Here is a 230,686-nt window from a genome sequence, read left to right as displayed (position 1 = left end):
GAGCGATTTCTCACCACCCCGGGTGGCAGGCATTGTGGGGAACCCGGTGAACGCGGGAGTTGGTGGGCGCCGCGAGTTGCTAGGCGAAGCCCAAAAGGCTCCTCAGTCTTTTCTTACTTTCTCCTCAGTACCGTGGCAAGCATGAGGGCTTGCTCCGTGCTCAGATGCCAGAACCCTGGCTCCACCACCTTGGTGGCTGGGCATGGAAGGCCTGATGTTCATGAGGTCGACGTCTGCGCCGAGCACAAGGCGAAGATTGACTCCGGCGCCCCCTGGGATCTCTGCGGAGAGCACGTGGTGATGGACCAAGATATCGCGCCGGTTCTGGAGAGGTGGTCGCTCGTCCCCAGCCTGGGGACCAGTGGTTTCACACTCATCCTCGAAACCGCGGGCCGGGCCGAGCCCATTGAAATGTTCCTGACCACAGACGCCTCCATATCGCTGGCCCTGTTCCTTCACCCATCAAGCGGCCTTCCTTTGCCGCCAGAGTTCGTGGAAGCCTTCTCAAACGAGGAAGGGGACTCGAACTGGTAGTGCCCGAGCGGGCTCCCGGATGGCTCGCAAATGAAAACCGGGTGCTCCTGTCCGCCGTTGGGGCCCTGCGCACCGGTTGGCTTCCACCGGCACGGACCTGTTTCAGAGGCACGGTCCGCCGTAAGCTAGGCGCATCCATCACTCTGAGGAGGCACTCATGCGCACGGCGAATCACACTGCCCGAATCGATCAGGTCCGGCATGTCCCAGAAAATTTCATGGTGCGGCTCGCCAAAGGAAAAGAGTGGGCCACCCCTGGGGTGGAGACAGCTCTGCAAAGAGTGCTGGCCGGGCTGGATACCGGTCTCGAATCTGCCTCTCCGCGGGTCCAGGCTGCTCTGCGCCGGATCGCCGACGAGCTTGCCGGCGGAGTGGAAACACTGACACCGCGGGTCCATGAGGGCCTGAAGCGAGTCGCCCCGAAAGGTGCCCCTGTCATCCCGGACCCCGGCCCGGCTAAGGCGCCGCGGTCGGGCCCCCGGAAGACATGGTTGATCGCCGCGTTGCTGGCCGTCGCATTGGCTGCAGCGGCGCGCTGGCGCTCTTTCCGGACTCACAAAGAAGAGCCCGTGTCACCGGTAAAGGTGGAGACCAATAACGGGGCGACCCCCGATGCAGGCAACGCCCCTGCAGACGCGGGAATCTAGGCGGTGTTTGCCCATCGAATCTTCGTAGCCCAACGTGTGGAAGTCGCATCAGGCTCCGTCTCGCGAAGCCTTCCTCATCAGTGACTCTCGCGACTCACGCCGTCGACCAAGTCGGTATGGTATCGGCATGACCATCGAGTTGCGCACCATGTCTGCCGACGACTGGCGAGCCTGGCGGTCGGTGCGGCTCATGGCGTTGACCGACGCGCCGGGTGCTTTCGGCTCACGCCTGCAGGATTGGGCCGACGCGCCGGAGGACGGCTGGCGTGTGCGGCTTTCTATCCCCGGAGCGATCGATCTGCTGGCCTTCGATGCCGACGGAAACGTTCCGGTCGGCATGGCCACGGGCACCCCCGACAAGAATCACGACCGCCGCTCCGAGCTCATCTCGATGTGGGTTGACCCGGCCGTTCGCGGTCGAGGTATCGCCACCGCGCTCATCACGGCGATCGCGAGTTGGGCGGTGAGCACTGGTGCGACGACGCTCACCGTGTCCGTGATGTCGGACAATGTAGCAGCCCGACGCACGTACGAAAGGAACGGCTTTACCGTGTCCCACGGACCCGGCGATCTGTTATCGGGTGGCCGTCGCGAGCTAGTCATGCTCCGCGACCTCGGCCCCGAGCGCACCGCTAGCGAAGAGCAACGGACCGCAGGACGAAACCGCGCCGATTGGAGATAGCGAAGTTCAGATCAGCGCGGCCATGTCCTCGGCGGCGATCTGGGCGCGTAGCTCGCGCTCGGCCTAGTCGGCCGCCAATCGCCGCTGAAACGATGCCAATTGCCGTTGCGACTCCAGGCGGCCAGGACGTGCGAGGATGGCGACGGCGGCAGGTGATGGCCTATCGGACAGCCCTACGCCCTGAGGCCTAGCAACATCGGCTAATTGGGCCGACCCGGGTTTCAGACCTTCTTCAGTTTTTCGGCTAGCATCACGATGATTCCGCTGGGACCCCGGAGGTACGTGAGTTTGTAGACGTCGCCGTAGGTCGCCACGCCGCGTAGCGGACGGCATCCGTGCTTCGCCGCTATCTCAAGGGCTTTGTCGATGTCGTCGACCGAGAAGGCCACGCGGTGCATGCCGATGTCGTTGGGGCGAGTTGGGTTCGACTCGATCGCTTTCGGGTGGATATATTCGAAGAGCTCAATTCGACCATGACCGTCTGGGGTCTGGAGCATCGCAATCTTGGCGTGGTTGCCATCAAGTCCGACGGCAGTCTCGGTCCACTCGCCGCTGACGGTATCACGGCCGACGACCGTGAGCCCGAGGTCGGTGAAAAAGGCGATTGTTGCTTCGAGGTCGCGAACGGCGATACCGACGTTCTCAAGTTTGATGGCCATGCGTTGAAGCTACCAAGGCGGACCGATTAGCTCCAGTGGTGAGCCAGGAATCGGCTGCCTCACTGGACCGTGATTTTGATTCCGGCGACCGCCCCGGTCCAGGCATCGGTGGGGTCGTTGCGCGTCAGTTGGGCACTGACGTATCCCTTCTGCAGTTGGACGGCCTGCGTCTGGGTTCTCGAGCAATCGACCTCGAACACCATGTGTTCCGTTCCGGCTTTCGTGTCTTGGGATAGGTAGATCTGGACATGAGGGATGCCCACACAAGCCGCGGTGACCGTGTGCGGACCATCAGCCGTTACTGTAGCCACCTTTTTGAAGCCGGCAGCGGGCCCGTCTGCCGGTCCGGAGTCGTCGAGAAGCGCAGATCCGGTGGCCGTTGCCAGTAGCTGATGCAGTTCAACATAGTTGCGCGCTTCCGCACCCAGAACTCCAGGGTCATCCGCCGAAACGGTGGGGGCAGATGGCTGGCTCTGCCCTGCCAGCGTCGGCTCTGGTTCCCGGTCGGCGTCAACCACACAGGCGGCCAGGCCGCCGGTCAGCAGTATGCCAACCATGAGTGCCGCAGCGCATCGGACTGTTTTCGTTCCCCCAGAACCAGCCATGCGCCGAGTCTACGGTCCGTGCGTCGGATGGCAAACTATGCGGGCCACTGAACCGGGATCGGGTTCACCTCTACCGGACTCGACACTGCCGGACAGTCCGGCCCAGGTGTCAGGGTCTGGTTTGCGCCCGAAGGTGTTGGCGTAGACCAGGGATTGCGAAGTCGACTTTTCCGTGGGCGGTGGCTTCTATAAGTCCGGCGGCCAGCAGCCGCAAGCGGTAGTTGGCCACGAGATTTGTCCTGGCTCCGATACGTCGGCCGATGTCTCCGGCAGCAGAGGGTCCGTCATCCTCGGCCATGGCGTGAAGAAAGTCCAGGTCTTTGGGGGAGACGCTGGCGAGGGCCGCTTCGATGACAGTGCGTGCATTGCGACGGTTTGCCGCCTCGATGGCACGTTTGACCGTTTCGGGATTGAGGTTGCCATGGTCGATTTCCGCTTCCTTCCAGAGGAAGTATCCGACCAATTGGATGAGGAATGGGTATCCTCCGGTGGCCTCCGCTGCCTGGCGGACCAAGTCGGGGGAAACTTTGATAGCCGCGTCGGCGAAGGTTGCGGCGAAGGACTCCTCCACTTCGCGTACAGCCGCGGCGTGGAGGTCGATCTTGTCGGCCCGGCGGAGGAATGTCGCCACGCCTTCATTAAGCAGGTCGGACACGGCAGCTGGCAGTCCGGCGAAGACCAGGGCGATAGGCAGCCTGTCCTGGATGAAGTGCTGGACGCTTGCGGCCAGCTGCGCGAGTTCACTGCGGTCGGCGGCATGGATCTCGTCCACCGTGATGACGAGTCCGTTGCCGCGGTTATCCAGGAGTCTGAGGAGGTCCTCACCCAAGGTCCGCCACGCGACCTGGCGTTCGGGCGGAAGCTGGGTGGTGATGCTGAAGCCTGCGGCCGCGATCGCAGTGATCCGGCGGCTCACGGGACCGGTGCCGAGTTCTTCGGCGAGTTGGCGCATGGACTCGCCGATGCGGCCCATGAAGCCAGAGGTTGCGGTCTCGGAAATCACTGCCCAGCCCTTTTCGCGGGCGATGTCGTGGGCGGCGCCGAGCATGACGGTCTTGCCGATTCCGCGGGCGCCGGTGAAGATGGTCAAGAGGCCAGGAGCACCTGCTCCCAAGCGAAGTCCGTACTCGAACTCATCCAGCACACCGGCCCTGCCCAGTATTTCCGGCGGCGTCGCCCCGGCGGACGGGCGGAAGGGGTTTTCCATCGACGGTCTCCCGTGAGTGCTTGTGTATCTTGTGAGTTTCTCGGACGATGTGAGTTTATATGAGTTTTGTGAGTTTGGGGGCCTGGGTGGCGGTGTAACCATGCCACGGCAGGCCGCTTGCGTCGACGTGGGCGCCGGAACCTCGGCATCTGGGGGTCATGCCGGATGTCGCCCATTCTGCGATCGCCCTGGCGGGGGAGCAGTACCGCATCGCGGTCCACAACTCGAGGTGGCCCGACGAGATCCCCATGAAGGGACTCGGCATCGGCCAGCAAGTGGGCTGGCTGACCGAAAGGCTTCCGCAGATGCTCGATAAAGGCGATTATCTTCTTCGGTGATCCGGTCGCGGCCATCGGAGCCGCTGACTGCATAACGACTCGACAGAGAGCCAGACCGACATGACGATCAGCGCCTGAGTTCACGAATCCGAGGCCGTTTGCTCGACCGAGTATCGCTCTACTCCTTGGCCAGCATGCGCGCATGTGCGTCAAATAGCCAGCCGGGCTTACTATTCCGCGAAGACATGCGGGCTTCGAGGTGCCGGCGGATTCCCTTTTGTCAGATCCCGCCGCCGTCCGCGCGTCCGGCCTTCACGCCGAAGATCGTCGGCCTGATCGCCGGCGCGGTGTTGTCGGTCGTCCCGGACGGGATGGTTGCTGGGGGAGCACCGATGAAAGCGGCCGCAGCCGAGCCGGAATCCTCGGCCAAGCCGACCGCGTCGAAGAAACCCAAGGCAACGAAGACGACAGCTGCTCCGGAGCCGACCCTGCGCTACACCAGCTGCAACGATGTGTGGGCCGGTGGCCAGGGCCCATTCAGAGAAGGCGAGCCCGACTACACGAAGCAGCTGGATCCGGACGGCGACGGAATCGCCTGCGAGTCCAAGCCGAAGTAGACGGTGCCTGCCGCCACTGGTGATATTGCTGCCCTATCGGGCGATGATGAGGGCGAGGAGTACGACGAGGGCGTTGTTGGCTGCGTGGAGGAGTATCGGGGCCCAGAGGTTTTGGTGGAAGCGTCGAAGGAGGGCCAGTGCGATGCCGAGTGTGAAGAGGTAGGGGAAGCTCAGTGGGATGACGTGGACGGCAGCGAAGATGGCAGCGGAGAGGATGATTGCCACGGTTGGTCGAAAACGTCTGGAGAGGCCACCCAGAAACGCACCTCTGAAGAGGACTTCCTCCCATAAGGGCGTGAGGACGACAACGATAAGCGCTGCGATGACAGCGAGAAAAGTGGGCAGGCCGGCGATGTCGGTGAGGGGGTCGTCAGCTCCTGCGGTTGTCGTATCCATGCCGGCAAGGGTGAGTAAGCCGAGGGAGAGGGCCTGCATGAAGGCGCACACGATGATAGTGACGGGTATCTGCCAGAGCAGGTGGAACAGTCGGGGTGTGGGACGCCGGAATCCCAGATCGGCTGGTGTGAGGTGGTTCCGGCGGACGAGGTGCATGTAGAGGGCGAGGATTGCGGCGGCGGTAACAGCGGTGAGCAGGACGAAAAGAAGCGATTCGAGGGTGAAGTCGATGATGCCTGGTAAACCGAGTGCGAGGATCACGCCGGCGACTACCGCGATGTAGACGCCAATGAACATCAACGCCCAGGCTGCCTGCCCGAGTGTCACGGGCCCTGCACCGCGTGTAGGAGAGAACATTCCACTGGCTGTTATGGCCGACAAAGGATCCCCACTTGTTCGCATGGGCATGCCGACGCGCGGGTGGACTTCTCGGTATCCGCGTTGAAGGGTCTGTAAGTCTGCCGCGAGACCGTGCATCGCCGGCGTCGGAGGTTCTACTTCACCCGTTGCCTCGCCGGCGCTGTCCCCGAACCACTTATGCCAGACGGTGGCCACGACCTCCGGGGTCATGGGCTCGCCGTCAGCAATCAGCCGTGCGAAGTCTTCCATCTCCGGGTCGTACTCATCCGCGGGCGCTCCGTGCGGCAACACGCCGAGCAGGTCGTGGGCGTTGAGGCGCTCGGTTATGGCGCTGCGGAGCCGGGCGTACTCCGGGGTGATGGGATCCATGCCGCCATTCTAGGAGGGAACCGTGACGGAGGTTGGCGGACAAGTCTCGTGGGCCCCGGCATTCTGGTCCAGCCCAGCTATTGAGGTTTCCATCCATTCGATTGATGATGTCATGTGCCCGGATTGGGGGGGCGATTGTATGGTTCGGGTGCAGACAGAAACTGGGAAAATTCAGCCTCCTGGCTGCGATCCCGCCTGAACAAGGCCGGTAAGTTCTTCCCCGAGCTGCACAATATGTCCCTGCAGACCGGGCCGCCAGCCGCAGCTTCGCCATCGGAGGGAACAGCCAGTACCCCCGCTTCCAGTGTTACGTGACCGTCAGCTGTAAGTACCCGAACGGGGTCGAGGCTTCGTGGCGACTTCCCGTTAGATCAGTAACGTGTGGCGGGCCGTTCTGCGGGAGGCTCGCCACACGTGTTTCCCTACAGCCGTGGGAGCCAGCTGAGATCGCGGACGTGAAACGTCCGCGCAGGCGTCTCGTACTCGGTCATGACCCCGTATTTGGTGTTCACGAATGCAGACCCAGTGAAGCGGGGGTCCTCAGTAGAAACCAGGGCAAGCCTGACTCCTTCACCTTCCACTTCAGCTCCCGCCACCCGGAAGTCGTCCGACATTCCGCCCCAGATGCGCATGGACAACGGGAAGAACAGGGCGACTTCCGGGGGAGGTAATCATCCCGGTCCCGAGGCGCCTGTTCGACCTCCCCGGTGCTGTACTCGATCCTGCCGCCGTCGGCGGGTGTGAACGACCAGGTTTTATGTTCGTCGGTAACCGTCCAGATCCTGTCGCTGTGGCTGACCATGACCTCGGATGACTGTCGCGCACCCCCGTCGCTGTCCACCTGATCGACGGTGGCGCCCAGCCTGCGCTGCATGCCTGAGTTCCGCACTGCGGTCAGAATCGACAGGAGGGCCTCGAAGGATTCAGTCACAACCGGCGTTCTTTACCTGGGGAGCAGCGGGCAAGTTATTAGATGTCAACCTATCCGATAAAGCCGCCTGGCGCTGATCATATTCGCAGCTCACCATAATCAATCGGTTCCTGCCGCCTGTTCCAAGATCGGTGGTCAGTTTCCGGCGATTCATCTCGGCGGAGATGAACATCCCGTGCATTCCGGTCACCGCTCCGCCACCGATGCGGTTGAGCAGGTAGTCCGGCGGGAACGTCCTCACGAGCTTGGACTCCAGATCGTTGTAATTGATGGTGCGTGAGGCAAAGATCCTGGTCGTGTCCAGCGCCCGGAAAGAATCAATCGACATCACCGACTCCTCGACGCCGCCCCAAAGGAGGGATCACGTTCCATCCTCGGCACCGTTGGGTCATCGCCTGGCGCCACATAGTGTTCAGGCCCGGAATGGGACGTTGCCGGTGACCAGGCTGCCCAGCGCGGCGGCGGCGTCCAGGTTCAGTCCTCCGCCGGTGATCCCCAGATAGTCTCCGCTGATCAGCAGTACCTTGCCTTCGCGTGTCGCGGCCTGCAGCCACGCGGCGTCCCCGGCAACCGTTGGATGGAATTGCTGGGAGGACAGCTGCTCAGCGCCTACGAGGAGGCAGAGCAGGCCCTGCTCCGTGACGGTGCAGCGGACACTGTTTTGCACGTCCCGGACGTCCCGGAGCATTTGTGCGTAGTCGGTGCTTAGCGTGAGCTGGAAGCCGTGGGAGAGCAGCACCGAGACCAAGGCGGAGGTGAGTTCGCCGCCGTGTTCACGGAACGTCAGGACCGGGACCAGCGTGTAAACCAGCACCGGGACGGCCCTGGTACCTGAGCTGTCCCGGGGCCTGAGGATCAGCCGTCCCCCGCGGGCCTTGAGTTCATCCGGAGCCCCGGCCACCGTGCGCAGCGTCAAGCCCGGTTCCCGGCAGCGCCGGTGGCAGATGCAGGTTTCCACGGTGAGGTACTCGATGTCACTGTCCCTGCCCTCGGTGATGTCCACGATCAGCGAGAGGCTCTCCTTGGGCCACAAGGCCAGCCCGCACGCCGCGCAGGCACTGGCCATAGCGGCGACCAGGGTCACGAACCCGGAGGTGTCCCTGCCCTTGAAGGTTTCCAATCGTTGATCCCAGGCGACGTTGCTCGTGACAGGCATGTCTGACCGCCTCCTTCCCCGGGCGCCAGGGCGCCGGAACCTAAGGAAACCGGCGACGGCCTCGGGGGAGAGGATCCTCGGGTCCAGGAGGGCTCCCACCATCGCCGGCCCCGTGACACCTGCGGACCTGCTGTCCGGAATCCCGCTCCGCCCCTTCAATCGACGGATCCGCTCAAGACTCCGCCCAGTGTGGCTGGTAAACCTTCATAAAATCCGGAAAAACCCGCTGTGTTGCAGACTGCTTCCACAGGGCTGGCCCAGATCCTCCAGCGGGTCCCGATCAGCCGATGATGGACGGTTGAGGCGCGTGATCCGGCTGCCGGTCAGCTGGAGAATGCTTCCCCAGCCTCGTTTCGTTCACAGTGTCCCTGCGGCTGCGGCTGCCCGCCGGCGCGGGATGCCGAGCGGGTTGAAGATCGGAGGGGAGGTACGGAGCAGTGATGATGCCGGCGTCGGCAAGGTCCGTGAATAATGGCTGGCTTCAGCTTTGGTTAAGCTCATCGAGTCCGTCGTCGGGCGCGGTGTGAAGCGGGGCGCGCGAGGTCATCAGTGCCTCGATGGTCGAGACGTCAGCCGGGATATTGGCGTCGGTAAGCTTGGAGCGCATCCTCGCTAATCCATCTTTTGATCAGAACGGCGTCCAGAACGCAAGACGCGGCGAAGGTCGTCCAGGAAATCCATATAGGTGCAAGACCCGCAAACACGATTGCAATGACGGCAACCACGATGCCGGCAGAGATATAGCCGTACATTCGGCGCGCAGGGGTTGCAAGTCGCGCCTCCTGCGCCTCGCGAAAGTAGTTACGCATCAGTCCTCCAAGGTTCGGATCGGAGCCTACAGCACTGGTTGCGCTAGATAGCGCTAGTACATGCGTGCCAATTACCGTTGCGATTAATCCTCGACTTTGGCACTAGCAACAGCGAGCAACACAAGGTGCGGCTTATAGACGGCATACCCCACCGCGACGAGTCAACTTGTGGAGGAAGTCAGGACAAACGGTTCTCGGGCGCGGCCAGTGAGGCGGAGCGCGCCGAGTGGACGGTCCCTTTGTGGGTGAAAGCCCAAGTTGTCAGTTTGAATGGGAAAAAGACAAGAACGACTGAGACCGGACAGCGCTCGAAGGCCAGGAGCCTGCACCTCCAACCTTTACTGGCACCCCTGCGTATCGCGGGCCGTCGTATTCTCTTGCGATTTGCTGCTGATGAACATTGTTGGAACGAGGCCAAACACCATCCATCTGCATCCTGGGTCTCATCGCAGCCTGGGCACAAATTGCAGTCCAAACCGTTGGATTGCGGCCAAGAATAGTTCAGGCTGTGAGCATCAGACCAGCTGTCTCAGCGACGCGAGTCCACGTCGTCAGTTTGTTGGGTCCTCGGGAAGAAGAAGCGATGAGCAGAATTGATGACCTCTTGGCACCGTCCAACGACCGCTGGGCACATGCTGTGAGAAGAGCCCGGGGCATCGAGGACAAGGGCCTGGGGGAGGCCGTGAGAACTTACTACACGCGCTACTTTCCTGCCGGTTTGCTCGTTTTAGTCGCGGCCGGAACTCTGGCTGGGATGCTGGGTTTCGGAGCCGCTCCGTCGGACTGGGCCTCCTATTTGATTTTCGGGAGCTTCCTTGCAGCTCTCGGCGTTGTGGTTGGCGGGCTGATCTACAACTGCAAGAAGGTGGTGCCTAAGGCGCGAGTGGGCAGGGTTGATGTGCTGCTTTCGCTGGAGAGCGAGGAGCGAAAGCAGGTCCGTCGTCAGATTGCAGGGAAGGCAGCCGTCGATCCGGAACATCTATCGGTCGCCCGCGCTTCTGCGGTTCAGTTGCGGAAGGGCCTAGCCACGCAACTTCTCCTGGCGCCGTTTTTTGTGTTTGTCTTCATCCCCCAAGCCGCGCGCTTGGCCGTGCGCGGAGACCCTTTCTCGTGGCCTATGGCGGTTGGAGTGGGTGGGGTACTGATCGGGATGGCATTTCTAATCCGTGATTTTCGGCGGACCGGCCGGTTCTTGGCACGCACGTCGGAAGGGTAGCTCCTGAATGCAACTCGGCGTAGTGCTTATGTTCGTCGGTCTGGGCTGGCTTGTTTTCCGCAAGCCAATTGCGCGTCGTCAGGCAGTCATCATTGAGGGCATGCTCAAACTTCGCGCTCCGCTCAACGACAACAAGGTCCGCGGGATGGAGATCATGGGACTCCTGTTCTGCTGCCTGCTGTTCTTGGCCGGTCTCGCAATAGTGCTAGCGCATGCCTTCTTGGGATAGTCATCCGATGAGATACTCAGAGTACTACTTTACATAATGTAGATTATCGGCGTTTTGCGAGACTGCACCGAAGGGGCTGGGAACGGGTGGAATCGGCCGATGGTCCCACGTGGATTATCCCGGCCTTTCGTCCGGCCCATCCATTGTCTTAACCGTCGGCCTCACTGAGAATGAACCATGACGGTCTACCTGAGGTCCCTGGAAACTGCTGTTCCGCCAACTGTCCTGATCCAAACCGAAGCGCGCGACGTCTTTGCCGCCCAGCCGGGACTGACGAGGCTCGGCACCCGGCTGGTCAGCACCTGCTTTGACTCGGCAGCCATCGACACCCGCTATACGGCCGTCGAGGAACTCACCACGGAGCGCCGGGCGGAGAATCCCCGGTTCTTCGATTCCGCCACCGGCCTGCTGCTCAGTCCCAGCACCAAGGTCCGGAACGACATCTTCGCCACCGAGGCCACCAAACTCTTTGTCGAGGCCGCCCAGAAAGCCCTGGACGCCGCCCAAGGAATCGACCTACTTGACATAACTCATCTCGTGACGGTTTCCTGCACCGGTTTTTTCAACCCGGGTCCGGACTACAAGATCGTCCGCGCCTTGGGGCTGAACCCCGCCGTTCAGCGGTACCACCTCGGCTTTATGGGTTGTTACGCGGCCTTTCCCGCGCTGCGGGCCGCGAAGTCCTTTTGTGAGGCCGACCCTGAGGCTGTGGTGCTGGTGGTCTGCGCCGAGCTCTGCTCCCTGCACGTCCGGACGTCCAACGATCCGGACACCATCATGGGCTCCGCCCTGTTCGCCGACGGCGCGGCGGCGGCGATCATCAGCGCGCGGGACATCCCGGACGAACCGGCGCTCCTGCAGTTGGATCACTTCGAAACGGTTCTGACACCCGTCGGCGAGGAATCCATGGCGTGGAACATCGGCGACCAAGGCTTCGAAATGGTGCTCGGCAACTATGTTCCGCACATCATCGACGACCACATCATCGGCGCACTGGAACCGCTCCTGTCCCGGGAGGCTTCCCTGCTCGGACTCCCCTACGGCGACATCCGGCACTGGGCCATCCATCCCGGCGGCCGCAGCATCCTGGACAAGGTGCAGTCCCGGCTGCAGCTCAGTGACGAGCAGCTGGTGCCGGCCCGGGAGACGCTCCGGAACTTCGGCAACATGAGCAGCGCGACGGTGCTGTTCGTGCTCAAGCACATCCTTGAGCTGCCGGCCGAAGACGGCGACGAGCGGATCTGTTCGATGGCGTTCGGGCCCGGTCTGACGGTGGAAACGGCGCTCTTCACTAAACTCCGCGACACCCCCACGGCGGTTTCGGCGCGCGCGGACCGCAGCGCCGCCGTCCAGCCGGAATCCGCGCTGGCCTGAGGAGCGCCGTGGAGCTTCTGCGGGGACGTGCGGCCGACGCGGTCGAGGAAATGGACCAGCCCGGCTGCGACCCGGCCCGGCTGGACCGTACCTATGCGCAGTTTGCGTTGGTCAACCGGGTCGTTTCCGGTTGGCGCGGGATTTACCTCCGGCAGCTCAGGCCCCGGCTCCGGGCCGGCTCCGCCACGACCCTCCTGGACATCGGTTGCGGCGGCGGTGACGTGCCCGTGATGCTGGCCCGCTGGGCCGCCCGCGACGGGCTGCGGCTTGAGGTCACGGCCATCGATCCGGATCCGCGGGCCAGCCGTTTCGCCGCGGAGCACCACCCGGCGGCCGGCGTGACGTTCCGGCAGGCATACGCGGCGGCGCTGGTCGGCGAGGGCCGCAGCTACGACTTCGTCGTGTCCAACCACGTGCTCCACCACCTGCCAGCTGACGAGTTTCCGGGGTTCCTGGCCGAATCGGCAAAACTCTGCCACGGCCGGGTGATCCACAACGACCTGCGGCGCAGCGCCCTGGCGTACGCGCTCTTCTTCGCCGGCTCCTGGCCCCTCACCGGTTCCTATATCCGGCAGGACGGGCTGACTTCCATCCGGCGGAGCTACACGACGGAAGAACTCCGAGCCGCCGCTCCCCCGGGCTGGACGGTGGCCCGCAGGGCCCCCTACCGGAACCTGCTGATCCTCGACAAAAGCGGTCCGGGTGCCTGAGGTCCTGATCATCGGCGGCGGGCCGGTGGGCCTGTTCATGGCCGCCCTGCTGCTGCAAGGCGGCGTGCGGGTCCGCGTGCTCGAACAGCGCGCCGCGCCGGACCCGCACTCCCGGGCAATCGGCATACATCCTCCCGCGCTCGACGTCCTGGCGCGGATCGGCATCGCGCAGGAGCTGGTCACCGAGGGCGTCCCGATCCGTCGCGGCATCGCGGTGGGCGGCGGCAGGCAGCTCGCCGAGATGAGTTTCGACGGCGTCTCGGAGGGCTTTCCCTTCGTCCTCGCCCTGCCCCAGAGCCGCACCGAGGCAGCCCTGGAACGGCGCGTCCGGACGCTGGATCCCGGGGCCCTGCACCGCGGGGTCCGGCTCACCGGCCTGCACGACGACGGCTCACGGGTCACGGTGACCGGCAGCTCACCCACCGGCCCGGCCCGGTATTCGGCGGCCCTGGTGATCGCCGCCGACGGAGTCCGCTCCCCCGTGCGGACACTGCAGGGAACGGCGGTGAAGGCCAAGGACTATCCCGACAATTATCTGATGGGCGATTTTACCGACGGCACCCGGCTCGGATCGGACGCGGCGCTCTTCCTGGCCCCTGAGGGGATTGTCGAGTCCTTCCCCCTGCCCGGCGCGCTGCGCCGCTGGGTGCTCCGGATCAACCGCAGCGAGACGGCGGGACCTGCCGCGCCGCATGCCGTGACCGACGCCCGCTGGCTGGCGGAACGCGTCCGGGAGCGCACGGGCATCGACGTCGACGCTGGCAGCAACAGCATGCTCAGCAGCTTTGGCGTGCGGTCGCGGCTGGCACGCCGGATGGTGACCGGACGGACGGTCCTGATCGGCGACGCCGCCCATGAGATCAGCCCCATCGGAGGCCAGGGCATGAACCTGGGCTGGCTCGACGCCGTGGCGCTGGCACCGCTCGTGCTCGCCGCCGTGCAGGGTGCCGACACGGGAGCGCGGCTGCAACGGTTCGAACGCAACCGGATGACGGCTGCCGCCAGGGCGACGCGGCAGGCGGAGATCAACATGGCGCTGGGCCGGCCGCTTGAAGGCACCCTCCTCAGCCTCAGGAACAACGCAATCTCGGCCGCCGCCGCGGTCCCGGCGCTGAATTCATTTGTGGCCCGCCGTTTCACCATGCAGTGAGTGCCACGTCGCTCCAACGGGTCCTGCCACGTCCCGGGAATAGACTGAGGGCATGGGCCGCCTTTCCAGCACACCCGGGCGCAAGGCATGGCCCGCCATGGCAGCGGCGGGTCTGCTGGCGGCCGTGTCGGCGTGCAGTGCGGGCGGCGGAAGTGCCACCGGGACGGGTCCCCAAGAAGCGGCGCCGGCTTTCCCGGTCACCGCAGAGGTCAACCAGAACCGCGACGACTACGGCAGGCAGCGCGTCTCGATCCAGGTGAGCAACACCTCCGGCGCCGTACTCACTGTGCTCGGTGCCCGGCTCCGAAGCGCGCTGTTCGCAGACGGGATAAGCTGGCAGGCGTCCCCGGACGGGATCGAGCTCCCACCCGGCCAGACCAAGAGCCTGCCGGCGGCATTGCCTGCCCCGGTCTGCGCCCCCGCGGCCCGAACGCACCCCGCACGAACGGACGCCGCACGAACGGATGCGGTACCAACGGATGCCGCACCAACGCTCGCCTTGAGGATGGCACCCGCCCTGGGAACGGCGCCGGAGGAGTCCGTCGCTGCGGCCGACCCCTACGGCGTCCTGGCCCGCAACAACGCTGAACTGTGTCTAGCGCAGGCGGCGGACCTCATTGCCGGGTTCCGGCTGGACCCCGGCCTTGAGGTCGCCGCGGACGGGCGAACCGCCGTCGTGCGTCTGCTCGTGACACCACGGGGAGCCGGGGCGGCCGCCGAGGCCGCTGCCTTGACGATAGGCCGGATCGAGGGCACCACACTCCTTGCCGAGGACCCGGCTGTCCCCTGGCCCCGCGGCGTTTCCGTCCGTGCCGGCGGCGACGTCCGCGAGATCCGGCTGGGGTTCCGGCCCGCGCGGTGCGACCCGCACGCCGTGGCTGAAGACAAGGTGGGGACGCTGCTGCCGCTCCGGGTGACCGTCGCAGGGCGGGACGGCGTGCTGAAGGTCGACGCCGGGCCGCAGCTCCGCGGACAGATCTACGACTTTGTCACCGCGGCCTGCGCACGCCAGTAGTCTGTTGGCATGTCACCAGAGGCCAAGGCCACGAAGTTCAGCGCCGCCCGCATCCAGGAAGCCGTCCAGCAGATCCTCGTCGCGGGGGTGCTTCCGACGATTGTCCAGGCCGGCCACCCGGCGCTCCGGCAGGTGGCCGCGCCCTTCGACGGGCAGCTGAACGCGGCCGAACTCGGGCAGCTGATCGACCTCATGCGCAGCGTCATGCACAAGGCGCCCGGCGTGGGCCTCGCAGCCCCGCAGCTCGGCATTCCGCTGCAGCTGGCCGTCCTCGAGGACCAGTTCGAGGTGGACCCCGACGTTGCCGCCACCCGCGGCCGGGAGCCGCTGCCGTTCTTCGCGATGCTGAACCCGGCCTACCGCCCGCTGGGTCCCGCAACCGTGGCGTTTTACGAAGGATGCCTGTCCTTGAACGGTCTGCAGGCTGCCGTGGCCCGACCCGAATCGGTCCGGCTCGATTTCACGGCTCCGGACGGCAGCCCCCAGGAGCGGGACTTCAGCGGCTGGCAGGCCCGGATTGTCCAGCACGAAACCGACCACACCCACGGCATCCTGTACCTGGACCGGGCGGAGCTTCGTTCCATCACCAGCAATGCCGAATACTCGGCCCGCTGGGCCCAGCCCGACATCAGCCTTGCCAGGCGGGAACTCGGGTTCCTGCCGGACCCGCCGGCTCCCTAAGCGGAGGCTGCACTGCCGGGACGCCGGCGCCGGGATGGCCCCGGCGCGGGCGGGCGCATCCCCGCCCTAGGATGGACGGTATGTTCCCCGCGTCCGTTGCCTCCCTGCTCTGCCCGGTGTGCCGAGAAGGCCTCGGGCCGGGCGGTGGATCCGGCCGGACGCTCGTGTGCCCGGCGGGCCACAGTTTCGACGCGGCCAGGCAGGGGTACTTCAACTTCCTGGTCGGCAAGGGAACGGTCTTCGAAGCCGACGCCGCCGACATGGTGGCAGCGCGCTTTGAATTCCTCTCGGCGGGGCACTACCGGCCGCTCGCCGACGCCGTGGCCGGGCTCGCCGCCCCGGCACTCGCCGCACCGCAGACCGCCAGCGCCGGCGCCGGCGCCGGGGCCACGGTGCTGGACGCCGGAACCGGGACCGGGCACTACCTCCGGGCCCTGCTGGACCGGACCGCTCCGGGTGGAGGCGCGCAGGCAGGGACGCCGGTGGCGGCCATCGGCCTGGACATCTCCAAGTTTGCGCTCCGCCGCGCGGCCAAGCTGAACCCCGAGGCCGTGAATCTGGTCAGCGATGTGTGGCAGCCACTGCCGGTCGCGGACGGTGCCGTCGACGTCGTCATGGTCGTGTTCGCGCCGCGCAACGCGGCGGAATTTGCCCGCGTACTTCGGCCGGGCGGCCGCCTGGTGGTTGTTACGCCCCGGCCCGGCCACCTGGCCGAGGTGGCCGGCCAGACCGGCATGCTGGGGATCGAACCGGCCAAAGACGAACGGCTTGCCGCCTCGCTGGAGGGGCACTTCTCGCCGCTCAGCAGCCTGGACCTTGACCTGGACCTGGCTCTTGCCCCCGCCGACGTCGGAAGGCTGGCACTGATGGGTCCGGCCGGACACCACCTGGACCGCGCCGCCCTCGACTCACTGGTGAACGCGCTTCCGCCCGCAACCGGCGTGTCCGCCCGGTTCCGGATCACCGTGTTCGAGCCACGCTCCTGAACCTTTTTCGCGCCCGCCGGGGGCCGCGAAGGTAACGACTTGGCCACGTTGGCGATCAGTTTTCCGCGGCCCTCCGCGGCCCGCGGCCTTCGGCTTAGGATGGAAACAAAGTTACTGAGGGCCTGCGCTGGCAGGCCCCGGGGCGAAGGGGGAACGCATGTTCGATTGGCTGGCCGAAAACTGGTGGGCGTTGTGGCTCACGGGCTTCCTGGCATTCGCCGTGGTGGAGATGATCACCCTTGACCTCTTCTTCATCATGCTTGGTGGCGGCGCACTGGCCGGGCTGCTCGCCGACTTCGCCGGAGCGGACCTCTGGCTTCAGATCGTCGCCTTTTGTGTCGTCTCCCTGTTGATGATCGGCTTCGTCCGGCCGGTCGCCCTCAAACACCTCCACCGCGGGCCGGCCGAGCAGCGCAGCAACATCGAACGCCTGATCGGCGAGTCCGCACTGGTCATGGAACCCGTCACCGAGAGCGGTGGACTGGTCAAGATCGGGGGCGACGTCTGGAGCGCACGTTCCGAAACCGGAGTCCTCGCCCCCGGTCAGTACGCCGTCGTCAGCGCCATCGAGGGCGCCACCGCCGTCGTGGCCCCACAGCCGGAAGTGGCCAACCCGTAAGCGTGAACTCAATAGGCGTCCCCGAGACCGGGAAATCTCCTGCCGCCGCCACCGGCGGCAGGGCATAAGCGGCAGCTAGCCGGCCGCTGACATAGCAGGACCACATAACTGGGGAAAAGGTGATGTATGGATATCGCAGTCGCAATCGTGCTGCTGGTACTCGTTGCGTTCGTAATTATTGTGCTGGTACGTTCGGTGCGGATTGTCCCGCAGGCCCGGGCCGGCGTCGTCGAGCGGCTCGGCAAGTACCAGCGCACCCTTAACCCCGGCCTGACCATCTTGATCCCCTTCGTGGACCGGTTGCTTCCGCTGCTGGACCTGCGCGAACAAGTGGTCTCCTTCCCGCCGCAGCCGGTTATCACCGAAGACAACCTGGTGGTCTCGATCGACACGGTGGTCTACTTCCAGGTCACGGACGCGCGCGCCGCGACGTACGAGATCGCCAACTACATTCAGGCCGTCGAGCAGCTCACCACGACGACGCTCCGCAACGTCGTCGGCGGCCTGAACCTCGAAGAAGCGCTCACGTCCCGCGACCAAATCAATGGCCAACTCCGCGGAGTGCTGGACGAGGCGACAGGCCGCTGGGGCATCCGGGTCTCCCGAGTGGAGCTCAAGGCCATCGATCCGCCCCACTCGATCCAGGACTCCATGGAGAAGCAGATGCGCGCCGAGCGTGACCGCCGCGCCGCCATCCTCACCGCCGAAGGCACCAAGCAGTCAGCCATCCTGACCGCGGAAGGCCAGCGCCAGTCCTCCATCCTGAAGGCCGAGGGCGACGCGAAGGCGGCGATCCTGCGGGCGGACGGCGAGGCCCAGGCGATCCAGAAGGTGTTCGACGCCATCCACAAGGGGAACCCGGACAATAAGCTCCTGGCGTACCAGTACCTGCAGACCCTCCCCAAGATCGCCGAGGGCTCCTCGAACAAGCTCTGGATCATTCCCAGCGAGGTCGGCGAAGCCCTGAAGGGAATCGGTAACGCCTTGGGCGGGGCCGTGTCCGGCCAGGCATCCGATGGCCTGTTCAGTCCCGATGCGGATGGCCGGGCGCCGGCAGCGCCGGCAGCAGGAGCAGTAGGTACGGAAGCTGTCGCTCCGTCCGCCGGTCCCACTCCCCCGGCCCGCCCGCCGAGCTAAAGAATGCGGGGCCGGGCTCGCCGGGCCCGGTGCACGAGGTCCCAAGGAGGCATCCGCCGGAGTGAACTCCCGGCGGGTGCCTCCTTCCGTGTCCGTGCCGTCAGCCGGGCCCGGGTCCGCACCGTGGAGCCGGGCACCAGCGCGGAACCGCGGCAGGGCTTTACCGGACCTGCGCCGTTCCCGTATACTTGAATATTTGTCCGGCTGGTTCAGCCCGTCGGAACAATTAAGCTTCGCAAAGCGTTGAAACCAGTGACGATTTATCCGGTCTTGTCCAGTGGTTGTCCACTCAAAGCAACGTGATGCACACAGTAGTCCGGCGAGGCCTCAGGGCCGCCGGATCACGCAGGGCACGATCCTGCGCACCGAATAGAGGGAGAAAAGATGAGCGATCGCAGCCTGCGGGGTATGCGCCTTGGCGCACAGAGCATGGAGACCGAATCCGGCGTCGAACCGGCTCCGCGCCAGCGGGTTGAGTACCGCTGCGAGGACGGCGAACAGGTATTCGTGACCTTCTCCTCCGAAGCGGAGATCCCCCCGGTCTGGGTATCGAAGACGGGCAAGGAAGCCTTGCTGGTCGACGGCGAACGTCCCGTGAACAGCAACGAGAAGGCAGTCCGCACGCACTGGGACATGCTGCTGGAACGCCGCTCCCTCCCCGAGCTTGAGCAGATCCTCGAAGACCGCCTCACGATCCTGCGCGAACGCAGAGGCGAACGCCGCTCGGCCTAACCGGCCCCGGTAGAACAGACAAGAGCCGGGCCGCACCGTCGTTATCGACGGAGCGGGCCCGGCCCTTTTGTGCCGGCGGCCCGTAGGGGGCGCTAGAGCGACTTCTTGCCGGTCAGCTTGTTCCAGCGGGCCTTCAGGCCCCAGCGGGTGACATTGACCATGGCCTCGACCACGATGTTGCCGCTCATCTTTGAGGCGCCAAGCTCCCGCTCCACAAAGGTGATGGGACGTTCCACGATGGTGAGCCCGAGTTTCGCCACCCGCCAGGCGAGGTCCACCTGGAAGCCGTAGCCAACCGAGTCGACGGTGTCGAGGTTAAGTTTCTCCAGGGTGGTGCGGCGGAACGCGCGGAACCCCCCGGTCACGTCCTTGATCTTGACGCCCAGCATAATCCGCGCGTAGGTGCTCCCGACCCGGGAGATCGCCTGGCGGTAGAGCGGCCAGTTGACGACGCTGCCGCCGGGCACCCAGCGCGAACCCATGGCGAGATCGGCGCCCTGTTCCACCGCCTCAAGGAGCTGGGGAAGCTGCTCGGGCTTGTGCGAACCGTCTGCGTCCATTTCAACGAGGACGTCATAGCCCGCATCAAGGCCCCACTTGAAGCCTGCGATGTAAGCCGCGCCGAGTCCCGCTTTGCCGGCCCGATGCATGACGTGGACCTGGCTGTCCTCGGCGGCAATCCGGTCCGCCAACCCACCCGTACCGTCAGGGCTGTTGTCGTCGACGACCAAAACATCGGAAGCCGGCACAGCGGTGCGCAAACGCCCGAGAGTCTTGGGCAACGATTCAAGCTCGTTGTAGGTCGGGATGATCGTGAGGACACGCACAGCGAGGCCTTTCCTTGAAGGGAGCGGTCAGAACGCCGGGATGCCAATCGATAGCGGACACCAGGCGCAACTTACCATTATAGGGAGTCCCGGGGCCCCCAAAGGCCGTCCCCGTCCCGGGGCAGGTCCACCCGCTTCGGGCCAGTTCCGGAAGTCCGCGAAGTGTTCCGCCGGAACCGTTTTCTGCTGCGAGGTGGACCCGCCCCCTGGGGTTACCCATGGCCAGAGCCACTGCCGCCGCAAAGCAGCGGCGTTGGAACTGGCCGGGGGACGTCCGGAGCCTGCATCCTGCGCAACCCTCCGTTGAGCGTCAATGCTACGGGCACCCCGGGTTCTGTCAACCGGACCGTGACCTGCCATTTCATCCATCGCCGCAGTTCAGCACCGCCCGGCGGGGATGAATGTTTCGGGATGATTGCCTCGTGTGTCAGGCTCCGAGGGCACCGCTGGAGAACAGTTCGCGGCCGTCGCGGACGGTGAGCAGGCAGGCCGGGTCCGAGCCCGTGTCCAGCGCTGGCAGCAGTGGCGTGCGCGCCCGGGGATCCGTGCTCCAGGACTGCACCCGGCCATCCGCCACCTGGACCATGAGTTCTTCGACCTCCCAGACGGCAAAGCTTGCCGGAGCGCCAGGGACGAGTTGGCCCGCCATCGGGTTGCGGTAGCGGGCGGCGCGCCAGCCGGCCCGGGTGTGGCCAAGGAATGCGGCCCGGGCAGAAATCTGCTCCGCGGGATTGCTGTGCTCCAGGCAGGCGCGGACGCTGGACCAGGGCCGCAGCGGGGTCACCGGGCTGTCGCTGCCGAAGCAGATCGGGACGCCGGCGGCGTAGAAGGAAGCGAACGGGTTCATCCCCACCTGCCGGGACCCGAGGCGTTGCTCGTACAGCTTGCCGGCTCCGCCCCAGGCGGAGTCGAAACATGGCTGGGCGCTGACGGTCACGGAGTACTTGGCCAGCCGGCCGATGGCGCCCGCATCGGCGAGTTCCACATGCTCGAAGCGGTGGCCGGCGGCACGGACGCGCTGCTCCCCTACTTCTGCGGCGGCCAGGTCCAGGGCGTCCAGCGCCGCATCCAGTCCGGCGTCGCCGATGATGTGGAAACCGGCCTGGATGCCCAGCAACGAGCAGGCTGCCAGATGCGCAGCGGCCTGGTCCACCGAGATATACAGGCTGCCGCGCTCCCCCGGGAAGTCGGTGTAATCAGCGCGCAGCGCCGCGGTGCGGGACCCGATGGAACCGTCGATGTTCAGGTCCCCGGCGAGGCCCAGGACGGACACGCCCAGACCGTCCAGGATGGACTGCGCGTGCTCCGGGGACGTGGCCAGTTCGCCCCAGTACGGCAGGATCTCGGGAACGGCGGTGCCGTTGCGGCTTTCGTCGTTCCAGCCGACGGCAAGGCGCAGGTCCTCGATGCTGCCGATGTGCGGTGCCGCCATCTCGGCGAGGCCCACGTACCCGTTGGCGGCTGCTTCGGCTAGTGCCTGCTGCTGGTAGCCGCGGAGTGCGGCGGCGGGCAGGCGCCGCGCTGCGAGCCGTGCGGCCGTGTGCGCGGCGCGCTTGACCTGGCCGCCGGCGGAAACGCCCTCCAGTCCGGCCGCCGCCGCCAGGGCTGGGGAAACCAGCGCCGAGTGCACATCGATGCGGGAGAGGTAGACCTTGCGTCCTCCTGCTGCGCGTTCCAGTTCTGCCGCTGACGGCAGGCTGGGGTCGGCCCACAGCGTTTCGTCCCAGCCGTGGCCCAGGATGGTGCCTTCCGCGGTGGACCCGGCGACGGCGTCGAGCAGCTCCCGGGCGGAGCTGACGCCGCCGAGCTGCAGGGAGTTCCGAGCGATGCCCGTCTCGGTCAGGTGGGCGTGGGAATCGACGAAACCGGGGGCCAGGAGTGCGCCGTTCAGGTCCACGATGTCCATCGAGGCGTCGGCGATGGACGTGGCGGCCTGTTCGGAGCCGACCCACGCCACCGTGTCGCCGTCGACCAGCATCGCGGAGGCAAAGGGGTCGGCGGCCGTGTAGACGGAACCGTTGCGGTACAGCGTGACCTTGCGCGGTGCGGGGGTGGGCTTGGAGTCGGTCATGGTGCGGGAGCTCCTTGTAGCTTGGTGCCGGCGCGCGCCGGCCCGGTTCGAGGTAGGTGTCGGACTGAAGGCGGTGACGAGAGGTTGGCGGTGGCGCCGCGGCCGGTGCTAGGTCACCGAGGAGTACGCAACGACGCCGCGTTTGACGAGCTTGATCGCGTCCCCGCAGAGACGGGCGATGCGCGGGTCCAGGTCGGGGATCTTGGCCAACTGGTCCAGCAGGTCGATGACCTGCTTCACCCAGCGGACAAAGTCACCCGCGGCCAGGTCGGTCCCGCTGAGGACGTCCTGAAGGTGCCGGCCCTTGGCCCATTTGAAGATCGGCCAGACGAGGCCCAGTTCGGGCTCGCCGGTCAGCGGCAGCTTGCTGGCTTCCTCCACGTCCTCGAGGGCCGACCATTCCCGCACCACGGTGTCGACGGCGGATTCCAGCGAGACGCTCGGCATCTTCGGCCGCAGCCCGCGGTCCTCACGCTTGGCCTGGTAGACCAGGACGCTCGCCAGCGCTGCCACTTCGGCGGCGTCGAGGTCGCTGAAGGCACCCATCCGCAGGGACTGGGAAATGAGCAGGTCCTTTTCCCCGTAGATCCGGCGCAGCCGCTGCCCGTCCCGGCTGATCGTGAGCACTCCGGAGTCGGAGGTTTCCAGGTAGCCGTAGCTGGCCAGCACGCCGCACACCCGGTCGAACGTCTTCGCGATGGTGTTCGTGCGGCCCTGGATCTGCCGGACCAGTCCGTCCGTCTCCTGGCGGAGCTTCCACCAGCGTTCGGACCAGCGCGCGTGGTCTTCGCGTTCGCTGCAGCCATGGCAGGGGTGGGCGCGCAATTCCCGCCGCAGCTCGGCGATCCGCTTTTCCTGATTCGGCAGGGCCGCCGCGCGGCCGAAGTCGTCGTTGCGGTTTGGCGGAGCCGGCGGGCGGTTCTCCCGAATGGCGTTGCGCACCGAGGAGGCCAGATCGCGCCGCGATTTGGGCACCTTGGCGTTGAAGGACTTCGGAATCCGGATCCGCGTGATGGGCGCGAGCGGGCCCTCGACGTCATGGATGCCGATCCGCCGCAACTGGTTGTCCATCGTCAGGACCGCCGGCCGGGGTTCGCGGGAGTGATGGTCAGAGCTGAGCACGACGGCGAGTCCCGGCGCCCGGCCGCCGGGCACGTCCACCACGTCCCCGGGCAACAGCCGGCTCAGGGAGTCCTCGGTGAGCGTCTTCTTCGCCCGGGAGCCGCTCTTGGAGGCGTTCTTCTCGGCGTCGGACAGAGCCCGCAGCAGCCGGGAGTATTCGGTGAAGTCGCCAAGGTGGCAGGTCATCGCCTTGGCGAATCCGGCCAGTGACTCTTCCCGGCTCCGGACCTGCCTGGCCAGTCCGACGACGGAGCGGTCGGCCTGGAACTGGGCGAAGGAGGACTCCAGGATCTCCCGGGCGCGCACCCGGCCGAACTGGGCCAGCAGGTTGATGGACATGTTGTAGGTGGGCCGGAAGCTTGAGTTCAGCGGGTAGGTCCGGCGGGAGGCGAGGCCGGCGACGGCGGCGGGGTCGGTGCCGGGCTGCCACAGCACCACGGCGTGGCCTTCGACGTCGATACCGCGCCGGCCGGCCCGGCCGGTCAGCTGGGTGTACTCCCCCGCCGTGATGTTGACGTGCGCCTCGCCGTTGAACTTGTCGAGCTTTTCCAGCACGACGCAGCGCGCGGGCATGTTGACGCCGAGCGCCAGGGTCTCGGTGGCGAAGACGGCCTTGACCAGTCCGTCGACGAAGAGCTTTTCCACGACTTCCTTGAAGGTGGGCAGCATGCCCGCGTGGTGCGCGGCGAGGCCGCGCAACAAGCCGTCGCGCCAGTTCCAGAACCCGAGGACGTCCAGGTCATCGGAGGGGATGTCCTGGGCGGCCTCGTCGACGCGCCGGGCGATGATGAGCTGCTCCTGCTCGGTGGTCAGCCAGAGCCCGGCGGAGACGCACTGGGCCACGGCGGCGTCGCAGCCGGCGCGGGAGAAGATGAAGGTGATCGCCGGGAGCAGGTCCTGGCGGTCCAGGCTGGCGATGACCTGCGGCCGGCTCGCTTTGCGGACCGGGCTGCGCGGGCCGCCCTGAGGGGCGTCGTCGCGCTGGCTGCGTTGGTTGCGTTGATGCCGCTCGTTGCGTCCGCCGTGGCCGAAACGGCCGCGGAAGTTCATTTGGCTTTCGGCCCGCGCCATCGAGAGGAGTTCGGGGTTCACTTCGAACCCCGGGCGGGTGCTGGGGTCGGCAGATTCCGTCGTGACTGCGACGTCGGCCTCCCCGGCCGGTGCGATTTCGTCGAAGGTGGTATCCCCGGCAAAGAGATCCACGATCTTCCGGCCCACCATGACGTGCTGCCAGAGCGGTACCGGGCGGTGCTCCGAGACGATCACGTCGGTCTGCCCGCGCACGGTGTCCAGCCAGGCGCCGAACTCCTCGGCGTTGGAGACCGTGGCGCTCAGCGAGGCCACCTGGACCTCGCTGGGCAGGTGGATGATGACCTCTTCCCAGACCGCGCCGCGGAAACGGTCGGCTAGGTAGTGAACCTCGTCCATGACGACGAACCCCAGATCGTCGAGGGTGTCGGAGTCGGCGTACAGCATGTTGCGGAGCACCTCTGTGGTCATCACCACCACGGGCGCGTCACCGTTGATGCTGGTGTCACCGGTCAGCAGCCCTACCTGCGCGGCGCCGTACTTTTCGGACAGCTCGGAGTATTTCTGGTTGCTGAGTGCCTTGATCGGCGTGGTGTAGAAGGCTTTGAGGCCGCGCTGAAGGGCCAGGTAGATGGCGAACTCCCCCACGATGGTCTTGCCGGCCCCGGTAGGCGCCGCCACGAGGACACCGCGGCCGGCCTGGAGCGACAGACACGCCTCGCGCTGGAAGTCGTCAAGTTCGAATTCCAGCGACCGGATGAACCCGCCCAGATAGGTTTTAGCTTCTGCGGCCCGTTCGACGCTGGCGCGGTAGCGTTCAGCCGGCGATTCCGGCCCGGGGAGTGAGGACATGATTCCAGCCTAGTGCGCCAAGGGCTAGAGATTCTCCAGCTCGGAGCTTGGAGTTGCCTGGCCCGCCATGGCCTCGGTCTCGGCGGCGCGCTTGACGGCGCGCCGTTCCCGGCGGCGGTCGTTGAGCAGGCAGAGCCCGATGGCGGCGAAAAAGAGGGCCAGCATAGGACCGGCGAGGTAGAACATGCTCATCGCATCGGCCCCGGGCGCGGCCATCGCAGCGAATAGGCAGACCAGGAAGACTGTGATGCGCCAGCTCTTGACCAGCTGCTGGCCCTTGATCAGGCCGGCCAGGTTCAGGCCGAAGAGGACCACCGGCAGGAGGAAGGCGATGCCGAAAGCCAGCAGCAGCCGCAACACAAACGACAGATAGACCTGGGCGCTGATGAAGTTGGATCCCCCGGACGGGGTGAAATCGGTCAGGACGCGGACAGCGTTCGGGAGCACCAGCCAGGCCAGCAGCACGCCGCCGACGAACAGCGGGACGGCGACGGCGACGAAGGACAGGGCCAGACGGCGTTCCTTCTTGTGCAGCCCCGGCACGATGAAGGCCCAGAGCTGGTAGAGCCAGACGGGGCTGGCGACGATGAGGCCAAGGAAAACAGACACCTGGATCATCAGGTCGAAGGAGCTTGCCACGCCGTCAAAGTTCAGGGTGGCCTGCCGGCCCTCATGCTCGTTGAGGTCGCGGATCGGTTTGATCAGCGCCGCGAGCATCGGCTGGTAGACAAGGAAGCCCACGACGGTTCCGAGTATGACGGCGATCGCCGACTTGAAGAGTCGGTTCCGCAGCTCTTTCAGGTGGTCCAGGAGCGCCATCCGCCCCTCGGGATTAGACCGGCGACCCATCGTTACTGCCATCGTGAATTAGGCGCGGTTCGGAGGCGGAACGTCGGTTCCTTCGCCCGGGCGGCTCTCGGTGCCGGGGGTCCGCGGGTGGTTCACGACCCGGCCCTCGACGGGATCGGCTTCCGTCTTGGCGTCGGTGCTGCCGTCCTTCTTCATTTCGCGGACCTCCGACTTGAAGATGCGCATCGACTGGCCAAGGCTGCGCGCCATGCCGGGCAGCTTCGGTGCCGCGAAAAGCACCAATGCCAGAATGATGATGATGATGAGATGCCAGCCTTCAAGCCTCATGAGAAGAGGTCCTTTCGTTTGAGTACATCTTATGTCTAACTGAATTCGATGTCGTGCAGCCGCTGCAGCTGGCCGCGGTCCGTCTTGCGCTGGACGCGGCGCACCCGGCGGGCCTCCCGCCGGGCGGTCTTGGCGGCATGGTATTCGTGCCGGATCCGGGCGGGTGGAGCGAACACGGCGGAACCGGGGCCCGGGATCGCGGGCGCACCCGGGTCTGCGGGGGCCGGGTTCTCCGCGGCGGGCGGCAACCGGCTGAACCGGTCCGCCGCTTCGCCGAGCTCCTTGACCGTGGTCATGAACTGCCGGAACAAGCGCACGCCGAGTACGACGAAGAACAACAGGGACAGCGCGACGAGCGCTATCCAGATCACGATCCAGGACCACCAAGGCATGCTGATCAGTCTAGCCGGGGTGCCGGCCAGTCTTCGTACTGGGCCCGGGCAGCCTCCACCCAGTCCCGCGCCGTGGCCGCGAGGCTGGCCGGCTCCAGGATCCGGACAGCACCGCCGTGCTGGGCCACGAACATCGGCAGCCAGTCCGGGTTGCCGAAGCGGACTTCTGCCAGCATGCCGCCACCGGGAAGGGCCGCGGTGCGTTCGGCGTAGTAGTCGTCGGCGAGCCCGACGCCCCGCCGGGTCAGTTCGACGACGACGACAGTGTCGTCGTCGTTCGGGGTGAACAGTTTTACCGGGAAGCTTTCGGCCGGCGTCGCGTTCGCGGATACCGGGCGGCCGGTGGCGTTCAGCTCTTCGATCCGGTCCAGCCGGAAGTTGCGCAGGGCGCGCGCGGAGTGGCAGTAGGCCTCGAGATACCAGGTGCTGTCGAGTGAATAGAGCCGCAGCGGGTCCACATCACGTTCGGAAACGGAATCGCTCTGCGGCGAGAAATATCGGAGCCGCAGCTGCGCGCCGGTGCGGATGGCTTCGCGTGCCTTCTCCAGGGTCCCCGAGTCCTCCGGCCCTACCTCCGGGCCGGACAGCGAGGCCGCCTTCAGCCCTTCCTCGCCGGCCGCCGCCAGGAGCTTCAGCGTGACGGACTCCAGGGCGTTGCCCTCGGCGAGTTCGGGCAAGCCGTTGAGGGTCTCCAGGCCCGTCAGCAGCGCACAGGCCTCCTCTACCGTGAAGCGCACGGGTCGGTTAAGGTCCAGGTCCTGGGTGATGAAGACGTGGTCATCGTCCCACTGGATGTCCAGCAGGTCATCGGGGTAGCCCTCGGGCAGGCCCGAGCAGATCAGGATCCGGAGGTCCTCCTCGAGTTCCCTGCGGGTGATCCCGAACCGGGACGCGACCTCGCTGATGTGCAGGCCCTGGTTGTGGACCAGGAACGGGACCAGCTGGAGCATCCGCTTGAGCTGGTCCTCGGAGGTACGTTTGCGTCCGCGTTTGGCCGGACCCGCGTCCGGGAAGAAGATCGGCGGGACGGGAGCGGCGGCGAAGTCCGCGGCCGCGGACAGACGGCGCCGCACGGCCGTGACCAGCTCGGGCGGGGACACAACCCTCACCCGCGGACCGTAGGAGGCGAGCTCCTCGCCGAGGGTCTCTGCGTCGCGGAACGGCACCATCAGGCGGTCCCGGCCGGCAGCGGGCGGCGTCGCGCCGGGCTCTGCGCCCGGGTCTGTGGCGGCGACGGTGGCGGGGACGGCGGCCGGGACGTGCTGGGCGCGTCTGCGAAGGCCCAACAGCCTGCCCTGCTGGACGTCGACAACGGCGGTCTGCTGCGGGAGCTCCGCCAGCCCCGCGAGTTCGGCGCGGACGTTGAAGCCGGACGGCGGCGTGAAGGATTCCTTCTCGAGCACGGTCACGGCCGAGGTCACGCGGGAGAGCCGGAAGAATCGCCGGTCCCCGCGCGTCTGGTCGTGGCCGACGAGGTACCACTGGCCGAAGCGGCTGCCAAGGCCCCAAGGCTCCACGTGCCGTTCCTCCTCCTTGCCGGTGCTGCCGGCGAGGTAGTGGAAGCTGACCGGGTGCTGGGCGTGCATGGCGGCGATGAGGTCCTCGAACGCCTGTCCGGCCGGACGGATCCGCGGCTGGACCCCGGCGGGAAGTTCGGCGTCGGAGAGCCCTCCGGCTGCCTGGAGTTTGCGCACCGCGTCCAGCGCGGCCGAGCCGAGTGCGGCGTGCTCCCAGAGCTGCGCGGCCAGGATCAGTACCGTGCATTCTTCCGGGGTCAGGCTGACGTCCGGCAGACGGTTGGAGTCCTTGCCGATCCGGTACCGCGTGGTCGCCGGGTCATCCGAGCCCCAGCCTTTGTCCGTCAGTGTCTCGACGTCGAAGCCGAACTGACGAAGCTCACTCTTGTCCCGTTCGAACATCCGCCCGAAGGAGACGTCGCTGCTGACGGTGTCGTGGTACACCTTTTCGCGCAGTTCGCTGCGGCGCAGGCCGTACTTGGTGTTCAGCAGGGCGATGAGCAGGTTCAGAAGGCGTTCAGTACGAGAGGCGGACACCTCGCTAGGGTACTTCCCCCCGGGAAAAGAACAAAAGCGCGGTAACAGCCGGAAAGAACTTTCCGGCTGTTACCGCGCTTAAGGGTCCGCCGGGATTGCCGGCGGGCGGGTGGGGACTAGCGGACGGCGACGAGGTCGACGACGAAGATCAGCGCCTCGTTCGGGCCGATCGCCCCGCCGGCGCCACGGGAGCCATACGCCAGCTCAGAGGGAATCTCCAACCGGCGGCGGCCGCCGACCTTCATGCCGAGCAGGCCCTGATCCCAGCCCTGGATGACCTGGCCGACGCCGACCTTGAAGTCCAGCGGTGCGCCGCGGCCCCAGGAGGCGTCGAATTCTTCGCCGGTGGACCAGGCCACACCGACGTAGTGGGTGGAGACGGTGTCGCCGGCCTTCGCCTCGGCGCCGTCGCCCTCGATCAGGTCCGTGATGACCAGTTCGGTGGGAACGGCGCCTTCGGGGAAGTCAATTTCCGGCTTCTGGCGGTCGAGGTCGCGCTGTCCAAATGACATGGGTGCTCCTTCTTGCGTGGCTTGGGGTGGGGTGGGAGTTACTTGGTGCCGAGGATGTCGACGACGAAGACGAGGTCGCCCTTGGCTTCGCCCTGGCCTTCTTCACCGTAGGCGAGGTCCTTGGGGATGACCAGGAGGACGCGTGAGCCGACAGTCTTGCCGGTCAGGCCCTGGGTCCAGCCCTTGATGACGCCGGTGAGCGGGAACGTGGCCTTCTCGCCGCGGTCGAAGCTGGAATCGAAGACCTTGCCTTCGGTCAGGGTGACGCCCACGTAGTTGACGGTGAGGGTATCGGTTTCCTTGACCTCGGGGCCGGTGCCCTTGATGAGCTCCTGGGAGATGAGTGCGGTGGGTGCTGCGACGCCGGCGACGGAGATCTCGGGGATGCCCTTGTCGTTCTCCGTAACAGTGGGCAGACCTGCCGGCGGGCTGACGGTTTCGCCTTCAGGCTTGTCCAGCACCGTCGGGGCCTCCTTGGCGGAGAGCACCTTGACGACGAGGAGCTGGCTGGGCTGGGCTTCGGATCCCTCAGCGGCGGCCTTGCCGGGAACGGCGAGGGCCAGGTGGGAACCGATCTTGGCGCCGACGAAGGCGTTGTAGATGACGGCGCTGCTGGTCTTGAGCTCGTCGTTCAGTTCGAGCGGCTCCGGGTCACCGGCAAAGGTGTCCTCCAGGGTGGTGCCGTCCGTGCCGTTGAGGGCGAGGATGGAGATCTCGGCGATCTGGTTGGCCTTGACCCGCTCCCCGCCGCCCTCCGTGATCACCTTGACAGTGGGTTCGGAGACCTCCAGGGGCTTGGTGAATTCCACCCCCGGCGCCTCCTTTTCGCCCTTTTCAGTCAGCTTGACCGAGTCGAGCTTTGCGGTCTCGCCGGCGGACTGGCTGGTGGGCTCCGGCGCGGGGGGCTCGCCGCCGCCGCAAGCGGTCAGCAGCAGCAGCCCGGGGAGGAGAATTGCTAGTAGTCGGCGCACTTTAGAACTTTCGTCGAGGCAGTGTGGACACATTACCGCGCAGTTTCCCACGGCAAAGGAAGCGTGGCCGCCTAACGGCCTTACCCAGAATAACGCGGAAAGCTGGATATCAGCCCATAGAGTCCAGCAGGGCATCCACCCGCTCGTCGATGCTGCGGAACGGGTCCTTGCACAGGATGGTCTGGTGCGCGCGGTCGTTGAGCTTCAGGTGCACCCAGTCCACGGTGTAATCGCGGCCGAGTTCCTGGGCCCGCCGGACGAAGTCGCCGCGGAGCTTGGCGCGGGTGGTCTGCGGCGGCGCGTCCACCGCGTCCTTGACCGCGGTGTCGTCCACCACGCGGCGGACCGCACCCCGGGCCTGCAGCAGGTAGTACAGACCGCGGGTGCGGGAGATGTCGTGATAGGTCAGGTCCAGTTGCGCGATCCGGGGCGCATCCAGTCCCAGTCCATGCCGCGCGCGGTACCCGTCCATCAGTTTCTTCTTGATCGCCCAGTCCACCTCGGTGTCGATCGTGCTGGTGTTGCCGCTCTCGATCGCGTCGAGAGTCCGTTCCCACAGGTCCAGGATCATTGGCACATGCGCATTGTGCGCGCCCTGTTCGGCTACGAAGGCCGTGACCTTGCCCAGGTATTCCCGCTGGATCTCGAGGGCGGTGAGCTGCCGGCCGTTGGCGAGCCGGACGAGGGCGCGGCCGGTCAGGTCATGGGAGATCTCGCGGATGCTGCGTATGGGGTTTTCCATCCGCATGTCCCGCATGATGACTCCGGCCTCAATCATCCGCAGGATCAGGTCCACCGTCCCGATCTTGAGCAGCGCCGTGGTCTCGGACATGTTGGAGTCTCCGACGATGACGTGCAGCCGGCGGTAGAACTCGGCGTCGGCGTGCGGCTCGTCCCGGGTGTTGATGATGGGCCGGGACCGGGTGGTGGCCGAGGAGACGCCCTCCCAGATGTGGTCGGCCCGCTGCGAGAAGGCGAAAGTGGCGCCATGCGGGGTCTTCAGGATCTTGCCGGCACCGGCAATGAGCTGGCGGGTCACGAGGAACGGGATCAGGATTTCGGCGAGCCGGGAAAACTCCCCGCGGCGCGGTATGAGGTAGTTTTCGTGGCTTCCGTAGGAGTTCCCGGCCGAGTCCGTGTTGTTCTTGAACAGGTATACGGTGCCATTGAACCCCTCGGCCGCGAGCCGCTCCTGCGCTTCGTCCACGAGGTCGTCCAGGATCAGCTCGCCGGCCCGGTCGTGCGCGATCAGCTGGGCAAGGTCGTCGCACTCGGCGGTGGCGTACTCCGGGTGCGACCCGACGTCGAGGTACAGGCGCGAGCCGTTGGTCAGGAACACATTGGAGGACCTCCCCCAGCTGACCACTTTCCGGAACAGGTAGCGGGCCACCTCCTCGGGGGCCAGCGGACGGGACTCCGGGCTCGAATAGGAAATCCCGAACTCGGTTTCGATGCCGAAAATGCGCTTGTCCATCTCAGTCCTCCACAGTAAGCAATGCCACGATGTCGGCGTCCTCCAGGCGGCGGAACGCGCGGCGGGTGCCGCGGCTGGTCTCCGACCCGCGGTCGAGCACGGCGACTTCCACGGCCGACGCCGGCAAGGTGGTGGTCTCCTTGTCGGCCACGAGTCCCGTCTGCGCGAGGCGGATGGCAGCAGCGAAATCAAGCTCGCCCCGCCAGCCTGCGCCGACGGCTTCGGATACCTTGTCCGCCTGGCCGCCCATCACGATGAATCCCTTTTCGTCAGCGATGGACCCGTCAAAGGTCAGCCGGTACAGGTGGTCCTCTTCCTGGCTGGCACCCACCTCGGCGACGGCAAGCTCCACTTCGAACGGCTTCTGCTCCGCGGTGAAGACGGCACCCAGGCTCTGGGCATACACGCTTGCCAGTCCCCTGGCCGTGACGTCCTCCCGGTCGTAGGAGTAGCCGCGTACGTCCGCGTACCGCACCCCCGCCTGCCGGAGGCTTTCGAATTCGTTGTATTTGCCCACCGCGGCGAACGCGATCTTGTCGTAGATCTCGCCGATCTTATGTAGCGACGGCGAGGGGTTTTCCGCGACGAGCGCGATCCCGTCCCGGCAGCTGATCACTACCACCGAGCGGCCCCGGGCGATGCCTTTCCGTGCGAAGTCCGCACGGTCCTTCATCAGCTGTTCCGGCGAGACATAGAACTGCTGGGTCATCTCAGGCCTCCCGCTGGGCGAGGGCGCGGGATTCGATAATCCGGGCGGCGACCGCTGCAAGTTCGCGGTCCGCGACGCGGAAGGCGCCGGAGCGGCTCACGGTGTAGACCACCGGCCAGAGGCGGCGGATCGGGTCGGGGCCGCCGGTGGCGGAGTCGTCGTCGGCGGCGTCATAGAGCGCTTCGACGGCGACGGCGACGGCTTCCTCCTCCGTAAGGTTGGGCCGCCAGAGCTTCTTCAGCGCGCCGCGGGCGAACATCGAGCCGGACCCAACGGTGTGGTGCTCCTGCTCCTCGTAGCGTCCGCCGGTGACGTCGTAGGAAAAGAGGCGTCCGACGCCGGCCGGCCGGTCGAAGCCGGCAAAGAGCGGAACAACGGCAAGTCCCTGCATTGCCATCGGCAGGTTTCCGCGGATCATTGCGCCAAGCCGGTTGGCCTTGCCCTCGAGACTCAGCAGGGTCCCTTCGATTTTTTCGTAATGTTCGAGTTCCACCTGGAACAGCCGCGTGATGTCGAGGGCGATTCCAGCCGTTCCGGCGATGCCGAGGACGGAGTACTGGTCCGCCGGGAAGACCTTCTCGATGTGCCGGCTGGCGATCACGTTGCCCATCGTGGCACGCCGGTCACCGGCCATCAGCACGCCGCCGGCGTAGCTGAGGGCAACGATCGTGGTCCCGTGCGGGACCTGGAGGGGCGCGGCATTCCCGGTCAGGGCGGCGGCGGGCAGGTACTCGGCGGAGCGCAGGCCGAAAGGCAGTAAGCCGGGACGTTCGCGTTGGAGGTGCTCGGTGAAGGAGGACGTCGCGCTGGCTGCTACCTGGTTGGCTGTTGTTTCCTGCACTCGTGCACTCCCTCAACGTGGTGGATCAACGACTTCCTCAAGCCCGGTACCGCCGCTGTCCGGCGGCCCGCCGCGGCCTTATTGGCCGCCCTTTTGGACGAAGGCGCGGACAAACTCCTCGGCGTTGGATTCAAGCACGCCGTCGATCTCATCCAGCAGATCGTCCACGCCTTGCGTGGCGGCTGATGCCTGGCCCTCCGCGGGTGCCGGCGGGGCCGCGGGGATGTCCTCGTCGACCTCGGTGTCCCGCGACTGCGGCTGCTGCTGCTCCTGGCCTGCCATTGTTCTCTCCTTCTGTCCGTCCCCACTTTTCGAAAGGGACATCCTGTAGCAATACTGCCACGCCGAAGGCGTCGGCGGGGGCCTTTGTTCCTAGGAACCGGGGCTTAGTCCGAGGAGTTCGGCAAGGAACGGTCCGGCCTCCCGGTGACGGGCAAACAGGGCGCCGGTAAGGGCCTCGGTTCCGCGCAGCGGCTCACGGGTGGGTACGCGCTGGAGCCTGCCGCGGCCGGGGACGTCGAAGATCACCGAGTCCCAGCTGGCCCCGACGAGGTCGGTCCCGAAGCGGCTCACGCAGCGCCCCCGGAAGTAGGCACGGGTGTCCGACGGCGGTTCGGTCACGGCCCGCTGGATTCTCGCGTCGTCGACGATCCGCTTCATCCGGTCCCGGGCCAGGAGCCGGTAGTAGAGGCCTTTCTCCGGCCGGATATCCGCCCATTGCAGGTCCACCAGGCCCAGCCGGGCGTTATCCCAGTCCAGTCCGTCACGCTCCCGGTAACCCTCCAGCAGGGAGAGCTTCGCTAGCCACTCCACGGAGGCGGCGGCCGCGGTCCGGTCGTTGCCCAGCTCGGTGAGCGTGGCGGACCAGCGCTCCAGCACGGCGTGGGTGTGCCCGTCGCCGTCCACGGCGTCGGCAACCCCGGTGTCCTGGGCGTGCTTTGCGGCTGCCTCGTAGTAGATCCACTGAAGGTCCAGGGCAGTGATCCGGCGCCCGTCGAGCAGGCGCACAGTTGCCGTAAGGGACGTGTCGTGGCTGACGGCCTGGAGCGCCGCGACCGGTTCGTGGATTTCCACGCGCGGGGCCAGGCCGGCCTCGATCAGGCTCAGGACCATTGCGGTGGTGCCGAACTTGAGGTAGTTGGACGTCTGGCTCAGGTTGGCGTCGCCGATGATGACGTGGAGCCGGCGGTACTTGTCGGCTGTGGCATGGGGTTCGTCGCGGGTGTTGATGATCGGCCGGCGGATGGTGGTTTCCAGTCCCACCTCGGTCTCGAAGAAATCAGCGCGCTGGCTGATCTGATAGCCGGGACGGGAGCTGTCCTGCCCCCGGCCGACCCGGCCGGAGCCGCAGATGATCTGGCGGGTGACGAAGAACGGGGTCAGGCCACGCACGATGTCGCCGAAGGGCACGTTGCGGGGCATCAGGTAGTTCTCGTGGGAGCCGTAGGACACCGACTTGTTGTCCGTGTTGTTCTTGTAGAGATTGATCGGCGGCAGGTCCGGGTCGCTGGCCAGCCGGCGCACCGTGGCGAGGGCCACGAGGTCGCCGGCGGCGTCCCAGGCGACGGCGTCGCGTGGGTTGGTCACCTCCGGGCTGGAGTACTCGGGATGGGCGTGGTCGACGTAGAGCCGCGCGCCGTTTCCCAGCACCATGTTCATCAGCAGGGTGCCGGATTCATCCTCGCCGTCGTGCTCCAGCTCGGCCCGTCCGTAGGCCAGGGCGACCGCTTCGGCGTCCAGCACCGGCGGCTGGTCGGTCAGCTGCTCCGGGTCCGCGGCGCTCCGCTCCAGGGTCCAGCCCCGGGCGTCGTGCAGCGGCTCTTCGTCCGTGTAGTCCCAGCGCGTCTCGGCGCCGCCTGCGGCCCGCTGCCGCGTCACCTGGGCATAGGCCTGGATCACCCGGGCGGACATCATGGTGGCGTTGGCGCCGGGGGCGGAGGGCGCATGGATGCCGTATTCCGTCTCCGAGCCCATCACCCTCATGGCACCGCCGACGGGCAGTCCTCCGGAAACGTCGGCCGGCCGGCCGGTCGCAGCAGCCGTCATAGGTACTGGCCCGTGCTGGGCATCGTCTCGATGGACTTCCCGGGCTCCTGTCCCGCCTTGCCCTGGACGATGGTGCGGATGTAGGTGATGCGCTCCCCCTTCTTGCCCGAGATCCGTGCCCAGTCGTCCGGGTTGGTGGTGTTCGGCATGTCCTCATGCTCCCGGAATTCGTCGACGACGGCGCGCAGCAAATGATCGATCCGGATGCCCTTCTGGCCGATGGTGAGCAGGTCCTTGATGGCGTACTTCTTGGCCCGGTCCACCACGTTCTGCACCACGGCGCCGGAATTGAAGTCCTTGAAGTAGAGCATCTCGGTATCGCCGTTGGCGTACGTCACCTCGAGGTATTCGTTGGACTTGTCGGTGGAGTACATGGCCTCGACCGTCCGCTGGACCATGGCGTCCACCGTGGCCTGCACGTCGCCGTCGTGTTCGGCCAGGTCCGACTGGTGGAAGGGCAGGTCGACGGTGATGTACTTGTTGAAGATGTCCGCCGCGGCTTCGGCATCGGGGCGCTGGATCTTCACCTTCACGTCCAGCCGGCCCGGCCGCAGGATAGCCGGATCGATCATGTCCTCCCGGTTGGAGGCGCCGATCACGATCACGTTGTCCAGCCGCTCCACGCCGTCGATCTCACTGAGCAGCTGCGGAACGATCGTGGTTTCAACGTCGGAGGAGATGCCGGTGCCGCGGGTACGGAACAGCGAGTCCATCTCGTCGAAGAACACGACGACGGGGCTGCCCTCGGATGCCTTCTCCCGGGCGCGGGCGAAGATCAGCCGGATGTGCCGTTCGGTTTCGCCGACGTACTTGTCGAGCAGTTCCGGCCCCTTGATGTTCAGGAAGTAGCTCTTCATGTCCGTCTTGCCGGTGCGCTCGGCCGCCCGTGCCGCCAGGGAGTTGGCGACGGCTTTGGCGATCAGCGTCTTTCCGCAGCCTGGCGGGCCGTACAGCAAGATGCCCTTGGGCGCCTTGAGCCCGTGCTCCCGGTACAGGTCCGGATGCAGGAACGGCAGTTCGACGGCGTCGCGGATCTGCTCGATCTGCGGCCCCAGCCCGCCGATGTCCTGGTAGGTGATGTCCGGAACCTCTTCGAGGACCAGGTTCTCCACTTCCGAGCGCGGGATCTTCTCCAGCGCGTAGCCGGTGCGGGAGTCGATGGAGAGCGCGTCGCCGACCCGGAGGTTCTGGGTCATCAGGGCGCCGGAGAGCCGGATGACGCGTTCCTCGTCTGCACGGCCCACCACCAGGGCACGGTCCGAGCCCAGCATCTCCTTGAGCGTGACGAGGTCCCCGGCCCGTTCGTAGCCCAGGCCCGCCACCACGAGCAACGCCTCGTTGAGCAGGACTTCCTGGCCGACCGCGAGCTGGTTCATGTTGACCAGCGGGCTGATGCCCACCCGCATCTTGCGCCCGGCATTGAAGATGTCCACGGATTCCTCGGTGGCCGCCTGGCCGCTGTTGCCGGCCGTGGGCAGCCGCCTCGGGTTTAGCTGCAGCACCGTGCCGAAGCTGTAAGGAGGTTGGCCCTCCTGGTCGAGGGCGTTCTTGAGCCGGAGGATTTCAGCCTTGGCCGCCTCCAGCGTTGCCACGAGCTTGGAGTTGTTCTGCGTCGCGGCCGCAAGCTGCCGGTCAATATGCCGGAGTTTGTCCCGGAGGATATTGACCTGCCGTTCGGCCACGGACAGCTCGTTCGCGGCGTAGCGGTCGCCGTCGGCACCCTGTGCCGCCGACCGTGCCGCCGTCTCTGCTGCATCGTCCGCCGGTGTGCGGTCCGGGTCAGTGTTCGGAGTCTCCATCGTGCATCATCCCCTTCCTGCGCTGCTATTAAGACATTAGCCCCAAGAAGCCGGTGACGCGGGAAGACTTCCGAAATCTGGACTAGTTCGTGACCTCCGGGTCATCCTTGACGTTGGTTCCGGCGATGGCGTCCCGGGCGGCGCGGCGCAGTTTCTTGTCCGAGACGGCGCGCTCCCCTACGGCGCCGGGGGTCCAGGCGTTGACGTCCTCTTCGTTGAAGTCGGTCTTGGAGGGACGGCGCTTGACGGAGATGCCGGTGACGCCGTCGGCCAGCCGCCGGGTGACGAGCAGGAAGCCGGTATGCGCGACCATCCGGTGGTCCGGGCGGACGGCCAGGCCCTCGAGGTGCCAGCCGCGGACCATGGATTCCCAGGCATCGGGTTCGGTGAAACGGCCATCGGCCCGGATTGCTTCGGCGGTCCGGGACAGCTGCGTCACAGTGGCGACATAATTGATCCAGACGCCGCCCGGGGCCAGGACCGTGGCGACGGCGTCGAGGCATTCCCAGGGGGCGAGCATGTCCAGGACCACACGGTCCACGGAGCCCGGCTCCTCGCTGCGGACGACTTCCTCCTGGAAATCGCCAAGGGAGATCTTCCAGGCCGGGTGGGGGCCGCCGAAGATCGTTTCAACGTTGCCGCGGGCGATGTCCGCGAATTCCTCGCGCCGTTCAAAGGAGTGCAGGTAGCCGTTGTCCCCGACGGCGCGCAGCAGCGAGATGGACAGCGCGCCGGAACCTACGCCGGCTTCCACCACGCGGGCGCCGGGGAAAATGTCCGCCATGGTGACGATCTGGCCGGCGTCCTTGGGGTAGACCACGGCGGCGCCGCGGGGCATCGAGAGCACGAAGTCCGACAGCAGCGGCCGCAGGGTCTGGTACTGCTGGCCGACGTTGTTCACGACGACGGAGCCGTCCGGCTGGCCGATGATCTCGTCGTGGTTCAGGAAACCGCGGTGCGTGTGGAAGGCGCCGCCCACTTCGAGGCTGATGGTGTTCATCCGGCCGCGTTCGTCAGTGAGCTGCACGCGCTCCCCTTCGCGGAACGGGCCGCGGCGGCGGGCGGCGCCGACCGGCACCGGGGACGTGGCGGCCGTCGTGCTGGCCGGGCCCACTTCGCTGCTGGCTATTGTGCTCTCGGCTGCCCCGGTGTCAGCCGGGCTGGTGTTGGCGGCGGTGTCGCTGCTCATGAAGATGTCCTTACTCCTGTAAAGCTGTGTGGCCGCGATGTGCAGGCGGCACGGCTGCTAGTGCCTGGGTCTTTGCCTGGGGACGTGCGCCCAGGGCCGGAAAATTCACGGCCGGCAGGTAACTCTACCCGTTCTTGCCGTACATCCGCCCGCTGCCGCGGGGGCTCTTACCGGTGATGGCGTCCAGGACCGCGGCTTGACGCAGCAGCCCGGTGACCGTGCCGTCGCGGCTGACGACGGCGTATGCCTGGCCGTCGAGCTGGGCCAGGTACTGGAGCAGCTCCTGCCCCTGGGATGATTCGGGAACATAGGCACCGTCGCCAAGGGCGTAGGAAACGGCCGTGAGCGGTGTGCTGGCAACGGCGTCGGGTGGCACCGTGGCCGCAACACCGGCGTCGACCACGGCCACCGGACGACCGTCAGGGCCGTAGAGCACGACAGCGGGCGGGGAACCGTCGGCGGAACGCAGCAGGCGCTCCAGTTCGGCGACCGTGGCTGTTTCCGGCAGCCCGACGGCAGGCTCGGCGAGGGAACCGGCATGTACGAGATGCAGCCGGCCCCGCAGGCGCGCCTGCTGGATCGACGCCGTCGCGCCCATCCAGAGGAAGCTGCCCACCAGGACCGTGATGAGCATGAGGGAGACATCCGGGCGTTCCCCGCTGAGCAGGGGCAGGGCGACGAACCACACCACGAGCGTGATCACGATGATCCGGCCGCCCCAGCCGGCGGCCACGGTGCCTTTCTCCTGGCTGCCCGTCACCTTCCAGACCGCGGATTCGACCAGCCGGCCGCCGTCCAGGGGCAGCCCCGGCAGGACGTTGAAGATGCCGATCAACAGGTTGGCCCAGACAAAAATGTTGGCCAGGATGTCCGCGACGCCGCTCAGGTTGCCGGCGGTGAGCAGCACCCAGCCGGCCCCGGCCAGCACGAAGTTGGCAGCCGGCCCGGCCAGCGCCACCAGGACGGAGCGGCCCGGGGAGGCGGTGAAACTCTCGAACTGGGTGTGGCCGCCCCAGAGGTTCAGGACGATTTTCTCGGTGGGCCAGTGGTAGACCTTGGCAGTCAGGGCGTGAGCCAGTTCGTGCACCAGCACCGAGATCAGCAGCAACACGGCGTAGGCGAACGCCACGACATAGGCGCCAAGGCCAAGGGCGGGGTTGTTGCGAAGGAGGACGGGCCCGTAGACGATCACGGTGAACGCCGCGATGATGAACCAGGAGTAGGCAAGGACCACGGGGATCCCGGCGATCCGGCCGAGCGGGATGCCGTCTTTGCGGGTGGACAGAAAGCGTCCGGGCTGTCCGTGGGTGTCCGTGTCAGTCACCGGCGAGGCTCCCGGCGGTGGCGCGGTCCAGGCCGAACGTAGCGTCCGGGAACTCCTGGCCGAGGGCCACGAGTTCTTCGAGGTCGGCCACGGTGCGCCCGGCCAGGGTTTCCCAGGTGGCGTGGCGCGGATCAGCCGGGAGCGGGACGATGTGCGGAATGGCTACCGTCGATACCCCGGAGGCCACCGCCGCCGCCACCCCGGGTGCCGAGTCCTCGAGCGCCACGCAGTGTTGCAGGCCGAGCGCCGGATCTGCCTGTTGGAGGAGCGCGACGGCCTTCAGGTAGGCCTCGGGGTGAGGTTTGCCCTGCGTCACGGTGTCCCCCGTGATGAGGAAGTCGAAGTAGGGCTTCGGCAGGCTGGCTACGATTTCGCGGGCCAGCGGGGCTTCGGACATGGTGACCAGGGCGCAGCGGATGCCCGCGGTGTGGAGCTCGTCGAGGAGTTCGCGGGCCCCGGGACGCCAGGGCACCGACGTCCGGACCCGGCTGATGACGTGTGCCGTGAGGATGTCGATGATTTCGCGGCGCTCCAGCTTCACGCCGGCTTCCTGCAGTATCCCGGCGGAGAACATCAGGGACTGGCCCACGAGCTGTGTGGCCTTCTCATGCGACCACTCCCCGCCGTGGGCGGCGACGAGCGCGTGTTCGGCTTCAATCCAGTACGGCTCGGTGTCGACGATGGTGCCATCCATGTCCCAGAGCGCGGCTTTGAGCGGGGGCTGGGGAGCTGAGGATCGCATGCCCTTAAGTCTACGGTGCGGCCGGGACAGGGCCGGTTTTCCGTTGCCCTAGTACGCCCACGGCGAATATACGGCCAGTCGGCGCCCCCGCCGGAGCCGGATTCACCCGGCACGCAGGATTTCCGGCGCTTCATTCCATGCGGGGGCCGGGTGCTTGGACGTAGGGTGAAGAAATGAATAGCTTCGAGGGAGACACAACGGAGGCGGGCGGCGTGCCCGAGCCGGAGCGGCTTCTGCAGCCGGTGCCCGAGGGTCAGCGCATCACTGTGATGCTTGCCGCCTTCGAAGGCTGGAACGACGCCGGTGAGGCCGCAAGTGACGCGTTGCGCTACCTGAACAAGTTGTGGGGCGGCAAGAAAGCCGGATCGATCGACGCCGACGAGTACTACGACTTCCAGTTCACCCGCCCGACGATCCGCCGGACCTCCTCCGGGGAGCGGAAGATCAAGTGGCCGTCCACCCGGATCTTCAAGGCCAGCGTGCCGGACTCCAACGTGGACGTCATATTTGTCCAGGGCACGGAGCCGTCCTATAAATGGCGCGCCTACACCGCTGAACTGCTGGTCCACGCGGAGGCCCTCGCTGTGGATTACGTGATCCTGGTCGGCGCCCTGCTCGCTGACGTACCGCACAGCCGGCCGATCCCGGTCAGCGCCTCCACTGACGACGCGGCCCTGCGCGAGCGGATGAACCTCGAGGCTTCGCAGTATGAAGGTCCGGTGGGGATCGTCGGAGTCCTGGCGGAGGTGTCGCTGCTGGCCGGGCTGCCCACCGTGTCCCTATGGGCGGCCGTGCCGCACTACGTGGCGCAGGCGCCCTCGCCCAAGGCCCAACTGGCGTTGCTGCACCGCATCGAGGAACTGCTCCAGGTTCCGCTGGACACCCAGGAGCTGGTCGAGGAGTCGGACGCGTGGGAGCGCGGCGTGGACGAGCTGGCTACCGAGGACCCCGAGATCGCCGCCTACGTCCGCCAGCTGGAGGAAGCGAAGGACACCGCCGACCTTCCCGAGGCCAGCGGTGAGTCGATCGCGCGCGAGTTTGAGCGTTACCTCAAGCGCCGCGGCAAGGACAAGCCTTAGAGCTCGACGCCGAGCAGCGCGTTGACGGCGTCGCTCACGAGGGCTGCGTCTCCGGCTGCGGCGTTGCCGCCGCCCTGCCGGGCCGCGCGGGCCCAGTCGTCAACGGCCGTGAGAGCACCCGGGGCATCGAGGTCGTTGGACAGCGCATCCCGCATCCGGGCGACGAGCGGGGCGGCCGAACCTTCCGGTGCCTGCGACAGAGCCTCGCGCCAGTTACGAAGCCGCTCCTTGGCCTCGGTGAATCCCGCGTCGGTCCAGGACCAGTCCGTGCGGTAATGATGGGCCAGGATAGCCAGACGGATCGCGCCCGGCTCCTCGCCGTCGGCGCGCAGCCGGGAAACCAGGACAAGGTTGCCTTTGGACTTGCTCATTTTTTCGCCGTCGAGCCCGACCATCCCGGCATGGGCGAAATGGCGGGCCAGCGGCACGCCGGCCAGGGAGTAGGCATGGCCTGCACCCATCTCATGATGCGGAAAAATCAGGTCCGAACCGCCGCCCTGAACGGTGAACGGCGCCGGAAGGTACTTCTGGGCGATGACGGTGCATTCGATGTGCCAGCCGGGACGCCCCTCCCCCAGCCCGCCGCCGGGCCAACTTGGTTCCCCGGACCGGGCAACCCTCCACAGCAGCGGATCCAGCGCCTGGCGCTTGCCGGCACGGCCGGGGTCCCCGCCCCGTTCGGCGAAAAGTTCCAGCATCTCGGCGTCCGACAGGCCGGAAATGGCACCCAGCGTCCACGCGTCGTCGACCTCCGGGGCGTGCTTGCCGGCGGCTTCGACGTCGTAATAAACGTCGCCGTCGGGTTCGCCGTCGAGGCCGGGCACGCGGTACGCGAGGCCCCGCGCCAGCAGGCCCTCGATCGCGGGAACGATGATGGGAATCGCTTCGACGGCGCCGATATAGTGATCCGGTGCCAGCACGTTGAGGGCTTCCATGTCCGTCTGAAAGAGTTCGATCTGGCTGGCCGCTAGGTCTCGCCAGTCCACACCGGTCGCCGTCGCCCGCTCCAGCAGCGGGTCATCGACGTCGGTGACGTTCTGGACGTAGGAGACCTGCTGCCCGCCGTCCCGCCAGGCCCGGTTCAGCAGGTCAAAGGCAACATAGCTGGCCGCGTGGCCCATGTGGGTGGCGTCATACGGGGTGATCCCGCAGACATACAACGACTGTTCGCCCGAGGCTTCAAGGGTGGCTATTCCGCCCTTGGCGGTGTCGAAAAGGCTGAGGGCAGGCATGCTGCCCGGGAGTTGGGGAACAGGGCGGGAGATCCAGGACTTCACAGCCCAAGCCTAGTGCTAGGCGCTGATGACATTGAAACCGAGCAGCAGATACAGCGCGAGGCCAAGGAAGATGCGGTACCAGACGAACAGGCGGTAACTGCGGGTCGAGATGAATTTCAGGAACCAGCCGATGATGACGTAACCCACCACCAGGGCGATGACGGTGGCGAGGGCCGTTTCGGGCAGGCCGTAGGGTCCGGTGATTCCTTCCTTGGAGACCACCTTGTAGAGCTGGTAGAGGCCGCTGCCGAACACCGCGGGGATGGCCAGCAGGAACGAGTAGCGCGCCGCGGCCTCCCGGGTGTAGCCCATCAGCAGGCCTGCCGTGATGGTGCCGCCGGAGCGTGAGACGCCCGGGATCAAGGCCATCGCCTGGGCGAGTCCGTAAAGAAGGCCGTGTTTGTAGGTGAGCCGGGTGAGGTCGCGGTCCTGGCGCCCGATGGCGTCGGCGACGGCCAGGAACAGTCCGAACACGATCAAGGTGGTGGCAACAATCCAGAGGCTGCGGAGCACCGACTCGATCTGGTCCTGGAACAGCAGCCCCAGGACGATGATCGGCAGGCTGCCCAGGATCACCAGCCAGCCCATCCGCGCGTCCGGGTCCTGCCGGGAGACCCTGCCGCGGAGCGAACCGAACCAGGCCTTCACGATCCGCACAATGTCGCGCCAGAAGTAGATGATCACGGCGGTTTCGGTGCCAAGCTGCGTGATGGCGGTAAACGCCGCGCCGGGGTCGGCCGCATTGGGCAGGAAGGACCCGACAATCCGCAGGTGGGCGCTTGAGGAGATCGGCAGGAATTCTGTCAGGCCTTGGACAAGGCCCAGCAGGGCCGCTTCAAACCAGTTCACGTTTATAGACCCTACGTCATCAACCATTCCGAATCCCCGTAAGCTTGCTGACATGCAGCAGCGTTATGTCGGCAACAGTGGGTTGCGCGTGTCCGCCCTCGCCCTTGGCACCATGTCCTGGGCCCGGGAGACCGATGATCAGGAAGCCTCCGGCCTGCTTCGCGGGTTCGTGGACGCGGGAGGCACCCTGATCGATACGGCAGCATCGTACGCCGGCGGCCAGGCCGAGGCCATGCTGGGCTCCATGCTCGGCGACGTCGTGGCCCGCTCCGAGGTGGTTCTCTCCACGAAGGCAGGACTTTCGACGTCGGACGGGCGCCGGAGCGTCGACACCTCCCGGAATGGGATGCTGTCCGCGCTGGACGCCAGCCTGGCCAGGCTTGGGACCGACCACGTAGACATCTGGTTCGCGCAGGCATGGGATCCCAACGTCCCGCTCGAGGAGACCCTCTCGGCGCTCGAGTTTGCCCTGCGCTCCGGCCGGGCCCGGTACGTGGGCGTCTCCAACTTCAACGGTTGGCAGACCGCCAAGGCCGCAGCGGTGGCCGGGTTCCCGCTCGTCGCCAACCAGTCCGAATACTCCCTGGTGCACCGCACCCCGGAAGCCGAACTGATTCCGGCAATCGAGGACGCCGGCCTCGGCCTGCTGGCGTGGGGGCCGGTGGGCCGCGGCGTGCTGAGCGGAAAATACCGCGGGCACATTCCGGCGGACTCACGGGCGGCCAATTCGCGGCTGGCCGGCTATGTGGAGCCGTACCTCGAGGGTGCCGCCTCCAGCGTTGTGGAGGCCGTAGCCATGGCGGCGAAAGGACTGGGCCGGACGGCCCTGGACGTCTCCCTCAGCTGGCTCCTGTCCCAGCATGGAGTTGCCGCCGCGATCTTGGGGGCTCGCACCACAGTGCAGCTCAAGGAAGCCCTGGACTCAACGCTGGCACCCTTGCCGCCGGAGATCGCCCAGGCGCTGGAAGACGTTTCCAACCCGGCCTGAGCACACCGCGCGGGACACCGGAATATCAGAACTGCAGGTGCACGGACCTCGTCCGGGACTAGTCCTGAAGGATTTCGAGGTCTTCCTCGTCGTCGACGTCTTCCTCATCGTCCTCGTCGCCGTCGTCGTCGATCACCTCAAGCGGAGTAACTTCGCCATACGCTTCGTAGAGTGAATCGTCATAGACTTCAAAGGCGTCAGCAACGGCAAAGAACGCCGCCTCGACCGCGGGGTCCCCATCGCCCCGGCGCGCCGCAGCGGCAGCCAGGTGTTCCTCCAAGGCGGCGGTCAGGGACTGAAGCGCGACACGCGGATCGATGCTCATGACTTCACGTTAGCGGCAAAAAGACGAAAATGGAGAGCAATGAAGGAACATTTTCTGAGCAGTTCGGTCCGGCGGGAACGGGACTACCTGAGGCAGTACGAGTACCTCGTACTGACGGTAAGTCCTGAAGATTCCCTTGTCGAAGCACGACGCCGCCTCGTGGAGCATTCCGAGTACGGCAAGTGGGAACTGGAGCGCAGCGTCCTTTATCTGGGCGGCGGACGGCGCTTCTGGCTGCGGCGCAAGGTCGTCCAGGTCCAGCGGACCGTCTGATATGTCCGTCCAGCGGACCGTCTGATATGTCCGTCCAGCGGACCGTCTGATATTTCCGGGCGTCGCCCGGCCCCTGCTACACCGTTTCCAGCGGTCCCAGCCAGGCGTTCGCCACCGTGTTGTGCGCCGACTCGTCGTCGGAGGGGTGGAACATGCCTGCCAGCACGTCACGGTACAGCCGCTCGAGTTCTGAACCGCGGAAGTAGCTTGAACCGCCGGAGACCCGGATGGCCAGGTCCACCACGGTGCGCGCCGTTTCCGTTGCCCGTACCTTGACTCCCACCAACTGCGGGAACCACTGGCTGCCGTGCTCGGCGAGTTCGTCCACATCCGCGGCTACCCGCGACAGCTGCGGATACAGCGCGTCCATGGCCATCGCCGCCTCGGCCACTTTCCAGCGGATGTCCGGGTCCTGGGCGTAACTGCGCCCGCCGTTCTTGAGCGAGGTCCGGCGCTTGACCGCCTCGACGCCGAGCAGGAGCGCACGTTCGCCGATGCCGGTGTAGACGGCGGCGAGCAGTGTCTCGAAGCAGGCGAAAATCGCAAAGATCAGCGGATCCGCGTTGGGGCCGACCGGCAGCTTCCGGAAGATCCGGTCCGCCGGGACGACGGCGCCGTCCAGCACCGTGGTGTTGGACTGGCTGGCCCGCATGCCCAGGGTGTCCCAGTCGTCCAGGATCTCGTAGCCGGGCGTGTCCCTCGTGATGAAGCCGTGGACCAGTTCCCCTTCGCCGTCCCGGGCTGCCGCGTCCTTGCCAAAGATTCCGAGCCGGGTCCAGGCCGGCGAGAGGCTCGTGAAGATCTTGCGGCCGGTGAAGGAGTAGCCGCCATCCGCTTGCGGGATTGCTGCGGTGCGGGAGTCGAACAGCACCGAGTCGTTGCCCGCTTCGGAGTTTCCGAAGGCGAAGATCTCGCCCTGCGCCGCTTCCCGGAGGACGAACTCAAGGGAGGAATCCCCCCGGGCCGCGAGGACGTGCGCCACGCCGGTCCAGACCAGGTGCATGTTGATCGCCAGTGCCGTGGCAGGGGCCGCCGTTGCAAGCCGGCGCTGGAGTTGTGCCGCCGCCGCGAGTCCCAGTCCCAGCCCGCCGTCGGAGACCGGAACAAAGATCTTCAGGTAGCCCGCCGCGGCGAGCTCCTCCAGGTCCTCCTGGAAGAACGCATTCTCGCGGTCGTAGCCTGCGGCGCGGCTCCGGATCCGGTCCAGCAGGGAGTCGGGCAGGATGTCGGCAGGGTTCATTGTGGCCTTCCGGCGCTCGGTGCTTGAAGCCCAGCGGTCAGTAGTTGGTCAGCAGCGTGTCCAGCACCCGGGCGCCGAACTTCAGGGACTCGGCGGGGACGCGCTCGTCGACGCCGTGGAACATTCCGGTGAAGTCGAGGTCGTCCGGCAGCTGGAGCGGGGCGAAGCCGTAGCCGGTGATGCCGAGCCGGCTCAGGGCCTTATTGTCGGTGCCGCCGGAGAGCGTGTAGGGCAGGACCTTGGCGCCGGGGTCCTCGGAGTGCAGGGCATCGATCATCGAGTCGACGAGGTTGCCGGCAAACGGGACCTCCAGGGAGACGTCGTTGTGGACGTAGCTGACGTCGACGCCGGTCCCGGCCAGTTCGCGGACGATTTCGAGGACCTGCTGTTCCTGGCCCGGCAGGGTCCGGCAGTCCACGAGGGCCTCGGCCGATTCGGGGATCACGTTGTGCTTGTAGCCGCCTTTGAGCAGGGTGGGGTTGGTCGTGTTTTGCAGTGTCGCGCCGACGAAGCGGGCGACAGTGCCGAGTTCCTTCAGGATCTTGTCCGGGTCATCGGGGTCGAACTCCACGCCTGTGAGTTCAGTCACGCCGTCCAGGAACTGCCGGGTAGTGGGGGTCAGTTCCACGGGCCACTGGTATTCGCCGATCCGTGAGACGGCGCCGGCGAGCCGGGTCACGGCGTTGTCCGTGTTGATCTGCGAGCCATGGCCGGCTCGGCCGTGGGCCACGAGGCGGAGCCAGGAGAGGCCCTTCTCGGCGGTCTGCAGCAGGTAGGTGCGCTGGCCGCCGATGGTGGCAGAAAAGCCGCCGACTTCGGAGATGGCCTCAGTGGCGCCCGTGAAGATGTCCGGCCGCTTGTCAACGGCGTAGTGGGCACCGTATTTGCCGCCGGCTTCCTCGTCGGCGAAGAACGCGAAGATCAGGTCCCGCTTGGGCTTGCGGCCGGTGCGGGCGAAGCTGCGCAGCACCGCAAGGATCATGGCGTCCATGTCCTTCATGTCGACGGCGCCGCGGCCCCAGATCAGGCCATCCTTGAGTTCGGCGCCGAAGGGGTCAACGGACCACTGGTCACGAAGCGCCGGAACCACGTCCAGGTGCCCGTGCACCACGAGGGCGCTGGCGGATGAGTCCTCCCCCGCCATCCTCGTCACCACGCTGGCGCGGCCGGGAGCGGACTCGAAGATTTCGGCCTCCAGCCCTACCTCGGTCATCAGCCCTGCGGTGTATTCAGCCGCCGCGCGCTCCCCCGGACCTGTTCCGTCGCCGTAGTTGGAGGTGTCGATCCGGATGAGTTCCTGGCAGATCCGAACAACTTCGTCCTCGGGCCGGATTTCAGTCATGGGGCACTCCTTGTGGCGGGGGCTGATTGCTGGCTTCAGCCTACCCACAAGCCCCGATTATTTGTTTCCGGAAACTTCATGCTAGAGTCTTTCTCGCTGCTTCGGAGAAAAGCGAAACGCTGAAAGGCGGTAATCCTCTCCGAATTACCACCTGCGCGGGTGGCGGAATGGCAGACGCGCTAGCTTGAGGTGCTAGTCCTCGAAAGGGGGTGGGGGTTCAAGTCCCCCTCCGCGCACAACAGGAAACACCCTGGAATCCAAGGATTCCAGGGTGTTTTTTTGTACCCGCCCACGGGTCCCGCTTTGGCGCAAAAGCGTCTGGCTCACTGGGCGTACCGCTGCCAAGCAGTGCGGGGCCGGCCAGGTCCCGGCACTCCGGCATCCGCCTCCCGGCCGGGAGGGCCGTATGCAGCCGACGCCGCAGTTCCCACCTTGGAGATTGCCTAGGCCTGCGTTCCGGACCTTGGACTAAACCTTGGGAGTCCGCCCCCTGCCCGGAGTCGGCGCTTCTGCTGGTGAGGGACCACATCGGAACTTCCCGTGCGGTTTTCGGAGTTCGGGAGAAGCCAGGGCGCGGCCAGGCCGGCTACGGCGCAGGGCGAACAGTATTTCTCCAAGGCTGGCGACTGATCCTGACTTCGGGCGTGACCTTCTCACGCATCCCGGATCGATGAGGCCATCATGCAAACTGCAAAACACGAACCAGGAGAACCCCGCTTCCGCGTCCCCCGCAATGCCCGGACCGGAATCATCGCCACTGTCTCAACCGTCATTTGTGCCACTTCTCTTTTCGCCATTCCCGCGGCCAGCGCAGCGGTTCCCAATTTTCCTGACAACCTCGTCGTCTTTCCCGACCGCGACTTCGTCACGATTGAGGGCTATCAGGACCACATCGGTGAAACGGCTACCGTGGAGGTTCGCCGCTCCGGGGCCGGTGTCATCGGCTCGGCCAAGGGCGTGGTCCAGGCCGGGGACGTGGCCTTCGAAATCAACCACCCCGGCGGCTACTGCTGGGGTGCGGGAACGGGGCTGAATGTCACCCCCGATATCCGGCCGGGCGACACCGTCTCCATCAAGTTCGGCGCCACGGATGGTGGCGAAACCAAAGTGCAGGACCTGTACGTCACCGGGGACTCCGTCCGGAACGGCAACACCTTGACGGTCAAGGGGCACATTGGCAGCGGCGTCAACCGGGCACAGCTGGAACAGCGCATCATCGAGCCAGCCCTGAAGGATACTGCTGTCGGGCGGCGGGACGTCCGGGCTCTTCCGGGACCCCTGACCCCGGCACCCAGGGGCGGCTACCAGTCGAGCCTGGAATTCGACACCGACGGCTCCGAGACCTTCACCGCGACGTATGTCTTTGACAATGCCGCGGCTGCCGAGATCGCAGATAGTGCCGGCGGTGAACGCGCCATGTCCTGGGAAGCGGAGGACTCGGACGCCAACCGCCAGGGCCTGACCATCGCCGAGTTCGGCGAAGCCGGCGGCCCCGGCATGGGTGGCTGCCCCAACGGACCGCTGCAGTCAGGACCTGCAGGTCCCACCGACGTGCTGGCGGCCAAGGTACCCGGCGGACTGAAACTGACGTGGACGCCGGCCAAGGCCGTGCCGGGCACGCCCGCCATCACCGGCTACCGCGCCACCGCGGTAGCCCAGACCGTTCACAGCAACGAGCAGATGGAAATCGGCAAGCGGATCACCGGCCAGTCGGCCGCGGGCACCACCATCACGGGCCTGGACGCCAATGAAAGCTACGACGTTTACGTCGTGGCCGAAAGCAGCACCGGCCCAACCTTCCCCGCCATTCACGCCATCCCGCAGACGGATATGACACCCCCGACCGTGACGGCATCCTCCAACGGGGGCACTTTTTCCAAGGCGCAAAAAGTCACGCTGACGGCCAACGAGGCGGGCAGTGACATCTACTACACCACCGACGGAACAGACCCGTTCATTGCGGGCGGAACCACCGACGCCGCCACGCGCTACACAGCGCCGCTGGACGTCGCCACAACCACAACGCTGACCTTCGCCGCCATCGATCCCTCCGGAAACGTCTCCGAGAGCACAACGGCCACGTTCACGATCACCGATGACCCCGTCCCGTCGGCCCCGGCCTTCTCCGGCGTACCGACCGCAGGCCTGGCCACGGCATCCCTGTCCTGGACCGCCCCGGACCCCGGATCGCCGGAACTGAGCATCACCGGCTACACAGTCCAGGCCTACAGCGCCGACGGCGCAGCTTTCGGCGCGCCGAAGACGGTGGCCGGCGACGTCACCAACCTCTCTTACGACGGCCTCACCGTTGACGGTGCGTACTACTTCACCGTCAATGCAACCAATAAGTACGGCACCGGTCTCGACTCGGCCAAGAGCGAGACGGTAACCATCCAGGGCGCCGTGGTAGCGAACGCTGGAACCGACCAGACCGTCGCACGGCGCACCACCGCAACAACGGTCACCCTGGACGGCAGCAAATCCACCGTGGCCGGCGCTACCTACACGTGGGAGCAGGTCCTGGCCGGCCCCACCGATCCGGACAAGGTCACGCTGACCGGAGGAACCACCCTGACGCCGACGTTTGTCCTGCCGCTCTACAACTACCCCATGACCAACAAGCCGCTCATGTTCAGGCTGACCGTCACTGCAGGCACAACCGTGCGCAGCGATGAGGTCAAGGTGTCGCCGGCTCCGGACAAGGTCACTATCGCCCTTGCCCAATGGAAGACGGGCGACCTTCGGGTGGAAGGCACCGGCACAGTCGTCGGCAGCATCGTCAGCGTCCGTGCAGGCGGCCCTGGCGGCCGCGTGTTGGGTCAGGTAGCCGTCACCGCAGCGGCGCCGCCGGCCATCGGTGGGGTCTGGTCCCTGAGGCTGAGGAACGCCGCGGCCGGCACCAGCAACCCGGGCACGCTCTGGATCGAGTCCACCGTGGGAGGCGCCGCCGGGCCTACGCTCACGGTCAATAAATAGCCCCCATGGGAGCGTGAAAGATTCCGCGGGCGGCCCCGAACCGCCCGCGGAGTAACCACAGGAGTCCGGTGGCATCCGGCGCAAGACCGGAGGCTACCGGACTTCAGTGCTGAATTGCCTGATGTCCCCGTTGGCGGCGATTACTACCGGGGCCCGTCGCAGCGGTTACGCCAGGCGGCTGCGGACAATCTCGCTGACGGTCTTGCCGTCGAAGCGGCCAGCAACTTTGGCGGTGACGGGTTTCATCACGACGCCGATGGAACGCATCGACAGCTCCTGGCCATCGGCCTTCAACACTGAGATGGTCTCGTCAACGATCGCTTCGACTTCCGGGCGGGTGAGTGCCTTGGGCAGGTACGCCTCGATGATCTCCGCTTCGGCCACCTCGGCAGTGGCACGCTCGGCCTCTCCCGCCTCGATGTAGATGCGGGCGGTGTCGCGGCGCTTGGCCGCCTCCTTCTGCAGCAGCGACGTCACCTGGGCGTCGTCCAGTTCGACGGGCGCCTTGCCGGACTTCTCGCGGGTGTTGATTTCGCCCAGGACGTTGCGGACAGTCGTCAGCGCAGTTTTGTTGCCGGCCTTCATGTAGGCAACGACGTCATCCTTCAGACGCTCTTTCAGTGACATGGTATTCCTCGTTTCATTGAGACGAACGGCGCCCAAGCAGACAGGCTCCTGCCGCTACGGAGCTGGCGCGGAGATGGACTCCCCGGGGGATCCGGCAAGCAGTGCCGTGCGGACCGTGCGGGCCAGGGAAAGGAACCCCGGATTGTCCGGCAGGTCGTCGAGCAGCACCGGGCCAGCGGGTCCGGCCAGCGGTATGCACCAGTTCGGGTACTGCAGGCTGGAAGTTCCGGGTTGGTTTTGGGTGCGGGTTTCGCCGACCGCATCCACCAGGGCCACGCCCAGCAGCGACGACGGCGCCAGCGCGGTGAAGGCGTACAGGGCCTCAACCGTCGCCGCCACATCCTGTCCTGCGCCCGGGGACCCGGCAGCCGGCAGGAGTCCGCGCTCCCGGACGAGGGCCAGCACTGCCTCCTGCTCGGCGGCGGCTTCTGCGTGTTCCTCGACGACCGGACGCTGCAGCAGCCCCAGGGACTCGCGCAGGGTGACGTGTTCGCCGGCCAGGTAGCCCGCCGTCGGCGGCAGATCGTGGGTGTTGACGCTGGTCAGGCACTGTTGGCGGTAACGTTCCGGCGGGATCGGGCCGTCCGCATCGTGCTCGAACCAGAGGATTGACGTGCCCAGGATCCCGCGTTCAGCCAGATAGTCCCGGACCCAGGGCTCGAAGACGCCGAGGTCCTCCCCAATCACAATTGCCCCCGCACGCTGTGCCTCCAGGGCGAGGATGCCGATGAGCGCCTCATGGTCGTAGTAGACGTAGGTGCCCTGCTCCGGTCCGGCTCCCGCCGGGATCCACCAAAGCCGGAACAGGCCCAGGATGTGGTCCACCCGGATCCCGCCGGCGTGGCGCAGCACGGTGCGGAGCATGTCCCGGTAGGCGGCGTAACCGGACTCTGCGAGTCGTCCCGGGTGCCAGGGCGGCTGGGTCCAGTCCTGCCCCTGCTGGTTGAACACGTCCGGCGGCGCGCCGACGGTGGCGTCCCGGGCCAGCACTCCGGCCAGCGACCAGGCGTCAGCTCCGCCCCGTTTCACGCCCACGGCGAGATCGTGGATGACGCCGACTTCCATGCCCGATTCCCTGGCCGAGCGCTGCGCCGCTTCCAGCTGCCGGTCGCAGTTCCACTGCATCCAGCGGTGGAAGTCGATCCTGTCGGCCAGTAGCGCCCGCTGCTCCGTGCAGTACGCGGTATCCGGTGCGGACGCCGCCGTCGTCCACTCCGGAGCTCCGGGAGGCAATTCCTCAACCAGCGCGCACCAGAGCGCGAAGTCGTCGAGTCCCGGTCCCTGTTCGGCGCAGAAGTCGGCGAACGATCGTATCCTTGCGGGACCGCGCGGCACGGCGTAGACCAGCTCAAGGGCGGCCAGTTTCGCGGCGTAGCTCGAATTCCGGTCCAGCAGAGCGGTTGAGCTGTTGGCGGAGCGCTGTTGTTCGGCCAGTTGCTGGACTTCCGCCTGTCCGGCCCGGTCCAGGTAGCCGAATTCGGGGATCTCCTCCACCCGGAGGTAGAGCGGGTTGAAGAAGCGTCGCGTCGTGGGCAGGTAGGGAGAGTCTTCGACGGGGGGCCGGGGCTCGGCTGCATGAAGCGGGTTGACCAACACGAAGCCTGCACCCTCCTGCCCGGAAACGGTGGCAAGGTCGGCAAGGTCGGCGAGGTCGCCGATTCCCCAGGACCGGGAGGAGCGAATGGAATACAGCTGCGCGGTCAGCCCCCAGTTCCGTCGGCCTGCGAGCGCCTCGGTGGTGCCCAGCCGCCGCGGGGTGACCACGAGGGCGCATTGGGCGAGGACGCCTTCGGCGTCAGCCTGCAGAGTGTGCCAGCCGAGGGGAAGATAAGCTGGAATCGCGAATGACGCGCGGCCGGTCAGGACGCCGTCGACGTCGACGGGCGGCTCCCAGTTGTCCCGCTGGAAGGCCTCGTGCCGGCTGCCGTCCTCGGCCTCAATCCAGACGCTAACCTGGCCCCCGTGCGGAACGTGGACGTCGACATGGGCTTCCTGACCATGCCGGACGACGACGACGGGCGGCAGCAGGCGCCGCCAGGGTGCCAGCCGCGACTCGTGCAGCGATCGCTGCATCTCCTCCGGTCCCGCGGCCGGGACGCCCAGCGCCGCCAGGACACCTTGCAGCGTGGTGTCCTGGACGGAGCGTTCGACGCCGTCCCAGCCACGGAACGTGGTCCCTACTCCATGGGCCGCCGCAAGCTCCCGCAGCAGCCCGCCTGTGATGTCCGTGTTGTCGTGGTGCGTAGCATCCGCCATGGGGACACTCTAGACGCTGCCCCCGCGTCCGGCGCCAGATTGATGTACATGGGCTTCCCCGACGAGTTCGGACAGGCCTTCCACGGCCTGCGCCAGGGACAAGCCGGGCGACGCGACGATAAGCGGCAGCAGGAGCCGGTTCTCCTTGTCCAGGTGCCCGGCGAAGATGTTCCGGATGGCACCGGCAGTCACCGCGGCATCGACCCCATTGGCGCCGCGCAACTCCTCGATCAGTCCCACGAAGGCCTGATGCTCCGCCAGCAGGGCCGCCACCAGCAGACGTCCCTCCGGCCCGCGCCCCACACCACCGTAGAGGGGCCCTTCTTCGGCGAGCGCATGCGGGAGCAGTTCAGTTTCGCACCATTCCAGCAACACCCCATGGGCGTCGTGCTCGGCCACCGCGTTCCCCGCCTTGACTGCGTGAGTAAGCACCGAGACCAGGGCGTCGAGCCGCTTGAGCATGCTGTCATGGTGCTTCTCTACCGCTTCCAGCGCCGAGGCCTCCCCGCCGGCGTCCCGGGCCGCCGCGTTCCCGGACTCCCTGTTGGGGACGTCCGCACTGGGCGGTCCGGTGCTAAGTGGCCCGGTGATTTGTGGCCCGGTTTTTAGTGACTCGGTTTTTAGTGACTCGCCGTTTAGTGGCGCGGACCCGTCCATGTGGCTGCCTCCCTGATCCGAACGCGGCACAGTATCAGTTTCCGCACACCTGCTGGTTTTCCCACTGTACGGCCGGGCGGTCCGTGGCGGGCGGGCCTTTCGGCCCGACTTGGGTCAGCACAGTTCCTGTCCGGACCTGACCGCTCCCCACCTGCACTGTCGACCTGCACTTTCGACGAAGCCGGGAGTTCCGCGCTAGCCTTGCAGCCTATGGTCGACGTCGAACGGTTCCGGCTACTCCTTGACGAGGAGCGCCTCCGGAAACTAGCCCTCCTCCCCGCGCTCCGCCGGGACATCACTTCTGTCAATGCCGCCAGGCAGGATTCCAACGTGGACGATGAGCACGATCCGGAGGGGGCAACGATAGCGTTCGAACTCTCGCAGGCCGCCGCCCTGCTGGAGCAGAGCACGGCGGGGCTGGCCCACATCGACGCGGCCCTGGCGCGCATTGATGCCGGCCGCTACGGCATCTGCGAAGTCTGCGGCGAAGAGATCGGCGAGGGACGCCTGGAGGCGAGGCCCTGGACGCCGTACTGCATCCGACACACCACGGGCAGGGCATGACGAATCCCCTCTGGGACAACCCTGCCGGAACCTGGTGGGACCGGATCATTTCCGGCTTCAGCCAGTCGACCCTCCCCCACGTCACCGGCACCGAGCTGGCTTTGGTGGTGCTCCTTGCCGTCGCGCTGTCGCTGCCTCGCGCTACCTGGCGCTACTTTGGCCTGCTGGCCACCGCGACCCACGAACTGGGCCACGCCTTCGCGGCCCTCATGACGGGCCAGCGCCTCGGCGGCATCCGGTTGAGCCTGGACCACTCCGGCACGACGACGACGTACAGCCGGGGCCGGCTCGCCGCCGCCTGGTCCACGTTCTGGGGTTATCCGGTGCCGGCCGTCGTCGGGGCGGCCATGGTCTGGTGCGGGTTCAACGGCTGGGGTCCGGCCGCGATGTCGGTTGGAACTCTGCTGCTGCTGGCATCCTTTGTGTTCATCCGCAACGGCGCGGGGCTGCTGATCACCGCGGCGGCCGTGCTGGCCGCGGCGCTCCTCGTACTGTTCGTGCCCCCGGACTTCACCGGCCATGTCATGATCGTCCTCGGCCTCGCGCTGCTGGTGGCCGCCGTCCGGGACCTCGCAAAGCTTGCGAACGTCCATCTGCGGCGCCGGGACCGGTTGCCGACGTCGGACGCCTATCTGCTTTCCCGCACCACCTCAATTCCCGCCGTCGTGTGGTTCGCGCTCTTCGCCGCCGTGGTGGCTGGCGCCTGGTGGTTTGCGTGGCAGCCGATGGCGCAGGTCCTCGCCGCGCTGCTGGGTCCGGGCGTTCCGGCGGCATAGGCTGGGACCATGAGCCAGACATCCACGAGCAAGAACCCCGCCAGCGCAGGCCACGGCGCCGCCAACGCCGATGACCAGGGGTTCAGCACCCTCGGTGCCTACGTCACGGGCGGAGCCGAATTCACCAGGGACACGAACTACATCGAGGACCGGATCACAAAGGACGGAACGCCGGGCAACAACGGAGAGCCCGGCTGGCCGGTGGAACCGGGGCGGTACCGGCTGATCGCAGCCCGCGCCTGCCCCTGGGCAAACCGGACGGTGATTGTGCGCCGGCTGCTGGGCCTGGAGGACGTCATCTCGCTCGGGCAGCCCGGCCCCACGCATGACGCGCGCTCCTGGACCTTTGACCTGGATCCCGACGGCAAGGATCCGGTCCTCGGCATGGAGCGGATCCAGGACGCCTACTTCCGCCGGTTCCCGGACTATCCGCGCGGTATTACCGTCCCGGCCCTGGTCGATGTGCCAACCGGTCAGGTGGTCACCAATAACTTCCCGCAGATCACCCTGGACTTTTCCACCGAGTGGACCGCCTACCACCGTCCCGGCGCCCCGGACCTCTACCCAGAGCATCTGCGGGGCGAAATCGACGCGGTCAACAAGCGGGTCTTCACCGAAGTCAACAACGGCGTGTACCGGTGCGGCTTTGCCGGCTCGCAGGAAGCATATGACGCAGCCTACGACCGGCTCTGGACCGCCCTGGACTGGCTCGAGGACCGGCTCGGCGGACAACGCTACCTCGTGGGCGACACCATCACCGAGGCCGACGTCCGGCTCTTCACCACCCTGGCCCGCTTCGACGCCGTCTATCACGGCCACTTCAAGTGCAACCGGCAAAAGCTCAGCGAAATGCCGGTGCTCTGGGCCTACGCCAGGGATCTGTTCCAAACGCCGGGGTTCGGTGACACCACGGACTTCCTGCAGATCAAGCAGCACTATTACATCGTCCACGAGGACATCAACCCCACCGGGATTGTCCCGAAGGGTCCGGGGCTGGGCAACTGGCTCACCGACCATGGCCGCGAAGCGCTCGGCGGCCGGCCCTTCGGCGACGGAACCCCGCCCGGACCGGTGCGGGCGGGCGAAGAGGTAGCCCCCGGGCACGGGGCGGCCTAAGCGGATGGCGCGCCCAGCGCCTTTCCAGGGCCGTCCGGAAAGCAGCACACAGCCGGCTGAGAGTTCCTCCATTTGTAGCAGCAATGCCGCCAACCTAGGGTGAACCGGAATGACTACTACAGAACAGGCCCCCGAAGCCGGACACCCACCGCTGCTCCGGCGGCTCTGGCGGGTCCTGAGCGGCAGCGTCGCGTCGGCGCTCCTGTGGCCCCGGCTGCAGCTGGCCATGAAGGCGGCGCTCGCGGCCGGCATTGCATTCTTCATCGCCCCCTTCATGCCAGGCTCGGCGGCCGACTACCCCTACTACGCCCCACTCGGCGCCCTCGTGGCGATGTACGAGAATGTTTCCGGCTCGATGCGCCAGGGCGTGCAGACACTGGTGGGCCTGGCGATCGGAATCGGACTGGCGTTCATGCTCTTCAGTCTGGGCGAACCGACCCCCGTCACCGTCGCCATTGTGATGGGCCTGGGCGTCATCCTCGCTGGCTTGCCCCGGATCGGCTCGGGCAGCGACTGGATTCCGACCGCGGCGCTCCTGGTCCTGCTGGTCGGCGGCCATGACCCGGACCGGTTCTCTTTCGGATATCTGGTCCAGATGGGCGCGGGTGTCACCGTTGGCATCGTCGTCAATCTGCTGGTCTTCCCGCCGCTGCATTTCAAGGCCGCTGCCCTGAGCATCGCGGAACTTCGGCTGGCGCTTTCCCGGCAACTGGCGGACATGGCGACGGCCCTGAAGGAGAACTGGCCGCCGGAGCACGAGGACTGGTCACGCCGGGCCGATTCCCTCGCGGCATCGGCACGCTCCGTGCGCCTCGCGGTGGAAAAAGCGGACGCCAGCCGGCGGGCCAACCCCCGGCGCCGCCTGCACCCCCGGGACATAGACGTGGACTACCGCAACCTCCGGGACCTGGAGCAGGTGACGTTCCATGTGCAGGACGTGACCCAGGTGCTCTCCGATGTCATTTGGGCCGAGGACACCCCCTTCGTCGTGCCGGACGAATTCACCGCACCGCTTTCGGCCGCGATGTCGGCGGTAAGCGACGTGCTGCGCTCCCCCGAAGAGGAGAGCCCGGAGCGCCAGACCGAGCTGGCCGGGACTGCCGAGGCCGCCGTCCAGGAACTCAGCAGGCGCATGGGCGCAGAGACCGTAGCCACGGAAAAGCCCAGTGCGGTGGAATCGATCCTCTTGAGCCTGCACCGGATGCTCCGCGTAATCAGGACCTCTGACGCCTGAACGCCCCGCCATGGTCACTCGCCTCAACAACGCGCGAGTCGACACCTGAGACACCATGCTGAGTGACGGTGCTAAAGCGCCGTCACCGAACCGCTGAAGTGCCTGCGACCGGACCGCGGGTTCCAGGCGACATAGTCCGAGCGCTGCCAGCCGCCGTCGCCGTCCTGGACCGTGCTGATGTCCAGGGCCACCCGGGCGGGCAGGAAGACGGGAGCCTCGAACGCCACGTCCCAGCGGAAGGCCTCCCCCTTGGCGGCGCCCACATCGGCCAGCGCCCTCGACGCGAGGTACATTCCGTGCGCGATGGACCGGCGCATGCCTAGCGCTTTGGCCGAAAGCACACTCAAGTGGATCGGGTTGAAGTCGCCGGACACCGCGGCGTAGGCGCGTCCCGTGTCCACGCCGAGCTGCCAGAGTGCCGTCGGGTCCGGTGTCCGGAAGTCTGCGGCCACCGACGGCACGGACGCCTTGTCGATGCCGGGCAGGAACACGCCCTTGGCAAGGTAGGTGGACACGCCACGCCAGCGGAGGGCGCCATCGCCTGCGCCGCGCACCTCGGCCACGAGGTCCAACTGGGTCCCGGAGCGGTGGCCCCGCAGGTTCTCCGCCCAAGCCCGGATGTCCACGGCTTCGGTGAAGCGCACCGGCGCGGACTGCACCACCCGGTTGCCCAGGTGGATCATGCCGAGCAGGGGCAGCGGGAAGTCGTCGCGGTTCATCACGCTCATGGCCAGCGGGAATGCCAGTGCATGGAGAAAGCCGGCGGGCAGGATGTCGCTGGCGGTCTCGCCGATCAGGTGCTGGTAGGCCGTGAGGTTCTCGACCCCGGCCAGCACGCCTCGGACCTCATGGCTTCCGCCCGGAAGTGCGGTGCCCGTGTGCGTACCAAGCACCCGGCGCCGGGCCGCGGTGGCTGCCGCGTTCAGATACAGCTTTGACAGGGACGGCATTTCACCCAGGATGACGGGCTGCGAACCGGTCATGCTCCGACCAGGTTCTGGCCGCAGACCCGCAGCACCTGGCCGGAGATCCCGCCGGCCGCGTCACTGGCCAGGAACGCGATCGCCTCGGCAACGTCACCGGGCTGCCCACCCTGTTGCAGGGAGTTCAGCCGGCGCGCCAGCTCGCGGGTGGCGAACGGGATCCGGGCGGTCATCTCGGTCTCGATGAAACCAGGGGCCACCGCATTGATCGAGCCGCCGCGCGGGGTGAGTAGCGGGGCGGTGGCGCGGACCATGCCCATGACCCCGCCTTTGGAGGCGGCGTAGTTGGTCTGCCCCCGGTTTCCGGCGATCCCGCTGGTGGAGGCCACGGACACGATCCGCGGTGAGCTCCGGAAATGCGGGGATGCCAGCAGCGCAGCGTTGATGCGCAGCTGCGCGGCGATGTTGACGGCGATGACGGAGTTCCAGCGGTCCGGATCCATGTTGACGAGCAATTTGTCCCGCGTGATCCCGGCATTGTGCACCACAATGTCCAGCCGGCCATGACGTTGCACGGCATGGTCGATGATCCGCTGCCCGGCGTCCGGGCGGCTGATATCCAGCTGCAGGGCGGTGCCGTGCACTTCGTTGGCCACCGTGGCGAGGTGGTCCCCGGCGGCGGGGATGTCGACGACGACGACTGTGGCTCCGTCGCGTCGCAGCGTGCGCGCAATTGCGGCGCCGATACCGCGGGCGGCACCCGTCACGACGGCGACCTTGCCCGCCAGCGGCGCCTCGACGTCGTCCGGCAGCTGCCCGGCATCCGAGGTGACGGTCAGGAACTGCCCGTCAACGAACGCGGACCGGCCGGAGAGGAAGAACTGCAGGGCCCCGAGGGTACTCGGACTCGTGGTGCGGGCACCGTGCGCGAGCAGGATCCCGTTCCCGGTGGCGCCGGCGCGCAGTTCCTTGGCCAGCGAACGCAGCAGACCGTCGACGCCCTGCCGGGCCGCGGCCACGGCCGGCTCGGTGGCGTCCCCCGCGGCGCGGGAGATGGTGATGACCCGGGCGTTCGGTGCCAGATCCCGCAGCGAGGGCGCGGCCGTGAGCACCGGCTTCGCCAGATCCTCGGGGCTGCCCAGCTCGTCCAGGACCAGGAGAACGGCACCCAGCTTTTCTTTCGGCACCGCATGACGCCGGACGTCCAGGTTCCACGAGAGGAGCGTGGACGCCAGCTCATCGGCGCCGGCGCCGGTCCCCTGGACCAGCACCGGACCAACAACGAGCGGCTGGCCAGGCTGGTGGCGCCGCAGCTGCACCGGCTGCGGCAGGCCCAGTTTCCGCGCGATGTCCCTGCCGAGACCCCGGCTTACCAGCTGGGTGTATGTGTCGGTCATCGGTTCCCCCTAGAGTGCTTCAAGAATCGCGACGACACCCTGGCCGCCGGCGGCGCAGACTGAGATCAGTCCGCGGGCAGGGCGCCCGTCCACCTGGCCCCTGGCGTGCAGCATTTTTGCCAGCGAGGCCACGATGCGTCCGCCGGTGGCGGCGAAGGGGTGGCCGGCGGCGAGCGAGGAGCCGTTCACGTTGAGCCTGGACTGGTCGATCTTGCCGAAGGCCCCGTCGAGGCCGAGCCGGGTGCGGCCGAACTCCTCGTCTTCCCAGGCCGCCAGGGTGCTCAGCACAGTTCCGGCGAACGCCTCGTGGATCTCAAAGAAGTCGATGTCGTCGAGGGTGAGCCCGTTGCGGGCGAGCAGCCGCGGCACCGCGAAGGCGGGCGCCATCAGGAGTCCGTCCTTGCCATGCACGAAGTCCACGGCCGCGGCTTCACCGTCGACCACAGCGGCCAGCTTCGGCAGATCGTGGGCGTCGGCCCAGTCCTCCGAGGCGAGCAGGACGGTGGCGGCGCCGTCGGTAAGCGGGGTGGAGTTTCCGGCGGTCATGGTCGCCGCGGCGCCCAGGTTCTTGCCGAAGACCGGCTTGAGTGTGGCCAGCTTCTCGATGCTGGTGTCCGCGCGCAGGTTGGAGTCCCTGCTGAGACCGCGGTAGGGGGTGAGCAGGTCGTCGAAGAATCCGGCGTCGTAGGCGGCGGCGAGGTTGCGGTGGCTGTTGTAGGCCAGTTCGTCCTGCGCTTCCCGGGTGATCTTCCACTGGGCGGTGGTCAGTGCCTGGTGTTCGCCCATCGACAGGCCGGTGCGCGGCTCCCCCGTGTTCGGCGCATCGGGGGCAAGGTCCTTGGGCCGGAGCCGGCTGAGGATCTGGAGCCGCTGGGGCAGCGTCTTGGCCCGGTTCAGGTCCAGCAGCACCTCGCGCAGTCCCTCGCTGACGGCGATGGGGGCGTCCGAGGCGGAGTCGACGCCGCCGGCAATGGCCGAGTCGATCTGGCCGAGCTTGATCTTGTTGGCGAGGCCAAGGACCGCCTCCAGCCCGGTGGCGCAGGCCTGCTGCAGGTCATACGCGGGGGTCTCGGCAGACAGCGGCGAGCCCAGCACGGCCTCCCGGGTCAGGTTGAAGTCGCGGGAGTGCTTGAGGACCGCACCGGCGGCCACTTCGCCGATTCGTTCGTCCTGCAGGCCGAACCGGGCGATCAGGCCGTCCAGGGCTGCAGTGAGCATGTCCTGGTTAGAGGACTTGGTGTAGGCGCCGCCGCTCCGGGCGAAGGGAATACGGTTGCCGCCCACCACCACCGCTTTGCGGAGTTGCGGCCTGGCGGCCGGAGCGGCGGAAGGGGTCGAATCCGTGGGTCCGGGTGCGGACTGTCCTTCGACGGACATGGCTGTCTCCTTAGATAAGCGGGTTACCGATACCAAGCGTACCTGATACGCTGGGTATCGTGAACAACCACTCCGATTCTCCAGGCTCCGATGCTGCCCCGGACGAGCCGTCATCCGTGGACGGCCGCGCGTCGCGCTGGCAGCAGCACCGTGAGGACCGGCGGCGGAACCTGATCAAAGCGGCCCGCAAGGCAGTCCATGCCCTGGGCAGCGATGCCTCCATGGAGGAGATTGCCGCGGCGGCCGGAACCTCCAAATCGGTGTTCTACCGTTACTTCGGGGACAAGGCAGGGCTCCAGCAGGCGGTGGGCGAGGTGGTGCTCAGCCAGATGCAGCGGCGCATCCAGGAGGCAGCCCAGAGCGCGCAGACGCCGCGCCAGGGGCTGTACGCCATGGTCTCCGCCTACCTGCAGATGGCTGAGACGAGCCCCAACGTCTACGCCTTCGTCACCCGCTATGCACCCGGCGACGCGGAGGCAGCGAACGGCTCCATCGCCACGGCCGGTGCCCTCAGCCATTTCTTCGCCGCCATCAGCGACATGATCGCCCGGCCCATGCGCAGCCACCTGGCCCCCTCCGCGGGGCGGGAAGCCGTGATCGGCTACTGGCCCAATGCCGCGATCGGCCTGGTCCGGAACGCCGGCGAACAATGGCTTGCCAGTCCGGCATCGCCGGGCAAACCGGACCAGGAAGCGATGGCGCGGCAGATCACGGACTGGCTCTGCCTCGGCCTCGCCCCCGAACTACGCAACCTCGAGCCCCAGACTTTCGACCCGACCTTGTCAGAACCAACGAAGGAATCGACATGACCGAACTAGCGGACCGCACCCCGGCTCCCACCAGGACCACACCGCCGCCAACGTCCATCCGCCAGTCGACGTCGGTTGGCACGACGGCGGCCGGCTCACCCGCCGTCGACGTCGCCGCCCTTGGCGAGCTGCTGCTGGGAAAGTGGGCTGACACCCGGCGGATATCCCGGGCGCTGGCCGGCAGGCCGGAGCTGCACAAGCTTGAGGGCCTGACCCACACCGAGCACCGGAAGCGTGCGTTCGGGCAGCTGGAGATTTTGGTCGAGAACGGCGCCGTCCACCGCGCCTTCCCGCGGTCCGTGGGTGGAATGGACGAACACGGCGGCAACGTGGCCGGCTTCCAGGAGCTGGTCATCGCCGACCCCTCCCTGCAGATTAAAGCTGGCGTGCAGTGGGGGCTCTTCGGCTCCGCCGTGAACCATCTGGGTACCGAGGAGCACCACAAAAGGTGGCTGCCCGGCATCATGAACCTGGAAATTCCGGGCTGCTTCGCCATGACGGAAACCGGGCACGGCTCCGACGTGGCCAGCATCGCCACCACCGCCACCTACGATCCCGGCACCGAAGAATTCGTGGTCCACACGCCGTTCCGTGCGGCGTGGAAGGACTACATCGGCAACGCTGCCATCGACGGCCTTGGCGCCGTCGTTTTCGCCCAGCTCATCACGCGCGGCGTCAACCACGGTGTCCACGCCTTCTACGTGGACCTCCGGGACCCCGCGACGAAGGAGTTCCTGCCGGGCATAGGAGGCGAGGATGACGGCGTCAAGGGCGGCCTCAACGGCATCGACAACGGCCGGCTGCACTTCACCCACGTCCGGATCCCGCGCACGAACCTGCTGAACCGCTACGGAAACGTGGACGCCGACGGCAGCTACAGCTCCCCCATCGCCAGTCCCGGCCGCCGGTTCTTCACGATGCTCGGGACCCTGGTCCAGGGCCGCGTCTCTCTCGACGGCGCCGCCGTGACGGCCTCGAAGCTGGCCCTGAAGACCGCCATCCAGTACGCCACCGAACGCCGACAGTTCAACGCCTCCTCCAGCACTGATGAGGAAGTCCTGCTGGACTACCAGCGGCACCAGCGCAGACTGTTCACCCGGCTCGCCACAACCTACGCCGCGGGCTTCGCCAGTGAACAGCTGCTGCAGAAATTCGACGACGTCTTCTCCGGACGCAACGACACTGACGAGGACCGCCAGGACCTCGAAACCCTCGCCGCGGCACTTAAGCCGCTCAGCACCTGGCATGCCTTGGACACCCTGCAGGAATGCCGCGAGGCCTGCGGCGGTGCCGGCTTCCTGATCGAGAACCGCTTCGCCTCGCTGCGCGCCGATCTCGACGTCTACGCCACCTTCGAGGGCGACAACACGGTCCTGCTGCAGCTGGTCGCCAAGCGGCTGCTGGCCGACTACGCCAAGGAATTCCGCACCGTGAATTTCGGCGTGCTGGCCCGATACGTCGTCGGCCAGGCCACCGGCGTCGCGCTCCACCGCACCGGACTGCGCGGCGTCGCCCAGTTCGTGGCCGACTCCGGCTCGGTGCAGAAGGCCGCCCTGGCGATCAAGGACGAAACCAGCCAGCGGACCCTGCTGACTGACCGCGTCCAGACCATGGTGGCCGAGGTGGCCGCCGCCCTGAAGGGCGCGGGCAAGCTCCCGCAGCAGCAGGGAGCGGCGCTGTTCAACCAGCACCAGCACGAACTCATCGAAGCCGCCCAGGCGCACGCCGAGCTGCTCCAGTGGGAGGCGTTCACCGAGGCCCTCGGCAAGGTTTCGGATCCCGGCACCAGGGTGGTCCTGACCTGGCTCCGCGACCTCTTCGGCCTGTCCCTGATCGAGAAGAACCTGTCGTGGTACCTGATGAACGGCCGGCTCTCGATGCAGCGCGGCCGCACCGTGGGCGAGTACATCAACCGGCTCCTGGTGAAAATCCGCCCGCATGCCCTGGACCTTGTGGATGCCTTCGGCTTCGGCCCGGAACACCTCCGCGCCGAGATCTCCACCGGTGCCGAGAAGGTCCGCCAGGACGAGGCGCGGGCCTACTTCCGCACCCAGCGCGCCAGCGGCCAGGCTCCTGTGGACGAGAAAATCCTGCTGGCCCGCGCGGCCCTCGACAGGAAGACGCCCCGCAGCTGACGCGCCTGCTGTACGAAGCCAGCCAACGACGACGGCGCCGCCCCCTTGATCGGGGGCGGCGCCGTCGTCGTATGTTCTCCAGCAGGGGTGGTCATGAACCTTGCGGAAGCACCGAGCGGTATACCTCAAGGGTGGTCTCGGTGATGGATTCCCAGGAGAAGTGCTCCTCCGCGCGGCGCCGGCCGGCCTCGCCCATGGCGCGTGCCCGCTCGGGGTCGGACACCACCTCGATGAGCGCGGCGGCAAATTCGGTGACAAACTTTTCCGGGTCCAGCGGGATGCCGGTGCCGTCCGTGACCTGCTCGATCGGGACCAGCAGCCCGGTCTCGCCGTGCTGGACCACCTCGGGGATGCCGCCGGTGGCGCTGGCCACGACGGCGGCGCCGCAGGCCATTGCCTCAAGGTTCACGATGCCCAGCGGCTCGTAGATGGACGGGCACGCGAACGCTGTCGCGTGGCTCAGCACCTGGATCACCTCGTTGCGGGGCAGCATCCGCTCGATCAGAATGACGCCGCTGCGCTGGCTCTGCAGCTCCTCGATCAGGCGTGCCGTTTCGGCTGCCAGCTCCGGGGTGTCCGCGGCACCCAGACACAGCACCAGCTGGACGTCGGCCGGGAGCTTGGCGGCGGCCCGCAGCAGGTACGGGACGCCCTTCTGCCGGGTGTTGCGGCCCACGAAGACCACGCTCGGCCGCTCCGGGTCGATACCGAGCGCGCGGATGATGTCGTCGCCCTCGTCCCGGTTCCACTGGCTCACATCGATGCCGTTGTGGACCACCTTGACCTTGGCGGGGTCGACGTCCGGGTAGCTGCGCAGGATGTCCTGCCGCATGCCCTCCGACACGGCGATGATGGCCGCGGCGGACTCGTAGGCGGTTTTTTCCACCCAGGAGGACAGGGCGTAGCCGCCGCCGAGCTGCTCGGCCTTCCACGGGCGGAGCGGCTCCAGGCTGTGCGCGCTCAGGACATGGGGAATCCCGTGCAGCAGCGCGGCGATGTGCCCGGCCATGTTGGCGTACCAGGTGTGCGAATGCACGAGATCCGCTCCGGCGATGTCCGGAACGATGCGCAGGTCCACCCCCAGCGTCTGCACGGCAGCGTTCGCTCCGCCCAGGTCCTCGGGCACCGCGTAGGACGTGACCGTCGCTCCGTGGTACTCGGGGTCCCGGGGCGCACCGAAAGCACGTACCTGTAGATCCACATGCTGAGCCAGCACCCTGCTGAGCTCGGCAACGTGGACACCGGCCCCGCCGTAGATTTCGGGCGGAAATTCTTTGGTCACAATGTCTATTCGCACAAAACCCAAGGTAGTCGTTACGGTCGAACTGATCTAGTGTAAAGACGTCCGGGCGTGCCGGATATTTTTTGGGGAGCAACAAAGGCGTTCAGGAGCGATCACTATGCCGCATCAAAAGAAAGTCTTGGCCATTGTCCTCGCAGGTGGCGAGGGAAACCGGCTGATGCCGTTGACGGCAGACCGGGCCAAACCCGGCGTTCCGTTTGCCGGCAGCTACCGGCTCATTGACTTTGCGTTATCCAACCTGGTCAATTCCCGTTACCTGCAGATCGTCGTCCTGACGCAATATAAATCCCACAGCCTGGACCGCCACATCTCCGAGACCTGGCGGATGTCCACCCAGCTCGGCAATTATGTGGCCTCGGTCCCGGCGCAGCAGCGCGTCGGCAAGAGCTGGTTCCTAGGCAGCGCCAACGCCATTTACCAGTCCCTGAACCTGATCCATGACGCCAACCCGGATATCGTCGTCGTCGTTGGCGCCGACCACGTTTACCGGATGGATTTCTCGCAGATGGTTGCCCAGCACGTCGCCAGCGGCGCCCGGGCCAGCGTCGCCGCCGTCCGGCAGCCGCTGAACATGGCCGACCAGTTCGGCGTCATTGAGGTGGACCAGGACGATCCCCAGAAGATCGCAGCGTTCGTCGAGAAGCCGTCCTCCACGCCCGGACTGGCCGCCGACCCCACCCAGTTCCTTGCCTCCATGGGAAACTACGTTTTTGACGCCGACGCGCTCGTAGAGGCCCTGCATGTCGATGCCGAGCGACTCGACACCAAGCACGACATGGGCGGGGACATCATTCCGTACTTCGTCAACAAGGGTGAGGCCGGGGTCTACGACTTCACCCTCAATGACATCCCCGGCTCGACCGAACGCGACCGCACCTACTGGCGCGACGTCGGCACCATCGACTCGTTCTACGACGCGCACATGGACCTCATCTCCCCCATGCCGGTGTTCAACCTCTACAACTCGGAATGGCCGATCTACACGCGGCAGACGATTTCCCCGCCGGCCAAGTTCGTTCGCGGCGTTGGCAACACCGTGGGCACGGCGCTGGACTCGATCGTCGCGAACGGCGTGGTGATCTCCGGGGGAATCGTGGAGGGCTCCGTGCTGTCCAACGACGCCTACGTCGGAACGTCCAGCCGGGTGATTGATTCCGTCCTGATGGACAAGGTCAGCATCGGCGAGGGCGCCGTCGTCCGGCGGGCGATCATCGACAAGAACGTCCGGGTTCCGGCCGGGGCGGCCATCGGCCTGGATCCCGAACTGGACCGCGCCCGCGGCTTCAAGGTCACGGACTCCGGCATCACGGTCCTGTCCAAGGGGCAGGAAGTTCCCGAGCCAAGTGACGCCGAGCGCGCCCTCTCGGCCGCCAACCTGCACCTGGTTCCCGATGCCGTGAAGGCGGCCTCCGTGAATATCCCGGAGTGGCAGGAGACAGTCGAGAAGGCCAGCCAAGCCCGCCCGGCTGCCGTCGGAGTGGAAGTCCCAGCCCAGCACTCGACCAAGGCCTGAGAAGAAGCACGGGAGCCCGGACGACCGGCCGGGCTCCCCGCAGGCTGTAAAATTGGGGCAATGAGCTCCCCCGATCTGCCTTCCCACCTGATCCCTGCCGATGCGGCGCCAGACGCCGTGGTTCCCGCCGGGCTGACGGACGCGGAAATCGAGGCCTGCCTGAAGGTCCTCAACAGCATCCACGTCTACGACGAGGAACACCCGGACTACGTCTCGGTCCGCCGCGCCACCGGCAAGATGTTCAAGGCCGTCAAGCGGCACCGCCGCGTCACCAAGCGGGACCTGATTGCCGAGGCGGACCGCGCCGTGCTGTCCCAGACCGCGACGGCGGCCCCCGACCGGATCGACGACGAGACCCGGGGCAACAAGCTGGCGCCGTCCGCTACGGGGGAAATCGCCGGGCACCTGATCAGGTCGCGACCGTGCTACATCTGCAAGCAGCACTTCACCCAAGTGGACGCCTTCTACCATCAGCTCTGCCCCGAGTGCGCCGCTTTCAGCCACAGCAAAAGGGATGCCCGCACGGACCTGAGCGGTCGCCGCGCGCTGCTGACCGGCGGCCGGGCGAAGATCGGCATGTACATCGCGCTCCGGCTGCTCCGCGACGGCGCCCACACCACCATCACCACCCGCTTTCCCAAGGACGCTGCGCGCCGCTTCGCCGCCATGGAGGACAGCGCTGACTGGCTGCACCGGCTCCGGATCGTCGGAATTGACCTCCGCGATCCCGCCCAGGTGATGGCCCTGACCGATTCCCTGGACGCCGCCGGGCCGCTGGACATCATCATCAATAACGCGGCCCAGACCGTTCGCCGCTCCGGCAACGCCTACAAGCCGCTGGTGGACGCGGAGGACGAGCCGTTGCCCGCAGCGCTGCAGGCCGCCAACGGCGGACCCGAGCTGGTTACGTTCGGCCACGCCCACGACAAGCACCCGCTCGCCCTCGCGAGCACCGTCCTGGAGCACCCCGTCCTCGCCGGCGACGCCGTTACCTCGCTGGCGCTGTCCACCGGCTCCGCCTCGCTGGAGCGCATCGAGTCGGGTACCGCGATCGACGCCGGCGGCCTGGTTCCGGATCTGGCCACCATCAACAGCTGGACCCAGGTGGTGGACGAGGTGGATCCGCTCGAGATGCTCGAGGTGCAGCTGTGCAATGTCACCGCTCCGTTCCTGCTGGTCAGCCGGCTGCGGGGGGCCATGAAGCGCTCCACCGCGAGGCGGAAGTACATCGTCAACGTCAGCGCCATGGAAGGCCAATTCTCCCGCGCCTACAAGGGCCCCGGCCACCCGCACACCAACATGGCCAAGGCTGCGCTGAACATGATGACCCGGACCAGCGCGCAGGAGATGCTCGATGCCGACGGCATCCTGATGACAGCGGTCGACACCGGCTGGATCACGGATGAGCGCCCGCACTACACCAAGGTCCGGCTCATGGAGGAGGGCTTCCACGCCCCCCTGGATCTTGTCGACGGCGCCGCCCGGGTCTACGACCCAATCGTGATGGGCGAGGCGGGCGAGGACCAGTACGGGGTCTTCCTGAAGGACTACAAACCGAGCCCCTGGTAGCCTGCCCGCCGGGCTACCGCTTCTCCGGAGTGTGGATCACCAGCACCGGGCAATGGGCATGCGCTACCAGGGCCGAGCTGACCGAACCCAGCAACAGTCCGCCGAAACCGCCATGGCCGCGCCGGCCCAGGACCAGCATGTCAGCGGACCTGCTGGCCTCAATCAGGGCGTGCCGGGGATGCCCCTGCACCAGTCTGGTTTCCACCGTAGGGGGCAGTTCCGGGCCGAGGGCTTGTTCGACGGCGTCCTGCAGGATCTCGCCTGCCCGGACATCGAAGTCGTCGATGCCCATCGCCACGTAACCGCCGTAAACGGGCGGGACGTCCCAGCACGCGAGGGCGACCACTTTCGCCTCGAGCGGGCCGGCAAGGGAGACCGCATAGCGAAGCGCTTCGATGGAGGCCCGCGATCCGTCGACGCCAACCACGATCGTTTTCACGGCCCTTGCCGCGCTCATGGCCCTTCCCTTCCAGCGAGCAGATGGCCCGTTTTGCCCCAAGCATCCCGTCAACTGCCGGAGGTGCCTAGGGCCGAATGTCACGTCGCCGGGCTTGCGCTACGGCCTGGCATGGGCGAACCTTGTCCCGGTGGGTCAAACGGCCCTTGTCCCCGACCGGTTCGTAGACAAGAATTGCAGAGCATGCTGACGAATCAGCGTTGACGGAACCCACTGCCGGCACCGGCAGTAGCCGGACGGGAGAATCATGATTGCCTGGGCAGACGCGGGTCTCACTGCGCACGAAGGCCCACCCAACGTCATCCGTGTCTTCATCCTCGACGACCACGAACTCGTCAGACGGGGCCTGCAGGAGCTCCTCGAGGGCGAGGGCTTCCTCGTCGTCGGCAGTTCCGGGTCCGCGGTGGAGGCGGCACGCCGTATCCCGGCGCTCCATCCGGACGTCTGTGTGCTGGATGCCCGGCTGCCGGACGGGACCGGGATCGAGGTCTGCCGGGACGTCCGTTCCGTGGATCCCTCGCTGAACTGCATCATCCTTACGAGCTACGATGACGAGCAGGCGCTCCGCGGCGCCGTGCTGGCCGGTGCGAGCGGTTACGTGCTGAAGGAGATCGGCGGCATGGACCTGATCGGAGCGCTGCGGCGGGCAGCGCGCGGGGAATCGCTTTTCGAGGATGGCGTTGCGGCGGGCATCGTCGACAGCATGGTCGAAGCCGAAGAAGTGGACCCGCGGACGTCCTCGCTCACTCCGCAGGAACGCCGAGTGCTGGAACTCGTCGGCGGCGGATTGACCAACCGGCAGATTGCTACCGAGATGTTCCTTGCTGAGAAGACCGTCAAGAATTATGTCTCCTCGCTGCTGGCCAAGCTTGGCTTCGAGCGGCGCACCCAGGCCGCCGTCTTCATCGCAAGCCCTGCCCCGCCGGTGCCGTCCGGCAGCCATGCCGTGGGCGACGGAAGCCGCCCGCACAGCATCCGCTAGAGCGGGACGGACCACTCCAGGCTGGTACCGGCGTCGGGGGCGCTGGTGATGGTGCACTCCCCGTCGAGCATGCGCGCCCTGTCCTCCAGGTTGGCCAGCCCGTTGCGCTTTTCCGGTTGCGTGAAGCCAGAACCGTTGTCCGTGATGACCACGGTGACCCGGCCCTTGATTACCGCAACCGACACGGATATGGCGTCGGCGCCCGAGTGCCGGATCGCGTTGCTGAGCCCCTCCGAGACGACGGCCACCACGTTGTCCGCCTTCTCCGGTGTCACGGCGTCCACCGGGCCGGTGATGGTCAGCCGCGGGGTGAAGGGCATGGACTTGGCTGAACTCCGGGCCACCCGCCGGATCCGACCGCTCAGCAATTCGTTCTCACCGCTGCTGCTCCGGAGCGAGTAGATGGTGTCGCGGAGGCTTCGAATTGCTTCGTCGAGTTCGCCGGTGATGGCACGGATCCGTTCCAGGGCAAGCTCATCCTTGGTGTAGCGGGTCAGGCTCTGCACACTCAGTCCGGCCGCGAACAGCCGCTGGATGACGAGGTCGTGCAGGTCCCGGGCAATCCGGTCACGGTCCGTGAACACCAGCAGTTCCTCGCGGAGCCGATGGACGCGGGCCAGCTCCAGGGCGAGGGCAACGTGGGAACCGAAGACCGCGCCCATGTCAATGTCCGTCCGGGCGAACTGGACCGCCTCGGGATCGCGGACCAGCAGCAGGAGGCCGTGGTGCGCTCCCTGGGTGCTCAGCGCGACCGCCAGGAGCGGGCCGGAGATCCCGCCGTCGAGGTCTCCGAGAAGCGCCGCGGCGTCGTCAAGCAGCACCGGCTCCCCGCCGTCGAGGACTACCCGGAGCTGGGGCGAGTCCAGGGTCAGGGACCGGCCGGAGAAAGCGGAGGCGCGCTCGCCGGCCGCTCCCGCCACCAGGTAGCCGGGGCCGGTGGCGGCCGGCGCCACGATCAGGGCCAGCTGCGAGCCGGACTCCTGCAGCGCCCGGCTTGCGATCGGGTCCAGCCCGCCGGCGGTGTAGTCGCGGTCGCTGCTGAGCATCAGCCCGGAGACGTCCATGCATGCCTCCAACCAGCGGGCACGGCGGCGGGCATCGTCGTAGAGGCGGGCGTTTTCGATGGCGACGCCGGCGGCCGCTGCCAGGGCGACGGCCAGCGCCTCGTCTTCGGCGGTGAAGTCGCTGCCGTCTTCCTTCTCGGTCAGGTACAGGTTGCCGAAGACCACGTCCCGGACCCGGATGGGGACACCGAGGAATGACTCCATTGACGGGTGGTGGTCCGGCAGGCCGTAGGCTTCGGGATGCATGCGCAGATCATGCAGGCGCATGGGCCGGGGATCGGAGATCAGCAGCCCCAGCACGCCGTGGCCGGTGGGCAGCGGACCGATCCGGTGCGCGAGCTCACCGTCGATCCCGATGGAGATGAAGTGGCTCAAGGCCTGGTCGTCGCCGATCACGCCCAGCGCACCGTAGCGCGCACGCAGCAGCCGGCATGCTGATTCGACGACCCGTTCCAGGACGGCGTCGAGGCTGAGGTCTTCCGCGACCGCCACGACGGCTTCGAGCAGGCCGGCCATCCGTTCCTGGGACTGCAGCAACTCTTCGGCCCGCGAAACGAAGCCCTTGAGGACACCGTCAATTCTGGGTTCGGACTCGGCTGTTGCTTGCCCCGGACTTTCACCCATTGAATGCATGTTCTTGCCCCAATTCACTACCCCGCGCCGCAGCGCTGACGACGTGTTGCCAGAATACGCCTGGCAGCTGGCGAAATCCTTGGAAGCCGGCGCTGTGGCCCTTCTGTGACCTTGGGTCCGGGCTCCGTTGCGCTGGCGTGACGTGGGCCGGTCGCCCGCCGCAGCGGACGGAACGGCAGGAGACCCGTATGCTAGGCCACGCGGGTGATCTCCACGGTCACGTTGAGGGCTGAGCCGCCCCCGCCGGAGAGGATGCCTTTCAGCGGAGGCACGTCGCGGTAGTCCCGGCCGCGTGCCACCGTGACGTGGAAATCACCGGCCGGCTTGTGGTTCGTGGGGTCCCAGCTCCGCCATTCGCCGTCCCACCACTCCAGCCAGGCGTGCGACTGGCCGGCGACCGTTTCGCCGAGCTCCGCCGTCGACCGCGGGTGAAGGTAACCGGATACGTAACGGGCCGGGATCCCGCAGCTGCGCAGCGCGCCGATAGCCAGGTGGGCGAGGTCCTGGCAGACGCCCTGCCGCTGGCTCCAGGCCTCCGCGGCGTTCGTGGTGACGCCCGTGGAGCCCTTCATGTAGGTCATTTCCCCCCGCATCCACTCGAACACAGCAAGGGCGGCCTCGTGCGGATTGCGGCCCTCGACGACGCCGGGAATGATGCCGAGGACCTCCGTGCCCGGGCCCGTGAGCTGGGACTGCGGAATCCAGTCGCTGAGCTGGTTCAGTGTTTCCGGGGCCGCCAGGACGTCCCAGCCAACGATGTCCGCCTCGGACGGGATCTTCTCCACCCGGTGTACCTCGACCGTGGTCGTGGCCAGCACTTCGAGGTGCTCGTGCGGCATCTGCATGTCGAAAGCCGTCACCCGGGTGCCCCAGTAGTCGCGGTAGCTGCTCAGCGCGGCCTGCGACGGCGACACCTTCATCGAGGACTCCAGCACCACCTGCTGGGGATCCGTCAGGGGCGTCATTCGCGCCTCGTTATAGGAGAGCGTGACGCGCTTGTTGTACTTGTAGGCGGTCTTGTGGATGATCCTCAGCCGGGTCATGAAACTTCTCCCACCCAGGCCAGTTCGTCTGCCTGATTGAAGTACTTACGGGAAATGGCGTCGGAGGCCTGCGAAACGGCCTTTTGCACCCGTTCCATGTGCTCCGGCAGTTCCGACATCAGGTCATCCGTGCGGTGGAACTCCAGGAAGGTGCGGGCCTGTCCGACAATCCGCCGGGCGTCGTTTATGAAACCGACGCGCTGGGCCGAAGGGTCGAGCTTGGCCAGGCACTCGTCGGCGTCGCTCAGGGCGTAGACGATGGAGCGCGGGAAGAGCCGGTCCAGGAGCAGGAACTCGGCGGCGTGCTGGTCGCCGAAGGCGGCGCGCCGGGTCCGCAGGAAGGACTCGTAAGCCCCGGCGCAGCGGAGCATGTTCACCCACGACATCCCGGCCGAGAGGACATCACGGGTGGAGAGCATCCGCGCGGTCATGTCGGCACGTTCCAGCGAACGGCCGAGGACCAGGAACAGCCAGCTCTCGTCATGACTGACCGTGGTGTCCGCGAGGCCGCTGACCATCGCGGTGCGCTCCAGCACCCAGTTGCAGAAGCGGTACGTTCCCACAACATCCTTGCGGTGCTGGTTGAGCCCGTAATACGTCGTGTTCAGGCTTTCCCAGAGTCCCGAGGAGACGGTCTCCCGGGCCCGGCGGGCGTTTTCACGCGCCGCGCCCAGGGAACCTGCTATCGAGGTGGCGCTGTGCTTGTCATAGGCCAACGCATTCAGGAGTTCATTGAGGCCGAACTCGTCACTTTGCGGGCGGGCGCCCATCACCGCGAGAAGTTCCTGCGCGACGCTGCGCTGCTCCTCCATCGGCAGATGGTTCAGCCGCTCAAGGTGGACGTCCAGGATGCGGGCGGTGCCGTCGGCCCGTTCCACATAGCGGCCGATCCAAAAGAGTGATTCGGCAATACGGCTAAGCATTCGCGGTTACCTCCTGCGCATCCGAAATCTGCTGCTGTTGCTGTTGTTCCGTCTGGCGGTCGCGCCAGTTGCTTTCCACCGGCCACACCGAGACCCGTTCCCGGACCGCGGCGGGCGGCCGCGGAACGGTCTCCACTGGGACTTGGGGGGAATCCGCCAGTACCCAGGTGTCCTTGGAGCCGCCGCCCTGGCTCGAGTTGACGATCAGGGAACCTTCCTTGAGCGCCACACGCGTCAGCCCGCCGGGCAGCACCCAGACGTCGTCGCCGTCGTTCACGGCGAAGGGCCGCAGGTCCACGTGGCGGGGACCGAACCGGTCGCCGCTGAGGGTGGGGACGGTGGAGAGCTGCAGCACGGGCTGGGCGATCCAGCCGCGGGGATCCGCGATGACGCGCTTCCGCAGGGCCTCCAGCTCGTCCTTGGACGCGTCAGGCCCGATCACGAGGCCCTTGCCGCCGGAGCCGTCGACGGGCTTGACCACGAGCTCGGCCAGGCGGTCCAGGACTTCCTCGCGGGCTTCCTTTTCCTCCAGCCGGAAGGTGTCCACGTTGGCAATCACGGGCTCTTCGTTCAGGTAGTAGCGGATCAGGTCCGGCACGTAGCTGTAGACGAGCTTGTCGTCGGCGACGCCGTTGCCCACAGCATTGGCGATCGTGACGCCGCCGGCGCGGGCCGCGTTCACCAGCCCTGGGCAGCCCAACATGGAATCGGCCCGGAACTGCAGCGGGTCCAGGAACTCATCGTCGATCCGTTTGTAGATGACATCGACGCGTTGTTCGCCCGCCGTGGTCCGCATGTAGACCCGGTTGCCGCGGCAGATGAGGTCCCGGCCCTCGACGAGTTCGACGCCCATCAGCCCCGCGAGCAGGGTGTGCTCGAAGTAGGCGCTGTTGAACACGCCGGGGGTCAGGACCACCACGGTTGGATCGTCGACGCCGGCCGGAGCAGTCTTCCGCAGCGCCGACAGCAGCCGGCGGGGGTACTCTTCGACCGGCCGGATCAGCTGCTGTCCGAAGGCTTCGGGGAGGCCCTTGGCCATCGCGCGCCGGTTTTCCAGGACGTAGCTGACCCCGGAGGGCACACGCACGTTGTCCTCCAGGACCCGGAATGTCCCCGCGGCGTCGCGGACGACGTCGATGCCGGAGATGTGGACCCGGACGCCGCCGGCCGGTTCGAAGCCGTGCACCTGGCGGTGGAAGTGGGCGCTGGTGGTGACGAGCTGGCGCGGGATGACGCCGTCGGCCACCACGGTCATCTTGTCGTAGACATCGTTGAGGAAGGCCTCGAGGGCCCGGACGCGTTGCGCCACGCCCTTCTCCAGGACCGTCCATTCATCAGCGGGGATCACCCGGGGGACGATATCCAGCGGGAAGGGCCGCTCCTCCCCCGCGAAGTCGAAGGTGACGCCGCGGTCCAGGAAAGTCCGGGCCATGGAATCCGCGCGGGCCGTGACGTCGGCCAGCGAGAGTTCACGCAGGGCGCCGGCAACCTGCCCGTAAGACTTCCGGGCCAGTTGCCCGGGCGTAAACATCTCGTCGTAGGCGCCCGTACGCAGGGCGGCCGCGGAGTAATCCTCGAAAAGGTCAGACATGGTTCCTAGCCAACCACCTTTTCGTTACGAAATCATTTCCGGCGGCGTGTTCGCCCGCGGGTCGGAGCTGGCGCGGTACGCAAGGAGTAGCCGCCGCCGGGCCGGACGTGGCGGTTGCGGGTTTTCGCGGGGTGTACGGCAAGGTAGGGACGTGCCCCTGTTCAGCCCGAAGCCCCCGCCAGCGACGACCCGACGAGCCGGCGTCGTCGCCGCCATGTCCCTCGCAGCGCCGGGTCTGCTGGGCGCCGCCGCCGCCGTCGTGCTGGCGCTGGCGATCCACGCCCTCGTCCCGGCGCTGCCGGCCATGACCGTGGCAGTGGTGCTGGGACTCCTGGCGGCAAACCTGCCGGGCGTGGCGGCCTGGACCGCCGGGCGGGCCCGGCCCGGACTGGATTTCGCCGGCAAGCACCTGATGCGTGGCGGAATCGTGGTGCTCGGCCTGAAGGTCAGCCTCGTGGATGTGCTGGGCCTCGGCGGGCCCGCCCTGCTCCTGATCACGGGGGTCGTGCTGGCCGCCTTCGCGGGGACGTACGGCATCAGCAGGCTCTTCCGCCTGACCCCGCCGGTGGCGCTGCTGATCGCTACCGGCTTCTCAATCTGCGGGGCATCGGCCATCGGGGCCATGGCTGATGTGCGGCGGGTCCGGCAGCAGGACACCGTGCTGCCGATCGCCCTGGTGACGCTGTGCGGCACGCTGGCCATTGGCGTGCTCCCGCTTCTGATGCAGCCGCTGGGACTCGGGCCGGAACGGTTCGGGGCGTGGGTCGGTGCGTCGGTGCACGACGTCGGCCAGGTGGTCGCGACGGCGCAAACGGCCGGGGCCTCGGCGCTCGCGGTCGCCGTCGTCGTCAAGCTCACCCGGGTGGTGCTCCTGGCGCCCATGGTGGCCGCCGCGGGCCTGCACCACCGCAACGGCCTGCACCGCAACGGCTCCGCCGGTTCCGGCGGTGGCCGTCCCCCGGTGGTGCCGTTGTTCGTGGTCGGATTCCTGGCCCTGGCCGGCCTGCGCTCCACCGGCTGGTTGTCCCCCGCTGCGCTGGACGCCGCAGCCACGCTGCAGGACCTGCTGTTGGGCATGGCCCTCTTCGGCCTGGGGTCGGCGGTGCGGATCGCGCAGCTGCTCCACACCGGCGTCCGGCCCTTGCTGGCCGCGCTGGCCTCCTGGCTGCTGATAGCCGCGCTGGGGCTGGGCGCCGCCGTCATCATGATTAGATAGCTGGGTGTCGAACCAGAACCTGCGCCGCGACGAAGCGGCCACCCGCTCAGCCCTGATCACCACGCACAGCTACGATGTCTCCCTCGACGTCCGGCGGGCGGCGGATCCGAACGTGGCCGGCTACACCAGCCGCAGCGAGATCACCTTCTCCGCGAGCGAGCCGGGCGCCTCGACCTTCCTTGATTTCATCAGCGGCGAGGTGCAGAGCGTAGTACTGAACGGCAAGGGGCTGCCGGTGGCCGACATCGCGGACGGCTCCCGGATCCGGCTGGACAACCTGCGGGCCGAAAACCAGGTCACCGTCACCGGCACGGCGCTGTACAGCACCTCGGGCGAGGGCATGCACCGCTTCTTCGACCCGGCGGACGGGCAGTGCTACCTGTACACCCAGTACGAGCCAGCAGACGCCCGGCGGGTCTTCGCGAACTTCGAACAGCCCGACCTCAAGGCCGAATTCACCTTCCACGTTCTGGCGCCATCCGAGTGGCAGGTGGCCTCCAACGGAAGCGAAACCGGGCGCAGCCCGCTGACCAGCGACCCGACCACGAGCCGCTGGGACTTCGCCCCGACCAAGCCGATGTCCACTTACATCACGACAGTGCTGGCCGGCCCGTACTTCAAGGCCGAAGACAGCTGGAGCGGGACGCTGGCGGACGGGACCGCCCTGGATGTGCCGCTGGCGCTGTACTGCCGTGCGTCGATGGCCGCGTCCTTCGACGCCGCCGCGCTCTTCGCGCTGACCCGGAACGGCCTCGACTTCTTCAACACGCTCTTCGACTTCCCGTACCCGTGGGGCAAATACGACCAGGCCTTTGTGCCTGAGTACAACCTGGGGGCGATGGAAAACCCCGGGCTCGTCACCTTCACCGAAAGCTACGTGTTCACCTCGCGGGCCGCCGATTCGCAGTACCAGGCCCGCGCCAACACCCTGCTGCATGAGATGGCGCACATGTGGTTCGGCGACCTCGTCACCATGCGGTGGTGGGACGATCTGTGGCTCAAGGAATCGTTCGCGGACTACATGGGCACCCTCGGCGTGGACCGGACCACGGACTGGGATACGGCCTGGGTGAATTTCGCCAACAACCGCAAGGCCTGGGCCTATGTCCAGGACCAGCTGCCCACGACGCACCCGATCGTCGCTGACATCCCGGACCTCGAGGCCGCCAAGCAGAACTTCGACGGAATCACTTACGCCAAGGGCGCTTCCGTGCTCAAGCAGCTGGTCGCCTACGTGGGTTTCGAGGCGTTTATCGCCGGTTCCCGCCGCTACTTCAAGGACCACGCCTACGGCAACACCACGCTCGCCGAGCTGCTGGCCGCACTGGGCGCCGCCTCCGGCCGCGACCTCGGGGAATGGGCCCGACAGTGGCTGCAGACCTCGGGCATCTCGACGCTCAGCAGCGAGATCGAAGACCACAACGGCGTCCTCGACGCCGTAACGATCGTCCAGGACGCCAACGACCCGATTACCGGCCGGCAGGAACCGCGGCCGCACCGCTTGCGGATCGGCTTTTACGACGTCGACGACGCCGGCGCCCTGGTCCGCCACGACAGCGTGGAAACCGACGTCAGCGGTGCACGGACGGTCCTGGCCGGGCTGGCCGGCAAGCAGCGGCCGGCCCTGCTGCTGGTGAACGACGATGATCTCAGCTACGCCAAGGTGCGCCTGGACGCGCGCTCCGAAGCCACTGTGCGGAGCTCCCTGGACCGGCTCATTGACCCGATGGCCCGGGCGCTGTGCTGGACCGCGCTCTGGGATTCCGCCAGGGATGCGGTGACGCCGGCGTCCCTGTATGTCGACGCCGTGATGCGTTTCGGACGCGCCGAAACCGGCATTGGGGTGCTGCTCAACGTGCTCGGCAACGCCTCCACCGCGATCGAACGCTACGTGCCGCGGACGCAACGGGATGCCGTGCGATCCGAGTTCCTGACCGTGGCGGCCACCGGGCTGCTCGACGCCGAGCCCGGTTCTGACCAGCAGCTTGCGTGGGCACGCACGGTGGCGGCGACGAGCCGCTACGACGCCAGCCGGCTGGACCTGATCCGCGGCGTCCTGGACGGCAGCACCGTGGTCCAAGGCCTCGCCGTCGACGCCGAACTGCGCTGGAGCTTCTGGCACGCGCTGGCCGCCAACGGTCAGGCATCCGCGGAACAGCTCAATGAGGAGCTCGCCCGGGACAACACCGCCGCGGGCAAATCCGGCCACGCCACGGCCATGGCTGCCCGTCCGGACGCGGCCGTCAAGGAAGCAGCCTGGCATGCTGCGGTCCACGGGACCGAGCTGTCCAACCAGCTGCTGAGCGCAACCATTGCCGGTTTCAGCACCGGCCCGGCGGACCTGCTCGGCGCATTCATTGACCGCTACTTCGAGTGCCTGACGCCGGTGTGGTCCGGACGGAGCATAGAGATTGCCAGCCGGATCGTCCGGGGACTCTACCCGGCAGGCCAGGATCTCGACGGGTTCGGCGGAACCCCCGCGACGCACGCCGTGATCGTCCGGACGGACAACTGGCTGGCCGAACACCCGGACGCGCCGCGTGCATTGCGGCGCATCATCATTGAACAGCGCAGCCACCTGCTGCGTGCCTTGGCAGCCCAGGCCGTGAACGCGACCTCCGCATCGACTCCGGCATCGACGAACACTGCATCGGCTGCTCCGTAACTGCCCTTTTGGCGGCTCATAACGGCCGGTGGGCCCACGTCGGCAGGGTTCCCTGGCCGAGCTTGCGAGGCGAGGGGGCCGGTGGGGAGCAATCGATGGGAGATTTACGGCACCCGGTACAGCCACTCCGCGGTTCCGAACTTCTCGTCGACCTTGCGGCGGGCGGCGTCGAGTTCGGCCGTGGTGAGCTCCGACGGCGTCGCGGCGTAGCGTTCGGTGAAAACCTCCATCATCGCTGCGACGATCTCGCCCCGGGCCAGGCCGGTCTGCCGGCGGAGCGGGTCCACCCGTTTCTTGGCGCTCGTGGTGCCCTTGTCCGAGAGTTTTTCCTTGCCGATCCGCAGCACCTGGACCATCTTGTCCGCATCGATGTCGTAGCTCATCGTGACATGGTGCAGCATCCCGCCGTTGGCGAGCCGCTTCTGCGCGGCACCACCGATCTTGCCGTGCTCCGTGGCGATGTCGTTCAGGGGGACGTAGAAGGCGCTGATGCCCATCTTCTCGAGGGCGGCCATCACCCAGGCGTCCAGGAAAGCGTAGGAGTCGGCGAAGCTGATGCCGTCCACGAGGGTCTGCGGGAGGTACAGCGAGTAGGTGATGCAGTTGCCAGCCTCCATGAACATCGCTCCCCCGCCGCTGATCCGGCGGACCACGCTGATGCCGTGCCGGGCGACGCCGTCGGGGTCCAGTTCGTTCCGGACGGACTGAAAGCTGCCGATCACGACCGAGGGTTCTTCCCAGTCCCAGAAGCGCAGGGTGGGATTCCGGCGGCCCGCGCCGACCTCCTCGGTGAGCACCTCGTCCAGGGCCACATTAACGTGGGTGGGCAGCACCGAGGGGGCGATGATGTTCCAGTGGTGGTCCCCCCAGCCGGTGGCCTTGGCGAGGGCGCGGCGGACAGTCACGGCCACTGCCTCCGCGGAGAAGCCGAACAGGACCGCGTCCGGCGGCAGGGCCGCCCCCACCGCGGCGGAGATGTCCGCGGCGCTGGCGTCTTCGGGAAGGCCGGTCAGGCCCCGGTTGATCTCAAGCAGCGCCTCGTCGGGTTCCAGGAAGAAGTCACCGCTGAGCGACACGTTCGCCAGGACCCCGTCGACCACGTCGAAGTCTGCCACAACGAGTTTGCCGCCGGGGACCTTGTACTCCCCGTGGTGACCGGCGCCGCCGTCGTACGCGTTGCCCGGACCGGGAACCGGGGGAAGAGTTGTCATGGGCTTAATCCTGCCACGCCCCGCACCGACCCCGGCGCTGACGCCCGGACGCAAAAAGCCCGCACCGTAAACGGTGCGGGCTTTTTCAAAAGACCTTGGGGCGAAGTTGTTACTTCTTGCCGCCGAAGCCCTTGAAGCGAGCGTTGAAGCGCTCGACGCGGCCAGCAGAGTCCATGATGCGCTGCTTGCCCGTGTAGAACGGGTGGGACTCAGAGGAGATTTCGACGTCGATGACCGGGTAGGTGTTTCCGTCTTCCCACTCGATGGTCTTCTTGGAAGACACGGTGGACTTGGTCAGGAACTTAACGCCGGAAGCCAGGTCGTTGAAAACAACAGCTTCGTACTTCGGGTGTGTATCAGACTTCATAATTGGACCTTTGTTCGCACAACTGGATTTTGCCAGTTGCCAGGTATGAGTGGGATGGCTGGCTGGCACCTGTCGGCGCAGCACAGCCAGCTACCAATGATAGCGGAAACCCGCGCAGCGGACGAACACGGGTGGACTAACCCTCCAGTGTGAGGTCCGGCGCGAGGTCCCATCCGCCATCAGTCGCGGGGCCGGAGCTCCCAGAACGCGACGGCCGAGGCCGCGGCCACGTTGAGGGAGTCGACGCCGGCGCGCATCGGGATCTTCACGGCGAGGTCGGCGGCGGCCAGGGTGCCTGCGCTCATGCCGGCGCCCTCCGTGCCGAGCACCAGCGCCAGCCGTTCCGGGTTCCGGATGGCGAGTTCCTCCAGAGAGACAGCATCGTCCGTGAGCTCCATCGCGGCGACGGTGAAACCCAGCTCCCGGAGCATCGCGAGGTCCCCCGGCCAGTCCTCCAGCCGCGCCCACGGGACCTGGAACACCGTCCCCATGCTGACCCGTACGCTGCGCCGGTACAGCGGGTCCCCGCAGCGCGGCGAGACGAGGACGGCGTCCACGCCCAGGGCGGCCGCGGAACGGAAGATCGCCCCGACGTTGGTGTGGTCCACGATATCCTCCAGCACCGCGACCCTGCGGGCACCGGCCAGCAGCTCCGGCAGCGGCACCGGCGCCGGCCGGTGCATGGCCGCCATGGCGCCGCGGTGCAGGTGGAACCCGGTGATATCCTCCAGCAGTGCGGCGGAACCGATATAGGCGGGCACGTCCGGGTACTGCTCGAAGACGTCCGCGAGGTCCTGCACCCACTTCTCCGCGAGGAAGAAGGAACGCGGCCGATGCCCCGCCGCCAGCGCGCGGCGCAGCACGCGGGAAGACTCCGCAATGTACATTCCTTCGGCCGGTTCGCGCAGCTTGCGCAGGTGGACGTCCGTCAGCTGGGTGTAGTCGGAGACGCGGGGGTCGTCGGCTGACTCGAGGTGGTGGAAGGTCATGGGCTGGTCATTTCAGGAGGTTGGCAACCATGAAGCCCAGGGCCACCAGGCCCAGGGTGAAGATGACTCCGCGCAGCACCGCCGGGGAGAGCCTGCGGCCTACTTTGGAACCGATCACGCCGCCGGCGAGCGAGCTGACAGCAATCAGCCCCACCACCGCCCAGTCGATCCGGCCGGAGGCAAAGAGCAGGTAGGAGGCCGCCGCGACGACGTTCACGCCCAGGACCAGGATGTTCTTCATGGCGTTGGCGTTCTGGATGGTCCCGGACATGAAGACGCCGAGGATGCCGACCAGGAGGATGCCCTGGGCCGCGACGAAGTAGCCACCGTAGACGCCGGCCAGGTAGACCAGGAACACCAGCAGGAACCCGTGGCTGCGGTCCCTGAGGGCGTGTTCCGGGTTCTCTTCGCGGTTCCGGACCCACTGCTGCAGCCGGGGCTGGAAGACCACCATCAGCAGGGCCAGCACGATCAGCACGGGGGCGGCGTAATGGAAGACCTTCTCGGGCAGGTGGAGCAGCAGGTACGCGCCGCTGATGCCGCCCAGCAGCGAGGCCGGCAGGAGCCGGAGCAGCTGCTTGCCGCGGCCGGCCATTTCCTTGCGGTAGCCCCACGCCCCGGCGGCGCTCCCTGCCACGAGACCCATCGCGTTGCTGATCGACGCCGTAACGGGCGCGTAGCCGAGGGCGATCAGAACCGGGAAGGTGACGAGGGTGCCCGAACCGACAACGCTGTTGATGGTGCCCGCCCAGAGCCCGGCAAAGAAAATGAAGACGCTGTTGAGGAACTCCACGCGCTGTCAGGGACCCGTCAGCGGCGGGCAGTGGCGGTGTAGCGTCCCGCTGTAACGCTGACGTCCAGGGGCAGGCCGAACGTCTCGCTCAGGTTCTCTGAGGTGAGGACCTCTGCCACCGGACCCTGGGCGACCACGGCGCCGTCGCGCATCAGCATGGCATGGGTGAAACCCGGCGGGACCTCTTCGAGGTGGTGGGTGACCAGGACGATGGCCGGGGCGGCCTCGTCGCGGGCCAGTTCGCTGAGCCGGTATACGAGGTCCTCGCGGCCGCCGAGGTCGAGCCCGGCGGCAGGTTCGTCCAGGAGCAGAAGCTCCGGGTCCGTCATGAGGGCCCGCGCGATCTGGACCCGCTTCCGCTCCCCCTCGGACAGCGAGGCAAAGGGCCGGTTGAGCAGCGGGCCCATGCCCCATTCGTTCAGCAGGCCGAAGGCACGGCGCTCGTCGTCCTTCTCGTAGCCCTCACGCCAGCGGCCGGTGACACCGTAGGCGGCCGTCACGACGACGTTGAGGACCTTCTCGTGCTCAGGGATCTGGTTGGCAAGGGCGGCCGAGGACAGGCCGATCCGGGGCCGGAGTTCAAAGACGTCGACAGCACCGAGGATTTCCTCCAGGATGCCCGCCATGCCGCTGGTGGGGTGGATCCGGGCGGCGGCAATCTGCAGGAGTGTGGTCTTGCCGGCGCCGTTGGGGCCCAGGATCACCCAACGCTCGCCTTCCTTGACCTGCCAGTCCACCTTGTCCAGGAGCGTCTTCGCCCCGCGTACAACGCTGACGGCGGCCATTTCAAGAACATCACTCATAGGAGTAGACACTAGGACAAAAGGGCGGACTACTGATAACCGGGGCGCGGCCCCTGCATGTCACTGCCGCGAAACGAATTCGGGCGGCGCAGGAGCGCTGGCTAGGATTGCAGCCATGAGTCCGAACGTTACCGCGGTCAGCTACGGCCCGAAACTGTCCCCTTCCGAGATCCAGCAGCTCCGGGGCGTGCTCAGCGCGGCCGGTGCGACCGTGGAGGCGGAAACCCGGACCGGTGACAGCCGTTTCGAGGTGTACACCGCCGATTGCGGCCTGGCGTCCGGGACGGCGGCGGCGCTGACGGAACTCCGCCAGGCCGCAGCGGGTGCGGTCGAGGGCGTGGACACCGCGATCGTGCCCGCCGCACTCCGGAGCGCCCCGCGGAAGTTCCTGATCATGGACGTGGACTCCACCCTGATCCAGCAGGAGGTCATCGAACTCCTGGCCGCCTATGCCGGCAAGCGCGAGGAAGTCACGGCCGTGACGGAGGCTGCCATGCGCGGCGAATTGGACTTCGCGCAGAGCCTGCACGCACGCGTGGCCGTGCTCGCCGGCCTAAAGGCGGACGTCGTCGATGCCGTCCGCGCCGAAGTGAAGCTCAGCGACGGCGCCGCCGAGCTCGTGGCCGCGTTCAAGGCCGCCGGCCATGTGGTCGCGGTGGTGTCCGGCGGGTTCAACCAGATTCTCCAACCGATCGCGGAAGGCCTGGGGCTGGACTACTGGATTGCCAATGAGCTGGAAATTGTCGACGGCGCGCTGACCGGCAAGGTGCTGGGCGACGTGATCGACCGCGCCGCCAAGGAAAAGTACCTGCGCGAATGGGCCGCCGCGGAAGGCATCCCGCTGGAGCACACCATCGCGGTGGGCGACGGCGCCAACGACCTGGACATGCTCGGTGCCGCCGGGATCGGCGTGGCCTTCAACGCCAAGCCCGCCGTGCGCGTCGCGGCGGACGCCGTCGTGAGCATGCCCTATCTCGACGCCGTGCGGCACATCGCCGGGGTCTGAACAGCATCGCTTCACGTACAAGGGCCGGGGCGGATGCCCCGGCCCTTGCCGTTAACTCGTCCGTGCCTTGGCGCCTAGCTGGCGCTCTTGCCGAAGTAGTCGGAGCCGCCGACGTACTCGGTGTGGCCGGTCTCGACGTCGGCCGTTGCCATCTTGGCGACCTCGGCAGCGAACTCGGAGACCGAGTACAGCTTGCCGGCCTCGGCCCGGCGGGCTTCGATGGCGCCCGGGCTGGAGCGGTCCAGCAGGGTGGCCGTGACAGTGCCCTCGATCATGTCGCCGGACACGACGACGAGCGAGATGCCCTTTTCGGCGAGGTTCGGGATGAGCTGACGGAGGGCATCCTCGCCGGCACGCTTGCTGCGGGCCACCGGCTCATACTCCGGCATGGTGGGCACGGTGTCGATGAAGTGCGCCTGGTGGCTGGTCACGAAGACCACCCGCGAGCCCTCCGGCATCAGCGGCACGGCGGCGTTGAGCATATTCACCTGGGCGTCGCGGTTGAGCTTGAGCGCATACCCCTCCTCCATACCGGTCTCCATACCCCCGGAGGCATTCAGCACCAGGACATCGAGCGAACCGAAGTTCTCCATGGCCGCGCTGGCGAGCGTCTGCACGCCTTCCTGCGTGGTGAGGTCCGCGCCCACGGCTGCCGCGCGTCCGCCGGCTGCTTCGATCTCCGTGACCACCTTGTTGGCGCGCGGCGCCTTCTGGCGGTAGTTCACGAGCACGTTGGCGCCCTCGGCTGCGAGGTACTTGGCGACGTCGGCGCCGATTCCCCGCGATGAACCGGTCACAATTGCGGTCTTGTTGTCCAGCAGTCCCATTCGAGCTCCTTTGTTCCAAACGTCCAAAAACGGTGGGTCTGCACTCCATCATGCCAGCGTCGCAGTTCAATTCCGTTGTCCAGGGTCCACAAAGAAGCCGCGACCGGCTAGTGCCGGAGAGTCCCGTCTTTAGTGGCCCATGCCCAGGCCGCCGTCGACCGGGATGACCGCGCCGGAGATGTAGGACGCTTCTTCGCTGGCGACCCAGCGGACGACGTCGGCGACTTCGGAGGCCTCGGCGAAGCGGCCGGCGGGGACCTTGGACAGGTAGTCCTTCTGCGTCGCCTCGGACAGTTCCGCCGTCATGTCCGTGTTGATGAACCCGGGCGCCACCACGTTGGCGGTGATGCCGCGGCCACCCAGCTCGCGGGTCAGTGACCGGGCGATCCCCACCAGGCCGGCCTTGGAGGCCGAATAGTTGATCTGGCCCGGGGCGCCGTACAGCCCGGAGACGGAGGAGATGAGGACTACGCGTCCCTTGCGCGCCCGGATCATTCCCTTGGACGCCCGCTTGATGACCCGGAAGGCGCCGGTGAGGTTCGTGTCGATCACGGAGGTGAAGTCGTCTTCGCTCATGCGCATCAGCAGTGTGTCCTTCGTGATGCCGGCATTGGCCACGAGCACCTCGACGGGCCCGTGTGCAGCCTCGACCTCAGCGAAGGCGGCATCCACCGAGGCCTCATCGGTGACGTCGGCCTTCACGCCGAGGATGCCCGCGGGCAGCGCCGATTCGCTGCGGTACGTGACCGCCACCTTGTCCCCGTTGGCGAGGAAGGATTCCGCGATGGCAAGGCCGATTCCGCGGTTTCCGCCGGTGATCAGGACGCTGCGTCCCGTGGTTGCTGCTTCAGACATGGTGGTGCTCCGGATTCTGCGGCGGACGGCGCCGCGCTGGGGGCTGGATTTTCCTGCCTCCGATCTTAGCGCCCGGCCGGCCCGCGTTTGGGCGGCTCCCCCGATGGTGCGAGAATTGAAGTAAGCCTTGGGAGCGTGATCTAACAGCCTTGACACTCAAAAACCGACCCGGTGACGCGATGCCCGGGGACCCCGACGCGCTTTCCGGTGACAGCGAGGTCCACAGCATCACAGACGCCGCGACGGCACACTCTGAAGAGATGCGCCAGCGGATGATCAAGTACGCCGTGGCCATGGGTATCCGTATGGTGTGCCTGATCCTGATCTTTGTGGTGGACGGCTGGTTCAAGCTTGTACCCGCGCTCGGCGCCGTGTTCCTGCCGTGGGTTGCCGTCATCATCGCCAACGGCGGCGACAAGGCGGAGATCCACAGTGACGCCCTGCTGGACTACGCTCCGATGGCCGAACTGGATGCGCCAGGAGCAGCCGACGGGACGGCAGCCGCCGAGCCTGTGGCTGGCGGGGCGGACGACGCTTCCATCACTCTGTTGCAGGGCGAATTGATCGACGAAGAGGACGGATTTGCTGACGATGAAGGCGACCAAGGGCGGGCTGCGTCATGAGCCTGTTTGACCTTGCCGGAAGCGGGAGCCTGGCGTCGGGCCCCGCCGAAGCGGTGTGCTCGCGGAAGGCCTGCCGGGCGGGGGCCGAGTGGCAGTTGCTCTGGAACAATCCGAAGATCCACACGCCCGAGCGGCGGAAGATCTGGCTTGCCTGTTCCGAGCACCGGTCCTGGCTGGAGGACTACCTCCAGACCCGCGGCCTCTGGAAGGAAACCGTGGCCCTCGTCCCGGCTGGCGGGGACGGCTGAATGTATCGGTTCCTCTTTTCCAGCAAGTGGCTGGGCTATCTCCTGCTTGCCGCCATTTTCGCGACTGCCTGCGTCTTCCTGGGCCGCTGGCAGATGGACCGCCGCGCTGAAACGCTGGCCGAAATCAACCGCGTCACTTCCAACTACTCCGCCGCACCGGTACCGTTTGCCGACGTCCGGGACCAGTTCAGCAGCCTGGATGCGGACCGCGAGTGGACCCAGGTGGAACTGAGGGGCAGGTACGACGCCGGCGGCCAGCGCATCGTCCGCAACCGCCCGCTTAACGGGCAGCCCGGCTACGAAGTTGTGGTCCCGTTCCGGTTGGACACCGGCGAGACGGTGGTGATTGACCGCGGCTGGCTGCCGATCGGCAACAACAATCCCGGCCGGCCCGACTCGATCCCGGCCCCGCCTCCGGGCGACGTGACGGTCGTGGCACGGCTCAAGCACGCCGAGCCCGAACTCCAGCGCGGCGCCCCGGACGGCCAGTTGGCGTCCATTGACCTGGCCGCTTACTCCGCCCAGCTCGGCTACCCGCTGCTCACCGGCGCCTATGGACAGCTGGCGTCGGAGAGCCCGTCGGCGGCGGACATGCCCATCGCCTTCCCCAAGCCCTCCATCGAGGAAGGCACCCACTTGTCCTACTCACTGCAGTGGTTTGCTTTCGGGGTGCTGATGTTCATCGGCTTCGGTTACGCGGCCCGGCAGCAGGCCCGGAACGCTGCCATCGACGCGGAGGACGCGCAAGAGCCTGCCGACGGCACCTTCCATCACTCCAGCGGACCGGTGGCCCGCCGTCGGCCTGCACCGCGCAAGCGGAAGAACGCCACGGCGGAGGAAGAGGAAGACGCCATCCTGGACGCCCAGGGCTACTGAAGGACAGCGGAATGTATCCGGAACCGGTAGCGAACGTAAAGCAGGCACTGGCCGCTGCGGGCGCCGAGGACACGGTCACCGTGTTCGATTCGCAGGTCCCGACGGCGGCCGCCGCGGCAGCCAGGCTCGGTTGCGAGCTCGCTGCGATCACCAACAGCCTCGTGTTCGACTTGGCGGGCGCTCCCCTGTTGATTCTGGCCAGCGGGGCCGCCAAGGTGGATGTTCGGAAGGTCGCCGCCCAGCTGGGCACCGGCAGGATCCGCCGCGCCTCGCCTGACTTCGTCCTGGCGCATACCGGACAGGAGGTTGGCGGCGTCGCCCCGCTGGGTCATCCGGAAAAGATCCGCACCGTGCTGGACGAGTCACTGGCGGACCACCCGGTGCTCTGGGCAGGAGCGGGCGACCACTACTCGATGTTCTCGATCAGCTACGAAGAGTTGCACAGGATCACCGGCGCAGAAGAACTGCCCGTCCGCTAGCCCAACTGACTCGCAGCTGGGGCCGTTTAGCGCGCTGAAAACGGCCTCAACTGCGAGTTAGTTGGTTGGGCCTATGCCAGCGTAATGAGGTCCAGGTAGTCCTCGTTCCAGAGGTCCTCGACGCCGTCGGGCAGGAGCACGACGCGCTCCGGGTTCAGCGCCTCGACGGCACCTTCATCGTGGCTGACCAGGACGACGGCGCCGGTGTAGTTGCTGAGGGCCCCGAGGATTTCGGCGCGGCTGGCCGGGTCGAGGTTGTTGGTGGGCTCGTCGAGAAGCAGCACGTTGGCACTCGACGCGACGATCGTGGCCAGCGCCAGACGGGTCTTCTCGCCACCGGAAAGCACCCCGGCCGGCTTGTCGACGTCGTCGCCAGAGAACAGGAACGACCCCAGGATGCCGCGCACCTCGGCGTCGTTCATGTCAGGAGCGGAGGACCGCATGTTCTGCAGGACGGTGCGGTCGACGTCGAGCGTCTCATGCTCCTGGGCGTAGTAGCCCACCTTCAGGCCGTGCCCGGGAATGACTTCACCGGTGTCCGGCTTGTCAACGCCGGCGAGCATGCGCAGCAGGGTGGTCTTGCCGGCGCCGTTGAGGCCCAGGATGACAACTTTGGAGCCGCGGTCGATGGCCAGGTCCACGTCGGTGAAGATCTCCAGCGAACCGTAGGACTTGCTGAGGCCGTCCGCGGTGAGCGGGGTCTTGCCGCAGGGCGAGGGATCCGGGAAGCGCAGGGCTGCCACGCGGTCCGTCTCGCGCACTGCCTCGAGCCCGCCGAGGAGGCGTTCGGCACGCTTGGCCATGTTCTGCGCGGCGACGGCCTTGGTGGCCTTGGCGCGCATTTTGTTGGCTTGGTCGAAGAGGACCTGGGCCTTCTTCTCCGCATTGGCGCGTTCGCGCTTGCGGGCCCGCTCGTCGGTTTCGCGCTGCTGGAGGTAGCGCTTCCAGTCCATGTTGTAGAAGTCGATCTGCGCGCGGTTGGCGTCCAGCAGGAATACCTTGTTCACCGTGGCCTCGAGCAGCTCGGTGTCGTGGCTGATCACGATCAGGCCGCCCTGGTGGTTCTTGAGGAAGTCACGGAGCCAGGAGATGGAATCGGCGTCGAGGTGGTTGGTGGGCTCGTCGAGAAGCATGGTCTCGGCGCCCGAATACAGGATGCGGGCCAGCTCCACACGGCGGCGCTGGCCGCCGGAAAGGGTCTTGAGCGGCTGGTTCAGGAGCCGGTCCGGCAGGGCGAGGTTGGAGCAGATCGCAGCGGCCTCGGCCTCGGCCGCGTAGCCGCCGGCGGCCAGGAATTCGGATTCGAGCCGGTCGTAGCGGTTCATGGCCTTGCGCTGGACCTCCGCGTCCTCGCTGGCCATGTCTTCGTGCGTCTGCCGAAGCTTTCCGACGGCGATGTCCAGGCCACGGGCCGACAGGATGCGGTCGCGGGCCAGTTGTTCCATGTCCGGGGTCCGGGGGTCCTGCGGCAGGTAGCCGATCTCGCCGCTGCTGGTCACCTTGCCGCCGGCGGGCAGGCCTTCGCCCGCGAGTACCCGGGTGAGCGTGGTCTTGCCTGCACCGTTACGGCCGACGAGGCCGATCTTGTCTCCCTTGTCGATCCGGAAGCTCACCTGGTCCATGAGGAGGCGGGCGCCGGCGCGCAGTTCGAGATCCTGGACGGTAATCAATGCAGCTAAGGCCTTTCACAACAGGGAACGCCGCGGCACAACGGAGGTATCTGGAGGGCGCCGGGGCAGTGCGGCCGAGAGAACGGCCTCTACCAGTCTACCGGCCCTGCCTCCGCCGGATGACAAGGCCCCTGCCTCCGCCGGGCGGCCGGCTTTGGCGGCGACCTCCAGCATCCGCGCCGCCGGTTAGTGGAGCCCCTACAAAAACGGCACCACGACGCCGTCGTATCGTCGGATGCAAGAACTGATCCCCTTGACTCGACAGGACAACCCATGACCCCGACCGGTGGCACTTCCCCCACTCCCGTCCAAAATTCTTCCGGCACCGCTGCTTCAGGTGCCCCTTCTTCCGGCACCGCTTCTTCCGGTGCCCAGGTGCCTGCACGCCGCGGTCGTTGGAACGCCACCGATCTCGGGCTGATCGCGGTATTCGCCGCGCTCGTGGCCGGCTCCGCGCTGATCGCCGCGATTCCCGTGGGCGGACTCGGCGTGCCCATCACACTGCAGACCCTGGCGGTGATGCTCACGGGACTGGCCCTCGGCCCGGGCCGGGCCTTCGCCGCCGTCGGGCTGTATGTCCTCCTGGGACTCGCCGGGCTGCCCATTTTCAGCGGCGGCCGCAGCGGACTCGGCGTCCTTGCCGGACCGTCCGCCGGCTACATCCTGGCCTTCCCGCTGGCCGCCGCGGCGGTGGGCTGGCTCACTGCCATCGTGCTCCGCCGCACGGCCGGCACAGCCTCCCGGCTCCGGCCGGTACTGCTGTTCGCGGCCGCCATGGTGAGCAGCATCATCTTTGTCCACGGCCTCGGGGTCCTCGGCATGATGCTGAACGCGAAGCTGGACTTCTCCAAGGCCTTCCTTGCCGACCTCGCTTTCTACCCCGGTGATGTGATCAAGAACGCCCTGGCGGTGACCGTCGCGCTGTCCCTGCACAAGGCCTTCCCGGACCTGCTGCTCCGCCGCGTCCGGAAGACTGACGCGCTGCCGGGTGGCGCCCGCCCGTGAGCATCGTCCTGGACCGGGTGGCGGTGCGGGTCGACGTCGACGGCCGCGCCGCACCCAAGACCCTGCTTGACGGGTTGTCCCTGGATTTGGCGGAGCAGAGGATCGGCATCATTGGGGCCAACGGTTCCGGCAAGTCCACCCTGCTGCGGCTCCTGAACGGCCTCGTGGCGCCCAGCAGCGGCAATGTGCTTGTGGGCGGTTTGGATACCGTCCGCGCGGTGCGGGACGTCCGGCGCCGCGTGGGCTTTGTCTTTACGGATCCGCTGTCCCAGCTGGTGATGCCTACCGGCCGTGAGGATGTTGAGCTCTCCCTGCGGCGCTCGGTCCGGAACGCTCCGGAGCGGCGCAGGCAGGCCGAGGCTACCCTGGACCGCTTCGGGCTGCTGGCGCTGGCGGACCAGAGCATTTACGAACTCTCCGGCGGGGAACGCCAGCTGCTGGCCCTCGCCGCCGTCCTCGCCGTTGACCCGGAGGTGCTCGTGCTGGATGAGCCCTCCACGCTGCTGGACCTGCGCAACCGGGAACTGCTGCGCAGAACGCTTTCCGGACTTACCCAGCAGGTCATCCTGTCCACGCACGACCTCGAGCTCGCGCAGGACATGGACCGCGTCCTTGTCGTGCACGCCGGCCGGGTCGTGTTCGACGGCGGCCCCTCCGCCGCCGTCGAGCATTACCGTGCGCTCAGTGCAGCCGGGCTGGCGCTGGCAGACGCTGACGTGCCGCACCGGGAGCAACCGTGAGCGGTTCCGGGTTCCTGTTCGCAAACTATGTGCCCGGCAGGTCCCTGGTCCACCGGGCGCCACTGTGGTTGAAGTTTCTCCTGGTCCTTGGCTGCGGAATGGCGTCCTTCCTGATCGCCGACTGGCCGGTGGCGGCTGGTGTGCTGGCACTGATGTGCGGATTGTTCCTGCTCAGCGGGGCGGGCCTGGCACGCCTGATGCGCGCGGTCCGGCCGGTGCTGCCGGTGCTCGCCGTGATCGGGCTCTTCCAGTGGTGGCAGCTAGGTGGCCCGGCCGCGGCCCGGATTGTGCTGAATGTGCTGATCTGCATCGTGGCGGCGTCGATCCTGACGGCGACGACGCCGGTCCAGGCGCTGCTGGACGGGGTGGCATCCCTGGCCCGACCGTTCCGACGCCTCGGTGCGGACCCCGAGCGCTTTGCCCTGACGATCGCCATCATGCTGCGGAGCGTCCCCTTCATCGCCGGGGCCTATTCCGATGTCCGGGATTCCGCCCGCGCCCGTGGCCTGGAACGGAACCCTCGCGCCCTGGTGCTCCCGGTCTTCATCACCACCGTGGCCTTCGCCCGGCAGACCGGTGAAGCCCTCGCCGCGCGGGGGCTGGGTGAAGCCGAGGACCACGAAGCCTGACGCGCGTTCCTGCGTCGCTGCGCCATGGGACATGCCCTCCCCTACCTGTAGGCACTGGACATAATGCCGCTATGTCCAGTGCCCTAGCCCAGGAATGAGCATGTCCCCCCGCCGCGGACCCAGCATTTGAGCATGTTCCCCCGTGCGTCTGCAGACAGGTCCATCCGGCGTCATAGCCCCACGGGACATGCCCTCCCCTGCCGGCGGGCACTGGACATAATTCCGCTATGTCCATCGCCCGGGCTCAGGAATGAGCATGTCCCCCTGCCGCGGACCCAGGAAGGAGCATGTCCCCTGCCGCGAACCCAGCATTGAGCATGTCCCCTGCCGCGAAGCCAGGAATGAGCATGTCCCCCCGACGTCAGTCCAGCGTGCGGTATTCCAGCAGCGCGGCAGTGCCCATGCCTCCGGCGCTGCTGATCAGCGCCAGGGCCAACTGCCCCTGCACCGGCGCGCGGCGGGCTTGGGCCAGCAGCCGGGTGACGAGCACCGCTCCGGAGGCCCCGTAGGCGTGGCCCAGGGCGAGGGCGCCGCCGTCGAGGTTGGCCCGTCCGGGGTCGATGCCCAGCTGCTCGAGGCACGCGATGGTCTGGGACGCGAACGCCTCGTTGAACTCGACCAGGCCCAGGTCCGCTGTTTTCAGCCTGTGCGCAGCGAGCAGCCGTTCCCCGGCGGCGGCCGCACCGATCCCGAGCAGCCGCGGGTCCACGCCGGCCGTGTCGGTACCCAGCACCAGCAGGCCGTCGCGGGCCCCGAGCTCGCGCGCCCGCGCCATCGACGTGATCACGACGGCGGCCGCGCCGTCCGCGTCGAAGCAGGAGTTCCCGGCTGTGACGGTACCGCCGGCCACGAACGCCGGCGGGAAGCGCGCCAGCACCGCCGCGGTCAGCCCGCGGCGGGGCCCATCGTCGGCAGCGACGGGGGTGCCGCCCGGGCCCGGGCCGCCCGCCAGCGGGACGATTTCGGCGTCGAACACCCCGGAAGCTGCGGCAGCGACGGCGCGCTGGTGGCTTCGCAGCGCAAATTCGTCCTGCCGCGCCCGGCTCACGCGGCAGTGATCGGCCACGTTTTCCGCAGCTGTGCCCATGTCCGGGTCGTCGTAGCCGGCCGGAGCGAACTGCGCCCGGGAAAAGAACTCCGGGTCGCCGGCGCCGTTCCGGTGCGCGCGCAGGGGCGCCGTGCTGATGCTTTCCACCCCGCCGGCCAGGTACACGGCGCCGCCCCCGGCAGCCACGAGCCGGGACGCGAGGGCGATCGCGTCGAGCCCGGAGCCGCACTGCCGGTCCACGGTGAGCCCGGGAACGCTGACCGGCAGGCCGGCCTCGAGTCCGGCGAGCCGGGCCACGTTCCCGCCGCCGCCGACGGCGTTGCCGATCACGACGTCGGCCACCGACTCCGGAGGCACGGCCGCGTCGTCGAGGAGGCTGCGCAAGACCGGCGCCAGCAGCTCGTGCGCGCGCAGGGACTTCAGGACGCCGTTGGCACGGCAGACCGGGGTCCGGCGCGCAGCGATGATGACCGGCTGCCGGTCATCGGGAAGGGCCTGCGCGCCGGACTCAGCCAAGACGGCGGATCCTGGGGTCGGTCCCGGTGATCCAGTCCAGCAGGAGCTGGCGGCTGAGCTTGCCGCGGTCGGTCAGCGGGAGTTCGGTCACGGCGTAATACTCCAGCGGCCGCTTATTCCGCGCCAGCACGTCTTCCACGCCCGACTTCAGCTGGGTGGCGGTGATTCCCCCCTGGGACGGGACCACGGCGGCCACCACGCGCTGTCCGCGGAGATCGTCGGCGAGCCCGGCCGCTACTGCCGAGGCGACGCCGGGCACTGAGGCGAGGGCCAGCTCCACTTCGTGCGGGTACACATTGGTGCCGGCGGTGATGATCATGTCCGAGCGGCGCCCCAGCAGGTGCAGCGTTCCGCCGGAGAGGTAGCCCTGGTCCCCCACGGTGTACCAGCCGTCGAAGCACTGCAGGGCCTGGCCGTCGTCGCCCCAGAGGTACCCGTCGCTGACCATGCCGCTGCGGACGCAGATGTTCCCGTCGCCTCCCTCCGGGACCTCGGCCCCGGCGCCGTCCAGGATGCGGATCTCCACCCCGGGAAGCGGTCTGCCGATTCCGGTTCCACCCAGCTGGGGCTGCTGCCCGGGCCGGAGGCCGGCGCCTGCCACGAAACTGAGTTCGGAGGCGCCGTAGTACTCGAAGATGGTGGCGTTGGGGGCCCAGCGGCGCGCCGCCTCCAGGGTCCGGGCATCGAGCTTGGAACCGGCGCAGACGATGGTGCGGATGCCTGAGGCGTCAACGCCGCCGGCTAGGCCCCGCTCGCTGAGTAGCCTGAGCATGGTGGGGACCAGAACCAGCCGCGTGATCCCGTCGTGGCTGACGGAGGCGTGCGCGTCGCCGACGTCGAACTGCTTAAGGGCGTGGAACTCCGAGCCCGCATAGAGGCATTCGGCCAGGGCGTAGAGGTTGAGGCTCGCGGCGAGCGGACCGGGCGCCAGGGTCCTGTCCTCCGCGGTCAGCCCGAAGAACTCGATGGACGCGTCGAACGATATCCGCCAGGATTCCCGGCTGCGGGTGAAGGCCTTCGGGACGGAGGTGGTGCCGGAGGTCAGCCCGATCAGGAACGGCGACCCCGGCGGCCCGTCCACGAGCCCGTCATCAAGCCCGTCCACAAGCGCGTCGCCTAGCCGACCGCGGTTTCCCGCCCCGGCTTTGGGTCGCGCCGGGAACGTCGTCGCGATCCGTCCCGAAATTGCGTCCTGCAGGTGCTGCGGCCACGACGGGTCCAGCACGGCGCACTGCCGCTCGCCCGCCACCGCCGCCGCGAATTCCACGGCGAAGGCCAGCGAGTTGTCCGCCCGGAGCACCGAAACGGCGGGAGCCGCCGGCACGAGCTGCGCCGCGGCGTCGCGCAAGGCCGCCCAGTCCAGTCGCTGCCCTGCGAGGACGACGGCGGTGCTGTCGGGGCGCTCGTCGGCCCAGCGCTGGAGTCTGTCGAGAAAAGGCATCGGATCAACTTTACCGAGCGTCGGCGCCCGAGCTGCCGGTAAGCGATATTGTGACAGCATGAGTTTCAACGACAATGCCCAGCTGGATCCCTCGCAGGTCCAGGACCGTCGCGGCATGAGCCGAGGCACCAAGGTCGGCGGCGGAATTGGTGGCGGCATCATCCTGCTGATCGCGGCGCTGTTCGGCATCAACCCCAATCTGCTGGAAGGCCTGGCCGGAACCACCCAGGACCCCGGCGCACAGAGCCAGGGCACAGCGCCGGCCTGCAAGAGCGGCGCAGACGCCGACGCGCGGGTCGACTGCCGGATCACGGGGACGGTCAACAGCCTCAACGCGTTCTGGCCCGCCTATCTGGCCCAGTACAACCGGCAGTACCCCCAGCCCGAGACGGTGATCTTTGAAGGCGGCACCAACACCGGCTGCGGCGCCGCGACCTCGGCGGTGGGCCCGTTCTACTGCCCGGCGGACACCACCGCCTACTTTGACCCGGGGTTCTTCCAGGAACTCGTGGACCGCTTCGGCTCCTCCGGCGGCCCGCTCGCGCAGGAGTACGTCGTCGCCCACGAGTTCGGCCACCATGTCCAGAACCTGCTGGGCAACCTCGACCGCGCCCAGCAGGATCCGCAGGGACCCGAATCCGGTGCCGTCCGGGTGGAGCTCCAGGCCGACTGCTACGCCGGACTCTGGACCCGCTACGCCACCACCACCCCGGATGCCACCGGGCAGCCGTTCCTTGACCCGCTGTCGGAGCAGGACCTCAGGGATGCCCTCTCGGCCGCGTCCGCGGTCGGCGATGACCGGATCCAGAAGGCCGCCACCGGCCGGGTATCCCCCGAGGCGTGGACGCACGGGTCAAGCGAGCAGCGCCAGAAGTGGTTCTACCAGGGCTACAGCACCGGCGACATCAACCAGTGCGACACCTTCAGCGTCGCCACCCCCTGACAACACCATCGATTGCTCCGTAACTGCCGTATTGACAGCTCAAAAGGGCGATTACGGAGCAACCGATGAAACGACGACGGCGGCCGGTCACCTTCGCTGGAAGGTGGCCGGCCGCCTCATGTCAGGGGCCTCCGCCGCCTGGGTTCCCTGGCCGAAGCGAAGCAAGGCCAGGGTGGCAGTGGGGATTAGATGTTGAAGCCGAGGGCGCGCATCTGGTCGCGGCCGTCTTCGGTGATCCGTTCCGGACCCCATGGCGGCATCCAGACCCAGTTCAGGCGCCAGTCGTCAACGATCCCGTCCAGGGCCTTGCCGACCTGCTCCTCGATCACGTCGGTGAGCGGGCAGGCCGCCGTGGTGAGCGTCATGTCGATCAGCAGGGCGCCGTCGTCGTCTGAGTACTTCAGGCCGTACAGCAGGCCCAGATCAACGATGTTGACCCCGAGTTCCGGGTCGATCACATCCTTGAGTGCCTCTTCGACATCCTCGAGGCTGGTGCGGGCCACATTGAGTTCGGTCATCGCGGAGTCCTAACTACGCCTGGGTGGCCGCCGAAGCGGCAGCGATGGTGGCTGCCCCTGCGCCGGTGGCGTAGCGGTCGTAGCCTTCTTCTTCGAGGCGGTCGGCGAGCTCCGGGCCGCCTTCCTCGACAACCTGGCCGTCAACGAACACGTGCACGAAGTCCGGCTTGATGTAGCGCAGGATCCGGGTGTAGTGGGTGATGAGCAGGGTACCCATCTTGCCCTCCGCGTGGGCGCGGTTGACACCCTCGGAGACGACCTTCAGGGCGTCCACATCCAGCCCCGAGTCGGTCTCGTCCAGGATGGCGAACTTCGGCTTGAAGAGCTCGAGCTGGAGGATCTCGACGCGCTTCTTCTCGCCGCCGGAGAAGCCTTCGTTGACGTTGCGCTGGGTGAAGTCGGCGTCGATGCGCAGCTGCGCCATGGCAGCCTTCACGTCCTTGGTCCAGGTGCGCAGCTTGGGCGCTTCGCCGTCGATGGCGGTCTTCGCGGTGCGCAGGAAGTTCGTCATGCTCACGCCCGGGACCTCGACGGGGTACTGCATGGCCAGGAACAGGCCGGCGCGGGCGCGCTCGTCAACGCTCATCGCCAGGACGTCTTCGCCGTCGAGGGTGATGGTGCCCGAGGTGACGTTGTAGCGCGGGTGCCCGGCAATCGTGGACGCCAGGGTGGACTTGCCCGAACCGTTCGGGCCCATGATGGCGTGCGTCTCGCCGGTCCTGATGGTCAGGCTGACGCCCTTCAGGATTTCCTTGGTGCCCTGCTCGGTGTCAATGCTGACGTGCAGGTCCTTGATCTCAAGAGTAGCCATGTGTCTTGTTCTCCTCTGCACCGTGCCCTCCGGCATGGTGCGTTTTCTCGTCGAAAAGTTGTTTGTGCGGGTGCCGGCTGCGGGCAGCTAGCTGAAGGTCGGAGCTTCGGCGCCGTTCAGGACGTTAGTAACGTCCACGTACACCTCGTCGCCCTGGATGGTCACGGCAAAGACAGGGACAGGATCATAGGCCGGCAGCTGAAGCGGCTCGCCGCTGCGCAGGTCGAACTGGGAGCCGTGCCCCCAGCATTCGATCAGGCACCCTTCCACCTCGCCTTCGGAGAGCGAGATGTCGGCGTGCGAGCAGGTGTCGCCGATGGCGTGGATTTCTCCCATCGAGTCCTTCACGATCGCTACGGGGTAGTCGTCGATCAGGATCCGCAGCGCCTGCTTGACTTGAATCTCGCTGGCGTTGCAGACGAGCTCGCCCTTTGGCTGTTCAGTCATCTGGTCTTTTCCCTGTGTCCTCTAGTGCCGCGCACTAGTTGTCCGTTGCCGCGAGTTCGCGCTCAACAGCAACCGTCAGGCGCTCTTCAATGGCCGGAACATTGATCTTCTGGATGATCTCGTTCAGGAAGCCGCGGACCACCAGGCGGCGGGCCACATCTTCCGGGATGCCGCGGGCCATCAGGTAGAACAGGTGCTGGTCGTCGAATCGTCCGGTGGCACTGGCGTGGCCGGCGCCGGCGATCAGGCCGGTCTCGATCTCCAGGTTCGGCACGGAGTCAGCGCGGGCACCGTCCGTCAGGACCAGGTTGCGGTTGGCCTCATAGGTGTCGGTGCCTTCTGCTTCCTTGCGGATCAGAACGTCACCCACCCAGACGGTGTGCGCGTTGCGGCCCTGCAGGGCGCCCTTGTAGAGCACGTTGGACTTGCAGTTGGCGACCGCGTGGTCCACGAACAGGCGCTGCTCAAGGTGCTGGCCGGCGTCGGCGAAGTACAGCCCGAAGAGTTCAACTTCCGCGCCGGGCGCGGTGAAGCGGGCCGATGGCGTGACGCGCACCAGGTCGCCGCCGAGGCTGACGACGATGTGCTTGAACTTGGCGTCGCGGCCGAGCTTGACCTGCTGGGAGGATGCGTGCACGGCGTCGTCGTTCCATTCCTGGAGCGAGATGACAGTGAGCTGCGCGCCCTCCTCAACGATGATCTCAACGTTTTCCGAGACGACGGCGGTGCCCTGGTGGTCCAGGACGACGACGGACTTGGAGAACCTCTCCGCCACGATCACGACATGCTGGGCGGCAGCCGCGGTGCCCTGGCCGGTCAGCACGACGCTGACCTCGCCCTCGGCCTGGACCTCGACGGGAACGGTGATGACGGTGGCCTCGGAAAAGTTCTCCCAGGCATTCGCGGAGACGCGGTCCTCGGGAATGGCCGCGGAGCCGATCCGGCGGTCATCGCGGCCGACGGTCTCCACGATTACGCTGTCCGGGGCCGTGACGCTCACGGACGGTGCCGCGCCGTTGAGGACCTCGGTGTGCAGTCCACGGAGGCGTTTGAGCGGGGTGAACCGCCAGTCCTCTTCCATGCCGGTCAGCGGCTTGAAGTCCGCCAGCTTGTAGGAGGTAAGGCGGCCTGCGCGTGAGCTGTCCGGAACACCGACGCCCCCGCCGTGCGAGTGGCGCTTGACGGCTTCGCCGGCCAGCGGCGATTTGGACTCCGCCGCGTTCAGCGGTGAAAGGCTTTCGCCTTCCTCGGTGAAACCGTTGATGAACGGCTGGGCTGACGGCGCGCCGATGCGCGCCTTTTCAGTAGTGATGTCAGTCATTAACCGACCGATCCTTCCATCTGCAGTTCAATCAGGCGGTTCAGCTCGAGGGCGTATTCCATCGGCAGCTCACGGGCAATGGGCTCGATGAAGCCGCGGACGATCATCGCCATGGCCTCGTCCTCGCGCATGCCGCGGGACATCAGGTAGAACAGCTGCTCTTCGCTGACGCGCGAGACCGTGGCCTCGTGCCCCATGGTCACGTCATCCTCGCGGATGTCGATGTAGGGGTAGGTGTCCGACCGGCTGATGGTGTCCACCAGGAGCGCGTCACAGCGGACGGTGTTGGCCGAGTGCTTGGCGCCTTCGCGGACCTGGACCAGGCCGCGGTAGGCAGCACGGCCGCCGCCGCGAGCCACCGACTTCGAGACGATGGAGCTCTTGGTGTTCGGGGCAATGTGAACCATCTTGGAGCCGGTGTCCTGGTGCTGGCCTTCGCCGGCGAAGGCAATGGACAGGGTCTCGCCCTTGGCGCCCTCGCCCACAAGGTAGACGGCCGGGTACTTCATGGTGACCTTGGAGCCGATGTTGCCATCGATCCACTCCATGGTGGCGTTCTCTTCGCAGATGGCGCGCTTGGTGACCAGGTTGTACACGTTCGTGGACCAGTTCTGGATGGTCGTGTAGCGGACGCGGGCGCCCTTTTTCACGATGATTTCCACGACGGCGGAGTGCAGCGAGTCCGAGGTGTAGATCGGCGCGGTGCAGCCTTCGATGTAGTGGACGTAGGAGTCCTCGTCCGCGATGATCAGCGTGCGCTCGAACTGGCCCATGTTTTCCGTGTTGATGCGGAAGTAGGCCTGCAGCGGGATGTCCACGTGGACGCCCTTGGGCACGTACACGAAGGATCCGCCGGACCAGACGGCCGTGTTCAGCGAGGCGAACTTGTTGTCGCCCACAGGGATGATGGTGCCGAAGTACTCCTGGAAGATCTCCGGGTGTTCGCGCAGCGCGGTGTCCGTGTCCAGGAAGATGACGCCCTGCTGTTCCAGGTCCTCGCGGATCTGGTGGTAGACGACCTCGGACTCGTACTGCGCGGCGACGCCGGAGACGAGGCGGCTGCGCTCGGCTTCCGGGATGCCCAGCTTCTCGTACGTGTTCCGGATGTCCTCGGGAAGGTCTTCCCAGGTGGCGGCCTGCTTCTCCGTGGACCGCACGAAGTACTTGATGTTGTCGAAGTCGATGCCGGACAGGTCCGCGCCCCAGGTGGGCATGGGCTTGCGGTCGAAGTACTTCAGGCCCTTGAGGCGGAGGTCGAGCATCCATTCCGGCTCGTTCTTCTTGGCCGAGATGTCACGGACAACGTCCTCGTCGATACCACGGCGGGCGTTGGCGCCGACGTCGTTCTTGTCGGCCCAGCCGTATTCGTAGGTGCCGATTCCATGGAGCTCGGGATTCTTCTCCAGAATCTCCGAGATCACAGTAGTTTCGGCAACCTTCTTCTCTGATAGTTGGTCCGTCATCACGGCCTTTCTTGCAGATGGTTGGATACTTCGTCCAGGCTGACCGGCGTGCTTTCGGGGCTGTGCAGCCTCGTGGCGGCCGGGCGGCCGGTAGGAATGTGGGTGGTGCAGACGTGACCGCCGCGTGCCAGGGTGGAGAGCCGGCGAACGTCGACGCCGACCAGCCGGGAGAACACTTCGGTCTCCACCTCGCAGAACACGGGGAACTGCGCGGCGAGCTGCTGGATGGGGCAGTGCCCCTGGCAGAGCTGGACGCTGGAGAGCGCCGCCGGCAGAGGTGCCTTGGCCGCGATCGAGGCCGCGGAGGCGACGAAGCCGTCGCGGCTCAGCAGCTCGGAGAGCACCTGGGCGCGGGCCGTGATGTCCGGGCCGGCCTGCTCGACAACAGGAGCATAGCGGCGTTCCATTTCGCCGAAGCGTTCGACGGCGAACTGCCGCACCGCTTCGTGCCCTGCCAGCTCGCCGAGCCGCTGCAGCGCAATGGTTGCGATGTCGAGATAGTCGTTGCCCAAGGTGGACTGGCCCTGCGAGCTGAGCACGTAGCGGCGTGCCGGGCGTCCGGCCCGGGCGCCCGCGCGGGCAACCCGCTTGACCTCGATGACGCCGTCGCGCGAAAGGTGGTCCAAGTGACGCCGCACCGCGGCGGGCGTGAAGCCGAGCAGGTCGCCGAGTTCGGCGGCGCTGATCGGTCCATGCTCCAGGACGGCGTTCAGCACGCGGTCCCGGGTGCGCTCATCGGCGTCGGCCGCATGCACCGCTGCGACCGGCGCGGAGGGCGCCTGCGATGCGCGGGTGGCACCGTGCCCGGAAAGGGCAGCAGAAGAGGAGGGGCTCATGGAATACACAACACAATCATGTCGTAATTTAGTCCCGCCTTCCAGTAAGGCATGGCTTCCCTGCGGTCCGGGGCCGGGCCCCGGCCATGCCGTACTACATCGCGTAGAATGCTTTGGTGCGATCTCCCGAATCCCCCGTTCTGTCCATCAGCGGGCTCGTCAAGGATGTTGGTCCACTGCCCACCCTCGACGGCAAGATGCTGCGGGTGGTCAGCGGCCTTTCCCTCGTCGCCGAACGCGGACAGGTCACGGCCCTCCTGGGCGCCAACGGAGCGGGCAAAACGACCACCATCGAATGCGCCCAGGGCCTGCAAAAGCGTACCGCGGGAAGCATCAGCCTGCTCGGCCAGGATCCGGACACGGCCGGCGCCGGGCTGCGTGCGCGCGTCGGGGTGATGCTGCAGGACGGCGGGCTGCCACCGTCGGCCCGGCCCATTCCCCTGTTGAAGCACATCGCCGGCATGTACCAGGATCCCTGGCCGGTCGAGGAGCTTATTGCGCGCCTCGGGATCGACAGCTTCAGCCGCACCTCAGTCCGGCGCCTCTCCGGCGGGCAGAAGCAGCGGCTGGCCCTCGCCGCAGCCCTTGCCGGCAATCCGGAGGTGCTTTTCCTGGACGAGCCAAGCGCCGGCCTGGACCCGCAATCCCGCCAACTTGTCTTCGAGCTCATCTCCGAACTCCGCGACCGCGGAATGGGGATCATCCTGACCACGCACCTGATGGACGACGCCCAGCGCCTGGCCGACTACGTCTACATCATCGACGCCGGCCGTAACGTCGCCGAAGGCACCGTCACCCAATTGCTGCAGCACCGGCTCCCGTCCGCCGGCGAACAGCACATCCGCACCCTCCTCTTCGAAGCCGAACCGGGACTGGACTTCACCGGAGTGCTGTCCGACGGCGTCGACGTCACCGAGGCGCGGGCCGGCAGCTACGCCGCCACGGGCGCCCTTACGCCCGCCGACCTGGCCGCGGTCACCGCCTGGTGGGCCGCGCGCGGGATCATGCCCAGCTCCCTGAGCCTTGAGGCGCGCAGCCTCGAGGACGTCTTCCTGGACATCTCCGGAAGGGAGATCCGATGACCCCCGTTTCCGGCACCAGGCCCGTCGGCGGTGCGCCGCATGGCCGGGGTCCGCTTGGTAGCCCAGCTCCCGGCAGCCCGCTGGGCAGCGCCCCGGCTCCCCTGTTGCGCCGGATTGTGCTGCAGGGCAAGTACGAGACCGTCACCATGCTCCGGAACGGCGAGCAGCTGATCCTGGCGGTGGTGCTTCCCCTCCTGGCGATGGTAGGTCTCACCGTCACGCCACTGCTGGACGGGCTCGGCGCAAGCCGGATCAATATCGCCGTCCCCGGCATCCTGGCCCTGTGCGCCATGTCCACGGCCTTCACCGGCCAGGGCATCTCCACCGGCTTCGACCGGCGCTACGGCGTCCTGCGGTTCCTCTCCACCACTCCCCTGGGCCGCACCGGCCTGATCGCCGGCAAGGTCCTCGCCGTGCTTGCCGTGTTGTTCCTCCAGGTGGTTGTGGTTACGGCGGTGGCCCTGTTGCTGGGTTGGCAGCCCGAGCCCGCGGGCTGGCTGCCGGGCCTGGCCCTGCTGGTGCTCGGGGCCGCGTCCTTCACGGCGCTCGGCCTGCTGGTCGCCGGGACGGTCCGGCCGGAAGCGACCCTGGCCATCACCAATTTGCTGTGGATCCTGCTCGGGGCGCTGGGCGGGATCGTGATTCCGGCCGAACGGCTGCCGGCGCTGGCGCAGGCCGTGGTGCATTTCCTTCCCTCCGGTGCGCTGGGTCAGGCCCTGAGGGACGCATTCCTGCACGGCAGTATCAACGCTGCGGCCGTGCTTGTCCTGCTGTTCTGGACGGCCATCGCCGGCGGCGCAGCAACCCGTTGGTTCAAATGGAATTGAGAATACTGTGAGTACGGTGTCACGCCCACCCCGGATCGTCTCCGGGATCACCTCCCGGCTTCCTGTCACCGTCGACAAGACGGTCAAGCGGCTGGCTGTCTTGTCCCTGATCGGCCAGACGGTGCTCGTGGTGACCGGCGGGGCGGTGCGGCTCACCGCCTCCGGCCTCGGCTGCCCCACGTGGCCGCGCTGCACGGATGCCTCGCTCGTGAACACCCCGGAAATGGGAATTCACGGCATCATCGAGTTCGGTAACCGCCTCCTGACCTTCGCGCTGGCCGCCGTCGCCGTTCTGATGCTGGTGTACTTGTGGAACCTCCGCAAGGAACGCCGGGACCTGTTCCTGCTGGCCCTGGGGCTGCTCGCCAGCATCCCGGCGCAGGCGGTGATCGGCGGGATTACCGTCCTGACCCAGCTGAACCCGTGGGTGGTGGGCCTGCACTTCCTGGTCTCCATGGCCCTCGTTGTCCTCGCCACCCTGATGGTCAACCGCGCCTACGGCCGCACTGGAAGGTTCCGGACCGCCGGGCTGGACGCGTTGCCGGGTGCCGCCCGTCCGGTGATGACCGCCGTCGCGCTGTTCTCCGCCGTCGCCGTCTGCCTGGGCGTCGTGGTCACCGGGGCGGGTCCGCACGCTGGCGACGCCGACGCCCCCCGGAACAACCTGGACTGGGATCTGTTCTCGCACATCCATGCCGTGCCTGCCTATCTGATAACGGCCGGGGCGCTGTTCGGCGTGTTCCTGGTGATCCGCGGGCGGATCTCCGGGCCGTTCCGGAGCGCCGTCTTCCTGCTGGTGGGCGTCACCTTGCTTCAGGCGGCCATCGGATTCACCCAGTACTACAACGGCATCCCTGCGCTGCTCGTGGGAGCGCACATGCTGGGCGCGGCCCTCCTGATGAGCGCAGCGACCAACACCGCGGACCTGGCCCGGCATAGCCCGGTGAAATAGCCCCGCGGTAACGTTAAGCCCCAACGCCAGGTCTTATCTACAGTCAGGAATGTATTCATGGTGGTCTTTCCCACGCGCCGGGTCGTCGCCGCGGCAGCCATCGCCGGGGCGCTCTCGCTCTCAGCCTGCACTGCTCCTGCTGCGCCGCCGGCCGGCAGCTCCAGCGCGGCATCCTCAACGGAAGCAGCGTCGTCCAGTCCCGGGTCGGCATCCGAACCGGCCTCTGCGCCGGGTTCCGAGGCGGCTTCCGAGGCGGTTTCCGAGCCCGCGTCGGAGCCTGCGCCCGCAGCGGCCGGGCCCGAGCCGGTGCCGTATAACCCGCCACAGGGCGGCTTCGACGTCAGCGACCCCGCCGCCACGCAGGCTGTCCTGGCGCAGAACTTCATCGCGGAGCTGGTGACGAACCAATACAGCCTCTCCGGTCAGTGGGTCGCGGACGGCGGCTCCCACGCCGCCACGGCCAGGCTCTGGGAGAACCGCCTCAGCGACAACCTCAAAGCTAAGCTGACCGCCGCCGGCAAGGACGCTGACGTCTCCGCATTCGGCGCCTGGGCTGTTATCGCACTGCCCGGACCGGACAGCACCGAAGCGGTGAAGGCCTCGCCGACCTGCGCCGCCGCGGTGGAGCCGCACTGCCTGCTCATCCAGGAGACTGGTGGCGAGGAGGGGTCCATGACGCAGGCGGGAGGCCCTCGGCTGGAGACCATGGACCAGTCGGTACCGAACCGGGTCGCCTTCACCTACGACGTCTCCATCCCGGTCTCCTTGACCGGGAAGGGGAACGCTGAAGGAGTGATGAAGGGCGTGCTGAAGGTCGACCTGAGCTACGTGCCGAACCCGAATCCTGCCGCGGGCGGCCCGGCATTCCTGATCGACTCCATCAAGAATGAACTGACCGGAACCACGACGGACGTGCTGGCGAACACCCCCGGCCTGATGTTCGAGTCGTACTAGGCACGGCACCTACCGGGCACGGCACATAGACAAAGAAGGCCCGGCAGTCCCGGTGGGACGGCCGGGCCTTTCGCTGTCCGCAGCTTCCCGGGCGCCGGCTTTCCGGGCTAAACGAAAGACGCTCCCTCCCGGCCGGGAAGGGAGCGTCTGTCGAGGCGGCGCGGGAGGCCCTAGCCCCCGACGATGGCGGAACCGACAAACGGGTCCACGGCCACGGCGATGAACAACAGGGTCAGGTAGCTGATGGAGCCGTGGAAGACCTTCATGGCGCCCTTGTTGGACACGTCCCCGCCCTGGGCACGCTTGTACAGGGCGTGCGACTCGTACAGGAACCAGGCGCCCGCGGCGGCGGCGGTAACCGTGTAGACCCAGCCGGCGCCGCCGGCCGGAATCATCAGCAGGGAACACGCCACCATGGCCCAGGCGTACAGGACAACCTGCACCGAGACGACCTTGGCTCCGGCGATGGCGCCCAGCATCGGTACGTTGGCGTTCCGGTAATCCTCGCCGTAGCGCATGGAGAGCGGCCAGTAGTGCGGCGGGGTCCAAAGGAAAATCACCATGAAGAGTACGACGGCGGGCCACTCCACGGTGTTGGTAACGGCTGCCCAGGCAATCAAAACCGGGAAACAGCCGGCGGCTCCGCCCCAGACAATGTTCTGCGCGGTGCGGCGCTTGAGGATCATGGTGTAGATGACCACGTAGAAAACGATGGCACCGAGGCCGAGCCAGGCCGAGAGGGGGTTGGCTCCGAACCAAAGAATCGCGATCGCCGCGGCGCCCAGCAGCCAGGAGAAGACCAGCGCCTCACGGGGTGTGACTTCACCCGTCACCAGCGGCCGGTTCTCGGTGCGGTGCATGAGCTTGTCAATGTCCCGGTCGATGTAGCAGTTGAAGGCCCCGGCGCTGCCGGCGGCGAACGCGCCGCCGACGAGGGTTGCCAGGATCAGCCCGATGGACGGGAACCCGCGCTCCGCATAAATCATGGTGGGCAGCGTGCTCACGAGCAGCAGCTCGATGACGCGGGGTTTCGTGAGCGCCAAGTAGGCCTTTGCCTTGCGGGAGAAGCCGATCTTTCCGGAGATCGGAGAGGCATTCAGCGGCGTATCGGTTGTGCTCACGATGGCAGTCACTCTGTTCTGTCTGGCTGTTCAGTCCGGCTGGTTTCGCAACGCACGTTGCATTTCGGAGGGGTCCACGCGCAACGTACAGGCGTGTCCTCGTCCCCCTGGTAGCCACGAACCATCATACCGTGGCCCCACGGCGGCCGGGGTCCGCCGGAAAGGCCGCAGGTTTCCGGCAGGTAAACGCTCTCTCACCGGCGCCGGGGCGGATGGTGATTCATATAAGCGGTATTCCGGTCCAATTGGTGAGATATACGGCGCCGGACGGTTGGAATAGGGCTAAGCTACTTGCAGATCAGCGCGCACGGGCGGCATTCGGTGTGCCGGCCCGGACCGGCTCAGGTGTGAGTTTGCACACCGGCTGTTGCCCAGGCGGCTGAATGATAGATCAACGTTTCGATGGTGAACGGCTGGTACGTACCTCAGCGGGCATCGAACTGTGCCCGGACGGAACTGCCCAGCCCACCCGCCATCAGCACAGAGAGGGGCCCGGTTTTCGTGCCACATTTGGAAGAGCAAGAACTGTCATGGACCAGTTTGGATCAGCGTGCGGTGGACACAGTCCGCGTGCTTGCTGCGGACGCTGTGGAGAAGGTCGGTAACGGCCACCCCGGCACCGCGATGAGCCTGGCTCCGGCCGCCTACCTGCTCTTCCAGAAGCTGATGCGGCATGACCCGAAGAACCCGGACTGGCTGGGGCGCGACCGCTTCATCCTCTCCCCCGGCCATACCTCCCTCACGCTGTACATCCAGCTGTTCCTCTCCGGCTACGGCCTGGAGCTGAAGGACCTGCAGGCCCTGCGCACCTGGGGCTCGCTGACCCCGGGCCACCCGGAGTACAAGCACACCGCCGGCGTCGAGATCACCACCGGCCCGCTGGGCCAGGGCCTGGCCTCCGCGGTCGGCTTCGCTTACTCGCAGCGCCGCCAACGCGGCCTGTTCGACGCCGACGCCGCAGAGGGTGCCAGCCCGTTCGACCACACCATCTGGGTGATCGCGTCCGACGGCGACCTGCAGGAAGGCGTCACTTCCGAGGCGTCCTCGCTTGCCGGGCACCAGGAACTCGGCAACCTCGTCGTGATTTACGACGAGAACCACATCTCGATCGAGGACGACACCGATGTCGCGTTCACCGAGGACGTCCTGAAGCGCTACGAGGCCTACGGCTGGCACGTCCAGCGCGTCGACTGGACCCGCACCGGCGAATACAAGGAGGACGTGCAGGAACTGCACGCCGCCCTCCTGGCCGCGAAGGCCGAAACGAACAAGCCTTCCATCGTGTCGCTGCGGACCATCATCGGTTACCCGGCACCGAAGAAGCAGAACACCGGCAAGATCCACGGCTCGGCGCTGGGCGCCGAGGAAGTCGCGGCACTGAAGAAGGTCCTGGACTTCGACCCGGAGCGTTCCTTCCAGGTTGACGACGACGTCCTCGCCCACACCCGGGCAGCGCAGGAGCGCGGCGCGGCCGCACGCGGCGAATGGCAGGAAGCGTTCGAGGCATGGCAGGCCGGCAACCCCGAGGGCGCCGCCCTTCTTGAGCGCGTCGAGGCCCGGAAGCTTCCGGCCGAACTCGAGGCCGCCCTGCCGGTCTTCGAAGCCGGCAAGGACGTCTCCACCCGTGCCGCGTCAGGGAAGGTCCTGAACGCAATCGGCCCGGTCATGCCCGAACTGTGGGGCGGCTCCGCAGATCTCGCCGAATCGAACAACACCACGATCGAAGGCTCGCCGTCGTTCATCCCGACGTCCCGGTCCACCGCGGCCTGGAAGGGCAACCCCTACGGCCGCGTGCTGCACTTCGGCATCCGTGAACACGCCGCGGCGTCGATCGTGAACGGCATTTCCCTGCACGGCCGCACCCGCGCCTTCTCCGGCACGTTCCTGATCTTCAGCGACTACCAGCGCCCGGCCATCCGCCTCGGCGCGCTCATGGGCGTGCCGTCCCTGTATGTCTGGACGCACGACTCGATCGGCCTCGGCGAAGACGGACCCACCCACCAGCCGGTGGAGCAGCTCGCCTCGCTCCGGGCCATCCCGGGCCTGGACGTCGTCCGCCCCGGCGATGCCAACGAGGTAGCCGCGGCCTGGAAGGTCATGCTGGAAAACCACGAAAACCCTGCCGGCATCGTGTTGACCCGGCAGAACATCCCGACGTACGCCCGCGGCACCGGTGACGCCGAGGGCAACACGTTCGGCTCCATCGCCGGCGTCGCCAAGGGCGGGTACGTCCTGGCCGAAGCCTCCGCCGACGGTGCCACCGCCGAGCCGAAGGTCATCCTGATCGGCACGGGCTCCGAGGTCCAGCTCGCCGTCAATGCCCGGGAAGCCCTGCAGGCCGAGGGCATTCCCACCCGCGTCGTGTCCATGCCCTGCGTGGAATGGTTCAACAAGCAGGACGCCGCCTACCGTGAGGCCGTCCTGCCCGCCGCGGTCAAGGCACGCGTTTCGGTTGAAGCCGGCCTCGCGCTGGGCTGGAAGGAATTCGTCGGCGACGCCGGCCGTTCCATCTCCCTGGAGCACTTCGGTGCCTCCGCCGACTACAAGCGCCTCTTCCAGGAGTTCGGCATCACCGCCGACGCTGTCGCCGCGGCCGCCAAGGAATCCCTCGCCGGCCTCTCCGCCTGATACAAACCTCGTTTTCCGGGCCGCCGCCCCAACTGACGGCGGCGGCCCCAGACTTTCAGGAGCTTCACATGACTACCACCCCCACCCAGCAGCTTTCCGACGCCGGCGTTTCCATCTGGCTCGATGACCTCTCCCGCGGCCGCCTCGCCACTGGCACGCTGCGCAAGCTGATTGAAGAGAAGAACGTCGTCGGGGTCACCACGAACCCGAGCATCTTCCACGCGGCCATCACCACCGGCCACGACTACGACGCCATCATCGCCGCCAAGGCCGCCGCCGGCGCCAGCGTCGAGGAGACCGTCTTCGCGATCACCACCACCGACGTCGCCGACGCCTGCGACCTGTTCGCTCCGGTCGCCGCCGCCACGAACGGCGTCGACGGCCGCGTCTCGATCGAGGTCGACCCCCGCCTCGCCTGGGACACCGCCGGCACCATCGCCGAGGCCAAGGAACTCCACGGCCAGGTCAACAAGGAAAACGTCCTGATCAAGATCCCGGCCACGCTCGAAGGCCTCGAGGCCATCACCGCCACCATTGCGGCCGGCATCAGCGTCAATGTGACCCTGATCTTCTCCCTGGAGCGCTACCGCGCCGTCATCAACGCATTCCAGTCCGGCCTCGAGCAGGCCAAGGACAACGGACACGACCTCTCCAAGATCCACTCCGTGGCCTCCTTCTTCGTCTCCCGCGTGGACTCGGAAATCGACAAGCGCCTCGACGCGATCGGCACTGACGAGGCCCGCGCCCTCAAGGGCAAGGCCGGCGTCGCCAACGCCCGCCTCGCCTACCAGGTCTACGAGGAACTCTTCGCCACCGAGCGCTGGGCAGTCCTGGCCGAAGCCGGCGCGCTCCCCCAGCGCCCGCTGTGGGCCTCCACCGGCGTGAAGGACCCGGCGTACCCGGACACCCTCTACGTCACGGAACTCGTCGCCCCCGGCGTCGTCAACACCATGCCGGAGAAGACCCTCGACGCCACCTTCGACCACGGAACGGTCACGGGCAACACCATCACCCGCGGCTACGCGGACGCCAACGCCACCCTCAACGCGCTCGACGCGCTGGGCATCTCCTACAACGACGTCGTCGCGGTCCTGGAATCGGAGGGCCTCGACAAGTTCGTCGCCAGCTGGAAGGAACTGCTCGCCGACGTCGAGGGCGCCCTTGCCGCCGCACGGAAGGACGCCTAGTCCACTATGACGACTCTCAGCTACGACGCCACGGGCGCTGCCCGCCAGGCCCACGAACAGCACCTCCCGGCACTGCTGGCGGACAAGGTTGCCACCCGGATCTTTGCCAAGGACGCCACCCTCTGGGGTCCCGACGCCGAGGCGGAGTCTTCCGTCCGGCTCGGCTGGGTCGAGGCTGCCACCGTCTCGCAGCCGCTCGTTGCCGACATCCTGGCGCTCCGCGACGCCCTCCGTTCCGAGGGCGTCAGCCGGATTGTCCTGTGCGGCATGGGCGGATCCTCGCTGGCCCCCGAGGTGATTGCCGGGACCGCCGGCGTCGAGCTGACGGTGCTGGACAGCACCGACCCCGAACAGGTCGCGACCGCGCTGGCGGACAGGCTGACGGAGACTGCGATCGTGGTGTCCTCCAAGTCGGGCTCCACCCTTGAAACGGACTCGCAGCGCCGGATCTTCGAACACGCCTTCACCGAAGCCGGGATCGACGCCAAGAGCCGGATCATCATCGTCACCGATCCCGGTTCGCCGTTGGACAAGTCCGCCCGTGAGGCCGGCTACCGTGCCGTCTTCAACGCCGACCCGAACGTCGGGGGCCGCTACTCCGCCCTCACCGCGTTCGGGCTGGTGCCCTCCGGTCTGGCCGGCGTCGACATCCAGGCCTTCCTGGACGAGGCCGAGGAAGCCGCCGAGGTCCTCAATGACGATTCCGCGGAGAACATCGGGCTGGCCCTCGGGGCCGCACTGGGCGGCACCAACCCGCTGCGCAACAAGATCGTCATCGCAGAGGACGGCTCCGGCATTGCCGGCTTCGCCGACTGGGCCGAACAGCTCATCGCGGAGTCAACCGGGAAGCTCGGTACCGGCGTGCTACCGGTCGTCGCCGGACCGGCGTCGCCGGAGGCCACGCTCGGCGCTCCCGACGTCCTGGTGATCCGCCTCGTCGCCGCGGATGCCGACGTCGAGCTCGGCGAGAACGAGGTCGCCATCGCGGGCGGGCTCCCCACCCAGATGATGGCCTGGGAGTTCGCCACCGCCGTGGCCGGACGGCTGCTCGGCATCAACCCCTACGACCAGCCCGACGTCGAGGCCGCGAAGGTCGCCGCCCGCGGGCTGCTGGACGCCCAGCCGGAGCCGACACCGGCCGCCTTCACGGACGGTGCCATCGAGGTCCGCGGCGGGGAATGGCTGGGCGGCGCCGCCACGGCGGCCGAAGCCGTCAGCGCACTGCTGGGCGAACTCCGCCCGGACAGCTACCTGAGCGTCCAGGCCTACTTTGACCGCCTCGCCTACGCACCGCTGGAAGGTATCCGGGACCAGCTGGCCGCGCACAGCCAGCGCCCGGTCACCTTCGGCTGGGGTCCGCGGTTCCTGCACTCCACCGGGCAGTTCCACAAGGGCGGACCCGCGATCGGCGTGTTCCTGCAGGTGACGGCAGCAGCCGAAACCGACCTTCCGATCCCGGGTCTTCCCTTCAGCTTCGGTGAACTGATCTCCGCCCAGGCCGCCGGCGACGCGCAGGTCCTGAGCGAACACGGCCGTCCGGTCCTCCGCCTGCACCTGACGGACCGCGCCGCCGGCGTGCGGCAGCTACAGGAACTGGTCGCGGCCCTGGCCGGCCAGGCAGTATCCTCCACCGAAAGCTAAGGCACCCACGAACCATGCCAGAAACCTACAACGGCGGCAGGAATTCCTCGGGCCGGGCGCAAAACCCGCTCCGGGATCCCCGAGACCGCCGCCTCAACCGCATCGCTGGGCCGTCGTCGCTGGTCCTCTTTGGTGTCACCGGGGACCTCGCCCGCAAGAAACTCATGCCGGCGGTCTATGACCTCGCCAACCGCGGGCTGCTGCCGCCGAGTTTTGCCCTGGTGGGCTTCGCCCGGCGTGAGTGGGACGATGACGACTTTGCCGCACAGGTGAAGCACTCCGTCATGGCGTACTGCCGCACGCCTTTTGACGAATCGGTCTGGGAACAGCTGTCCGAGGGCATTCGGTTCGTCCAGGGCGAGTTCGACGACGACGACGCCTTTGAGCGGCTCGGCAAGACGCTCTACGAGCTGGACGAACATCGTGGAACGCGGGGCAACCACGCGTTCTACCTGTCCATCCCGCCGAAGGCGTTCGAGCTGGTCTGCCGCCAGCTCTCGAAGCACGGGCTCGCCCAGGCGGAGGGCGACACCTGGCGCCGCGTGGTCATCGAAAAGCCGTTCGGTCACGACCTCGAGTCGGCCCGCCAGCTCAACGACATCGTGGAGTCGGTGTTCCCGCAGGACGCGGTCTTCCGGATCGACCACTACCTCGGCAAGGAGACGGTGCAGAACATCCTGGCGCTGCGCTTCGCCAACCAGCTCTTCGAGCCGCTCTGGAACGCCAATTACGTGGACCACGTCCAGATCACCATGGCCGAGGACATCGGCACCGGCGGCCGGGCAGGCTACTATGACGGCGTGGGCGCAGCCCGCGACGTCATCCAGAACCACCTGCTGCAGCTGCTGGCACTGACGGCCATGGAAGAACCCATCTCCTTCAACGCGGATGACCTCCGCGCCGAGAAGGAAAAGGTCCTGGCCGCCGTCCGGCTTCCCCGGGATCTGTCCAGCCATTCGGCCCGGGGCCAGTTCACCGGCGGCTGGCAGGGTGGTGAGCAGGTGGTGGGCTACCTGGAGGAAGAGGGCATTCCTGCCACCTCCAAGACCGAAACGTTCGCGGCGATCCGGGTGGACATCAACACCCGCCGCTGGAGCGGTGTGCCGTTCTACCTCCGGGCCGGAAAGCGGCTGGGCCGCCGGGTCACGGAAATCGCCGTGGTGCTCAAGCGCGCCCCGAACCTGCTCTTCACCGACCACGGCGAGGACGACTTCGGCCAGAACGCCGTGGTGATCCGGGTGCAGCCCGACGAGGGCGCCACGATCCGTTTCGGCTCCAAGGTCCCGGGCACGCAGATGGAAGTCCGCGACGTCACCATGGACTTCGGCTACGGCCATTCCTTCACCGAATCCAGCCCGGAGGCCTACGAACGGCTCATCCTCGATGTGCTGCTGGGCGAGCCGCCGCTCTTCCCCCGGCACCAGGAGGTCGAGCTGTCCTGGAAGATCCTGGACCCGTTCGAGGAGTACTGGGCCGGGCTGGCGGAACAGCCGGAACCCTACGCCCCCGGAAGCTGGGGACCCCCTTCCGCCGACGAGCTGCTTGCCCGCGACGGACGAACCTGGAGACGGCCATGATCGTAGATCTTCCCGATACAACGACGTCCAAGATCTCCAAGGAGATCATGGCCCTGCGCGAGCAGGGCGGTGTGATTGCCCTGGGCCGGGTCCTGACCCTCGTGGTCGTCACCAAGTCCGGGCTGGAGGAGGAGGCGATTGAGGCCGCCAACGAGGCCAGCCGGGAGCACCCCTGCCGGATCATCGTGCTGGCCGACGCCGGGGCCGCGGCCCCGACCCGCCTGGATGCCCAGATCCGCGTCGGCGGCGACGCCGGAGCTTCCGAGGTGATCCTGCTCCGCGGCTACGGCGAACTTGCGGAGGAAAGCGAGTCCCTCGTGGCTGCGCTCCTGCTGCCGGACGCGCCGATCGTGGCGTGGTGGCCGCACGGAGCTCCGAAGAACGCCTGCGAGACATCGATCGGCCGGATCGCGCACCGCCGGATCACCGATTCCGCCAACGAACCGGAACCGCAGGCCGCCCTGGACAACATCCGGCGCACCTACAAGGCCGGCGACACGGACCTTGCCTGGACCCGGCTGACGAACTGGCGCATCCAGCTCGCCGCGGCCCTGGACCAGGTGGACGACTCACCGGTGACGGCAGTCGCCGTCGAAGGCGCCTCCGATTCCCCCAGCACGATCCTGCTCGCGGCATGGCTCACGCTGGCGCTGGACGTTCCGGTCACGATCGTGGCGGATCCTGCGGGTACGGGCATCCGGCGGGTGCGCCTGAGCCGCTCCGGCGGTGACATCCAGTTGTTCCGCCCGGCACTGACGGTGGCCGAACTGACGCAGCCTGGTCAGCCCGCGCAGCGCATTTCACTGCCGCGCCGGAACCTCAAGGATTGCCTGGCCGAGGAGCTCCGCCGGCTGGATCCGGACGAAGTGTTCGGTGAAGTGATTACTATGGGACTTCCACGCACGAATCTAAGGAGTGTCCGTCCCAGTGAGCGCTGATCCCAGAGTAAGCATCCATCCCGACTCGACCGTTCTGATGGCTGCGATCGCGGCCCGCCTGATAACCAAGCTAGTGGATATCCAGGACAGGCACGGCGAGGCGACTGTGGTACTTACCGGCGGCACGATGGGAATCGGTTCGCTCAAAGCGGTGGCAGACTCACCGGCGGCCCCGGCCGTCGACTGGTCGAAGGTCAATTTCTGGTGGGGCGACGAACGGTTTGTCGCCGCCGACGACGCCGAGCGCAACGCGCGCCAGGCGCAGGATGCGTTGCTCGCTCACATCCCGGTGGATCCCGCGCGCGTGCACGTGCCGGGAGCGGCGGAGGAATTCGGCAGCCCGGAAGAGGCCGCCGAAGACTATGCCCGCCGGCTCGCCGATGCCGCGGCGGCAGAGCACGCCGCCGACATGTCGGACGACCGGCCGGAGAACCCGGGCAGGCTCCCCCGCTTCGACATCGTCCTGCTGGGCGTGGGACCTGATGCCCATGTGGCGTCCCTGTTTCCCGAGCAGACGGGCATCCGCGAGAAGGAGCTCACCGTCGTGGGTGTCCGCAGTTCGCCCAAGCCGCCGCCGGGCCGGGTTTCATTGACCCTGCCGGCGATCAATACGGCCCTGGAAGTGTGGATGGTCGTGGCGGGCGAGGACAAGGCCGGCGCCGTCGGGCTGGCACTCGCCGGCGCCAATCCGGTGCAGGTTCCGGCGGCCGGACCCCGGGGCCGGAACGAGACGCTGTGGCTGATCGATGAAAACGCGGCCGCACGGGTTCCGGCGCAGCTAGTCCGGAAGGGTCCGTCCGGCTCGTAGCCGCTCCAGCGCTCCGGCCAGCACGTCTTCGGCGTCCTGGCTGGAGCGCCGTTCTTTAACGTATTCCAGGTGGCTCTTGTACCCTTCCATCGGGGTATCCTCCAGGCCGAACTGCGCCCCATCCCGCGTGGCTGTGCAGCCGCAGCGGCGGCAGTCCCAGACGCCGGGGATCTGGTCCTCGGGCATCTGGGCGAATACGAGTGCAGTCTCGTGGCCCTTGGCGCACCGGTAGGAGATGCGCATACGCGGCTGGCGCACGCCAGCCCCGTCCAGTGGCTCGTGGCGGGGTGCGGCCCCTTCGGTCGCACCCACGCGGATGCCCCTGAAACCGGAAGCAGAATGCAGCATCGGGAACTCCTGGCTACTGGACTGTATAAATCGTGCTTGTGGATTGTGCTTGCAATCCAGCGACAGTGTAGTTCGGAGTTCCCGATGCCGGGAGGGCCATAAGGGCCCGATATGAAGTTTTTGCGCGTGGTCCTAGGAATCTGCTCCCGTGCTGAACCGCATCAGCAGGCCGAGGGCGATGATCACCGCGCCCCAGGTGATACCCAGGATGATCGTGAAGCGGTTGAGGTTCCGCTCCGCAACACCGGACGAGCTGAGTCCGGAACTCATGCCGCCGCCGAACATGTCGGACAGGCCGCCGCCGCGCCCCTTGTGGAGCAGGATGAGCAAGGTCAGCAGGAGGCTGGTAATGCCCAGGAGGACCTGCAGAATGACATGAAGAACGTCCACGACGGCCTTTCAGAAGAATTGGATTGCGGGGGCCAGGCTGTGTCCGGACTAATCCGTCAGCAAATGACTCTCGAACCTGACAATATTAGCAAACTCGGCAGCGTCCAGGCTGGCACCGCCGACCAGCAACCCATCCACGTCGCGTTCCTTAAGAATTGCCGCCGCGTTGTTGGCCTTGACCGAACCGCCGTAGAGCAGCCGGGTCTTGGCGGCGACGTCCGCGCCGAAGAGCGTGGTCAGCTCCGCCCGGATCGCGGCGCACATCTCCTGCGCATCCTCCGGTCCGGCAACCTCGCCGGTGCCGATGGCCCAGACCGGTTCGTAGGCGACTACCAGTTCGGCGGCCTGCTCGGGGTTGAGGCCGTCCACGTCGGCGCGGAGCTGGGCGAGGGTGTGCTCGACGTGGGTGCCGGCCTGGCGGACCTCCAGGCCCTCACCGACGCAGAGCACCGGTGTCACGCCATGGCGGAAAGCGGCTTTCGTCTTGGCGTTCAGCACTTCGTCGGTCTCGTTGTGGACGGTGCGTCGTTCGCTGTGGCCTACGAGGGCGTAACGGCAGCCGAGTTTCGCGAGGAACTGCCCGGAGACGTCGCCGGTGTAGGCACCGGAGTCGAACTGGGAGAGGTCCTGTCCACCGTAGGCAAGCTCCAGCTCGTCGCCCTGGACGAGGGTCTGCACGCCGCGGAGGTCCGTGAACGGCGGAAAAACGGCCACCTCCACCCGGCTGTAGTCGTGCTTGGCGTCGGACAGGGTCCAGGCCAGCTTCTGCAGGAGGGTGATGCCCTGGACGTGGTCCATATTCATCTTCCAGTTGCCTGCGATGAAGGGCTTGCGGTCGAACTTGCCGTTCGTTGACGTGGTCACATGGTCTCCAAAAAGAGGTGCGGATCAAAATAGTCTGACAAAAAAACAGCCGGCGGCGCGCCCGTGGGTTGCTATCCGCGAAGTGCGGGACGGGCGCGCTGCCGGCCGGAGTGCTTAGCGGTCCAGGACGCTCAGGCCCGGGAGTTCCTTGCCTTCAAGGTACTCCAGGCTGGCGCCGCCGCCGGTGGAGATGTGGCCGAACTGGTCATCGGCGAACCCGAGGGTCCGCACTGCCGCGGCGGAGTCGCCGCCACCGACCACCGTGAACCCGTCCGTTTCCGTCAGCGCCTGGGCGATGGCCCGGGTGCCGGCGGCAAACGCCGGGAACTCGAAGACGCCCATCGGGCCGTTCCAGAACACCGTCTTGGCGCCCTTGATCCGCTCCGCGAACGCGGCTGCCGATTCCGGGCCGATGTCCAGGCCAATGCCCTTGCTGCCGAAGCTGCTGCCTTCAATCGCCTCGGCACGGACCGTCTCAGACTCAGCGTCGGCGGCGAATTTGCTGGCGACGACAACGTCAGTGGGAACGACGAATTCGGTACCGGCGTCCGCGGCGCGCTTCAGGTACTCCTGAACGACCGGGATCTGGTCTTCTTCCAGCAGGCTGCCTGCCACCTTGTGGCCCGCAGCGGCGAGGAAGGTGAACAGCATGCCGCCGCCCACCAGGATGGTGTCAGCCTTGCCGAGTAGGTTGTCGATCACGGCGAGCTTGTCCGAGACCTTGGACCCGCCCAGGACGACGACGTAGGGGCGCTGGGTTTCGGTGGTGAGCTTGCGCAGCACCTCGACCTCCGTACGGACCAGGTCGCCCTGGTAGGACGGCAGCCGGGTGGCGACGTCGAACACACTGGCGTGCTTCCGGTGGACCGCGCCGAAGGCGTCGTCCACGAACGCGCCGTTGGATCCGGTCAGGGCCACCAGTTCATCCGCGAACGCACCGCGCTCGGTGTCGTCCTTGGAGGTTTCGCGGGCGTCGAAGCGCACGTTCTCAAGCACGAGGGCTTCGCCGTCCTGCAGCGCGGCAGCTAGTGCCTTTGCCGACTCGCCGACGGTGTCGTCCGCGAGGGAGACCTTGAACGAGGCAAGCTCGGCCAGCCGCGACGAGGCGGGCTTGAGCGAGTACTTCTCTTCCGGGGCGCCCTTGGGGCGGCCGAGGTGTGCTGTGACCAGCACGCGGGCACCGGCGTCCGTGAGCTTCGCCAGCACTGGCAGGGAGGCCTTGATACGGCCGTCGTCAGTCACTGTAGAGCCGTCGAGCGGCACGTTCAGGTCACTTCTGACCAGAACGTACCGCCCGCGGACACCATCAGCGATCAGTTCGTTGAGGGTGTGGAATGTCATGTGTCTTACCCTAGCCCAGCTTGGCTGCGACAAGCTCCGTGAGGTCCACGAGGCGGTTCGAGTAGCCCCACTCGTTGTCATACCAGGAAACAACCTTGACCTGGTTGCCGATGACCTTGGTCAGGCCGGAGTCGAAGATCGACGACGCCGGGTCGCCGACGATGTCGGAGGAGACGATCGGCTCGTCCGTGTAGGTCAGGAGGCCGCGGAGTTCGTCGGATTCGGAAGCTGCCTTGAGCGCGGCGTTGACTTCCTCGACCGTGGTTTCGCGGGACACCGTGACCGTGAGGTCGGTTGCCGAGCCGGTCGGGACCGGGACGCGGATGGCGTAACCGTCGAGCTTGCCCTTGAGCTCGGGCAGGACCAGGCCGATTGCCTTGGCCGCACCCGTGGAGGTGGGGACCATGTTGATGGCGGCGGCGCGGGCCCGGCGGAGGTCCTGGTGCGGGCCGTCCTGCAGGTTCTGGTCGGCGGTGTAGGCGTGGATGGTGGTCATCAGGCCACGCTCGATGCCGAAGGAGTCGTTGATGACCTTGGCCAGCGGGCCGAGGCAGTTGGTGGTGCAGGACGCGTTCGAGATGATGTGGTGCGCGGCCGGGTCGTACAGGCCGTCGTTGACGCCCATCACGATCGTGATGTCCTCGTCCGATGCGGGAGCGGAGATCAGGACTTTCTTGGCGCCGGCGTCGATGTGCTTCTGCGCAGCCGCGGCCTTCGTGAAGAAGCCGGTGGACTCGATGACGATGTCGACTCCGAGTTCGCCCCAGGGGAGCTTGGCGGGGTCGCGCTCGGCGAGGACCTTGATGATGTTGCCGTCGACGACGATGTTGCCGTCCTTGACCTCGATGGACTCCTGCAGGCGGCCGCCGACAGAGTCGTACTTGAGCAGGTGGGCGAGGGCCTCCGGGCTGGTGAGGTCGTTGACGGCAACGATCTCAAGGTCCGCGCCCTGGGCCAGGGCGGCGCGGAAGTAGTTGCGGCCGATGCGGCCAAAGCCGTTGATACCAATACGGGTCGTCACGTTTTCAGTCTCCTTGGTGCTTTTTTGCAAGCACGACTAGTTGAGCGGGCGTTCAAGCCAACTAACAGATCCCGCACGCCATTGGGCAGAGATGATTACCAGATCGGAGGGCGACCAGCCACATTGCTGAAGGCTAACCGCCTTCCGTGACCTATCTTACGTTTAACTGAGCCTGCCCCCGCAAGTGCGGGGGCAGGCTGTCCACGATTCGGGCTCGACAGCGCGAAATGTGAGCTTTGTTACAAGCAGGTTCGGGCTATCTCACCGTTACAGGGTAATGAGGCCCGTGGCGTTCCTGCGCGCCGCCTCGAAGCGCTTGGCGACGTCGGCCCAGTTGACGATGTTCCAGAAGGCCTTGACGTAGTCCGCCTTGACGTTGACGTAATCCAGGTAGAAGGCGTGCTCCCACATGTCCAGCATCAGCAGCGGAGTGGTTCCGAGTGCGACGTTGCCCTGCTGGTCGTAGAGCTGCTCGATGACCAGGTTGCCGCCGATCGGCTCGTAGGCGAGGAAGCCCCAGCCGGAGCCCTGCAGCCCGAGGGCGGCGGCGCTGAACTGGGCACGGAACGCGTCAAAGGAGCCGAACGCGTCATCGATGGCCGCGGCGAGCTCACCCTCCGGCTTGTCGCCGCCGTCCGGCGAAAGGTTGTTCCAGAACACGGAGTGGTTGATGTGGCCACCGGTGTGGAAGGCGAGGTCCTTGGACAGCCGGTTGATGTTGGCGAAGTCGCCCTTCTCGCGGGCCTCCGCCAGCTGGGCCAGGGCGTTGTTGGCGCCCGTCACATACGCGGCGTGGTGCTTGCTGTGGTGCAGCTCCATGATCCGCGCGGAAATGTGGGGCTCCAGTGCTGCATAGTCGTAGCTGAGTTCGGGCAGTACGTACTCGGTCACAAAATCCTCCAATGTCGTGGACGGTTCGTCCGGTTCGGTAACTCTCGGATTGTGCATCCGGATGGTGTGGCACCCGGAAGTCTGTGGTGGATCCGGGATCCGGTGGGCATAACCTCCGCTGCTGCTGAGGTATTTCCACCGTCTGGATCCGATTCTAGGGGCCGCGGCTACTCGTCCAGCATGTCCGGAGTCACATTGGCCTCGGTGCCGGGGATGCCAAGGTCCTGGGCGCGCTTGTCCGCCATCGCCAACAGCCGGCGGATCCGGCCCGCGATGGCATCCTTGGTCATCACGGGATCGGCGAGCCGGCCAAGCTCGTCGAGGCTTGCCTGTTTGTGCGCCACGCGCAGCTCACCGGCGTATTTGAGGTGTTCCGGGACGTCGTCACCGAGGATCTCGAGGGCCCGGTCCACCCGGGCGCCCGCGGCTACGGCGGCCTGGGCTGAGCGGCGCAGGTTCGCGTCGTCGAAGTTGGCCAGCCGGTTGGCGGTGGCCCGGACTTCCTTGCGCATCCGGCGTTCCTCCCAGACCATCAGCGCGTCGTGTGCGCCCATCCGGGTCAGCAGCGCGGCGATGGTGTCGCCGTCGCGGATCACCACCCGGTCCACTCCCCTGACCTCGCGGGCCTTGGCCTGGATACCCAGGCGGCGCGCTGCGCCGACCAGGGCCAGCGCCGACTCGGGTCCCGGGCAGGTGACCTCCATGGCGGAGGAGCGCCCCGGTTCGGTGAGCGAGCCGTGGGCGAGGAAGGCCCCGCGCCAGACCGCCTCGGCGTCGGAGGCTGAACCGTTTACCACTGCCGACGGGAGACCCCGGACAGGGCGTCCGCGGGCGTCCAGGAGGCCCGTCTGGCGGGCAAGGGCTTCACCGTCCCGCACCACCCGGACCACATAGCGGCTCCCCCGGCGTAGTCCGCCGCCGGAGACCACAATGATCTCGCTCTGGTGTCCGTAAACCTCTGCGATGGCGGCGCGTAGCCGGCGGGCCGTCGAGGCGAGGTCCACTTCCGCCTCGATCACGATCCGGCCGGAGATGATGTGCAGTCCGCCGGCGAAGCGGAGCATGGCCGACACTTCAGCCTTCCGGACGGAGGACTTCTTGATGTCCAGCCGGGAGAGTTCTTCCTTGACTGATGCTGTCAGTGCCATGGCACCTTTCCTAACTGTTCCCGAAAATGTCGTGGTACGCCGTGGCCAGACGCAACGGGTCGTGGATCGGCCGGCGGCTCGACGCCCCCACTTTACCCAAGACGACCTCGGCACCGAGCATCCCGGCCGCCTGCTCGAACTCGCGAAGGTCCGGGACCGACGCCGGATCGGCCAGGACGACGTCGATCGAGAAGTCCGGCGCGTACTGGCGCAGCACGCGGAGGTGGTCCGCGGCGGTCATGCCCATGGTTTCCTTGGTGTCCGTCGCCAGGTTCATCGTGAGGCAGCGCCGCGCCTGGGTGTTGCAGAGCGCTTCCCGCATTTCCGGCAGGAGCAGGTGCGGCAGCACGGACGTGTACCAGGAGCCCGGACCCAGGATGACCCAGTCCGCGAGTTCAATGGCCGTGAGGGCCTCCAGGCAGGCCGGGGCGTCCGCGGGCAGCAGCCGGACGTGCTCCAGCGAACCGGCGACCGCGCATTTAGCCTGACCGCGAAGGGTTTGCAGCACCGAGGTGCCGTCGGGGGCAGTGACCCGGATCTGGCCCTCGATGGTGAGCGGAACGCTGGACATCGGCAGGACCTCGCCGCGGGCGCCCAGCAGGGCGCCGGCCCATTTGAGGCCTGCCACGGTGTCGCCGAGGAGCTCCCAAAGGGTCACGATCAGCAGGTTGCCCATGGCGTGGTCGTCGAGGGAGCCGCCGCGGCCCTTGCCGGGCTGGAACCGGTGCTGCATGACATCGCGCCAGGTGCGGCCCCAGTCGGTATCGTCGCACAGGGCGGACAGCGCCATCCGCAGGTCTCCGGGCGGGAGGACGCCGTACTCCTCGCGCAGGCGCCCCGAGGATCCGCCGTCGTCCGCCACTGTGACGATGGCGGTCAGTTCCGAGGTAAGCAGGCGCAGGGCCGACAGTGAGGCGGAGAGGCCGTGGCCGCCGCCGAGCGCGACCACGGAGGGGCCTTTGTCCTGCTGGCTGGCGAAGGCAGGACTGGCCGGCGGGACGAGCGGCAGGGGGCCGGTGAGCAGCGCCATTATTCCCGGCCCAGGTCCCGGTGCGTCGTGGTCACGGTGACGCGCGGGTATTGCGCGAGGCGGCGGGAAAGCTCGACGGCGACGGCGACCGAGCGGTGCTTTCCTCCGGTGCAGCCGATCGCAATCGTGGCGTAGTGCTTGTTCTCACGGCGGTAGCCGTCCAACACCGGTTCGAGGGCCAGGACGTAGCGCTCCACGAAGTTGCTGACCCCCTGGGCCTCGAGCACGTAGTCGCTGACGTCCTTGTCCAGGCCGGTGTGCGGGCGCAGCGCCGGAACCCAGTGCGGGTTGGGGATGAAGCGGGCGTCCGCCACGAAGTTCGCGTCCACCGGCAGGCCGTACTTGAAACCGAAGCTCATGACGTTCAGGCGCAGCGCCACCGGTCCGGTGTCGCTGAACAGCTCAGTGATGGCGGTGGCCAGTCCGTGCACGTTCAGGGCCGAGGTGTCCAGGACGATATCGGCAGAAGTCCGGAGTTCGTGGAGCAGTTCGCGCTCGGCGGCGATGCCGTCGAGGATCCTGCCGCCGCCCTGCAGCGGGTGCGGGCGGCGGCCCTGTTCGAAGCGGCGGACCAGGACGCCGTCGTCCGCGTCGAGGAAGAGCACCCGGAAGGTGACGCCACTGGCCTCGAGCGCGCGGAGGGCGGCGCGGATGTCAGCGAACAGCTCCTTGCTCCGGACGTCCATCACCACGGCGAGTTTGGAGATGGAGCGGGGCGCGTGGGAAACCAGCTCGGCGAGCGTGCCGAGCATCTGCGGCGGCAGGTTCTCCACGACGTACCAGCCGTGGTCCTCCAGCGCGTCCGAGGCCGTGCTGCGGCCCGCTCCCGACATGCCGGTCACCACGAGCAGTTCCGCCTCATCGGGTTTGACCGGAGTCATGCCGTCCGTTTCCGTGCCGGATCCCGCCGTCGACTCTGCCATCTGTGAAGCCCCGTTCTGCTGTGCAATTCTTTGTCGCGGCCATCCGGTCGGCGCCATTTGTGCCGACGGACGTGCCGTTTCCCAAGTCCTTACCCTAGCTAAGTTTGCCGGTGCTAGCTAAGTTTCCAGGATTTCGCCGGTCGTCATGTTGATGGCCTGCAGGGCGGGGGGCCCGGCCGCGTCCTCCTGGCCGAAGTGTCGCACGATCGCCTCGGCGAGGGAGGGTCCGATCCCCTTTGCCACGGTGAGCTCGGCCGCAGTCGCGGCCTTGATGCTTTTGACCGAGCCGAATTGGGCCAGAAGGGCCTTGCGCTTGGATGCGCCCAGTCCCGGGACGCTGTCCAGGGCGGACACGGTCATGGCCTTGCCGCGTTTCTGGCGGTGGAAGGAGATCGCGAAACGGTGCGCCTCGTCGCGGATGCGCTGCAGAAGATAGAGCCCGGCCGAGGCCCGCGGCAGGATCACGGGGAAGTCGCTGTCCGGGAGCCAGACCTCCTCGAGCCGCTTGGCCAGCCCGACGACGTAGACATCGTCGACGCCCAGTTCGGCCAGCGCACGGGCGGCCGCGTTGACCTGGGGCTTCCCGCCGTCGACCACCACCAGGTTGGGCGGGTAGGCGAACCGCGCCCGCAGCGCGGGCGTCGTGGTGTCCGTTCGGGCGCCGGCGGGCCCGGCGACGGCGGCGTCGGCCGCGGCCGTGAGCGCCGCCAGGTGGCCGGGCTGCGCGGCGGCGTCGGCATGCTCTGCCTTCTCCTGCAGATAGTTCCGGAAGCGGCGGGTCAGCACGTCATGCATCGCGGCGGTGTCGTCGTTGGCGGCGGCGCCGCTGATGGAGAACTTCCGGTAGTCCGACTTCTTCGGCAGCCCATCCTCGACCACCACCATGGACCCGACGACGTTGGTGCCCTGCACGTGCGAGATGTCGAAGCACTCGATCCGCATCAGCGCCATGGGAAGGTCCAGTGCCTCCTGCAGCTCCTGCAGCGCCTGGGACCTCATGGTCAGGTCGCCGGCCCGCCGTGACTTGTGCAGTTTCAGGGCGTGCTCGGCGTTGTCCCGCACGGTGGACAGCAGGGCAGCCTTGTCGCCGCGCTGCGGGACACGGATATCCACGCGGGCGCCGCGGAGGCCGCTGAGCCATTCGGCGAGCTCGGCGGCGTTGCTGGGTTCCGTGGGCACCAGGACTTCCCGCGGCAGCCGTCCCTGGCTTTCGGCTTCCTCGCCGTAGACCTGCTGGAGCAGGTGCTCGACCAGGTCGGGGGTGGTGAAGTCTTCGACCTTTTCCACCACCCAGCCGCGCTGGCCGCGGATCCGGCCGCCACGGACGTGGAAGACCTGGACCGCGGCCTCCAGTTCGTCCTCGTGCAGGGCGAAGACGTCCGCGTCGGTGCCCTCGGCCAGGACGACGGCGTTGCGCTCAAAGACCTTTTTCAACGCGACGATGTCGTCCCGGATGCGGGCCGCGCGCTCGTAGTCCAGTTCGGCGACGGCGGCGGCCATCTCCTTTTCCAGCCTCGTCACGAACGGTTTGGCCTCGCCGCCCATGAAGGTGCAGAAATCCTCGGCGAGGGCACGGTGGTCCTCCGCGGAGATGCGTCCCACGCACGGGGCCGAGCACTTGTCGATATAGCCCAGCAGGCACGGCCGGCCACTGGCTTCGGCCCGCTTCAGGACCCCGGCGCTGCAGCTGCGGACCGGGAACACCCGCAGCAGGGTGTCCATGGTGTCCCGGATGGCGCCGGCGGTGTACGGGCCGAAATAGCGCGTACCCTTCCGGCGTTCGCCGCGCAGTACCTGGACGCGAGGGTACTTCTCCCCCATCGTGACCGCTAGGTACGGATAGCTTTTGTCGTCACGGAACATGACGTTGAAGCGCGGTTTGAATTCCTTGATCCAGGTGTATTCCAGCTGGAGGGATTCGAGTTCGCTGCCGACGACGGTCCATTCAACGCTGCTGGCCGCATGGACCATCGCATGGGTCTTGGGCAGCAGCCCGGCAGGGTTGGCGAAGTAGGAGTTCAGCCGCGAACGGAGGTTCTTGGCCTTGCCGACGTAGATGACCCGGCCGTGCGGATCGCGGAAGCGGTACACGCCCGGATTGGTCGGAATCTCACCCGCCTGGGGTCGGTAACTCGCTGGATCTGCCACAGTTCAAGTCTACTGAAACGGCGGGGGTGTCCGGGACAGCGCCCTAGTCGATGGCTTTGCTCTGGTTGTAGCCGGTGGCCCGTTCCTGGCCGCTGAGTTCGGCGATGGCGTCCATGATCCGGTCGGTGACCTGGCGGCGCGCCGGCAGGGAGTGGTCCGGACCGGTCTTGTCGAAGTACAGCGGCTGGCCGACTTTCATGGTGAAGTGCTGCGGCTTGATGGACTTGCTGTCCGCCGGCTGCAGGTGTTCGGTGCCGATCAGTCCCACCGGTACGACCGGGGCGCCCGTGGTCAGGGCGAGCCAGCCGACACCGGTACGGCCGCGGTACAGCAGGCCGTCACGGGAACGGGTGCCCTCGGGGTAGATCCCGATGCCGCGGCCGGAGTCGAGGATCTCCAGCAGCGTCTTGAGCGCCTGCACGCTGGCGGCCTGCTCGCCGCGCTCGACCGGGATCGAGCCGACGGCCTCGAAGAAGGATTTCATGACCTTCCCCTTGACGCCGCCGGTGGTGAAGTACTCGGCCTTCGCGAAGAACGCGACCGGGCGCGGCATGAGGGCCTGGACGATCACGCTGTCCAGGAAGGAAAGATGGTTCGGGGCCACGATGAACGGGCCCTCCTCGGGCACGTTTTCCAGGCCGATGACGGTGGGCCGGCAGCTCGAGGTGAGGAGTCCCCGCGTGGTCCAGCGGATCGCATCAAACATTGCCATCGGTGTGCACCTCGCTCCGGGATTCGGTGCGGGGAACGTGCGCCGTCGCTGCCGCCGCCCGGTGCGGGGCCGTCCGGCCAGCGGTTCCGTCTGCGTCCCGTCGCAGGATGGTCTGGTGCAGGGCCGTGGTGGTCTGCACGATCTCGACGGCCCCGGCCTCGTGCAGTTCGCCGTCGGGGGCGAAGCCCCAGGCTACGCCGATGCACTCCATGCCGTTGGCTGCCGCCCCGGCCACGTCCTGGGCGCGGTCCCCCACCATGACGGCGTGGCGCAGGTCCCCGGCGGACTGGGCCTGCAGATCGGCCAGCGCGGCGGCGACGATCTCGGCCTTTCCCGCCGGAGCGGCAGCGCCGGGCCCGGCCGTCTCATCGGCGGCAGAGCCGCGGATGGTGCCGAAGTGGTCCGCGATGCCATGGTGTTCAAGTACGGTTCGTGCCAGCCCCTCGGGCTTCTGGGTGGCGACCGCCACCGGACGTCCGGCGGCGGTGAAGGATTCCAGCAGGTCGCGGACGCCGGGGTAAAGCCGGCTCTGGGCGATGCCGGTAGAGGCGTAGTGCGCGCGGTAGATCGTGATGGCGGCGTGCAGCTGTTCGGCCGGGACGCCGGCGATTTCCGTGAGGGAATGGCTGAGCTTGGGTCCGATCATCGCGTCCATCCGGGCCTTGCCGGGAACGGGGAGCCCGAGCTCTGTGAGGGCCGCTGCGATTCCGTCCGTTATTCCGCCGGCGGGATCGACAAGAGTGCCGTCCAGGTCAAAGATCACGGGCACTGTTGTAAGGGTCACCGGCCTAGTTTCTCACGAGTGCCGGGATGCCAGAAACTCGCATTCCCCGCAGGGAATACATCGGGGAGAACTTCCCCTTGTTATGCCCGGCCCCGTGTGGGCCGGCGGCGTTCCGGAACGCCGCCGGCCCACACCGGGTTGATGGGCCCGGGCGGACTCAGGCCAGGATGTCGGCCAGGAAGGCTGCCGTGTGGCTTTCCGTGGATTTGGCGACTTGCTCCGGGGTGCCGGAGGCAACGATGCGTCCGCCGCCGGATCCGCCGTCGGGTCCCAGATCCACGATCCAGTCGGCACTCTTGATGACGTCGAGGTTGTGCTCGATGGTGATGACGGTGTTGCCCTTGTCCACGAGGCCCTGCAGCACCATGAGCAGCTTCCGGATGTCCTCGAAGTGCAGTCCCGTGGTGGGTTCGTCCAGCACGTAGATGCTGCGGCCGTTGGAGCGCTTCTGCAGTTCCGCCGCGAGCTTTACCCGCTGGGCCTCGCCGCCGGAAAGCGTCGTGGCGGGCTGGCCCAGCCGCACGTAGCCGAGCCCGACGTCGACGAGCGTGGACAGGTGCCGGGCGATCGGCGAGAACGCCGCAAAGAACTCGGCGCCCTCTTCGATTGGCATGTTCAACACGTCCGCTATGGTCTTGCCCTTGTAGTGCACCTCCAGCGTTTCCCGGTTGTACCGGGCACCGTGGCATACCTCGCACGGGACGTAGACGTCCGGCAGGAAGTTCATTTCGATCTTCAGCGTGCCGTCACCGGAGCAGGCTTCGCAGCGGCCGCCCTTGACGTTGAAGGAGAACCGGCCCGGCTGGTAGCCGCGGACCTTCGCTTCGGTGGTCTCGGCGAAGAGCTTGCGAATGTTGTCGAACACGCCCGTGTAGGTCGCCGGGTTGGAGCGCGGCGTGCGCCCGATCGGGCTCTGGTCCACGTGCACGACCTTGTCGAGGTGTTCCAGGCCCTGGATCAGCTTGTGCCGTCCGGCCACCTGCTTGGCGCCGTTGAGCTTGTTGGCGAGCACCTTGTAGAGAATCTCGTTGACGAGGGTTGACTTGCCGGAGCCGCTGACGCCCGTCACCGCCGTGAACAGGCCAAGCGGGAAGGTGGCGTCCACGTTCAGGAGGTTGTTCTCCTTGGCGCCGACCACCTTGAGTTCCCGCTTCTTGTCGTACTTGCGGCGTTTCCGCGGGATCTCGATCTGCTTCCGGCCGGAGAGGTAGTCACCGGTCAGGGACGCGGTGTTCTCCAGCAGTTCCTTGTAGGACCCGGAGTGGACCACCATGCCGCCGTGCTCGCCGGCGCCGGGTCCGATGTCGACGACCCAGTCGGCCTCCTGGATGGTGTCTTCGTCGTGCTCGACCACGATCAGGGTGTTGCCGAGGTCCCGCAACCGAGTGAGCGTTTCGATCAAGCGGCGGTTGTCGCGCTGGTGCAGCCCGATGGACGGCTCGTCGAGGACGTAGAGAACGCCGACGAGGCCGGAGCCAATCTGGGTGGCGAGCCGGATCCGCTGGGCTTCGCCGCCGGAGAGCGTGCCGGAGGGCCGTTCCAGGTTCAGGTACTCGAGGCCGACGTCGAGGAGGAAAGTCAGCCGGGCCTGAATTTCCTTCAGGACTTGGTGCGCGATCTGGGCCTCGCGGTCCGTGAGGACCAGGTTGTTCAGGAAGTCGGCGCACTCGCGCATCGGCAGGGCAGCTACCTGGGCGATGTTATGGCCGTTGATCAGCACCGAGAGGGATGCCGGGTTCAGGCGCGCGCCGCTGCAGACCGGGCACGGGATCTGCCGCATGTATTCCTCGTATCGGTCCCGGGCCTTGTCCGAGTCGGTTTCGAGGTGCTTGCGGTGGACGTACTGGATGACGCCCTCAAAGCCGGTGCTGTACTTGCGTTCCCGGCCGAAGCGGTTGCGGTACTGCACCACCACCTTGTGGTCTTTGCCGTGCAGCACGGTTTGGCGGGTGTCCTCGGAGAGCTTGTCCCACGGGGTCTTCATCGAGAAGCCGAGTTCCTTGGCCAGCCCGCCGAGCAGCCGGTTCCAGTATTCCGTCGTTGCCGTCCCGAGGGACCAGGGCGCGATGGCACCTTCCGAGAGGGACAGCTCCCCGTTCGGGATGATGAGTTCCTCATCGACTTCGAGCTTCGTGCCGATGCCGCTGCAGGCGGAGCATGCGCCGAAGGGGTTGTTGAACGAGAAGGAACGCGGTTCGATCTCGTCGATCGCGAGCGGGTGCTCGTTGGGGCACGCGAGGTGCTCGGAGAACGCCCTGACGCGTTCCGCGTCATCGGCTTCGAGGTCCACGAATTCGGCGAGGACGCGGCCCTCGGCCAGCCCGAGGGCGGTCTCCACCGAGTCGGTGAGGCGCTGGCTGATGCCCTCCTTGACCACCAACCGGTCCACCACCACTTCGATGGTGTGCTTGAACTGCTTGCCCAGCTTGGGCGGATCACTGAGCTGGATGAGCTTCTCGTCCACCCGGGCACGCGAGTAGCCCTTGGCCGTCAGTTCCTTGAACAGCTCAACGAATTCGCCCTTGCGCCCGCGGACCACCGGTGCCAGGACCTGGAAGCGGGTGCCCTCCGGCAGCTCCAGCAGCTGGTCCACGATCTGCTGCGGGGTCTGCTTTGTCACCGGTTCCCCGCAAACAGGGCAGTGCGGGCGGCCGACACGGGCCCACAACAGGCGCATGTAGTCGTAGATCTCCGTGATGGTGCCCACGGTGGAGCGTGGGTTCTTGCTCGTGGACTTCTGGTCAATCGAAACCGCGGGCGAGAGGCCTTCGATGAAGTCGACGTCGGGCTTGTCCACCTGGCCCAGGAACTGTCGGGCGTAGGCGGAGAGCGACTCGACGTAGCGGCGCTGTCCCTCGGCGAAGATCGTGTCGAAGGCGAGGGAGGACTTGCCCGAACCGGACAAGCCGGTGAAGACGATCATGGAGTCCCGCGGCAGGTCGAGGTCCACGTTCCGCAGGTTGTGTTCGCGCGCGCCCTTGACCACCAGGCGGGACATGTCCGGACGCTTTACCTCGGGACGGGAATCGACGGCGCGGCCCGGTTTTGCGGCGCTCACCGGAACGGAGCCCATCGGGACGGTACTCATAGGTTCGGGCTTGTCATCAACGGCTGGATCTTCAGCTACGGCTTTAGGCACGCTACCAATGCTAATCGAAAACTTCTTCGAACATATATTCGCTGCTGTGTCCCAGCCCGGTAAATGCCGCCCGGTGTGTTAGCACGCCGTCATTCCCGGTCGTACGCGGCGGCCAGCAACTGGACGGCCTCCGCGAAGCTGGCGCCCTGGGCCTTCGCCGCCGCCGCAAAGTCCGCGGCGGCGGCGGACAGCGAACTCCAGGCCTCGTCCCGGGCGCAGACGACGGTGCCGTTGCGGCCCCGGGTCGCGACGATGCCGGCCGCTTCCAGTTCCTTGTAGGCGCGGGCCACAGTGTGCGGTGCGACGCCCAGTTCGGCGGCAAGGTTGCGGACCGCCGGCAGCCGGGTGCCCGGGGCCAGAGTGCCATTGTCCGCCCGTTCGATGATGTTGAGCCGGAGCTGTTCGAACAGCGGGACCGAGCTGGCCTGGTTTGGTTTCCAGACTCCGGGAAACCGGTCGGCAACGCTCTCGGCCGGGGTCACTGTTCCGGCCCCCGGCGGCCCGGGCGCTGTTCGCGAGGGGCGAACTGTGCTGCATACAGATCCGTGTACAGCCCGCCCACCGCCAGCAGCTGGTGGTGGGTGCCGTGTTCAACAATCCGTCCGTGGTCCATGACCAGAATTAGATCAGCGTCCCGGACGGTGGACAAGCGGTGGGCAATCACGAAGCTCGTGCGGCCGTGCCGGAGCCGCTGCATCGCCTGCCGGATCTGTACCTCGGTGCGGCTGTCCACGGAGCTGGTGGCCTCGTCCAGGACCAGGATGCTGCGCCCGGCCAGCTGCGCCCTTGCGATCGAGACGAGCTGTCGCTGCCCCCGGCTGAGGGAGTCGCCGTCGTTGCCGAGCATGGTGGCGTATCCGTCCGGCAGCGAGCGGACAAACTGGTCCACGTGGCTGGCCTGCGCGGCGGCGAGTATCTCGGACTCGCTGGCGCCTGGCCGGCCGTACTCGATGTTCTCCCGGATGGTGCCGGTGAACAGCCACGCGTCCTGCAGCACGACGCTGAGGGCGGATCGCAACTCGTCGCGGGGCAGTACAGCAATGTCGGTGCCATCGAGCGTGATCCGTCCGGAGTCCAGTTCGTAGAACCGCATGAGCAGGTTCACGACGGTGGTCTTGCCGGCGCCGGTGTGGCCCACGATCGCAACGGACTGCCCCGGCTCCACCGTGAAGGAGAGATCCCGGACCGCGGGAGAACCCGGGTGGTAGCTGAAGCTGGCCCGCTCGAAGGCGATGCGGCCCGTGGACCCCGGCATCCCGGGTTTCCGGGCGGGCACAGCAGGCGGCGCTGCGCTCTGCCGTGCCGGCGGCTCGGCCGTGATTTCGGGGGCGTCCAACAGGGCGAAGACCCGGTCTGCCGAGGTCAGGCAGGATTGCAGAAGTGTCAGCATTCCGGCGACCTGGCCCATCGGCTGGCTGAAAAGCCGGCTGAACTGGATGAAGGCCTGCAGACCCCCGATCGTCATGGCGCCGGCCGTGACCTGGAGGGCGCCGACGACGGCGACCGCGACGTAGTTGAGGTTGGACACGAATACCATCAACGGCTGAACCACGCCCGAGACGTACTGGGCGCGGGTGCTGGCCCGGCTGAGCCTCCTGTTGCTCTCGCGGAATGCCGCCGCCACGGTGTCCTGCCGCCCGAACGCCTTGATGACCTCATGCCCGGTGAAGAATTCCTCCAACTGCGCCTGCAGCTCACCTGTGCTCCCCCACTGTTCCGTGAAATGGACCTGGGACTTCCGGGCCATCAGGACCGTGATCACGGCGGACACGGGCACGGAGACCAGGGCGATCACCGCCAGGACGGGTGAGATCCACAGCATCATCACGAGTGCCGCGGAGAGCATCAGCAGGGACATGATCAGCTGGTTCAGGAGCTGGTTCAGGGCCTGGGAAATGTTGTCGACGTCGTTGGTGGCGCGGCTGAGGACATCGCCCCGGTGCTGGTCGTCGAAATGGCTGGAGGTCAGCACGTGCATTTTCTCCTCGACGGAGGAACGGAGACCGTAGCTCAAGCGCTGCACGGCCGTGGCCGCCAGCGCTCCCTGGATCCAGCTGAACACCGAGGCCCCGAGGTACAGAAGGGAGACGGCGGTCAGCAGTCCCGCCAGCTTCCCCTGATCAAAGGTTCCGCCCAGGACGCTGTCAACCACGACGTCGGTGGCGTCTCCCAGATACTTGGGGGCTGTGACATTGAGGATCACGAAGGCGCAAGTGGCCGCAATGACGCCTGCCATCCGCCACTTCGACGGCCGGAGCAATCCGAGGAGCCGGCGGCCGGTGCGCCGGTGGGACCCGGCGCCGGCCCGGGACGCCACCGGTTCGGCCTGCCCCGGTGCAGCGTGGTGGTCGAACCGGGGGCCGTCATTCAACGGTGCAGCGGCACCTCCGGCCAGGGCCTCGTCCTGGCCGGGTTCACGGATCACGGGGTGTCCTCCAGCACGAGCTGGGAAGCTGCAATCTCCTGGTAGCTCGGTGAGGACTCCATCAGCTCGTGGTGCGTGCCCTGCGCCACGAGGCGGCCGTTTTCCAGCACCAGGATCAGTCCCGCGTCCACGATGGTGGCTACGCGCTCGGCAACGACCAGTACCGTGGCGGCGCGCAACAGGGGCTCGAGGGCCTTCCGCAGCCGGTAGTCGGTGCCGTAGTCAAGGGCCGAGAAGCTGTCGTCGAAGAGGCAGACGGAGGCGGCGCGCCGAAGCAGCGCGCGGGCAATGCAGAGCCGCTGCCGCTGGCCGCCGGAGAAGTTGGTGCCGCCCTGGCTGACCGGTGACAGCAGTCCCTGCGGTAAGCGCCGGACGAAGCCGGCCGCCTGGGCCGCGGTGAGCACGTCCCAAAGTTCCTCGTCGGTGGCCTCCGGCGACCCCATCCGCAGGTTGTCGGCGAGCGTCCCGGAAAACAGGTAGGAGTGTTGCGGCACCAAAGCGACCAGACCGCGGAGCGTCGCCAGCGGCAGGTCCCGGATGTCGCGGCCGCCGATCGTGATCTGCCCAGCTGTGGTGCCCAGGAACCGGGGCAGCAGGTTCAGGAGCGTGCTTTTGCCGCTGCCGGTGGCGCCGATGATCGCCGTCGTTGTGCCTGGAACTGCCGTGAAGCTGACGTTCTCGAGCACCGGCGCCTCGGCGCCCGGGTAGGCGAACGAGACGTTACGGAACTCCACGGTGCCGTCGCCAGGTCGGGCGCCGTCAAAGCCGGCGTCCGCCGGGGCAGGGCCGTCCGCGATGGCAGGTGCCGTGTCCAGGACCGCCCGGATGCGTTCCGCGCACGCGGCTGCACGCGGGGCGGTCATGAAGACGAACATGGCCATCATGATCGCGATCAGGATCTGCAGGATGTAGGCGATGAATGCCGTCAGGGCTCCCAGCCTCATCTCGCCGGACTGGATCCGGTGCCCGCCGAACCAGACAACGGCGACGGAGGACAGATTGACCACGAGCATGATCATCGGCATCATCCCGGCGACCAGCAGGGCCGAGTGCAGGTTGTTCCGGGTGAGTTCCCTGTTGGCGCCGTCGAACCGGCGGATTTCATGGTCCTGCCGGACGAAGCCGCGGATGACGTTGGCACCGATGATCTGCTCACGCAGTACCCGGCTGATCCGGTCGATGAGCCCCTGGCCGGCCCGGTAGAGCGGAACGAGGCGCCGCACGATCACGGCCATGATCACGGCGAGCACCGGCACGACGGCAACGACGATGCCCGACAGCGCCAGGTCCTGCTGCATGGCCAGCACAATGCCGCCGAGGAAGATGGCGGGCGCGGCGACCAGCATGGTGAACACCAGGACCGCGAGGTTCTGGATCTGGGCGACGTCGTTGGTGGCCCGGGTCACCAGGCTGGCGGCGCCGAACTCGGCGACTTCCTGGGAGGAGAAGGACTGGACCTTGGCAAAAAGCTCGTCGCGCAACTGCCGGCCCACCTCCATGGCCAGGCCAGCGCCCAGGTAGCAGGCAGCAACGGCCGCGACGACCTGCACCGCTGCCGTCACGGCCATCCGGACGCCGAAATCCGCGATGGCCGCCGGATTGCGGCCGACAATGCCGTCGTCGATGATGGCGGCATTGAGGGTGGGCAGCAGCAGATTGGCGGTGGTCTGCACGAGCTGCAGGAGAACGATGGCAAGCACTAGTCCCTTGTGGGCAGCTAACAGGCGCCCCAACAGGCCAATCAGCACAGAGCCTCCATCGCTAGATCAGGGCACGGACCAGCATCTCCGGCGGCCGCCCCCAGGCCGCTTCGCCATTGTAAACCCAGCTCCATGCGCTCCTGTCAGACCCGCACGGTCCGAATCAAGCGCGGGGCGCCGGATCAGGAAGGCCGGGGCACTGTCACTCGCGCTTGCGGGCCACGGCGAAGCTCCGGCGGAAGGGGAAGACCGTTCCGTGCACCGAGGACGGGTAGGCATCGGCCAGCAGGGCCGAATACTCTGCTTCGAACTCGCTGGCTTCCTCGGCGGAGAGAGCGGCCAGCACGGGCCGGAGGCCGGTGCCGCGGACCCACTCCAGGACCGGGTTTTCGCCCGGCAGGAGCTGCTGGTAGGTCGTTTCCCAAGCGTCGGCGTCGCAGCCGGCGTCGAGCATGATGTTGAGATATTCGGCGGCGTCGCCGACGACGTCGTCGTGCCGAAGCACACCGCCGAGCCGGCCCGCCCAGGTCGGTGACTCGGCCAGGTGCCGCATGTGCGTGTGGGACGGCGAGTTGAAGTTGCCGGGGACCTGCAGGGCGAACCAGGCTCCGGGTTTGAGGGCCGCGAGCCAGCCAGGGAGCATCTCACGGTGGCTGGGCACCCATTGCAGGGCGGCATTGGTGACCACAACGTCAATCTCCCCGGAGGGCTGCCAGGCGGCGATGTCGGCCAGTTCGAAGGACAAGTTGGGCGCGCTCCGGGCGTGGGCACCGGCTTTCGCCAGCATCTCCGGGGAGGAATCCAGACCCACCACCTGCGCCCCGGGCCAGCGCTCCGCGAGCGTCGCCGTGAGGTTGCCGGGGCCGCAGCCGAGGTCCACCACCAGGCGGGGATCGTCCGCGTGGACCCGGGCCGTCAAGTCAAAGTAGGGCCTGTCCCGGTAGTCTCCGAATTGCACGTATTTGGTGGGATCCCACTTCATGATTTCCTCCGGTCACCGGCGAGAATGCGACCTCCGAAGCCTAACCCCGGCAGCGGGTGCGTCAAGGAAGGCGCACCCGCCAGGGTCCGGCCCACTAAGCTGGACAGTGATGAAACTTGTTGATCAGCTCCCCGTCCCGGCCGCGCGAGTCCCAGGCAGGACCGGAATGGATCCGGACGAGCTGTACACGCGCTTCGTCGAGTGGACGGAGAGCCGCGGGTTGGCCCTCTACACCGCCCAGGACGAGGCCATCATGGAGCTGGCCTCCGGCTCCAACGTCATCCTGGCTACCCCTACGGGGTCCGGAAAATCACTGGTCGCAATCGCCGCGCACTTCCAGGCCATGGCGAGGGGGCAGCGCAGTTACTACACCGCGCCGATCAAGGCCCTCGTGTCGGAAAAGTTCTTTGCCCTGTGCGAAATTTTCGGGGCCGAAAACGTCGGGATGATCACCGGTGATTCCGGCGTCAACCAGGACGCCCCGATCATCTGTTGCACCGCGGAAATCCTCGCCAACACGGCCCTGCGGGAAGGCGCCGCCGCGGAACTGGGTTCCGTCATCATGGACGAGTTCCACTTCTACTCCGACCCGCAACGCGGCTGGGCCTGGCAGGTTCCGCTGCTGGAACTCCCCCAGGCCCAGTTCCTGCTGATGTCCGCGACCCTCGGCGATGTCAGCCGCTTTGAGAAGGGCATCAGCGAACTGACCGGGCGCCCGACGACCACCGTCAGTTCCGTGGAACGCCCCATCCCGCTGCACTACTACTACGAGCAGACGCCGGTCCACGAGACACTCGAAGAGCTGCTGGCCACGAAGCAGGTGCCCGTCTACGTGGTCCACTTCAGCCAGGTGGAGGCTATCGACCGCGCGCAGAACCTGATGAGCATCAACGTCTGCACCCGCGAGGAAAAGGACAAGATCGCGGAGCTGATCGCCGGCTTCCGGTTCGCCGCCGGCTTCGGCAAGACCCTCAACCGGCTGGTCCGGCACGGCATCGGCGTCCACCACGCCGGCATGCTGCCGAAGTACCGCCGGCTCGTGGAACAGCTGGCCCAGGCGGGTCTGCTCAAGGTCATCTGCGGCACGGACACCCTCGGCGTCGGCATCAATGTGCCGATCCGCACGGTCCTGCTGACCGCCCTGAGCAAGTACGACGGTGTCCGCACCCGGCTGTTGAACTCCCGGGAATTCCACCAGATCGCGGGAAGGGCGGGCCGGGCCGGCTACGACACCGCCGGGACCGTCGTGGTGCAGGCACCCGAGCACGTCACCGAAAACGTCAAGGCAATGGCCAAAGCAACCGCCAAGTTCGGCGATGACCAGAAGAAGCTGCGCCAGGTGGTCAAGAAGAAGCCGCCCGAGGGATTCGTGTCCTGGGGCGAGCCCACTTACAAGCGCCTCGTCGAATCCGTCCCCGACCCGCTGACATCGAGCTTTTCCGTGACCCACGCGATGCTGATGAACCTGATGGAACGGCCGGGCGATCCGTTCAAGGCTGCCCGCCGGCTGCTCACCGAGAACCACGAACCGCGGGCCTCCCAGCTGCAGCTGATGAAGAGGGCCCTTGGCATCTACCGGGAGCTGCTGGCGGCCGGCATCGTGGAGCGCATACCCGCCGCGGAGCAGGGCCGGGACGGCCGCACCGTCCGGCTGACGGTCCATTTGCAGGCCAACTTCGCGCTCAACCAGCCGCTGTCCCCGTTCGCCCTCGCGGCGCTGGAACTGCTGGATCCGGAGTCGCCGTCGTACGCCCTCGATGTGGTGTCCGTGATCGAATCCACTCTCGAGAAGCCGCGCCAGATCCTCTCCGCGCAGCAGAAGAAGGCCCGCGGCGAGGCCATCGCGGCGATGAAGGCCGACGGTATCGACTACGACCAGCGCATGGCCATGCTCGAGGAAGTCAGCTATCCGCAGCCGCTGGCGGAAATCCTGGGCGAGGCGTTCGACGTCTACCGCAAGGCGGCCCCCTGGATCGGCGACTTCGAACTCGCTCCCAAATCCGTGGTCCGGGACATGTATGAACGAGCGATGAACTTCGGGGAGTTCGTCCAGTTCTACGGCCTGGCGCGTTCCGAAGGCATTGTGCTGCGTTATCTCGCGGACGGCTTCAAGGCGCTCCGCCAGACCGTCCCGCAGGACTTCCTGCGCGAGGACCTCGAGGACCTGATCGCCTGGCTGGGCGAACTGGTCCGCCAGGTGGATTCAAGCCTGCTGGACGAATGGGAAGAGCTCACGTCCGGCGCCGCACCGACCCCACACGACGCTCCCCCGCCCCCGCCGCCGTCGCTGACCTCCAACATCCGGGCTTTCCGGGTGATGGTCCGCAACGAGTTGTTCCGCCGCGTGGAACTGTTCGCGGATGAGGACGCCACTGCGCTGGGCGAGCTCGACGGCGGATCCGGCTGGGACGGCGAACGCTGGGAAGACGCCCTGGATGATTACTTTGACGAACACGACGACATCGGCACCGGACCCGACGCCCGCGGCCCGGGCCTGCTGATCATTAACGAGGAACCCGGCACGTGGAAGGTCCGGCAGATCTTCGATGACCCGGCCGGAAACCACGACTGGGGCATCTCGGCCGAGGTGGACCTCGCGGCCTCGGACGAGACCGGGACCGCCGTCGTGCGGGTTACCGACGTCAACCGGCTGTAGGCGCTAGTAAACTCAGACAATGAGTGTAATCCGGCCCGCGACGGCGAACGATGTCCCCGCAATCCTGCAGATGATCCACGACCTGGCCATCTACGAGAAGGAGCCGGACGCCGTCCGGAACACCCCCGAGATGCTTGAGGCCGCGCTGTTCGGGGTGAACCCGCGGATCTTTGCGACGATGGCAGAGAACGACGCCGGCGACGTCCAGGGCTTCGCGCTCTGGTTCCTGAACTACTCCACGTGGGAAGGCGTCCACGGCATCTACCTCGAGGACCTGTACGTGAAACCCGAGGCCCGCGGCGCGGGCCACGGCAAGGCCCTCCTGCAGCACCTCGCCGCGACCGCCGTCGACCGTGGCTACGCGCGGGTGGAGTGGAGCGTGCTGGACTGGAACGAACCCTCCATCAGCTTCTACAAGAACCTGGGTGCCGCGCCGATGGCGGAATGGTCCACGTTCCGGCTCACCGGAGCCGCGCTGGAGTCCTTCGGTACTTCCCGCCGGGTCCGAGCCCTTGGCTGACCGGCCGGTGACTGATCTGCCGCTGCTCGGGCTCACCGCCGCGGATCTGCTCGAGGCCGGAAGCAGGCGATCTCCCGGAAGCGCCGCCGGAACCGTCCCGCATACGGTCAAGGCGCAGCACGAGTACCGCGGTATGCGCACCGTGGAGCACTATTTCGAGGTGCCCCTGGACCACTTCGAAGGCGAGGGCACGGGCCGCGGCCTCGGCGAGACGATCACCGTGTTCGCGCGCGAGTATGTCTCCGCGGACCACAGCGAAGCGGCGGCGGCTAAACTGCCCTGGCTGCTCTACCTGCAGGGCGGTCCCGGCGGGCGCGGCAACCGTCTCCCCGCCCTCGGCGGCTGGAGCAAGGCGGCCGCCAAGGACTTCCGCATCCTCATGCTGGACCAGCGGGGCACGGGCCTGTCGTCCCCCATTGACCGCAATACGCTCCCGCTGCGGGGCAACGAAGCGGACCAGGCCGGGTATCTGTCCCATTTCCGCGCGGACTCCATCGTCGCGGACGCCGAGGCCATCCGGCAGGCCCTGGGCGCGGCGCCCTGGACCGTCTACGGCCAGAGCTATGGCGGTTTCTGTGCGCTCAGCTATCTGTCCGCCGCCCCCGAAGGTCTTCGCGAAGTGCTCATCACGGGCGGGCTGGCGCCGCTGACGGGACCCGCGGACCGTGTGTACCAGGCCACGTACAGGCGGGTCGCCGCCCGGAACGCCGAGTACTTTGGCTGGTATCCCGAGGACCGGGAGGCCGTCAGCGCCATAGCCCGGCACCTGAGGGAGACCGAGGAAACCCTGCCGGACGGCTCACCGCTCACGGTGGAGCGCTTCCAGATGGTGGGCTCATTCCTAGGTGGCAACACCCGGGTGGATGCCCTGCACTACCTGCTGGAGGACGCCTTCGTCAGCACTCCCGACGGCGAAAGGCTTTCGGACGCCTTCCTCGAACAGGTCCGCGCCGTCGTCTCCCGGTCCGGCAACCCGCTGTACGCGCTGATGCATGAATCCATCTACGGTCAGGGCGAGGCCACGGACTGGGCAGCCCTGCGGGTCCTGCAGGACTTTCCCGAGTTCCGGCCGGACATGCCGGAACCGCTGCTGACCGGCGAGATGGTCTATCCCTGGTACTTCGAACAGGACCCGGCACTGCGCCCGCTGCGGAACGTCGCGCAGCTGCTGGCCGAAAAGGCCGACTGGACGCCGTTGTACGATCCGGACCGGCTGGCCCTCAACAGCGTTCCGGTGGCGGCCGCCGTCTACAGTGACGACATCTACGTGGACCGCGAGCTGTCCCTCGAGACCGCGGCCGCCGTCCGCGGCCTGCAGGTGTGGGAGTCTGCGGACTTCCACCACGACGGCATCGCCGACGACGGCGAGGGGATCTTTGCCCGGTTGCTGGGGATGACACGCTCAGTCCGGGACTGAATCGCGACCGCTTCCGGCCGCCAAGGCCCCAACTTCGGCGGAACCTCAGACCCTGAAAACCAGCCGGAAACCACGACGGCGCCGTACCCCTTGAGGGGTCCGGCGCCGTCGTGCGTTGCTGCGGGGGTTACTCGGCGTCGCTGAGGCTCTTGCGGGAGTCCTCTTCGAGGCGGGCGTCGAGCTTGGCCTTGGAAGCCTTGGAGCTGGCCAGGCTGGCAATGACCGCCACGACAATGGTGCCGATGATCACGCCGAGGGACACGTACGTCGGGATCTCGGGGGCCCACTCGATGTGCTGGCCGCCGTTGATGAATGGCAGTTCGTTGACGTGCATGGCGTGCAGGACGAGCTTGATGCCGATGAACGCGAGGATCACGGACAGGGCGTGCTTCAGGTAGATGAGGCGGTTCATCAGGCCGCCGAGCAGGAAGTACAGCTGGCGCAGACCCATCAGGGCGAAGATATTCGCGGTGAAGACGATGAAGGCGCTCTGCGTGAGGCCGAAGATGGCCGGGATGGAGTCGACCGCGAAGAGCAGGTCCGTCATGCCGATGGTCACGAAGACGATCAGCATCGGGGTGAAGACCTTCTTGCCATCCACCACCGTGCGGAGCTTGCCGCCGTCGAACTTCTCCGACATCGGCAGGACCTTGCGGATCCGGGCGATCAGCGGGTTTTCCGTGTCTTCCTCGTCCTCGCCCTCATCCTGGGCCTGCTTCCACGCCGTCCAGAGCAGGAAGGCGCCGAAGATGTAGAAGACCCAGCTGAACTGTTCGATTACGATCGCGCCGAGCAGAATGAAGATGCCGCGGAGGATGAGCGCGATGATGATGCCCACCATGAGCACTTCCTGCTGGTATTTACGCGGTACCGAGAAGCGGGCCATGATGATGATGAACACGAAGAGGTTGTCGATGCTCAGGCTGTATTCGGTCACCCAGCCGGCGAGGAATTGTCCGCCGTACTCGGGCCCGGTGAACGCGAACATGGCGCCCGCGAAAACCAGGGCGAGGGCGATGTAGAAGGCGACCCACAGGCCGGCTTCCTTCATGGAGGGCTCATGCGGGCGCTTGAGGACCAAGAGCAGGTCGATGGCGAGGATGATGCCGAGGGCGACAAAGGAGCCGACCTCGAACCAGACGGGAAGTTCGGGCACGAAGATACCTTTCGCAGGGTGCGACTTAGCGGTGTAAGTCTCTCCGACTGCCCGGCGTCGTACTGCCTGGCTGCCCGCTACGCCCGGCAAGGCATCTGTGCCGTGCGTGTTGACGATCGTAGCGCTTGGGATACTCCCCTACGTTCGAACCACTTTACCCTAGGCGTGCCCGGCGGACTGCATCTGCCGGAGTTCCTTCTTCAGTTCACCGACCTCGTCGCGAAGGCGGGCCGCGAGCTCGAACTGGAGTTCCCCGGCAGCGGCATGCATCTGTTCGGTCAGTTGTTCGATCAGCCCCACGAGGTCCTCGGCCGGAGCGGCCGCGAGCCCGTCGGCCCGGACCTTGGACGCGCCCTTGCCCTTGCCGCGAGCCTTGCCCGTGGCGGCCAGCAGCTCGCGGGTGTCCGCGTCCTCCTTGTTGATCTGGTCCGTGATGTCCGCGATCTTCTTCCGCAGCGGCTGCGGATCGATCCCTTTTTCGGTGTTGTAGGCAACCTGGATGTCACGGCGGCGGTTGGTTTCGTCGATCGCCTTGGCCATGGAATCGGTGATCCGGTCCGCGTACATGTGGACCTCGCCCGAGACGTTGCGGGCGGCACGGCCGATGGTCTGGATCAGCGAGGTCGCCGAGCGCAGGAAGCCTTCCTTGTCCGCGTCCAGGATGCTCACCAGGGATACCTCCGGCAGGTCAAGGCCTTCACGGAGCAGGTTGATGCCCACCAGGACGTCGAAGACGCCCATCCGGAGTTCGCGGAGCAGCTCCACCCGGCGGAGGGTGTCGACGTCGGAGTGCAGGTATTCCACCTTGACGCCGTGGCCGAGCAGATAGTCGGTGAGGTCCTCTGCCATCCGCTTGGTGAGGGTGGTGACCAGGACGCGCTCGTTCTTCGCGGTGCGGGTCCGGATCTCACCCAGAAGGTCATCGATCTGGCCCTTGGTGGGCTTGACGATGACCTGGGGATCGATCAGTCCGGTGGGACGGATGATCTGCTGCACGAAGCCGTCGGACTTGCCGAGCTCGTACTTGCCCGGCGTGGCGGACAGGTAGACAGTCTGGCCGACGCGGTCCTGGAACTCATCCCACTTGAGCGGCCGGTTGTCCATCGCCGAGGGCAGCCGGAAGCCAAAGTCCACCAGGTTTCGCTTGCGGGACATGTCGCCCTCGTACATGGCGCCGATCTGCGGCACCGTGACGTGGGATTCATCGATCACCAGGAGGAAGTCGTCTGGGAAGTAGTCAATGAGGCAGTGCGGTGCGGTTCCGCGGGCGCGGCCGTCGATGTGCGAGGAGTAGTTTTCGATGCCGTTGCAGAAGCCCATCTGCTGCATCATCTCAAGGTCGTAGGTGGTGCGCATCCGGAGCCGCTGGGCTTCCACGAGCTTGTTCTGGCTCTCAAGCACCGCGAGCCGCTCGGCCAGTTCGTCCTCGATCCGCTTGATCGCCCGGCTCATGCGTTCCGGACCGGCGACGTAGTGTGAGGCCGGGAAGACGTACATCTCGGTCTCATCCCGGATTATGTCGCCGGTGAGCGGGTGCAGGGTGTAAATGTTTTCGATTTCGTCGCCGAAGAATTCGATGCGGATCGCCAGCTCCTCGTACATCGGGATGATCTCCACGGTGTCGCCGCGGACCCGGAACGTGCCGCGGTGGAAGTCCATGTCGTTGCGGGTGTACTGCATGGCGACGAATTTGCGCAGCAGCGCGTCCCGGTTCATCTCGGCCCCCTTGCGGAGGGTCACCATGCCCGCGATGTATTCCTCCGGGGTGCCGAGGCCGTAGATGCAGGAAACGGTGGCCACCACGATCACGTCCCGGCGGGTCAGCAGGGCGTTCGTGGCGGAGTGCCGGAGCCGTTCCACCTCCTCGTTGACGGAGGAATCCTTCTCGATGAAGGTGTCCGTCTGCGCGACGTAGGCCTCGGGCTGGTAGTAGTCGTAGTAGGAGACGAAGTACTCCACCGCGTTGTTCGGGAGCAGTTCGCGGAATTCGTTAGCCAGCTGCGCGGCAAGGGTCTTGTTCTGCACCATCACCAGGGTGGGCCGCTGGACCTGTTCGACCAGCCAGGCCGTCGTCGCGCTCTTGCCGGTACCCGTGGCGCCGAGCAGCACAACGTCTTTTTCGCCATTCTTGATCCGCTCGGTCAGTTCGGCGATGGCCGTCGGCTGGTCACCCGCCGGCTGGAACTCGCTGATGACCTCGAACGGTGCCACGACACGGTTGATCTCCTGCGCAAGACTCATGCATCTAATCTACCGCCGGGCACGGACAAGATTTTAGGATTCAGCTTTGGGCGGTACCGGGTCCGGCTCCCGAAGGTCCGGGGTTCGCCGTGCCGGTTCCTTCTGCTGGACCCGCCGCTGCGCTTGCGGCGGTTCCAGCGGCGGTTCCGGCGTCGGAGGCGTACGACGGCGGCTGCCAGCCCGTGCGTTGCGCCCACGCTTCCATTCGTGGGGCGGCATAGTCGGTGAACCAACTCTCCTTGTCGGCAGCGTATCGGGCGGTGGACTTGTCCGAGATGTGGCGTCTTGCCACCCGGCGCTTTTCGGCCAGGTAATCCGCCTGGGCTGCGGCGTCGTCGCGCAGCCAATCGCGGAAGCAGAGCGCAAAACGCCAGCCCGGCGACCCTGCGGTCCGGATATGGACGTTGACGGCCCGGCCGGGGTCGGCGTTGCCGTGCAGCCGCTTGACCCAGTCCGCCGGGTCCGGGTGGGTCGGCTTGGGATTGTCCGCGACGATCCCGGGCCAGCGAGGGAACCCGGATTCAGCGAGCAGCGGTGCGATCCGGTCCGCGGCGGCCATGTCCCGTACGCCGAGCTGGAGGTCCAGGACGTCCTTGGCGTCAAGGCCGGGAACGGCGGTGGAGCCGACGTGGTCCAGCGCCAGTATCTCCTCCGGCGCCGCCGCGTGCAGGCGCCGGATCAGCCGTCCAGCCTGTGCCGGCCAGTCCGGCCTGGCTGCGGTGACCACTGGCCCGCCGGTCCGGGGTGCGATACGGCCGTCCAACAGGTTCGCCGCGAAGGGTGCCAGGCGGAACTTCCAGAGCCGGTCCACGGCGTCGCGAAGTTCCTCTTTTGAACCCGAGTTGTCCAGCACCACGTCGGCAGCGGCCAGGCGGTCCTCCTGCGTGGCCTGGGCAGACATTCTGGCACGGGCGTCCTCTTCCGTCATATGCCGGTGTTGCACCATCCGCCGCACGCGCACCGCGTCAGGAGCGTCCACCACCAGGACCAGATGGAAGTGGCTTCCCTGCCCGGTTTCCACCAGGAGCGGGATGTCCTGGACCACGACGGCGCCGGCCGGCGCGGCGGCCACCAGCGCTGCGGCGCGCTCCCGGACGATTGGGTGGACAATGCCGTTCAGCACTGCGAGGCGTTCCGGGTTGCCGAACACCAGGGCTCCCAGCCGGGGACGGTCGAGGCGGCCGTCCGGGGTCAGGATTCCGGAGCTGAACGCTTCGACGACCCTCGCCAGCCCGGGACTCCCCGGCTCCACGGCTTCCCGGGCAAGCGCGTCGGCGTCGACCAGAACCGCGCCGAGTTCCCGCAGGCGCGAGGCAACCACTGACTTCCCGGAGGCTATGCCACCCGTCAACCCGATCTTCAGCACTCCCCCAGACTAAACTGATCCGGTGGCAGATGATGCAGTGACCGCGGAGAGCCGGGCCACGGCGTACACGACACTGGCAGAACCGCAGTTCCGCCGCGAGCTTGAGGTCAAGCGCTCCCGCTTCATCACGGTGCTGCACCGCACCGGAGACGAGGATCAGGCCAGGGCGGTGTTGGCCGGGCTGCGCAAGGAATTTTACGATGCGCGGCACCACTGTTCCGCGTTTGTCCTGGGGCCGGACCGGAGCGTGCAGCGCTCCAATGACGACGGCGAGCCCACCGGGACGGCCGGCGCGCCGATGCTGGAGGCGCTCCTTAAACGTGAGACCGCCCCCGGGGTGACGGACCTCAGCGACGTGACGGCCGTCGTCGTCCGCTATTTCGGTGGAATCCTACTCGGCGCGGGCGGGCTGGTGCGGGCCTACTCCGACTCCGTCTCTGGTGCCCTGGACCGCGCGCGGCTGGTGCAACGGCGACGACTGCGCATCTGCGCGGTTGCCGTGCCGCACACGGCGGCGGGGCGGCTGGAAAACGACCTGCGCGCCGCGGGCTATGTCATGGCGGACACGAGTTACGAGGCGCAGAATACTGTTCTCAGGATGGCGCTGCCGGACGATCCGGACGGGCTGGACGACGCCGCCGAGCGGCTCGCCGCCCTGACGGCCGGACGCGCCGCGCTTGTGCCCGGAGAAACGGAGTGGGTGGATGTTCCCATCAGCTGAGTTGTCCGTCGCTGTGTCGCTCGTGGATGTCGGGGAGGAGGTGCTGGAGCGACTCCTGTCCGTCGCGATCCAGGACGCCGATGCCGACGAGGTGACACCACCGCTGGGCAGCGCCGCCGGCTGGAACTCGGAGCGGATCAGCTGGTTTCGCGAATACCACCACGCGGCCTCGGGACTCGATTCCCCCGCACAGCAGAAGAGCTGGGCCATCAGCTACGACGGAAAGCTGGCCGGCTCCATCCGGCTCAGGCGCACGGGGCCTGGGACTCTCGAAACCGGGATCTGGCTGGCGCGGGCTTGCCGCGGCCGGGGTATCGGCCACGAGGCCCTGCGGCAGGTGAAGGTCCACGCCGCAGCCTCCGGCGCCACCGCATTGGAAGCCGAGACGACTGCGGGCAACAGCGCAGCGCTCGCCCTCCTGCGCGGGGCCGGGGCCGAGCTGGCGTTCGCCGCAGAATCCGGCGCCGCGACGGTGCCCGTGAAGGCCCGCATTCCGCTGCGCTGACACGGCCGTCGCGCGGGTCCCGCGTGTGCCCCACGGGACATGCCCCACGCTCGCCGCGAGCACTGGACATAATGCCCGCATGCCCATTCCTGGAGCCAAGGACTGGGCATGTCCCCCTCGTGACTTCACCGAAGACTGGGCATGTCCTCCTCGTGCACTCCGGCGGACCGGACATGCCCCACGCTCGCCGCGACCACTGGACATAATGCCCACATGCCCATTCCTTGAGCCAAGGACTGGGCATGTCCCCCTCGTGACTTCACCCAGGACTGGGCATGTCCTCCTCTGCTTCCAGCCAGGACCGGGCATGTCCCACGCTCGCCGTGAGCACTGGACAAGCGCCCATATGCCCATTCCTTGAGCCAAGGACTGGGCATGTCCCCCTCTGCTTCCAGCCAGGACCGGACATGCCCCACGCTCGCCGCGAGCACTGGACATAATGCCCACATGCCCATTCCCTGAGCCCCGGACTGAGCATGTCCCCGTGATGACCCCCCTTAGCCCCCCCGAGCCCCGGTGCAGCCCCGCACCTCAACGCAAAAGCGGGCCCCCGCACACGGCAGGGACCCGCTTAAGTCAGCCCTCGATTACTCGGGAGCTAGTGGCAAATTAGTTGCCGGTCAGCTTCTCGCGCAGTGCTGCAAGAGCCTCGTCCGAAGCAAGCGTGCCTGCACCGGTCTCGGTTGCAGCCGGCTCGGAGGAGTAGCTGGTGGTGCCGGAGTCGCTCTCGCCGGACGTTGCAGCTGCAGCGTCGTCGGCAGCGTGCTGAGCAACCTGCTTCTTGTGCGCTTCCCAGCGGGTCTGGGCGTCAGCGTACTGCTGCTCCCAGGCGGCGCGCTGCGTCTCGTAGCCTTCAAGCCACTCGTTGGACTCCGGGTCGAAGCCCTCCGGGTACTTGTAGTTGCCTTCTTCGTCGTACTCAGCGGCCATGCCGTAGAGAGCCGGATCGAATTCGGTGGACTCGGCGTCGACACCCTCGTTGGCCTGCTTGAGGGAGAGGGAGATGCGGCGGCGCTCGAGGTCGATGTCGATGACCTTCACGAACAGCTCGTCACCAACGGAGACAACCTGCTCGGCCAGCTCAACGTGGCGGACTGCAAGCTCGGAGATGTGGACCAGGCCTTCGATGCCGTCTTCAACGCGAACGAACGCGCCGAACGGAACCAGCTTGGTGACCTTACCCGGCACAACCTGCCCGAGGGCGTGGGTGCGGGCGAAGGTCTGCCACGGATCTTCCTGCGTAGCCTTGAGCGACAGGGAAACACGCTCGCGGTCCAGGTCGACCTCGAGAACCTCGACGGTGACTTCCTGGCCAACTTCGACAACCTCGGACGGGTGGTCGATGTGCTTCCAGGACAGCTCGGAAACGTGAACCAGGCCGTCTACGCCGCCCAGGTCCACGAAGGCACCGAAGTTGACGATGGAGGAAACGACGCCGGGACGAACCTGGCCCTTTTCCAGCTTGTTGAGGAACGTGGAGCGGACCTCGGACTGGGTCTGCTCGAGCCAGGCACGGCGGGACAGCACAACGTTGTTGCGGTTCTTGTCCAGCTCGATGATCTTGGCTTCGATCTGCTGACCGATGTACGGAGCAAGGTCGCGCACACGGCGCATCTCGACGAGGGATGCGGGCAGGAAGCCGCGCAGACCGATGTCGAGGATAAGACCACCCTTGACAACCTCGATGACGGTACCGGTGACGACACCGTCTTCTTCCTTGACCTTCTCGATGTCGCCCCAGGCGCGCTCGTACTGAGCACGCTTCTTGGAGAGGATCAGGCGGCCTTCTTTGTCTTCCTTGGTGAGCACCAGGGCTTCGACCTGATCGCCAACGGAGACAACGTCTCCGGGATCAACATCGTGCTTGATGGAAAGCTCGCGGGAGGGAATGACACCTTCGGTCTTGTAACCGATGTCGAGCAGAACTTCGTCGCGGTCGACCTTGACGACGGTACCTTCGACGAGATCTCCGTCGTTGAAGTACTTGATGGTGGCGTCGACTGCTGCGAGGAAGTCCTCAGCGGTACCGATGTCGTTAATGGCGACTACGGGGGTACCGGGCTTCTCGGTGGAGGTGATGGTCATGTAGTAGGGGCTCCGTTGTGGATAGTTAGTCGGTCAGGGAAACCGCTTATCCCGCATTATGGAATGCAGGCCAAGCACACGGCGTCTCAACTGCGATCAGCCGGGTCTTCCTGATTTTGTGGATTGTAGATGCGCGCACGTAGTCCACGCCCGCTTAGTCTAGTCGTTTTCGTCAACGCCGGTCAAAGCGCAACGGGCTGCCGCGCGGTCGGCCGGCGGTCGTTTTGCGCCTAGAAGTGCGTGAGGCAATGCGGTGCGCGTTCGACGGCGAACATCCGCCGGGCGGTCAGCGCCGCGCCCGCGGCGGGTTGGCTGATCCGGCCGGCTGCAACCAGCGTAACCGGGCAGACACCGCCGAGGTAGAGCGAGCCCAGCGTCGCGACGTCCATGTCCAGGTCCGCTCCGCGGTCCTCCGCCAGCCGGCTGACGGTGGCGTCGCCGCTGCGCACCACCAGCTCGAACGTCCCGCCGGCGAGGCCCAGGCTGTCCCGGATCCGCAGGACGAGAGTGCCGTCCGCGGCATAGGAACGCGCCGCCAGTGCCGCCTCGGTGTCCAGGATCCTGAGCCAGAGCATGTCGCGCTGGTCCGAGGCCTCGATGCAGCGCGGGTCTTCCAGCGCCCAGCCCAGCGGATCGTCGACCGGCGCCTCCTCCCAGCTGACCCGCTCCACGATGTCGATGCTGCCGAGGAACTGCCACAGCTCCAGATAGGCGGCGTCGGTGGCGGCCAGCAGGTCCACGATCTTCACCGTCGGAGGCTTCGCCTCCCAGCCAGCAAACTTGTAGGAAACGTAGCCGTCCACGGTCCCGTCGGCGTCGTAGTGCAGGGCACATTTGACCGCACCGTCCTCCGTGCCGTCCCTGGACCAGGCGCCGGAGACTCTTTGCCGGTACGCTTCCTGGCGGCCCAGCGAACCCGGAGTATGCCGGTGGACGCGGGCAAACACCTCCGGGGCAAGGTCCAGCAGGACCTTGGGGTCGGCAATTTCCACCCGGCCGGTGGCGCCGTGCCGGAGCTGGAACCGCGGCCCGGTGTCCACCTGGATGCTGCGTTCAAAGGTGGCGACGCCGTAGCCGAACCGGCCGTAGATCGACGCTTCGGAGGCGGTCAGGGCGGCTACGGCCATCCCGTCCGCCCGGGCGGCAGTCAGATCCTCCGTCATCATGCGGCGCAACAGCCCCTGGCGGCGGTGCGTGCCGCGCACCGTGACGGCGGTGACCATGTGGGTTGGCAGCTGCCGGCCGTAGCCGATGTTCAGCTCCTTGCGGAAGGTCGCGAAGGTGGCGACCGGAACGTCCGCGGCCAGGGAGTGGGCTGCCACCTCGCCGTTCTGGTACACCCCGGTCAGTTCCCGGTTATCCGCCCGGTTCATGGCCAGGACCTTGTCCACAAACTCTTCCTTGTGCCGGTCGTCGTAGAAGCCGACGGCGACGCCGAGGAACCACCCCGCGCCCGCCGCGTAGCCGGGTCCGCCCTTTTCTGCCGCGCGGAACCGCCTGATTTCGTACTTTTCTGCCACGTACTTCCCCCTGTGAAAAGAACTGCCGGTGAATCCTGCGGCCCCGGGAACGCCGGGGCCGAAAAGCCTAGTGCCCGGCGTCGTACCAGGTGGGACCGACGCCGATCTGTACGTCCAGCGGCACGCTGAGGTCGGCCGCTGCGCCCATCTGTTCGGTGACCAGCTTCTCGACGGCCTCCCGCTCCCCGGTGGCGACTTCGAGGACCAGTTCGTCATGTACCTGGAGGAGCATGCGCGACTTGAGCCCCTGTTCCGCCAGGGCGCCGGAGACGCCCAGCATGGCCCGCTTGATGATGTCAGCAGCAGATCCCTGGATGGGTGAGTTCAGCGCGATGCGCTCCGCGTTCTCGCGAAGCTGCCGGTCGGAGCTGGTGAGGTCCGGAAGGTAGCGCCGGCGGCCTTCGATGGTGGCGGTGTAGCCGTCGATGCGGGCCTGGTCCACGACGCCGCGCAGGTAGTCGCGGACAGCGCCGAACCGGTCGAAGTATTCCTTCATGAGGGTCCGTGCCTCATCCACGGAAATCTCCAGTTGCTTGGAGAGCCCGAAGGAGGTCAGCCCGTAGGCCAGGCCGTAGGACATCGCCTTGACCTTGGAGCGCATCGCGCTGGTGACTTCCTCGGTGGGCACATGGAAGATGTTGGAGCCCACGAAGCGGTGCAGGTCCTCGCCGTCCCGGTAGGCCGCGATCAGCCCGGCGTCGCCGGAGAGGTGCGCCATGATCCGCATTTCGATCTGCGAGTAGTCCGCCGAGAGCAGGCACTCATAGCCGTCGCTGACGACGAAGATGCCGCGCACGCGGCGGCCCTCCTCACTGCGGATGGGGATGTTCTGCAGGTTCGGGTTGTTGGACGAGATCCGCCCCGTTGCCGCCACGTTTTGCGCGTACGTGGTGTGGATCCGGCCGTCCTCGGCGACAGACTTCTTCAGCGTCTCCAGCATCTGCCGCAACTTGGCGGATTCGCGGTGCGCCATCAGCTGGACCAGGAATTCATGCCCGGTCTTTTCCAGGAGGTTCTTCAGCGAGGCCGCGTCCGTGGTGTAACCGGACTTGATCTTCTTGGTCTTGGGCAGCTGGAGCTCGTCGAACAGCACCGTCTGCAGCTGCTTGGGCGATCCCAGGTTCACCTCGTGGCCGATCGCGGCGAACGCCAGCTCCTGCGCGTTGTCGATCACCTTGGCGAGATCGGACAGCTGCTCCTCCATCCGCTGCATATCGATGGAGATCCCGGCGAGTTCCATGTCGGCCAGGACCCGGCTGACCGGAAGCTCGAGGGTGGACAAGAGTTGCTGCGCCTGGCGCTCCTTCAGCTCCGCCTCGAAGTACCGGCTCAGGGCGTGGACGACGGCGGCAACCTGGACGAGCGCACCGGCGGCCGCTTCATCGCCATCAAAGTCCAGCTCCAACTGTCCGGCTTTCGCCGCGGCGGTGGAGAGCCCGATGTTGAGGTGGTGCTGCGCCAACTCCGCGAGCTCGTAGCTGCGGCGGTCGGGTTCAATCAGGTAGCCCGAGATCGACGTGTCATCCACCACGCCCTGGAGGTCCAACCCGCGCGCGGCCAGTGCCTTGAGGGCGGCCTTGAACCCGTGCATCACCTTGGGCGCCCCGGGATCCCGCAACCAGGCGGCCAGGACGTTCTCGGCGTCGGCGTCCTGGCTGGCCAGCTCGATGTAGGCCGCGGCGCCGTCACGGACGATCGACAGCGCGGCGGCATCCTCGCCGATCCGGCCCGGAACGAGGTCGACGGCGACCGCGGATCGCTGCCCGGCGCCTCCGGCCAGGAAGGCGGCCAGCTCGGCTGCATCGGCGGGGGTTCCGAATTGCGGGGTGTCGATGCTTTCCCGCTCCGCGCTTTCCGTGGTCTCCTCGCCGTACAGGGCAAAGAGCCGGCTGCGGATGGTCTTGAATTCGAGGGTGTCGAACAACTCCTCGAGGGCAGCCTGATCCGGCCGCGGATCGGCGAGCTCGTCCAGCGTGACCGGCAGCTCCAGATCGGTGTGCAGCCTGTTCAGCCGCCGGTTCCGTTTAACCGATTCCACATGTTCGCGAAGGGCGTCTCCGACCTTCCCGCCGATGGAATCCAGGTTCTCGAGGACTCCCTCCAGTCCGCCATAGAGGTTGATCCACTTGGCCGCCGTCTTGGGGCCGACGCCGGGAACGCCGGGAAGGTTGTCCGCCGACTCCCCCACCAGGGCGGCCAGGTCCGAGTACTGGGCGGGGCTGACGAAGTACTTCTCTTGGATGGCTTCCGCGTCCATGCGGGGAATGTCGCTTACGCCCTTCTTCGGGTAGAGCACGAAGACGTTGTCCGTGATGAGCTGGAAGGCGTCGCGGTCGCCCGAGACCAGCAGCACCTCGTAGCCGGCCTTTTCGCCCATCGTGGCCAGGGTGGCCAGGATGTCGTCGGCCTCGTAGCCGGGGAGCTTGATCGTCTTGATCCCCCACGCGCCCATGACCTGGTCGATGAGGTCGATCTGGCCGCTCATCTCCCGGGGAGTTTCGTTGCGGCCGCCTTTGTAATCGCTGTACTCCGTCTTGCGGTGCGTGGTCTCATCCGAGACGTCGAAGGCCACGGCAATGTGCGTGGGCTTCTGTTCCTTGATGAGGTTGATCAGCATGGAGGTAAACCCATGGATCGCATTGGTGTGCTGACCGTTCATAGTGGAGAATTTGTCCGCCGGCAGGGCGAAGAAGGCCCGGAAGGCCATGGAGTGGCCGTCGAGGACCAGCAAGCGGGGCTGGTCAGTGATGGGAACCACCGGCGCCTCCGTCGCTGAAACCCCCGCGCCGGAGCGGCGGGGCTTCTGGACTGGTTCAGCGAGCAGGACGGATGCGTTCGCTGCTGCTGCGTCTGCTGAGAGGGGGGAAAGGGCCGGTTTGGTAGTTTCACTCACAGGTGCCAGCCTAGTTGGCATGATGGACAATTTCACGCCCGGCCCGTTTGCGGCCGAACTGGCGGCCGCCGGAGTTCCCGAGGCAATGCACGGCTGGCTGGGCCAGTACGGCGTCGGCACCCTCGTGGTCAAAATGGGGATCCATTTCCTGGAGATGAGTCCCGAGCGCACGGTGGCCACCATGCCGGTGGAAGGCAACACCCAGGTGGCCGGCATCCTGCACGGCGGGGCTCATGTGGTCCTCGCCGAAACCCTGGGTTCCTTTGCAGCCGGAATGCACGCAGGTCCCAATCGCCAGGCCCTCGGAATAGAGGTCGGCGCTACGCACCACCGGGCCGTCTCGGCTGGCACGGTCACGGGGACGTGCACGGCCATCCACCTGGGCCGTACCCTCACCACGCATGAAATCGTCATGACCGACGAACACGGCCGCCGGCTGTCCACCGCGCGCATCACAAACCTGATCCGGGACATCGCCCCGTAGACCCCAGCGGATCCCAGCGACTCAGACCCGCAGGCTGCCGAAGCCGTAACGCAGCTCCACGATTCCCCGGCCCATGGTGTGGGAGGAGATCAGTTCCAGCGGCGGCGTCGGGCCGGTCATCGGAAGCACCGCCTTGCCGTTGCCAAGCACCACCGGGATGATCGAGATGATCAGTTCGTCCAGCGCTCCGGCGTCGGCGAACTGCGCGGCGAGTAGGCCGCCGCCCACGATCCAGACGTTCCGCGCGCCGGCCCGCTCCTTGAGGTCCTCGACAAACTCCCCGACCGGCCCCCGGACGAACGTGATGTCGGCCCCTTTGGGGGCCGAGAGCTCGTGGCGGGTGAACACCCAGCACGGCGTGGTCGGATAGGGCCAGTTGCCGGGTTCATGCTTCATCAGCCAGGCGTACGTTTGGCCGCCCATGACGATGCACCCCACCTCGGCCATGAACGCGTCGTAGCTTTCCTTGCCGCCGGCGAAACCGTCGAACTGCAACAGCCAGTCCAGGTTGTCATCGGTGGTCGCGATGAATCCGTCGAGGGACGAGGCCACGAAATACTGGAAGCTCGGCATGGCCCCAGCCTAGCGATTCCGGCCGGGAGTGCCCAGAGCAGGCTACTTGCTGAAGTAGGGAATGATCAGGTAGAGCCCGAAGAGGACGGCGATGCCGCACAGGCCGAAGCAGACGTAAGCCAGCGGCCGCACCCAGCCCGGCCTGCTCTCCTGGACGTCGCCGGCAATGGCGGTGAGCCGGACTCCCAGGGAGTAGAGGACGACGACGGTTACCGCGGCGACGAGCGTTGCGCCCGCGACCTGCAGGAGTTCCAGCCACTTCATTACTGGCCACCCTTTGGCTTGTTGTTTGTGCGACTGACGGCAATCGCCTTCTTCTTGCGGAACCTCACGGCCTGGCCGGCTTCTTCGACCTCGACGGCGTTATGGTGGCCCACATGGGATTTCCTCGAGTGGAGGAACATGTAAAGCACGGCGCCGGTGCCGGCGATGGCGGCGATGACCACGCCGACGACGCCGGTCTTCACCAGAAGGGCGGTGAGCGCGCCGACGATTCCGGCGGCGGGGAGGGTGAAGAGCCAGCCGAGCGCAATCTTTCCTGCGGTTCCCCAGCGGACGGAGGTGCCGCGGCGGCCGAGGCCCGAACCGATTACGGAGCCGGAGGCCACCTGGGTGGTGGACAGGGCAAAGCCCAGGTGCGAGGAGGCAAGGATGGCGGAGGCCGTGCTGCTTTCCGCGGCGAAGCCCTGGGCCGGCTTCACGTCGGTGAGTCCGGATCCCATGGTGCGGATGATCCGCCAGCCGCCGGCGTAGGTGCCGATGGCGATGGCGAGGGCGCAGGAGGCGATGACCCAGAACTGGGGACCGGAGCCGGGCTGCTGGGTGCCCGCGGCAATCAGCACGAGCGTGATGATGCCCATGGTCTTCTGAGCGTCGTTGGTTCCGTGGGCGAGCGCCACCAGGCTGGAGGTGAAGATCTGACCGGTGCGGAAGCCGCCGCGCTTCTGGGTGAGCTTGCTGCCGGTTTCGGGGTCATGCCGTGCGGTCAGCGCGTAGGCCAGGCGCGTGCATAGGTAGGCGACACCGGCGGCGATGACCGGAGCGAAGATCGCCGGGAGGATCACCTTCTGCATGAGGCTCGCGAAGTTGATCGAGTGGATGCCGATGCCGGCGATGGCGGCGCCGATCAGGCCGCCGAAAAGCGCGTGCGAGGAGCTGGACGGCAGGCCCTTCAGCCAGGTGATCATGTTCCAGAGAATGGCCCCCATCAGTCCCGCGAAGATGATGTCCGGGGTGATCTGGATCCCGTCGGAGCCTTCCTTGATGATCCCGCCGGACACGGTCTTGGCCACTTCCGTGGAAAGAAACGCGCCCACCAGATTCAGCACCGCCGCGAGGGCGACTGCCGTTTTGGGTTTGATGGCACCGGTCGCGATGGGCGTGGCCATCGCGTTGGCGGTGTCATGAAATCCGTTGGTGAAGTCGAAGAAAAGCGCCAGCGTTATAACTAGCGCCACCATTACGGTGATTTCCACCTGTTGCCCAATCTGCAGAGTCGACGGTCAGCAGTTTCATTTATCCGTTACCGCACAGAGTTCATCCAGTCGTCGACCGGGAGGACTTGCGGCGCTGGGCAAAGTAGCTTGAAACCCTATAGATCGTACGTGGGAATGACAGCAGGGCAAAACAGCAGCCTCTACAGAAATGCCCGCACAGACTCCAGCTCGGCTCTGGACAGCCCCCGCCGGGGGTGGGGTGAGATCAACAGGAGTCGCGCCCCCAAGTACTCGGCCCAGGCATGTGCCTCCCGCTCAAAATCGAGCTGGTCATCGATCCACACCGCACGGTCGGGCGCGATCGTTTCAAGGTCCTGCTGGATCGCCTGGAGCTTCCACCAACTGTTACTGCCGCCAAATCCGTCGCTGGCCAGGACCGGCCAGCGCCGTCCGTCCAGCCCGATGGCCGGACACAGGAACTCCGGTGCCATGCCTTCCCAGCTGGTCAGCCAGACGAAGCGCAAGTCCGGTCTGCCGGACAGGTCATTCAGGGCGGTCACCAGTTCGGCGGCGTAGCTGACCTCTAGGAGGCCGGCGTCGGAGCTGCGCCAGGCCGAACCCCAGTCGGTGCTGCCGGTGGCGCCAAACGGACAGATGACCCCGTCCACATCGAGGTACAGAGAGACATTTGTCACCGGCGTGACCTTTCACCCTCCGCCTGACTACCTGCCGCCGTCGCCGTGGCCGTTAGCCCTTGGGGCCGGCGTCCAGCATTCCGGCCATCTTTTCCTCGAGCGCCGCCAGCGTGACGTCCGGCAGCACGATGAGGCCGTCCAGCTCCCGCCGGGCCCGTTTGTACGCCGTCTGCCGCTCGGCCGGCGTGGCGGCGGCGTCGGAGGCAATCCTGAGCAGTTTCCGCGCCGTCTCGAGCCGCGCGCGCTCGGGGCCCGTGAAGTTGCTGTCCTTGATGCGCCGCGCCTCCCGCTCCGCCACGTCGAAGGCCACCTCGAAGCTGCGCACGGCCGCGCGATATTCCATCAGCCGGGCCGCCGAAGTGAGGTCGCCGGGCGTGTCCGGCCGCAGCCCGTCCGCCTCCCGCTTGGCGCGCAGGAAAGCCACCGTGAGAGGTTCACGCACGTCCGTCATTATGGGGAAATCAATGAGTTTCCCCACGTCGAGTTCGTAGGCCAGCCAGCGCCGGTTCGCGTCGTCGTGGGCCGCGAGGAGCGACTGGACCTCGGCCTGGCTCGCCTGCTCCGCGGCTGCTGCATGGTTGCGCAGCCGGTAGAGCTCCACGCGGCGGCGATGCCGGCGTTCGCTCGCCTTGGACCACGAACGGGCCCAGCTTCCCATGAGTCCGCTCAGCGGAAACACCAGCCACCAGAAATCGCCGACGAAATCGAAAAAGGACTCCACCGCTTCATCCTCCCACCCCGCCGGTGACCGGAAAACCCCTGCCCCGGCGGTGGTGAGGCCGGCATTTCGCCGTCTACCCGGTAGAACCTCGATCCCCGTGAAAGTCAGTCCTCGTGCTGCACCTTGTGTAGCCGGGTGACGACGGTGGGGCAGGGCACGTGCAGCAGGACCGCGTGGGCGGTTGAGCCGAGCACCAAGCGGGAGAAGCCGCCACGGCCGCGGCTGCCCAAAACCAGGAGGCGCGCCCCGGTAGCGACGTCGACGAGCGCCTTGGCTGGATCGGCGTCCGTTTCCAGGCGCTGGTAGACCGTCAGGTCGGGATACTTGTCACCCAGTCCGGCGACGGATTCGGACAGGACGACCCGTTGTTCCTCGATAATGGTCTCGGCGAGTCCGCGCGAGGGCAGCTGGTTCTCAAACCATCGGGCGGGACTCCGGAACGCGAGCACCACGGTCAGCTCATTCCCGCCGCGATCGGCTTCGGCAGCAGCGAACCGGACTGCCTGCAACGCCTCCTCCGAGCCATCCACACCGACGACGACGCCCCTGTCCCCGGTCCCCTGCTTGGCGGGGATGACGGCGACCGGGCTGTCCGAAGCCGCCGCGATCTGAAGGGCACGGTCCTTCAGCGGCCCGCCATCCATCCAGTGCCTGTCATGCGCGCCGACCACCACCATCGACGCCTCCTTGGATGCCTCCCGCAACGCCGCGGCGGCGCTGCCATGACGAAGCTGCACCTCCACGTTGACGTCCGGGGTCTGCGCCGTCGCGGCAGCCTGTGCTTTCTTGAGCAGGTCCATCGCCGATTCCCGGATGAGCTCCTGGTACTGGAATTCCGGCGACATCCAGCGGTCGTCCACTGCGTGAATAACGATGAGCGGAAGCTTGTGCCGCGAAGCCCGCTGGACGGCCCAGGCCAGGGCGGCCTGGCTTCCGGCAGAGCCGCTGATCCCGACGACTATTGGTTTGCTCATTCTGGACTCTGCTCTTCTCCGTGGCACGGTTGCTATTGCTGCGCATGACCGTCCAGCGGCGCCAACAGTCCGCCGGCATTTCAGTGTGCGCCGCCGGCCAGGTGCGGGGTTAGGGGCTTAAGCCCCGCACGGTTCGCGCGCTAGAACCCCGTGGGTTCGGTCTCGAATTCGGCGTGCCGCGGGGGTCCTTCGTGGCGCAGTGGGCGCAGGGCTGCGGTGTGCTCGAGCCAGACCAGCGCGTCGTAGCGGTCACCCATCACTGTGGGGACGTAATTGCGGGGTTCCCGCTGCGGATCGTAGACCACGCCAATCGCGCGGTGGCCGAACCGGCTGGAGAGCCACGGCCCGGTCCTGTCTTCGCCGAAGTCCAGCACCGACGGCACGCCCAGCGCCTCGTGCAGGAAGTCCTCGTGGCTGCCGGGCCGCGCCGGGGGCAGGGGCAGGATCCGCTCGGGGCTGCCCCAACTGCCGGCAGCGATGACCTCGCCTCGATGGGAGGCGAAGCCCACCAGCATTACGCCCTCCGCGGCGTGCCGCTCGCGCAGCAGCTGCCCCAGGTTGACCAGTCCCTCCTGGGCCATGTCCGTGGCCCGCGCGTCCCCGATGTGCGTGTTGTGTTCCCAGATGATGCCCTTGGATTCCGCGCCGAGGTGCGTGCTGAGCCGGTCGACGGTGTCAGCCATATGGTGGTCCCGAATGTTCCAGGACTGCCGGTCACCGCGGACCATGGTCCGGTAGTAGTGCTCCGCGTTCGCGGCAACCTCGGCGTTCTGGATGGCATCGAAGGCTTGTTCGTTCTGGTCTCCTGGCGGAAACGCCCGGTTCCTGACCTCGGCAAGGAGGGCGACGACGTCAGCCTCGCAGGACTGCGGCACCAGCCGCGCGCTCCGGGCGTACTCGTGCGGGTCCTCGTGGTGCGGCACGAAGCATTGCCATGCCCGCAGGGCGGTGGGAACGGCCTCCGGCTCATTCCCCTCCAGCCAGCCGATGATCTCCCGGAGCGAATCCCAGAGCGAATAGACGTCAAGTCCGTAGAAGCCGACCCGTTGACTTCTCGGACGGCTAAGATTCCAGCCGCGCAGCCAGTCCAGGAACGACGCCACTTCCTCATTCGCCCACATCCACCTGGGCCACCGTTCAAACCCCGCGAGCAGGGCGTGGACGCCCTGCTCCTGCCCGGTCCAGCCCCGGACCCAACGATTGATCCGCCAGCAGTCCGGCCAGTCCCCCTCGACCCCGATCCAGTTGTAGCCCTCTTCCGCGATGAGACGCCGGCTCAAGGTATCGCGCCAGGTGTAGAACTCGTGCGTGCCGTGGGAGGCCTCGCCTATGGCGACGTAGCGGCTCTCAACAGCGCGGCGGACGAGCCCGTTGAAGTCCTGGTCAGTCCGGAGCGGACGGGCGAGGGCGTGGATCTGTGCCAGCACCGAGGCCTTCGGGACCGAGGGACTCATCGAGGCTCCTCATCGAAGATGATTTCCGGGTGCAAGGGCACCCTCGCCGCCGGCGCCTCCATCACGCGCCAACAGGCGGGTCAGCTGCCCACGCGGCCCGGGGTACACCCAGCATGCGCCGAGCAGGGGCCCGAACCTAGGGCCGAAGGTCACGAGCGCCCCGGGTGCGGCGTGCGGCGGCAGGGACGAGCCGTCCCGGGACGGTGAGACGGCGCGGGTAGGATTTTTACGGCGGGCTTTCGCCTCGCGCACCCAGCAGGCGCACGTTTATGGCAAGGACAGACGATGAAGAAGAAATCCGCGCGGTCAGCGCTGCACCCGGAGCGCCCATGGACGGCGCACTACGGACCGGGGGTCCCGGCGGACCTCAAGCTTCCCAAGGGCTCGCTCGTGGACCTGCTGGAGTCCTCCGTCCATCGCTTTGGGTCCAAGCCGGCCCTGGAATTCTTTGGGGCGCGGACCAGCTACCGAGAGCTCGGCACGCTGATCAGCCGGGCCGCGGCCGGGCTCAGGAAACTCGGCGTCAGGTCCGGCGACCGGGTGGCCCTGGTCTTGCCGAACTGCCCGCAGCACATCATCGCCTTCCATGCGGTGTTGCGGCTCGGCGCCATTGTCGTGGAACACAATCCGCTGTACACCGACCGTGAGCTGCGCCATCAGTTCGAAGACCATGGAGCCACCGTCGCGATCGTCTGGGACAAGGCGGTGCAGCGGGTCAGCCAGCTGCCGCCCGACGTCGGGCTCCGGACCATCATCTCGGTGGAGCTGATCCCGGCGATGCCCCTGCTCCAGCGGCTCGCACTCCGGCTCCCCGTGCCCGCCGCACGGAAAGCCCGCGCAGCCCTGGCAGCCGGAAAACACGAGCGCGCTTCGCAGCAGCCGGCAAACATTTCGATCCTGCGCTGGCCGGAGATCCTGCGGGCCGGAGCGTTGAAGAAGAAGCATCCCCGACCCGCACCCCAGGACCTCGCCGTCCTTCAGTACACGAGCGGCACCACGGGCCTCCCCAAGGGGGCCATGCTGACGCACGCCAACCTGCAGGCCAACGCGGCGCAAGGCCGGGCGTGGGTTCCCGGCCTCCGGGACGGCCGGGAGACCGTCTACGCGGTCCTGCCGATGTTCCACGCCTACGGGCTGACCCTTTGCCTGACCATTGCGTTGAGTATCGGGGCGAAGCTGGTGCTGTTCCCGAAATTCGACGTCGACCTCGTCCTGAAGGCGCATCGGAAGTCGCCGGCCACTTTCCTTCCTGCGGTCCCGCCGATCTACGACCGGCTCGCCGCCGCGGCGGCAGAGCGTGGCGTCGGGCTCGGGAGCATCCGGTTTTCGATCTCCGGGGCCATGAACCTCCCGACGGCCACCGTGGAGACCTGGGAAAAGGCGACCGGCGGGTATCTGATCGAAGGCTACGGGCTGACGGAAACCTCCCCCATAGCCCTGGGCAATCCGTTCGGTGCCAGCCGGAAACCGGGCACCGTGGGCGTGCCTTTCCCCCTCACCGACATCCGGGTGGTGGACCCGAGGAACGTCGCACTCGACCGCGCCCCGGGCCAGGAGGGCGAACTGCTCATCCGTGGCCCCCAGGTCTTCTCGGGGTACTGGCAGCGGCCCGAGGAAACCGAAGATGCGCTCCTGGAAGGCGGCTGGTTCCGCACCGGCGACATCGTCTCCGTAGATAAGGACTACTTCGTCACGATCCGGGACCGGATCAAGGAACTGATTATCACCGGCGGATTCAACGTCTCGCCCAGCGAAGTGGAGGACGTCCTTGCCGACTTCCCGGGGCTCGCGGATGTCTCCGTGGTCGGGCAGCCCCGGCCCGGCGGCGGCGAGGATGTGGTTGCCGCCGTCGTTCCCGCCCCGGGGACCACCGTCGATCCGGAGGCGCTGCTGAACTTCGCTCGGCGGCACCTGGCTGCCTACAAGGTGCCGCGCCGCGTGGTGGTGCTCGACGAACTCCCCCGCTCCCTCATCGGGAAGGTCCTGCGCCGCGAGATCCGGGACACCCTCGTGGCCGGCCGCTAGGGACACCGGCCGGCCACGCCCGGCGCAAGACGGTTTTATGCAGGAGTCGACGCCACCCGGCTCAGGTGCCGGGCGGCAGGCCGGGCCGGTACACCGGCGGATAGGCGTCGGCCGGGGACGTGTCCGGAACGGGCGGGTCGGAGGTGACGGGGTCGTTTATCCGGTAGTCGCCCACGGAGAACTGGACCATCATGTCGTGGTCCTCGTGCACCAGGTTGTGGCAGTGGACCATGTACCGCCCGCCGAGTTCCTTGCCCGTGTCGAATTGCATCAGCGCTGTGATCGACTCGTTTTCACCGGCGTAGAAGACGTCTTTGGGTCCGGTTTCCCAGGCGAACGGCTTGCCGCCGTTCGTGTTCCGGCCAATGATCCTGGCGTCTATCAAGTGGATATGGACGGGGTGGAACCAGCCTCCGGAGGCATTGGTGATGGTCCATTGCTCGATGTCGTAGGGCTTTGGATTGCCAAACAGCTTGGAGAACCCGGACTTCTCGACGTCCGCCCAGGTAACTCCGTTGATGGTCCACTGCCCGTTGGCCCGCATCACTTTGAGGTTGCGCTTCGCCACGGCCATGTCCGGTGTCAGCTTCATGGTGGCTATGGCTCCGAGCGCCGCGTTCACCGCGCCGCCGTCGTCCAGGGTCGCAGGAATGCCGGAGATGGAACCGGCGGCTGAGCCGGAATCAGCGACCACCTCGAAGCGCATGATCTTCCCTGTGTTGGCGAAGTTGATGTTGTTCTTGTTGCTCAGGTTGCGTAGTTCGATCATTTGCCCGGTCCGGTACCGGCGGAAATCAATCAGTACTTCGTAGCGCTCCGCGGTGCCCTGCCGCCATGACTTGACCGCCTGGACCACCGGCACCATGCCGGCGTCCGTGCCGACCACGTAGACCGGTTCTCCGGTGGACAGCGTCGGGCGGTAAGAGCGCGTTATCGAAGCCACCAGGACGCGGAAACGGTAGATCCGCGGCTTGACCTTCATCGTCGGCCACGGCACTCCGTTGACCATGATGATGTCGCCCCACAGTCCCTTGTGGCCGTTGTCGTTGTAGCCCAGGGATCCGTCGGCGTTGAACATCGCATCCGAGATCATCAGCGGTACGTCGAACTCACCTTGCGGTAGCTGGGCTTGCTCGTACCTGTCGGTCAAGGGGTAGAACCCGGCGAGCCCCGAGTACACGTTCTGGGCGGTGATGTGGTGCTTGTGGTCGTGGTACCACAACGTCCTTGCCGGCTGCCAGTTGGGATACCGGTAGTTCTTCACGTTGCCGGGCGCGGTGAAGTCGTTGGCGTACCCGTCGTATTGCGGCAATGAGGCTGAGCCGTGCAGGTGGGTGACCGTGTCGAAGGCGCCGGGCTGAAGCAGGCCACGCGCGGGGAGGGCGTTGCGGATCCGCACCTCAGTCCTGGTCCCCTGGGCGGCGCGGATGGTGGGGCCCGGGAAGATACCGTTGTACCCGGCCACGGTGGTGTTCAGTCCGGGGACGAACTGCGCCAGGCCAAGTTTCTGGGTGAGGGCGTAGCGCGCGTAGGGCCGCGCCGGGTCGCCGTCGTCGAATCCCGATTCAAAGGGCGTCAGCTCCGGCGGACGCCGGAAGACTCCCTCAAACGGGATGGGAAAGTTCCGGGGTGCCAGCAGACTGGCAGTCGGCGGGGCCGTGGGTGGGGCGACGTCGTCGTCGCCACCCTTCATTCCGGCCAGGCCGAATGCGCCCACCGCACCCAGTTTCAACAGTTCTCGTCGTGTCGTCATGACCCCTCCAATGTGGGGATTAGGACTGAATAGAGTGCCGAAGATGGAGCCTTCGGACAAATGAGAATGCCGGCCGGCGGGCCATTCGGGCCCCGCCGGCCGGCATTCTCGTATTTCTGGTGCTAGAGCGCCGTGCCGGTTGTGAAGGTCCACGTCCGGTTGACCAGCGGGTTACCGGCCGTATCCCGGACAGCAGCCGTGCCGCCCGTGATCAGGACCCGGTACTGGGTACCAGCGGCCAGGGTCGCCGACGGGTTGATCGTCAGCACCCTGGTCAGGGGGTTGAAGGTAGCGACCGAAGTTACGACCGCTCCGGTGGCGACATTCGTGACCTGCACTGTGCTCGTCGAGAACCCTGTGATGATCTCACTGAAGGTCGCCGTGGCGTTGCTGTTCCGAGGGACAGCTGTCACAGCCGACGTCGCCGTGACCGTTGGTGCCGGGCCGGTGAGGAACGACCAACTGCTCGCCGTCATCGTGTTGCCCGCCGCGTCACGGACTCCGGAGAGGGTGGCCGTGTACGTCTGGTCGGCAACCAGCGTCGCCGTCGGGTTCAACGTCGCGACACGGGTTGTGGTGTTGTAGCTCACGACGGCGGGAATCACCGCAGTGCCTTGCCGGAGTACAAAGGTGGTGGTTCCGTTGACTCCGGTGACCGGCTCGCTGAAGGTTGCCGTGATGTCTGCGACCTGGCTCACCGAGCGGGCACCCGTTGCCGGGGTCCGTGCCGTTATTGTCGGAAGCACAAACTCGGCACGGGGGGTTACGAACAGCAACGTTTGAGCCGAAGCCGCGCCGGTGCCGGCACCGTTGATGGCTGCCACGTCGAACCTGTAGGAGTTCCCGTTGACGAGCCCGGTAACCACGGCGGAGCTAACGTTGCCGGTGACCGTCTGGGTCCTGGACAACGTCGTTCCGGCGTAAGCCCGGACCCGGTAACCCGTGATCGCCGAACCGCCATTGGAGGCCGGCGCGGTCCAGGTCAGAGTAGCCGAAGCTACCCCGGCCGTGGCCGTCCCGATGGTCGGGGCACCGGCGACGGTCGCCGGGACCACAGGAGTTACCTGGTTGGAAGCAGCCGAGGCGGCTCCCGTTCCCACACCGTTGATGGCCGCCACGTCGAACGTGTACGCCGTTCCGTTGGTGAGCCCGGTGACGACGACCGTGCCGACGTTTCCGATGACGGTCTGGGTCCTGGCCACCGTGGTGCCGGCGAGGGTGAGCGCCCGGACCCGGTAGCCGGTGATCGCGGAACCGCCGTTGGCGGCCGGCGCGGTCCAGGTCAGGGTTGCCGAGGCGTTCCCGGCCGTGGCCGTCCCGATGGTCGGTGCACCGGCGACGGTCGCCGGGACCGCGGGAGTTACTGCGTTGGAAGCAGCCGAGGCGGCTCCCGTTCCCACACCGTTGATGGCCGCCACGTCGAACGTGTACGCCGTTCCGTTGGTGAGGCCGGTGACGACGACGGTGCCGACGTTACCGGTGACGGTCTGGGTCCTGGCCACCGTGGTGCCGGCGAGGGCCCGCACCTGATAGCCGGTGATCGCCGCACCGCCGTCGGAGGCCGGTGCGGTCCAGGTCAGGGTTGCCGAGGCATTCCCGGCCGTGGCCGTCCCGATGGTCGGTGCACCGGCGACGGTCGCCGGGGCCACAGGGGTCACCTGGTTGGAAGCAGCCGAGGCGGCTCCCGTTCCCACACCGTTGATGGCCGCCACATCGAACGTGTACGCCGTTCCGTTGGTGAGGCCGGTGACGACGACGGTGCCGACGTTACCGGTGACGGTCTGCGTCCCGGCTACCGTGGATCCGCCGAGGGTGAGCGCCCGGACCCGGTAGCCGGTGATCGCGGAACCGCCATTGGAGGCCGGTGCGGTCCAGGTCAGGGTGGCCGTTGCGTTCCCGGCTGTGGCCGTCCCGATGGTCGGAGCCCCGGCGACGGTCGCCGGGACCGCGGGAGTTACCGCGTTGGAAGCAGCCGAAGCGGCTCCCGTTCCCACACCGTTGATGGCCGCCACGTCGAACGTGTACGCCGTTCCGTTGGTGAGCCCGGTGACGACGACGGTGCCGACGTTACCGGCGACGGTCTGGGTCCCGGCCACCGTGGTGCCGGCGAGGGCCCGCACCTGATAGCCGGTGATCGCCGCACCGCCGTCTGAGGCCGGTGCGGTCCAGGTCAGGGTAGCCGAAGCATTCCCGGCCGTGGCCGTCCCGATAGCCGGAGCCCCGGCGACGGTCGCCTCGGCAAGCAGCGACGGAGTCACTGTGTTGGAGGTGGCTGAGAAGGGACTGGTTCCGACGTCGTTGGTGGCGGAAACCTGGAACCTGTAGGTGGATCCGTTGGTCAGGCCGGTTACCACCAGGCTGGTGGTGCCTGCCGGTGCGGTCCGCGGCGTGCCAACTTCGACGCCGGCCGGGTTCGTCGTTACGTCCAACACCTTCACATTGAAGCTGTCGGCCGTTCCGACGCTCGGTGCAGTCCAGTTGACGGTTGCCCGGGCGTTGCCTGCCGTTGCGGCGCCGATGGCCGGTGCGCTCGGGACAATGCTGTCGGAGAACTGGAGTACCTCGACGTTGCGGAGGGTATCCGTACCGTCAACGCCGCCACCGTTGTGGACCACCGTGGTGACCGACCCGGGTGCGCCGAGTGCGGCCCCGACGGGAGTCGTGGTGACCGTGTAGTTCGCCCGGACATCCGAGAAGACCGCCGTGTCGGTGCCGCCGGATCCGGTCAGGATCTCCCGGACCGCAACAATGTTGCCGGGGTTGACCGTGCCCGCGAAGACGGATTCCTGGAGCGTCGGCCCGGTCAGTTTGCCATCGGCGTCCCTCTTGTACTGGCTGGCCATGGCGCTCTGCCCGGGACCGGTCACGGATGCACTGCCGATTTCCGTGGCCGGGTTGTTAGCGTCCGTGCGAACACTCAGCCGGACGTTGAAGTAGGCGTCACCGTCGATGATGTCGTCGGCGCCGCGGCCCTCGATCAGGTCACTGCCACCGCCGCCAAGGAGAATGTTGCCATCGCCCCAGACGTTTGCGCCACTCAGAAGTGGGCAGTCACCCGTGGCTGACAAATCTGATACCGGTTGCCGCGGCGTGTTCAGGTCCGGAACCAGGGCGTCAAGGCCGGAAACCCGGTCCAGGCCGTTTTGGTCCAGTACGTTGCAACCAATGAATCCGGCGCCACCCACGGCCTTGGGATCCACGTCGTCGCCGCGGAGCTTGTCATCGAGGCCCGCGCCGGACAGCGCCTCAACCTCGTTGAACTTGTCCCTGACACCGACCTGAAGGACATCCAGACCCGGAATCGGGAGTGCCAGATCCGCGTCCTGCGGCTGGGGATCTCCCAGACCGATTTCCCAGTCGTAGCCTGAAGCGCCCGCAACCTTCTCGATGCCGGGACCAGCGACACCGACGTCATCGCCACCTTCCATGTCGTAGTCGTCGTCACCGCCCTGTCCGATGAGAATGTCGTGGCCGGGAGTCTGGGAGTCGTCCAGGAAGAACAGATTCCCGCTGTCGCCCTGCATGAGGTCCGGCTGGTCACCGCCCTCCTGCCAGTCGTCGCCGCTGTCACCAAACACGGCATCTTCACCTTGTCCGGCGATGACGAAGTCGTCACCGGCACCGGCAAAGGTCTCATTGATGTTGGCTCCGCCGTTGGAGAAGTCCTTGCCGTCGCCGCCCATCACGATGTCCAGGCCGGGTCCGGCATCGATAGCATCGTTGCCGGGACCGCCCTTCGGGACATCGTCACCGGCGAGATCGGTGATGATATCGTCGCCTTCCCCGCCCAGGGCGATGTCAGCGCCGTCGCCACCTTCGATGACGTCGTTGCCGACGCCACCCCAGAACGTGTCGCTGTCGTTGCCGCCGTAGATACGGTCGATGGCGGCGGTGCCGTTGTAGACGCTTTGGCCGTTAATTCCGGAGGGGTCCACGGCGTTCCGGGCGCGGTACTTGATAGTGCCGTCCGGCTGGCGCAGCAGGAGATCCGGCTCGCTGCATTCCGAGTCCGGGTCGTCCAGGACCTTGTTACCGTGAAGGGCAAAGCCGTCCGTTGTTCCGGCGAGATTCTTCAGCTCGAACTTGCAGTCCGCTGTGGCGAAGGCATCCGCCTTGAGCGACTTGACGTTGGTGTTCCGCATCATCATCTCGGCGAAGGAGTTGCCCTCCAGCTGTGCGCGGAGGTTCATGCCCGGTGTCCGCGCCAGGTAGTAGAGGCGGTCGCCGTTCTGAAGGTCCGTGAGCTGGTTCTCGAAGACGTAGTTGAACGTGCTGCCCAACAGTCCACCGAAGACGTTCGTTATCTCGGCCAGGCCACCGACCCAGAGGTCGATGTCGTCGACGCCGGTGGTCGACTTGGTGCCGGCGTTGGCCCAGCCGTCCGTGCTGTTCATGAACGCGGCAGCGTCTGCCGGAGCAACGTCGCCGGCAATGATATCCGGGTTCACCAGCAGACGCGCAGCTTCCCGCCGGGAGGCCAGGGTTGCCGGAACGTCGTCACCATTTCCCAAGACGGCGTCCGGACCAGCACCGGTGATTGATGGGTGCCGGCCGTAGGCCGCGACGAAGTTAACCAGTGACGTCGGGTTTTTGAGGTTTTCCCCGAAGTCAACCCAGTTGATGTAGGGCTTCAGCGCGCCGTCGTTTGTCGCGTTGAAGATCTCCCTGCGGAGCGGGTTGAGCCGGGGGATGCCCTCGGACCGTGCCCTGGCCATGTTGACCGTCGCCAGGTCCAGGGGCAGGCCCAGTAGATTGTTGCGCAGGGTGTCCGTCACGAACTCGTCCAGTTCGTTGCCGACCTGGTCCGACATACCGGCGATGATGCTGCCGGCGGCTTCTTCAGACGTCAGCGAGCCGGCGGGGCCGCCGTTGGTGTACTCCGGCGGGTTGAGGAAGCCCTCCAGCAGTGAGATGTCGTTCGTGGTCCCGCGGATATCGTCGGACGTGCCGAACTCATTGTCGTTGCCGGGCTTGTCCTCGTTCCGGCGGGAGATGGTCTCCGTGAGCATGGAGTGACCGAAGCGGTAGACGGCGTGCGCGAACTCGGCCTTGACCGCCGGGTTCAGCTCGGTCTGCGTAAAAGCGAATGGCTGGAAGGGGTTGATTGCCGGCTGGACTTTCCGGGCGAACTCCTCGAACACCAGGTGCTGGTATTCCATCTCGGTAATGAACCGTGCCGCTTGGAAGAGCCGTTCTCCGTTCCAGCCGGCTGCGCCCGACGTGGACTGCCATTCGGCCAAGGCGGCGACACCGCGGGTGGAAGTGTCGTTCGTGAGGGTTGTCTTGATGTCGTCGACGAGCCGGTCGTGCTCCGAGTGGAACACCTGGTGGATTGCCGTCAGGCCGATGTTCTCATTGACGCGCCCGTCACCTGCGGCGAAGTGGGCGTCGAGCATCTCGTTGTCGTAGGTCCCCGCCGGCTGGCTGGCGAAGTCGGCCGAGGCGTCCTCGTCGGTATCCGGAATCAGGCAGCCCGCCGGCTGAGGCCCGACACCGATAGCTGTGCGGCAGGCCTTGCTCGGGTCCGCATTGTGGGCAATGTCGGTCAGGAAGGGCGTGTCGAAGTACTTCACGTCGGCGGGCACCGGCTTCGGGGCGGCAAGGTTGCCTTCCTCCAGTCCGTGCGCCGTGACGTACTGCGGCAGTCCGTTGCCGCCGGGGATGAACTTGCCGTAGGCGTCGGCCGCGATCATGGGAATGTTTACGGCGTCCGCGTCCTCGAGCTGGAGGCCGAGAAGGGTTTTAGCCTGCTCCTTTACCGTTGCCCACGTGGCCATGCCGCCCGAGGTGGGACCGGGGGTTCCGTCGCTGTTTAGCGGGCCGCCGAGCAGCTTGCCGGTAGAGACTGGCTTGCCGGCGTTGCTGGCGTACTCCCGCAGGAACACCTGGTGGGAGGAGTGGGACGTGTACGTCTGGCTCTGGTCCACGAAGGGTGAGTCCGTGTTGAGCGCGTCCTGGACGTCGTCGGCGCTTTCGTCGGCAGGCGTCGCCGGATCGTTTCCGGCGATACCGTCCGGGCCGGGCTGGTTCTTGGCCCGGGTCAGCACCATGAACCGCAAGTTCGGGTCCAGGTCGTCGGTGTTGCCGAAGATGTGGTCCGGGCCCGCGACCAGCGGATCATCGGCCTTGAGGGGAACAAATACCGTTCCGCCGCCCTTGACTGTTTGGTCCACACCGTGGTCGAAGAACTGACCAAACAGGGTGAAGAGGGAGTTGTAGGGCGGGGAAAGCCCGACGTCGGTGGTGACGTTCGGGATGAACAGGGTTTCTCCCGCGGGGACACAGTCCGCGACCGGGGGGGTTGGCTGGGGCACCGGACACGGGACAACACCGTCGTTGCCCTGGGTCCGCACCGGGTTGCCTGCGGCCTCAATAGCCGAAGGATTGTTCGCGGTCTGGTCGACGATCAGGTTGCTGACCGTGCGCGGCTCAGAGTCGAAGACCAAGCCCTTCTTTTGCGCATATGAGCTTGTACCTGGCGGGCCGAAGCCCGGGGGCACAGCCTCGGCAGCTTTAAATGCCGGGGTCGTCAGCCGAGGGAAGATCTGATCAGCAGCGCCGAACGTTTCCTGGCCGGTCTGGAGGTTGTTGCACGAGCCGTCCACCGTCCGCAGGCCCTGCGATATCAGGGGGCTGGCGATCTGATTGGGCCCGGTACCGACGAGAGCGCCACACGGGCCGGTACTGGACGTGGTGTTGGCCACGTGCGCTTCGGCGATTTTGATCTGCTTGAGGATGAAGGCCAAATCGGCCGCGTTGACGGTGAACCCCTGGCCGGTCGGCGCCACTAAGGCGTTGGCCGTCACCGCCGTCGTTGTTAATCCGATGAAACTGAGCAGCGCCATTGCTGTCCCTGCTGCTACCACGCGGGTCGGCGTGCCAAAGACACGCCTTTGGCCCTGGACCTTTTTACTCGCGAACACGTTCATGTCGAACCTGCCTCTTTAAGTGAATGATGCTGCAACAATGCAGGGCATTTCTTGGAGAAATCTTGTAAGGGTCAATTTCCAACATTTCGATCCTAAAACGGATGATTATGACGGGCACTTGAAGCCTATTCAGCACTTTCATAGGTGGCTGGATACCAATTTTTGCGCGTAACACGAAGGGAAGTAATTAGGAATTCCTACTAGGGAAAGTGGCCTTCCGACCGGCCCCAATCGTCCAGTAGTGGCCTTTTTCCGGGGCACACGAGTAGTTACCACTTGTATTCAGCGCCAGGCCCCGCCGAATACTTGGAGGATGAAACCCGGCTACTCGGAAATTGATTTCTTACCAAGTAGGCCAGATTTTTAAGGTACCCGGCCCTGGATTTCCGGGGTGTGGTCGAACGAATGGCACCTGCCTGGAAGGATTCCGGGACGTCGTTGATAAAGAGATACCGCTCGCTAGACATCAGCGAGTCTGCGCTGCGCACGGGACGCCGGACGGGACCGCTATGCCGCTTGCGGCGGTGCGGGCTGACTGGTAGGCCTGAAGGTAGGGTGCGTAGTGGCAGACGAGCGCACCATCCAGACCATGTGGTGTTGTAGAAGGGAAGTCCGACGTGACGCGCAAGAATCCTTCAGTGGAAGAAACTGACGAAAAGGACCTGGAAGTCGGTCACGGCCCGAAGGATTGGGCCGCCGGAATCCCTGGCGTCCTGCACTCAATGAAGCCCGCAATCGAACACATGGGCTTGAACCGTACGCGTAAGACCGTCCTCGCGATGAACCAGAAGGACGGCTTCGACTGCCCCAGCTGCGCCTGGCCGGATCCGCACCACCGCAAGGCCTTCGAGTTCTGCGAGAACGGCGCCAAGGCCGTCACGTGGGAGGCAACGCCGGTGGTGATCGCACCCGAGTTCTGGAATGAGCATTCGGTGACTGAACTGCGCAGCCGCTCGGAATACTGGCTGGGCATGCAGGGCCGGCTCACCGAACCGGTCTTCAAACCTGCCGGCGAGGATCACTACAAGCCGGTGACCTGGGACGAAGCGATCCGCATCGTTGCGGACAAGCTCGGCAGCCTGGAGTCCCCGGACCACGCCGCGTTCTATACGAGCGGCAGGACATCGAATGAGGCAGCCTTCCTCTACCAGTTGCTCGTCCGTGGCTACGGCACCAACAACCTGCCGGATTGCTCCAACATGTGCCACGAATCCTCCGGTTGGGCGATGGGCCAGACCATCGGCATCGGGAAGGCGACCGTCTCCTTTGACGACTACGCCAACGCGGACCTGATCATCATCATGGGGCAGAACCCCGGCACGAACCACCCGCGCATGCTCACCGAGCTGGAGGCCTGCAAGGAAAACGGCGGCGAAATCGTCGCCGTCAATCCCCTGCCGGAGGCCGGCCTCCGCCGCTACAAGAACCCGCAGAAGGTAAAGGGCATCGTTGGCCGCGGCACCGAGATCGCCGACCAGTTCCTGCACATCCGGATCGGTGGCGACATGGCACTGCTGCAGGCGATCTCCAAGCGGGTGTTCGACGCCGAGGACCGGAACCCCGGCACCGTTCTGGACCACGCCTTCCTGGCCGAGCACTGCGAGGGCCTGGCGGAACTCAAGGAACACCTCGGTCAACTGGACGAGCAGGCGGTGCTGGAAGCGACGGGGCTTCGGGTCGAGGAAATTGACGAGCTGGCCGCCCGCTATCTGAAGGCCGAGAAGGTAATCATCACCTGGGCCATGGGCATCACGCAGCAGAAGAAGGGCGTGGCCACGATCAAGGAAATAATCAACCTGCTGCTGCTCCGCGGCAATATGGGCAAGCCCGGAGCGGGCGCCTCCCCCATCCGTGGCCACAGCAATGTCCAGGGCGACCGCACCATGGGCATCTGGGAGCAGATGCCGCAGTCGTTCATGAACGCCCTTGGCAAGGAGTTCGGTTTCGAACCGCCGCGCGAACACGGTGTGGATGCCGTGGAAACCATCAACCGGATGCGCGACGGCGGCATCAAGGTCTTCGTAGCGCTCGGCGGAAACTTCGTGGGCGCCATTTCGGACACCAACGCGGCCGAGTCCGCCATGCAGAACACGGAGCTGTCCGTCCAGATTTCCACGAAGCTCAACAGGTCGCACACGGTGGCCGGTGCCGCTGCCCTCATCCTTCCGACAATGGGCCGGACCGAGATCGACATCCAGGAGTCGGGACAGCAGTTCGTGTCTGTGGAGGACACGGTCTGCGCCGTCCACCCCTCGTGGGGAAGCGTTGAGCCCGTTTCCCACCATCTCCTGTCCGAACCGGCGATTGTCAGCCGCCTCGGGAAGGCCGTGGTCGGCAGTCGGATCCAGGCCGACTGGGATGGCTTCGAGAAGAACTACGACCTTATCCGGGACCACATCTCCCGGGTCGTGGGCGGCTGTGAGAATTACAACGAGCGGATCCGCCATGAAGGCGGCTTCATCCTCGCGAACGGCCCGCGGGATTCCCGCACCTTCCCGACGCCGACCGGCAAGGCCGTGCTGACGGTCAACACCTTGGAACACGTGGAAAAGCCCGAGGGCACGCTGATCCTGCAGAGCATGCGCTCCCACGACCAGTTCAACACCACCATCTACGGCCACAACGACCGCTACCGCGGCATCAAGAAGGGCCGCCACGTCGTGTTCGTGAACCCGGAGGACATCGCCGAGCTGGGGTTGGCCGACGGGATGTTCGTGGACATCCGTGGAGAGTACAAGGACGGCGCGGAACGCATGGTCCGCAAGTTCCGGGTGGTCTCCTATCCCACTGCCCGCGGCTGCGCGGCCGCCTACTACCCCGAAGCCAACGTGCTGGTGCCGCTGAACCATACGGCCGAGGGCAGCAACACCCCGGTGTCCAAGGCGGTGATTGTCCGGCTCGAACCTAGTCTGGACCAGTCGCCGGACAGTTCGTCCACGCTAACTTCCGGCGCCGCCAGTCCCGCATCACCCTGAGTCCCTCGGGTCCTCGCGTGACCCCTGCGCGACCCCTGCGGGACCGGCCCAGTGCGGGACATGCCCAATCCTGGCTGCGGGCAGTGGACATATAGCCAACATGTCCATCCGCAGCCGTGACGGGAGAGCATGTCCCCCGGGGGCCACCCGGCGCTCCGCGGGACATGCCCAGTCCTGGCTGCGGCCAATGGACATATAGCCAACATGTCCATCCGCGGCCGTGACGGGAGAGCATGTCCCCCCGGGGGCCATCCGGCGCTCCGCGGGACAGGCCCAGTCGTGGCGCACGCGTGAGGCTACTGTGCCCGCTTGGCCCAGCCCTTTTCGTCCGGGCCCCCGGATTCGCCATGCTCGCACAATTCGAGGACCTTGTTCGAAGCGGCGTCAACCGCGTCCTTGGTGCTCTTCCGGCCGGCGGTCGAAGCAGTGCCGGCCGCGTAGCCGACGATGAATGCGCTGATGGCGTCCGCATGGGGCCCGACGGCCTTCGCGGATTCCTCGGCTACCTGAACGATCTTCTCGTGGTCGACTTCCAGGTCAAGGATCTGCAACGCCTGGATCAGGCGGCCGCTCCAGTGGCGCAGTGAGCTGTCTTCATCCTGGGACAAAGTCATTGGTACTCCTCTTAGTAGGGTGCATGAGTCGATCGTCTACCCCACAAGGGTTAGCACCGACACCGGCCTAGTGCAACGCGACACTGCGGCTTCGTCCGCCAACTCCCCGTCGCGCATCCGGTCGAAGTCAAGGCAGGGCAGACTCCGGTGACCGTCACTTACGACGCCGGGCCGGCGAGCCCGACGCCGGGCCGGCCAGAGCGGAAGCGGTGGCGCGCTGGCCGGCTAAGCGAGCCGGGCCGCCGTCGGGCGTAAGCTCGTGGGATGGCGAGATACTTGGACGTTCACCCCGAAAACCCGCAGCCGCGCTTAATCAGCCAGGCGGTGGAAATCGTCCGCTCAGGCGGCCTGATCGCTTACCCTACCGACTCCTGCTACGCCCTTGGCGCGCAGTTGGGAAACAAAGACGCTCTGGACCGGATCCGGACCATCCGGCAGCTGGACGACAAGCACCATTTCACGCTGGTGTGCAAGGACTTCGCTCAACTGGGCCAGCTGGTGCAGATCGACAACGACGTCTTCCGCAGCATCAAGGCCGTCACGCCGGGCAGCTACACCTTCATCCTGCCCGCCACGAAAGAAGTCCCACGCCGGCTGCTGCACCCGAAGAAGAAAACCGTGGGCGTACGCATCCCGGACCACCGCGTGGTCCAGGCCCTTCTCGCCGAATTGGGTGAGCCGCTGCTGTCCAGCACCCTGCTCTTGCCCGATGAGGAGGAACCGCTCACGCAGGGCTGGGAAATCAAGGAACGCCTCGAGCACGTCGTGGATGCCGTGATCGATTCCGGCGACTCCGGATCCGACCCGACCACCGTCATCGACTACTCCGGCGGTGTCGCCGAGATCGTCCGGCGCGGCATGGGCGACCCGTCCCGGTTCGAATAGGACAAGTGCGTGCTAGGACCGGCCGGGCCGGTCCGCGTCCTGCCGTCGGTTGCGCTGCCAGCGGCGCGTGAGATCGACGGCGGCCAGGAGTCCTGCGAGAGGTGACAGTACCGCGGCGGCGTAGACGAACAGCAGCCAGGTGAGCGTGGTCAGCAGCGTCTGGTTCGTGCTCAGCAGCGACAAGCCGCCGAACAAGCCGAGGGTCCAGAACAGTACGACTCCGAACAAGACCGCCGCCGCGGGGAAATACTGGTTCGTGACGACCTTTTTTGCCGCCAGGAAATAGTCGCGCGGAACGATGTTTTTCAGAGCTTTCATGGACCCTCCTCATACCTGGCGGGTGGGGGGAAGGCCGCCGGGGATATTCCCAGTATGGGGCCCCGCGCGGCCGGATCTGCGAAGAACCCACGGCACGTGACCAAGTTAACTTCAACGCCTGCGCGGTGCCGGTAGCCTGCGGAGTCTCTTCTGAATAAATACCACCCCGAAAGTGGCAGTGTCAGCCGTTTTGCCACTCCATGCCATGTGCAATCCGAACGCCCTTAGGCCAGTACGGAATGGCCGGCGCCGGCGGTGAACCGGCCCGGCCATCTGGTGCCAGGAAAGTCGACGTGCAGAGGAGTTACGCCGTCACCAACCGCCGCGCGTCGGCGTGTGACCCTTTCGGGCGTCGTCGGGCATTGCCATTTCGGCCCGCAGGCCCAGGAGTCGGATCGGACGGCCCGCTTCGATTCCGGCGGCGAGGTCCAAGGCCCGCGCGAGAATTTCGTTCCGGTCGAATGTCTCGGGAATCTTCCTCGCGTGGGTCTTGGTGAAGAACGGCGCGTACCGAACCTTGAGGGTCAGCCCAACCACGGGCCGTCCTTCGGCCACAACATCCTCAAGGACACGCGCTGTCAGCTCCCTGACGGCGTCGTCCACCTGGGCGGGCTCGGTCAGGTCCCGCTGGAAGGTGGTCTCCCGGCTATGCCCGCGGGCAACCCACGGAGTGTCGTCCACAACGCTGGCGCCGTCCCCGCGTCCGAGCTCCGCGTACCAGGGACCCATCCTGGGGCCGAACTCCGGGATCAGGTCTTGGGGGTCGGTCGCGGCGAGTTCGGCGACGGTGTTGATGCCGAGTTTGGTCAGCCGGCCCGAGACTTTGGTTCCGACGCCCCACAGGTCCCTGGTAGGCCGACTGCCCATGACGTCGAGCCAGTTCCCGGCAGTGAGACGGAAGACGCCGGCCGGCTTGCCGAAACCGGTGGCCACCTTGGCTCTGACCAAGGTGTCCCCGATGCCCACGCTGCAATGCAACTGCGTTCGCTCCAGGACAGCGGCCTGCACCCGCCGTGCGTAGGCTTCCGGATCCTCTGTCTCAGTGCCTACAAAGGCTTCATCCCAACCCAACACCTGCACGGTGGCGCCGGGCTGCGCGCGCAGGGTAGCCATCACCGTTTCAGACGCCGCGAGGTAAGCCTCGTGGTCGACGGGCAGGATCACAGCGTCGGGCACTTTCCGGGCCGCAACGCGTAAGGGCATTCCGGAACCCACGCCGAACGCCCTGGCTTCGTAGGATGCGGTCGAGACCACGGCTCGTTCCGTGGGGTCGCCCCGACCGCCGACAATGATCGGCTTGCCCGCAAGCTCCGGTCGCCGGAGCACTTCGACGGCCGCGATGAACTGGTCGAGATCGACGTGCAGCACCCACCGGATTCCGTTCACGCCACCAGTCTGCCCTATACATCCCTGGCAAGCATCGGCTTGCCACCGAGCTTGGCCGCTTAGCCTGCGGCCCCCTGACCTTCTTGGTGCGATGCCGCAAAGTCCGCCGAATGTCGGCACCCGGGACTACACTGGAATCATCGAACATATATTCGAATAAGGGTGTGTTGTGGGCGTTGTTATCGGACCCCGCGTGATAGACGCGGGCACTTCTCTGTTGTCGGTGCTGATTTCTCCGGTGCCGGTTGCGGCGGGCTACCCCTCCCCCGCCCAGGACTACTTCGACGGCCGGATCGACCTTAACGAGCACCTCATCAAGGACATCACGAGCACCTACGTCGTAAGGGTCTCCGGGGACTCCATGGAGACCGCGGGGATAAGCGACGGCGACGAGTTGATAGTGAACCGCGCCCTGGAACCCAAGGACGGCTGCGTCGTCGTCGCGGTCCTCGATGGGGAGCTCACCATCAAGCGCCTCCGCGTCACCGCCGCCGGGGTGGTGCTGCAGGCGGACAACCCCCGGTATCCGGACATCCGCGTCGCGGCCCTGTCGGACCTGGTCATTTGGGGCGTCGCAACACGCTGCCTGCACCATGTCTAGGAAACCCAGCATCGCGCTCGTGGACGTGAACTGCTTCTACGCCAGCGCCGAACGCGCCTTCGACCCGTCGCTGGAGGGTCGCCCCCTCGTCGTCCTGTCCAACAACGACGGCTGCGCCGTCACCCGGTCGCCCGAAGCCAAGGCCTTGGGCATCGCGGTGGGCGAGCCGTGGTTCAAGCTCGCGCCGCGGGCAAAGGAGTGGGGGCTCGTGGTCCGGTCCAGCAATTACGAGCTGTACGGCGACATCAGCGCCAGGGTAATGGAACTGCTCGGCCGGTACTCCGCTTGGCTGGAGGTCTACAGCATTGACGAAGCCTTCCTGGGCGTCTCCGGCACCGCGCACGAGCTCACCCGGCTCGGCCACACCATGAAGACCGCCGTCCGCCGGAACGTCGGGGTGCCCGTCTGCGTCGGGATCGCCCGGACGAAAACCCTCGCCAAGCTGGCCAACAAATGGGCCAAGAATAACGCGGCATTCGACGGCGTCTGCCACTGGGACTCCGTGCCGGCTCTCCAGCGTGAGGCGCTTATGGCCGGGCTGTCAGTGATCGAACTGTGGGGTGTCGCCTCCCGGCTGACCAAACGCCTGAACGGGCTGGGCATCCACTCCGTTCTGGACCTCGCCCGAGCAGATCCGGTCAGGATCAGGGACCGCTTCTCGGTGGTGCTGATGCGCACCGTCCTGGAGCTGCAAGGCACACCGTGCATCCCGCTGGAAGAGGAACGAACGGGCCGGGACCAGTTGATCTTCAGCCGGTCGTTCTCAACCCCTGTCACGAATGCGGCCGGGCTTCGCCAAGTGTTCGGCGTGTACGCCCAGCAGGCCAGCGCCCGGCTCGCCAAACACGGGCTGCAGGCCAAAGTGCTGACGGCATTCGCGGCGACGTCCCACTACAACCCGCAGGACAGCTCCAACCCCTCGGTATGCGTGGCGCTGCCCATGCCAACCGCGGATCCCGTTTTGCTTGCGAGGGCGGCCTATGGCCTGCTCCCCCGGATCCGCGACGGCGTGAAGTACGCCCGGGCCGGCATCATGGTCACCGATCTCCGTCCCTCCGGGAACCAGCCGCCGTTGAAACTCTTCGAGAATCCCCTCGAGGAGCGCGGCATCGGCTCCCTCTTGGAGGAAGTCAGCCGAAGATACGGCCGGGGGTCCATTGGCTTAGGCCACGCCGGCATCCGCGCCGGGCCGGACTGGAGCATGAAGCGGGAAATGCTGTCCCCCCGCTACACGACGCACTGGGACGAACTGCCGATCGTCAGGGCCGCCTGACCCAGGGCCGGGCCACCGGTCTTAGGGAAAGTTCCCGGTTCAGATTGCAGCCCGCACCCGCTGAAGGAATGAATCAAGTACCCTGCCGGCGTTCTCATGCATGCGCCGGGACTCCGAGGCAGGCAACAGGCGGCGTTTGGGTTCATTCAGCCCTTCACCGAGGTAAAGCAACGCCGCCAGCACCTCGGACAGCTCCGCGTTTCCCTCGGCACGCTGACGCAGGAGCCTGAGATGCGCGTCCTGCAGCGCCGGGCCCGGGGCGCAACCCAAATCGTGGTCAAAGAGCCTGCGGCAGCGGTCGTAGGCGGACAGACCCTCTGCCGGCAGGCCGGCCTGTTCGTAGCTGGTCACCAGGACGGTCCAGGCCCGTTCGTTGAGCGGCTCCGAGCGGATGGCTGCCTGCGCCCAGCGGATGGCCTCGTCGGTGCGCTCCAGAACGGCGGCCGTTTCTGCTGCGAGGATCTGGGCCGCAACTTTCTCGGCAGAATGACGCGTCCTTGCGTCGTCGGCCCAGTCAGCGACAAGCTCGAATCCCAGCAATGGCTCGGCCGAGAGTTCCAGCGCCTTGAGGAGCAGCGGGTACGCCTCGGCCGGCGAGGACTGGGCGGCCGAACGAACTAGTTGCCGGAAGTTCCACAGATCCAGGTCCACGAGCTGCGGATCCAGAACGTAGCCACTGTTGGCGGTGCGCAGTGGTCCGGTCTTTGTCTGCCCGGGCTGGATGGCTCGGCGGATGCCACTGACGTAGCTCTCCAGGGTGGCTACTGCGCCTTCGCTGGCGCTCGCACCCCAGAGGATGTCGATCAATTGGGTTTTCGAGACCGGCGTACCCAGATTCAGGAGCAGTATTTCCAGGATGTGCCTCGGCTTGCACCCGCCCAGGTCGGTCGCCGTGAGCGTTGCTCCGTCGCGCCGTATTTCAAAGGTGCCGAAAAGACGGACAGAAATTGACGGTGAGTGTCCGGCTGAATTTTCCACGATGTTCTCCGATTTCCCCAGCTCTAAATCTCAACCACTCTTCGGAAGATCGGAATCTGTTCGGAACTGTGACGTGTTGAGACTGTGTTCCTTCCGGGCTTCTAAGGAAACCGTGGCACGCCTGACCTGCGACAACAAGCAACGCAGCTACCCGACTTGGCGCCCAAGGAAAGTCGAGTACCGCGGCAAGTATGGCCAAGTATTCATCCCAAGGTTTTCCCAAGTAATTCGTGCCTAGTACAGGTGTTCAGCACCCAGTGTCCGGCCTTCGCCGCAGGCGCCGAGGGGCAGAAGGCGGGCCGGAGGATCGAGGTCGGGACTGATCCGGCCCGCCTAGTTCTTGTCCGTCATCTCTTCGGGAACAGCCACGGCTCGCATTTCAGTGCCGTCACGCATCAGCGACAACTCCAACGGGACCCCGATGGCCTCGGCGAAGAGCAGCTTCTGCAGGCTCTCGGCGTTCGCAACGGGTTTCTGCCCGACGCTCAAGAGGATGTCCCCGGCGTGGAGCCCAGCACGATCGGCGGGCGAAGCCGGGAGGACTTCGACAACGAGAAGGCCCTCCCGCCGTCCGGTCCGGACCACGGTGCTGGCCGGCAGCTGGACAGGCGTGTTGACCAGCCCCAGGTATGCGCGCCTGACGCGGCCGTCCTTTAGCAGCGAGGCGATGATCCTGCGTGAGGTGGCGTTGACCGGCACCGCCAGGCCCAGCCCGGCTCCCGCCACGGCCGTGTTGATGCCGACAATTCGGCCCCGGGCGTCCGCGAGCGCGCCGCCCGAGCTCCCCGCGTTCAGGGCGGCATCGGTCTGGATGACGTCCTCGATCATGCGGCGGTTGCGCCCGGACCACACCGGGATGGAGCGGCCCAGCCCGCTGACCACCCCGGCCGTCACCGAGCCGGACAGGCCTAGCGGGTTGCCGACGGCAATGACCAATTGGCCCACCCTTAGCGTCTCAGCGTCACCGAATTCCGCCGGCGCCGCCGTGGGGGCCTTGCCATGGACGACGGCGAGATCGGAGAGCGGGTCGGCGCCAACGACATCGACCGCAGTCCGGGTCCCGTCGGCAAACACTGCGTGCCCGCTCTGAGTGCCGGCCACTACGTGGGCGTTGGTGACCAGGTAGCCGTCGGTGGTGAACAGCACGGCTGAGCCTGCCCCCACCCGGAACCTGCCGCCGCGTCCGTAACCGGTCATTTCGATAGCGGCGACGTGCGGCGTGACGGTCTCCGCCACCCGGACGACGGTCGCTGAGTATGAATCCAACGGGTCCTCGGACGCCTCGGGGCCGGGGGCCCTGCTAATCGCAGTTGCCACGGTGCACCTTCCTTGACTGGTACGTATCTAAGTCAACCACCGGGGTCCCGCCCGTAGTTCCGGGAGCCCTACGCCGACAGAGAAAATAGGCGGGCCCGCTACGCCGGGTGTCATCATCGCAGGGCGGCAGTTCATTCCTCCGGCGATCCGCCGCTAGGCTCAGAAGCAGACCAGCCTTTCAGCCACAGGAGAACTTCGTGAGTCCAGCGACCGTTTCGCCCGATCCACTTCCGCCACTCGGCCTCAGCTGGGGCATCAAGCGCAGCTTTATCGACTACATCAACGGCCTGCCGGACGCGTCGGTGTCGGTGGTCAACGGCGCAACCGTAGATGAAACAGGCCTTTTCCGCTTCGCCGCCGAAAATTCCGACTACGACGCCGTCCGGGGCACCGGCATCCTGCGCTTCCGGGGCGACGTCCGCCTCTCCGGCCACCACGGAATGATGTTTGTCCGGTTGCTGGACCCATGGATCGTCTTCACCGGCGGACGCGGGATCCTCTCGATCAGCACCGGCGACGACGTCGGGCAGGACCGGACTGCTGTGGCCAGTCTGCGCTCCGGAGCACCCCGCCAGGCAGCAGACGGGTCGCTCATCTGGGCGGACGTTGAGGTGGCCATCACGGACGAAGGATCCGAACTCTTCGACGGTCAGTACGCTGCCGGGCAGCCGATGGACCCCCTGTTTATCCGGGTGGCTGGCCAAGGCCCCAGCTGAATCTGCACCAGCCGTCCGCGGACCCAGGAGTCACGGGACCGGCTTTGCCCGGGTCTCCCGGGTTGCCCGGGTTGCCCGGGTTGCCCGGGTCTCCCGGGCACAGCATGACCGGCCACACACTGGTTGAGGAGAGCGCGCGGCCGGTCGTCTGTCGGGGCCCGCAGCGCAGGGCCGGGGCGTTGGTACGGGACCTAGTCTTTAGTTTGTGAAATCTGTCTTCCTTTACTAACTGTTGCGCATGGCACCTGAGAGGACGCTGAGAGGTCGAAATCCCGCAGGGCCGCTCCGGGCGGGAGAAAAATGTTGGCTTTGGTTGTCGCGGACGCGCGGTTGCCCCATTCTTGGAACATGCAACAGGTCCCGTCCGATGCCAGGGCCAGCCGCTCCCGCCGTCGCCGGACCCGCTGGGGAGTGCGCAAGCGCTCCACGGCGGCCGCCGTCGCCGTGGTTGCCGTGGCACTGCTGGCGGGCGGACTAGTCCTACTGGCACTGTTGGAGACGTCCCTGACGGCGTCGACGGAGTCCGCCGCACGGCAGAGGACGCAAGACGTCATAGCCCAGCTGGTAGTGGACCAGGACATTGAGGACGCGATCGAATACATTACGTCCACAGGACATGCCGGCCAGTACGTGCAGCTTCTCGATGCCTCCGGCACTGTCATTGTCGGATCCGAACCCAAGGCCGTCGACCGGCCCCTGTCCGGACTGCGCCCGGAACCGGGGTACATGTTGTTCCAGCGCGTCTCCAGCCTGCCGAACATCGGCAACAATGACGACTTCCACGTCGTTGCGACCGGCGCACGGGTGGGCCGCCAGCACGTGGTCGTTATCGTCGCGACCTCGGTCCAGCTCCAGGCAGATACCGTTTTCACCGTGGCTTGGCTCATGCTGGGCGCGGCACCCCTCCTGTTGGCTGTCGTGGCGTTCTCGGTCTGGCTCCTGGTGGGCCGGTCCCTCCGGCAAGTGGAAAAAATCCGGGGTCAGGTGGCACGGATCAACGCCGAACGCCTGGATGGGCGGGTCGAGGTCCCGCCCACGAAGGACGAGCTGGAGGCCCTCGCCCTGACCATGAACACCATGCTTGAGCGCCTGCAGGCCTCGGACCGGGAGCAGCGTCAGTTTGTCTCAGACGCCAGCCACGAGCTGCGCAGCCCGCTCGCAACGCTGAGTGCCGGGGTGGAGATCGCGGCCGCGGATCCGTCGGGGACGATGTGGCTGCAGTTGAAGGACGATCTGGCCGGTGAAACGGCGCGGATGCGCTACCTGGTGGACGATCTGCTGACCCTGGCCCGAACGAACGACGCCGGCCCAACCATGGAGGACGCCGATGTGGACCTCGACGACGTTGTGGATCAGGAAGTCCGCCGGCTGCGCGCGATCAGCAGGCACTCGGTCAACGCCGATCTCATCCCGGTCAAGATCAAGGGAGATGCCCGTCGCCTGGCGCAGGTGTTGCGGAATGTCCTGGACAACGCGGAGCGGCATGCCCTTTCCCGGATCCGGGTCAGCCTGTACGCAGCCGGCGGCGGGGCTGTCGTGGCCGTCGACGACGACGGCGACCCGATTCCGGAAGCGGACCGGGAACGCGTGTTCGAGCGATTTGTCCGGCTCGACGAAAGCCGGTCACGCGAGGGCGGGGGCAGCGGTCTGGGCCTGGCTATCGCCGCCGGCATCATGGCCGCGCACGACGGTGCCATTCGAGCCACGGAAACGCCCACCGGGGAATGTCGCTTTGAAATGACCTTCCCACTCGCGGAACCCTCGGCCCCGGCGCCCGTCAGGCGCGCGGCTGTGGCGCGGCCACGGGCTTAGCGACCCGGTCTGCACTGAGCAGGTACCCCACCCCTCGAACCGTAGCCAGCGTCTGGACACCAAACGGAACGTCGATCTTGCGCCGCAGGTATCCGATGTAAACCTCCACGACGTTGTCGCCGCCCTCGAACGCTGAATCCCAGACGTTGTCCAGAATGTCCGCCTTGGACACGATCTGGTCGTGCCGGCGCATCAGGTACTGCAGGAGCCCATACTCCCGAGCCGTGAGGCTGATGGGCGTCTCGCCCCGCCGGACACGGTGGTTGACCGGGTCCAGCGTCAGGGTCCCGAGCGTCAGGACGACGGGCCGCTCCGGGGCTCCCCTGCGCATCAGGGCCCTGATGCGGGCCACCAGGACGAGGAAACTGAAGGGTTTGGTCAGGTAGTCATCGGCTCCCAGATCGAACGCATCTGTCTGGTCGTACTCACCGTCCTTCGCCGTCAGCATCAGCACCGGGGTCCAGATCCGGCGCTGTCGCAGTTCGCGGAGGACGTCATAGCCATTTTTGAGCGGCAGCATCAGATCCAGCAGGATCACGTCGTAGGCGTGCTCGGTCGCCGCCGAGAGCCCGCTGACGCCGTCGTGGGTGACGTCCACGACGAACCCCTCGTTCACCAGACCCCGGCGCACAGTATCCGCCAGGATCTTCTCATCCTCGACTAACAGGATCCTCATTGCCGGACTCCTCTCCTCGGAGACAAGTGTGGCGCCCGTGCACCCAGCATAGGACCAATGACGGCGACGCTCACGGCGACAGGCTGCACTGCGGGCCGGCAGCCGCGGGACCCGGCCGGGCCATCCGGAACCGCGCCCCGCGTAGGCTCCAAGGCCTCCGTGGGAATTACACCTAGGGCTTGAGGACGACCTTGATGCAGCCGTCTTCCTTCTTCTGGAACAGCTCGTAGGCCGCGGCGGCGCCGTCGAGGGACACTTCGTGGGTCTTCAGGTCCATCACGCCCAGCGGGTCGGCGGCATCCTCGACGATCGGGAGCAGCTCGTCGGTCCAGCGCCGCACGTTGCACTGGCCCATCCTGAACTGAAGCTGCTTGTCGAACATCGTCAGCAGCGGCATCGGGCTGGCGGTGCCGCCGTAGACACCACTGAGGGACACGGTGCCGCCGCGCCTGACGGAGTCGATGGCGGCGTGGAGCACCGACATCCGGTCCACGCCCGCGGTCTCCATGGCCTTTTTGGCGAGGGCGTCGGGCAGCAGCCCCACGGCGTGCTGGGCGAAAGCACCGGCCGGGGAGTTGTGCGCCTCCATCCCGACGGCGTCGACGACGGCGTCCGGCCCCCGGCCGTCGGTCATGTCGCGGAGCCGGTCACCGATGTCCTTGGTGAAGTCGAGCGTCTCGATCCCGTGCCGCTCCGCCATCTGACGGCGCTCCGGGACCGGTTCAATGGCGATCACCCGCTGCCCGAGGTGTCGGCCGATCCGGCTGGCGAACTGGCCCACCGGGCCGAGTCCGAAAACGGCGAGGGTTCCCCCGGCGGGGACGTCGGCATACTTCACGCCCTGCCAGGCGGTGGGCAGGATATCGGACAGGTAGAGATACCGCTCGTCCGGGAGTTCCTGCCCTACCTTGACGGGTCCGTAATCGGCGTAGGGAACCCGGAGAAACTCGGCCTGGCCGCCCGGGACCGAGCCGTAGAGCTCGGAGAAGCCAAACAGGCTGGCTCCGCTGTTGTGCGAGCGCACCTGGGTGGTCTCACACTGGGACTGCAGTCCCTGCTTGCACATCCAGCAGTGCCCGCACGAGATGTTGAACGGAATGACCACCCGGTCGCCGGGCTTGAGGTTCCGTACGTCGGCGCCAACTTCCTGCACTATCCCCATCGGCTCGTGGCCCAGGATATCGCCGGCCTGCAGATACGGTCCCAGCACCTCGTACAGGTGAAGGTCCGAGCCACAGATCGCCGAGGACGTGATCTTGACGATGGCATCGGTGGGGTCCTGGATCACCGGGTCCGGCACGTTTTCGACCCGTACCGACCGCTTGCCCTGCCACGTTAGTGCTCTCATCAGAACTCCTTCGGGAAAACCTAAATACTAAGCTTGCTGAGCATTTACCGTAACCCGACGAGATGCAGGACACAAGGAGCGGCCCGGTACTGCCGTTGCAGATATGCCGGCGGCTACGCCTCGGCCTGGGGCAGCGGAACCTGGGCGGCGGCTCCGAAAAGCCAGGCGGTCACGTCGCTGCGCAGGACAAGATGGGGACCGCCGGTGGGACTGACGCTACCGCTCGGAACGTAATACCCCCGCCCAGCGCCGGGCCCGCCCGCTGCGCGGTCCAGAGCCTCCGTGAGCGGCCTGGTCAGGTGCCCCTGCGGGCCGACGGCACGGAGCCCATCCAGTTCCTCTGGAGTGAGCCGGCCCAGCACTGCGGCAATATCGGCCATGATGGTTCCCTTCTGGCGGATGGTACTCGAACCATCAGCCTAGGGCGCCAGAATTAACGCCGCGTGAAATCGCGACCAAATCAAGGGATTCTCGTGCGGGCACGGCAGTTGCCGCAGCTACGGACCCCCGATGCCTCCCACTGATGAGGTGAGGGTCACGGGGCCGTTTCGCATTTTTCCCGGCGTGTACCCGGCTTGGTGCGGTACGGTTCATTCCCGGGGGGATCCAAGACCAACAGAATCGAGAATCAACCAGGTGGCAACCGACTATGACGAAGTCCGATCCGACGTCGCGGAATCACGAAATGCTTCGCTCGAGGCCCTTCGTTCTGCCAATGCGCCGGACGCACGCAGCGTAGCCCGTGACCTCGATGAGGCCGATACCTCCGAGGGCGTGGAACTGCCCGGCGCCGACCTCTCCGGTGAGGAACTGACGGTCACGGTCATCCCGCAGAAGGAAGACGAGTTCACCTGCTACTCCTGCTTCCTCGTCCGGCACCGTTCACAGCTCGCGCGCGAAAAAGCAGGTCACTCATACTGCGCTGACTGCCTCAGCTAACCTTCCAACGCTGCACGGAAAGCTCCGGTACCTGAACGCTCGGTGCCGGAGCTTTCCGACGTCTGCACCCAAACTAGCCAGTGCCTTTTCACTGCGCCGGGCGGAGAATTGAGGGGTAGTCTCCTGCGGTTCCTTTCCCGGGCGAGGTTGGTGCGCCATGAATACTGGCAAAATCCGGACAGCGTTGCTGGCCCCTGCACTGGCCTTGATCCTGGCCGGGACGGCGGGTTGCGCCGGCGGCGGAAGCCCGGCCCCGGCGTCGTCGGCGCCCCCGGCCGCGACAGCGTCCCCGGATAACACCGGGATGAACGGTCCTGCGGCAAGTGCCGCGGCGACCATCACGATCAAGGACTTCGGCTACGGGGCGCCGATCACGGTGCCCCCGGGGGCGACAGTGACCGCGACCAACCAGGACAGTGCGCGCCATACCGTAACGGCCGATGAGGGGTCTGCCTTTAGCGTGGACGTCCAGGGCAGCGGCGGCACCGGCACCTTCACGGCGCCCGCCCGGCCGGGCACCTACGCCTACCACTGCGACTTCCATCCGGACATGCATGGGACGCTGATTGTAAAGTGACCGCGTCAGGCCTCGCGGGAGCCGGGCAGCCTATGCGGCGGCGTTCATCGTTGCCCTAAGCCCCGTTGCCGCCGAGCCGAGCCGAAGCGGCACCTGGCCCCGCGTGCCCTGACCGGCCGCCGAGGGTGCCCCGGCTTGGTCTGCTGACGTAGACTCGTGCAAAAATCCGCGATGAAAGCACACTGATGAACAAGAACCGGCTCGAGGCCTTCAGCGACGGCGTGCTGGCCATCATCATCACCATTATGGTCTTGGAGCTCCACGTCCCCGCAGAGCCAACGTGGCCCGCACTGCTGGAAGAGGTGCCAACCTTCTTAAGCTATGTGCTGAGCTTTGCGTACGTCGGGATCTACTGGAATAACCACCACCACATGCTTCACCTGGCCGGCAGGATCAGCGGCGGCATCCTCTGGGCCAACCTGCATCTGCTGTTTTGGTTGTCGCTGTTTCCGTTCACGACCCGCTGGATGAGCACCAGTGATCTGGCGGAGGTGCCGGTGCTCGTGTACGGGCTGAACCTGCTGCTTGCCGCAATCGCCTTTTACATCCTGAAGACGGCGCTGGTCCGGCGGCAAGGACCACACGGCGCCTTGGACGTGGCTATGGGCCGGGATTGGAAGGGCAGGTTATCCCCCTTTCTTTACGTTGCGGGGATGGCCCTCAGTCTCGTGAATCCGGCGCTGGGCGTCGCGGTCTACTCCGGGGTCGCGGCCCTCTGGCTGATTCCGGATCGTCGTGTGGAGAGGTTTCTGTCCCGCGCGGCGGATACCCCCGGCCAGTCCGGCGGCACCAATCCCGCCGCCACTGAACCCGGCGGCTAGGTTCCGGTCACCGACGGGCCTGCCCCGCCAAGTATGCGTCGAGAAATTCCAGCGTTGCGGGGTTTGGCCTACTGACGTTCGCGGAGTAGCCGGGATGCTTCTGCAGGTACTTCTTGATGTACGGGCAGACGGGCACGATCGTGAGCCCCGCGGCTACGGTCTCGTCGAGGGCCTGCGCCGCCAGGCGCCCGGCTAAGCCCTGGCCCTCGAATCCGTCGTTGATGACCGTGTGATAAAAGATCCGCTGGCTCTCGGCGTCGCGATCCACGTAGGCAGCGCGCCCGATGACCGTGTCTCCATCGAGCACTTCGAAGCGGTTTCGATCAGGATTGTGGCGGACGGTGATCGGGCTCATTGCTCTCGTTTCCCTGTGGGTGGCGACGCCGGCATCGGCGCCGCCGCAGTTTTCACGGACGGTGATGGGTAGTGCTTCTGAGAACAGCTTAACCACCGGCGCCCGGCCCGCGGAGACGGCAGAATGGAATCATGCCGACAGCCGAATCCCCCGTCTCCATCGCCACCGGCGATATCGCGGTCTCCGCCGTCTACGCGCGGCCCACCAGCACCTTCGCCACCCTCGTGGTCGCGCACGGTGCCGGTACCGGCATGGACCATCCCTTCCTTAGCGGCTTCACGCGAGCCCTGAACGAGGAGTCCGTCGCCACCCTCCGCTTCAACTTCCCTTACCGCGAGGCCGGGAAGAAGTTTCCGGACAAGCCACCGGCCGCGATCGCGGCCTGGCGCGCTGCCATGGAGGAAGCTGCCGCCAGGTCGGCCGGCGAACCGGTATGGGCCGCCGGTAAATCGTTCGGTGGCCGCATGGCCTCGATGGCCGTTGCGGATGGAATGGCGGCCGCGGGCCTCGTCTATCTCGGTTACCCGCTCCATCCGCCGGGCAAGCCGGAGAAAATCCGCGACGAGCACCTTTATGGACTAACCCTGCCGATGCTCTTCCTGCAGGGGACCCGGGATGCTTTCGCGACCCCGGCACTGCTGGAGGCAGTGGTGGCCCGCATCGGGCCAGCGGCAACGCTGGAGTGGTGCGAGGGCGGCGGCCACACCTTCGACGTCGCCGGCCACAAGCGCCCTCCGGAGGAAGTCGGCGCATCGCTGGCGGGTGCCGTCGCGGCGTTTCTGAAGGTCCGCGGCTAGATCCACCCGGTCCGGCGCAGGGGCGGTTCGGCGCCGCCGGCGCGCTGCACCAGAACTTGGTTGACCCCCGTCAGTCCGGACTCGAATCCCAGGGCGGACGCCGCCATGTACAGCCGCCACACCCGTGCCCGTCCCGCCCCCACGGTTGCCACAACCTCCGTCCAGCGCTCCTCCAGGTTCTGAACCCAGGCCCGGAGCGTCAGTGCGTAGTGGCGGCGCAGTGCCTCCACGTCGAGGACCTCGAAGCCCCCCGCTTCCAGTGCGCTGAGCGTGTCGCCAAGGCTAAGCATCTCGCCGTCGGGGAAGACGTAGCGGGGTATGAATGAGTCCGGATCCGGGTCAGTGGGTCCGGCATTCCAGGAGATGGCGTGGTTCAGCAGCCGGCCACCGGGGCGGAGAAGGGAATGGAGCCGTGAGACGTAGTGAGGCATTTGTTCGCGGCCGACATGCTCCGACATGCCGATGGAGCTGATGGCATCGAACGGGCCGACCTCGATGTCGCGGTAGTCCTGCACCCTGATGTCGACCCGATCGGTCAGGCCGGCATCGGCCACGCGCTTGCCCGCCAGCGCCGCCTGTTCCGTGGAGAGGGTGACACCCACGACGTCGGCTCCGTAGTGCCGGGCGGCATGAATCGCAAAGCTGCCCCAGCCGCAGCCGACATCCAGCACCCGCATACCCTGCTCCAGACCCAGCTTGCGGCACACCAAATCAAGCTTGGCTTCCTGTGCAGCCTCCAGCGCCGTGTCCTCGTCGTTCCAGACCGCGCACGAGTACACCATCGAGGGGCCCAGGACGAGGGCGTAGAAGTCGTTGCCGACGTCGTAGTGATGCGAGATGGCGGCAGCGTCGCGCTTCTTGGAGTGACGCCGGCCGCTGCGGACAACCTTCGCTTCCTCCGGCGGCGGCGACGGGTTCGGCCCGAGCGCACCGAGCCGGATGGCAGTCCCGAGAAGCGTGCCCACCTCGCGGACGGTGGGCCGGCGGAACGGACCGGGCTCCGCGAACTTACCGGCCGAGCTCAACGCAGCGAAGCTCGCAAAGACGTCGCCGGGAGCATCGATCTCACCGGAGACGTATGCCCGGCTGAGGCCCAACTGGCCAGGTGACCACAGGATCCGGCGCAGCGCCCGCCGTGACCTGAACACGATCAGCGGCGCCCCTGCCGGACCCGACTCCGAGCCGTCCCAGGCCTGCAGCCGCAGCGGGATTTCCGGCGTGCCAAGGACAATGGCCAGCGCTTCGGCGAGCCGTGATGCTGCATTCGTTGGTGTACCCATGCCCCAACCTCTCTTCCGGTGCCTTCCGTGGCCCTAATCTATGTCCAGGTCACCCATTCGGAAAGGGGCCGGACGGCCCTGGATCCTCCTCCGGCCGGGCTGACACCGCTGGTGTGTGCGCTGGGGTTTGCCGTACGCGGGGTGCTCAGATCGTTGCGCCAGTGACCATACCGGGTCCGCCGTCGGCCCTTCCGCCCGCCCGACACCGATCAGGACCGGCCGTTGAAGACGTCGTTCCCGAAGCTGTTCAGCCCCGCTGCCCCGGCATATCCGAGCCGCGGCAGCGAAAAGATGTCCTCAACGCTGGCCTGGAGACTGAAATGGTTGTACAGCCGGTCCGACGTCGTGCCGCCTTTGATGAAGGGTGAGAGCACGAGTGCGCCGACGCGGCCGCCGGCCGTGCCGCCCGGTATCCCTGATGGACCGCCGGAGCTGTCTTCGGCTTCATCGAAGGTGATGACGAGCATCCCGTCCTTCTTGAACGCCGGTGATTCCAGAATCCGCGGAATCTGCTCGCCCAGCCACGCGTCCGCGCTGACCAGCCCGCCGGTGCTTCCATCGACGCAGGGATTATCGTGGCCGTCGTGACACAGATTTGGTGTGATGTAGGACAGCGCCGGGGTGGTCTCGACGGATCGCAGGTCCGCCGCGAGCTCGCTGAAGTCGACGACGTTCGCCCGGCAATCCGGGGAGGAGGTGACCTCCTCAAAGTACACAAACGGGTTGTGACGGGTGGCGTACTGGTCGCCGACCTTCGCCTTCTGATCGTTGTCCCTGGCGCCGAGTTCGGGGTGCCGGCACGGAGTCTTCATGTCCTCCATGTAGCCTTTCCAGCTCTTTCCCGCGGAGCGGAGCTGTCCCGCTACCGTCGGCACCGATGCCGGATAGACGCAGCCGGTGCCCTTAACCTGGCCCGGAGATGCTTCCCCGGTCTGCGTGAGGGGCCCGTAGGTCGGGCAATCGTCCCGGGTCATGGCATTTGAGCCCTGTCCGGAAATCTGGGCGAGGTAGTTCGGGTTGGAATGGTGGGCGATGCCGTAGTACTGGGAGAGCAGCACACCCTGGGCGCGAAGGGTTGTGGACAAGTACGGGGCCGCGGAGCCGGCATCCCAGATCTTGTCGTAGCCCTTGTTCTCAAGATTGATGATGAACACGTGCCCGGGAGTCCCGGCGCGTTGGCCCGCCGTCGGCGCTGGCGTCGGCGTCGGCATCGGCGTGCAGGCCGCCGCTGTCACGGCAAGAATCACTGCCAAAATCAGCAAGGATGCGCTCGCCGGGGCCTTGGCGCCCGGAGGTGTTGTGGCGTTCCGGCTCATTGCTTCCGGCTTTCTGCTGGACCGGGCCGGCGGACAACCGGCCCACTGCTGGAACTCTCGCACTTGCGGCTCAGCGATGACCCCAAATTCGCTGAAGGAACGCTGTGAGGTCAACCCTCGGTGCCGGATGGCGCAGCCGTCCCGCCGTTAGTCCTTGGCTCGGGCCCGGCTGGGCTGGACCCTGGACGGTTCGCCGGGCATCTTCGGGAAGTCCGGCGGGAACGGAAGTTCGCCCAGTCCGGCGGCTACGTCCTTCTCCCACCATTTGAGGAGGACATCGATGGTTCCCGGTTTTGCATGCATGTCTGCCCAGGGATCCCCCGTGGTCTTCAGCCGCTCGGGGACGCTGAGGATGGTGAAGTCCTTCGGATCGGCGTTCCCGAGTTCCTCCCATCCGATCGGGCAGGAGACGGTGGCGCCGGGGAGGGCACGCGGGCTGTAGGCGCCCGCGATGGTGCGGTCCCGGTTCGCCTGGTTGAAGTCGACGAAGATCCGGCGGCCGCGCTCCTCCTTCCACCATGCAGTGGTGACCTTTTCGGGCATGCGCCGCTCCAGTTCGCGGGCCGCCCCGATCACGGCATGCCGGACTTCCAGAAACTCCCGGGTGGGCTCGACCGGGGCGTAGACGTGCAGCCCGCGGTTCCCGGAGGTCTTGATGAACGCCTCCAGCCCGGCTTCGGCCAGCACCGAGCGCAGTTCCTGGGCCGCCGGGATGGCGTCCTCGAAACCGGTTCCGGGCTGCGGGTCAAGATCGATCCGGAGTTGATCCGGGTTGTCCGGATTGCCCGCCCTGGATGCCCAGGGATGGAACACGACGGTGTTCATCTGCACGGCCCAGACCGCGGCCGCAACGTCGTCGAACACGATCTGCGGGTGGGAGCGTGCGCTGGGGTACTTCACCATGACCGAGCGGACGAAGTCCGGTGCGCCCTTGGGCGGATTCTTCGAGAAGAACTGTTCGCCGTCGATGTTGCCGCCGAACCGCTGGAGGGTCACCGGGCGGTCGCCGTTGGCCGCCAGGAACGCGTCCCCGACATCAACCATGTATTGGGCGAGGTCCAGTTTGGTCAGGCCGAGCTCCGGCCAAACGACCCTGGACGGGCTCGACAGCCGCACCTCGCGCGGGCCGTGCGGGCTGTTGACGGTGAGTGTGGTTTCTTCCCTGGCCATGGGGACAAGCTACCCCGCAGATGTCGCAAATGGATAGCCCGCCCCCACGGCACAGTGTGGCGCTAATCTTCCTTCGGGCCGGTCAGGACTCGAGAACCAGCAGCTGGGCTTTGTCCTCGTCCCAGCCCACCCACAGCTCCGCATCCGGTTGCAGTCCGGCGCCCCGTTCGGAGCTCAATTCCCGCAGCTGGAGTTCATGGCCGCCGGCCGTGAGCCGGTGGCGCACCGTGGCGCCCAGGTTCGTGGAGGACACCAGTGTCGCGGCGCAGCCGTTGCCTGCCGCGGCCTGCGTGCTGAATTTGAGGTGCTCCGGACGGATGGAAACGGCATAGTTCCCGCCGTCGGCTCCGCGGTCCCGGACCCTGGCCAGGCCGAGGCCACCGAGATCCACGACAGCGTGGTCCCCGTTTCGCTCGACGATGCTGCAGGGAATGAGGTTCGTATCACCGAGGAAACTGGCCACCCAGTCGGTCAGCGGGTGGTTGTAGACCTCCTCCGGCGGCCCGGACTGGATTATCTTCCCGTCCCGCATCACCACTATCCGGTCCGACATGGCCATGGCCTCGTCCTGGTCGTGCGTCACGAACAGCACGGAGATGCCCAGGCTCTTCTGCAAGGCCTTGATCTCCTCCTGCATCTGCTCGCGGAGACGCTTGTCCAAGGCAGCCATGGGCTCATCCAGCAGCAGGGCTGCCGGGTTGAAAACCAGCGCCCGGGCCAGCGCCACCCGTTGTTGCTGGCCGCCGGAGAGCTGGCGGGGCTTGCGGCCGCCCATCTTGCCGAGGCCCACACGTTCCAGTGCGGCGGCAGCCCGCTGCTGGCGTTCGGCGCGCGGAACCTTCCGCATGCGGAGGGCGAATTCCACGTTTTCAAGGGCGCTCATATGCGGGAACAGTGCGTAGTTCTGGAACACCACACCGAGATTCCGTTCCCGGGGCGGCAGTGAATCCACCGGCTTGCCGTCGATCAGGACGGAACCGGCGGTGTGTTCCTCGAACCCTGCCACCATCATCATGGTGGTGGTCTTGCCGGAGCCGCTGGGGCCCAGCAGGGTGACGAACTCGCCGGGACGGACCGTCAGGTCCAGCTGGTCCACGGCAATGACCTCGCCGTAGGTCTTGCTGACCTGGCGGAGCTCAATGGCGCCTTGCGCGGCGCTGCCGGACCGCGGAACTGGTCCGGCGGAAATTACTGATGCGGTCATCGACTTTCCTTTACGTTTGTGCGGACACGGCCAGGGGCAGCATCCGGGCTGTGGATCGGCGCTTGAGGACAAACACGACCTGGAGAAGGAGCCCTATGGTTGCCACGCTGACCAGCAGGGCGGACGACACAGCGATCTTGGGCGTCAGGTTGAACTGGATGTCCGTGAACATCTTGACCGGCAATGTGGTTGCACTCGGGGACTGCATGAACAGGGACATCACCGTCTCGTCGATGGAGACCGAGAAGGCGAAGAGCGCCCCGGAGATGAGGCCGGGCAGGATGACGGGCAGATACACATGCCGGAACACGGACAGCGCGCCGGCGCCCAGGCTCTGCGCGGACCTGACCAGCGCGGGGTTCAGCCCGGCGAGGCTTGCCCGCGTCGTCAGATACACGTACGGAGTTGCGATCACAGCGTGCGCCAGACCGATGGGGACAATGCTGCCGACCATGCCGAGCGAGATGAAGAACTGGTAGAACGCCAGCGCCAGCACCACGGTCGGCACGATCATCGGTGCCAGGATCAGGCCCACGACGGCGGGCTGCCCGGGGAACTTGCGCCCGTGCAGTCCGATCGCCGCGGTGGCGCCGAGCAGCACGCCGATGAAAACGGCAATCCCGGCCGACTGGAGGCTGGCCGTCAGGGCGGACGTCCAGGCCCGGTCCGCGAAGAACCCCGCCACGGCGGCGAAGGAAATGCCCTCCGGCGGGAACGTGATGTAGCGGCTGTCGTTCAGGGCCACCGGCACCACGATCGCCGTCGGAACCACCAGGAAAAGGAAGACCGGTATGGAGAGGAGCGCCAGAAGGCGGCGCTGCGGATCAATTGTCTTCATGTTGCCCTCCTGCCTTGAGTACCCGCTGGTAGATGGCCACCAGGACGCTGACCAGAACGGTCAGGATCACGGCCAGTGCGGCGGCTCCGGAGAAGTCCGTCAACTGGCGGGCGTAATAGTCGATTTGATTGGCGATCATCATGTCCCCCGGGCCGCCCATGACCACCGGGGTGATGAAGAAGCCCGTGCTGATGATGAACACGAGCAAACCCGCCGCGGAGACACCGGGCATGCTCAGCGGCAGGGTGATCCGCCGGAAGACGGACCCTTCCCGCGCGCCGAGCGAGCGGGCCGCCAGCCCGAGCCGGTCGTCAATGGACGTCAGCGACGAGAAGATCGGGAACACCGCATAGGGCAGGAGGCAGTGGACCATGCCCACAATCACCGCGAACCGGTTGTGCAGCAGCGGGATCGGCGCGCCAGTCAGCCCGATGCCCTGCAGGAAGGCGTTGACGATGCCGTTGTCCTGCAGCAGCACCGCCCAGGCAAAGTTCTTCACCAGGATGCCTGTCCAGAAAGGCAGCAGGACGACGGCGAACAGGATCACCCGGGCGACATTCCCCGCACGCCACAGCACCAGGGCAATGATGTATCCCAGCACGACGGTCACAATGGTGCTGGCCAGGCTGATGGTGAGGGTGTTTCCGAGTGCCCGCAGCACCAGGGGGTCCGCCAACACCCGCTGGTACGCGTTGTCGGCGAAGCTGGCGCCCACCAGTTTGCCCAGCGGGGTCAGGAACAGGAGAAGATCGAAGGCCAGGATCGGGGCAAGCAGCAGCCACCATCCGCTCCGCCTCCGCCGCGGTGTCCCTCCCGCCGGCCCGGTGGTACCTCGGTCTTCCGGCCGGGACCGTTGCAGGGTTGCGGTACTCATATCAGCTGGCCTGCCACAGCTTGAACTGCTGTTCGGTCTTCTTCAGGTTCTCAGACCACCACTTGTCGTCGCGGACCAGGATCTTGTCGGCCAGCATGGGGCTCGTGGGGAGGGTGTCGGCAATCTCCTTGGGCAGCTTGGACAGGGCCGGCGTGTTGGCCAGCGTCAGGTTGGTGACCTTGTCGAAGGCGGCGCCGGCCTCCGCGTCGTTGGACATGAAGTTCATCAGCTTGAAGGCGGCTTCCTTGTTCTTGGCGCCCTTCGGCACCACGAAGTAGTCCCCCGCGAGTACCGCGTTCTCGGCGGAAAAGTTCAGCTTTGCGCCGTCATTGCGGGCCGCGTTGATCCGGTTGTTGAAGCTGGTGGAGAGTGAGACCTCGCCGGAAGTGAGCTGCTGGATCGGCTCCTGGTTAGCTGCGTGGTAGAGCAGGCGGTCCTTGCCCGGGTGGTGTCCCAGCACCCGAAGGGCGCGGTCGACGTCGAGGGGGTAGATCTTGTCGAACGGAACGCCGTCGGCCAGGAGAGCAGCTTCGAGCACGGAACTGTCCGAAAGCTGGTTGTACACGGAACGCTTGGTGTTGTACTTGTCCTGGTCGAAGAACTGGGCCCAGTCCTTGGGCGCCTGTCCGTCAGGGATGACTTTCTGGTCCCACGCCATCACGAACAGGAAGCTCAGGTATTTGATGCCGTACTCGGCCTTCGCGTACCCGGGCAAACCCTTGTCGCTGATGATGTCGTAGTCGAACGGTTCCAGCAGGCCCTCGGCCACGGCCGTCTCGTACTCCGGGGCCGTGATTTCCACGAGGTCCCACTGCACGTCGCCGGACTGAACCTGGGCTTTGAGGGCCGCAAGGCTGGTGTTGGCCAGCAACGTGGTCTGGATACCCGACTGCTTGGAGAACGGGTCCAGGATTGTCTGGGTCAGCTGGTCGTTGTAAGAACCGCCGTACGAGGTAACGGTCACGGTCTTGTTGGCTGGAGCACTGTCAGCCGGCTTGGCGCTGCAGCCGGAGAGAGCCAGGCCCGCAAAGGGGGTCAGGGCTGCGGCTTTGAGGAGTTGCCGGCGGTCAAACGGAGTGGAACGGAAATCTGTCACTGAAGAAGATGCCTCTCATTGGCGCCGGCGCGCCACGGCGCGCCAAAAAGAGGCTTGCCGGGGGTTGCGGGCTGGTGCGGGTCCTGCGGGAGCGTCGGAAATCTGGACTGCTGCGGTTCGCGCACCGTCCACCCACCTCGTTGTGGGATTTCCGAATCCGCTGTCCGGCGGCTTTTCGGTTCGGCAACTCTAACTGTGAAGTTGATCACGAGTCAACGGTTGTTTTGCTTTAAGAAACAAAACATACGTTTTTGGGCGGATCCCCCCGCGAAACGGCTACGGTGGCACGACATCCGGGCGGACACGCGCGACGAATAACTATCATGAGCAAGACAGAGAAACAGAACCTGCGCTATGTCGACTACTACTGCTTCATGACGCTGGCAGAATTCACGGCCTGGGTTCAGGAGGATGGCGACGACGAACCGCACACGACGTGGTCACACCGTCAGTAGGCGTTTCCTCCCGGGCGTGCCGCAGGGCGGAACCCGCAGCGTCGCGGCGACGAACGCCGTCGGGGTGTCCAGGGCAGTGGCGGCCCTGGGAACGCGCGTCGTCAGCCTTTCAGCAGGTCCGCGTGGTGCTCCGCGACGACGTTAGGGTGGGCCCGCAGCCGATAGCGCAGGGCGTTGTCCCCGTAGGTTTCCAGGATCGGGCTATTGGTCGGGTCCACCGAGAGGCCGCGGGCCTTGGCCTGGAATTCCGGGGCCACCGCCAGTCGCGGCATGGTCGCATCCAACGCCGGGTTGTAGAAAAAGGGTAGGGAGATCCGGTCCGAGCCGCGCAGCGGCGAGATCACGCGGTGCAGGGTGGCCTTGAGGTAGCCGTTCGTTGCCAGCTCCAGCATTTCACCGATGTTCACCACGAAGGTTCCCGGCACCTGCGGGGCGTCGATCCAGCGGCCTTCGTGTTCGACCTGCAGTCCGCCCTTGCCGGGCTCCACCAGCAGCAGCGTCAGCACGCCGCCGTCGCGGTGGGAGCCCACTCCCTGCTTGGGCTCCGGGTCGGACTCCCCCGGGTACCGCACGATCTTGAGCAAGGGAAACGCCCGCGCGGCAAAGGCCGCGTCGAACGTGTCCTCGGGAGCCCCGAGAGACACGGCCACGGCCCGCAGGAGAGTGAGCGAAATCGTACTCAGCCGCTCCGTCCACTCCGAAACGATCTCCCGCATCTCGGGCAGCGCGTCCGGCCACAGGTTGGGTCCCTCAAGTCGCCAGTAATCCGCCACGCCAGGACCGGGCTGCACGGCCCCGCGTTCGACGCCGATGTCGATCTGCTCGCGCCAGTCGACAGCGCCGTCCGTCAATTCGCCGCCGACCCGGGTGTAGCCCCGGAACTGGGAACTAAAGACGTTTTCGACTGCGAGCTTCTGCTCCTCGGGAAGTTCAAAGAACCTTCGCGACACTTCAAGGATCGCGTCCGTCAGTTCCTGTGGGACGCCGTGCCCCGCCAGATAAAAGAACCCGACGTCGTGCATCACCTCGCGCAGCTCATTCCGGAACCGGGCTGCTTCTTCAGCACCGGCATTCAATCGGGAAAAGTCGAGGACAGGCAAGGATTCGAGCGGCAAGGTCAATAGTCCTTTTCGTTGAACTTAGCAAGCTGGTGCCCGCTATTGCCTCAATGTTACGGACCGGGCGGTCCGCGTGGACACCTCCGTGTCGAAATGCGTCATCCGGCGCCGCAACTCACTCGTTGTGGCCTTGATCTCCGCTCATTTGGTCCTCGGCGGGGGGCGTCTCGCCCGGCGGGACACCACCCCCGGGCTCAAGGCCCGTGATGTTGCCGTTGAGCGGATCGGGATTGGCGGAATCGGCCTGGTCCTGGGCGCCGTCGGCCCCGTCCGCTGTTGCGGGAGCGGCGGGGCCGTCCGCCTCGTCCGCAGCGTCGCGGGCCTCGGGCCGGTCCGGGTTCGCTGGGTCGTTTTCAGGGTGGTAGCTGCTCATTCGTGGGACCTCCGTAATTCGGGAACGCAGAACTATTAGCTTCTCTGGACTATTTGTAAGCATGCTGATAATTCTGTAACAGTCAAGGCCTGAAAGTCCGGGTGTCCGTGCCGGAGTGGCCGAGCGAGCGATTCCGGGAGACCCAACATGACTGAAGTTCCAGACGAAGACCAGAACAGGCGAGACGAAGACGAGGCCGCCAGAGACTCACTGGCCGGGGATCTCGCGGCTGAGATCGAGCCCGACCTTGAACAACCCGAGGACGCCGAACGCGCCCGCGAAGCAGGCACCGGAGACTAGCTGCACTGGCCCTGGCTGTATCGGGCCGCGCAGGCCGGCGGACTTTGAAGGAGGAAGGCATGGTTGACCGGATCGCCAACATCTGGGGAACACGAACTCCGTATGCGAGGGACGGGCTCTGGCCGGTCCGCGTTGACCAGGCCCTTGCTGACGGCGTCACCGAGGACAGTGTTGAGCGCTGGGTGCAGTCGGCTTGTGTCCTCTGCAGCAATGGTTGCGCCTGTGATATCGGCGTCCGGGACGGTGCCATGGTGGGCATCCGCGGGCGCGCCGGTGATCTGGTCAACCACGGCCGCCTCGGTCCGAAAGGGCTCTTCGCCAGCTGGCAGGGGGTGTCCCACAAGGACCGGCTGACGCGGCCCTTGATCCGCGAAGCCGGGGAACTCGTCGAGTGCGACTGGGACACGGCGATGAACCGGATCGCGGTCCGCAGCAAAGAGCTGCTCCGGGCCAAGGGACCGCTCAGCCACGGCTTTTATACGAGCGGCCAGCTTTTCCTGGAGGAGTACTACGCCCTCGCCGTGATCGGAAAGGCCGGCGTCGGGACACCCCATATGGATGGAAACACCAGATTGTGCACGGCGACGGCGGCAGCGGCGATGAAGGAATCGTTTGGTGCCGACGGTCAACCGGGCTCCTACACTGACATCGACAGTTGCGATGCCATCTTCCTCTACGGCCACAACATGGCGGAGACGCAGACGGTGCTCTGGTCCAGGGTGCTGGACCGCATCGATGGCCCGGATCGCCCCAAAATCGTCTGCATCGATCCCCGCGCCACGGACGTTGCCCTCCGCGCGGACGTCCACCTCGCGGTGCGCCCCGGCACGAACCTGGCCCTTCTGAACGCCCTGATCCGCGAGGTCCTCGCCAACGGCTGGCACCTGCCGGAGTACGTGAACCAGCACACCCTGGGCCTGGACGAGCTGAGGGCCACCGTTGAGCCGTGGACGCCCGAAGCGGCCGCTGCGGTCTGCGACGTCGGCGCCGCCGATATTCGGGAAGCCGCGCGCATCTTCGGCACGTCAGGACGGGTGCTTTCTACGGTCCTGCAGGGCTTCTATCAGTCCTCGCAGGCGACCGCCGCGTCGTGCCAGGTTAACAACCTGCACCTCCTGCGCGGCATGCTGGGCCGGCCGGGGTGCGGGATCCTGCAGATGAACGGCCAACCGACGGCCCAGAACAACCGGGAATGCGGGGCCGACGGCGATCTGCCGGGGTTCCGCAACTGGGAAAACCCGGACCATGTCGCCGAACTGGCCCGGCTTTGGAACGTGGATCCAATCACCATCCCGGACTGGGCCCCGCCCACCCACGCCATGCAGATCTTCCGCTACGCGGAACAGGGCTCCATCAAGTTCCTGTGGATCTCCGCGACCAACCCGGCCGTGTCCATGCCCGAACTGCCGCGGATCCGCGAGATCCTCGCCAAACCGGAGCTCTTTCTGGTGGTTCAGGACCTTTATCTCACGGAAACCGCCCGCCTCGCCGACGTCGTACTCCCGGCTGCCGGCTGGGGCGAAAAGACCGGAACTTTCACAAACGCCAGCCGCACGGTCCACCTCTCGGACCAGGCTGTCAAGCCGCCCGGCGAGGCGCGCAGTGACCTCGACATATTCCTTGACTACGCCCGGAGGATGGAGTTCACCACGCTGGAAGGTGATCCGTTGCTCCGATGGGCCGGACCGGAGGATGCGTTCGCGGCGTGGCAGGAGTGCTCCCGGGGCCGGCCGTGCGACTACACGGGGATCAGCTACGACAGGCTTCGCGGTGGCAGCGGCATCCAGTGGCCCTGCAATGCGGAGAACCCGGATGGCAGGATCCGGCTCTACGAGGACGGGCAGTTCCCCACCGACCCCGATTACTGCGAAAGCTACGGCCACGACCTGCTCACCGGAGCCACGGTCGGCGCACAGGCCTTCCGGGCACGTGCCCCCCGGGGCCGCGCCATCCTCAAGGCCGCCGACTACCACCCTCCGCACGAGGAACCCGACGGGCAATTCCCATTCCGCTTCACCACGGGACGGACTGCCTACCATTTCCACACCCGCACCAAGACCGGCAGGTCCCGCCCCCTTTCGGCGGCCGCCCCCACGGCCTGGGTCGAACTGGCCGCGGATGACGCGGACAGGCTCGGAATCCGCGAGGGAGACCTGGTCCGAGTGGCCTCGCGCCGCGGCCGGCTCGAGGTGCCGGCGAGGGTCGGCGATGTACGCACGGGAACGGTATTCGCTCCCTTTCACTACGGCTATTGGGACGCCGGCGGGGGCCCGGGCGAGCACCCGACGGCGGCCAACGAACTGACCCAGACGGAGTGGGACCCAGTCTCGAAACAGCCCGTCTTCAAGAACGCGGCCGTGGCGGTCGAGAAAATCGCCAATGCGGCGGGGCCGGCGCCGGCGCCGACAACGACGGCGTCGCGCCCGGCGAAGGTGCCGGGCTCGGGCCAGGTACCTACCACCGTGGGCGGGCCCGGTTCGAGCACCTCGGAGACCCTCGAGCCGGCTCCGCCGCCACAATTCCCTCAAGCTATCCGGCCAGGAACGGAGTCCCTGCGATGAACCTGGACATTTACCTGGGCATGCTCCATCAAGCCGAACAAACCCTCGCGGAGTCCTACCGGCAGGTCGCGGCCGGTCACGGATCGGAACCGGACGTCCACTTCCTCTGCCTGACCCTGGCGGGGCAGTGCGACCGGCACCGGGAGCTCCTCTGGCCGGTGGTGCAGCGGTACGGTGAAGCCGCCTCGGACAACGAACCGGCGCGGCTCCACGCGGAGGGTCTGGCCAGCACGCGGAGCGGCCCGGTCGGGCTGCTGCGTGACCTGCAGGATCTGTACCTGCTGGCCTGTCTGGTCGATGTCACGTGGGCCATGATCAAGCAGGCCGGATCCGCCCTCCACGATCAAGAGCTGCTGGCCGTGGTAGCGGAATGCGACGCCGAGACCGCCGTCCAGCTTCGCTGGTTGCAGACCCGGATGAAGCAGGCAGCGCCGCAGGCCCTCGTCGCCGCACGTTGACCTCGGTTGAACCCGCTTCGGAGGAGCTCCGAGGGCCAAACCAGCGGGCCCGCGCAGCTGGACGCAGGCCTGCCGGCATCATCCCTCGCGGGGTGCGGCGCCCTCGCCGCTGCGGATGCGTTCCACCACGGCGGTGGTGGACAGCTCGGCCACGTAATCCAGAATCGCCACGCGTCCGCCGTAGCTTTCCACGGCACTGGTCTCGGCCAGCATCTCCGGGCTGTAGTCACCGCCCTTGGCGTAGATCTCGGGCCTGAGTTGGTCAATCAGCGGAATGGGAGTGGCGGTGTCGAACACCGTGACGTAGTCCACGCAACTGAGCGCGGCGATCACGGCCGCACGGTCTGCCACGGTGTTGATGGGCCGGTCCGGTCCCTTGATCAGCCGGACGGAATCATCGCTGTTCAGTGCCACGACCAGGATGTCCCCCAACTGCTTCGCCTGGTTCAGATAGCGGGTGTGGCCGCGGTGGAGCACATCGAAACAACCGTTGGTGAGGACGATGACCTGCCCCTCCGCACGATGGCGGGTGAGATGCTGGGCGAGCTCCCCCGCCTCGACGGCGGTGTCGGCGAAGCTTTCCAGGTACCGGCTGAGGTCAGCGGTGCTGCAGACCGAGGTGCCGGGCCGGTGGACGGCAATGTCGGCCGCTGCCTGTGCCAGATCCACGCTGGTCGTCAGCGGCAAAGAGGCGGCCCGGGCCAACGTCAGCGCCGCCACGAAAGTGTCCCCCGCCCCCGACGCCTGCTTCTCCGCCACGGGTTTCGCCCAGGTCCGGTGGACCTCACCGACGGCGGGCAGCAGCACTGTGCCGTCCCGGTCCAGGGTGACCACCACGGCGGCGGCGCCGGTGGCTTCGAGCAGTGCCGCCCGGTGCTCTCCGAGGATGGCCGGTCGCGACGGGCCCGGGGGTAACTGGAGGCCCAGCATTCCCGCTGCCTCCTGGGCATTTGGGGTGGCGAGGTCGGGCCGCAGTGGCGCCCAGGTCCGGGGTTCATGGGCATCGATGACGGTGAGCTGCGACGCCGGGCGCGCCTGCAGCAATTCGAGCAGGGCGCTGCGGACGGGGCCGGTCAGGGCTCCGGCCCCGTAGTCGCACAGCACTACCGCGTCCTGCTCCCGAAGCACTCCGGGAAGGCACTGCGCGACGGCCACCAGCGCCTCCTCTGGAAGTGCCGGGGCGGCCTCATCAAAACGCAGCAGCAGTTGCCCGGCACTGCTGATACGGGTCTTGGTGGTGGTGGGAACGCCCGGCACCCGGTGGATATTTTTGGTATCCACCCCAGCAGCCTGTAACTGGTGTATCAGTTCGGAACCGCCGTCATCGCACCCCACGATGCCGATAAGGCTTACCCGGGCCCCCATTGCGGCCAGGTTCATGGCCGTGTTGGCTGCACCGCCCGGGGCGAAGCTGCGCCGGCGGATGTCCACGACGGGGGCGGGCCCTTCCCGGCACAGCCGATCGATGGTGCCGGTCCACCAGCCATCCAGCATCACGTCGCCGACGACAACAATCGACGGTGCCACCGCGGCGAGCTCCCCGGGAAGCCAGTCCTCAAGTCCGCGCTGCTCGGTCAACGACCCGCGGTTGCCGGCGGGTTCCCGGCGGGCCGGGCTCACGGCTGCCGGTCCCCGGGGGGCGGCGCAATATGCACCACCTTGACCCTGGTGAATTCATCGAGAAGTTCGGGGCCGTAGCCGAACCCGCTGCCGCTGTCTCCACGGGGCTGCGCCGACCCTCCGGGGGCACCTCCGAAGACCTCATTGACCTTGACCGTGCCGACTGGAAGCGCCGCGATTGCCCGCTGGGCGTGGGCGATCCTGCCCGTGAGGACGGTGGCAGCCAGTCCGTAGCGGCCTGCGGCGGCGAGCCGGAGCCCGTCGTCGAAGCTGTCCACCACTTGGACCGGCGCCACGGGACCGAACGTTTCCTCGGCCATGACGCGCATCCCAGCCGTGCAATCGAGCAGCACAGTCGCCGGATAGAAGGAACCAGGACCGTCCGGCAGCGTTCCTCCCTCTACGGCCCGCGCCCCATCCTGCAGGGCTTGGGCGACCTGGCGGTGAACGGCGTCGCGAAGCTCGCGGTCCACCAGGGGCGCCAGCCCTCCGTCCTGGTTTCGGCGCCGGGCTTCCTCTTCGAGTGCGGCGCAGAAGGGCGCCGCGATGGCGCGGTGCACGTAGATCCGCTCCACGGACGTGCAGATCTGGCCGCTGTTGCTGAAGGCCCCCACGGCTGCCTGCCCGGCCGCCCAGGCGGGGTCGACGTCGTCGTCCACTAACAGCGGATCGTTGCCGCCGTTTTCCCGGATCACGTGAGCACCGCTAAGCAGGGAGCTCCGCGCGACGCTGGCTCCGGCGGCGCTGGACCCGACGTGCGCCACCGTTGAGACTCCGGCCTGTTCGGTCAGCTGAATACCCACTGGGGCGCCGCCGGTGAGCGTGAGGAGGACATCCGGCGGAAATGCCGGCGACAGGACTTTGCCAAGCAGAATGCCAAGATGCGGGCAGCGTTCACTGGGTTTATGCACCACGGTGTTGCCGGTTACCAATGCCGCGCCGATCAGGCCACACGCCACGGCCACGGGGTCGTTCCAGGGGGTCAGCAGGACGGCGACACCCCGGGACTCGGCAATGGTGAAGTCCGCGGCCAAGGGGTCGCCCCTCAGGCTATGCCCGCGGTGGACCGGCCCAAGCTCCGCATACTGTTCTAAGGTAGCGACGCCGGCGGCTATCCCGGCCGCTGCCTCGGCCACCGGACGGCCGGTTTCCCGGCTGTTTAGGTCAGCGAGCTCCGCTGAGGCCGCAGCCAGCGCCCGGGCCGCGTCCCGCAGGCAGCTTCCCCGGGCCGCCGGAGCGGTCGCGGACCACCCCGGGTGCGCGGCGCGGGCGGCGTTGACCGCACGCCGGATGGCGAGCGGCCGGGCGACCGCAAGGCTGCCTACGGGCTCACCGTTGCGCGGATCGCTGATGGTGAGCAGCTCCGGAGAGCTGCTGCGTGCGTGCTGGACGATCGCGGACATGGGACTCCTTTCCTCGGGTGGCCCGGAAATCCGGCGCGGCCGGTTGCCTGCGCGGCAGCCGGCGGTTTCGGGCAGTTCATATGACCGTTCCGTACCCCGGAGCCAGCGTTTTTACACGCTGCGCTGCTAGCCGTTGTCCGTCCGGGGATCCTTACGGCCATGAGCCCTCCTCCGCGTGGCAGATGAGCAGTTCGCGGACTTCACAGCCCGGCGGCTGGGACAGCGCGAACAGCACCGCCCGCGCCACATTGGCGGGATCGTTCAGCCTGGAATCATCCTGTGGCTTGTATTGCTCCGCCCGGTCGTCGAAGAACCGGGTCTTCATTCCGCCGGGAATCAGGGTGGTCACGCCGATCTCGCCACCGCTTTCCGCGGCCAGCGCCTGGCTGAAGCCCACGACGCCGAATTTGGACGCGCAGTAGGCGGAAGCCTCCGGGAGCGCCCGCTTGCCCAGCGTTGAGGCCACCGTGACCACCCGGCCATGGGATGCCTTCAGGTAGGGCAGCGCCGCGCGCACCACCGATACGGTGCCGAACAGGTTGACCAAGATGACCTGTTCCCAGTCCTCCGGCCGGACATCCTCCAGCCGGCCGCAGCGGTCGATCCCCGCGGCCGTCACCACCGCGTCGAGGCCGCCCAGCATCCCGGCCGCCTGCTGCACCGCCGCGGTCACGGCAACCCGGTCCGCCACGTCCACTTCGATGGCTTTCACCGCGGACACCTCCCGGAGGTCGCGGTCCAGCACCACCGGAGTACCCCCGGCCTGCAGCACGGCGTCGACGACGGCGGCGCCTAATCCGGAGGCGCCGCCGGTGACAAGGACCCGGCCGGGGAAAAGCGTGTCGTGGGTCATGGTGTTCCTCTCAGTGCGTCATCTGTGGTCGGCGTTGTGGTCGGTGTCGTCTGTGGTCTCTGTGGTGGACTCTGCGTCCGGCGTGCCCGGGAGCCCGGCGTGGCGGCGGTGGGGTTCATCCGACCCTGGCGAGCGCCTCGGCGAGATGTGTCGTGGAGCGGGCAGGGACGTGCGGCACGGTGAGGCAGCGGCCGCCCCAGCTCTGCACCAACTGAGTCTCCGGCAGGTTCCGCACGTCATGGTCGCCGCCCTTCACCCAGATGTCCGGGCGGAGTTCCTCGAGGCACGTTTCCGGGGTGTCCTCCTCGAATACCAGCACGGCGTCCACGCATTGGAGTGCCAGCAGCAGTTCCGCCCGGTCCTCCTCGTTGATGATGGGACGGGACGCGCCCTTGATCCTCCGCACCGAAGCGTCCGAATTAAGGCACACGATGAGGCAGTCGCCGAGGCGCCGGGCGGCCGCAAGGGACCGGGCATGCCCGGCGTGCAGGAGATCGAAGCAACCGCCGGTCGCAACCACTGTTCCGCCCGCCCGGCGTACCCGCCGGGCCAGCGCCAGTGCGTCGGCATCCGTCGGGTCCGCGGCGCGGACGGCCTGCCGGAACGAATCCGGGCGGCCGCCCAGTGCCGCCACGCCGCCGCCGGCCAGGAACGCCGCAGCCTCACGGACCGCCAGGACGGCCGAACCCTCAAGGTCCCGCCCCGCCGCGAGATGGACGGCGAGGCTCGCGGCCAGCCTGTCCCCTGCGCCGCAGGGATCGGTGACGGCGGTCCTTGGAACCGCGATCGGGACCGGCTTCGGCCCGGCCACGCGGGCCAGGATGGCGCCCAATTCACCTCGCGTTACCAGCACCGCCTTGCTCTCCCAGCGGCGCAGCAACAATGCCGCAAGTGCACCGTCTGTGTCATCGACGGCACCAGCCAGGGCGTCAGACCCGGCGGCGGCGCGCGCTTCGGCCAGATTCGGGGTGACGACGTCGACGCCGGGAACCGGCGTCGACCCGGCCGGATGCGGGTCCCAGACGATCGGCACCCGTCCGGTGTGCCGCGTCAGCGCAGCGCGGAGTGCGGCATTCATGGTCAGCCCGCGTCCGTAGTCGGCAACGACGATCGCGGATGCGCCGTCCAATGCCTGCAGCATGGCGGCGGTGACTTCCGGAATGGGAGGGGCTCCACAGCCCTCGTCGAACCGGACCACCGGCTGGCCGCCGGCACGGACCCGGGTCTTGACCGGGGTCGGAGCACCGGATGGTCCAGCGATCACCGTGACGCCGGCCAGTTCCTCCTCTACCCGGGTGGACGCCTCGTCCGCGCCCAGGACGGTTACCAGGATCACGGAATGGCCGTCGTCGGCGAGCATGCGGGCCACCAGACCGGCACCGCCGGCGCGCCGGCGGGCGGAGGACACATCGACGACAGGCACGGGCGCATCCGGGCTCAGCCGGGTTGCCTGCCCGTCGAGGTCCACGTCCAGCAGGACGTCGCCAACGACCACGATGTTCATCGCGTTGTCCCGCCGGGTGCGCCCTGGCGTCCGCGGCGCAGCACCTCGGCGTCGAACGCACGGCAGACTGCGTGGAGCGCGATCAGGTGACATTCCTGTGCGTTGGCTGCCGGGCCCTCAATCGTCACTGCCTCGTCGCAGCTGGAGGCCAGCGGGTTCGGGCCGGGGCCGGTCAGCGCCCAGGTGGCGACTCCCAGTCGGGCGGCGCTCTCCACGGCCCGGAGCAGGTTGGGGCTCTTTCCACTGGTGGACAGCAGCATCAGCACATCGCCGGTGCGGGCGTGGGCACGCACCTGGCGGGCGAAGAGTTCCTCGAAGCCGTAGTCGTTGGCGATGGCGGTGACGGCGGAGGTGTCCGTATGGAGCGAAATCGCCGAAAACGGGACCCGGTCGCCGTCGAACCGGCCAACCAGTTCCGCCGTCAGGTGCTGGGCCTCGGCCGCCGAGCCGCCGTTGCCGGCAGCGAGCAGCCGGGAGCCCCGCAGCAGCCGGCGCGCCAGTTCCTCGCCCCACGCGGCCAGGTGGAAGGACTGGCGGCGGAGGGACTCGAAAGCCGGCAAAACGTTGTCCAGGTGGCCGTGCACCGCGGTGAGGGACTCCAGTCTGGTGCCGGCAGCGGGCTTGGCCACGGTGCCGGGTTCAGGCACCAGCAGGAGCTGGGCTGCGGCGTCATTCAGGGGTGATTCGGGAGTCACAGCACTGCTCCTTCCACGGCATCAAACCGTTGGGTATCAGCGCCCGCGGCCAGGGTCTGCAGATACGCCCTCTCCGTTTCGGCGGCAACCCGCGCCCAGGAGTAGCGGGTCCTGGCGCGTGCCTCGCCGGCGCCGCCCAGGGCCCGGCGCAGGGCTGGGTCCGCCAGCAGTGCGGCGAGCGCGGCCGCGATAGCTGCCGGATCCTTCGGCGGCACGTGCAGCCCGGTCCTCTGATGGACCACGGTGTCGCGCAACCCGCCGACAGCCGCCACCACCACCGGCACGCCGCAAGCCATGGCTTCCAGCGGCACGATGCCGAAAGGTTCGTACCACGGCGCGCACACCACGGCGTCCGCGCTGCGGAAGAGGGCCGGCATCGCGTCCCGGGGCACCTGGCCGCGAAAGCTGACGCGGTCCTGCACGCCCAATTCAGTGGCGACGTCCAGCAGGCGGTGTGCTTCGGCGTCGTCCGCCAGTGCCGCGGCGTCCCCGCCGCCGCCGACGATCAGGAGCTCGACGTCGAAGCCGGCGTCCCGTAGGGCCGGCAGCGCCTGGATCACCAGATCGACGCCCTTCCGCGGAACCAGGCGTCCCACGGAAAGGACGCGGTGGGCGCGGCTCCGGGGCTCCGCCGGGCCTGCGCCGGAGAACAGTTCGAGGTCCACTCCGCAGGGGGCGACGGAGATCCGGGCCGTATCGATCCCCATGGCCTTGAGTTCAAAGACCTCGTCCGAACACGTGGCGATGATCCGGTCCACCGATCTGCCCACGGACGGCTCCAGCCATTGCCGCTCCGGGGGGCTGGTGTCCTCGGCGCCCTGGTGGCGGCGCTTGACCGTTCCCAGTGCGTGGAACGTCTGCACCACGGGCACGTGGGCGCCCGAGGGCCCGCGGCGGGCGGCGTCGAGGGCGGCTACGCCTGACATCCAGAAATGGCCATGGACCACGTCGGGCGGGCGGCGCTGCCAGTCCCGCGAGATGCCGTCCGCCAGTTCGCCCATAAACGGCAGAAGCTGGTCCTTGGGCACATGGCGTGCCGGGCCGGCGTCGACGTGGACCACGTCCAGTTGCGGCAGGATCCGCACGCGCCGCGGCAGCCCGGCCGAGTCCCGCCGGGTGTACACGGTGACGTGGTGCCCGCGCCGGGCCAGGGACGTCGAAAGCGCCGCCACGTGGACGTTTTGGCCGCCTGCGTCCACTCCACCCAGGGCGGCCAGGGGACTGGCGTGCTCCGAAACCATGGCTATCCTCACTGGCTCTTCCCTTCCTGCGATGGAATCAGAATCCGGCCCGTCCGGAAGCGCCGGGCGGCGAGCTCGTCAAGCAGGGCATCCCAAGCCTGCAGGAAGGCCTCGAGTCCGTAGCGTTCAAGGGCAACCCGCCGGGCGACGTTTCCCCGGCGCCGGGCCTCGTCCGGGTCGTGGACGAGGGTCGCGGCGCTGCGCACGAGTTCATCGACGCTGGTGGATATGGCACCGGCTTCCGGCAGCACGGCCCGGGCAGCTTCGGTGGTTCCCAGGACGACGACGGGCATCCCGAGGTGCATCGCCTCCAACAAGGCCAGGCCCAGGGATGTCCAGCGAAGCGGATGGATGTACACCCGGCAGCGGGCCAGTTCGCGGTGCAGCTCAGCTGTGGGCAGATCCCCGCGGATGGTGAGCCGCGAGGCCGGCAGCCCCGTCGCCTCCCGCAGGCCGGCGCCGCCCATGCCGAACATCTGCAGCGGCGCTGCTGCCGCGAAACGGCCCAGCAGGTCGGTGCCCGTGACCCGGCCGCGCCGCACGGGTTCGTTGACCACGGCCGCCAGTTCCGGGATGTCGCCGGTGTACAGGTGCCCGGGATCGGGGACGCCGTGTTCAATGACCAACGTCGGGGCCGCGCCGTTGTCCCAGAACAGCTCGTTGAAGTGCGTGACATGAACAATCGGGATGGCCTGCTGGTCCGCGAGCGGGTGCACCGCGTTCGGAACGCCGCCCTTGGGGGTGTTGTGCTCCAGGTACACGGCCGGCAGGTCTTTGCCGGGCCGGCGGCCCAGTGCCCGGGCAACCTCCGCGAGCTCCTCCGGCCGCTGCAGCACGACGGCGTCCACGCTGTCCGGTTCGACCGTGTCCAGGCCCACCTCCCGGACCGAATCCGGCCAGTTCCGGCCCGCACGGCCCATCCCCCAGGGACCGCCGGCGGGAAGTGCCGGGAGCAGATATTCGTGCGGTCCCCGGACAAAGGAGTCCGTCCAGCCCCCATGCAGATGCCACAGCAGAATTCTCATGGGTGCCGCACCTTTCGGCGGGTGGACAGCGAGGCGACGCCGCTGATCAGCCGTTCCACGGCCTCCACCAGCTGCTCCGGGCCAACTGACGCCAGGCACGGGTGCCCGGGCACGGGGCACTCGGTGGCCCGGGTATGCCTGCAGGGAGCGGCCTGATCACCAAGAAGTTCCAGCGGCACTCCGTAGGGAGCCCACCTGATTGCCGGCACCACCGGTGAGAAGAGGCAGGCCACCGGTGTCCCGAGCGCGGCGGCCAGATGCGCCGGGCCGGTATTTCCGGTGACCAGCACCTCGGCGTGGGCAAGGACGCCGGCAAGGGTCTTCAGGTCGGTGCGGCCGCCAAGGTCCACCGCAGAGGGCCCGGCGACCGTTGCCGTGAGCTTGGTTTCCCCGGGTCCTCCGGTCACGACCACCCGGTGCCCGGCGCCCTCGAGGAGCTCCACAGCGGCGGCATGGTGCAAAGCCGGCCAGGCCCGGGCAGGGGCGGAGGCGCCGGGATGGACCACAATGTACGGTTCTTCGCCCACCAGCTCTCGAACATCCGGGTAACCGGTGACCCTGAGCCGGCCGTCATCACCGGGCGGCAGCGGAAAGCCTGCTGCGGAGGCAATCGCAAGTGCGCGTTCCGCCTCAGGCTGGTCTTCGGCAAGGTCCTCGCCGGGCCGCAGGCGGACGTCCAGGAGGCTGCCGGCATAGTCCGTGGACACACCGGTGATCCGGCCGACGCCGGCCAGCCGCAACAGCAGGGCCAGGGGTAGCGGCGACTGGTGGAAGGACGTCAGGAGAACCGCTTCGGTGATCCGGGAATGGGTTATAAAGCTCCGCAGTGCGTCCAGCTGCTCTTGCTCCACCGGAGGCGCCGGCTTGACGATCCACGGGCACCGCCAGCTGTAGACCTCGGTGACGCCGGGCAGGAGCGATGCTGCCGGTTCCCCTTGCGGCCCACACAGCACGACGACGTCGTTCGGCTCGGCGCCGTCGGACCGCCGGCCGTGGGCGACTGCCCGGATGGCGGGACCCGCCAGCAGCACATCGCCGACGCTGTCCAGCCGGGCCACCAGGACGGCCGTCACGAGCCGGACCCGGCGGGTTCTTGGAGGAGCAGCTCCACGGCGGCGGCGAGATGCGCAGCAACCTCGGGGGCAGCATCCACTTCTGCTGCGCGGGTCACCGGCGTCGGCACCAGCACGCCCCGCGCTCCCGCCGCCTCAGCGGCCGCAAGGTCGCTGCCGATGTCCCCGATGTAGGCGGCGTCCCCCGGCGCGATGCCCAGCCGGCGGCAAGCTGTGACGATCATGCCGGGCGCCGGCTTCCGGCAGCTGCAGAGGTCCTCTGGCAGATGCGGGCAGAAGTCCCAGACGTCGAAGGGGCCCAGCAGTTCCTCCACCCGGCGGTTGACGGCCAGCACCTCGTCGACCCTGAGGATGCCCCGGCCGATGCCGGACTGATTGCTCAGCACCCCGGTGGCAATGCCCCGGGCCCGCAATTTCTGCAGGGATTCGCGGGCGTACGGCATTATCCGCACCCGCCCGGGATCGCCGTTGTAGGGAACGTCATGGACCAGCGTGCCGTCCCTGTCGAACAGGACAGCACGCAAGGACGGAAAACCAGAACTTCCCATACCCACCTTGTTCCCCGTTCGGGTCCCGGCTAAACACCCGGGAGCCGAACATCTTGCAAACCCGCATGCCGACCAGGACTCAGGAACGCGGGGACGGGCCCTTCCGGCTCAGGAGGTGATGGAAGCCGTTTGCTCGCCCGGATCCCTTTGCGCGTCCGCCGCCGTCAGCAGTTGCTGGAGCCGCACCAGCACTTTCGAAAGCCGGCGTGAGACCTGCATCTGCGACACGCCGAACCTCCTGCCCAACTCCGCCTGGCTTTCTTCGCAGAAATAGCGCCGGTAGAGCAGCTCCCGGTCGTCGTTCGAGAGTTCCCGGATTGCCTGGTCGAGGCACATGAGTTCCTCCAGCCGCTCGAGTGGGAGGTCCTGCGAGGCCAGCGCGTCGGCAAGGGCCGGGCGGCCGTCGCCGTTGTCGATGACGTCGAGCGAATCAGGGCGGAGGCTGGAGCCGGCTGCCGCTGCTTCGCGTATCACGGTTTCGGGGACATCCAGTCGCCGCGCCAATTCAGCCGCCGTCGGCCGGTGCCCCAGTAGCTGGGTCAGTTCCGGCTCCGAGCGCAGGATCTCGGTTCGTAGATCCTGAATACGTCGGGGCGGTCTCACCACCCAGCAGCGGTCCCGCAAGTAGCGCTTGAGTTCGCCGGTGATGGTGGGAGCGGCATACGCCGTGAAACCGACCCCCCGGTTGTCATCAAACCCCCGGGCCGCTTTGATCAACCCCAGGTAGGCGACCTGGTTGAGATCTTCGCGTTCCCGGCCACGGCCCGCGAAGCGCGACGCCAGCGCCTCTGCCAGCTCTAAATGGTCCAGAACCAGCCTGCTTTCGAAGGCTTGCCGGATCTGGCCTGCCGGGGCCCGTCCCATGGGGAGCCTGTCTGGAGGGACGTCGGGCGCATTACGCGGATCCAAGGATGGCGACTGCTGGAGTTCTGCCATGATGGGTCGTTCCTTTAAACCTGGTGCATCCAAAGCCTGCGGCAAGACTTAGGAGAAGCGAACCACAGGCCAGCCTCTTGCACAATGGCCCTGGGCCCCTTCTTCAGGACGGCGCTGGTTTTCCAAAATCGTGTGGCGGCCGCTGGACACAGGTAATCAGCAGCCTTAGTGTTTTTAGACGGGACCAGCCGCGTTCGCGGAACGGATCTGCAGGCCGTGACAGGCCCCTGCTACCCGTGTCGGAGTGTTGGCACCCATGAGAACTGCACCACCGCTGAGGAGAGACAGATGCACCGGATCCTGATGATTGCCCTGGCGGCAATAGCTCTGTGCGTCGGCGCCCTGCTGAACGCCGGCGCTGCCAGTGCCGCGTCCGCAGAGAACAGCCAGCCTTTGAGCTTCCACAGCCTATCCGCCGCTACCGCAGGCAGCGCCACGCCCACCGATTCCGCCTCCCCAACGGGACCTGTGGACCCCGGGACCGGCGAAACGGGCGAGGCGAAGGAGACCCGGGTCGACTATGCGCCGTACGTGATCGGGGCCGTCGTTCTTGCGGCTCTCCTCGCAGCCGTGATCGTGTGGCGGCGGCGCGGGGGTGCCGGGCCGTCGTCGAAGGGGCCCCGCCGGGCGGACAGCTGATCGTGGCTTCGGTACCGGCAAACAGACCTCTGGACAACCACCCGCAAAGGGCCTAAATTCGCTTCAGAACCCGTTCCGCTCTTCCGGGACCAAGGCTCCATCACCGCTGATGCAGACGGCGGACCGGTCATCAAACCTTGTGAGTCCAGCATGGAATCTTTGCTTTTTAGCCGTTTCCTCGAAGCCTGCACCTGCACCCGCAGCGAGGCCGACGAGGGCCTGACGGAGGACGAGCTTTATGGCATTTACACGAGCTGGTGCGTCCTTCAGGACACCGACCCGGCGCCGGCCGGCCTGTTCTGGAAAGCGATGCGGGAACTCGGGATACGGCGGCATTTCGTCGACTCGAGGTTCATCTGCCCGCACCTGCACATGACGGGTCCGGCGGCCGTGGACTACATCCTGAGCAGCCAGCCCGATCTGATTTAGCTGCAGATCTGGTGCGGCTGCAGAGCCGCGGCGGCAGGTTCCACTATTTTCCCGCATCCGGGAGGTTCCGGGTGGCGGGCCCTTGCAGGACCTCCCCCGAGGGGGAGAAACGCGAGCCGTGCAGCGGGCAATCCCAGCTCCGCTCGGCGTCGTTCCAGCTCACGAGCCCGCCGAGGTGGGTGCAGACAGCGGACACCCTGCAGGTGACGCCGTCGACGGTGGACACTGCCACGGGTTTGCGGTCCTGCCGCACCACCGTTCCCTCGCCGTCGGCCGGGACGGTGGGGGTTCCAGCTTCGGGGCCGGCCAGTTCGGCTTTCGCCCAGCTCACTGCCAGGGTCTTGGCCACATCGGCGTTCAGCGTGATGGCCGCCGCGGCACCGGCCGGCGACGTGACCCGACGGTGGATGGTGCGCGCCCAGTGCAGATTTCCGCCCAGGATCTGGGCGCTGATATCCAGGCCGGCCGCGATGCCGTTGCTCATCCCCCACTTGTTGTAGCCGGTCGCGAAGTAGATCTTTCCGCCGCCGCGAGGGAGTTTGCCAATAAAGGGCATCAGGTTGGTGGCCTGGTAGTCCTCGCCGGACCAGGAGTGCGTGACCTCCGCCCCGGGGAAGTGATACTGGGCCCAGTCCAGCAGCTCATCGAGGCGGCGCCGCGGCGACGGCTCCCGGCCGACCTGGTGTCCGTTGCCGCCCACCACCAGCAGTTCCCCCGCGCCGGCCGGGTAGCTGCGTAGCGAGCGGCCTGGCTTCTCCGCCGAGAGGTACATGCCGGAAGGTATGGCGGCCGGGTCCGGCAGCCGGACGGCCGCGGCGTAGGACTGCGATGCCTTCAGCTTTGCAAAATAGAGTCCCCGGTCCAGAATCGGAACGCCGGTGGCCAGCACCACAAGGTCGGCGTGGATGGTGCCGGCGTCCGTTTCGACGGCGGCGTCCGCCCCGGTCCTCACGTTCAGGACGCGGACGCCCTGGACCAGCACGCCGCCGCGGTCCCTGAAGTCGCCGGCGAGGGCACCCAGCACGTCCATCGGATTGAACTGTGCCTGCCTCCGGAGGACGATTGTCCGGCGCGTGGCGAAGGGCAACCCGGTGTCCGCGGCTTCCTCGACATCCAGGCCCGCCGCCTTGGCCACGGTCAGTTCCGCCGCCACCTTTTCGGCGCCGGCCTCCGTCACCGAAAACGTGTAAGCGTCCCGTTCCTGGAAGGGGACTTCCCGCTCCGCCAGGAACCGGAGCAACCAGGCCTGGCCTTCCCGGTTGGCCTCCACGTAGGCGTTGACCACCTTTTGCGGGTACTGGCGGCGCAGGGCGGAGAGCACAGTGCCTTGCAGCAGGCTGAGCTTGGCCGTGGTGTTGCCGGTGGTCCCGGCACCTACCGTCCTTGCCTCCAGAACGGCCACCCTCATACCCGAGCGGGCGAGGAGCAGGGCGGTGGACAGCCCGGTGATCCCCGCCCCCACCACCACCGCGTCGTAGCGGGAATCCGGAGTCAACGGATCCGTCGGAATGACCTCCGCAGTGTCGAGCCAGAGTGACGTCATGATCGGTCCCCTTCTTCCTCTTCGTTACCGAAGGACGTGTGCCAGTTCATTCTGGAGCCGGACCCGGGCTACCCGTCAAGGGATATCTCCCACCGGGGCCAATCCGCCTGCTGCGCCACGACGAAGTACTGGTGTTCCCTCCGGGAAGATAGCTATCACTTATTAGCAGCAGGAGTACTTTCTCATGAAGAACACGCTTCGATTCCTCGCAGTCCCCACATTGGCCCTCGGCGCCCTTGCCCTGGCAGGCGCACCCGCCATGGCCCACGACGGCAGCGAGCACTACCAGTCCACCCTCGCCCAGCTGAACGGCAGCAAGGCCGCCGGCACCATCACCGTTGATGTCACCGGAGACAAGGCCCACGCAGTCCTGAAGGTCTCCGGTCTGCCGGAAACGTTTATGAACGCACCGTACCCGCACGTCCAGCACATCCACGGCGGAGCCAAGGGCGTCTGCCCGGCACCGGCCGCCGACACAAGCGGCGACGGCGTCATTTCGACCACCGAGGGGGCACCCTCCTACGGCGCCATCGGCACCACGTTGTCCACCAGCGGGGACACCAGCCCAGCGGCAGGCCTGGATCTGACCCTGGCCGGCATGGGCGGCAGCTACACCATTGACCGGACCTTTGACCTCAGCCCCGAGACCAAGGCGGCCCTCGAGGCCGGCACCGCCGTAGTGGTGGTACACGGACTGGACCCGGCAACCCTGACGGCCGCCGCCCAGGCCGCTAAGAGTGACCTCGAGCCGAGCCTGCCGCTGGCCGCCACCTCCCCCGCCCTCTGCGGCACGCTCGCCGTGAGCCAGATGTCCATGCCGGTCGGCGGCGCCGACACCGGCGTCGCGCAGGACACCACGGGTGGTGCCGACGCCGGGGCCCTGGCGCTGGGCGGCGGTCTCGTACTGGCCGCACTCGCCGGTGGAACCTACGTTGTCCGTCGCCGGACCGCCGCCCGCGCAGCCTAAGCCATTCCGGCCGACTGGACTGGGATCATGACTGTAATCGCTCCCCGCCGCCGCGCAGGCCTCCTGGCCTCCGCGGCGGCGGGGCTGCTCCTCCTGAGCGGCTGTGCCGGCAACCCGGGCCCCGAACCCAGCGCGGGCGGTGCGCCACCGGCGTCGTCCGCCGGGCAGTCGAGCGCCTCGAGCCTAGCGGCTTCGGCCGCCCCGACAACGGCAGCGCCGATACCGGCTGCCCCTGCCATCGGATCCCCGGCCGCCCTGCCGGCCTCCGATCCGGTGAGCCTGAGCATTCCGGAGATTCGCGCCGGTTCGGAATTGGTGAAGCTTGGTTTGCGGGAGAACGAGTCCCTCGAGGTACCGCCCGATGGGCCGGGGGCTCCGGCCGGCTGGTATTCCGGGTCTCCCTCCCCCGGTGAACGCGGCCCGGCAGTCCTGCTTGGCCATGTGAACGCCGTCGGCGGCGGTCCGGGCGTGTTCGCCGGGCTCCGTGCCTTGCGCGTCGGCGCCGAGATCAGCGTGCTGCGGACCGACGGGAGCACCGCCATCTTCACGATGGACCGGGCGGCTGCGTACAGCAAGGACGCCTTCCCCACCCTGGAGGTTTATGGCAACACCCCCGGCCCGGAACTCCGGCTGATCACCTGCGACGGCTACGACCCGTCAACTGGACTGTTCAATGACAACTACGTCATCTTCGCAAAGCTCAAGTCGTAATCCATCCAGCCAGAACCTCACGTCCTGGCTTGATAGACCCCGAAACCAGGACCGGAACTACGGAAAGAGAGCACCATGCTTGGCAGAACCGGCAGGATCCTCTTCGGCGGCGCGGCCGCGTTGTTGCTCCTGAGCGGCTGCGGAGTCGGCTCCGCCGTCGACCCGGCACCGAGCCCCGGCATGGCCGGCACGAGCGTGAGTGACGCCCTTGTCGCCGAGGTTACGGGTCCGGATCCGCTGGCCATCACTGGGGAGCAGGCGAAGATCTGCGCCCAGCAAACCCCGGGAGGATTCTCCCGGTTCGCGATCCTGATCCACAACACCACCGGCTCCTCTTTCACAATCAACAGCGTCACCCTGGTCCAGCCCGAGTCCCTGTCCATCACGTCTGCCCAAGCCGCCCCCGCGAACCGCGCCGGGCACGGCAACCACGGCACCGCCCCCGGACCCGGTACCGCAGCGGCCGCGCCCGCACCGGCCCCGGCCACCTCCGGACACGCCGGTCACACAAGTGCGGCGCCTACGTCTGACGCCCCTGGAGCCGACAGAACCCCGCCCAGCGAACCCGGCCCCGCTGCCGGCTACGAGGTCCGCCCGGGAGCGCACCTTGACCTCATCGTCGATGTTGCCGTCGCCGCGGCTGCCCAGACCGGCACAGCCCGGAACGTTGAGGTGAAGTACTCAGCCATTGAACGCGACTATTCGGCCCTCCAGAACCTTGAACTGGAGGTGCGCAAGGGCGCCTGCAGCTAGGCGAATCACATCCGGTTCTTGGTCCTGGCCGTCGCGGGGGCAGTCCATGGGTCCTCCGGCCAGGGATGCCGGGGGTAGCGGCCCCGCATTTCCGCACGGACCTGCGCATACGGCCCGGACCAGAAGGACGCCAAATCGTCGGTCACGGCCAGCGGCCGCCGCGCCGGCGAGAGCAGGTGGAACAGCACCGGCACCGCCCCGCCCACCAGCCGCGGCGTCCGGTCCCAGCCGAAGCACTCCTGCAGTTTGACCGCAACGACGGGCCTGCCGGCCTCATCTTCCACGTCCGGGTAGTCGATTCTGATCCGGGAACCGCTGGGCACTTCGAGCCGCTCCGGCGCCAGCTCGTCCAGCCGCGACGCCTCCGGCCAGGGCAGCAACCGCCGCAGCGGCTCGGCCAGGTCGATTCCGCCGGTGGCTGCACCGCCGGCCAGGGCCTCAAGTTCCGGGGCCAGCCACTCCTGCAGCCTTGCCAGCAACGCCGGCTCGGAGACATCCGGCCAGGGCTCCCCGCGTTCCCGGTGCAGCAGGGCCAGGCGCCGCCGCAAGGCCTCCGCCGCCGTCGACCAGCCGATCACTCCCAGCCCGTCCCGCACCAGCGCGGCGGCCACCGCCGGGCGTCCTTCTTGCACGGACGGCCGGACCGGTGTGGAGGACAGCACGATGGCGCCCAGCCTGCGTTCCCTCCGGGCCGTCACCCGGCCCTGGCTGAACCGCGCCTCCACGGCGTCAGTGAGCAGCTGCCCGGCGGCGGCCTCCGCGGCGTCGGCCGTCAGCGGCGCGGCGGAACGGATCACGGCGCCGGTCCCGGCGGCATCCCGCCCCTGCGCGCGGGACACTTCGGCCACCGCGAGCCACTCATGCCCGGCGAGCGAACTCCCGGCCGGCAGCCCGGCCCGGGTCCCGGACGAGAGGAGGTACCTCTCCGGCCCTTCGCCCGGGACACGGCGCGCTACGCGGTCCGGGAACGCGAGAGCCACCACGAAACCAAAAGCCTTAGCCGACGCCAGCTGGGAGGGCAGGACCGAGGGAACGAGGCCGGATTTCTCCTCTCGGGCGATCGCCTTCATCCGCCGCACGTCCTCCGCCCACCGCCGGGATGCCGGTTCCCTCCCCGCCCGCAGCGCCGCCAGCAGCCGCGGAAGATCCGCGCCGGGGGCGCGCTGGTCTCCGGCTACGAGGGCCACTGCCTCGGCCGCCGCGCGCGGCCCGACGGCGGCGGCACCGTCCAGCAGGGCCCGGGCCAGCCGCGGGTCCGCCGGAATCCGGGCCAGCGTGCGGCCCAGATCCGTGGCGTGGCCGTCCTGGTCCACCGCGCCGAGTTCCCGCAGCACGTCCACGGCATCCGCCATCGCCGCCGGAGGCGGCGCGTCCGGTAGGGCCAGTCCCCGGCCACCCGGCGATCCCCAGCAGGCGAGCGTCAGCGCGGCGGCCGTCAGGTCCGCGACGGCGATCTCCGGGGTCTGGTGCGCGGGCGCGGCGCCAAACGTCCGCTGGTCGTAGCAGCGCACGACTTTGCCGGGCCCTTGGCGGGCGGCGCGCCCGGCCCGCTGGTCTGCCGAGGCCCGGGAGCAGGACACGGTCACCAGTCCGGACATGCCGCGGCCGGCGTCGCGGCGAGGCTCCCGGGAGAGCCCGGCGTCGATGACCAGCCGGACTCCGGGCACCGTGAGCGAGGATTCGGCGAGGCCCGTGGAGACGATGATCCGCGCCGGCGCGCCCGGCGCGCGCCCCGAAACGGCGCGGTCCTGCTCGGCCGGTCCGGACTGACCGTGCAGTTCCAGGACCTCCGGAGCCGTCCCTCCGCGAAGGCGTGCGGCCACGTAGGAAACTTCCCGGGCCCCCGGAACGAAGACCAGGGCGTCGAGGTCCTGTCCGGATGCCCGGGCGGCGGCGTGCGAGGCCGCGGCCGTGTCCGCCACGTGGTCGAGGAAGGCCCGTGTCACCCCGCGTTCGTCCAGCCTGGGCGCAGCCGCGGGAGCCCATTCGACCTCCAGCGGGTGGAGCGCGGACGGACAGTCGACGACCGGTGCCGGGCCGCCGTCGTACTCTCCGATGAGGCGGGCGAAGCGCACGGCGTCCAGGGTGGCGGACATTGCGATAAGGGTGAGGTCGCCGCGCAACTGCCGGACTTCGCCGAGCATTCCGACGAGCAGGTCCGTTTCCAGCCCCCGCTCGTGGACTTCGTCAAGGATGACAACACCGGTGGACTCCAGTCCCGGATCCGTGAGGAGCCTGTTCAGCAGGATGCCGGGGGTAACGAACTCGATCAGGGTTCCCGGGCCCGTCTGGCGCTCCCCCCGGACCGTGTAGCCGACGCGGTCCCCGAGCCGGCTGCCGTCGAGGCCGGCCAGGCGTCGGGCGGCCGAGCGGACCGCGACCCGCCGGGGCTGCGTGACCACCACCCGCGGCCGGGAACCAGCGTCCGGCAGCCGCGTCCCCTGCGGAGCGGCGGCAATATTGGCCAGCAGCGGCGGGACCAGCGTCGTCTTGCCCGTACCCGGAGGTGCCTGCACCACGGCCGAGCCGCCCATGCCTGCCAACCGCAGCGCGGCCGCCAGCTCGCCCAGGGAGGCAGCAAAAGTCAGACCGGTTCCGATGGCACGCAGATCGAACGGTCCGCTGGCAAGGAGAGGGTCCACTGGGACGGGGGCGGAAGTCACGACTCCATTGTGGCGCGAGGAGGGCCAGGTCGCCGGAAACGAGCGGGTTCGCCGTAACGTTGCGGCGAATTCGCAGGCTTCCGGCGAGCTCAGACGGGCCACTGCTGACGGGAGCCGTCTATTCGGCAGACCCCGTGATCAGATCAAGCACGCGATGCAGGGCAGGGTTGCGGGCGTTTCGACGCCAGATCGCATGCAACTCCACTGGGTCCGTCTCCAGACCGCCCAGCTCGATGTATTCCACCCCTTCGATTCCCAGCACCGTTGCGGACTGCGGAACCAGGGCGACCCCCCGGCCGGCGGCCACGAGGAAGATCATCGTGAGGATCTGGCTCACCGTATGGACAAAGGTGCGGTGCGACGACACCAGGCTGATCACGAGATCGTAGAAGTACCGGGCCTGGGTGGGAGAGTGCATGATCAGATCTTCGCCCTGCAGATCCTCGGCGGTCACCGGACGGTCCAGGAGCGTCAGACGGTGGCCCAGGGGAACCGCCACCATGATCGGTTCCCTGTACAGCAGGCGTGAGTCGAACAGGTCCTCGTCAAATGGCGGTCGAGCCAGTCCGAGGTCGATTTCGCCCGTGATCAGCGACGCCGTCTGATCCTTGGTGACCATCTCGCGCAGGTCGATCTCAACGTCAGGAAGCGCGCCGGAGATTTCGTTCAGGAGCGCGCCCAGCAGGCCGAACGTCGACGCGGCGGTGAACCCGATCCGCACGGAGCCCGCAGAACCCGACGACACCCGGCGGGCCAGGCTGGGAGCGGCTTCGGCCAGTTCGAGAAGTTTGACGGCGTCGGCGAGAAAGACTGATCCGGCGGCCGTCAAAGCGACGCCGCGGTTGTCCCGCTCAAACAGCTGCACACCGATCGACTTCTCAAGCTTCTGGATCTGACGGCTGAGCGGCGGCTGGGTCATATTCAACCGTGCTGCCGCCCGCCCGAAGTGAAGTTCTTCGGCGACGGCGACAAAGCCTCGCAGTTGGTCCAGGGAATACATAATACCCAAACCGTATCACGCTATGCAGTAATCGTCTTGGACAGGCATAGCGGGGGCGCTCTAGTGTTCAGGAAGGGCCGACCTAGTGACGGAACTCACGGATTTCAAGGTTCCGCCAGATATGGCGAACATTCAAAGGAGAATCTTCATGACCAAGACCACCTTCAGCCGCCGGGCCGCTTTGGGAACCGCGACCAGCTTCGCGCTCGCGCTGGCCTTGACGGCCTGCGGCGGCAACGTTGCCAGCACCAATGCGCCCACCGACGCCAGCAAGTACCCCGCTGGCCCCGTCACCCTCACCATCGGGGCAGCGCCTGGCGGCAGCACCGACCTGATCGGGCGCGCATTGGCCGAAAACGCCAGCGCTGGCCTGGGCGCACCGATCCCGGTCGTCAACAAGCCGGGCGCCAACGGCGCGCTGGCCACCAAGGAAGTAGGCAGCGCCAAGGCGGATGGCCAGACGCTCGTCATCCTGAACGCTTCGCTGTTCGCCATCACTCCGCTTGCTGTGTCCGCCAACGAGGCAGTCAAGATCGAGGACTACGAGGTCATCACCGGAATTTCGCAGGACGACTACGTGCTGGTCACGAATGCCAACTCCGGGATGAAGACCATGGAGGACCTGACCAAGGCGGGCAAGAAATTCAACTTCGCCACCACCGGCGTCGGCACCGGCAGCCAGCTCGCCCAGGCCTTGCTGTTCAAACAGGCCGAAATCGAAGGCACCGATGTGCCGTTCGACGGCGGCGCTCCCGCCATGACTGCCCTCCTGGGCAACCAGGTTGACGTGGCGACCATCCAGCTGGCCGAAGCCATGCCGCAGATCAAGGCGGGCAAGCTCAACCCGGTGGTTGTCTTCTCCAAGGAACGCAACCAGTACCTGGCCGACACCCCGACGGCCATCGAAGCGGGCTATGACGTTCCGGTTTCGCAGTTCAGGGCCGTTGCGGCGCCGAAGGGGACTCCCGAGCCTGTCCTCGAGAAACTGCGGGCAGCGTTCAAGACCGCCTTTGCGTCCGAGGCGTACAAGGCGTTCAACAAGCAGAACCTGTTTACGGCTGCCGAACACGACGGGGCAAAGGTTGCCCAGGACTGGGCGGCGGATGCGGCCAAGTTCAAGGAGCTCGCACAGAAGTACGATGTTGACCTGGGCGGCGGCAAGTGACGTCAAGCTCCCGGCAGGACGCTCCCCCGGGCACTGCGGTTCCATCAGGTGCTGCCGTCAGCGAATTCCCTGAAGCCGATCCCGCCGAGCCGCTGACGGCGGAGCAGCTGGCCGCCGAATGGGACGAGGAACGGCCCCCGCATGCCGGCCCCCTGGCCAACGTGGCGGCCGGCGTCGTCACGGCCGCGCTCGGCTTTGCGGGGGTTGCGCTGTCGCTGTCCATGGGCATCGGCACCCCGGAACGGCCGGAAGCCGGAATGTGGCCACTCATCATCAGTCTGGTGATGGCGGCTCTGTCCGTGTCCCTGCTGCTGTTCGGACGCAAGACCCTGGATGCAGAGGCCTTCTCGTCCTCCAGCTGGCAGGTCGCCGCCGGTGTGGGGACCCTGATCGGATTCGTTCTGGTGATAGGTCTGACCGGCTTTGAGATCCCGACGCTGCTCCTCACGTTCTTCTGGCTCAGGTTCCTTGGGAAGGAAACCTGGCGGATGTCGACGCTCCTCAGCGTGATCGTCACCGGCGCCTTCTACCTGATCTTCGTCGTGGCACTCAGCGTGCCTATCCCCCACCTTTTCTAGGGAAAATCATGGACATTTTCGGACCAGTTCTCAACGGATTCGGCGTCGTGCTGGAACCAACGAACCTGCTGTATTGCCTCATCGGCGTCGTCATCGGGATGCTCATTGGTGTTCTCCCCGGCCTGGGCCCGGCGGCAACCATCGCCATCCTCCTGCCGTTGACGTACGGCGTGGAACCGGTGACTGCCATCATCATGCTTTCCGGCATCTTCTACGGCGCCCAGTATGGCGGCACCATCACTTCCGTCCTGCTTAGGCTGCCCGGCGAAGCGTCCTCTGTGGTTACCGTCTTTGACGGCTATGCCCTGGCCCGGCAAGGCCGGGCCGGAACAGCCCTTGGGATAGCGGCCATCGGTTCCTTCTTCGGCGGAACCGTATCCATCATCGGATTGACACTGCTGGCGCCGATCGTTGCCGGCTTCGCCCTCAGCTTCGGACCGCCCGAGTACACCGCCCTCGCCATGCTGGGCATCCTCCTCGTCGCCACGGTGAGCAACGGCAGCAAAATCAAATCGATCATCGCCGCTTCCCTCGGGTTGCTTCTGGCCACCGTGGGCCGGGATGGCTTCACGGGTGAATCCCGATTCACCTTTGGAAGCCTCTCCCTCTCGGACGGCCTGGACTTCGTCCCCATCGCCATGGGCATCTTCGGGCTCGGCGAAATTCTCTACAACTTGGAGGAGCGCCACAACAAGGTGCAGGCGCCTGCCAAGGTGGCCAACGTCTGGCCATCGCGCAAAGACCTGAAGGAATCCTCCGGAGCCATCGGCCGGGGCTCGCTGCTGGGATTCTTCCTGGGAATCCTGCCCGGCGGCGGTGCCACAATCGCTTCCCTGGCCGCCTATGCCATGGAGAAGAAGCGCGCCAAGAACCCTGAGCGGTTCGGCCGGGGCGCCGTTGAAGGTGTCGCCGCACCGGAAAGTGCGAACAACGCGGCGGCTACGTCGTCGTTCATCCCGCTCCTGACCCTGGGCATCCCCGCCAACGCCACCATGGCGATCATTTTTGGCGCGCTGCTCATCCAAGGAGTCACCCCCGGACCCCAGCTGGTCCAGGACAATCCGGAGCTCTTCTGGGGCGTCGTCAACTCGATGTACATCGGAAATATCCTGCTGCTGATCATGAGCATTCCGCTGGTCGGTGTCTTCGTCAAAATTCTCCGGATCCGCGCCGCCATCCTGGCACCCATCACGGTCCTCATCACCCTGATCGGTGTCTACACGATCAACAACAGCATCTTCGATATCTGGCTGGTCATCGCCTTCGGCGTCGTTGGCTACCTCATGAAGAAGTTCGGCTTCGAGCCCGGCCCGCTGGTTCTGGCTTTTGTGCTCGGATCGTTGCTTGAGGAGAACCTGCGGCGCTCCCTGCTCCTCTTCGCAGGAGACGCCGCCGGCTTTGTCACCCGGCCCATCTCGGGAGTGCTCCTGCTCCTCTTCGTGCTGGTCGTACTGCTGCCTGTCATCCAGAAGGCCTTCAAGAAGTCCCGGGCCGCCAAGACCCTGGACAAGGCACCGCAAAAAGAAAAGGAAACAGTATGACCATTCTGATCGGCTACGTGCCCACCCCCGAAGGTGAGGCCGCCCTGGACGCCGGAATCGCCGAGGGCAGGCTCCGCAACGAAAGCATCGTCATTCTCAATTCGCCGCGCAAGGGCGCACCCGTCGACGCCGCCCTCGCCTCGGCCGAACAGGTCGCCGCCCTGGTCAAGCGCGCCAAGGACGCCGGAGTGGCGGCCATGATCCGCCAGCCGGGGCACACGGACGACCTGACCGATGAATTCATCGACATTGCCGACGAAATCGATGCTTCCCTAATCGTGATCGGACTCCGCCGCAGGTCCCAGGTCGGGAAGTTCATTCTCGGCAGTCATTCGCAGCGAATCCTGCTGCAGGCCGACCGCCCCGTTCTCGCCGTCAAGTCGCAGTAGCAGTGTGTGCCTTTCTGGCCGTGTCGCCGCGGCCCGGGAAGGCGAATCCGCCTTCGCCCCAATCGAGGAGTTACAAGCCAGTGAACGTACCACTTCAGCCCCCGGCAGCCGGCCAGCACCGGATCAAGGACATTGTCATAACCCCGGTGGCCTTCAAGGATCCCCCGCTCCTGAACGCCGTGGGAGTGCACGAACCATTCGCGCTGCGGGCGATCGTGGAGGTGATGACCGACAGCGGGATCCTGGGACTCGGCGAGACCTACGGAGACGCCCCCCACCTCGAACGCCTCAGGCTTGCCGCAGGGGCCTTGGCCGGCGCAGACGTCTTCAATATCAACGACATGCGCCGACGGGTCGTCGTTGCGCTCACCGCTGACACCAGCGTCGGCGGGCACGGGATGTCCGGGATGGTGACGGGTTCCAGCACGCCGGATCGGGTTCTGTCCCCCTTCGACGTCGCGGCCCTGGACATCCAGGGAAAGATCCTCGGCCGGCCGGTGAGCGACCTGCTTGGCGGCGCCGTCCGGGACGAAATAGCGTTCAGCGGCTACCTCTTCTACAAGTGGGCGGGACATCCCGGACACGAGGAGGACTCGTGGGGGGCTGCCCTGGATCCCTCGTCCATCGTCGCGCAGGCCAAACGGATGATCACCGACTACGGCTTCACCGCCCTCAAGCTTAAGGGAGGCGTGTTTCCCCCCGACCAGGAGATCGACGCAATCCGCGCCCTTCGGGACGCGTTCCCGGATGTTCCGCTGCGCCTGGACCCCAACGGCGCCTGGAACGTGGAAACTTCGATCAAGGTCGGCACGGCGCTGGACGGCGTGCTGGAATACCTGGAGGACCCCACCCCCGGCATACCGGGGATGGCTGAAGTGCGCCGGAACGTTTCCATGCCGCTTGCCACCAACATGTGCGTCGTCAGCTTCGGAGAAGTGGCGCCAGCAGTTGCCGCGGGAGCCGTGGACGTCATCCTCTCCGACCACCACTTCTGGGGAGGGCTGCGCAGGTCGCAGTCGTTGGCCGGCATCACCGAAACATTCGGCCTCGGACTTTCGATGCACTCCAACTCGCACCTGGGCATCAGTCTGGCCGCCATGGTCCATCTCGCGGCGGCTACCCCCAACCTGGACTATGCCTGCGATACGCACTGGCCCTGGAAGGATCCGTCCGAGGACGTCATCGCCCCCGGCCCCCTGGTTTTCAGCAACGGAGCCGTGGCAGTCCCCACCGCCCCCGGCCTGGGCATTGAACTGGACCGGGACGCACTGGCCCGGCTGCACGAGCAATACCTTTCGTCCGGCATGCTCAACCGGGACGACACCGGCTACATGCAGAGCCTGCACCCCGACTACGAGCTGGTCACCCCGCGATGGTGAATGACCGCATCACGTCAGTAAAAGTGTCGCTGGTGATCCTTCCCCTGCAGAAGCCGGCCAGTGACGCGAAGGTACTTACCGGTAAGCAGAAGCCGCTCTCAGAGGTGGCGTTCCTGTTCGCGGAGATCCAGTCCGAGGAGGGCCACGAAGGCGTCGGCTACAGCTATGCCTTGCGGGCAGGGGCGCCGGCCCTCTACGCCCACGCCCGGGAACTCGCTCCCGAGCTGATTGGCGAGAACCCCAACGACATCCAGCGGATCTGGAGCAAGCTGGCCTGGCTGGGGCAGTCGGTGGGCCGCAGCGGGGTCACCGCCCAGGCGGTAGCCGCCTTCGACGTCGCGCTGTGGGACCTGAAGGCCAAGCGCGCCCGCCTGCCATTGGCGCAGCTTCTCGGCGCACACCGGGACTCCGTTCCCTGCTACAACACCTCGGGCGGATACCTCTCCACGCCCATCGATGAGCTGATCGCCGACGCACAGGCGTCGCTCGCCGCCGGCATCGGCGGGATCAAAATTAAAGTCGGCCAGCCCGACAGGCGGCTGGACCTCAGCCGCGTGGCCGCCGTCCGGTCGGCCCTTGGCGAAGACGTCCCGCTGATGGTCGACGTCAACCAGCAGTGGAACCGCACCACGGCAATCCGCATGGGGCTCGCCCTTGAGGAACACGGACTGACCTGGATCGAGGAGCCGCTGGATGCCTACGATGCCGACGGCCACGCCGAGCTCGCCCGCCAGCTCGCAACTCCCATCGCCACTGGCGAAATGCTGACGAGTACCGCCGACCACTACGAGCTCATCCGGCGGGGCGCCGTGGACATTATCCAGCCCGATGCTCCAAGGGTCGGTGGCATCACACCGTTCCTGAGAATCATGGCGCTGGGAGAACAGGCAAAGATGAACATGGCGCCGCACTTCGCCATGGAAATCCACATCCACCTGTCCGCCGCCTATGAACTGGACGCGTGGGTGGAGCACTTCGACTGGCTGGAGCCGCTCTTCGACGAGCGGCTGGAGATCCGCGGCGGGCGCATGCATGTGCCCGTGCGGCCTGGTCTGGGATTCAGCATCAGCGAACAGGCGCGGTCCTGGACGGTCCAGACAGACATGTTCACGAAAACCGGCCTGCTCACACCCCGACTCAGCAATGCCTAAAGGGTATCAACCCATACACAAATAGGCTTAGACAGACATAGAACTACTGCCTAGGCTGAAATCGAACCAACACCATCCGCCCATCACGGCGCTCACCCGGAGGACCACATCGTGGCAAAGTACACACCCCAGGAACTGGCGAACGTCCTCAAAGACGGCCTGCTCTCCTTCCCCGTCACCTCGTTCGATGCAGAGCTGCAGTTCGACGAGGAAAACTACCGCAAGCACCTCGCCTGGCAGGCCAGCTTCCCGGTCGCAGGCCTCTTCGCGGCCGGCGGCACCGGCGAAGGCTTCTCGCTGACCCCGGCCGAGTCCGAGCGCGTCGTCCGTGCCGCGGTGGAGGAAGTCGGCGGCCTCGTTCCGGTCCTCGCCTCCGCCGGCGGATCAACCGCCCAGGCCGTCGAGAACGCCCGCGCCGCGGAAGCCGCCGGCGCCGAAGGCATCCTGCTGCTCCCGCCCTACCTGACCGAAGCGGACCAGGGCGGCCTGATCGAACACGTCAGCGCCATCTGCCGGTCCACGTCCCTCGGCGTCATCATCTACAACCGCGCGAACGCGATCTACAAGGACACCACGGTCGCCACACTGGCCGACCGCCACGAGAACCTGATCGGCTTCAAGGACGGCGTGGGCGACCTCGAGCATGACGCCCGCGTCTACGCCAAGCTCGGCGACCGCCTGTTCTACCTCGGCGGCCTCCCCACGGCCGAGACGTTCGCCCTTCCGCTGCTGCAGCTGGGCATGAGCACCTATTCCAGCGCAATGTACAACTTCGTTCCGCAGTTCGCCCTGGACTTCTACCAGGACGTCCGCAACCAGGACCGCGTCGCCGTGAACCAGAAGCTCAACCAGTTCGTGATTCCTTACCTGGACATCCGTGACCGGGTCAAGGGCTACTCCGTCTCGATCGTCAAGGGCGGGCTGGACGCGATCGGCCGCTCCGCCGGCGGTGTCCGTCCGCCGCTGCAGAACCTGGCGCCGCAGGACCTCGCGGACCTCAAGTCCCTCATCGCCACCGTTTCCTAGGAGGACGCACCGTGACACTTACCGGACACTCGCTCATCGCGGGCCAGCCCGTCGCCGGGGACGGCAAGACGGCGTACGGCTTCAACCCCGCCACGAACGAACAACTCGAACCCGGCTACACGCTGCTCACCGAAGAGCAGCTGAAGGCCGCCACCGCGGCAGCCGCCTCAGCCTACCCCTCCTTCAGCACCTTGGACCCCGAAACGCACGCCCGGTTCCTGGAGGCCATCGCCGACAACATCGAGGCGATCGGCGAGGAGCTCATCACCCGCGCCGGACTCGAAACCGGACTGCCGGCCGCGAGGCTCCAGGGCGAGCGGGCACGCACTACCGGCCAGCTCCGCCTCTTCGCAGCGGTCGTCCGGCAGGGTGACTTCCGCGGAGTCCGGATCGACCCGGCGCTGCAGGACCGCGCTCCCCTGCCCCGCGCCGACATCCGCCAGCGACAGATCCCGCTGGGCCCCGTCGCCGTCTTCGGCGCCAGCAACTTCCCGCTGGCCTTCTCGACGGCGGGCGGCGACACAGCCTCCGCCCTCGCCGCCGGTTGCCCGGTGGTCTTCAAGGCCCACAATGCCCACCCCGGCACCGGCGAACTCGTCGGCCACGCCATCGCCAAAGCGGTCCGTGACGCCGGGCTGCACCCCGGCGTCTTCTCGCTGATCTACGGTCCGGGCAGCAGCATCGGCCAGGCCCTCGTCGCAGATCCGGCCATCAAGGCCGTCGGGTTCACCGGCTCGCAGTCCGCAGGCATCGCCCTGATGCGCACCGCCGCTGCCCGGCCCGAGCCGATTCCGGTCTACGCGGAGATGTCCTCACTGAACCCGGTCTTCGTCTTCCCCGGAGCGCTCAACGGCTCCGCCGAACAAATAGACGCCCTCGCGCAGCAGTACGTCACTGCCGTCACCGGCAGCTCCGGGCAGCTCTGCACCTCCCCCGGACTCCTGTTCGCCCCCGCCGGCGAGCTGGGTGACAAACTCGCCGCCGCCGTCGGCCGCGCCATTTCCACCTGCGCCGGGCAGACGATGCTCACCGAGGGCATCGCCGGCTCCTGGAACGCCGGTGCCGAGGCGTTGGGCTCCGCTGACGGCGTCACCGTCGTCGGGCAAGGCGCCAAAGGAACGACGGAGAACGCGCCCGCCCCCGCCATCTTCGGCACCAGCGTCGCCGAGTTCGTGTCCAACCACGTGCTGCACGCCGAAATCTTCGGCGCCGCCAGCCTCGTGATCCGCTATTCGGCCCCCGAGGAACTCCTGGACGCCGCCAACCGGCTCGAAGGCCAGCTCACGGCTTCCCTGCAGCTCACCGAAGCGGACTACCCGGCGGCTGCAGGCCTCATCCCGGTCCTGGAGCAGAAGGTTGGCCGGATCATCGTCAACGGCTGGCCCACCGGCGTCGAGGTCGGGCACGCCATGGTCCACGGGGGCCCGTTCCCCGCAACCTCGGACACCCGGACCACCTCCGTGGGCACGCTGGCCATCAACCGGTTCCTGCGGCCCGTCGCCTACCAGAACCTGCCGCAGGAACTGCTCCCGGTGCCGCTGCAGGACCCCAACCCTTGGCGGCTCAACCGCCGGGTCGACGGCGTCGTTGAAGCAACCCAGAAAGCAGAGGTCAACGCGTGACCACGCAGCCCACCATCGCCCACGTTGAGGTGGTCCCGGTCGCGGGGCATGACAGCATGCTGATGAACCTCAGCGGCGCGCACGGCCCGTTCTTCACCCGCAACATCGTGATCATCACCGATTCGGACGGCCGCACCGGCCTCGGTGAAGTGCCCGGCGGGGAGAAGATCCGCACCACCATCGAGGAAGCCGGCACGCTGCTCGCCGGAAAGCCGGTGGCGCGCTACCGCTCCCTGCTGCGCGATGTCGCGGCGGAGTTCGCCGACCGCGACGCCGGCGGCCGCGGCCAGCAGACTTTTGACCTGCGCACAGCCGTCCATGCCGTCACCGCCGTCGAATCCGCCCTCCTTGACCTGCACGGTAAGTTCCTCGGCGTTCCGGTGGCGGAATTGCTCGGCGACGGCCAGCAGCGCAGCTCGGTACCCATGCTCGGGTATCTCTTCTTCATCGGAGACACCAGCCGGACGGATTTGCCGTACCTGGTCGAGGACGCACCTGCGGACCGGTGGGAAAAGCTCCGCCGGCAGGAAGCGATGACCCCCGAAGCCGTGGTGGCCCTCGCCGAGGCAGCCCAGGAGCGGTATGGCTTCAGTGACTTCAAACTCAAGGGAGGCGTGCTCGCCGGCGACGCCGAGGTGGACGTCGTCACCGCCCTGGCCAAGCGATTCCCGGACGCACGGGTCACCCTGGATCCCAACGGCGGCTGGCTGCTGGACGAAGCCATCCGCCTGGGCAGGCGCATGCAGGGCGTTGTGGCGTACGCCGAGGACCCCTGCGGCGCCGAAGGCCGCTTCTCCGGACGTGAGGTCATGGCCGAATTCCGCCGCGCCACCGGGCTCAAGACGGCGACGAACATGATTGCCACAGACTGGCGGGAAATGTCCCACGCGATCCGCAGCAACTCCGTGGACATCCCGCTCGCGGACCCGCACTTCTGGACCATGCACGGCTCAGTCCGGGTGGCGCAGTTGTGCAACGAGTTCGGCCTCACGTGGGGCTCGCACTCGAACAACCACTTCGACATCTCACTGGCCATGTTCACGCACACCGGAGCCGCCGCACCGGGCGAGATCACCGCGCTGGACACGCACTGGATCTGGCAGGACGGCCAAGGCCTCACCAAGGACCCGCTGCAGATCAAGGACGGCGCCATTGAGGTTCCGGACGCGCCCGGCCTGGGGATCGAGCTGGACCGCGACGCCCTGGCCAAGGCCCACCAGCTCTACCTGGAACACGGCCTCGATGCCCGCGACGACAGCATCGGCATGCAGTACTACATCGAC

207 protein-coding genes and 1 tRNA gene (1 of these 208 running past the window's edge) are annotated in these 230,686 nt (G+C 67.0%); 86 read left to right on the top strand and 122 right to left on the bottom strand.

Going from position 1 to position 230,686, the window contains the following annotated elements; all coding sequences use genetic code 11:
- The first annotated feature begins 132 nt into the window (after positions 1-132).
- From OM977_RS10130 to OM977_RS10120, 3 genes are all read left to right on the top strand, one after another.
- The gene (locus OM977_RS10130) at positions 133-534 is read left to right on the top strand and encodes a hypothetical protein (protein ID WP_264353855.1); all 402 of its coding nucleotides are present in this window, start codon (positions 133-135) and stop codon (positions 532-534) included.
- A 157-nt stretch (positions 535-691) separates the two neighbouring features.
- Complete coding sequence (locus OM977_RS10125; protein ID WP_264353854.1) at positions 692-1,180, top strand: hypothetical protein; 489 nt, start codon at positions 692-694, stop codon at positions 1,178-1,180.
- Positions 1,181-1,307: 127 nt separating this feature from the next.
- Positions 1,308-1,862, top strand: a complete 555-nt coding sequence (locus tag OM977_RS10120) for a GNAT family N-acetyltransferase (RefSeq protein WP_264353853.1) — start codon at positions 1,308-1,310, stop codon at positions 1,860-1,862.
- A 221-nt stretch (positions 1,863-2,083) separates the two neighbouring features.
- On the opposite strand, the gene OM977_RS10115 is transcribed toward OM977_RS10120, so the two are convergent.
- The 3 genes from OM977_RS10115 to OM977_RS10105 all read right to left on the bottom strand — a co-directional run bounded on the left by OM977_RS10115 (position 2,084) and on the right by OM977_RS10105 (position 4,333).
- Complete coding sequence (locus tag OM977_RS10115) at positions 2,084-2,521, bottom strand: VOC family protein (protein WP_264353852.1); 438 nt, start codon at positions 2,519-2,521, stop codon at positions 2,084-2,086.
- 59 nt (positions 2,522-2,580) lie between these two features.
- Positions 2,581-3,126, bottom strand: a complete 546-nt coding sequence (locus tag OM977_RS10110) for a hypothetical protein (protein ID WP_264353851.1) — start codon at positions 3,124-3,126, stop codon at positions 2,581-2,583.
- A 109-nt stretch (positions 3,127-3,235) separates the two neighbouring features.
- Positions 3,236-4,333 carry an ATP-binding protein gene (locus OM977_RS10105; protein ID WP_264353850.1) on the bottom strand — a complete coding sequence of 366 codons (1,098 nt, stop codon included), beginning with the start codon at positions 4,331-4,333 and terminating at the stop codon, positions 3,236-3,238.
- Positions 4,334-4,491: 158 nt separating this feature from the next.
- On the opposite strand from OM977_RS10105, the gene OM977_RS10100 reads away from it, so the two are divergent.
- Both OM977_RS10100 and OM977_RS10095 read left to right on the top strand, forming a co-directional pair.
- Positions 4,492-4,671 carry a hypothetical protein gene (locus tag OM977_RS10100; protein WP_264353849.1) on the top strand — a complete coding sequence of 60 codons (180 nt, stop codon included), beginning with the start codon at positions 4,492-4,494 and terminating at the stop codon, positions 4,669-4,671.
- 332 nt (positions 4,672-5,003) lie between these two features.
- Entirely contained in the window at positions 5,004-5,228 is a 225-nt protein-coding gene (locus OM977_RS10095) for an excalibur calcium-binding domain-containing protein (RefSeq protein ID WP_264353848.1), read from the top strand.
- A 33-nt stretch (positions 5,229-5,261) separates the two neighbouring features.
- Here the strand turns inward: OM977_RS10095 and OM977_RS10090 are convergent, their stop codons facing one another.
- The 4 genes from OM977_RS10090 to OM977_RS10075 all read right to left on the bottom strand — a co-directional run bounded on the left by OM977_RS10090 (position 5,262) and on the right by OM977_RS10075 (position 9,047).
- Complete coding sequence (locus OM977_RS10090) at positions 5,262-6,353, bottom strand: CPBP family intramembrane glutamic endopeptidase (RefSeq protein WP_264353847.1); 1,092 nt, start codon at positions 6,351-6,353, stop codon at positions 5,262-5,264.
- Between the two features lie 923 nt (positions 6,354-7,276).
- The gene (locus OM977_RS10085; RefSeq protein WP_264353846.1) at positions 7,277-7,612 is read right to left on the bottom strand and encodes a hypothetical protein; all 336 of its coding nucleotides are present in this window, start codon (positions 7,610-7,612) and stop codon (positions 7,277-7,279) included.
- 84 nt (positions 7,613-7,696) lie between these two features.
- On the bottom strand, positions 7,697-8,440 hold the full coding sequence (locus OM977_RS10080) for a hypothetical protein (RefSeq protein ID WP_264353845.1): 744 nt from the start codon (positions 8,438-8,440) through the stop codon (positions 7,697-7,699).
- A 481-nt stretch (positions 8,441-8,921) separates the two neighbouring features.
- Positions 8,922-9,047, bottom strand: coding sequence for a hypothetical protein (locus OM977_RS10075; RefSeq protein ID WP_264353844.1), 126 nt, complete (start codon positions 9,045-9,047; stop codon positions 8,922-8,924).
- A 785-nt stretch (positions 9,048-9,832) separates the two neighbouring features.
- On the opposite strand from OM977_RS10075, the gene OM977_RS10070 reads away from it, so the two are divergent.
- The 11 genes from OM977_RS10070 to OM977_RS10020 all read left to right on the top strand — a co-directional run bounded on the left by OM977_RS10070 (position 9,833) and on the right by OM977_RS10020 (position 19,098).
- Complete coding sequence (locus OM977_RS10070; RefSeq protein ID WP_264353843.1) at positions 9,833-10,465, top strand: hypothetical protein; 633 nt, start codon at positions 9,833-9,835, stop codon at positions 10,463-10,465.
- Positions 10,466-10,472: 7 nt separating this feature from the next.
- Positions 10,473-10,694 (top strand): hypothetical protein, encoded by a 222-nt coding sequence (locus OM977_RS10065; protein WP_264353842.1) that lies wholly within the window; start codon positions 10,473-10,475, stop codon positions 10,692-10,694.
- A 177-nt stretch (positions 10,695-10,871) separates the two neighbouring features.
- Entirely contained in the window at positions 10,872-12,068 is a 1,197-nt protein-coding gene (locus OM977_RS10060; protein WP_264353841.1) for a type III polyketide synthase, read from the top strand.
- Positions 12,069-12,118: 50 nt separating this feature from the next.
- Positions 12,119-12,778: a class I SAM-dependent methyltransferase gene (locus OM977_RS10055; RefSeq protein WP_264357375.1), complete on the top strand. Its 660-nt coding sequence runs from the start codon at positions 12,119-12,121 to the stop codon at positions 12,776-12,778.
- Positions 12,771-13,928 carry an FAD-dependent oxidoreductase gene (locus OM977_RS10050; protein ID WP_264353840.1) on the top strand — a complete coding sequence of 386 codons (1,158 nt, stop codon included), beginning with the start codon at positions 12,771-12,773 and terminating at the stop codon, positions 13,926-13,928. Before OM977_RS10055 ends, OM977_RS10050 begins: the two co-directional genes overlap by 8 nt.
- Positions 13,929-13,980: 52 nt before the next feature.
- Positions 13,981-14,943 carry a hypothetical protein gene (locus OM977_RS10045; protein WP_264353839.1) on the top strand — a complete coding sequence of 321 codons (963 nt, stop codon included), beginning with the start codon at positions 13,981-13,983 and terminating at the stop codon, positions 14,941-14,943.
- 9 nt (positions 14,944-14,952) lie between these two features.
- Entirely contained in the window at positions 14,953-15,624 is a 672-nt protein-coding gene (locus tag OM977_RS10040) for a peptide deformylase (RefSeq protein WP_264353838.1), read from the top strand.
- Positions 15,625-15,704: 80 nt separating this feature from the next.
- The gene (locus OM977_RS10035) at positions 15,705-16,610 is read left to right on the top strand and encodes a methyltransferase domain-containing protein (RefSeq protein ID WP_264353837.1); all 906 of its coding nucleotides are present in this window, start codon (positions 15,705-15,707) and stop codon (positions 16,608-16,610) included.
- A 157-nt stretch (positions 16,611-16,767) separates the two neighbouring features.
- Positions 16,768-17,229, top strand: a complete 462-nt coding sequence (locus OM977_RS10030; protein WP_264353836.1) for an NfeD family protein — start codon at positions 16,768-16,770, stop codon at positions 17,227-17,229.
- A 126-nt stretch (positions 17,230-17,355) separates the two neighbouring features.
- Entirely contained in the window at positions 17,356-18,366 is a 1,011-nt protein-coding gene (locus tag OM977_RS10025; RefSeq protein WP_264353835.1) for an SPFH domain-containing protein, read from the top strand.
- A 384-nt stretch (positions 18,367-18,750) separates the two neighbouring features.
- Positions 18,751-19,098, top strand: a complete 348-nt coding sequence (locus OM977_RS10020) for an RNA polymerase-binding protein RbpA (RefSeq protein ID WP_026266329.1) — start codon at positions 18,751-18,753, stop codon at positions 19,096-19,098.
- 92 nt (positions 19,099-19,190) lie between these two features.
- Here OM977_RS10020 and OM977_RS10015 read toward each other — a convergent pair whose 3' ends face one another.
- The 18 genes from OM977_RS10015 to OM977_RS09930 form a co-directional block, all read right to left on the bottom strand.
- Complete coding sequence (locus OM977_RS10015; RefSeq protein ID WP_264353834.1) at positions 19,191-19,925, bottom strand: polyprenol monophosphomannose synthase; 735 nt, start codon at positions 19,923-19,925, stop codon at positions 19,191-19,193.
- Between the two features lie 427 nt (positions 19,926-20,352).
- Complete coding sequence (locus tag OM977_RS10010) at positions 20,353-21,996, bottom strand: amidohydrolase (RefSeq protein WP_264353833.1); 1,644 nt, start codon at positions 21,994-21,996, stop codon at positions 20,353-20,355.
- 108 nt (positions 21,997-22,104) lie between these two features.
- Positions 22,105-24,999, bottom strand: coding sequence for a DEAD/DEAH box helicase (locus OM977_RS10005; protein WP_264353832.1), 2,895 nt, complete (start codon positions 24,997-24,999; stop codon positions 22,105-22,107).
- Between the two features lie 24 nt (positions 25,000-25,023).
- Positions 25,024-25,860: a twin-arginine translocase subunit TatC gene (gene tatC / locus OM977_RS10000; protein WP_264353831.1), complete on the bottom strand. Its 837-nt coding sequence runs from the start codon at positions 25,858-25,860 to the stop codon at positions 25,024-25,026.
- A gap of 6 nt (positions 25,861-25,866) precedes the next feature.
- Entirely contained in the window at positions 25,867-26,136 is a 270-nt protein-coding gene (gene tatA / locus OM977_RS09995) for a Sec-independent protein translocase subunit TatA (RefSeq protein ID WP_264353830.1), read from the bottom strand.
- Between the two features lie 35 nt (positions 26,137-26,171).
- The gene (locus tag OM977_RS09990) at positions 26,172-26,528 is read right to left on the bottom strand and encodes a hypothetical protein (RefSeq protein ID WP_264353829.1); all 357 of its coding nucleotides are present in this window, start codon (positions 26,526-26,528) and stop codon (positions 26,172-26,174) included.
- 5 nt (positions 26,529-26,533) lie between these two features.
- Positions 26,534-28,582: a helix-turn-helix transcriptional regulator gene (locus OM977_RS09985; protein WP_264353828.1), complete on the bottom strand. Its 2,049-nt coding sequence runs from the start codon at positions 28,580-28,582 to the stop codon at positions 26,534-26,536.
- A 116-nt stretch (positions 28,583-28,698) separates the two neighbouring features.
- The gene (locus OM977_RS09980) at positions 28,699-29,094 is read right to left on the bottom strand and encodes an FKBP-type peptidyl-prolyl cis-trans isomerase (RefSeq protein ID WP_264353827.1); all 396 of its coding nucleotides are present in this window, start codon (positions 29,092-29,094) and stop codon (positions 28,699-28,701) included.
- Positions 29,095-29,132: 38 nt separating this feature from the next.
- Positions 29,133-30,065 carry an FKBP-type peptidyl-prolyl cis-trans isomerase gene (locus tag OM977_RS09975; RefSeq protein ID WP_264353826.1) on the bottom strand — a complete coding sequence of 311 codons (933 nt, stop codon included), beginning with the start codon at positions 30,063-30,065 and terminating at the stop codon, positions 29,133-29,135.
- Between the two features lie 109 nt (positions 30,066-30,174).
- Positions 30,175-31,539, bottom strand: coding sequence for a Pup--protein ligase (pafA, locus tag OM977_RS09970; RefSeq protein WP_264353825.1), 1,365 nt, complete (start codon positions 31,537-31,539; stop codon positions 30,175-30,177).
- A 1-nt stretch (position 31,540) separates the two neighbouring features.
- A complete protein-coding gene (gene prcA, locus OM977_RS09965; RefSeq protein ID WP_264353824.1) occupies positions 31,541-32,248 on the bottom strand; it encodes a proteasome subunit alpha in 708 nt (235 codons plus the stop codon).
- A 1-nt stretch (position 32,249) separates the two neighbouring features.
- On the bottom strand, positions 32,250-33,089 hold the full coding sequence (prcB, locus tag OM977_RS09960) for a proteasome subunit beta (RefSeq protein ID WP_264353823.1): 840 nt from the start codon (positions 33,087-33,089) through the stop codon (positions 32,250-32,252).
- A gap of 78 nt (positions 33,090-33,167) precedes the next feature.
- Complete coding sequence (locus OM977_RS09955) at positions 33,168-33,371, bottom strand: ubiquitin-like protein Pup (protein WP_264353822.1); 204 nt, start codon at positions 33,369-33,371, stop codon at positions 33,168-33,170.
- Between the two features lie 90 nt (positions 33,372-33,461).
- Positions 33,462-35,135 (bottom strand): depupylase/deamidase Dop, encoded by a 1,674-nt coding sequence (gene dop / locus OM977_RS09950; protein WP_270102919.1) that lies wholly within the window; start codon positions 35,133-35,135, stop codon positions 33,462-33,464.
- On the bottom strand, positions 35,132-36,934 hold the full coding sequence (gene arc / locus OM977_RS09945) for a proteasome ATPase (protein ID WP_264353821.1): 1,803 nt from the start codon (positions 36,932-36,934) through the stop codon (positions 35,132-35,134). Before arc ends, dop begins: the two co-directional genes overlap by 4 nt.
- 82 nt (positions 36,935-37,016) lie before the next feature.
- Positions 37,017-38,123, bottom strand: coding sequence for a tRNA (adenine-N1)-methyltransferase (locus tag OM977_RS09940; RefSeq protein WP_264353820.1), 1,107 nt, complete (start codon positions 38,121-38,123; stop codon positions 37,017-37,019).
- A gap of 124 nt (positions 38,124-38,247) precedes the next feature.
- Positions 38,248-39,447, bottom strand: a complete 1,200-nt coding sequence (locus OM977_RS09935) for a site-2 protease family protein (RefSeq protein WP_264353819.1) — start codon at positions 39,445-39,447, stop codon at positions 38,248-38,250.
- Positions 39,440-40,189, bottom strand: a complete 750-nt coding sequence (locus OM977_RS09930; protein WP_264353818.1) for an HAD family hydrolase — start codon at positions 40,187-40,189, stop codon at positions 39,440-39,442. The genes OM977_RS09935 and OM977_RS09930 overlap by 8 nt, the downstream gene beginning before the upstream one ends.
- Positions 40,190-40,362: 173 nt before the next feature.
- On the opposite strand from OM977_RS09930, the gene OM977_RS09925 reads away from it, so the two are divergent.
- Entirely contained in the window at positions 40,363-41,268 is a 906-nt protein-coding gene (locus OM977_RS09925; protein WP_264353817.1) for a PAC2 family protein, read from the top strand.
- Here the strand turns inward: OM977_RS09925 and mshC are convergent.
- On the bottom strand, positions 41,265-42,545 hold the full coding sequence (mshC, locus tag OM977_RS09920) for a cysteine--1-D-myo-inosityl 2-amino-2-deoxy-alpha-D-glucopyranoside ligase (protein WP_264353816.1): 1,281 nt from the start codon (positions 42,543-42,545) through the stop codon (positions 41,265-41,267). The genes OM977_RS09925 and mshC overlap by 4 nt on opposite strands.
- A 15-nt stretch (positions 42,546-42,560) precedes the next feature.
- Positions 42,561-43,394, bottom strand: coding sequence for an undecaprenyl-diphosphate phosphatase (locus tag OM977_RS09915; protein ID WP_264357373.1), 834 nt, complete (start codon positions 43,392-43,394; stop codon positions 42,561-42,563).
- Positions 43,395-43,446: 52 nt separating this feature from the next.
- On the opposite strand from OM977_RS09915, the gene OM977_RS09910 reads away from it, so the two are divergent.
- Positions 43,447-44,382 (top strand): aldo/keto reductase, encoded by a 936-nt coding sequence (locus OM977_RS09910; RefSeq protein ID WP_264353815.1) that lies wholly within the window; start codon positions 43,447-43,449, stop codon positions 44,380-44,382.
- 58 nt (positions 44,383-44,440) lie between these two features.
- Here the strand turns inward: OM977_RS09910 and OM977_RS09905 are convergent, their stop codons facing one another.
- A complete protein-coding gene (locus OM977_RS09905) occupies positions 44,441-44,707 on the bottom strand; it encodes a hypothetical protein (RefSeq protein ID WP_264353814.1) in 267 nt (88 codons plus the stop codon).
- Between the two features lie 39 nt (positions 44,708-44,746).
- On the opposite strand from OM977_RS09905, the gene OM977_RS09900 reads away from it, so the two are divergent.
- A complete protein-coding gene (locus OM977_RS09900) occupies positions 44,747-44,980 on the top strand; it encodes a DUF5703 family protein (protein ID WP_264353813.1) in 234 nt (77 codons plus the stop codon).
- A gap of 76 nt (positions 44,981-45,056) precedes the next feature.
- Here OM977_RS09900 and OM977_RS09895 read toward each other — a convergent pair whose 3' ends face one another.
- Positions 45,057-46,220 carry an acyl-CoA dehydrogenase family protein gene (locus OM977_RS09895; RefSeq protein ID WP_264353812.1) on the bottom strand — a complete coding sequence of 388 codons (1,164 nt, stop codon included), beginning with the start codon at positions 46,218-46,220 and terminating at the stop codon, positions 45,057-45,059.
- Between the two features lie 37 nt (positions 46,221-46,257).
- Positions 46,258-47,562 (bottom strand): M20/M25/M40 family metallo-hydrolase, encoded by a 1,305-nt coding sequence (locus tag OM977_RS09890; RefSeq protein ID WP_264353811.1) that lies wholly within the window; start codon positions 47,560-47,562, stop codon positions 46,258-46,260.
- A 153-nt stretch (positions 47,563-47,715) separates the two neighbouring features.
- On the opposite strand from OM977_RS09890, the gene OM977_RS09885 reads away from it, so the two are divergent.
- A tRNA-Leu gene (locus tag OM977_RS09885) sits at positions 47,716-47,798 on the top strand.
- Between the two features lie 445 nt (positions 47,799-48,243).
- Positions 48,244-50,538, top strand: a complete 2,295-nt coding sequence (locus OM977_RS09880) for a fibronectin type III domain-containing protein (protein WP_264353810.1) — start codon at positions 48,244-48,246, stop codon at positions 50,536-50,538.
- Positions 50,539-50,703: 165 nt separating this feature from the next.
- Here OM977_RS09880 and OM977_RS09875 read toward each other — a convergent pair whose 3' ends face one another.
- The 3 genes from OM977_RS09875 to OM977_RS09865 are packed head-to-tail and all read right to left on the bottom strand — an operon-like array spanning position 50,704 to position 54,078.
- Entirely contained in the window at positions 50,704-51,165 is a 462-nt protein-coding gene (locus OM977_RS09875; RefSeq protein ID WP_264353809.1) for a GatB/YqeY domain-containing protein, read from the bottom strand.
- A gap of 54 nt (positions 51,166-51,219) precedes the next feature.
- Entirely contained in the window at positions 51,220-53,421 is a 2,202-nt protein-coding gene (malQ, locus tag OM977_RS09870) for a 4-alpha-glucanotransferase (RefSeq protein ID WP_264353808.1), read from the bottom strand.
- 9 nt (positions 53,422-53,430) lie between these two features.
- Positions 53,431-54,078 carry a hemerythrin domain-containing protein gene (locus OM977_RS09865; protein ID WP_264353807.1) on the bottom strand — a complete coding sequence of 216 codons (648 nt, stop codon included), beginning with the start codon at positions 54,076-54,078 and terminating at the stop codon, positions 53,431-53,433.
- A 210-nt stretch (positions 54,079-54,288) separates the two neighbouring features.
- On the opposite strand from OM977_RS09865, the gene OM977_RS09860 reads away from it, so the two are divergent.
- From OM977_RS09860 to OM977_RS09845, 4 genes are all read left to right on the top strand, one after another.
- Positions 54,289-54,642, top strand: a complete 354-nt coding sequence (locus OM977_RS09860; protein WP_264353806.1) for a TraR/DksA family transcriptional regulator — start codon at positions 54,289-54,291, stop codon at positions 54,640-54,642.
- A complete protein-coding gene (locus OM977_RS09855) occupies positions 54,639-55,418 on the top strand; it encodes a M50 family metallopeptidase (RefSeq protein ID WP_264353805.1) in 780 nt (259 codons plus the stop codon). Before OM977_RS09860 ends, OM977_RS09855 begins: the two co-directional genes overlap by 4 nt.
- A gap of 9 nt (positions 55,419-55,427) precedes the next feature.
- Positions 55,428-56,534 carry a glutathione S-transferase family protein gene (locus tag OM977_RS09850; protein ID WP_264353804.1) on the top strand — a complete coding sequence of 369 codons (1,107 nt, stop codon included), beginning with the start codon at positions 55,428-55,430 and terminating at the stop codon, positions 56,532-56,534.
- 109 nt (positions 56,535-56,643) lie between these two features.
- Positions 56,644-57,768, top strand: coding sequence for an FUSC family protein (locus OM977_RS09845; RefSeq protein WP_264353803.1), 1,125 nt, complete (start codon positions 56,644-56,646; stop codon positions 57,766-57,768).
- A gap of 71 nt (positions 57,769-57,839) precedes the next feature.
- On the opposite strand, the gene OM977_RS09840 is transcribed toward OM977_RS09845, so the two are convergent.
- From OM977_RS09840 to OM977_RS09830, 3 genes are read right to left on the bottom strand one after another with little or no spacing between them, the layout of a single operon-like run.
- Positions 57,840-58,751, bottom strand: coding sequence for a MaoC family dehydratase (locus OM977_RS09840; RefSeq protein ID WP_264353802.1), 912 nt, complete (start codon positions 58,749-58,751; stop codon positions 57,840-57,842).
- A complete protein-coding gene (locus OM977_RS09835) occupies positions 58,748-60,088 on the bottom strand; it encodes a 3-oxoacyl-ACP reductase (protein WP_264353801.1) in 1,341 nt (446 codons plus the stop codon). Before OM977_RS09835 ends, OM977_RS09840 begins: the two co-directional genes overlap by 4 nt.
- A gap of 9 nt (positions 60,089-60,097) precedes the next feature.
- Entirely contained in the window at positions 60,098-61,465 is a 1,368-nt protein-coding gene (locus OM977_RS09830; RefSeq protein WP_264353800.1) for an acetyl-CoA C-acetyltransferase, read from the bottom strand.
- Positions 61,466-61,524: 59 nt separating this feature from the next.
- On the opposite strand from OM977_RS09830, the gene OM977_RS09825 reads away from it, so the two are divergent.
- Both OM977_RS09825 and OM977_RS09820 read left to right on the top strand, forming a co-directional pair.
- On the top strand, positions 61,525-62,274 hold the full coding sequence (locus tag OM977_RS09825) for a TetR/AcrR family transcriptional regulator (protein ID WP_264353799.1): 750 nt from the start codon (positions 61,525-61,527) through the stop codon (positions 62,272-62,274).
- Positions 62,271-64,409, top strand: coding sequence for an acyl-CoA dehydrogenase family protein (locus OM977_RS09820; protein ID WP_264353798.1), 2,139 nt, complete (start codon positions 62,271-62,273; stop codon positions 64,407-64,409). The genes OM977_RS09825 and OM977_RS09820 overlap by 4 nt, the downstream gene beginning before the upstream one ends.
- Before the next feature lie 91 nt (positions 64,410-64,500).
- Here OM977_RS09820 and glgA read toward each other — a convergent pair whose 3' ends face one another.
- Positions 64,501-65,706 (bottom strand): glycogen synthase, encoded by a 1,206-nt coding sequence (gene glgA, locus OM977_RS09815; protein WP_264353797.1) that lies wholly within the window; start codon positions 65,704-65,706, stop codon positions 64,501-64,503.
- 103 nt (positions 65,707-65,809) lie between these two features.
- Here glgA and glgC point away from each other — a divergent pair, with 103 nt between their 5' ends.
- Both glgC and OM977_RS09805 read left to right on the top strand, forming a co-directional pair.
- A complete protein-coding gene (gene glgC, locus OM977_RS09810; RefSeq protein ID WP_442960636.1) occupies positions 65,810-67,225 on the top strand; it encodes a glucose-1-phosphate adenylyltransferase in 1,416 nt (471 codons plus the stop codon).
- Positions 67,226-67,285: 60 nt separating this feature from the next.
- Complete coding sequence (locus OM977_RS09805; protein ID WP_264353796.1) at positions 67,286-68,794, top strand: SDR family NAD(P)-dependent oxidoreductase; 1,509 nt, start codon at positions 67,286-67,288, stop codon at positions 68,792-68,794.
- A 13-nt stretch (positions 68,795-68,807) separates the two neighbouring features.
- Here the strand turns inward: OM977_RS09805 and OM977_RS09800 are convergent, their stop codons facing one another.
- Entirely contained in the window at positions 68,808-69,251 is a 444-nt protein-coding gene (locus tag OM977_RS09800; protein WP_264353795.1) for a universal stress protein, read from the bottom strand.
- A 247-nt stretch (positions 69,252-69,498) separates the two neighbouring features.
- Between OM977_RS09800 and OM977_RS09795 the strand changes: the two genes are divergently transcribed.
- Positions 69,499-70,233 carry a response regulator gene (locus OM977_RS09795; protein WP_264353794.1) on the top strand — a complete coding sequence of 245 codons (735 nt, stop codon included), beginning with the start codon at positions 69,499-69,501 and terminating at the stop codon, positions 70,231-70,233.
- On the opposite strand, the gene OM977_RS09790 is transcribed toward OM977_RS09795, so the two are convergent.
- The 4 genes from OM977_RS09790 to OM977_RS09775 all read right to left on the bottom strand — a co-directional run bounded on the left by OM977_RS09790 (position 70,230) and on the right by OM977_RS09775 (position 75,487).
- On the bottom strand, positions 70,230-71,921 hold the full coding sequence (locus OM977_RS09790) for a GAF domain-containing sensor histidine kinase (protein WP_264353793.1): 1,692 nt from the start codon (positions 71,919-71,921) through the stop codon (positions 70,230-70,232). The two genes, OM977_RS09795 and OM977_RS09790, sit on opposite strands and share 4 nt — an antisense overlap.
- Before the next feature lie 200 nt (positions 71,922-72,121).
- The gene (locus tag OM977_RS09785; RefSeq protein WP_264353792.1) at positions 72,122-72,973 is read right to left on the bottom strand and encodes a transglutaminase family protein; all 852 of its coding nucleotides are present in this window, start codon (positions 72,971-72,973) and stop codon (positions 72,122-72,124) included.
- A complete protein-coding gene (locus OM977_RS09780) occupies positions 72,970-73,896 on the bottom strand; it encodes an alpha-E domain-containing protein (RefSeq protein WP_264353791.1) in 927 nt (308 codons plus the stop codon). The genes OM977_RS09785 and OM977_RS09780 overlap by 4 nt, the downstream gene beginning before the upstream one ends.
- Positions 73,889-75,487: a circularly permuted type 2 ATP-grasp protein gene (locus OM977_RS09775; protein WP_264353790.1), complete on the bottom strand. Its 1,599-nt coding sequence runs from the start codon at positions 75,485-75,487 to the stop codon at positions 73,889-73,891. The genes OM977_RS09780 and OM977_RS09775 overlap by 8 nt, the downstream gene beginning before the upstream one ends.
- Positions 75,488-75,701: 214 nt before the next feature.
- Here OM977_RS09775 and OM977_RS09770 point away from each other — a divergent pair, with 214 nt between their 5' ends.
- Together OM977_RS09770 and pepN are read left to right on the top strand one after the other, a co-directional pair.
- On the top strand, positions 75,702-76,703 hold the full coding sequence (locus tag OM977_RS09770; protein WP_264357371.1) for a YeiH family protein: 1,002 nt from the start codon (positions 75,702-75,704) through the stop codon (positions 76,701-76,703).
- 4 nt (positions 76,704-76,707) lie between these two features.
- Positions 76,708-79,368 (top strand): aminopeptidase N, encoded by a 2,661-nt coding sequence (gene pepN, locus OM977_RS09765; RefSeq protein WP_264353789.1) that lies wholly within the window; start codon positions 76,708-76,710, stop codon positions 79,366-79,368.
- Positions 79,369-79,472: 104 nt separating this feature from the next.
- Here pepN and OM977_RS09760 read toward each other — a convergent pair whose 3' ends face one another.
- The 5 genes from OM977_RS09760 to OM977_RS09740 form a co-directional block, all read right to left on the bottom strand.
- Complete coding sequence (locus tag OM977_RS09760; RefSeq protein WP_264353788.1) at positions 79,473-80,579, bottom strand: lipoate--protein ligase family protein; 1,107 nt, start codon at positions 80,577-80,579, stop codon at positions 79,473-79,475.
- A 109-nt stretch (positions 80,580-80,688) separates the two neighbouring features.
- Positions 80,689-80,946, bottom strand: coding sequence for a type B 50S ribosomal protein L31 (locus OM977_RS09755; protein ID WP_024365679.1), 258 nt, complete (start codon positions 80,944-80,946; stop codon positions 80,689-80,691).
- 179 nt (positions 80,947-81,125) lie between these two features.
- On the bottom strand, positions 81,126-81,935 hold the full coding sequence (locus OM977_RS09750) for a TrmH family RNA methyltransferase (protein ID WP_264353787.1): 810 nt from the start codon (positions 81,933-81,935) through the stop codon (positions 81,126-81,128).
- 7 nt (positions 81,936-81,942) lie between these two features.
- Positions 81,943-82,728: a sulfite exporter TauE/SafE family protein gene (locus tag OM977_RS09745; protein ID WP_264353786.1), complete on the bottom strand. Its 786-nt coding sequence runs from the start codon at positions 82,726-82,728 to the stop codon at positions 81,943-81,945.
- A 17-nt stretch (positions 82,729-82,745) separates the two neighbouring features.
- Positions 82,746-83,531 (bottom strand): ABC transporter ATP-binding protein, encoded by a 786-nt coding sequence (locus OM977_RS09740; RefSeq protein WP_264353785.1) that lies wholly within the window; start codon positions 83,529-83,531, stop codon positions 82,746-82,748.
- A 115-nt stretch (positions 83,532-83,646) separates the two neighbouring features.
- On the opposite strand from OM977_RS09740, the gene serB reads away from it, so the two are divergent.
- Entirely contained in the window at positions 83,647-84,537 is an 891-nt protein-coding gene (gene serB / locus OM977_RS09735; RefSeq protein ID WP_264353784.1) for a phosphoserine phosphatase SerB, read from the top strand.
- Positions 84,538-84,611: 74 nt separating this feature from the next.
- On the opposite strand, the gene OM977_RS09730 is transcribed toward serB, so the two are convergent.
- Entirely contained in the window at positions 84,612-85,364 is a 753-nt protein-coding gene (locus tag OM977_RS09730; RefSeq protein ID WP_264353783.1) for an SDR family oxidoreductase, read from the bottom strand.
- Positions 85,365-85,493: 129 nt separating this feature from the next.
- Complete coding sequence (gene fabG / locus OM977_RS09725; RefSeq protein WP_264353782.1) at positions 85,494-86,219, bottom strand: 3-oxoacyl-ACP reductase FabG; 726 nt, start codon at positions 86,217-86,219, stop codon at positions 85,494-85,496.
- A 149-nt stretch (positions 86,220-86,368) separates the two neighbouring features.
- On the opposite strand from fabG, the gene OM977_RS09720 reads away from it, so the two are divergent.
- The 4 genes from OM977_RS09720 to OM977_RS09705 are packed head-to-tail and all read left to right on the top strand — an operon-like array spanning position 86,369 to position 88,445.
- The gene (locus OM977_RS09720; protein ID WP_264353781.1) at positions 86,369-86,842 is read left to right on the top strand and encodes a DUF3099 domain-containing protein; all 474 of its coding nucleotides are present in this window, start codon (positions 86,369-86,371) and stop codon (positions 86,840-86,842) included.
- Positions 86,839-87,090, top strand: a complete 252-nt coding sequence (locus OM977_RS09715; RefSeq protein WP_264353780.1) for a hypothetical protein — start codon at positions 86,839-86,841, stop codon at positions 87,088-87,090. Before OM977_RS09720 ends, OM977_RS09715 begins: the two co-directional genes overlap by 4 nt.
- Positions 87,091-87,966: an SURF1 family cytochrome oxidase biogenesis protein gene (locus tag OM977_RS09710; protein WP_264353779.1), complete on the top strand. Its 876-nt coding sequence runs from the start codon at positions 87,091-87,093 to the stop codon at positions 87,964-87,966.
- Positions 87,967-87,977: 11 nt separating this feature from the next.
- Positions 87,978-88,445, top strand: a complete 468-nt coding sequence (locus OM977_RS09705) for a YbaK/EbsC family protein (RefSeq protein WP_264353777.1) — start codon at positions 87,978-87,980, stop codon at positions 88,443-88,445.
- Positions 88,446-88,516: 71 nt separating this feature from the next.
- Here OM977_RS09705 and OM977_RS09700 read toward each other — a convergent pair whose 3' ends face one another.
- Positions 88,517-90,115, bottom strand: coding sequence for an ABC-F family ATP-binding cassette domain-containing protein (locus OM977_RS09700; protein WP_264353776.1), 1,599 nt, complete (start codon positions 90,113-90,115; stop codon positions 88,517-88,519).
- A 375-nt stretch (positions 90,116-90,490) separates the two neighbouring features.
- Between OM977_RS09700 and OM977_RS09695 the strand changes: the two genes are divergently transcribed.
- Genes OM977_RS09695 through OM977_RS09685 form a run of 3 tightly spaced genes read left to right on the top strand, consistent with a single transcriptional unit; the run spans position 90,491 to position 92,489 of the window.
- Positions 90,491-91,120, top strand: coding sequence for a biotin transporter BioY (locus OM977_RS09695; protein WP_264353775.1), 630 nt, complete (start codon positions 90,491-90,493; stop codon positions 91,118-91,120).
- Positions 91,117-91,860 carry an energy-coupling factor ABC transporter ATP-binding protein gene (locus OM977_RS09690; protein WP_264353774.1) on the top strand — a complete coding sequence of 248 codons (744 nt, stop codon included), beginning with the start codon at positions 91,117-91,119 and terminating at the stop codon, positions 91,858-91,860. The genes OM977_RS09695 and OM977_RS09690 overlap by 4 nt, the downstream gene beginning before the upstream one ends.
- The gene (locus tag OM977_RS09685; RefSeq protein ID WP_264353773.1) at positions 91,857-92,489 is read left to right on the top strand and encodes an energy-coupling factor transporter transmembrane component T family protein; all 633 of its coding nucleotides are present in this window, start codon (positions 91,857-91,859) and stop codon (positions 92,487-92,489) included. Before OM977_RS09690 ends, OM977_RS09685 begins: the two co-directional genes overlap by 4 nt.
- Positions 92,490-92,850: 361 nt before the next feature.
- On the opposite strand, the gene OM977_RS09680 is transcribed toward OM977_RS09685, so the two are convergent.
- Both OM977_RS09680 and OM977_RS09675 read right to left on the bottom strand, forming a co-directional pair.
- On the bottom strand, positions 92,851-94,053 hold the full coding sequence (locus tag OM977_RS09680) for a thiolase family protein (RefSeq protein ID WP_264357264.1): 1,203 nt from the start codon (positions 94,051-94,053) through the stop codon (positions 92,851-92,853).
- Positions 94,046-95,494 (bottom strand): class I adenylate-forming enzyme family protein, encoded by a 1,449-nt coding sequence (locus OM977_RS09675; protein ID WP_264357263.1) that lies wholly within the window; start codon positions 95,492-95,494, stop codon positions 94,046-94,048. Before OM977_RS09675 ends, OM977_RS09680 begins: the two co-directional genes overlap by 8 nt.
- A 58-nt stretch (positions 95,495-95,552) precedes the next feature.
- Between OM977_RS09675 and ypfJ the strand changes: the two genes are divergently transcribed.
- A complete protein-coding gene (ypfJ, locus tag OM977_RS09670) occupies positions 95,553-96,437 on the top strand; it encodes a KPN_02809 family neutral zinc metallopeptidase (RefSeq protein ID WP_264357262.1) in 885 nt (294 codons plus the stop codon).
- A gap of 185 nt (positions 96,438-96,622) precedes the next feature.
- Here the strand turns inward: ypfJ and OM977_RS09665 are convergent, their stop codons facing one another.
- The 6 genes from OM977_RS09665 to OM977_RS09640 all read right to left on the bottom strand — a co-directional run bounded on the left by OM977_RS09665 (position 96,623) and on the right by OM977_RS09640 (position 101,833).
- Positions 96,623-96,955, bottom strand: a complete 333-nt coding sequence (locus OM977_RS09665) for a metal-sulfur cluster assembly factor (protein ID WP_264357261.1) — start codon at positions 96,953-96,955, stop codon at positions 96,623-96,625.
- Positions 96,956-96,968: 13 nt separating this feature from the next.
- Positions 96,969-97,766, bottom strand: a complete 798-nt coding sequence (gene sufC, locus OM977_RS09660) for a Fe-S cluster assembly ATPase SufC (RefSeq protein ID WP_264357260.1) — start codon at positions 97,764-97,766, stop codon at positions 96,969-96,971.
- Positions 97,767-97,853: 87 nt separating this feature from the next.
- Positions 97,854-98,213, bottom strand: coding sequence for a non-heme iron oxygenase ferredoxin subunit (locus OM977_RS09655; protein ID WP_264357259.1), 360 nt, complete (start codon positions 98,211-98,213; stop codon positions 97,854-97,856).
- Positions 98,214-98,247: 34 nt separating this feature from the next.
- The gene (gene sufD / locus OM977_RS09650) at positions 98,248-99,534 is read right to left on the bottom strand and encodes a Fe-S cluster assembly protein SufD (RefSeq protein WP_264357258.1); all 1,287 of its coding nucleotides are present in this window, start codon (positions 99,532-99,534) and stop codon (positions 98,248-98,250) included.
- Complete coding sequence (gene sufB / locus OM977_RS09645) at positions 99,534-100,997, bottom strand: Fe-S cluster assembly protein SufB (protein ID WP_264357257.1); 1,464 nt, start codon at positions 100,995-100,997, stop codon at positions 99,534-99,536. Before sufB ends, sufD begins: the two co-directional genes overlap by 1 nt.
- On the bottom strand, positions 100,997-101,833 hold the full coding sequence (locus OM977_RS09640) for a helix-turn-helix transcriptional regulator (protein ID WP_442960727.1): 837 nt from the start codon (positions 101,831-101,833) through the stop codon (positions 100,997-100,999). Before OM977_RS09640 ends, sufB begins: the two co-directional genes overlap by 1 nt.
- Positions 101,834-101,949: 116 nt before the next feature.
- On the opposite strand from OM977_RS09640, the gene OM977_RS09635 reads away from it, so the two are divergent.
- From OM977_RS09635 to OM977_RS09620, 4 genes are read left to right on the top strand one after another with little or no spacing between them, the layout of a single operon-like run.
- Positions 101,950-102,915, top strand: coding sequence for an ABC transporter ATP-binding protein (locus OM977_RS09635; protein WP_264357255.1), 966 nt, complete (start codon positions 101,950-101,952; stop codon positions 102,913-102,915).
- Positions 102,912-103,742 (top strand): ABC transporter permease, encoded by an 831-nt coding sequence (locus tag OM977_RS09630; protein WP_264357254.1) that lies wholly within the window; start codon positions 102,912-102,914, stop codon positions 103,740-103,742. Before OM977_RS09635 ends, OM977_RS09630 begins: the two co-directional genes overlap by 4 nt.
- 7 nt (positions 103,743-103,749) lie before the next feature.
- Positions 103,750-104,694, top strand: coding sequence for a COX15/CtaA family protein (locus OM977_RS09625; RefSeq protein WP_264357253.1), 945 nt, complete (start codon positions 103,750-103,752; stop codon positions 104,692-104,694).
- A gap of 57 nt (positions 104,695-104,751) precedes the next feature.
- Complete coding sequence (locus OM977_RS09620) at positions 104,752-105,648, top strand: hypothetical protein (RefSeq protein WP_264357252.1); 897 nt, start codon at positions 104,752-104,754, stop codon at positions 105,646-105,648.
- A gap of 170 nt (positions 105,649-105,818) precedes the next feature.
- Here the strand turns inward: OM977_RS09620 and OM977_RS09615 are convergent, their stop codons facing one another.
- Positions 105,819-106,781, bottom strand: coding sequence for a heme o synthase (locus tag OM977_RS09615; RefSeq protein WP_264357251.1), 963 nt, complete (start codon positions 106,779-106,781; stop codon positions 105,819-105,821).
- Positions 106,782-107,279: 498 nt separating this feature from the next.
- Between OM977_RS09615 and tkt the strand changes: the two genes are divergently transcribed.
- The 6 genes from tkt (at position 107,280) to pgl (ending at position 115,548) form a co-directional block, all read left to right on the top strand.
- The gene (gene tkt, locus OM977_RS09610) at positions 107,280-109,397 is read left to right on the top strand and encodes a transketolase (RefSeq protein ID WP_264357370.1); all 2,118 of its coding nucleotides are present in this window, start codon (positions 107,280-107,282) and stop codon (positions 109,395-109,397) included.
- 68 nt (positions 109,398-109,465) lie between these two features.
- A complete protein-coding gene (gene tal / locus OM977_RS09605; protein ID WP_264357250.1) occupies positions 109,466-110,584 on the top strand; it encodes a transaldolase in 1,119 nt (372 codons plus the stop codon).
- A gap of 6 nt (positions 110,585-110,590) precedes the next feature.
- Entirely contained in the window at positions 110,591-112,225 is a 1,635-nt protein-coding gene (locus OM977_RS09600) for a glucose-6-phosphate isomerase (RefSeq protein WP_264357249.1), read from the top strand.
- A 14-nt stretch (positions 112,226-112,239) separates the two neighbouring features.
- On the top strand, positions 112,240-113,802 hold the full coding sequence (gene zwf, locus OM977_RS09595) for a glucose-6-phosphate dehydrogenase (RefSeq protein WP_264357248.1): 1,563 nt from the start codon (positions 112,240-112,242) through the stop codon (positions 113,800-113,802).
- Positions 113,799-114,740: a glucose-6-phosphate dehydrogenase assembly protein OpcA gene (locus tag OM977_RS09590; RefSeq protein ID WP_264357247.1), complete on the top strand. Its 942-nt coding sequence runs from the start codon at positions 113,799-113,801 to the stop codon at positions 114,738-114,740. Before zwf ends, OM977_RS09590 begins: the two co-directional genes overlap by 4 nt.
- A 37-nt stretch (positions 114,741-114,777) precedes the next feature.
- The gene (pgl, locus tag OM977_RS09585; protein WP_264357369.1) at positions 114,778-115,548 is read left to right on the top strand and encodes a 6-phosphogluconolactonase; all 771 of its coding nucleotides are present in this window, start codon (positions 114,778-114,780) and stop codon (positions 115,546-115,548) included.
- Here pgl and OM977_RS09580 read toward each other — a convergent pair.
- The 17 genes from OM977_RS09580 to OM977_RS09500 all read right to left on the bottom strand — a co-directional run bounded on the left by OM977_RS09580 (position 115,519) and on the right by OM977_RS09500 (position 135,394).
- Positions 115,519-115,896, bottom strand: coding sequence for an RNA polymerase-binding protein RbpA (locus OM977_RS09580; RefSeq protein WP_264357246.1), 378 nt, complete (start codon positions 115,894-115,896; stop codon positions 115,519-115,521). The genes pgl and OM977_RS09580 overlap by 30 nt on opposite strands.
- Positions 115,897-116,028: 132 nt before the next feature.
- Complete coding sequence (gene secG, locus OM977_RS09575) at positions 116,029-116,286, bottom strand: preprotein translocase subunit SecG (protein WP_264357245.1); 258 nt, start codon at positions 116,284-116,286, stop codon at positions 116,029-116,031.
- 48 nt (positions 116,287-116,334) lie between these two features.
- On the bottom strand, positions 116,335-117,150 hold the full coding sequence (tpiA, locus tag OM977_RS09570) for a triose-phosphate isomerase (protein ID WP_264357244.1): 816 nt from the start codon (positions 117,148-117,150) through the stop codon (positions 116,335-116,337).
- 114 nt (positions 117,151-117,264) lie between these two features.
- Entirely contained in the window at positions 117,265-118,491 is a 1,227-nt protein-coding gene (locus OM977_RS09565) for a phosphoglycerate kinase (RefSeq protein ID WP_264357243.1), read from the bottom strand.
- 10 nt (positions 118,492-118,501) lie between these two features.
- Positions 118,502-119,512: a type I glyceraldehyde-3-phosphate dehydrogenase gene (gene gap, locus OM977_RS09560; protein WP_264357242.1), complete on the bottom strand. Its 1,011-nt coding sequence runs from the start codon at positions 119,510-119,512 to the stop codon at positions 118,502-118,504.
- 267 nt (positions 119,513-119,779) lie between these two features.
- Positions 119,780-120,403, bottom strand: coding sequence for a superoxide dismutase (locus tag OM977_RS09555; RefSeq protein ID WP_264357241.1), 624 nt, complete (start codon positions 120,401-120,403; stop codon positions 119,780-119,782).
- 167 nt (positions 120,404-120,570) lie between these two features.
- The gene (gene whiA, locus OM977_RS09550) at positions 120,571-121,551 is read right to left on the bottom strand and encodes a DNA-binding protein WhiA (RefSeq protein ID WP_264357240.1); all 981 of its coding nucleotides are present in this window, start codon (positions 121,549-121,551) and stop codon (positions 120,571-120,573) included.
- A gap of 10 nt (positions 121,552-121,561) precedes the next feature.
- Complete coding sequence (locus tag OM977_RS09545) at positions 121,562-122,581, bottom strand: gluconeogenesis factor YvcK family protein (RefSeq protein ID WP_264357239.1); 1,020 nt, start codon at positions 122,579-122,581, stop codon at positions 121,562-121,564.
- The gene (rapZ, locus tag OM977_RS09540) at positions 122,581-123,504 is read right to left on the bottom strand and encodes an RNase adapter RapZ (RefSeq protein WP_264357238.1); all 924 of its coding nucleotides are present in this window, start codon (positions 123,502-123,504) and stop codon (positions 122,581-122,583) included. Before rapZ ends, OM977_RS09545 begins: the two co-directional genes overlap by 1 nt.
- Positions 123,505-123,621: 117 nt before the next feature.
- Entirely contained in the window at positions 123,622-125,652 is a 2,031-nt protein-coding gene (uvrC, locus tag OM977_RS09535) for an excinuclease ABC subunit UvrC (RefSeq protein ID WP_264357237.1), read from the bottom strand.
- A 43-nt stretch (positions 125,653-125,695) separates the two neighbouring features.
- Positions 125,696-126,364, bottom strand: coding sequence for a lysophospholipid acyltransferase family protein (locus OM977_RS09530; RefSeq protein WP_264357236.1), 669 nt, complete (start codon positions 126,362-126,364; stop codon positions 125,696-125,698).
- Entirely contained in the window at positions 126,351-127,148 is a 798-nt protein-coding gene (locus tag OM977_RS09525; protein ID WP_264357235.1) for an HAD hydrolase-like protein, read from the bottom strand. Before OM977_RS09525 ends, OM977_RS09530 begins: the two co-directional genes overlap by 14 nt.
- Positions 127,149-127,305: 157 nt before the next feature.
- Positions 127,306-130,146, bottom strand: coding sequence for an excinuclease ABC subunit UvrA (gene uvrA / locus OM977_RS09520; protein WP_264357368.1), 2,841 nt, complete (start codon positions 130,144-130,146; stop codon positions 127,306-127,308).
- A 230-nt stretch (positions 130,147-130,376) separates the two neighbouring features.
- Positions 130,377-130,769 (bottom strand): GntR family transcriptional regulator, encoded by a 393-nt coding sequence (locus tag OM977_RS09515; RefSeq protein WP_264357234.1) that lies wholly within the window; start codon positions 130,767-130,769, stop codon positions 130,377-130,379.
- Positions 130,766-132,523 (bottom strand): ABC transporter ATP-binding protein, encoded by a 1,758-nt coding sequence (locus OM977_RS09510; RefSeq protein ID WP_264357367.1) that lies wholly within the window; start codon positions 132,521-132,523, stop codon positions 130,766-130,768. The genes OM977_RS09515 and OM977_RS09510 overlap by 4 nt, the downstream gene beginning before the upstream one ends.
- Before the next feature lie 185 nt (positions 132,524-132,708).
- Positions 132,709-134,460 (bottom strand): ABC transporter ATP-binding protein, encoded by a 1,752-nt coding sequence (locus OM977_RS09505; protein ID WP_264357233.1) that lies wholly within the window; start codon positions 134,458-134,460, stop codon positions 132,709-132,711.
- A gap of 154 nt (positions 134,461-134,614) precedes the next feature.
- A complete protein-coding gene (locus OM977_RS09500) occupies positions 134,615-135,394 on the bottom strand; it encodes a trans-aconitate 2-methyltransferase (protein ID WP_264357232.1) in 780 nt (259 codons plus the stop codon).
- Positions 135,395-135,503: 109 nt separating this feature from the next.
- Between OM977_RS09500 and OM977_RS09495 the strand changes: the two genes are divergently transcribed.
- The 3 genes from OM977_RS09495 to OM977_RS09485 all read left to right on the top strand — a co-directional run bounded on the left by OM977_RS09495 (position 135,504) and on the right by OM977_RS09485 (position 139,987).
- The gene (locus OM977_RS09495; RefSeq protein WP_264357231.1) at positions 135,504-138,050 is read left to right on the top strand and encodes a DEAD/DEAH box helicase; all 2,547 of its coding nucleotides are present in this window, start codon (positions 135,504-135,506) and stop codon (positions 138,048-138,050) included.
- A gap of 19 nt (positions 138,051-138,069) precedes the next feature.
- Complete coding sequence (locus tag OM977_RS09490) at positions 138,070-138,570, top strand: GNAT family N-acetyltransferase (RefSeq protein ID WP_264357230.1); 501 nt, start codon at positions 138,070-138,072, stop codon at positions 138,568-138,570.
- 133 nt (positions 138,571-138,703) lie between these two features.
- Entirely contained in the window at positions 138,704-139,987 is a 1,284-nt protein-coding gene (locus OM977_RS09485) for an alpha/beta hydrolase (RefSeq protein ID WP_264357366.1), read from the top strand.
- Positions 139,988-140,114: 127 nt separating this feature from the next.
- Here OM977_RS09485 and OM977_RS09480 read toward each other — a convergent pair whose 3' ends face one another.
- The 3 genes from OM977_RS09480 to coaE all read right to left on the bottom strand — a co-directional run bounded on the left by OM977_RS09480 (position 140,115) and on the right by coaE (position 144,750).
- Positions 140,115-141,143: a TerC family protein gene (locus OM977_RS09480; RefSeq protein WP_264357229.1), complete on the bottom strand. Its 1,029-nt coding sequence runs from the start codon at positions 141,141-141,143 to the stop codon at positions 140,115-140,117.
- A 159-nt stretch (positions 141,144-141,302) separates the two neighbouring features.
- Complete coding sequence (uvrB, locus tag OM977_RS09475; protein ID WP_264357228.1) at positions 141,303-143,384, bottom strand: excinuclease ABC subunit UvrB; 2,082 nt, start codon at positions 143,382-143,384, stop codon at positions 141,303-141,305.
- 40 nt (positions 143,385-143,424) lie between these two features.
- On the bottom strand, positions 143,425-144,750 hold the full coding sequence (coaE, locus tag OM977_RS09470) for a dephospho-CoA kinase (RefSeq protein ID WP_264357227.1): 1,326 nt from the start codon (positions 144,748-144,750) through the stop codon (positions 143,425-143,427).
- 22 nt (positions 144,751-144,772) lie between these two features.
- Between coaE and OM977_RS09465 the strand changes: the two genes are divergently transcribed.
- A complete protein-coding gene (locus OM977_RS09465) occupies positions 144,773-145,471 on the top strand; it encodes an IMPACT family protein (protein ID WP_264357226.1) in 699 nt (232 codons plus the stop codon).
- Positions 145,455-145,976, top strand: a complete 522-nt coding sequence (locus OM977_RS09460; RefSeq protein ID WP_264357225.1) for a GNAT family N-acetyltransferase — start codon at positions 145,455-145,457, stop codon at positions 145,974-145,976. The genes OM977_RS09465 and OM977_RS09460 overlap by 17 nt, the downstream gene beginning before the upstream one ends.
- A 609-nt stretch (positions 145,977-146,585) precedes the next feature.
- Here the strand turns inward: OM977_RS09460 and rpsA are convergent.
- From rpsA to polA, 3 genes are all read right to left on the bottom strand, one after another.
- Complete coding sequence (gene rpsA / locus OM977_RS09455) at positions 146,586-148,061, bottom strand: 30S ribosomal protein S1 (RefSeq protein WP_264357224.1); 1,476 nt, start codon at positions 148,059-148,061, stop codon at positions 146,586-146,588.
- A gap of 230 nt (positions 148,062-148,291) precedes the next feature.
- The gene (locus OM977_RS09450) at positions 148,292-149,581 is read right to left on the bottom strand and encodes a GNAT family N-acetyltransferase (protein WP_264357223.1); all 1,290 of its coding nucleotides are present in this window, start codon (positions 149,579-149,581) and stop codon (positions 148,292-148,294) included.
- A gap of 67 nt (positions 149,582-149,648) precedes the next feature.
- Positions 149,649-152,288 carry a DNA polymerase I gene (gene polA, locus OM977_RS09445; protein WP_264357365.1) on the bottom strand — a complete coding sequence of 880 codons (2,640 nt, stop codon included), beginning with the start codon at positions 152,286-152,288 and terminating at the stop codon, positions 149,649-149,651.
- Positions 152,289-152,493: 205 nt separating this feature from the next.
- Here polA and OM977_RS09440 point away from each other — a divergent pair, with 205 nt between their 5' ends.
- Positions 152,494-152,958 carry a hotdog fold thioesterase gene (locus tag OM977_RS09440; RefSeq protein WP_264357222.1) on the top strand — a complete coding sequence of 155 codons (465 nt, stop codon included), beginning with the start codon at positions 152,494-152,496 and terminating at the stop codon, positions 152,956-152,958.
- A gap of 21 nt (positions 152,959-152,979) precedes the next feature.
- On the opposite strand, the gene OM977_RS09435 is transcribed toward OM977_RS09440, so the two are convergent.
- The 7 genes from OM977_RS09435 to OM977_RS09405 all read right to left on the bottom strand — a co-directional run bounded on the left by OM977_RS09435 (position 152,980) and on the right by OM977_RS09405 (position 158,811).
- Positions 152,980-153,531 carry a dihydrofolate reductase family protein gene (locus tag OM977_RS09435; RefSeq protein WP_264357221.1) on the bottom strand — a complete coding sequence of 184 codons (552 nt, stop codon included), beginning with the start codon at positions 153,529-153,531 and terminating at the stop codon, positions 152,980-152,982.
- A 42-nt stretch (positions 153,532-153,573) separates the two neighbouring features.
- Positions 153,574-153,795 carry a hypothetical protein gene (locus OM977_RS09430; protein WP_264357220.1) on the bottom strand — a complete coding sequence of 74 codons (222 nt, stop codon included), beginning with the start codon at positions 153,793-153,795 and terminating at the stop codon, positions 153,574-153,576.
- Positions 153,795-155,006, bottom strand: coding sequence for an inorganic phosphate transporter (locus OM977_RS09425; protein ID WP_270103252.1), 1,212 nt, complete (start codon positions 155,004-155,006; stop codon positions 153,795-153,797). The genes OM977_RS09430 and OM977_RS09425 overlap by 1 nt, the downstream gene beginning before the upstream one ends.
- Positions 155,007-155,167: 161 nt before the next feature.
- The gene (locus OM977_RS09420) at positions 155,168-155,662 is read right to left on the bottom strand and encodes an HAD domain-containing protein (protein ID WP_264357219.1); all 495 of its coding nucleotides are present in this window, start codon (positions 155,660-155,662) and stop codon (positions 155,168-155,170) included.
- A gap of 52 nt (positions 155,663-155,714) precedes the next feature.
- Entirely contained in the window at positions 155,715-156,383 is a 669-nt protein-coding gene (locus tag OM977_RS09415) for a hypothetical protein (protein WP_264357218.1), read from the bottom strand.
- 104 nt (positions 156,384-156,487) lie between these two features.
- On the bottom strand, positions 156,488-157,357 hold the full coding sequence (locus tag OM977_RS09410) for a universal stress protein (RefSeq protein WP_264357217.1): 870 nt from the start codon (positions 157,355-157,357) through the stop codon (positions 156,488-156,490).
- Between the two features lie 140 nt (positions 157,358-157,497).
- Complete coding sequence (locus OM977_RS09405; RefSeq protein ID WP_264357216.1) at positions 157,498-158,811, bottom strand: erythromycin esterase family protein; 1,314 nt, start codon at positions 158,809-158,811, stop codon at positions 157,498-157,500.
- A 285-nt stretch (positions 158,812-159,096) separates the two neighbouring features.
- On the opposite strand from OM977_RS09405, the gene OM977_RS09400 reads away from it, so the two are divergent.
- The gene (locus OM977_RS09400; RefSeq protein WP_264357215.1) at positions 159,097-160,836 is read left to right on the top strand and encodes a long-chain-fatty-acid--CoA ligase; all 1,740 of its coding nucleotides are present in this window, start codon (positions 159,097-159,099) and stop codon (positions 160,834-160,836) included.
- A 61-nt stretch (positions 160,837-160,897) separates the two neighbouring features.
- Here OM977_RS09400 and OM977_RS09395 read toward each other — a convergent pair whose 3' ends face one another.
- Positions 160,898-162,589, bottom strand: coding sequence for a multicopper oxidase family protein (locus tag OM977_RS09395; protein WP_264357214.1), 1,692 nt, complete (start codon positions 162,587-162,589; stop codon positions 160,898-160,900).
- Positions 162,590-162,711: 122 nt separating this feature from the next.
- Positions 162,712-169,434 carry a fibronectin type III domain-containing protein gene (locus OM977_RS09390; protein WP_264357213.1) on the bottom strand — a complete coding sequence of 2,241 codons (6,723 nt, stop codon included), beginning with the start codon at positions 169,432-169,434 and terminating at the stop codon, positions 162,712-162,714.
- A 701-nt stretch (positions 169,435-170,135) separates the two neighbouring features.
- Between OM977_RS09390 and OM977_RS09385 the strand changes: the two genes are divergently transcribed.
- A complete protein-coding gene (locus tag OM977_RS09385) occupies positions 170,136-172,493 on the top strand; it encodes an FdhF/YdeP family oxidoreductase (protein ID WP_264357212.1) in 2,358 nt (785 codons plus the stop codon).
- A 296-nt stretch (positions 172,494-172,789) separates the two neighbouring features.
- On the opposite strand, the gene OM977_RS09380 is transcribed toward OM977_RS09385, so the two are convergent.
- Complete coding sequence (locus OM977_RS09380) at positions 172,790-173,107, bottom strand: DUF6457 domain-containing protein (RefSeq protein WP_264357211.1); 318 nt, start codon at positions 173,105-173,107, stop codon at positions 172,790-172,792.
- Positions 173,108-173,371: 264 nt separating this feature from the next.
- Between OM977_RS09380 and OM977_RS09375 the strand changes: the two genes are divergently transcribed.
- Positions 173,372-173,992 (top strand): L-threonylcarbamoyladenylate synthase, encoded by a 621-nt coding sequence (locus OM977_RS09375; RefSeq protein ID WP_264357210.1) that lies wholly within the window; start codon positions 173,372-173,374, stop codon positions 173,990-173,992.
- A 12-nt stretch (positions 173,993-174,004) separates the two neighbouring features.
- On the opposite strand, the gene OM977_RS09370 is transcribed toward OM977_RS09375, so the two are convergent.
- Together OM977_RS09370 and OM977_RS09365 are read right to left on the bottom strand one after the other, a co-directional pair.
- Complete coding sequence (locus OM977_RS09370; RefSeq protein ID WP_264357209.1) at positions 174,005-174,310, bottom strand: hypothetical protein; 306 nt, start codon at positions 174,308-174,310, stop codon at positions 174,005-174,007.
- A 312-nt stretch (positions 174,311-174,622) separates the two neighbouring features.
- Positions 174,623-175,696: a DNA polymerase IV gene (locus tag OM977_RS09365; RefSeq protein ID WP_442960710.1), complete on the bottom strand. Its 1,074-nt coding sequence runs from the start codon at positions 175,694-175,696 to the stop codon at positions 174,623-174,625.
- A 169-nt stretch (positions 175,697-175,865) separates the two neighbouring features.
- On the opposite strand from OM977_RS09365, the gene OM977_RS09360 reads away from it, so the two are divergent.
- Together OM977_RS09360 and OM977_RS09355 are read left to right on the top strand one after the other, a co-directional pair.
- Positions 175,866-176,297, top strand: a complete 432-nt coding sequence (locus OM977_RS09360; RefSeq protein ID WP_264357208.1) for a LexA family protein — start codon at positions 175,866-175,868, stop codon at positions 176,295-176,297.
- Positions 176,290-177,570, top strand: coding sequence for a Y-family DNA polymerase (locus OM977_RS09355; protein WP_264357207.1), 1,281 nt, complete (start codon positions 176,290-176,292; stop codon positions 177,568-177,570). The genes OM977_RS09360 and OM977_RS09355 overlap by 8 nt, the downstream gene beginning before the upstream one ends.
- Before the next feature lie 39 nt (positions 177,571-177,609).
- Here the strand turns inward: OM977_RS09355 and OM977_RS09350 are convergent, their stop codons facing one another.
- A complete protein-coding gene (locus tag OM977_RS09350; RefSeq protein ID WP_264357206.1) occupies positions 177,610-178,548 on the bottom strand; it encodes an AfsR/SARP family transcriptional regulator in 939 nt (312 codons plus the stop codon).
- Between the two features lie 333 nt (positions 178,549-178,881).
- Complete coding sequence (locus tag OM977_RS09345; protein WP_264357205.1) at positions 178,882-179,865, bottom strand: S1C family serine protease; 984 nt, start codon at positions 179,863-179,865, stop codon at positions 178,882-178,884.
- A 197-nt stretch (positions 179,866-180,062) separates the two neighbouring features.
- Between OM977_RS09345 and OM977_RS09340 the strand changes: the two genes are divergently transcribed.
- Both OM977_RS09340 and OM977_RS09335 read left to right on the top strand, forming a co-directional pair.
- Positions 180,063-180,581 carry an HtaA domain-containing protein gene (locus OM977_RS09340; protein WP_264357204.1) on the top strand — a complete coding sequence of 173 codons (519 nt, stop codon included), beginning with the start codon at positions 180,063-180,065 and terminating at the stop codon, positions 180,579-180,581.
- A gap of 348 nt (positions 180,582-180,929) precedes the next feature.
- Complete coding sequence (locus tag OM977_RS09335; protein ID WP_264357203.1) at positions 180,930-182,393, top strand: sensor histidine kinase; 1,464 nt, start codon at positions 180,930-180,932, stop codon at positions 182,391-182,393.
- Here the strand turns inward: OM977_RS09335 and OM977_RS09330 are convergent.
- From OM977_RS09330 to OM977_RS09320, 3 genes are all read right to left on the bottom strand, one after another.
- Positions 182,359-183,069, bottom strand: coding sequence for a response regulator transcription factor (locus OM977_RS09330; protein ID WP_264357202.1), 711 nt, complete (start codon positions 183,067-183,069; stop codon positions 182,359-182,361). The genes OM977_RS09335 and OM977_RS09330 overlap by 35 nt on opposite strands.
- A 172-nt stretch (positions 183,070-183,241) precedes the next feature.
- Entirely contained in the window at positions 183,242-184,417 is a 1,176-nt protein-coding gene (locus tag OM977_RS09325; protein ID WP_264357201.1) for a zinc-dependent alcohol dehydrogenase, read from the bottom strand.
- Between the two features lie 113 nt (positions 184,418-184,530).
- Complete coding sequence (locus tag OM977_RS09320) at positions 184,531-184,797, bottom strand: hypothetical protein (RefSeq protein ID WP_264357200.1); 267 nt, start codon at positions 184,795-184,797, stop codon at positions 184,531-184,533.
- A gap of 256 nt (positions 184,798-185,053) precedes the next feature.
- Here OM977_RS09320 and OM977_RS09315 point away from each other — a divergent pair, with 256 nt between their 5' ends.
- The 3 genes from OM977_RS09315 to OM977_RS09305 all read left to right on the top strand — a co-directional run bounded on the left by OM977_RS09315 (position 185,054) and on the right by OM977_RS09305 (position 186,754).
- Entirely contained in the window at positions 185,054-185,356 is a 303-nt protein-coding gene (locus tag OM977_RS09315) for a DUF4193 domain-containing protein (protein ID WP_264357199.1), read from the top strand.
- A 157-nt stretch (positions 185,357-185,513) separates the two neighbouring features.
- Positions 185,514-185,933 carry a cupredoxin domain-containing protein gene (locus OM977_RS09310; RefSeq protein ID WP_264357198.1) on the top strand — a complete coding sequence of 140 codons (420 nt, stop codon included), beginning with the start codon at positions 185,514-185,516 and terminating at the stop codon, positions 185,931-185,933.
- A gap of 185 nt (positions 185,934-186,118) precedes the next feature.
- Entirely contained in the window at positions 186,119-186,754 is a 636-nt protein-coding gene (locus OM977_RS09305; RefSeq protein WP_264357197.1) for a TMEM175 family protein, read from the top strand.
- Between the two features lie 7 nt (positions 186,755-186,761).
- On the opposite strand, the gene OM977_RS09300 is transcribed toward OM977_RS09305, so the two are convergent.
- Positions 186,762-187,109, bottom strand: a complete 348-nt coding sequence (locus tag OM977_RS09300; RefSeq protein ID WP_264357196.1) for a GNAT family N-acetyltransferase — start codon at positions 187,107-187,109, stop codon at positions 186,762-186,764.
- 131 nt (positions 187,110-187,240) lie between these two features.
- Between OM977_RS09300 and OM977_RS09295 the strand changes: the two genes are divergently transcribed.
- Entirely contained in the window at positions 187,241-187,906 is a 666-nt protein-coding gene (locus OM977_RS09295) for an alpha/beta hydrolase family protein (protein ID WP_264357195.1), read from the top strand.
- Here the strand turns inward: OM977_RS09295 and OM977_RS09290 are convergent.
- From OM977_RS09290 to OM977_RS09260, 7 genes are all read right to left on the bottom strand, one after another.
- Positions 187,903-189,186 carry an SAM-dependent methyltransferase gene (locus OM977_RS09290; protein WP_264357194.1) on the bottom strand — a complete coding sequence of 428 codons (1,284 nt, stop codon included), beginning with the start codon at positions 189,184-189,186 and terminating at the stop codon, positions 187,903-187,905. The genes OM977_RS09295 and OM977_RS09290 overlap by 4 nt on opposite strands.
- A 209-nt stretch (positions 189,187-189,395) precedes the next feature.
- Positions 189,396-190,502 (bottom strand): alkaline phosphatase family protein, encoded by a 1,107-nt coding sequence (locus tag OM977_RS09285; protein WP_264357193.1) that lies wholly within the window; start codon positions 190,500-190,502, stop codon positions 189,396-189,398.
- 147 nt (positions 190,503-190,649) lie between these two features.
- Positions 190,650-191,672 carry a non-homologous end-joining DNA ligase gene (ligD, locus tag OM977_RS09280; protein ID WP_264357192.1) on the bottom strand — a complete coding sequence of 341 codons (1,023 nt, stop codon included), beginning with the start codon at positions 191,670-191,672 and terminating at the stop codon, positions 190,650-190,652.
- 82 nt (positions 191,673-191,754) lie between these two features.
- On the bottom strand, positions 191,755-192,876 hold the full coding sequence (locus OM977_RS09275; RefSeq protein ID WP_264357191.1) for an ABC transporter ATP-binding protein: 1,122 nt from the start codon (positions 192,874-192,876) through the stop codon (positions 191,755-191,757).
- A gap of 10 nt (positions 192,877-192,886) precedes the next feature.
- Positions 192,887-193,714: an ABC transporter permease gene (locus OM977_RS09270; RefSeq protein ID WP_264357190.1), complete on the bottom strand. Its 828-nt coding sequence runs from the start codon at positions 193,712-193,714 to the stop codon at positions 192,887-192,889.
- Positions 193,701-194,588 (bottom strand): ABC transporter permease, encoded by an 888-nt coding sequence (locus OM977_RS09265; protein ID WP_264357189.1) that lies wholly within the window; start codon positions 194,586-194,588, stop codon positions 193,701-193,703. Before OM977_RS09265 ends, OM977_RS09270 begins: the two co-directional genes overlap by 14 nt.
- 1 nt (position 194,589) lies before the next feature.
- The gene (locus tag OM977_RS09260; RefSeq protein WP_264357188.1) at positions 194,590-195,684 is read right to left on the bottom strand and encodes an extracellular solute-binding protein; all 1,095 of its coding nucleotides are present in this window, start codon (positions 195,682-195,684) and stop codon (positions 194,590-194,592) included.
- 323 nt (positions 195,685-196,007) lie between these two features.
- Here OM977_RS09260 and OM977_RS09255 point away from each other — a divergent pair, with 323 nt between their 5' ends.
- Positions 196,008-196,139 (top strand): hypothetical protein, encoded by a 132-nt coding sequence (locus OM977_RS09255; protein ID WP_264357187.1) that lies wholly within the window; start codon positions 196,008-196,010, stop codon positions 196,137-196,139.
- A gap of 101 nt (positions 196,140-196,240) precedes the next feature.
- Here the strand turns inward: OM977_RS09255 and OM977_RS09250 are convergent, their stop codons facing one another.
- On the bottom strand, positions 196,241-197,254 hold the full coding sequence (locus tag OM977_RS09250) for an isopenicillin N synthase family dioxygenase (RefSeq protein WP_264357186.1): 1,014 nt from the start codon (positions 197,252-197,254) through the stop codon (positions 196,241-196,243).
- A 118-nt stretch (positions 197,255-197,372) separates the two neighbouring features.
- Positions 197,373-197,630, bottom strand: coding sequence for a DUF6480 family protein (locus OM977_RS09245; protein ID WP_264357185.1), 258 nt, complete (start codon positions 197,628-197,630; stop codon positions 197,373-197,375).
- 147 nt (positions 197,631-197,777) lie between these two features.
- Here OM977_RS09245 and OM977_RS09240 point away from each other — a divergent pair, with 147 nt between their 5' ends.
- Genes OM977_RS09240 through OM977_RS09230 form a run of 3 tightly spaced genes read left to right on the top strand, consistent with a single transcriptional unit; the run spans position 197,778 to position 200,949 of the window.
- Entirely contained in the window at positions 197,778-197,930 is a 153-nt protein-coding gene (locus OM977_RS09240; protein ID WP_264357184.1) for a hypothetical protein, read from the top strand.
- A gap of 59 nt (positions 197,931-197,989) precedes the next feature.
- Entirely contained in the window at positions 197,990-200,491 is a 2,502-nt protein-coding gene (locus OM977_RS09235) for a molybdopterin oxidoreductase family protein (RefSeq protein ID WP_264357183.1), read from the top strand.
- Complete coding sequence (locus OM977_RS09230) at positions 200,488-200,949, top strand: hypothetical protein (RefSeq protein ID WP_264357182.1); 462 nt, start codon at positions 200,488-200,490, stop codon at positions 200,947-200,949. Before OM977_RS09235 ends, OM977_RS09230 begins: the two co-directional genes overlap by 4 nt.
- Before the next feature lie 78 nt (positions 200,950-201,027).
- On the opposite strand, the gene rfaE2 is transcribed toward OM977_RS09230, so the two are convergent.
- The 10 genes from rfaE2 to OM977_RS09180 form a co-directional block, all read right to left on the bottom strand.
- Positions 201,028-202,569: a D-glycero-beta-D-manno-heptose 1-phosphate adenylyltransferase gene (gene rfaE2, locus OM977_RS09225; RefSeq protein ID WP_264357181.1), complete on the bottom strand. Its 1,542-nt coding sequence runs from the start codon at positions 202,567-202,569 to the stop codon at positions 201,028-201,030.
- Positions 202,566-203,972, bottom strand: a complete 1,407-nt coding sequence (locus OM977_RS09220; RefSeq protein WP_264357180.1) for an aldehyde dehydrogenase family protein — start codon at positions 203,970-203,972, stop codon at positions 202,566-202,568. Before OM977_RS09220 ends, rfaE2 begins: the two co-directional genes overlap by 4 nt.
- A gap of 151 nt (positions 203,973-204,123) precedes the next feature.
- Complete coding sequence (locus OM977_RS09215; protein WP_264357179.1) at positions 204,124-204,825, bottom strand: SDR family oxidoreductase; 702 nt, start codon at positions 204,823-204,825, stop codon at positions 204,124-204,126.
- Between the two features lie 115 nt (positions 204,826-204,940).
- Positions 204,941-206,329: a PfkB family carbohydrate kinase gene (locus OM977_RS09210; protein WP_264357178.1), complete on the bottom strand. Its 1,389-nt coding sequence runs from the start codon at positions 206,327-206,329 to the stop codon at positions 204,941-204,943.
- Entirely contained in the window at positions 206,326-206,958 is a 633-nt protein-coding gene (locus OM977_RS09205; RefSeq protein ID WP_264357362.1) for a D-sedoheptulose-7-phosphate isomerase, read from the bottom strand. Before OM977_RS09205 ends, OM977_RS09210 begins: the two co-directional genes overlap by 4 nt.
- A gap of 62 nt (positions 206,959-207,020) precedes the next feature.
- Positions 207,021-208,277 (bottom strand): glycosyltransferase, encoded by a 1,257-nt coding sequence (locus OM977_RS09200; RefSeq protein ID WP_264357177.1) that lies wholly within the window; start codon positions 208,275-208,277, stop codon positions 207,021-207,023.
- Positions 208,274-209,290, bottom strand: coding sequence for a glycosyltransferase (locus tag OM977_RS09195; protein WP_264357176.1), 1,017 nt, complete (start codon positions 209,288-209,290; stop codon positions 208,274-208,276). Before OM977_RS09195 ends, OM977_RS09200 begins: the two co-directional genes overlap by 4 nt.
- Positions 209,287-210,363 (bottom strand): glycosyltransferase family 9 protein, encoded by a 1,077-nt coding sequence (locus OM977_RS09190; RefSeq protein WP_264357175.1) that lies wholly within the window; start codon positions 210,361-210,363, stop codon positions 209,287-209,289. The genes OM977_RS09195 and OM977_RS09190 overlap by 4 nt, the downstream gene beginning before the upstream one ends.
- The gene (locus OM977_RS09185) at positions 210,360-210,911 is read right to left on the bottom strand and encodes a D-glycero-alpha-D-manno-heptose-1,7-bisphosphate 7-phosphatase (RefSeq protein ID WP_264357174.1); all 552 of its coding nucleotides are present in this window, start codon (positions 210,909-210,911) and stop codon (positions 210,360-210,362) included. The genes OM977_RS09190 and OM977_RS09185 overlap by 4 nt, the downstream gene beginning before the upstream one ends.
- 108 nt (positions 210,912-211,019) lie before the next feature.
- A complete protein-coding gene (locus tag OM977_RS09180; protein WP_333474014.1) occupies positions 211,020-211,847 on the bottom strand; it encodes a sigma-70 family RNA polymerase sigma factor in 828 nt (275 codons plus the stop codon).
- A 288-nt stretch (positions 211,848-212,135) separates the two neighbouring features.
- On the opposite strand from OM977_RS09180, the gene OM977_RS09175 reads away from it, so the two are divergent.
- Together OM977_RS09175 and OM977_RS09170 are read left to right on the top strand one after the other, a co-directional pair.
- Complete coding sequence (locus OM977_RS09175) at positions 212,136-212,486, top strand: LuxR family transcriptional regulator (protein ID WP_264357173.1); 351 nt, start codon at positions 212,136-212,138, stop codon at positions 212,484-212,486.
- 150 nt (positions 212,487-212,636) lie between these two features.
- Positions 212,637-212,915, top strand: coding sequence for a hypothetical protein (locus OM977_RS09170; RefSeq protein WP_264357172.1), 279 nt, complete (start codon positions 212,637-212,639; stop codon positions 212,913-212,915).
- 43 nt (positions 212,916-212,958) lie between these two features.
- Here OM977_RS09170 and OM977_RS09165 read toward each other — a convergent pair whose 3' ends face one another.
- Positions 212,959-214,458 (bottom strand): FAD-dependent oxidoreductase, encoded by a 1,500-nt coding sequence (locus OM977_RS09165; RefSeq protein ID WP_264357171.1) that lies wholly within the window; start codon positions 214,456-214,458, stop codon positions 212,959-212,961.
- 184 nt (positions 214,459-214,642) lie between these two features.
- On the opposite strand from OM977_RS09165, the gene OM977_RS09160 reads away from it, so the two are divergent.
- The 3 genes from OM977_RS09160 (at position 214,643) to OM977_RS09150 (ending at position 216,889) form a co-directional block, all read left to right on the top strand.
- Positions 214,643-215,425: a hypothetical protein gene (locus OM977_RS09160; RefSeq protein ID WP_264357170.1), complete on the top strand. Its 783-nt coding sequence runs from the start codon at positions 214,643-214,645 to the stop codon at positions 215,423-215,425.
- 27 nt (positions 215,426-215,452) lie between these two features.
- On the top strand, positions 215,453-216,136 hold the full coding sequence (locus OM977_RS09155; RefSeq protein WP_264357169.1) for a class F sortase: 684 nt from the start codon (positions 215,453-215,455) through the stop codon (positions 216,134-216,136).
- Positions 216,137-216,211: 75 nt separating this feature from the next.
- The gene (locus OM977_RS09150) at positions 216,212-216,889 is read left to right on the top strand and encodes a hypothetical protein (RefSeq protein WP_264357168.1); all 678 of its coding nucleotides are present in this window, start codon (positions 216,212-216,214) and stop codon (positions 216,887-216,889) included.
- 5 nt (positions 216,890-216,894) lie between these two features.
- On the opposite strand, the gene hrpB is transcribed toward OM977_RS09150, so the two are convergent.
- Both hrpB and OM977_RS09140 read right to left on the bottom strand, forming a co-directional pair.
- Positions 216,895-219,552: an ATP-dependent helicase HrpB gene (gene hrpB / locus OM977_RS09145; protein WP_264357167.1), complete on the bottom strand. Its 2,658-nt coding sequence runs from the start codon at positions 219,550-219,552 to the stop codon at positions 216,895-216,897.
- 118 nt (positions 219,553-219,670) lie between these two features.
- Positions 219,671-220,552: a LysR family transcriptional regulator gene (locus tag OM977_RS09140; protein ID WP_264357166.1), complete on the bottom strand. Its 882-nt coding sequence runs from the start codon at positions 220,550-220,552 to the stop codon at positions 219,671-219,673.
- Positions 220,553-220,700: 148 nt separating this feature from the next.
- On the opposite strand from OM977_RS09140, the gene OM977_RS09135 reads away from it, so the two are divergent.
- The 9 genes from OM977_RS09135 to OM977_RS09095 form a co-directional block, all read left to right on the top strand.
- Complete coding sequence (locus OM977_RS09135; RefSeq protein ID WP_264357165.1) at positions 220,701-221,717, top strand: tripartite tricarboxylate transporter substrate binding protein; 1,017 nt, start codon at positions 220,701-220,703, stop codon at positions 221,715-221,717.
- Positions 221,714-222,295, top strand: a complete 582-nt coding sequence (locus OM977_RS09130) for a tripartite tricarboxylate transporter TctB family protein (RefSeq protein WP_264357164.1) — start codon at positions 221,714-221,716, stop codon at positions 222,293-222,295. The genes OM977_RS09135 and OM977_RS09130 overlap by 4 nt, the downstream gene beginning before the upstream one ends.
- Before the next feature lie 8 nt (positions 222,296-222,303).
- Complete coding sequence (locus OM977_RS09125; RefSeq protein ID WP_264357163.1) at positions 222,304-223,836, top strand: tripartite tricarboxylate transporter permease; 1,533 nt, start codon at positions 222,304-222,306, stop codon at positions 223,834-223,836.
- Positions 223,833-224,225 (top strand): universal stress protein, encoded by a 393-nt coding sequence (locus OM977_RS09120; RefSeq protein WP_264357162.1) that lies wholly within the window; start codon positions 223,833-223,835, stop codon positions 224,223-224,225. The genes OM977_RS09125 and OM977_RS09120 overlap by 4 nt, the downstream gene beginning before the upstream one ends.
- An 80-nt stretch (positions 224,226-224,305) precedes the next feature.
- Positions 224,306-225,604 (top strand): glucarate dehydratase family protein, encoded by a 1,299-nt coding sequence (locus OM977_RS09115; RefSeq protein WP_264357161.1) that lies wholly within the window; start codon positions 224,306-224,308, stop codon positions 225,602-225,604.
- A complete protein-coding gene (locus tag OM977_RS09110) occupies positions 225,598-226,755 on the top strand; it encodes an L-talarate/galactarate dehydratase (RefSeq protein WP_264357160.1) in 1,158 nt (385 codons plus the stop codon). The genes OM977_RS09115 and OM977_RS09110 overlap by 7 nt, the downstream gene beginning before the upstream one ends.
- Before the next feature lie 111 nt (positions 226,756-226,866).
- A complete protein-coding gene (gene kdgD / locus OM977_RS09105; RefSeq protein ID WP_264357159.1) occupies positions 226,867-227,781 on the top strand; it encodes a 5-dehydro-4-deoxyglucarate dehydratase in 915 nt (304 codons plus the stop codon).
- Positions 227,782-227,792: 11 nt separating this feature from the next.
- Positions 227,793-229,403, top strand: a complete 1,611-nt coding sequence (locus tag OM977_RS09100) for an aldehyde dehydrogenase (NADP(+)) (protein WP_264357158.1) — start codon at positions 227,793-227,795, stop codon at positions 229,401-229,403.
- Positions 229,400-230,686 carry the 5' portion of an enolase C-terminal domain-like protein gene (locus OM977_RS09095; RefSeq protein WP_264357157.1) on the top strand. Its footprint extends 42 nt past the window's final position, so the window shows 1,287 of its 1,329 coding nt (coding positions 1-1,287); it begins with the start codon at positions 229,400-229,402; its stop codon lies off the right edge, out of view. The genes OM977_RS09100 and OM977_RS09095 overlap by 4 nt, the downstream gene beginning before the upstream one ends.

Source organism: Pseudarthrobacter sp. MM222, assembly GCF_947090775.1.
GTDB lineage: Bacteria > Actinomycetota > Actinomycetes > Actinomycetales > Micrococcaceae > Arthrobacter.
This window is presented reverse-complemented; position numbering and strand designations above follow the sequence as displayed.

Bases quoted from the DNA above. Each gene is read 5' to 3' on its own strand.
- OM977_RS09495 (WP_264357231.1), top strand. From the start codon at position 135,504: ATGAAACTTGTTGATCAGCTCCCCGTCCCGGCCGCGCGAGTCCCAGGC.
- OM977_RS09900 (WP_264353813.1), top strand. From the start codon at position 44,747: ATGAAGGAACATTTTCTGAGCAGTTCGGTCCGGCGGGAACGGGACTAC.
- OM977_RS09390 (WP_264357213.1), bottom strand. From the start codon at position 169,434: ATGGCGCTGCTCAGTTTCATCGGATTAACAACGACGGCGGTGACGGCC.
- OM977_RS09155 (WP_264357169.1), top strand. From the start codon at position 215,453: ATGACTGTAATCGCTCCCCGCCGCCGCGCAGGCCTCCTGGCCTCCGCG.
- sufB (WP_264357257.1), bottom strand. From the start codon at position 100,997: ATGACGGACCAACTATCAGAGAAGAAGGTTGCCGAAACTACTGTGATC.
- OM977_RS10095 (WP_264353848.1), top strand. From the start codon at position 5,004: ATGAAAGCGGCCGCAGCCGAGCCGGAATCCTCGGCCAAGCCGACCGCG.
- OM977_RS09235 (WP_264357183.1), top strand. From the start codon at position 197,990: ATGGTTGACCGGATCGCCAACATCTGGGGAACACGAACTCCGTATGCG.
- OM977_RS09245 (WP_264357185.1), bottom strand. From the start codon at position 197,630: ATGAGCAGCTACCACCCTGAAAACGACCCAGCGAACCCGGACCGGCCC.
- OM977_RS09210 (WP_264357178.1), bottom strand. From the start codon at position 206,329: ATGAACATCGTGGTCGTTGGCGACGTCCTGCTGGACGTGGACCTCGAC.
- OM977_RS09295 (WP_264357195.1), top strand. From the start codon at position 187,241: ATGCCGACAGCCGAATCCCCCGTCTCCATCGCCACCGGCGATATCGCG.
- OM977_RS09510 (WP_264357367.1), bottom strand. From the start codon at position 132,523: ATGGCAGGCGTCATTGCGGCCACTTGCGCCTTCGTGATCCTCAATGTC.
- OM977_RS09545 (WP_264357239.1), bottom strand. From the start codon at position 122,581: ATGGCGCTGCTCACCGGCCCCCTGCCGCTCGTCCCGCCGGCCAGTCCT.
- arc (WP_264353821.1), bottom strand. From the start codon at position 36,934: ATGGAGACTCCGAACACTGACCCGGACCGCACACCGGCGGACGATGCA.
- OM977_RS09865 (WP_264353807.1), bottom strand. From the start codon at position 54,078: ATGGACGGGTCCGCGCCACTAAACGGCGAGTCACTAAAAACCGAGTCA.
- ypfJ (WP_264357262.1), top strand. From the start codon at position 95,553: ATGAGTTTCAACGACAATGCCCAGCTGGATCCCTCGCAGGTCCAGGAC.
- OM977_RS09620 (WP_264357252.1), top strand. From the start codon at position 104,752: ATGGTGGTCTTTCCCACGCGCCGGGTCGTCGCCGCGGCAGCCATCGCC.
- OM977_RS09790 (WP_264353793.1), bottom strand. From the start codon at position 71,921: ATGGGTGAAAGTCCGGGGCAAGCAACAGCCGAGTCCGAACCCAGAATT.
- OM977_RS09195 (WP_264357176.1), bottom strand. From the start codon at position 209,290: ATGAGAATTCTGCTGTGGCATCTGCATGGGGGCTGGACGGACTCCTTT.
- OM977_RS09905 (WP_264353814.1), bottom strand. From the start codon at position 44,707: ATGAGCATCGATCCGCGTGTCGCGCTTCAGTCCCTGACCGCCGCCTTG.
- OM977_RS09405 (WP_264357216.1), bottom strand. From the start codon at position 158,811: ATGAGTCCCTCGGTCCCGAAGGCCTCGGTGCTGGCACAGATCCACGCC.
- OM977_RS10070 (WP_264353843.1), top strand. From the start codon at position 9,833: ATGAGCAGAATTGATGACCTCTTGGCACCGTCCAACGACCGCTGGGCA.
- OM977_RS09845 (WP_264353803.1), top strand. From the start codon at position 56,644: ATGACTACTACAGAACAGGCCCCCGAAGCCGGACACCCACCGCTGCTC.
- OM977_RS09770 (WP_264357371.1), top strand. From the start codon at position 75,702: ATGTCCCTCGCAGCGCCGGGTCTGCTGGGCGCCGCCGCCGCCGTCGTG.
- OM977_RS10085 (WP_264353846.1), bottom strand. From the start codon at position 7,612: ATGTCGATTGATTCTTTCCGGGCGCTGGACACGACCAGGATCTTTGCC.
- OM977_RS10030 (WP_264353836.1), top strand. From the start codon at position 16,768: ATGTTCGATTGGCTGGCCGAAAACTGGTGGGCGTTGTGGCTCACGGGC.
- OM977_RS10105 (WP_264353850.1), bottom strand. From the start codon at position 4,333: ATGGAAAACCCCTTCCGCCCGTCCGCCGGGGCGACGCCGCCGGAAATA.
- OM977_RS09835 (WP_264353801.1), bottom strand. From the start codon at position 60,088: ATGACCGACACATACACCCAGCTGGTAAGCCGGGGTCTCGGCAGGGAC.
- OM977_RS09955 (WP_264353822.1), bottom strand. From the start codon at position 33,371: ATGGCAGGCCAGGAGCAGCAGCAGCCGCAGTCGCGGGACACCGAGGTC.
- OM977_RS09320 (WP_264357200.1), bottom strand. From the start codon at position 184,797: ATGGCCGATATTGCCGCAGTGCTGGGCCGGCTCACTCCAGAGGAACTG.
- OM977_RS09435 (WP_264357221.1), bottom strand. From the start codon at position 153,531: ATGCCGAGCTTCCAGTATTTCGTGGCCTCGTCCCTCGACGGATTCATC.
- pafA (WP_264353825.1), bottom strand. From the start codon at position 31,539: ATGGACAAGCGCATTTTCGGCATCGAAACCGAGTTCGGGATTTCCTAT.
- OM977_RS10075 (WP_264353844.1), bottom strand. From the start codon at position 9,047: ATGCGCTCCAAGCTTACCGACGCCAATATCCCGGCTGACGTCTCGACC.
- OM977_RS09215 (WP_264357179.1), bottom strand. From the start codon at position 204,825: ATGACCCACGACACGCTTTTCCCCGGCCGGGTCCTTGTCACCGGCGGC.
- OM977_RS09230 (WP_264357182.1), top strand. From the start codon at position 200,488: ATGAACCTGGACATTTACCTGGGCATGCTCCATCAAGCCGAACAAACC.
- OM977_RS09530 (WP_264357236.1), bottom strand. From the start codon at position 126,364: ATGGCAATGTTTGATGCGATCCGCTGGACCACGCGGGGACTCCTCACC.
- OM977_RS09710 (WP_264353779.1), top strand. From the start codon at position 87,091: ATGTATCGGTTCCTCTTTTCCAGCAAGTGGCTGGGCTATCTCCTGCTT.
- OM977_RS10100 (WP_264353849.1), top strand. From the start codon at position 4,492: ATGCCGGATGTCGCCCATTCTGCGATCGCCCTGGCGGGGGAGCAGTAC.
- OM977_RS09375 (WP_264357210.1), top strand. From the start codon at position 173,372: ATGGCGAGATACTTGGACGTTCACCCCGAAAACCCGCAGCCGCGCTTA.
- OM977_RS09775 (WP_264353790.1), bottom strand. From the start codon at position 75,487: ATGTCTGACCTTTTCGAGGATTACTCCGCGGCCGCCCTGCGTACGGGC.
- OM977_RS09675 (WP_264357263.1), bottom strand. From the start codon at position 95,494: ATGCCTTTTCTCGACAGACTCCAGCGCTGGGCCGACGAGCGCCCCGAC.
- OM977_RS09800 (WP_264353795.1), bottom strand. From the start codon at position 69,251: ATGAGCGCGGCAAGGGCCGTGAAAACGATCGTGGTTGGCGTCGACGGA.
- OM977_RS09440 (WP_264357222.1), top strand. From the start codon at position 152,494: ATGATGGACAATTTCACGCCCGGCCCGTTTGCGGCCGAACTGGCGGCC.
- OM977_RS10010 (WP_264353833.1), bottom strand. From the start codon at position 21,996: ATGACCGACTCCAAGCCCACCCCCGCACCGCGCAAGGTCACGCTGTAC.
- OM977_RS09410 (WP_264357217.1), bottom strand. From the start codon at position 157,357: ATGAGCAAACCAATAGTCGTCGGGATCAGCGGCTCTGCCGGAAGCCAG.
- OM977_RS10080 (WP_264353845.1), bottom strand. From the start codon at position 8,440: ATGCCTGTCACGAGCAACGTCGCCTGGGATCAACGATTGGAAACCTTC.
- OM977_RS09430 (WP_264357220.1), bottom strand. From the start codon at position 153,795: ATGAAGTGGCTGGAACTCCTGCAGGTCGCGGGCGCAACGCTCGTCGCC.
- OM977_RS09380 (WP_264357211.1), bottom strand. From the start codon at position 173,107: ATGACTTTGTCCCAGGATGAAGACAGCTCACTGCGCCACTGGAGCGGC.
- OM977_RS09715 (WP_264353780.1), top strand. From the start codon at position 86,839: ATGAGCCTGTTTGACCTTGCCGGAAGCGGGAGCCTGGCGTCGGGCCCC.
- dop (WP_270102919.1), bottom strand. From the start codon at position 35,135: ATGACGGCTGCTGCGACCGGCCGGCCGGCCGACGTTTCCGGAGGACTG.
- OM977_RS09665 (WP_264357261.1), bottom strand. From the start codon at position 96,955: ATGACCGAACTCAATGTGGCCCGCACCAGCCTCGAGGATGTCGAAGAG.
- OM977_RS09730 (WP_264353783.1), bottom strand. From the start codon at position 85,364: ATGGGACTGCTGGACAACAAGACCGCAATTGTGACCGGTTCATCGCGG.
- OM977_RS09590 (WP_264357247.1), top strand. From the start codon at position 113,799: ATGATCGTAGATCTTCCCGATACAACGACGTCCAAGATCTCCAAGGAG.
- OM977_RS09750 (WP_264353787.1), bottom strand. From the start codon at position 81,935: ATGACCTTCCACCACCTCGAGTCAGCCGACGACCCCCGCGTCTCCGAC.
- OM977_RS09305 (WP_264357197.1), top strand. From the start codon at position 186,119: ATGAACAAGAACCGGCTCGAGGCCTTCAGCGACGGCGTGCTGGCCATC.
- OM977_RS09460 (WP_264357225.1), top strand. From the start codon at position 145,455: ATGTTCCCATCAGCTGAGTTGTCCGTCGCTGTGTCGCTCGTGGATGTC.
- OM977_RS09830 (WP_264353800.1), bottom strand. From the start codon at position 61,465: ATGTCCGTCGAAGGACAGTCCGCACCCGGACCCACGGATTCGACCCCT.
- uvrB (WP_264357228.1), bottom strand. From the start codon at position 143,384: ATGAGTCTTGCGCAGGAGATCAACCGTGTCGTGGCACCGTTCGAGGTC.
- OM977_RS09265 (WP_264357189.1), bottom strand. From the start codon at position 194,588: ATGAGTACCGCAACCCTGCAACGGTCCCGGCCGGAAGACCGAGGTACC.
- OM977_RS09310 (WP_264357198.1), top strand. From the start codon at position 185,514: ATGAATACTGGCAAAATCCGGACAGCGTTGCTGGCCCCTGCACTGGCC.
- OM977_RS10120 (WP_264353853.1), top strand. From the start codon at position 1,308: ATGACCATCGAGTTGCGCACCATGTCTGCCGACGACTGGCGAGCCTGG.
- OM977_RS09740 (WP_264353785.1), bottom strand. From the start codon at position 83,531: ATGAGTGATGTTCTTGAAATGGCCGCCGTCAGCGTTGTACGCGGGGCG.
- fabG (WP_264353782.1), bottom strand. From the start codon at position 86,219: ATGTCTGAAGCAGCAACCACGGGACGCAGCGTCCTGATCACCGGCGGA.
- OM977_RS10035 (WP_264353837.1), top strand. From the start codon at position 15,705: ATGTTCCCCGCGTCCGTTGCCTCCCTGCTCTGCCCGGTGTGCCGAGAA.
- OM977_RS10055 (WP_264357375.1), top strand. From the start codon at position 12,119: ATGGACCAGCCCGGCTGCGACCCGGCCCGGCTGGACCGTACCTATGCG.
- OM977_RS09355 (WP_264357207.1), top strand. From the start codon at position 176,290: ATGTCTAGGAAACCCAGCATCGCGCTCGTGGACGTGAACTGCTTCTAC.
- OM977_RS09370 (WP_264357209.1), bottom strand. From the start codon at position 174,310: ATGAAAGCTCTGAAAAACATCGTTCCGCGCGACTATTTCCTGGCGGCA.
- OM977_RS10115 (WP_264353852.1), bottom strand. From the start codon at position 2,521: ATGGCCATCAAACTTGAGAACGTCGGTATCGCCGTTCGCGACCTCGAA.
- OM977_RS09630 (WP_264357254.1), top strand. From the start codon at position 102,912: ATGACCCCCGTTTCCGGCACCAGGCCCGTCGGCGGTGCGCCGCATGGC.
- OM977_RS10045 (WP_264353839.1), top strand. From the start codon at position 13,981: ATGGGCCGCCTTTCCAGCACACCCGGGCGCAAGGCATGGCCCGCCATG.
- OM977_RS09150 (WP_264357168.1), top strand. From the start codon at position 216,212: ATGCTTGGCAGAACCGGCAGGATCCTCTTCGGCGGCGCGGCCGCGTTG.
- OM977_RS09120 (WP_264357162.1), top strand. From the start codon at position 223,833: ATGACCATTCTGATCGGCTACGTGCCCACCCCCGAAGGTGAGGCCGCC.
- rapZ (WP_264357238.1), bottom strand. From the start codon at position 123,504: ATGGCAGAGTCGACGGCGGGATCCGGCACGGAAACGGACGGCATGACT.
- OM977_RS09940 (WP_264353820.1), bottom strand. From the start codon at position 38,123: ATGAGCAGCGACACCGCCGCCAACACCAGCCCGGCTGACACCGGGGCA.
- sufD (WP_264357258.1), bottom strand. From the start codon at position 99,534: ATGACTGACATCACTACTGAAAAGGCGCGCATCGGCGCGCCGTCAGCC.
- OM977_RS09565 (WP_264357243.1), bottom strand. From the start codon at position 118,491: ATGACATTCCACACCCTCAACGAACTGATCGCTGATGGTGTCCGCGGG.
- serB (WP_264353784.1), top strand. From the start codon at position 83,647: ATGAGTCCGAACGTTACCGCGGTCAGCTACGGCCCGAAACTGTCCCCT.
- OM977_RS09485 (WP_264357366.1), top strand. From the start codon at position 138,704: ATGCGCACCGTGGAGCACTATTTCGAGGTGCCCCTGGACCACTTCGAA.
- OM977_RS09335 (WP_264357203.1), top strand. From the start codon at position 180,930: ATGCAACAGGTCCCGTCCGATGCCAGGGCCAGCCGCTCCCGCCGTCGC.
- OM977_RS09270 (WP_264357190.1), bottom strand. From the start codon at position 193,714: ATGAAGACAATTGATCCGCAGCGCCGCCTTCTGGCGCTCCTCTCCATA.
- zwf (WP_264357248.1), top strand. From the start codon at position 112,240: ATGCCAGAAACCTACAACGGCGGCAGGAATTCCTCGGGCCGGGCGCAA.
- OM977_RS09855 (WP_264353805.1), top strand. From the start codon at position 54,639: ATGACGAATCCCCTCTGGGACAACCCTGCCGGAACCTGGTGGGACCGG.
- OM977_RS09160 (WP_264357170.1), top strand. From the start codon at position 214,643: ATGAAGAACACGCTTCGATTCCTCGCAGTCCCCACATTGGCCCTCGGC.
- OM977_RS09780 (WP_264353791.1), bottom strand. From the start codon at position 73,896: ATGCTTAGCCGTATTGCCGAATCACTCTTTTGGATCGGCCGCTATGTG.
- whiA (WP_264357240.1), bottom strand. From the start codon at position 121,551: ATGGCACTGACAGCATCAGTCAAGGAAGAACTCTCCCGGCTGGACATC.
- OM977_RS09165 (WP_264357171.1), bottom strand. From the start codon at position 214,458: ATGACGTCACTCTGGCTCGACACTGCGGAGGTCATTCCGACGGATCCG.
- OM977_RS09125 (WP_264357163.1), top strand. From the start codon at position 222,304: ATGGACATTTTCGGACCAGTTCTCAACGGATTCGGCGTCGTGCTGGAA.
- OM977_RS10020 (WP_026266329.1), top strand. From the start codon at position 18,751: ATGAGCGATCGCAGCCTGCGGGGTATGCGCCTTGGCGCACAGAGCATG.
- OM977_RS09175 (WP_264357173.1), top strand. From the start codon at position 212,136: ATGCACCGGATCCTGATGATTGCCCTGGCGGCAATAGCTCTGTGCGTC.
- OM977_RS09840 (WP_264353802.1), bottom strand. From the start codon at position 58,751: ATGACCGGTTCGCAGCCCGTCATCCTGGGTGAAATGCCGTCCCTGTCA.
- OM977_RS10060 (WP_264353841.1), top strand. From the start codon at position 10,872: ATGACGGTCTACCTGAGGTCCCTGGAAACTGCTGTTCCGCCAACTGTC.
- OM977_RS09220 (WP_264357180.1), bottom strand. From the start codon at position 203,972: ATGTCCGCGATCGTCCAGCACGCACGCAGCAGCTCTCCGGAGCTGCTC.
- OM977_RS09805 (WP_264353796.1), top strand. From the start codon at position 67,286: ATGAGCTCCCCCGATCTGCCTTCCCACCTGATCCCTGCCGATGCGGCG.
- rpsA (WP_264357224.1), bottom strand. From the start codon at position 148,061: ATGACCATCACCTCCACCGAGAAGCCCGGTACCCCCGTAGTCGCCATT.
- OM977_RS09980 (WP_264353827.1), bottom strand. From the start codon at position 29,094: ATGTCATTTGGACAGCGCGACCTCGACCGCCAGAAGCCGGAAATTGAC.
- OM977_RS10005 (WP_264353832.1), bottom strand. From the start codon at position 24,999: ATGTCCTCACTCCCCGGGCCGGAATCGCCGGCTGAACGCTACCGCGCC.
- OM977_RS09325 (WP_264357201.1), bottom strand. From the start codon at position 184,417: ATGAGAGCACTAACGTGGCAGGGCAAGCGGTCGGTACGGGTCGAAAAC.
- OM977_RS09820 (WP_264353798.1), top strand. From the start codon at position 62,271: ATGACCGAACTAGCGGACCGCACCCCGGCTCCCACCAGGACCACACCG.
- OM977_RS10110 (WP_264353851.1), bottom strand. From the start codon at position 3,126: ATGGCTGGTTCTGGGGGAACGAAAACAGTCCGATGCGCTGCGGCACTC.
- sufC (WP_264357260.1), bottom strand. From the start codon at position 97,766: ATGGCTACTCTTGAGATCAAGGACCTGCACGTCAGCATTGACACCGAG.
- OM977_RS09275 (WP_264357191.1), bottom strand. From the start codon at position 192,876: ATGACCGCATCAGTAATTTCCGCCGGACCAGTTCCGCGGTCCGGCAGC.
- OM977_RS09875 (WP_264353809.1), bottom strand. From the start codon at position 51,165: ATGTCACTGAAAGAGCGTCTGAAGGATGACGTCGTTGCCTACATGAAG.
- OM977_RS09490 (WP_264357230.1), top strand. From the start codon at position 138,070: ATGAGTGTAATCCGGCCCGCGACGGCGAACGATGTCCCCGCAATCCTG.
- OM977_RS10125 (WP_264353854.1), top strand. From the start codon at position 692: ATGCGCACGGCGAATCACACTGCCCGAATCGATCAGGTCCGGCATGTC.
- glgC (WP_442960636.1), top strand. From the start codon at position 65,810: ATGCCGCATCAAAAGAAAGTCTTGGCCATTGTCCTCGCAGGTGGCGAG.
- OM977_RS09880 (WP_264353810.1), top strand. From the start codon at position 48,244: ATGCAAACTGCAAAACACGAACCAGGAGAACCCCGCTTCCGCGTCCCC.
- OM977_RS09180 (WP_333474014.1), bottom strand. From the start codon at position 211,847: ATGGCAGAACTCCAGCAGTCGCCATCCTTGGATCCGCGTAATGCGCCC.
- OM977_RS09600 (WP_264357249.1), top strand. From the start codon at position 110,591: ATGACGACTCTCAGCTACGACGCCACGGGCGCTGCCCGCCAGGCCCAC.
- OM977_RS09640 (WP_442960727.1), bottom strand. From the start codon at position 101,833: ATGAGCCCCTCCTCTTCTGCTGCCCTTTCCGGGCACGGTGCCACCCGC.
- OM977_RS09300 (WP_264357196.1), bottom strand. From the start codon at position 187,109: ATGAGCCCGATCACCGTCCGCCACAATCCTGATCGAAACCGCTTCGAA.
- OM977_RS09785 (WP_264353792.1), bottom strand. From the start codon at position 72,973: ATGACCCGGCTGAGGATCATCCACAAGACCGCCTACAAGTACAACAAG.
- OM977_RS09580 (WP_264357246.1), bottom strand. From the start codon at position 115,896: ATGCTGCATTCTGCTTCCGGTTTCAGGGGCATCCGCGTGGGTGCGACC.
- OM977_RS09395 (WP_264357214.1), bottom strand. From the start codon at position 162,589: ATGACGACACGACGAGAACTGTTGAAACTGGGTGCGGTGGGCGCATTC.
- OM977_RS09795 (WP_264353794.1), top strand. From the start codon at position 69,499: ATGATTGCCTGGGCAGACGCGGGTCTCACTGCGCACGAAGGCCCACCC.
- OM977_RS09655 (WP_264357259.1), bottom strand. From the start codon at position 98,213: ATGACTGAACAGCCAAAGGGCGAGCTCGTCTGCAACGCCAGCGAGATT.
- OM977_RS10025 (WP_264353835.1), top strand. From the start codon at position 17,356: ATGGATATCGCAGTCGCAATCGTGCTGCTGGTACTCGTTGCGTTCGTA.
- OM977_RS09140 (WP_264357166.1), bottom strand. From the start codon at position 220,552: ATGTATTCCCTGGACCAACTGCGAGGCTTTGTCGCCGTCGCCGAAGAA.
- OM977_RS09895 (WP_264353812.1), bottom strand. From the start codon at position 46,220: ATGAACCCTGCCGACATCCTGCCCGACTCCCTGCTGGACCGGATCCGG.
- pgl (WP_264357369.1), top strand. From the start codon at position 114,778: ATGGCTGCGATCGCGGCCCGCCTGATAACCAAGCTAGTGGATATCCAG.
- OM977_RS09925 (WP_264353817.1), top strand. From the start codon at position 40,363: ATGAATAGCTTCGAGGGAGACACAACGGAGGCGGGCGGCGTGCCCGAG.
- tatA (WP_264353830.1), bottom strand. From the start codon at position 26,136: ATGAGGCTTGAAGGCTGGCATCTCATCATCATCATCATTCTGGCATTG.
- OM977_RS09240 (WP_264357184.1), top strand. From the start codon at position 197,778: ATGACTGAAGTTCCAGACGAAGACCAGAACAGGCGAGACGAAGACGAG.
- OM977_RS10040 (WP_264353838.1), top strand. From the start codon at position 14,953: ATGTCACCAGAGGCCAAGGCCACGAAGTTCAGCGCCGCCCGCATCCAG.
- prcA (WP_264353824.1), bottom strand. From the start codon at position 32,248: ATGACCCAGCAGTTCTATGTCTCGCCGGAACAGCTGATGAAGGACCGT.
- OM977_RS09500 (WP_264357232.1), bottom strand. From the start codon at position 135,394: ATGAAGTGGGATCCCACCAAATACGTGCAATTCGGAGACTACCGGGAC.
- malQ (WP_264353808.1), bottom strand. From the start codon at position 53,421: ATGGCGGATGCTACGCACCACGACAACACGGACATCACAGGCGGGCTG.
- OM977_RS09990 (WP_264353829.1), bottom strand. From the start codon at position 26,528: ATGCCTTGGTGGTCCTGGATCGTGATCTGGATAGCGCTCGTCGCGCTG.
- ligD (WP_264357192.1), bottom strand. From the start codon at position 191,672: ATGGCCAGGGAAGAAACCACACTCACCGTCAACAGCCCGCACGGCCCG.
- OM977_RS10065 (WP_264353842.1), top strand. From the start codon at position 10,473: ATGCAACTCGGCGTAGTGCTTATGTTCGTCGGTCTGGGCTGGCTTGTT.
- OM977_RS09850 (WP_264353804.1), top strand. From the start codon at position 55,428: ATGAGCCAGACATCCACGAGCAAGAACCCCGCCAGCGCAGGCCACGGC.
- OM977_RS09860 (WP_264353806.1), top strand. From the start codon at position 54,289: ATGGTCGACGTCGAACGGTTCCGGCTACTCCTTGACGAGGAGCGCCTC.
- OM977_RS09330 (WP_264357202.1), bottom strand. From the start codon at position 183,069: ATGAGGATCCTGTTAGTCGAGGATGAGAAGATCCTGGCGGATACTGTG.
- OM977_RS09760 (WP_264353788.1), bottom strand. From the start codon at position 80,579: ATGACAACTCTTCCCCCGGTTCCCGGTCCGGGCAACGCGTACGACGGC.
- OM977_RS09755 (WP_024365679.1), bottom strand. From the start codon at position 80,946: ATGAAGTCTGATACACACCCGAAGTACGAAGCTGTTGTTTTCAACGAC.
- tal (WP_264357250.1), top strand. From the start codon at position 109,466: ATGACTACCACCCCCACCCAGCAGCTTTCCGACGCCGGCGTTTCCATC.
- tatC (WP_264353831.1), bottom strand. From the start codon at position 25,860: ATGGCAGTAACGATGGGTCGCCGGTCTAATCCCGAGGGGCGGATGGCG.
- OM977_RS09910 (WP_264353815.1), top strand. From the start codon at position 43,447: ATGCAGCAGCGTTATGTCGGCAACAGTGGGTTGCGCGTGTCCGCCCTC.
- OM977_RS09285 (WP_264357193.1), bottom strand. From the start codon at position 190,502: ATGAGCCGGAACGCCACAACACCTCCGGGCGCCAAGGCCCCGGCGAGC.
- OM977_RS09255 (WP_264357187.1), top strand. From the start codon at position 196,008: ATGAGCAAGACAGAGAAACAGAACCTGCGCTATGTCGACTACTACTGC.
- OM977_RS09185 (WP_264357174.1), bottom strand. From the start codon at position 210,911: ATGGGAAGTTCTGGTTTTCCGTCCTTGCGTGCTGTCCTGTTCGACAGG.
- OM977_RS09930 (WP_264353818.1), bottom strand. From the start codon at position 40,189: ATGCGATCCTCAGCTCCCCAGCCCCCGCTCAAAGCCGCGCTCTGGGAC.
- OM977_RS09110 (WP_264357160.1), top strand. From the start codon at position 225,598: ATGGTGAATGACCGCATCACGTCAGTAAAAGTGTCGCTGGTGATCCTT.
- OM977_RS09135 (WP_264357165.1), top strand. From the start codon at position 220,701: ATGACCAAGACCACCTTCAGCCGCCGGGCCGCTTTGGGAACCGCGACC.
- polA (WP_264357365.1), bottom strand. From the start codon at position 152,288: ATGGCCTTCCGGGCCTTCTTCGCCCTGCCGGCGGACAAATTCTCCACT.
- OM977_RS09170 (WP_264357172.1), top strand. From the start codon at position 212,637: ATGGAATCTTTGCTTTTTAGCCGTTTCCTCGAAGCCTGCACCTGCACC.
- uvrA (WP_264357368.1), bottom strand. From the start codon at position 130,146: ATGTCCCGCCTGGTGGTCAAGGGCGCGCGCGAACACAACCTGCGGAAC.
- OM977_RS09400 (WP_264357215.1), top strand. From the start codon at position 159,097: ATGAAGAAGAAATCCGCGCGGTCAGCGCTGCACCCGGAGCGCCCATGG.
- OM977_RS10090 (WP_264353847.1), bottom strand. From the start codon at position 6,353: ATGGATCCCATCACCCCGGAGTACGCCCGGCTCCGCAGCGCCATAACC.
- OM977_RS09890 (WP_264353811.1), bottom strand. From the start codon at position 47,562: ATGACTGAAATCCGGCCCGAGGACGAAGTTGTTCGGATCTGCCAGGAA.
- OM977_RS09705 (WP_264353777.1), top strand. From the start codon at position 87,978: ATGTATCCGGAACCGGTAGCGAACGTAAAGCAGGCACTGGCCGCTGCG.
- OM977_RS09290 (WP_264357194.1), bottom strand. From the start codon at position 189,186: ATGGGTACACCAACGAATGCAGCATCACGGCTCGCCGAAGCGCTGGCC.